Annotated in this window: 223 protein-coding genes, 2 tRNA genes, 1 other RNA gene, 2 pseudogenes and 1 riboswitch (2 of these 229 running past the window's edge); of the genes and pseudogenes, 99 read left to right on the forward strand and 129 right to left on the reverse strand. The window is 35.6% G+C overall.

What is annotated here, in order from left to right:
• The 6 genes from DYR29_RS09795 to DYR29_RS09820 form a co-directional block, all read right to left on the reverse strand.
• Positions 1–38, reverse strand: partial view of a barstar family protein gene (locus DYR29_RS09795; protein WP_047420953.1) — the beginning only. The gene continues 274 nt to the left of window position 1, outside the view; only the first 38 of its 312 coding nucleotides appear in the window; its start codon is at positions 36–38; its stop codon lies off the left edge, out of view.
• A gap of 151 nt (positions 39–189) precedes the next feature.
• The gene (locus tag DYR29_RS09800; RefSeq protein ID WP_213280324.1) at positions 190–702 is read right to left on the reverse strand and encodes a ribonuclease domain-containing protein; all 513 of its coding nucleotides are present in this window, start codon (positions 700–702) and stop codon (positions 190–192) included.
• A 26-nt stretch (positions 703–728) separates the two neighbouring features.
• Positions 729–1,520: an NAD(+) synthase gene (nadE, locus tag DYR29_RS09805; RefSeq protein ID WP_213280325.1), complete on the reverse strand. Its 792-nt coding sequence runs from the start codon at positions 1,518–1,520 to the stop codon at positions 729–731.
• Between the two features lie 13 nt (positions 1,521–1,533).
• A complete protein-coding gene (locus DYR29_RS09810; protein ID WP_213280326.1) occupies positions 1,534–2,067 on the reverse strand; it encodes a GNAT family N-acetyltransferase in 534 nt (177 codons plus the stop codon).
• On the reverse strand, positions 2,064–2,597 hold the full coding sequence (locus DYR29_RS09815) for a GNAT family N-acetyltransferase (protein WP_213280327.1): 534 nt from the start codon (positions 2,595–2,597) through the stop codon (positions 2,064–2,066). The genes DYR29_RS09810 and DYR29_RS09815 overlap by 4 nt, the downstream gene beginning before the upstream one ends.
• Positions 2,598–2,608: 11 nt before the next feature.
• Positions 2,609–3,247 carry a leucine-rich repeat domain-containing protein gene (locus DYR29_RS09820; RefSeq protein ID WP_213280328.1) on the reverse strand — a complete coding sequence of 213 codons (639 nt, stop codon included), beginning with the start codon at positions 3,245–3,247 and terminating at the stop codon, positions 2,609–2,611.
• A 52-nt stretch (positions 3,248–3,299) separates the two neighbouring features.
• On the opposite strand from DYR29_RS09820, the gene DYR29_RS09825 reads away from it, so the two are divergent.
• The 9 genes from DYR29_RS09825 (at position 3,300) to DYR29_RS09865 (ending at position 10,690) form a co-directional block, all read left to right on the forward strand.
• Positions 3,300–4,286: a gliding motility protein GldB gene (locus DYR29_RS09825; protein WP_185114216.1), complete on the forward strand. Its 987-nt coding sequence runs from the start codon at positions 3,300–3,302 to the stop codon at positions 4,284–4,286.
• A 29-nt stretch (positions 4,287–4,315) separates the two neighbouring features.
• Positions 4,316–4,639 carry a gliding motility protein GldC gene (gene gldC / locus DYR29_RS09830; protein WP_034695059.1) on the forward strand — a complete coding sequence of 108 codons (324 nt, stop codon included), beginning with the start codon at positions 4,316–4,318 and terminating at the stop codon, positions 4,637–4,639.
• Positions 4,640–4,774: 135 nt separating this feature from the next.
• Positions 4,775–5,914, forward strand: a complete 1,140-nt coding sequence (locus tag DYR29_RS09835; protein ID WP_249413665.1) for a cystathionine gamma-synthase — start codon at positions 4,775–4,777, stop codon at positions 5,912–5,914.
• 68 nt (positions 5,915–5,982) lie between these two features.
• Entirely contained in the window at positions 5,983–6,429 is a 447-nt protein-coding gene (locus DYR29_RS09840) for a GNAT family N-acetyltransferase (RefSeq protein WP_213280329.1), read from the forward strand.
• A gap of 138 nt (positions 6,430–6,567) precedes the next feature.
• The gene (locus DYR29_RS09845; protein ID WP_213280330.1) at positions 6,568–7,080 is read left to right on the forward strand and encodes a DinB family protein; all 513 of its coding nucleotides are present in this window, start codon (positions 6,568–6,570) and stop codon (positions 7,078–7,080) included.
• A 443-nt stretch (positions 7,081–7,523) separates the two neighbouring features.
• The gene (locus tag DYR29_RS09850) at positions 7,524–8,120 is read left to right on the forward strand and encodes a hypothetical protein (RefSeq protein WP_213280331.1); all 597 of its coding nucleotides are present in this window, start codon (positions 7,524–7,526) and stop codon (positions 8,118–8,120) included.
• Positions 8,121–8,233: 113 nt separating this feature from the next.
• The gene (locus DYR29_RS09855) at positions 8,234–8,782 is read left to right on the forward strand and encodes an L-threonylcarbamoyladenylate synthase (protein WP_047387197.1); all 549 of its coding nucleotides are present in this window, start codon (positions 8,234–8,236) and stop codon (positions 8,780–8,782) included.
• Between the two features lie 107 nt (positions 8,783–8,889).
• A complete protein-coding gene (locus DYR29_RS09860; protein WP_213280332.1) occupies positions 8,890–9,234 on the forward strand; it encodes a nuclear transport factor 2 family protein in 345 nt (114 codons plus the stop codon).
• A gap of 37 nt (positions 9,235–9,271) precedes the next feature.
• Entirely contained in the window at positions 9,272–10,690 is a 1,419-nt protein-coding gene (locus tag DYR29_RS09865; RefSeq protein ID WP_213280333.1) for a CCA tRNA nucleotidyltransferase, read from the forward strand.
• A gap of 158 nt (positions 10,691–10,848) precedes the next feature.
• Here DYR29_RS09865 and DYR29_RS09870 read toward each other — a convergent pair whose 3' ends face one another.
• The 3 genes from DYR29_RS09870 to pafA form a co-directional block, all read right to left on the reverse strand.
• Positions 10,849–11,904, reverse strand: coding sequence for a YncE family protein (locus DYR29_RS09870; RefSeq protein WP_213280334.1), 1,056 nt, complete (start codon positions 11,902–11,904; stop codon positions 10,849–10,851).
• A 21-nt stretch (positions 11,905–11,925) separates the two neighbouring features.
• Positions 11,926–13,752 (reverse strand): TonB-dependent receptor plug domain-containing protein, encoded by a 1,827-nt coding sequence (locus tag DYR29_RS09875; RefSeq protein ID WP_213280335.1) that lies wholly within the window; start codon positions 13,750–13,752, stop codon positions 11,926–11,928.
• 32 nt (positions 13,753–13,784) lie between these two features.
• Positions 13,785–13,961: riboswitch (cobalamin riboswitch) on the reverse strand.
• Between the two features lie 138 nt (positions 13,962–14,099).
• Positions 14,100–15,746 carry an alkaline phosphatase PafA gene (gene pafA / locus DYR29_RS09880; RefSeq protein ID WP_213280336.1) on the reverse strand — a complete coding sequence of 549 codons (1,647 nt, stop codon included), beginning with the start codon at positions 15,744–15,746 and terminating at the stop codon, positions 14,100–14,102.
• 103 nt (positions 15,747–15,849) lie between these two features.
• Here pafA and DYR29_RS09885 point away from each other — a divergent pair, with 103 nt between their 5' ends.
• The 10 genes from DYR29_RS09885 (at position 15,850) to DYR29_RS09930 (ending at position 27,889) form a co-directional block, all read left to right on the forward strand.
• Positions 15,850–16,635: a hypothetical protein gene (locus DYR29_RS09885; protein ID WP_213280337.1), complete on the forward strand. Its 786-nt coding sequence runs from the start codon at positions 15,850–15,852 to the stop codon at positions 16,633–16,635.
• Between the two features lie 20 nt (positions 16,636–16,655).
• The gene (locus DYR29_RS09890; RefSeq protein ID WP_213280338.1) at positions 16,656–17,048 is read left to right on the forward strand and encodes a VOC family protein; all 393 of its coding nucleotides are present in this window, start codon (positions 16,656–16,658) and stop codon (positions 17,046–17,048) included.
• Between the two features lie 16 nt (positions 17,049–17,064).
• Positions 17,065–17,601: a GNAT family N-acetyltransferase gene (locus tag DYR29_RS09895; protein WP_213280339.1), complete on the forward strand. Its 537-nt coding sequence runs from the start codon at positions 17,065–17,067 to the stop codon at positions 17,599–17,601.
• 109 nt (positions 17,602–17,710) lie between these two features.
• Positions 17,711–17,944: a hypothetical protein gene (locus DYR29_RS09900; protein ID WP_213280340.1), complete on the forward strand. Its 234-nt coding sequence runs from the start codon at positions 17,711–17,713 to the stop codon at positions 17,942–17,944.
• A 136-nt stretch (positions 17,945–18,080) separates the two neighbouring features.
• Positions 18,081–18,653, forward strand: coding sequence for a Crp/Fnr family transcriptional regulator (locus tag DYR29_RS09905; RefSeq protein WP_213280341.1), 573 nt, complete (start codon positions 18,081–18,083; stop codon positions 18,651–18,653).
• Between the two features lie 42 nt (positions 18,654–18,695).
• Positions 18,696–19,247, forward strand: a complete 552-nt coding sequence (locus DYR29_RS09910) for a putative glycolipid-binding domain-containing protein (RefSeq protein ID WP_213280342.1) — start codon at positions 18,696–18,698, stop codon at positions 19,245–19,247.
• 286 nt (positions 19,248–19,533) lie between these two features.
• Complete coding sequence (locus tag DYR29_RS09915) at positions 19,534–21,129, forward strand: T9SS type A sorting domain-containing protein (protein ID WP_213280343.1); 1,596 nt, start codon at positions 19,534–19,536, stop codon at positions 21,127–21,129.
• 5 nt (positions 21,130–21,134) lie between these two features.
• Entirely contained in the window at positions 21,135–23,987 is a 2,853-nt protein-coding gene (locus tag DYR29_RS09920; RefSeq protein WP_213280344.1) for an RHS repeat protein, read from the forward strand.
• Between the two features lie 5 nt (positions 23,988–23,992).
• Positions 23,993–27,466: a DUF6443 domain-containing protein gene (locus DYR29_RS09925; RefSeq protein WP_213280345.1), complete on the forward strand. Its 3,474-nt coding sequence runs from the start codon at positions 23,993–23,995 to the stop codon at positions 27,464–27,466.
• An 18-nt stretch (positions 27,467–27,484) separates the two neighbouring features.
• The gene (locus DYR29_RS09930) at positions 27,485–27,889 is read left to right on the forward strand and encodes a hypothetical protein (RefSeq protein ID WP_213280346.1); all 405 of its coding nucleotides are present in this window, start codon (positions 27,485–27,487) and stop codon (positions 27,887–27,889) included.
• A gap of 44 nt (positions 27,890–27,933) precedes the next feature.
• On the opposite strand, the gene DYR29_RS09935 is transcribed toward DYR29_RS09930, so the two are convergent.
• Positions 27,934–28,362 carry a hypothetical protein gene (locus tag DYR29_RS09935; protein ID WP_213280347.1) on the reverse strand — a complete coding sequence of 143 codons (429 nt, stop codon included), beginning with the start codon at positions 28,360–28,362 and terminating at the stop codon, positions 27,934–27,936.
• A gap of 232 nt (positions 28,363–28,594) precedes the next feature.
• Entirely contained in the window at positions 28,595–28,726 is a 132-nt protein-coding gene (locus DYR29_RS22840; RefSeq protein WP_249413666.1) for a helix-turn-helix domain-containing protein, read from the reverse strand.
• A 108-nt stretch (positions 28,727–28,834) separates the two neighbouring features.
• Between DYR29_RS22840 and DYR29_RS23025 the strand changes: the two genes are divergently transcribed.
• Together DYR29_RS23025 and DYR29_RS09950 are read left to right on the forward strand one after the other, a co-directional pair.
• Complete coding sequence (locus tag DYR29_RS23025; RefSeq protein WP_425394635.1) at positions 28,835–28,903, forward strand: hypothetical protein; 69 nt, start codon at positions 28,835–28,837, stop codon at positions 28,901–28,903.
• 267 nt (positions 28,904–29,170) lie between these two features.
• Entirely contained in the window at positions 29,171–30,088 is a 918-nt protein-coding gene (locus DYR29_RS09950; protein ID WP_213280348.1) for an alpha/beta fold hydrolase, read from the forward strand.
• A 161-nt stretch (positions 30,089–30,249) separates the two neighbouring features.
• Here DYR29_RS09950 and DYR29_RS09955 read toward each other — a convergent pair whose 3' ends face one another.
• The 3 genes from DYR29_RS09955 to DYR29_RS09965 form a co-directional block, all read right to left on the reverse strand.
• Positions 30,250–31,176, reverse strand: a complete 927-nt coding sequence (locus tag DYR29_RS09955; RefSeq protein ID WP_047420928.1) for a malate dehydrogenase — start codon at positions 31,174–31,176, stop codon at positions 30,250–30,252.
• Between the two features lie 117 nt (positions 31,177–31,293).
• Positions 31,294–31,845: a biliverdin-producing heme oxygenase gene (locus tag DYR29_RS09960; RefSeq protein WP_213280349.1), complete on the reverse strand. Its 552-nt coding sequence runs from the start codon at positions 31,843–31,845 to the stop codon at positions 31,294–31,296.
• 21 nt (positions 31,846–31,866) lie between these two features.
• Positions 31,867–34,065, reverse strand: coding sequence for an ATP-binding protein (locus DYR29_RS09965; RefSeq protein ID WP_213280350.1), 2,199 nt, complete (start codon positions 34,063–34,065; stop codon positions 31,867–31,869).
• Between the two features lie 381 nt (positions 34,066–34,446).
• Here DYR29_RS09965 and DYR29_RS09970 point away from each other — a divergent pair, with 381 nt between their 5' ends.
• The 6 genes from DYR29_RS09970 (at position 34,447) to DYR29_RS09995 (ending at position 41,703) form a co-directional block, all read left to right on the forward strand.
• On the forward strand, positions 34,447–35,496 hold the full coding sequence (locus DYR29_RS09970; RefSeq protein WP_213280351.1) for a linear amide C-N hydrolase: 1,050 nt from the start codon (positions 34,447–34,449) through the stop codon (positions 35,494–35,496).
• Positions 35,497–35,718: 222 nt separating this feature from the next.
• The gene (locus tag DYR29_RS09975; RefSeq protein WP_213280352.1) at positions 35,719–36,885 is read left to right on the forward strand and encodes a porin; all 1,167 of its coding nucleotides are present in this window, start codon (positions 35,719–35,721) and stop codon (positions 36,883–36,885) included.
• Between the two features lie 20 nt (positions 36,886–36,905).
• Complete coding sequence (locus tag DYR29_RS09980; RefSeq protein ID WP_213280353.1) at positions 36,906–38,336, forward strand: anion permease; 1,431 nt, start codon at positions 36,906–36,908, stop codon at positions 38,334–38,336.
• A 16-nt stretch (positions 38,337–38,352) separates the two neighbouring features.
• On the forward strand, positions 38,353–39,009 hold the full coding sequence (locus DYR29_RS09985) for a succinate dehydrogenase cytochrome b subunit (RefSeq protein WP_213280354.1): 657 nt from the start codon (positions 38,353–38,355) through the stop codon (positions 39,007–39,009).
• Positions 39,010–39,020: 11 nt separating this feature from the next.
• Complete coding sequence (locus DYR29_RS09990; protein ID WP_213280355.1) at positions 39,021–40,937, forward strand: fumarate reductase/succinate dehydrogenase flavoprotein subunit; 1,917 nt, start codon at positions 39,021–39,023, stop codon at positions 40,935–40,937.
• 13 nt (positions 40,938–40,950) lie between these two features.
• Entirely contained in the window at positions 40,951–41,703 is a 753-nt protein-coding gene (locus tag DYR29_RS09995; protein ID WP_213280356.1) for a succinate dehydrogenase/fumarate reductase iron-sulfur subunit, read from the forward strand.
• An 86-nt stretch (positions 41,704–41,789) separates the two neighbouring features.
• Here DYR29_RS09995 and DYR29_RS10000 read toward each other — a convergent pair whose 3' ends face one another.
• The 5 genes from DYR29_RS10000 to DYR29_RS10020 all read right to left on the reverse strand — a co-directional run bounded on the left by DYR29_RS10000 (position 41,790) and on the right by DYR29_RS10020 (position 46,077).
• Positions 41,790–42,563, reverse strand: coding sequence for a cyclase family protein (locus DYR29_RS10000; protein WP_213280357.1), 774 nt, complete (start codon positions 42,561–42,563; stop codon positions 41,790–41,792).
• 83 nt (positions 42,564–42,646) lie between these two features.
• The gene (locus DYR29_RS10005) at positions 42,647–43,501 is read right to left on the reverse strand and encodes a GLPGLI family protein (protein WP_213280358.1); all 855 of its coding nucleotides are present in this window, start codon (positions 43,499–43,501) and stop codon (positions 42,647–42,649) included.
• A gap of 71 nt (positions 43,502–43,572) precedes the next feature.
• Positions 43,573–43,776, reverse strand: a complete 204-nt coding sequence (locus DYR29_RS10010) for a hypothetical protein (RefSeq protein ID WP_213280359.1) — start codon at positions 43,774–43,776, stop codon at positions 43,573–43,575.
• A gap of 262 nt (positions 43,777–44,038) precedes the next feature.
• On the reverse strand, positions 44,039–45,001 hold the full coding sequence (locus tag DYR29_RS10015) for a hypothetical protein (RefSeq protein WP_213280360.1): 963 nt from the start codon (positions 44,999–45,001) through the stop codon (positions 44,039–44,041).
• A 62-nt stretch (positions 45,002–45,063) separates the two neighbouring features.
• Positions 45,064–46,077, reverse strand: a complete 1,014-nt coding sequence (locus DYR29_RS10020; protein ID WP_047420915.1) for a nucleoid-associated protein — start codon at positions 46,075–46,077, stop codon at positions 45,064–45,066.
• 338 nt (positions 46,078–46,415) lie between these two features.
• Between DYR29_RS10020 and DYR29_RS10025 the strand changes: the two genes are divergently transcribed.
• The 5 genes from DYR29_RS10025 to DYR29_RS10040 all read left to right on the forward strand — a co-directional run bounded on the left by DYR29_RS10025 (position 46,416) and on the right by DYR29_RS10040 (position 48,339).
• Positions 46,416–46,580: a hypothetical protein gene (locus DYR29_RS10025; protein WP_249413667.1), complete on the forward strand. Its 165-nt coding sequence runs from the start codon at positions 46,416–46,418 to the stop codon at positions 46,578–46,580.
• An 11-nt stretch (positions 46,581–46,591) separates the two neighbouring features.
• Positions 46,592–46,948 (forward strand): DUF7674 family protein, encoded by a 357-nt coding sequence (locus tag DYR29_RS10030; protein WP_213280361.1) that lies wholly within the window; start codon positions 46,592–46,594, stop codon positions 46,946–46,948.
• 82 nt (positions 46,949–47,030) lie between these two features.
• Positions 47,031–47,162 carry a hypothetical protein gene (locus DYR29_RS22920; protein WP_274608430.1) on the forward strand — a complete coding sequence of 44 codons (132 nt, stop codon included), beginning with the start codon at positions 47,031–47,033 and terminating at the stop codon, positions 47,160–47,162.
• 50 nt (positions 47,163–47,212) lie between these two features.
• The gene (locus DYR29_RS10035; protein WP_047420913.1) at positions 47,213–47,608 is read left to right on the forward strand and encodes a DUF7674 family protein; all 396 of its coding nucleotides are present in this window, start codon (positions 47,213–47,215) and stop codon (positions 47,606–47,608) included.
• 134 nt (positions 47,609–47,742) lie between these two features.
• Positions 47,743–48,339: a hypothetical protein gene (locus tag DYR29_RS10040; protein ID WP_213280362.1), complete on the forward strand. Its 597-nt coding sequence runs from the start codon at positions 47,743–47,745 to the stop codon at positions 48,337–48,339.
• Positions 48,340–48,405: 66 nt separating this feature from the next.
• Here DYR29_RS10040 and DYR29_RS10045 read toward each other — a convergent pair whose 3' ends face one another.
• On the reverse strand, positions 48,406–48,918 hold the full coding sequence (locus tag DYR29_RS10045) for a thioredoxin family protein (RefSeq protein WP_213280363.1): 513 nt from the start codon (positions 48,916–48,918) through the stop codon (positions 48,406–48,408).
• A gap of 165 nt (positions 48,919–49,083) precedes the next feature.
• Between DYR29_RS10045 and DYR29_RS10050 the strand changes: the two genes are divergently transcribed.
• The 3 genes from DYR29_RS10050 (at position 49,084) to DYR29_RS10060 (ending at position 50,841) form a co-directional block, all read left to right on the forward strand.
• Entirely contained in the window at positions 49,084–49,875 is a 792-nt protein-coding gene (locus DYR29_RS10050) for a helix-turn-helix domain-containing protein (protein WP_213280364.1), read from the forward strand.
• A 173-nt stretch (positions 49,876–50,048) separates the two neighbouring features.
• Positions 50,049–50,468, forward strand: coding sequence for a DoxX family membrane protein (locus tag DYR29_RS10055; RefSeq protein ID WP_213280365.1), 420 nt, complete (start codon positions 50,049–50,051; stop codon positions 50,466–50,468).
• A gap of 19 nt (positions 50,469–50,487) precedes the next feature.
• Positions 50,488–50,841, forward strand: coding sequence for a cupin domain-containing protein (locus DYR29_RS10060; protein WP_142717602.1), 354 nt, complete (start codon positions 50,488–50,490; stop codon positions 50,839–50,841).
• A 59-nt stretch (positions 50,842–50,900) separates the two neighbouring features.
• On the opposite strand, the gene DYR29_RS10065 is transcribed toward DYR29_RS10060, so the two are convergent.
• The 3 genes from DYR29_RS10065 to DYR29_RS10075 form a co-directional block, all read right to left on the reverse strand.
• On the reverse strand, positions 50,901–52,010 hold the full coding sequence (locus DYR29_RS10065) for a heparan-alpha-glucosaminide N-acetyltransferase domain-containing protein (RefSeq protein ID WP_213280366.1): 1,110 nt from the start codon (positions 52,008–52,010) through the stop codon (positions 50,901–50,903).
• Between the two features lie 356 nt (positions 52,011–52,366).
• Positions 52,367–53,509 (reverse strand): cytochrome-c peroxidase, encoded by a 1,143-nt coding sequence (locus tag DYR29_RS10070; RefSeq protein WP_213280367.1) that lies wholly within the window; start codon positions 53,507–53,509, stop codon positions 52,367–52,369.
• 126 nt (positions 53,510–53,635) lie between these two features.
• Positions 53,636–54,079, reverse strand: coding sequence for a DUF3291 domain-containing protein (locus tag DYR29_RS10075; protein WP_047421793.1), 444 nt, complete (start codon positions 54,077–54,079; stop codon positions 53,636–53,638).
• A gap of 93 nt (positions 54,080–54,172) precedes the next feature.
• Between DYR29_RS10075 and DYR29_RS10080 the strand changes: the two genes are divergently transcribed.
• Positions 54,173–54,535, forward strand: coding sequence for a winged helix-turn-helix transcriptional regulator (locus DYR29_RS10080; protein WP_213280369.1), 363 nt, complete (start codon positions 54,173–54,175; stop codon positions 54,533–54,535).
• Between the two features lie 110 nt (positions 54,536–54,645).
• Here the strand turns inward: DYR29_RS10080 and dnaK are convergent, their stop codons facing one another.
• Together dnaK and DYR29_RS10090 are read right to left on the reverse strand one after the other, a co-directional pair.
• The gene (gene dnaK, locus DYR29_RS10085; RefSeq protein ID WP_047420886.1) at positions 54,646–56,544 is read right to left on the reverse strand and encodes a molecular chaperone DnaK; all 1,899 of its coding nucleotides are present in this window, start codon (positions 56,542–56,544) and stop codon (positions 54,646–54,648) included.
• Between the two features lie 153 nt (positions 56,545–56,697).
• Positions 56,698–57,936 (reverse strand): T9SS type A sorting domain-containing protein, encoded by a 1,239-nt coding sequence (locus DYR29_RS10090; RefSeq protein WP_213280370.1) that lies wholly within the window; start codon positions 57,934–57,936, stop codon positions 56,698–56,700.
• A 242-nt stretch (positions 57,937–58,178) separates the two neighbouring features.
• Between DYR29_RS10090 and ppk1 the strand changes: the two genes are divergently transcribed.
• From ppk1 to DYR29_RS10120, 6 genes are all read left to right on the forward strand, one after another.
• A complete protein-coding gene (ppk1, locus tag DYR29_RS10095) occupies positions 58,179–60,251 on the forward strand; it encodes a polyphosphate kinase 1 (protein ID WP_213280371.1) in 2,073 nt (690 codons plus the stop codon).
• Positions 60,248–61,132, forward strand: a complete 885-nt coding sequence (locus tag DYR29_RS10100) for an exopolyphosphatase (RefSeq protein WP_213280372.1) — start codon at positions 60,248–60,250, stop codon at positions 61,130–61,132. Before ppk1 ends, DYR29_RS10100 begins: the two co-directional genes overlap by 4 nt.
• 305 nt (positions 61,133–61,437) lie before the next feature.
• Positions 61,438–62,091, forward strand: coding sequence for an NAD-dependent epimerase/dehydratase family protein (locus DYR29_RS10105; RefSeq protein WP_213280373.1), 654 nt, complete (start codon positions 61,438–61,440; stop codon positions 62,089–62,091).
• On the forward strand, positions 62,088–62,237 hold the full coding sequence (locus DYR29_RS10110) for a hypothetical protein (RefSeq protein ID WP_156106575.1): 150 nt from the start codon (positions 62,088–62,090) through the stop codon (positions 62,235–62,237). The genes DYR29_RS10105 and DYR29_RS10110 overlap by 4 nt, the downstream gene beginning before the upstream one ends.
• Positions 62,238–62,379: 142 nt before the next feature.
• On the forward strand, positions 62,380–65,418 hold the full coding sequence (locus DYR29_RS10115) for a choice-of-anchor I family protein (protein ID WP_213280374.1): 3,039 nt from the start codon (positions 62,380–62,382) through the stop codon (positions 65,416–65,418).
• Between the two features lie 176 nt (positions 65,419–65,594).
• Positions 65,595–65,987, forward strand: a complete 393-nt coding sequence (locus tag DYR29_RS10120; protein ID WP_213280375.1) for a DUF3060 domain-containing protein — start codon at positions 65,595–65,597, stop codon at positions 65,985–65,987.
• 100 nt (positions 65,988–66,087) lie between these two features.
• On the opposite strand, the gene DYR29_RS10125 is transcribed toward DYR29_RS10120, so the two are convergent.
• Both DYR29_RS10125 and DYR29_RS10130 read right to left on the reverse strand, forming a co-directional pair.
• Entirely contained in the window at positions 66,088–66,336 is a 249-nt protein-coding gene (locus DYR29_RS10125) for a NifU family protein (RefSeq protein ID WP_002977212.1), read from the reverse strand.
• A 46-nt stretch (positions 66,337–66,382) separates the two neighbouring features.
• A complete protein-coding gene (locus tag DYR29_RS10130; RefSeq protein ID WP_213280376.1) occupies positions 66,383–67,489 on the reverse strand; it encodes an Mrp/NBP35 family ATP-binding protein in 1,107 nt (368 codons plus the stop codon).
• 148 nt (positions 67,490–67,637) lie between these two features.
• Between DYR29_RS10130 and DYR29_RS10135 the strand changes: the two genes are divergently transcribed.
• On the forward strand, positions 67,638–68,093 hold the full coding sequence (locus DYR29_RS10135) for a hypothetical protein (protein WP_213280377.1): 456 nt from the start codon (positions 67,638–67,640) through the stop codon (positions 68,091–68,093).
• A gap of 116 nt (positions 68,094–68,209) precedes the next feature.
• On the opposite strand, the gene DYR29_RS10140 is transcribed toward DYR29_RS10135, so the two are convergent.
• Together DYR29_RS10140 and DYR29_RS10145 are read right to left on the reverse strand one after the other, a co-directional pair.
• A complete protein-coding gene (locus tag DYR29_RS10140) occupies positions 68,210–69,784 on the reverse strand; it encodes an outer membrane beta-barrel family protein (RefSeq protein WP_213280378.1) in 1,575 nt (524 codons plus the stop codon).
• A 66-nt stretch (positions 69,785–69,850) separates the two neighbouring features.
• Entirely contained in the window at positions 69,851–70,552 is a 702-nt protein-coding gene (locus tag DYR29_RS10145; protein ID WP_213280379.1) for a TonB-dependent receptor, read from the reverse strand.
• 95 nt (positions 70,553–70,647) lie between these two features.
• On the opposite strand from DYR29_RS10145, the gene DYR29_RS10150 reads away from it, so the two are divergent.
• Both DYR29_RS10150 and DYR29_RS10155 read left to right on the forward strand, forming a co-directional pair.
• Positions 70,648–73,449 carry a GH92 family glycosyl hydrolase gene (locus tag DYR29_RS10150; protein ID WP_213280380.1) on the forward strand — a complete coding sequence of 934 codons (2,802 nt, stop codon included), beginning with the start codon at positions 70,648–70,650 and terminating at the stop codon, positions 73,447–73,449.
• A gap of 15 nt (positions 73,450–73,464) precedes the next feature.
• A complete protein-coding gene (locus tag DYR29_RS10155; RefSeq protein ID WP_213280381.1) occupies positions 73,465–74,229 on the forward strand; it encodes a hypothetical protein in 765 nt (254 codons plus the stop codon).
• A gap of 45 nt (positions 74,230–74,274) precedes the next feature.
• Here the strand turns inward: DYR29_RS10155 and DYR29_RS10160 are convergent, their stop codons facing one another.
• Positions 74,275–74,997, reverse strand: coding sequence for a phytanoyl-CoA dioxygenase family protein (locus tag DYR29_RS10160; protein ID WP_213280382.1), 723 nt, complete (start codon positions 74,995–74,997; stop codon positions 74,275–74,277).
• 2 nt (positions 74,998–74,999) lie between these two features.
• Positions 75,000–76,250 (reverse strand): dicarboxylate/amino acid:cation symporter, encoded by a 1,251-nt coding sequence (locus DYR29_RS10165; RefSeq protein ID WP_047420875.1) that lies wholly within the window; start codon positions 76,248–76,250, stop codon positions 75,000–75,002.
• A 220-nt stretch (positions 76,251–76,470) separates the two neighbouring features.
• Between DYR29_RS10165 and DYR29_RS10170 the strand changes: the two genes are divergently transcribed.
• The 4 genes from DYR29_RS10170 (at position 76,471) to DYR29_RS10185 (ending at position 82,235) form a co-directional block, all read left to right on the forward strand.
• On the forward strand, positions 76,471–76,959 hold the full coding sequence (locus DYR29_RS10170) for a BON domain-containing protein (protein WP_149833280.1): 489 nt from the start codon (positions 76,471–76,473) through the stop codon (positions 76,957–76,959).
• Positions 76,960–76,965: 6 nt separating this feature from the next.
• The gene (locus DYR29_RS10175) at positions 76,966–77,385 is read left to right on the forward strand and encodes an SH3 domain-containing protein (protein ID WP_047420872.1); all 420 of its coding nucleotides are present in this window, start codon (positions 76,966–76,968) and stop codon (positions 77,383–77,385) included.
• 96 nt (positions 77,386–77,481) lie between these two features.
• Positions 77,482–80,250 (forward strand): TonB-dependent receptor, encoded by a 2,769-nt coding sequence (locus tag DYR29_RS10180; RefSeq protein WP_213280383.1) that lies wholly within the window; start codon positions 77,482–77,484, stop codon positions 80,248–80,250.
• 125 nt (positions 80,251–80,375) lie between these two features.
• Positions 80,376–82,235: a CocE/NonD family hydrolase gene (locus DYR29_RS10185; protein WP_213280384.1), complete on the forward strand. Its 1,860-nt coding sequence runs from the start codon at positions 80,376–80,378 to the stop codon at positions 82,233–82,235.
• Between the two features lie 264 nt (positions 82,236–82,499).
• On the opposite strand, the gene DYR29_RS10190 is transcribed toward DYR29_RS10185, so the two are convergent.
• From DYR29_RS10190 to speB, 3 genes are all read right to left on the reverse strand, one after another.
• A complete protein-coding gene (locus DYR29_RS10190) occupies positions 82,500–83,108 on the reverse strand; it encodes an alpha-ketoglutarate-dependent dioxygenase AlkB family protein (protein WP_213280609.1) in 609 nt (202 codons plus the stop codon).
• A gap of 199 nt (positions 83,109–83,307) precedes the next feature.
• Positions 83,308–84,150, reverse strand: coding sequence for a bifunctional helix-turn-helix domain-containing protein/methylated-DNA--[protein]-cysteine S-methyltransferase (locus tag DYR29_RS10195; protein WP_213280385.1), 843 nt, complete (start codon positions 84,148–84,150; stop codon positions 83,308–83,310).
• Between the two features lie 69 nt (positions 84,151–84,219).
• A complete protein-coding gene (gene speB, locus DYR29_RS10200) occupies positions 84,220–85,077 on the reverse strand; it encodes an agmatinase (protein ID WP_047095921.1) in 858 nt (285 codons plus the stop codon).
• Positions 85,078–85,315: 238 nt separating this feature from the next.
• Between speB and DYR29_RS10205 the strand changes: the two genes are divergently transcribed.
• Complete coding sequence (locus DYR29_RS10205) at positions 85,316–85,975, forward strand: HAD family hydrolase (protein WP_213280386.1); 660 nt, start codon at positions 85,316–85,318, stop codon at positions 85,973–85,975.
• 201 nt (positions 85,976–86,176) lie between these two features.
• Here the strand turns inward: DYR29_RS10205 and DYR29_RS10210 are convergent, their stop codons facing one another.
• From DYR29_RS10210 to DYR29_RS10235, 6 genes are all read right to left on the reverse strand, one after another.
• Positions 86,177–87,571, reverse strand: coding sequence for a decarboxylase (locus DYR29_RS10210; protein WP_047378719.1), 1,395 nt, complete (start codon positions 87,569–87,571; stop codon positions 86,177–86,179).
• 122 nt (positions 87,572–87,693) lie between these two features.
• A complete protein-coding gene (locus DYR29_RS10215; RefSeq protein WP_213280387.1) occupies positions 87,694–88,569 on the reverse strand; it encodes a tyrosine-protein phosphatase in 876 nt (291 codons plus the stop codon).
• Positions 88,570–88,661: 92 nt separating this feature from the next.
• Positions 88,662–89,309: a thiamine diphosphokinase gene (locus DYR29_RS10220; protein ID WP_213280388.1), complete on the reverse strand. Its 648-nt coding sequence runs from the start codon at positions 89,307–89,309 to the stop codon at positions 88,662–88,664.
• On the reverse strand, positions 89,299–89,868 hold the full coding sequence (locus DYR29_RS10225; RefSeq protein ID WP_213280389.1) for a cob(I)yrinic acid a,c-diamide adenosyltransferase: 570 nt from the start codon (positions 89,866–89,868) through the stop codon (positions 89,299–89,301). The genes DYR29_RS10220 and DYR29_RS10225 overlap by 11 nt, the downstream gene beginning before the upstream one ends.
• Before the next feature lie 194 nt (positions 89,869–90,062).
• Positions 90,063–92,483, reverse strand: coding sequence for a TonB-dependent receptor plug domain-containing protein (locus DYR29_RS10230; protein ID WP_213280390.1), 2,421 nt, complete (start codon positions 92,481–92,483; stop codon positions 90,063–90,065).
• Positions 92,484–92,824: 341 nt separating this feature from the next.
• Entirely contained in the window at positions 92,825–93,409 is a 585-nt protein-coding gene (locus tag DYR29_RS10235; protein ID WP_213280391.1) for a hypothetical protein, read from the reverse strand.
• Positions 93,410–93,581: 172 nt separating this feature from the next.
• On the opposite strand from DYR29_RS10235, the gene DYR29_RS10240 reads away from it, so the two are divergent.
• The gene (locus DYR29_RS10240; protein ID WP_213280392.1) at positions 93,582–94,073 is read left to right on the forward strand and encodes a DinB family protein; all 492 of its coding nucleotides are present in this window, start codon (positions 93,582–93,584) and stop codon (positions 94,071–94,073) included.
• A gap of 228 nt (positions 94,074–94,301) precedes the next feature.
• On the opposite strand, the gene DYR29_RS10245 is transcribed toward DYR29_RS10240, so the two are convergent.
• On the reverse strand, positions 94,302–95,255 hold the full coding sequence (locus tag DYR29_RS10245; protein ID WP_213280393.1) for a helix-turn-helix transcriptional regulator: 954 nt from the start codon (positions 95,253–95,255) through the stop codon (positions 94,302–94,304).
• A gap of 95 nt (positions 95,256–95,350) precedes the next feature.
• On the opposite strand from DYR29_RS10245, the gene DYR29_RS10250 reads away from it, so the two are divergent.
• Both DYR29_RS10250 and DYR29_RS10255 read left to right on the forward strand, forming a co-directional pair.
• Positions 95,351–95,923 (forward strand): Crp/Fnr family transcriptional regulator, encoded by a 573-nt coding sequence (locus DYR29_RS10250; RefSeq protein WP_213280394.1) that lies wholly within the window; start codon positions 95,351–95,353, stop codon positions 95,921–95,923.
• A gap of 183 nt (positions 95,924–96,106) precedes the next feature.
• Complete coding sequence (locus tag DYR29_RS10255) at positions 96,107–96,571, forward strand: carboxymuconolactone decarboxylase family protein (protein WP_213280395.1); 465 nt, start codon at positions 96,107–96,109, stop codon at positions 96,569–96,571.
• 48 nt (positions 96,572–96,619) lie between these two features.
• On the opposite strand, the gene DYR29_RS10260 is transcribed toward DYR29_RS10255, so the two are convergent.
• Positions 96,620–98,347 (reverse strand): ABC transporter ATP-binding protein, encoded by a 1,728-nt coding sequence (locus DYR29_RS10260; RefSeq protein ID WP_213280610.1) that lies wholly within the window; start codon positions 98,345–98,347, stop codon positions 96,620–96,622.
• A gap of 504 nt (positions 98,348–98,851) precedes the next feature.
• Positions 98,852–99,577 (reverse strand): annotated as a pseudogene (gene lptB, locus DYR29_RS10265) (LPS export ABC transporter ATP-binding protein); the annotation flags it as partial.
• 153 nt (positions 99,578–99,730) lie between these two features.
• On the opposite strand from lptB, the gene DYR29_RS10270 reads away from it, so the two are divergent.
• Positions 99,731–100,024, forward strand: coding sequence for a TM2 domain-containing protein (locus DYR29_RS10270; protein ID WP_213280396.1), 294 nt, complete (start codon positions 99,731–99,733; stop codon positions 100,022–100,024).
• A gap of 77 nt (positions 100,025–100,101) precedes the next feature.
• Here the strand turns inward: DYR29_RS10270 and DYR29_RS10275 are convergent, their stop codons facing one another.
• Together DYR29_RS10275 and hemB are read right to left on the reverse strand one after the other, a co-directional pair.
• Positions 100,102–100,248, reverse strand: a complete 147-nt coding sequence (locus DYR29_RS10275) for a bacteriocin-like protein (RefSeq protein WP_156118482.1) — start codon at positions 100,246–100,248, stop codon at positions 100,102–100,104.
• 145 nt (positions 100,249–100,393) lie between these two features.
• Complete coding sequence (hemB, locus tag DYR29_RS10280) at positions 100,394–101,383, reverse strand: porphobilinogen synthase (RefSeq protein WP_047420856.1); 990 nt, start codon at positions 101,381–101,383, stop codon at positions 100,394–100,396.
• 118 nt (positions 101,384–101,501) lie between these two features.
• Here hemB and DYR29_RS10285 point away from each other — a divergent pair, with 118 nt between their 5' ends.
• The 3 genes from DYR29_RS10285 to DYR29_RS10295 all read left to right on the forward strand — a co-directional run bounded on the left by DYR29_RS10285 (position 101,502) and on the right by DYR29_RS10295 (position 104,186).
• Positions 101,502–101,852 carry a T9SS type A sorting domain-containing protein gene (locus DYR29_RS10285; RefSeq protein ID WP_047378731.1) on the forward strand — a complete coding sequence of 117 codons (351 nt, stop codon included), beginning with the start codon at positions 101,502–101,504 and terminating at the stop codon, positions 101,850–101,852.
• A gap of 108 nt (positions 101,853–101,960) precedes the next feature.
• Positions 101,961–102,872, forward strand: a complete 912-nt coding sequence (locus DYR29_RS10290) for an ABC transporter ATP-binding protein (RefSeq protein ID WP_213280397.1) — start codon at positions 101,961–101,963, stop codon at positions 102,870–102,872.
• Between the two features lie 3 nt (positions 102,873–102,875).
• Positions 102,876–104,186, forward strand: coding sequence for an ABC transporter permease (locus tag DYR29_RS10295; protein WP_213280398.1), 1,311 nt, complete (start codon positions 102,876–102,878; stop codon positions 104,184–104,186).
• A 106-nt stretch (positions 104,187–104,292) separates the two neighbouring features.
• On the opposite strand, the gene DYR29_RS10300 is transcribed toward DYR29_RS10295, so the two are convergent.
• The 9 genes from DYR29_RS10300 to DYR29_RS10340 all read right to left on the reverse strand — a co-directional run bounded on the left by DYR29_RS10300 (position 104,293) and on the right by DYR29_RS10340 (position 112,345).
• Positions 104,293–104,964 (reverse strand): porin family protein, encoded by a 672-nt coding sequence (locus DYR29_RS10300; RefSeq protein ID WP_213280399.1) that lies wholly within the window; start codon positions 104,962–104,964, stop codon positions 104,293–104,295.
• A 16-nt stretch (positions 104,965–104,980) separates the two neighbouring features.
• On the reverse strand, positions 104,981–105,853 hold the full coding sequence (sucD, locus tag DYR29_RS10305; RefSeq protein ID WP_002977143.1) for a succinate--CoA ligase subunit alpha: 873 nt from the start codon (positions 105,851–105,853) through the stop codon (positions 104,981–104,983).
• 90 nt (positions 105,854–105,943) lie between these two features.
• The gene (locus tag DYR29_RS10310; RefSeq protein ID WP_213280400.1) at positions 105,944–106,846 is read right to left on the reverse strand and encodes a UDP-3-O-(3-hydroxymyristoyl)glucosamine N-acyltransferase; all 903 of its coding nucleotides are present in this window, start codon (positions 106,844–106,846) and stop codon (positions 105,944–105,946) included.
• Between the two features lie 70 nt (positions 106,847–106,916).
• Entirely contained in the window at positions 106,917–107,480 is a 564-nt protein-coding gene (efp, locus tag DYR29_RS10315) for an elongation factor P (protein ID WP_047420850.1), read from the reverse strand.
• A 15-nt stretch (positions 107,481–107,495) separates the two neighbouring features.
• Entirely contained in the window at positions 107,496–107,807 is a 312-nt protein-coding gene (locus tag DYR29_RS10320) for a hypothetical protein (RefSeq protein ID WP_213280401.1), read from the reverse strand.
• A 23-nt stretch (positions 107,808–107,830) separates the two neighbouring features.
• Positions 107,831–108,625 carry an acyl-ACP--UDP-N-acetylglucosamine O-acyltransferase gene (lpxA, locus tag DYR29_RS10325; RefSeq protein WP_047420849.1) on the reverse strand — a complete coding sequence of 265 codons (795 nt, stop codon included), beginning with the start codon at positions 108,623–108,625 and terminating at the stop codon, positions 107,831–107,833.
• A complete protein-coding gene (locus DYR29_RS10330; RefSeq protein WP_213280402.1) occupies positions 108,626–110,023 on the reverse strand; it encodes a bifunctional UDP-3-O-[3-hydroxymyristoyl] N-acetylglucosamine deacetylase/3-hydroxyacyl-ACP dehydratase in 1,398 nt (465 codons plus the stop codon). It abuts the gene before it with no gap.
• Complete coding sequence (gene lpxD / locus DYR29_RS10335; protein WP_047420847.1) at positions 110,016–111,047, reverse strand: UDP-3-O-(3-hydroxymyristoyl)glucosamine N-acyltransferase; 1,032 nt, start codon at positions 111,045–111,047, stop codon at positions 110,016–110,018. The genes DYR29_RS10330 and lpxD overlap by 8 nt, the downstream gene beginning before the upstream one ends.
• Before the next feature lie 71 nt (positions 111,048–111,118).
• Positions 111,119–112,345, reverse strand: a complete 1,227-nt coding sequence (locus DYR29_RS10340; RefSeq protein ID WP_213280611.1) for an HD domain-containing protein — start codon at positions 112,343–112,345, stop codon at positions 111,119–111,121.
• Positions 112,346–112,584: 239 nt separating this feature from the next.
• On the opposite strand from DYR29_RS10340, the gene DYR29_RS10345 reads away from it, so the two are divergent.
• From DYR29_RS10345 to DYR29_RS10360, 4 genes are all read left to right on the forward strand, one after another.
• Entirely contained in the window at positions 112,585–114,225 is a 1,641-nt protein-coding gene (locus DYR29_RS10345; protein ID WP_213280403.1) for a S41 family peptidase, read from the forward strand.
• Between the two features lie 132 nt (positions 114,226–114,357).
• Positions 114,358–115,902, forward strand: coding sequence for a bifunctional response regulator/alkaline phosphatase family protein (locus DYR29_RS10350; RefSeq protein ID WP_047420843.1), 1,545 nt, complete (start codon positions 114,358–114,360; stop codon positions 115,900–115,902).
• Between the two features lie 100 nt (positions 115,903–116,002).
• Positions 116,003–116,293, forward strand: a complete 291-nt coding sequence (locus DYR29_RS10355; RefSeq protein ID WP_213280404.1) for a YciI family protein — start codon at positions 116,003–116,005, stop codon at positions 116,291–116,293.
• Positions 116,293–117,057, forward strand: a complete 765-nt coding sequence (locus tag DYR29_RS10360) for an exodeoxyribonuclease III (protein WP_213280405.1) — start codon at positions 116,293–116,295, stop codon at positions 117,055–117,057. The genes DYR29_RS10355 and DYR29_RS10360 overlap by 1 nt, the downstream gene beginning before the upstream one ends.
• Positions 117,058–117,128: 71 nt before the next feature.
• On the opposite strand, the gene DYR29_RS10365 is transcribed toward DYR29_RS10360, so the two are convergent.
• From DYR29_RS10365 to DYR29_RS10540, 36 genes are all read right to left on the reverse strand, one after another.
• On the reverse strand, positions 117,129–117,500 hold the full coding sequence (locus DYR29_RS10365; protein ID WP_047420840.1) for a septal ring lytic transglycosylase RlpA family protein: 372 nt from the start codon (positions 117,498–117,500) through the stop codon (positions 117,129–117,131).
• 564 nt (positions 117,501–118,064) lie between these two features.
• Positions 118,065–118,799 (reverse strand): hypothetical protein, encoded by a 735-nt coding sequence (locus DYR29_RS10370; RefSeq protein ID WP_213280406.1) that lies wholly within the window; start codon positions 118,797–118,799, stop codon positions 118,065–118,067.
• A 24-nt stretch (positions 118,800–118,823) separates the two neighbouring features.
• Positions 118,824–119,387 carry a hypothetical protein gene (locus DYR29_RS10375; protein WP_213280407.1) on the reverse strand — a complete coding sequence of 188 codons (564 nt, stop codon included), beginning with the start codon at positions 119,385–119,387 and terminating at the stop codon, positions 118,824–118,826.
• Between the two features lie 441 nt (positions 119,388–119,828).
• A complete protein-coding gene (gene rimO, locus DYR29_RS10380) occupies positions 119,829–121,130 on the reverse strand; it encodes a 30S ribosomal protein S12 methylthiotransferase RimO (protein WP_213280408.1) in 1,302 nt (433 codons plus the stop codon).
• Between the two features lie 96 nt (positions 121,131–121,226).
• Positions 121,227–121,772, reverse strand: coding sequence for a dTDP-4-dehydrorhamnose 3,5-epimerase (gene rfbC, locus DYR29_RS10385; RefSeq protein WP_047420836.1), 546 nt, complete (start codon positions 121,770–121,772; stop codon positions 121,227–121,229).
• A 15-nt stretch (positions 121,773–121,787) separates the two neighbouring features.
• Positions 121,788–122,357: a sugar transferase gene (locus DYR29_RS10390; protein WP_213280409.1), complete on the reverse strand. Its 570-nt coding sequence runs from the start codon at positions 122,355–122,357 to the stop codon at positions 121,788–121,790.
• A gap of 14 nt (positions 122,358–122,371) precedes the next feature.
• Positions 122,372–123,508, reverse strand: coding sequence for an aminotransferase class I/II-fold pyridoxal phosphate-dependent enzyme (locus DYR29_RS10395; protein WP_213280410.1), 1,137 nt, complete (start codon positions 123,506–123,508; stop codon positions 122,372–122,374).
• A 20-nt stretch (positions 123,509–123,528) separates the two neighbouring features.
• Positions 123,529–124,122: an acetyltransferase gene (locus DYR29_RS10400; protein ID WP_213280411.1), complete on the reverse strand. Its 594-nt coding sequence runs from the start codon at positions 124,120–124,122 to the stop codon at positions 123,529–123,531.
• A 9-nt stretch (positions 124,123–124,131) separates the two neighbouring features.
• Entirely contained in the window at positions 124,132–124,734 is a 603-nt protein-coding gene (locus DYR29_RS10405; protein WP_213280412.1) for a sugar transferase, read from the reverse strand.
• 50 nt (positions 124,735–124,784) lie between these two features.
• Entirely contained in the window at positions 124,785–125,963 is a 1,179-nt protein-coding gene (locus tag DYR29_RS10410; RefSeq protein ID WP_213280413.1) for an O-antigen ligase family protein, read from the reverse strand.
• Between the two features lie 33 nt (positions 125,964–125,996).
• Entirely contained in the window at positions 125,997–127,229 is a 1,233-nt protein-coding gene (locus DYR29_RS10415; protein ID WP_213280414.1) for a glycosyltransferase family 4 protein, read from the reverse strand.
• 14 nt (positions 127,230–127,243) lie between these two features.
• Entirely contained in the window at positions 127,244–128,488 is a 1,245-nt protein-coding gene (locus tag DYR29_RS10420; protein WP_213280415.1) for a hypothetical protein, read from the reverse strand.
• Positions 128,489–128,519: 31 nt separating this feature from the next.
• On the reverse strand, positions 128,520–130,349 hold the full coding sequence (locus tag DYR29_RS10425) for a hypothetical protein (protein ID WP_213280416.1): 1,830 nt from the start codon (positions 130,347–130,349) through the stop codon (positions 128,520–128,522).
• 13 nt (positions 130,350–130,362) lie between these two features.
• Positions 130,363–131,514 carry a glycosyltransferase gene (locus tag DYR29_RS10430; protein ID WP_213280417.1) on the reverse strand — a complete coding sequence of 384 codons (1,152 nt, stop codon included), beginning with the start codon at positions 131,512–131,514 and terminating at the stop codon, positions 130,363–130,365.
• Complete coding sequence (locus tag DYR29_RS10435) at positions 131,507–132,388, reverse strand: hypothetical protein (RefSeq protein WP_213280418.1); 882 nt, start codon at positions 132,386–132,388, stop codon at positions 131,507–131,509. The genes DYR29_RS10430 and DYR29_RS10435 overlap by 8 nt, the downstream gene beginning before the upstream one ends.
• Before the next feature lie 391 nt (positions 132,389–132,779).
• On the reverse strand, positions 132,780–133,961 hold the full coding sequence (locus tag DYR29_RS10440) for a lipopolysaccharide biosynthesis protein (RefSeq protein WP_213280419.1): 1,182 nt from the start codon (positions 133,959–133,961) through the stop codon (positions 132,780–132,782).
• Positions 133,958–134,701: a PHP domain-containing protein gene (locus DYR29_RS10445; RefSeq protein WP_213280420.1), complete on the reverse strand. Its 744-nt coding sequence runs from the start codon at positions 134,699–134,701 to the stop codon at positions 133,958–133,960. Before DYR29_RS10445 ends, DYR29_RS10440 begins: the two co-directional genes overlap by 4 nt.
• The gene (locus DYR29_RS10450; protein ID WP_213280421.1) at positions 134,671–135,738 is read right to left on the reverse strand and encodes an ATP-grasp domain-containing protein; all 1,068 of its coding nucleotides are present in this window, start codon (positions 135,736–135,738) and stop codon (positions 134,671–134,673) included. The genes DYR29_RS10445 and DYR29_RS10450 overlap by 31 nt, the downstream gene beginning before the upstream one ends.
• Positions 135,735–137,114, reverse strand: coding sequence for a polysaccharide deacetylase family protein (locus DYR29_RS10455; RefSeq protein ID WP_213280422.1), 1,380 nt, complete (start codon positions 137,112–137,114; stop codon positions 135,735–135,737). Before DYR29_RS10455 ends, DYR29_RS10450 begins: the two co-directional genes overlap by 4 nt.
• A gap of 24 nt (positions 137,115–137,138) precedes the next feature.
• Entirely contained in the window at positions 137,139–138,149 is a 1,011-nt protein-coding gene (locus tag DYR29_RS10460; RefSeq protein WP_213280423.1) for a Gfo/Idh/MocA family protein, read from the reverse strand.
• Between the two features lie 10 nt (positions 138,150–138,159).
• Positions 138,160–138,732, reverse strand: a complete 573-nt coding sequence (locus tag DYR29_RS10465) for an acyltransferase (protein ID WP_213280424.1) — start codon at positions 138,730–138,732, stop codon at positions 138,160–138,162.
• A gap of 12 nt (positions 138,733–138,744) precedes the next feature.
• Positions 138,745–139,869 carry a DegT/DnrJ/EryC1/StrS family aminotransferase gene (locus DYR29_RS10470; RefSeq protein WP_213280425.1) on the reverse strand — a complete coding sequence of 375 codons (1,125 nt, stop codon included), beginning with the start codon at positions 139,867–139,869 and terminating at the stop codon, positions 138,745–138,747.
• Positions 139,870–139,903: 34 nt separating this feature from the next.
• Positions 139,904–141,094, reverse strand: a complete 1,191-nt coding sequence (gene lhgO, locus DYR29_RS10475) for an L-2-hydroxyglutarate oxidase (RefSeq protein ID WP_213280426.1) — start codon at positions 141,092–141,094, stop codon at positions 139,904–139,906.
• A gap of 6 nt (positions 141,095–141,100) precedes the next feature.
• Positions 141,101–142,396 (reverse strand): nucleotide sugar dehydrogenase, encoded by a 1,296-nt coding sequence (locus DYR29_RS10480; protein WP_213280427.1) that lies wholly within the window; start codon positions 142,394–142,396, stop codon positions 141,101–141,103.
• Positions 142,396–144,792, reverse strand: coding sequence for a GumC family protein (locus DYR29_RS10485; protein ID WP_213280428.1), 2,397 nt, complete (start codon positions 144,790–144,792; stop codon positions 142,396–142,398). The genes DYR29_RS10480 and DYR29_RS10485 overlap by 1 nt, the downstream gene beginning before the upstream one ends.
• Positions 144,793–144,798: 6 nt before the next feature.
• Positions 144,799–145,623, reverse strand: coding sequence for a polysaccharide biosynthesis/export family protein (locus DYR29_RS10490; protein ID WP_213280429.1), 825 nt, complete (start codon positions 145,621–145,623; stop codon positions 144,799–144,801).
• 39 nt (positions 145,624–145,662) lie between these two features.
• Positions 145,663–147,591, reverse strand: a complete 1,929-nt coding sequence (locus DYR29_RS10495; RefSeq protein WP_213280430.1) for a polysaccharide biosynthesis protein — start codon at positions 147,589–147,591, stop codon at positions 145,663–145,665.
• A 358-nt stretch (positions 147,592–147,949) separates the two neighbouring features.
• Positions 147,950–148,408, reverse strand: a complete 459-nt coding sequence (locus tag DYR29_RS10500) for a regulatory protein RecX (RefSeq protein WP_142717669.1) — start codon at positions 148,406–148,408, stop codon at positions 147,950–147,952.
• Positions 148,409–148,464: 56 nt separating this feature from the next.
• Positions 148,465–149,730, reverse strand: coding sequence for a serine hydroxymethyltransferase (gene glyA / locus DYR29_RS10505; RefSeq protein ID WP_047378780.1), 1,266 nt, complete (start codon positions 149,728–149,730; stop codon positions 148,465–148,467).
• 149 nt (positions 149,731–149,879) lie between these two features.
• Positions 149,880–150,785 (reverse strand): NAD(P)/FAD-dependent oxidoreductase, encoded by a 906-nt coding sequence (locus DYR29_RS10510; protein ID WP_213280431.1) that lies wholly within the window; start codon positions 150,783–150,785, stop codon positions 149,880–149,882.
• A gap of 137 nt (positions 150,786–150,922) precedes the next feature.
• On the reverse strand, positions 150,923–152,449 hold the full coding sequence (locus DYR29_RS10515; RefSeq protein WP_213280432.1) for a glycosyltransferase family 39 protein: 1,527 nt from the start codon (positions 152,447–152,449) through the stop codon (positions 150,923–150,925).
• Between the two features lie 50 nt (positions 152,450–152,499).
• Positions 152,500–153,066 (reverse strand): hypothetical protein, encoded by a 567-nt coding sequence (locus tag DYR29_RS10520; protein WP_213280433.1) that lies wholly within the window; start codon positions 153,064–153,066, stop codon positions 152,500–152,502.
• Between the two features lie 121 nt (positions 153,067–153,187).
• The gene (locus tag DYR29_RS10525; protein ID WP_213280434.1) at positions 153,188–154,399 is read right to left on the reverse strand and encodes an efflux RND transporter periplasmic adaptor subunit; all 1,212 of its coding nucleotides are present in this window, start codon (positions 154,397–154,399) and stop codon (positions 153,188–153,190) included.
• Positions 154,400–154,507: 108 nt separating this feature from the next.
• The gene (locus tag DYR29_RS10530; RefSeq protein WP_047420807.1) at positions 154,508–155,779 is read right to left on the reverse strand and encodes an ABC transporter permease; all 1,272 of its coding nucleotides are present in this window, start codon (positions 155,777–155,779) and stop codon (positions 154,508–154,510) included.
• A gap of 67 nt (positions 155,780–155,846) precedes the next feature.
• Positions 155,847–157,076, reverse strand: a complete 1,230-nt coding sequence (locus DYR29_RS10535; RefSeq protein WP_142717675.1) for an ABC transporter permease — start codon at positions 157,074–157,076, stop codon at positions 155,847–155,849.
• Positions 157,077–157,167: 91 nt separating this feature from the next.
• Positions 157,168–157,857, reverse strand: coding sequence for an ABC transporter ATP-binding protein (locus DYR29_RS10540; protein ID WP_047420805.1), 690 nt, complete (start codon positions 157,855–157,857; stop codon positions 157,168–157,170).
• 424 nt (positions 157,858–158,281) lie between these two features.
• Here DYR29_RS10540 and DYR29_RS10545 point away from each other — a divergent pair, with 424 nt between their 5' ends.
• The 3 genes from DYR29_RS10545 to DYR29_RS10555 all read left to right on the forward strand — a co-directional run bounded on the left by DYR29_RS10545 (position 158,282) and on the right by DYR29_RS10555 (position 161,369).
• Complete coding sequence (locus tag DYR29_RS10545) at positions 158,282–159,256, forward strand: ribonucleotide-diphosphate reductase subunit beta (RefSeq protein WP_047378790.1); 975 nt, start codon at positions 158,282–158,284, stop codon at positions 159,254–159,256.
• A 108-nt stretch (positions 159,257–159,364) separates the two neighbouring features.
• The gene (locus tag DYR29_RS10550; protein ID WP_213280435.1) at positions 159,365–159,655 is read left to right on the forward strand and encodes a hypothetical protein; all 291 of its coding nucleotides are present in this window, start codon (positions 159,365–159,367) and stop codon (positions 159,653–159,655) included.
• A gap of 55 nt (positions 159,656–159,710) precedes the next feature.
• Positions 159,711–161,369, forward strand: a complete 1,659-nt coding sequence (locus tag DYR29_RS10555) for a ribonucleoside-diphosphate reductase subunit alpha (protein ID WP_047378798.1) — start codon at positions 159,711–159,713, stop codon at positions 161,367–161,369.
• A 300-nt stretch (positions 161,370–161,669) separates the two neighbouring features.
• On the opposite strand, the gene DYR29_RS10560 is transcribed toward DYR29_RS10555, so the two are convergent.
• Positions 161,670–164,855 (reverse strand): TonB-dependent receptor, encoded by a 3,186-nt coding sequence (locus tag DYR29_RS10560; protein WP_213280436.1) that lies wholly within the window; start codon positions 164,853–164,855, stop codon positions 161,670–161,672.
• A gap of 315 nt (positions 164,856–165,170) precedes the next feature.
• On the opposite strand from DYR29_RS10560, the gene DYR29_RS10565 reads away from it, so the two are divergent.
• Positions 165,171–166,061, forward strand: a complete 891-nt coding sequence (locus DYR29_RS10565; RefSeq protein ID WP_213280437.1) for a DUF72 domain-containing protein — start codon at positions 165,171–165,173, stop codon at positions 166,059–166,061.
• A gap of 117 nt (positions 166,062–166,178) precedes the next feature.
• A complete protein-coding gene (locus DYR29_RS10570) occupies positions 166,179–166,409 on the forward strand; it encodes a hypothetical protein (RefSeq protein WP_213280438.1) in 231 nt (76 codons plus the stop codon).
• A gap of 38 nt (positions 166,410–166,447) precedes the next feature.
• Here DYR29_RS10570 and DYR29_RS10575 read toward each other — a convergent pair whose 3' ends face one another.
• Positions 166,448–167,041: a hypothetical protein gene (locus DYR29_RS10575; protein WP_213280439.1), complete on the reverse strand. Its 594-nt coding sequence runs from the start codon at positions 167,039–167,041 to the stop codon at positions 166,448–166,450.
• Positions 167,042–167,109: 68 nt separating this feature from the next.
• Between DYR29_RS10575 and DYR29_RS10580 the strand changes: the two genes are divergently transcribed.
• Positions 167,110–168,357, forward strand: coding sequence for an outer membrane beta-barrel protein (locus DYR29_RS10580; RefSeq protein ID WP_213280440.1), 1,248 nt, complete (start codon positions 167,110–167,112; stop codon positions 168,355–168,357).
• Here the strand turns inward: DYR29_RS10580 and DYR29_RS10585 are convergent.
• The 6 genes from DYR29_RS10585 to DYR29_RS10610 form a co-directional block, all read right to left on the reverse strand.
• The gene (locus DYR29_RS10585; protein WP_213280441.1) at positions 168,354–168,998 is read right to left on the reverse strand and encodes an HD domain-containing protein; all 645 of its coding nucleotides are present in this window, start codon (positions 168,996–168,998) and stop codon (positions 168,354–168,356) included. The genes DYR29_RS10580 and DYR29_RS10585 overlap by 4 nt on opposite strands.
• On the reverse strand, positions 168,995–169,840 hold the full coding sequence (locus DYR29_RS10590) for an alpha/beta hydrolase family protein (protein WP_213280442.1): 846 nt from the start codon (positions 169,838–169,840) through the stop codon (positions 168,995–168,997). The genes DYR29_RS10585 and DYR29_RS10590 overlap by 4 nt, the downstream gene beginning before the upstream one ends.
• Positions 169,841–169,930: 90 nt before the next feature.
• On the reverse strand, positions 169,931–170,821 hold the full coding sequence (locus DYR29_RS10595; RefSeq protein ID WP_213280443.1) for a ribokinase: 891 nt from the start codon (positions 170,819–170,821) through the stop codon (positions 169,931–169,933).
• A 67-nt stretch (positions 170,822–170,888) separates the two neighbouring features.
• A complete protein-coding gene (locus tag DYR29_RS10600; protein WP_213280444.1) occupies positions 170,889–171,524 on the reverse strand; it encodes a DUF4241 domain-containing protein in 636 nt (211 codons plus the stop codon).
• Between the two features lie 5 nt (positions 171,525–171,529).
• Complete coding sequence (locus tag DYR29_RS10605) at positions 171,530–171,895, reverse strand: GIY-YIG nuclease family protein (protein ID WP_213280445.1); 366 nt, start codon at positions 171,893–171,895, stop codon at positions 171,530–171,532.
• 68 nt (positions 171,896–171,963) lie between these two features.
• Positions 171,964–174,579 (reverse strand): valine--tRNA ligase, encoded by a 2,616-nt coding sequence (locus DYR29_RS10610; protein ID WP_213280446.1) that lies wholly within the window; start codon positions 174,577–174,579, stop codon positions 171,964–171,966.
• Between the two features lie 128 nt (positions 174,580–174,707).
• On the opposite strand from DYR29_RS10610, the gene DYR29_RS10615 reads away from it, so the two are divergent.
• Together DYR29_RS10615 and DYR29_RS10620 are read left to right on the forward strand one after the other, a co-directional pair.
• The gene (locus DYR29_RS10615) at positions 174,708–175,184 is read left to right on the forward strand and encodes a DUF1573 domain-containing protein (RefSeq protein ID WP_047386795.1); all 477 of its coding nucleotides are present in this window, start codon (positions 174,708–174,710) and stop codon (positions 175,182–175,184) included.
• Positions 175,185–175,456: 272 nt separating this feature from the next.
• Complete coding sequence (locus tag DYR29_RS10620) at positions 175,457–176,326, forward strand: polyphosphate kinase 2 family protein (protein WP_213280447.1); 870 nt, start codon at positions 175,457–175,459, stop codon at positions 176,324–176,326.
• 96 nt (positions 176,327–176,422) lie between these two features.
• Here DYR29_RS10620 and rnpB read toward each other — a convergent pair.
• Positions 176,423–176,747: RNase P RNA component class A (rnpB, locus tag DYR29_RS10625), an RNA gene on the reverse strand.
• Positions 176,748–176,903: 156 nt separating this feature from the next.
• Between rnpB and DYR29_RS10630 the strand changes: the two genes are divergently transcribed.
• From DYR29_RS10630 to DYR29_RS10640, 3 genes are read left to right on the forward strand one after another with little or no spacing between them, the layout of a single operon-like run.
• Complete coding sequence (locus DYR29_RS10630) at positions 176,904–177,395, forward strand: RNA polymerase sigma factor (protein ID WP_047420794.1); 492 nt, start codon at positions 176,904–176,906, stop codon at positions 177,393–177,395.
• A complete protein-coding gene (locus tag DYR29_RS10635; RefSeq protein WP_213280448.1) occupies positions 177,388–178,062 on the forward strand; it encodes a beta-carotene 15,15'-monooxygenase in 675 nt (224 codons plus the stop codon). The genes DYR29_RS10630 and DYR29_RS10635 overlap by 8 nt, the downstream gene beginning before the upstream one ends.
• 59 nt (positions 178,063–178,121) lie before the next feature.
• Positions 178,122–179,744: an AMP-binding protein gene (locus DYR29_RS10640; protein WP_213280449.1), complete on the forward strand. Its 1,623-nt coding sequence runs from the start codon at positions 178,122–178,124 to the stop codon at positions 179,742–179,744.
• Positions 179,745–179,836: 92 nt separating this feature from the next.
• Here the strand turns inward: DYR29_RS10640 and rpoN are convergent, their stop codons facing one another.
• From rpoN to DYR29_RS10665, 5 genes are all read right to left on the reverse strand, one after another.
• On the reverse strand, positions 179,837–181,300 hold the full coding sequence (rpoN, locus tag DYR29_RS10645) for an RNA polymerase factor sigma-54 (RefSeq protein ID WP_047420791.1): 1,464 nt from the start codon (positions 181,298–181,300) through the stop codon (positions 179,837–179,839).
• A gap of 160 nt (positions 181,301–181,460) precedes the next feature.
• A complete protein-coding gene (gene asnS / locus DYR29_RS10650; protein WP_047420790.1) occupies positions 181,461–182,909 on the reverse strand; it encodes an asparagine--tRNA ligase in 1,449 nt (482 codons plus the stop codon).
• 748 nt (positions 182,910–183,657) lie between these two features.
• The gene (locus DYR29_RS10655; protein WP_213280450.1) at positions 183,658–185,358 is read right to left on the reverse strand and encodes a helix-turn-helix domain-containing protein; all 1,701 of its coding nucleotides are present in this window, start codon (positions 185,356–185,358) and stop codon (positions 183,658–183,660) included.
• A gap of 188 nt (positions 185,359–185,546) precedes the next feature.
• Positions 185,547–186,188, reverse strand: coding sequence for a hypothetical protein (locus DYR29_RS10660; protein WP_213280451.1), 642 nt, complete (start codon positions 186,186–186,188; stop codon positions 185,547–185,549).
• 2 nt (positions 186,189–186,190) lie between these two features.
• On the reverse strand, positions 186,191–186,820 hold the full coding sequence (locus DYR29_RS10665) for an LA_2272 family surface repeat-containing protein (RefSeq protein WP_213280452.1): 630 nt from the start codon (positions 186,818–186,820) through the stop codon (positions 186,191–186,193).
• A gap of 313 nt (positions 186,821–187,133) precedes the next feature.
• Here DYR29_RS10665 and DYR29_RS10670 point away from each other — a divergent pair, with 313 nt between their 5' ends.
• From DYR29_RS10670 to DYR29_RS10690, 5 genes are all read left to right on the forward strand, one after another.
• Positions 187,134–188,063, forward strand: a complete 930-nt coding sequence (locus tag DYR29_RS10670; protein ID WP_213280453.1) for an XRE family transcriptional regulator — start codon at positions 187,134–187,136, stop codon at positions 188,061–188,063.
• Positions 188,060–188,866, forward strand: a complete 807-nt coding sequence (locus DYR29_RS10675) for a helix-turn-helix transcriptional regulator (protein ID WP_213280454.1) — start codon at positions 188,060–188,062, stop codon at positions 188,864–188,866. Before DYR29_RS10670 ends, DYR29_RS10675 begins: the two co-directional genes overlap by 4 nt.
• 130 nt (positions 188,867–188,996) lie before the next feature.
• Complete coding sequence (locus DYR29_RS10680; RefSeq protein ID WP_213280455.1) at positions 188,997–189,836, forward strand: SDR family NAD(P)-dependent oxidoreductase; 840 nt, start codon at positions 188,997–188,999, stop codon at positions 189,834–189,836.
• Between the two features lie 168 nt (positions 189,837–190,004).
• Entirely contained in the window at positions 190,005–190,919 is a 915-nt protein-coding gene (locus tag DYR29_RS10685) for a helix-turn-helix domain-containing protein (RefSeq protein WP_213280456.1), read from the forward strand.
• An 89-nt stretch (positions 190,920–191,008) separates the two neighbouring features.
• Complete coding sequence (locus DYR29_RS10690; protein ID WP_213280457.1) at positions 191,009–192,661, forward strand: serine hydrolase domain-containing protein; 1,653 nt, start codon at positions 191,009–191,011, stop codon at positions 192,659–192,661.
• Between the two features lie 63 nt (positions 192,662–192,724).
• On the opposite strand, the gene rimM is transcribed toward DYR29_RS10690, so the two are convergent.
• From rimM to DYR29_RS10720, 6 genes and pseudogenes are all read right to left on the reverse strand, one after another.
• A complete protein-coding gene (rimM, locus tag DYR29_RS10695) occupies positions 192,725–193,267 on the reverse strand; it encodes a ribosome maturation factor RimM (RefSeq protein ID WP_047420783.1) in 543 nt (180 codons plus the stop codon).
• A gap of 14 nt (positions 193,268–193,281) precedes the next feature.
• A complete protein-coding gene (locus DYR29_RS10700; protein ID WP_034698991.1) occupies positions 193,282–193,848 on the reverse strand; it encodes a 30S ribosomal protein S16 in 567 nt (188 codons plus the stop codon).
• A gap of 196 nt (positions 193,849–194,044) precedes the next feature.
• Positions 194,045–194,557, reverse strand: coding sequence for a nitroreductase family protein (locus DYR29_RS10705; RefSeq protein ID WP_213280458.1), 513 nt, complete (start codon positions 194,555–194,557; stop codon positions 194,045–194,047).
• Between the two features lie 103 nt (positions 194,558–194,660).
• On the reverse strand, positions 194,661–195,110 hold the full coding sequence (locus tag DYR29_RS10710; RefSeq protein WP_047420780.1) for a hypothetical protein: 450 nt from the start codon (positions 195,108–195,110) through the stop codon (positions 194,661–194,663).
• 126 nt (positions 195,111–195,236) lie between these two features.
• A pseudogene (locus DYR29_RS10715) lies at positions 195,237–196,472 on the reverse strand (IS3 family transposase).
• A gap of 84 nt (positions 196,473–196,556) precedes the next feature.
• On the reverse strand, positions 196,557–197,087 hold the full coding sequence (locus DYR29_RS10720) for an SRPBCC family protein (protein ID WP_213280459.1): 531 nt from the start codon (positions 197,085–197,087) through the stop codon (positions 196,557–196,559).
• 198 nt (positions 197,088–197,285) lie between these two features.
• Here DYR29_RS10720 and DYR29_RS10725 point away from each other — a divergent pair, with 198 nt between their 5' ends.
• The 10 genes from DYR29_RS10725 (at position 197,286) to DYR29_RS10770 (ending at position 205,320) form a co-directional block, all read left to right on the forward strand.
• Positions 197,286–199,304: a M3 family metallopeptidase gene (locus DYR29_RS10725; RefSeq protein WP_213280460.1), complete on the forward strand. Its 2,019-nt coding sequence runs from the start codon at positions 197,286–197,288 to the stop codon at positions 199,302–199,304.
• Between the two features lie 70 nt (positions 199,305–199,374).
• On the forward strand, positions 199,375–200,517 hold the full coding sequence (locus DYR29_RS10730) for a hypothetical protein (RefSeq protein WP_213280461.1): 1,143 nt from the start codon (positions 199,375–199,377) through the stop codon (positions 200,515–200,517).
• A 31-nt stretch (positions 200,518–200,548) separates the two neighbouring features.
• A complete protein-coding gene (locus tag DYR29_RS10735) occupies positions 200,549–200,965 on the forward strand; it encodes a DUF1801 domain-containing protein (protein ID WP_213280462.1) in 417 nt (138 codons plus the stop codon).
• Between the two features lie 38 nt (positions 200,966–201,003).
• Positions 201,004–202,314, forward strand: a complete 1,311-nt coding sequence (locus tag DYR29_RS10740; protein ID WP_213280463.1) for a hypothetical protein — start codon at positions 201,004–201,006, stop codon at positions 202,312–202,314.
• 12 nt (positions 202,315–202,326) lie between these two features.
• Positions 202,327–202,389, forward strand: a tRNA-OTHER gene (locus DYR29_RS10745).
• A gap of 4 nt (positions 202,390–202,393) precedes the next feature.
• Positions 202,394–202,466, forward strand: a tRNA-Lys gene (locus DYR29_RS10750).
• Between the two features lie 96 nt (positions 202,467–202,562).
• Positions 202,563–202,946, forward strand: a complete 384-nt coding sequence (locus DYR29_RS10755) for a tetratricopeptide repeat protein (RefSeq protein WP_213280464.1) — start codon at positions 202,563–202,565, stop codon at positions 202,944–202,946.
• A 28-nt stretch (positions 202,947–202,974) separates the two neighbouring features.
• Positions 202,975–203,175, forward strand: a complete 201-nt coding sequence (locus DYR29_RS10760) for a YqaE/Pmp3 family membrane protein (protein ID WP_213280465.1) — start codon at positions 202,975–202,977, stop codon at positions 203,173–203,175.
• A gap of 196 nt (positions 203,176–203,371) precedes the next feature.
• Positions 203,372–204,103 carry a class I SAM-dependent methyltransferase gene (locus DYR29_RS10765; protein ID WP_213280466.1) on the forward strand — a complete coding sequence of 244 codons (732 nt, stop codon included), beginning with the start codon at positions 203,372–203,374 and terminating at the stop codon, positions 204,101–204,103.
• Between the two features lie 107 nt (positions 204,104–204,210).
• Positions 204,211–205,320, forward strand: a complete 1,110-nt coding sequence (locus tag DYR29_RS10770) for a serine hydrolase domain-containing protein (protein ID WP_213280467.1) — start codon at positions 204,211–204,213, stop codon at positions 205,318–205,320.
• 6 nt (positions 205,321–205,326) lie between these two features.
• Here the strand turns inward: DYR29_RS10770 and DYR29_RS10775 are convergent, their stop codons facing one another.
• The gene (locus DYR29_RS10775; protein ID WP_213280468.1) at positions 205,327–206,733 is read right to left on the reverse strand and encodes an MFS transporter; all 1,407 of its coding nucleotides are present in this window, start codon (positions 206,731–206,733) and stop codon (positions 205,327–205,329) included.
• A 40-nt stretch (positions 206,734–206,773) separates the two neighbouring features.
• Entirely contained in the window at positions 206,774–207,337 is a 564-nt protein-coding gene (locus DYR29_RS10780; protein ID WP_213280469.1) for a TetR/AcrR family transcriptional regulator, read from the reverse strand.
• 186 nt (positions 207,338–207,523) lie between these two features.
• Between DYR29_RS10780 and DYR29_RS10785 the strand changes: the two genes are divergently transcribed.
• Both DYR29_RS10785 and DYR29_RS10790 read left to right on the forward strand, forming a co-directional pair.
• Positions 207,524–207,847 carry a VOC family protein gene (locus DYR29_RS10785; RefSeq protein WP_249413668.1) on the forward strand — a complete coding sequence of 108 codons (324 nt, stop codon included), beginning with the start codon at positions 207,524–207,526 and terminating at the stop codon, positions 207,845–207,847.
• Positions 207,848–207,999: 152 nt separating this feature from the next.
• Positions 208,000–208,623, forward strand: coding sequence for a hypothetical protein (locus DYR29_RS10790; RefSeq protein ID WP_213280470.1), 624 nt, complete (start codon positions 208,000–208,002; stop codon positions 208,621–208,623).
• Between the two features lie 262 nt (positions 208,624–208,885).
• Here DYR29_RS10790 and DYR29_RS10795 read toward each other — a convergent pair whose 3' ends face one another.
• Together DYR29_RS10795 and DYR29_RS22925 are read right to left on the reverse strand one after the other, a co-directional pair.
• Positions 208,886–209,245 (reverse strand): hypothetical protein, encoded by a 360-nt coding sequence (locus DYR29_RS10795; RefSeq protein WP_213280471.1) that lies wholly within the window; start codon positions 209,243–209,245, stop codon positions 208,886–208,888.
• Positions 209,245–209,379 (reverse strand): hypothetical protein, encoded by a 135-nt coding sequence (locus tag DYR29_RS22925; RefSeq protein WP_262712106.1) that lies wholly within the window; start codon positions 209,377–209,379, stop codon positions 209,245–209,247. The genes DYR29_RS10795 and DYR29_RS22925 overlap by 1 nt, the downstream gene beginning before the upstream one ends.
• A gap of 99 nt (positions 209,380–209,478) precedes the next feature.
• Here DYR29_RS22925 and DYR29_RS10800 point away from each other — a divergent pair, with 99 nt between their 5' ends.
• The 7 genes from DYR29_RS10800 to DYR29_RS10830 all read left to right on the forward strand — a co-directional run bounded on the left by DYR29_RS10800 (position 209,479) and on the right by DYR29_RS10830 (position 214,943).
• Positions 209,479–210,099 carry a TetR/AcrR family transcriptional regulator gene (locus DYR29_RS10800; protein WP_213280472.1) on the forward strand — a complete coding sequence of 207 codons (621 nt, stop codon included), beginning with the start codon at positions 209,479–209,481 and terminating at the stop codon, positions 210,097–210,099.
• Positions 210,077–210,571, forward strand: coding sequence for a GNAT family N-acetyltransferase (locus tag DYR29_RS10805; protein WP_213280473.1), 495 nt, complete (start codon positions 210,077–210,079; stop codon positions 210,569–210,571). The genes DYR29_RS10800 and DYR29_RS10805 overlap by 23 nt, the downstream gene beginning before the upstream one ends.
• Before the next feature lie 10 nt (positions 210,572–210,581).
• Complete coding sequence (locus DYR29_RS10810; RefSeq protein ID WP_213280474.1) at positions 210,582–211,400, forward strand: helix-turn-helix domain-containing protein; 819 nt, start codon at positions 210,582–210,584, stop codon at positions 211,398–211,400.
• 75 nt (positions 211,401–211,475) lie between these two features.
• A complete protein-coding gene (locus DYR29_RS10815; protein WP_213280475.1) occupies positions 211,476–212,066 on the forward strand; it encodes an NAD(P)H-dependent oxidoreductase in 591 nt (196 codons plus the stop codon).
• Between the two features lie 476 nt (positions 212,067–212,542).
• Entirely contained in the window at positions 212,543–213,742 is a 1,200-nt protein-coding gene (tyrS, locus tag DYR29_RS10820; RefSeq protein WP_213280476.1) for a tyrosine--tRNA ligase, read from the forward strand.
• Between the two features lie 216 nt (positions 213,743–213,958).
• Positions 213,959–214,480: a 3'-5' exoribonuclease domain-containing protein gene (locus DYR29_RS10825; protein ID WP_213280477.1), complete on the forward strand. Its 522-nt coding sequence runs from the start codon at positions 213,959–213,961 to the stop codon at positions 214,478–214,480.
• Between the two features lie 22 nt (positions 214,481–214,502).
• The gene (locus DYR29_RS10830) at positions 214,503–214,943 is read left to right on the forward strand and encodes a GNAT family N-acetyltransferase (RefSeq protein ID WP_213280478.1); all 441 of its coding nucleotides are present in this window, start codon (positions 214,503–214,505) and stop codon (positions 214,941–214,943) included.
• 120 nt (positions 214,944–215,063) lie between these two features.
• On the opposite strand, the gene DYR29_RS10835 is transcribed toward DYR29_RS10830, so the two are convergent.
• The 8 genes from DYR29_RS10835 to panD form a co-directional block, all read right to left on the reverse strand.
• Complete coding sequence (locus tag DYR29_RS10835) at positions 215,064–216,575, reverse strand: helix-hairpin-helix domain-containing protein (protein ID WP_213280479.1); 1,512 nt, start codon at positions 216,573–216,575, stop codon at positions 215,064–215,066.
• A gap of 4 nt (positions 216,576–216,579) precedes the next feature.
• Entirely contained in the window at positions 216,580–217,857 is a 1,278-nt protein-coding gene (locus tag DYR29_RS10840; RefSeq protein ID WP_213280480.1) for a protein phosphatase 2C domain-containing protein, read from the reverse strand.
• A complete protein-coding gene (locus tag DYR29_RS10845; protein WP_213280481.1) occupies positions 217,857–218,900 on the reverse strand; it encodes a TerY-C metal binding domain-containing protein in 1,044 nt (347 codons plus the stop codon). Before DYR29_RS10845 ends, DYR29_RS10840 begins: the two co-directional genes overlap by 1 nt.
• A gap of 17 nt (positions 218,901–218,917) precedes the next feature.
• The gene (locus DYR29_RS10850; RefSeq protein ID WP_213280482.1) at positions 218,918–219,556 is read right to left on the reverse strand and encodes a vWA domain-containing protein; all 639 of its coding nucleotides are present in this window, start codon (positions 219,554–219,556) and stop codon (positions 218,918–218,920) included.
• Positions 219,557–219,643: 87 nt separating this feature from the next.
• Positions 219,644–220,321: a TerD family protein gene (locus tag DYR29_RS10855; RefSeq protein ID WP_213280483.1), complete on the reverse strand. Its 678-nt coding sequence runs from the start codon at positions 220,319–220,321 to the stop codon at positions 219,644–219,646.
• A 27-nt stretch (positions 220,322–220,348) separates the two neighbouring features.
• Positions 220,349–220,924, reverse strand: coding sequence for a TerD family protein (locus tag DYR29_RS10860; RefSeq protein WP_103232447.1), 576 nt, complete (start codon positions 220,922–220,924; stop codon positions 220,349–220,351).
• A gap of 176 nt (positions 220,925–221,100) precedes the next feature.
• Positions 221,101–222,129, reverse strand: coding sequence for a lysylphosphatidylglycerol synthase transmembrane domain-containing protein (locus DYR29_RS10865; RefSeq protein WP_213280484.1), 1,029 nt, complete (start codon positions 222,127–222,129; stop codon positions 221,101–221,103).
• Positions 222,130–222,132: 3 nt separating this feature from the next.
• Positions 222,133–222,483 carry an aspartate 1-decarboxylase gene (panD, locus tag DYR29_RS10870; RefSeq protein ID WP_047386679.1) on the reverse strand — a complete coding sequence of 117 codons (351 nt, stop codon included), beginning with the start codon at positions 222,481–222,483 and terminating at the stop codon, positions 222,133–222,135.
• Between the two features lie 399 nt (positions 222,484–222,882).
• Between panD and DYR29_RS10875 the strand changes: the two genes are divergently transcribed.
• The gene (locus tag DYR29_RS10875) at positions 222,883–223,173 is read left to right on the forward strand and encodes an HU family DNA-binding protein (protein WP_002976900.1); all 291 of its coding nucleotides are present in this window, start codon (positions 222,883–222,885) and stop codon (positions 223,171–223,173) included.
• A 261-nt stretch (positions 223,174–223,434) separates the two neighbouring features.
• On the opposite strand, the gene pdxH is transcribed toward DYR29_RS10875, so the two are convergent.
• Positions 223,435–224,076, reverse strand: a complete 642-nt coding sequence (pdxH, locus tag DYR29_RS10880; protein ID WP_213280485.1) for a pyridoxamine 5'-phosphate oxidase — start codon at positions 224,074–224,076, stop codon at positions 223,435–223,437.
• Between the two features lie 24 nt (positions 224,077–224,100).
• Here pdxH and DYR29_RS10885 point away from each other — a divergent pair, with 24 nt between their 5' ends.
• Both DYR29_RS10885 and DYR29_RS10890 read left to right on the forward strand, forming a co-directional pair.
• Positions 224,101–224,649: a YqgE/AlgH family protein gene (locus DYR29_RS10885; protein WP_047420684.1), complete on the forward strand. Its 549-nt coding sequence runs from the start codon at positions 224,101–224,103 to the stop codon at positions 224,647–224,649.
• Between the two features lie 102 nt (positions 224,650–224,751).
• Positions 224,752–225,333, forward strand: coding sequence for an N-acetylmuramoyl-L-alanine amidase family protein (locus tag DYR29_RS10890; protein WP_213280486.1), 582 nt, complete (start codon positions 224,752–224,754; stop codon positions 225,331–225,333).
• Between the two features lie 85 nt (positions 225,334–225,418).
• Here the strand turns inward: DYR29_RS10890 and DYR29_RS10895 are convergent, their stop codons facing one another.
• The 6 genes from DYR29_RS10895 to DYR29_RS10920 all read right to left on the reverse strand — a co-directional run.
• Positions 225,419–226,234: an aminotransferase class IV gene (locus DYR29_RS10895; protein WP_213280487.1), complete on the reverse strand. Its 816-nt coding sequence runs from the start codon at positions 226,232–226,234 to the stop codon at positions 225,419–225,421.
• 78 nt (positions 226,235–226,312) lie between these two features.
• Positions 226,313–226,699: an START-like domain-containing protein gene (locus DYR29_RS10900; RefSeq protein ID WP_034696870.1), complete on the reverse strand. Its 387-nt coding sequence runs from the start codon at positions 226,697–226,699 to the stop codon at positions 226,313–226,315.
• A gap of 188 nt (positions 226,700–226,887) precedes the next feature.
• The gene (locus DYR29_RS10905) at positions 226,888–228,063 is read right to left on the reverse strand and encodes an aspartate aminotransferase family protein (RefSeq protein ID WP_213280612.1); all 1,176 of its coding nucleotides are present in this window, start codon (positions 228,061–228,063) and stop codon (positions 226,888–226,890) included.
• A 97-nt stretch (positions 228,064–228,160) separates the two neighbouring features.
• Positions 228,161–229,900 carry an OstA-like protein gene (locus tag DYR29_RS10910; RefSeq protein ID WP_213280488.1) on the reverse strand — a complete coding sequence of 580 codons (1,740 nt, stop codon included), beginning with the start codon at positions 229,898–229,900 and terminating at the stop codon, positions 228,161–228,163.
• A 3-nt stretch (positions 229,901–229,903) separates the two neighbouring features.
• Positions 229,904–230,377 carry a Fur family transcriptional regulator gene (locus DYR29_RS10915; protein ID WP_027374694.1) on the reverse strand — a complete coding sequence of 158 codons (474 nt, stop codon included), beginning with the start codon at positions 230,375–230,377 and terminating at the stop codon, positions 229,904–229,906.
• A 66-nt stretch (positions 230,378–230,443) separates the two neighbouring features.
• Positions 230,444–230,686 carry the 3' portion of a KUP/HAK/KT family potassium transporter gene (locus DYR29_RS10920; protein WP_213280489.1) on the reverse strand. 1,752 nt of this gene lie beyond the right edge of the window, so only the last 243 of its 1,995 coding nucleotides appear in the window; its start codon lies beyond the right edge, outside the window; it ends in the stop codon at positions 230,444–230,446.

Genomic DNA, 230,686 nt, shown 5'->3' on the forward strand with positions numbered 1-230,686 from the left:
TCACCTATGTCTGTAAAATCTATATATACTGTCTTCATATTGAACTAAATTTCCAATTTTTATTGATTAAAAAAGTTTTGCAGACTTTTCAGAGCTTTTCTACAATACTTTTTATTCATCAAAATTAATACTTCTCACCTATTAAATACAAATTGCTCATTGCGAGGAATGCAATGATTATTTCTACAATTATTGCTTTTCAAAGCTCTTATAATGATTTTTGGTAAGGTATACTTCTCCGTTTTGGGTATAAATGATACGGTCAGCATTTCTTCCGCCACAATGATAATTCACATCTGCTTCAAAATACTTTTCTCCATCAGGCAAACGTCCTTCCCTGTTTCCGAATTTATCTCCACCAATCGCTTTTCCGGGAAGTACATCACACAGGTTTCCTTTAGAAGGATTCCATCCCTTCTTTCTGGCTTCATTTTTAGTGATATAATAATCCGGGAGCTTATGATTCTGTTTCACATAGCTGATCACCGTCTTTTCTTCCGTCAACTGATCAATGGAAACCTGGGCAGATGAAGTATTATATTGGTTTTCTGAAGAGGTACTTCCATAATTCACCGTTTCCTTTTTTACCGGATCCGGCTGATTTTTTTTATCTGCAATAAAATTATTATAAACATACATGACAGACATTCCGAAAAGAAGTCCCAGACAGATAAAAAATACAGATCTTATTTTTCCGTTCATAGCTGTTATTTAATGTAATATCATTACTATGCTCTCCATTCTTCAGGAATATCACAAACCGGAATAGGATCCATTTTGTGCTTCGCAGCCTTATGCATTCTGTTGAAGATCTGGAAAACTTCCTTATCTCTTCCTTCATAGTCATCAGCCGTTTTTGTTCCGTATTCTTTTTGGATTTTTTCCAGTTCCGGATACGTAGCACCAATCTGCTGTTCATCTGTTCTGTCAACATCCCAAAGTCCATCAGTAGGAATTGCTTCCTGGATACTTTTGATAAGATTTAATCCTCTGGCCAATTCATACACTTCAGTTTTATAAAGGTCAGCAATTGGAGAAACGTCTACCCCTCCATCACCGTATTTTGTATAGAAACCAATTCCGAAATCTTCTACTTTATTACCGGTTCCGCACACTAAAAGTCCGTTCAGTTGTCCGTAATAATACAGGGTAAGCATTCTCAGGCGGGCTCTTGTATTGGCAAAAGCCAGTTTTTCGTTAGGGTACAGATCATCTTTTACATCAAAAGTTTTGTAAAGCTCCTCAAAGGCAGGCGTCAGATCCACAGACATTGTTTCCACATTAGGAAATCTGGACGTAAGGTCATTCATATGATCCTGTGCACGACCTACCTGATCCGCTTTCTGGCGAATTGGCATTTCGATCAGTAATGTTTTCAGGCCTGTCATTGCCGCTAATGTAGAAACAACTCCTGAATCTACACCTCCTGAAACTCCAATTACGTATCCGTTCACTTTTGCTTTTGTAGCATAATCTTTTAACCAGTTTACAATATGATCTATCACTTTTTGTGTCTGCATCGTTTATATTTTTTTAGTCTATTCCAAATTCCTGAGGGTATTTTACCACTCCTTTTTTATTTTTTAACCCGTCTTTTACCAATTCTACATCCATTCCATTTTCTTCCGGAATATCGAATGGAAAAGAAATCCCAAAAATACTTGTTTTTTTGTAACCAAAGCGCGGATAATAATTTTCATGTCCGATCAGTATTACAGATTTATATCCCAGTTCTTTGGCAATACAGTGTCCTGCGGTAATCAGCTTTCCTCCAAGTCCCTGATTTTGAAACTCAGGTTTTACAGAAACAGGAGCCAATGCAAGGGATTGGAAAGCCTCTCCATCACCTTCAATGGTAATTTTTGTAAACAGGATATGACCTGCAATTCTTCCATCTTCATTTTCAGCAACCAGGGATAACTCCGGAATAAAAGCTTCAGATCGTCTCAGTTTTTCAACCAGGAACTGTTCCTGATGATCACTATGTTCCATTTCTCTGAACGCTTCTTCTGTAAGTTCAAAAACCTGTTGATAATCTTTTTCTTCTTCCTTTCGTATTGTTATCATTTCTGTTCAATATATTGTTCACGTGTCAGTTCGTACCAAAAGCAAATGCCGTCAGGTTCTTCAAATTCACTTGTTTTTTCAAACCCTAATTTTCTTAAAATATGGTTGGAAGCATCGTGTCCGGAATGAGCATAGGCGTAAATAACCTCCGCATTCAGGTCATTAAAACCATAATCCAGAGAAGCTATTCCGGCTTCCACAGCATATCCTTTACCCCATGATTCCGGAAGGAAACGATATCCAAGCTCCAAAACATTTTGGTAACCATTGGTTTCATGGGTCAGTAATTTCAATCCGCTCCATCCTATCAGCTGTCCGCTTTCTTTTTCAACCACCCCCAGTCTTCCTACTCCATTTTCCTCATACTGTTTCTGAATCATACTGATGACCTTTTTGGATTCATTGATGTCCGTCGAAACCGGTACACCAATATATTTCATGACTTCAGGATTGGAATCCAGCAGAAATATGCGTTCAAAATCTTCATCTACGAGTTTTCTTAAAATCAGTCGGTCTGTTTCTATTTTCATAATTATTAGTTTTATTCTTCAGCTCCAAAAATAGTTACATCTGTTTTTACTCCCTTTTTAATATTCGTTTCTTTTATTTTATTTCCCATTACATTCAGGGTTTGCAAGGCCGGATTTCCGGAAATATCAATTTTCTGAAGTTTATTATGTTCTACATTCAGTTTTCTTAACGCTATAAACTGTGTCAGGTCAATTGCTTTTAATTGATTTAAAGATAATGTTAATTGGTCAATTTTTGGAATACCATTCAGCGAAATACCTTCCAATAGATTATTATCCAGATATAAGGCACTTAAATTTTTCAGATTTTCTACTTTGAATGAAGATATTTTACATCCTGTACAGGAAAACAATTCCAATTGATCCAGATTGTTTAGTACAATATTGGTGATAATATTATCGTCCAGGATAATCATTTTCACATTTTTAAAAAAGTGCAGATCTTCTGTTGAAGTAATTCCTTTCTGAACAAGGAATAAATTTGTGATCGTCCCTGCTTCCGAAGATTCAAGTATTCCGTTTTTATTCAGATCAAAATTTTCAAGTACTGCTTTTTCAAAGTTTTTATCTTTAAATTCAAGCTTTTGCCCATAGAAAAAAGAAAGTCCCAAAATAAGGTAAAGGGTTGTAATTATTTTAATTTTCATCATGAATTGTGTATTTAATCCTTATTTTTGTAAACTTAAATTCCATGTAAAAATAATGAAGATTTTTAGATATATTGCGCTTTCTTCTATTTTAGCTGCCGGACTTGTTTCCTGCAAAAAAGAAACTGAAAATCAATGGAAGGTAGAAGTCAAAGAAACTGCCGAAAAAGTTGATGTAACAGATATTTCCAAAGAATTTTACAATCCAAATGTTCCACTGGAGCAGTTTAAAACTCAGTTCCCATGGTTTCAGGGAAGTGTTTCAGACGCAGATTTTGAAAAGAGAAGAATGGATGCTGAGGAGATCAAAATCTACAAGGAAGCCATTGGAAAAATAAATCAGGCTACTTTACAAACGGAACTGAAGAGTTTATTCTCGCATATCAAATATTATTTCCCGCAGTTCAAAAGCCCCAAAGTATATTTATTTTCATCTGCATTACAGATGATCCAGGATCCTATATTTTATGATCAGAAGGGAAATCTTCTGTTTATAGATATTACCGGTTTTATGGGAGATGGAAATCCTAATTATAAAGGACTGGAGCTGTATTTTCAAAAATCAATGAATCCGCAGAATATCGTTCCTAAGGTATCACAGCTTTTTGCTGAAAATATTGTAACGGAATCTCCTGACCATCAGAAGTTCATTGATCAGATCATTCTGAACGGAAAAGTAATGATTCTTCAGGACGCTTTTCTTCCTGATGTTCCTGATTATCTGAAAATGAATTATACAAAAAAACAGTATGAATGGGCCACAGCCAATGAAGCTAACATCTGGAATTATTTTGTAGAAAGCAACCTGATTTTCGGTGATGATCCAAGATTGGGAGAACGTTTCATCTCGCCCGGACCATTCTCGAAATTTTATACGGAGATTGATAATGAATCTTCACCACAAATCGGAATTTTTACAGGATGGCAGATCTGTAAGGCATACCTTAAGGAAAAACCTGAGACAAAACTTACAGCTTTCCTGAAAATGGATGCAACAACCATTTTTAATGAATCCGGTTATAAACCGAAACTTAAACAATAGAAAATTTAGAATTTAGAAAAATAGAAAAAATGAGAAAGACTCAGATTACGATAGATGTAGAGCTTGATGAAAATCATGTGCCTGAAAATATTACATGGAATGCTCAGGATGGAGGTATTGATAAACAAGATACTAAAGCAACTATGATTTCTGTATGGGATGATAAGACAAGAGAGGCATTAAGGATTGATCTTTGGACTAAAGAAATGCCTGTAGACCAGATGAAAATGTTTATCCACCAGATTTTAATATCTTTAGGAAGTACTTATCAGAGAGCGACAGGAGAAGAGGATGTAGCACAGTGGATGGAGGAAATTGCAGAAGAGTTTGCTGTAAAATCTGCCATTAAATAAAAAACTACAATTGCAATAAGCTGGAAGTAGTAAGCGGTAAGCTTTTTGTATTCAGCATAGCAAATTTTAATAAAAAACAATGAGCATAAACAATATACTTTATTGTTCAGTGCTCAAAGCCTAAAGCAAAAAATTATGAATTTTAATACAAAAGTAATTCACGGAGGGCAGCACCACGAGTCTGCAACAGGTTCTGTAAATGTTCCTGTTTTTTTGACCTCTACGTTTGCACAGAAAAGCCCCGGAGTACATTCCGGATATGAATATTCAAGAGCAGCCAACCCTACAAGACAGGCATTGGAAGATTCTTTGGCAAGTATTGAAAATGGAGCGAGAGGTTTAGCTTTCGGTTCTGGTCTTGCTGCCATCGACTGTGTTTTAAAATTATTAAACCCAGGTGATGAAGTAATTGCTGTAGATGATCTGTATGGAGGTACTTACAGAATGTTCACAAGACTTTTTGAAAAATATCAACTGAAGTTTACGTTCGTTAATTTCGATGATGTTTCTAAAATAGCTGATGTTATCACTGATAAAACGAAACTGATCTGGGTAGAAACGCCTACCAATCCGTTGATGAAATTAGTAGATATCAAAGCGGTTGTAGATATTGCGAAAGGAAAAGATATTTTAGTAGCAGTAGATAATACTTTTGCAACGCCATACATTCAGAGACCTATTGATTTGGGTGCTGACATTGTAATGCACTCTGCAACAAAATATTTAGGAGGACACTCTGACGTGATTGCAGGAGCACTTATTGCTAAAGATGCTGAACTGGGAGAAAAGCTTCACTTTATTCAGTTTGCAAGTGGTGGGATTTTAGGACCTCATGATTCTTACCTTGTATTGAGAGGGATCAAAACACTGGCATTAAGAATGCAGAGACATTCTGACAATGGACTTGCAGTAGCACAATATCTAGAAAATCATCCTGCTGTAGATAAAGTAATTTATCCGGGATTAGAATCTCACCCTCAGTATGAATTGGCAAAATCTCAGATGAAGGAAGCTGGAGGAATGGTTTCATTCACTTTTAAATCCGGAAAGAAAGAAGATGCTATTAAATTCTTGGAGAAGGTAAGAGTATTCACCTTAGCAGAATCTTTAGGAGGTGTAGAGTCTTTGGCTAACTACCCTGCTCTGATGACTCACGCATCAATCCCGGCAGAAAAACGTGCTGAATTGGGAATCACTGATGACCTTGTTCGTTTAAGTGTAGGAATTGAAGATGCAGAAGATCTTATTGCAGATCTTGAGAAAGCTTTTTCTTAACATACATAAACTAAAATGAGAAGGGTTAATCAATCCTTCTCATTTTATTATAACCACCACTCAATACTATGAAGAACACGAGAAAAGCAGTCATTTCCGACTTGCCTCAACTGGCTGAATTATTTGACCAGTACAGAATATTTTATCATAAGACTTCAGATATTCCTGCCGCGACAAGTTTTCTTCAGGAAAGACTTGAAAACAAAGATTCTGAAATTTTTGTTGCGGAAGAAAATGGTAAACTAACAGGTTTCGTACAATTATACCCGATATTTTCGTCTACAAGAATGCAACGTTACTGGCTCCTTAACGATCTGTACGTAAATGAAACCCATAGAGGGAAAGGCTATTCTAAAGAATTAATTGAAGAATCCAAAGAACACTGCCGTTCATCGAAAGCGTGCGGTATCCTTTTAGAAACAGGAAAAAGCAATGATATCGGGAATCAGCTCTATCCAGCCTGCGGATTTGAATTGTATGACTCTGTGAACTTCTACGAATGGAGCAATTCATGAGTAATGAGTAATAGGTAATGAGTAATTTTGTGAAAAAATATTCAAAACTCCCCTACTCTTTATGTCAACCACTCGAATTACGAATCTCGCAACTCCTACCCCGCATCTCAAAATCAATTTATAAAACAAAAAAACAATATGACCGATTTTCAAAAATACATTCAAAGATACTTAGATCAGATTCCATCAGAAAACTGGATCAGCGAACTACAGATATCAGCCGATAAAACAATAGGAATCTATTCTAACCTTACCGAAGAACAGTCTAATTTTGCCTATACAGAGGGAAAATGGACATTGAAAGGACTTCTACTTCATCTATCAGATACGGAAAGAGTTTTTCAATACAGAATATTAGCTTTCGCCAGAGGAGAAAAAAACAATCTTCCGGGATTTGATGAAAATGAATATGCCGATCAGTCTTTCGCCAGTGAAAGAACCCTTGAATCTCTTTTGGATGAATACAAACTGGTAAGAAAATCTTCTCAGATTTTATTAGAAACTCTTCAACCTTCTGCTTTACAAAATACAGGTACAGCCAATGGTCATGAAATTACTGTAGAAACCATCGGAAAACTGATTGTAGGACACAATTATCATCACTTGAATATTATTGAGGAGAGGTATTTATCGAAGTTGGGATGGATGTAGGAAAACGTACAGCACTAATCAGTATGCTAATCTTTACACTCTCCCTTTGTTTTACAGCTTTTACAATTGAAGACATGGGAGAGATTAAAAATTACAAATCATTTGAAGGATTCCTTATAGGTCCCATTAGTTTTCTGGGTGGTGGAATATTTGAGTTTTTGGTATGAACTGCCAATATCTGGTTTTTCATTTCAGTAATATGTTGTTATAAAAGTATTCTCTACTATCACTTATATTCGGTCTAATAGCCATAGTACCTGCTGTCTCATTTTTTTACTGGAAGGAAATCTTAGCCGCTGAAAATGGAAGAATGGGAAAAATATACAGCTTAGAAACAGGTTATTTTTTATGGGTAGTTTCTATTATTTTTTTAATAGTTGGTTCATTTTATTTATCCGTAAAATCTAAATTTAATACCAGGCAAATATTATCTTAAATATCCAATGAGATCTCTAAAAAATTTAAGAATCACTGAAAGTATTCAATCAAAAAAATTAGTTTTTGAAGAAAGTTCATATGATAAGTTTGATACTATTTCGATCTACTTTGGTTTTTTAGTATTGGCAAGTGCCTCGATACTTTGCTTTAGAGAAATAAAGCATTCCCTCAATAGTAGTTTAGAATATTTTATCCTTACATGTTCCTTCATATTTAGTGTATATGTTCTATACTGCAAATTCACAGAAAAGCATTTAAAAGAAATTACATTTGATATTCATAAACAAGAAGCAAAAAAAAGAATTATTGAATACGGAAAAAAAAACAATTGCAGAATCACCAAAGTTACTGATAATCTGATTTTTCTTAATGAGACTGCCGATTTCTATAGCTTGGGAAAACATTATGAGCAAACCACAGTTGTTTTCTTTAAAGACAATGCCATACTTTATACACTTATTAAAGAAGGTTCAAGATCAAATTTTCCTGTTTTAATTTCACAACATCTTACCACAAGGGATTTCAAAAAAATACTACATCCGGAATATATCGAACCAATTAAGCGAACTACTTATTTCAATTCATTTTTTCACGGATTATAATCTTTATGTCTTATGGTAATAATCAAACCAATAAACCACATTTCCATCCTAATTTTTTGCCCAAAATCCTTATATTTTCTACCTTTATCCCCTCTTTGAACTCACTTACAATTATGGAACATATTATCGAAATATTAAAATCCGGCGGAACAATTCTTTACCCTACAGATACCATCTGGGGGATTGGTTGTGATGCCACCAATATAGAAGCTGTCAACAAAATTTTTGACATTAAGAAGCGCGAAAAAAATAAATCCATGATCATTCTTGTAGAGTCTGAAAAAAGACTTCAGGATCTGGTGGATGTTCCTGAGATGGCTTGGGAAATTATTGACCTTAGTGAAAAGCCCGTAACTATTGTTTATGAAAATCCAAGAGGCTTACCCAAAGAACTCCTTGCGGAGGATGGAAGTATTGGAATCCGACTTGTAAAAAATGATTTCTGCAAAAAGCTGATCACCAAACTAAACAAACCTTTGGTATCTACCTCTGCCAATTTCAGTGGTGAGAAAAGTCCATTGAAATTCTCTGATATTTCTGAGGAGATGATCAGTCTTGTAGATTATGCAGTGGAAGAAGACAGAGAAAAAGTTTCAAAATACTCAGGTTCTTCGGTGATCAAAATTTGGAATGACAACAGAATAAAGGTTCTTAGAGAATAGAAATTCTTAACTTTTCTGTTTATTTTTTAGAGTCTTGTCAGTTCATATCGGCAGGATTTCTTTTTTTTAATTCTATCTTTGCAAACTCAACTCATAAATTATTTGCTATGAATCATCAGAAATTTGCTCAAATGTGGATTAATGCATGGAATTCTCATGATTTAGAGGCTATTCTCACCCACTATTCGGATGATATTGAGATTACAACTCCCATGATTGCTATGGCTACAGGTGGTAAAGAAAGTTCTTTAAAAGGAAAAGAAGCCGTCCGTGAATATTGGAGAAAAGCCCTGGATAAGTTTCCTGATCTTCATTTTGATCTTATTCATTCCACGGCAGGAGTAGATTCCGCAGCATTATTTTATAAGTCGATCATGGATAAACATGCTGTTGAAGTCATGTTTTTTAATGAAGACGGAAAAATTAGTAGAATGTACGCTCATTACGATTAATGAGTAACATTGGTAGAAATTGACACTATTATTAACGATGATAATTAATCTTAATCAAAATAAAAATTTAAAACTTTTTAAAATAATTTCTGAAGCAGCAGAAAGGAATAACCAGTCCGTATATATTGTGGGCGGTTATGTTCGTGACCTTCTGATGAAAAGAAAAGTTTCCACAGATATAGACTTTGTGACTGAACAAAGCGGTATTGAGCTTGCCCAGAGTGTAGCTCAGGATATAGATCCTAAATTAAAAGTTTCCGTTTTTAAAACATATGGAACGGCAATGATCAAGTATAAAGACCTTGATCTGGAATTTGTGGGAGCGAGAAAAGAAAGCTATACTGAAAACAGCAGAAAACCTGAAGTAGAAGGTGGAAGCCTGGAAGATGACCAGAAAAGAAGAGATTTCACCATCAATGCGATGGCTATTTCTTTAAATAAAGATAATTTCGGAGAACTGATTGACCCCTTCAATGGGGTTGATGATCTTGAAAAAGGTATTTTAAGGACTCCTTTAGAGCCTGCTCAGACCTATTCTGATGATCCGTTGAGGATGATGAGAGCCGTTCGTTTTGCTTCAACTTTAAATTTTAAAATTGAGGAAAACTCTCTTCAGGCTATCCAGCAGGAAGCAGAAAGAATCAAGATTGTTTCAATGGAAAGAATCATGGTTGAGTTCAATAAAATCATGCTGTCTGAAAAACCGTCTATCGGACTGAGACTGATGGAACAAACCGGTCTTATGAAGCTGATAATTCCGGAACTGATAGAATTGAAGGGAGTGGAAGAAGTTGAAGGACAAACACACAAAGATAACTTTTACCATACTTTGGAAGTAGTGGATAACATTTCTGTGAATACCGATAATCTTTGGCTCCGTTGGTCTGCTTTGCTTCATGATATTGGTAAAGCTCCTACGAAAAAGTTTGTAGAAGGAACAGGATGGACTTTTCACGGACATGAATTTTTAGGCTCAAAAATGACCAAGACTCTTTTCCAGCGTTTGAAGTTACCTTTGGGAAGTGACATGAAATATGTTCAGAAGATGGTAAAGCTTTCATCCCGACCTATTGCTCTGATTACTGATGATGCTTCAGATTCCGCATTGAGAAGACTTTTATTTGATGCCGGAGAAGATCTGGAAGATCTTTTCACCCTTTGCAAAGCTGATATTACGACTAAAAACTCTAAGAAACAGGAAAAATTCAAAAGAAACTTTGAATATGTAGCCGTGAAGATCAAAGAAGTGGAGGAAAAAGATCAGGTAAGAAACTTTCAGCCCCCTATTACCGGTGAAGAGATCATGGAAATGTTTAATCTTAAGCCTGGCCGCGAAATCGGTATCTTAAAAGAGAAAGTTAAAGAAGCTATTCTTGAAGGCGAAATTTCCAATGAAAAAGAAGAAGCCACAAAATTTGTGATTGTTGAGGCGGAAAAACTGGGATTGACACTATAATTCAATTGATAAATAATAAAAACTCGCGGCGGGATGTCCATCCCGCCGCAAGTTTTTTGCTCACTATGAAAACAAAGCCGGCCGGTTTCTTTCGAAACCGGCCGGAAAAAAACACAAATGATGAAAAAATAAAAAATTATTTTTTATACTGTAAGGTATTATGGATTCAGGAAAGTACCGTTAGCACCAAGACCTCCTGTTTTAAGAGAACTTATTTTGTTACCCGTAGTTGCTGAATATATTACCATTTCGCTTTCTGCTGTAAATTGTTTAACATCTGATGCAAAGATTCTTCCATCAATAACGTTAAATCCATAAAGTGTAAAGTAAGGACCACCATCTGCAGCTGTTAGCAATGGAGCTGTAGGAACGGTTGGTGTAGCTAAGCTTGTTGTATACACTTTGTTAGCAGAACTGAAGTAGACTTTATCATTATCAATCTGAAGATTTGTAGCGTTTGGAATTCCTGTCAGTGTAACTACCGGTGTCATCGCTCCTGTGCTTGAAATCTTATAGATATAAGAATCTGTAGCTGTAGAAGAAATCGTGTAAACATTGGATTTGTAAGACACAGTATTCCCAATCTGACCATTCGGAACGGTAATTTCAGTTTTAGCATCATTAGAAGTATTGATATAAGTAATCTTATTTCCAAATCCTGATGAAGCGTTCTGTACAAAAACATTTCCTCCTGCTTCTACTGTTTTATCAGAAACTTCAGTCATATTGATTTTGCTTACAAATGAGTAGTCAGAAGCTTTATACTTTGTTACACTTTGAGTATGTGCACTGAAATTGGTGTTGGCAACATAGATAAAGCCATTAGCAAAAGTAATCCCTCTTGGATTATCAATCTGATCCGTGATTACGGCTAATTTTTTAAATGTATAACGGTCTACTACAACAATCTTGTTTGAGTTATTTATCACAAGATAAGCCTTATTTCCGTTAAGACCAATGGTCTGAAGAACGTCACCCAGAATTTCTTTATTGTTATTATAACCATATACATCATCCTGCTTCAGGCTCAGATCTCTTGTCAGGAATGTTACTTTAGCACCCTGACTGTTGAAGTTCCCTTCATTAGATATAAAATATCCGTTCTGGTAAGTAATCGGAGAAACTTCAAATTCAGCGGAATCGCTTGTACATGAAGACATGTTAAATAATAACACTACTGCAAATAGTACAGTTAAAAGTTTAGTTATTTTCATAATTTATTCAATTTTAATTTATTAAAAATTTATTGCTGCGTATACACTATAATTTCTTTTCGGTAAAGGATAAAAAGAAACCGTTTTATAGTAGGTATTTGTTACATTATTCACTTTAAATCCTAAGGTATATTTTTTCGCTAAAGTTGCTGAAACACCCATATTCAAAAGAAAATAAGGATCTATGGCATCTGATCTCTTTTCATCACTTGTGGTATAGGTAACACCATTTAGCAGTCCCTGTGCAAAAAACTTAAAGAAACCATATTCATAATCTATATTGGCACTTCCTCTATGCATAGGCACATAAGGTCTCTGCAGCTGTGTTTCTTTATCGATAGATCTTGCGTAATAATATCCTGCATTCGCCCTGAATTTATGATTACCCAATTGTTTACTAAATGACAGCTGAGATTCTAATCCGTAAGATTCAGCTTTATTGACATTGAATGCCTGCCAGTATCCTTTGGCCGTTGGAAGCCATGCAATAAGATCTGTGATGTTCATATAGTACGGAGACAAAGTAAGTCTGAAATCTCCCACTTTGAGCTCATTCGTCATATCTACCTGGGTAGAGGTTTCCGGTCTCAACTCTTTATTTCCTCCCGGTTCATAATAAATATCATTAAATGACGGGTATCTGAAGTTTTTTGATACGTTAACGCTTACATCATACCATTTTGCAGCACTCCATTTTCCGGAGAATGAATACATCAGCGGTGACTTCACATCTTCCACAAAATCTTTCTTGAACCCACCTTCAAAACGCAGGTTTTTCGTTGCAAAATACCTCAACAGTCCGGAAATGGAACCAACATTTCTGCTGACACTGGATATTCCGCTCGCATACCCTTCTCCTTTGTTGATCTGAAATTCTCCGATAATATTAAAATTCCACTTAGAATTCAGGAAATAATTGAAATCATTTTTAAAGATGTAATTTTTCCCTGTTCCGCCACTTGATTTAGGCAGATTTAAAGAACCGAAATACTGAAAATTCTCTTCTGTATAGGCTGCTCTAAGGGAGTTACTAAACTTTGCTTTGTTCCAGTCCCAGGAAAGAAGGCTTCTTACACTTTGAGTTTTATATTTTGTTTTTGTTCCCGTTTCTTCATACACAGAATAATGTTGTGAAGAATCAAAGAACTGGCTCTGCCAAGAAATTTTATGATCATCCGTCATTTTATAGGATGCTCCTACATTAAATGTTGTATTGTAATAATTCCCGTTTCTGTTGATGTAATTCAGATCACTTACCTCATAATTATTTTCGCTAACAGAATAATTTCCTGAAGCTTTAAAACTGAACTTATCATTGCTGTAAGAACCTTTTACAAAATTATTATAGGTATTAAAAGAAGCAACTTCAGAAAATAAAGAACCATGGAAGCCTTTATTAAAATCAAGGGTATTATTAAGGTGAATACTTCCCCCGATAGCACCACTTCCGTACACCACACTTCCTCCTCCGGCTTTTATCCCGATCTGGTCATATCCGAACAAAGCAATATTATTGATATCTCCCTGCCCTAAGAAACTTGAGTTGATATTAATTCCATTCCATACAAATGCGGTCTGCTGGGCAGTAGTTCCTCTGAAAGAAGGTGAAGAAACAGCTCCACGGCCATTTTCTTTGATAAATACCTGGGATTGAAATCTCAGAAGTTCAGAAAGATTACTGGAGTTTTTCTCGGCCTCTTCTGCCGAAATTATTTTTACGGGATGAAAAAGTTTCACCCTATTCATCTGGTTGTCGAAGACATAAATAGTGTCAATGGTTTTCTCTTGTCCAAAAAGAAAACAGCCATAAGATGAAAAAAGCAGTACTAAAGATCTTTTTATATCCATACTTTTTTACTTTTCCTCCGAAAGCAATATGTTTTTTTATTATAATTCCGGCAGGTCTCCTGACTTTCGCATTCTGCTCCTTCCCGTTTTAGACAGTGGCTGTTTGCAGAAACTTTTATTGCGATTTACAGTTGCGGGGACAGTCCGGGAGTTACACCCGATTCCCTTTTCATTCCAAAATACTGGAAACCAAAATTTTTGCAAAGATAGTTTTTTATATGTATTTGCCAAAAAGTGAAATGAGAGTGTATCAGATTGAGAATTTGAAGTAATAACTCACAAAAAAAGCTGCTTTCGGTTGAAAGCAGCCATGTATCATAGAATAATCGTATACAATTATTTACCAATTATTTACCAATAACTTCCGTAATTGGGTTTCCTACATTTCCACTTGGAAACTGAATTTTCAATAGAGAAGATACCGTAGGTGCAATATCTGTCATGTGGTAAGCCTTGTTGCTTTCTCCCTGCTTAACTCCCCAACCCATAAAGATCAATGGAATATGTGAATCATAAGAATTCCAAACACTGTGGGTAGTACCTGTTTTTGAATATGGAGGAAGCATAGAATCATGAGAAATCAACTGGATATCTCCACTTCTCTGTCTGTTGATTCCATTGATAATTCTTTGTTTGATGGGTTCCGGAATACTTGCCTCCTGAACTTTATCTACAGAAACTGCATATAAAACCGTAGGATCTTTCTCAATTTCCTTTACAGCAAAGTTTCTTACATCATCCAGTTCAAGCTTACTGTCAGCTAATACTTTTCTGTCAAAATAAATCTGATAGTTATCAATCGCGTTAATCAGTTTATCAGCTCCGAATTTATCTTTCAGCTTCTGGTTCAGATTTTTTTCTGCATCTTCACCAAAGAAACCTGTTGGTATTTTATGTTCTTTAAGGAATCCTACAGAATGCGCTCCACCATGATCCGCAGAAAGGAAAACAGTGTACTCCCCTTTTCCTACTTTTGAATCCAAATAATTGAAGAACTCAGCTAAATCCTGATCTAATCTGATGTAAACGTCTTCTACTTCAATAGAATTCGGTCCGAATTTATGACCTGCATAATCAGTAGATGCAAGGTTGATCGCTAAGAAATCTGTGATATTATCTCCACCCAGTTTTTCACCTTCTACAGAAGCCTCTGCCAACTTCAATGTCAGCGTATTTCCAAAAGGTGTATAACGGATATTATCTTTTTTAGCCTGATAATCCTTTGCTAAATTACTGTAAGGGAAAGTAGGTGTTTTTGCACTTCCCAGCAGTCCTTCCCAAGAAGAATTGTCCGGTGCACTTTCCGTATATTGATTGATTGGAAGTAAAGTATTCCAGCCGTTGGCTACTAATTTTTCAGGAAGATTCTGAGAATTGAATGATTTCACCCATTGAGGAAGATCATTCATATACCATGTACTGGTAATGAAATTCCCTGTGCTGTCATCAAACCAGAATGCTCCGTTTGGAGTGTGTCCTGCAGGAAGAATAGAAGCACGGTCTTTCAAAGAAACTCCGACTACTTTTCCCTGGAAGTTGGTTGCTAATCTCAATTCGTCAGTCACCGTAGTAGACCAAAGATTTTTTGGAGAATGGCTTCCGGTTTTCACATTGGTTGTTCCTACGGGCTGAACGCTTTCATCCGCAGTACAGTATACTCCTTTTCCTGTTTCTTTATCCGTCCAGTCATTTCCTGCAATTCCGTGAATAGCCGGTACGGAACCTGTATAGATACACGTGTGTCCCAAAGCTGTAATGGTAGGAACATAAGGAATGTGTACATTATTCAAAGAATATCCTGTATTCAAAAGTCTTTTGAAACCGTCATTTCCATATTTACCATAAAAACGGTATAAATAGTCCCAACGCATCTGGTCTACTACCAGACCTACGACTAATTTGGGTCTTTCCAGTTGGGTATTTTTGTTCTTCTGTGCATTGATTGTAACTACGGACAAAAAAGTAGCTGCCGCAATTGAAATGTTCCTAAGCATCCAAGTAAATTTTTATTGACAACAAATTTAAGGGTTTTGAAAGTTTTGGAGTGTGAAATTTTATTTAATTTTGATTATTGTACAATTCATCAATCAATCTTTCATGATTTTAGGCGTATACTGGTATTTCAAATTTCCAAATGATTTATATGACTTTAAATTCTTCAAATTTCATCCGGGATATGGCGGACATGCTGATAATCCAGCAGAACTGGCAGCAAGAGTTGAGGTAGAAAATACGGATGATTTTATCGGAAAGCTGGCAGCATTGAAAGAGCGTTTCAAAAAAACTTATTTGCACTTGAATATCAATGAAAACCAGCTGATCATCAATATCGGAGATTATCAGCTCTTTGATTTTCATTTTCAAATGGCGGAAGAAATAGAAGAGCTGTTGATTCGCGAACGTGCTGAATTGTTAGATTCCAGTATTCCTTTTACCATCCAATCCAGCAAAAGCTATGCTCCGGAAAGAGAAGAATTCAAAAATATAGAACACCGTTTCATTCAGATGGTAGGTTCAGACTTCAGGAAAAGCAATGCAGAAAATTACGCTGCTAGAATTGATTGTAATCTGCCTCTGCAATACAAACAAATCCTTATTGATGATTTAGTGCGGATAGGTAAAGAAGAAAATCTCAATGTATTTTACTATAATGATTTCGATTTTAAAGATCATTGTAATCTGATGCTCTTTTTCACCAATGGCAGACAGAAAAAGGAATCTGTTCAAAAGGTTGATATCAATTCTTTTGGAAGTAAAGTGCGGCAGCTTACTCAGAAATATCCTCTTCATTTCGGACACTTCGGAAGCTTTAAAGAATATCCTTTACAAGGACCTCATATCAAACTCATGATAGATGAAGAATATATTTTAAATAAAAAATAAAACCATTTTAATTCAATACTATGATCAAATTCAAATATGTCATTCTGTATGTGGAAGATGTAGAACAGTCTATGAACTTTTATAAAAATACCTTCGGTTCTGAAATAAAATTCATCACTCCTGAAAAAGATTATGGAGAACTGCTGACCGGAGAAACCACTCTGTCATTTGCAGCTGTAAGTCTCGCAGGGTCCAATATTAAAAAAGGGTTCTTAACTTCAAAAACGGAAGACAAACCTTTTGGAATGGAACTGGGATTTGTTACTGATGATGTAGAAGCTTTGGTGGAAAAAGCAATAAAAAATGGTGCTGAACTGTATGAAGATATTGCTGTAAAACCTTGGGGACAAAAAACAGCTTATATCAAAGATCCCAATAATTACCTGGTAGAGATCTGTACTAAAATTCAATAAGCTTAAAATATCTGATGTGGAAATAAGAAAATTACAAAAACAAGCTACCGATCCAAGTATAAACTGGGGACATAACGGCTATACAACGGACAGAATTTATTCGGTTTCCTCTATTGAGTTTGGAGGTTCTTTCGAGTTTAGCCTAAAAGAAAAAACTTTACCTTATACCAAAAACTGGGAGACTACTTCTGAAGAATTTGAAGAACTGAATAGTCTTATAGAACAGGAAAATTCGTTCGGTGCTTTTGTTGGTGAAGAGCTTGCGGGCTGGATCATCTGTGAGCACAGAACATGGAACAACAGTCTGTACATAGAAAACATACTGATTGACGAAAAATACAGACGGCAGGGAATCGGGATTATGCTGATTAAAAGTGCCATTAAGGAAGCCCGCAGATTAAACTGCAGAGTTATCGAACTGGAAACACAGAATACCAACTATCCGGCTATTCAGTTTTACAGAAGAATGGGATTCAATATTACCGGGCTGAACACAAGATTATACAATAATCCGGACGAGATTGCTCTTTTCATGACCTTAGATGTGGAGTAAACCTGATAAAAAGATATTATTATAAAATATTTAATCCCCGTTATTAAAACACTTGTTGGTGTTCTAATTTTTCTATATATTAGTAATCAACAAATTAAAGATTATTACTATGAAAAATTTCAAAAAACTAAAGAGAAGCCAGCTTGTGCTCATAAGTGGTGGTGATACTCCTTATGCATTATGTGACATGGATGGTAATTGTCCTCCAACAGTAGGTTCATACTATTGCAGCGATGGTACTTGTTACAGAGTTTCCGGCGGTGGCGGTGGCAACCCTGGCTGTAATGAACCGATGCGTCTTTGCCAGGAATGGGAAACCGGATGCGGTTGTGTTTATATGTAATAAATTTGTTAGATAAAATCTTGTGGAGGGCGGTTTTTACCGCTCTTTTTTATGGCTCATATCCGAGAAAAACATACTCATAGAAGTAATCTCCTCCAATTTCATTACTTTCGCAAAAACAGGATCACACAATTTCATGCAAAATCTTTTAAAATATATCAGATCCCTTACTCCTTTTTCTGACGAGAGCTGGATGATGCTCAAACCTGCCCTTTCGGAAAGACATTACAAGAAAAAGGAACTGATGTTACAGGAAGGTCAAATCTGCCGTTCTCTATTTTACATTGATAAAGGATTTTGTAAAAGCTATTACGAAATAGAAGGAGTTATAAAAAATACCGGATTTTTCTTTGAAAACGAAATAGCAACCAATATCAACAGTTTTGGAAGCGGGCAGCAATCTGAATTCAATATCATTGCTTGTGAAGAAATTCATGCTGTTATTTTTGATAAGGTTAAATTATTTGAAGCTGCCGCCAAGACTCCTGAAATTGAAACATTGGGACGCCATTGTATTCGTCAGTTTGCCTCCAGGCAGGAAGAATTTTCAAATCTATTCAAGCTCTATACAGCACAGGAAAGACTGGAGTATATTGAAGCCAAATATCCTGAAATGCTGCAACGCATATCCCTTACCCAGCTATCTTCATTTCTGGGAGTAGCAAGAGAAACATTAAGCAGAATCCGGAAACGAAGGATTACCCGTTGAAATTACCATTCAAAAATCTAATCACACAAAAAATAATAGTATATGAAAACGTTGATCTGGAAAGGAATACTTTATCAATCCCTTGAATATTTTAATGTACAGTCTGATGATAAAGGTTATAACGTAGAATCAAGAATCATAGGTTGTTATAAAGATAAAATCTATACGGTGGACTACAGAATGTTCATTGATAAAAACTGGATCGTTCAGAATTTCCTGATCGAATCTGAAGTCAATAAGGTTAAAACAATGTTAGCAGGAAAAAGGCTTCAGGATCAATGGACAATCAATAATGTTATAAATCCTAAATTCAATCATTTCAAGTTTATTGATATTTCTTTGACTCCATTTACCAATACGCTGCCCATAAATAATTTAAACCTTGCAGAGAACAGTTCTCAAAAAATAGATGTTATTTACATTGATGTACTCAACCAGCATATCAGACCTGTACAACAGCAATATACAAGGACAACATCTCATCAATATCTGTATGAAAATATTGAAAATGATTTTAAAGCCGAAGTTTCAGTGGATGAAAGTGGATTGGTCATTAGCTATCCAGAATTATTTGAGAAAATTATAGAACTTTGAAAAATCATTCAATAATAATTTAACCAAAAGACACTTGATCAAGTGTCTTTTTAATTTAAAATACGAAAAAGATTATTTTACAATCATAAAATAACACGACACGTTCTGTCGTTGTGTGTAGATAATTTTGCATTTAAATAAAACAAATGTCAATATAATAAAGTGGATTTAATAATAAATAGTAAGATTTATGTTAAATCGCAACTTTGTGATTTTCATGTCTTAAAAAGTGTTAAATTCGCACAGTTTTAATAAACTAATTACTAACTCAGAAAACAACATTGGAATGAAAAAATTCTATATCGGTGCATTCATTTTATGCACGGTCTTGGGTATCTCTGCTCAGGAAGTGGTATGGCAGAAAGACATCAAATCCTCTACTCAGGATTTTCTTAGCCAGGTTACTACAACAATCGATCAGCAGTATCTGATAACGGGAAGCTCTATCCAAAGCGATAAGCAGCAAGCCTCAGGCAGCAAGCAAAATAATGGTTACGATTTTCATCTGGTAAAATTGAACCAGCAGGGAGAAGAAGCCTGGGAAAAATACTTCTCGGGATCCAATCATGATTATTTATCAGCTACAGTCACAACACAGGATGGCGGATTTCTTTTAGCCGGAACCTCTTATTCCGGAAAAGGATTAGATAAAAAAGAAGAATCAAAAGGAGGATCAGATATCTGGCTGATCAGAATCAATGAATTTGGTGATGAATTATGGCAGAAAACTTTAGGAAGCTCTTCAGACGAAGAAGCCAGAGCTGTTATCCAAACTACAGATTTAGGATTCTTTGTTGCAGGGAATGTTCAAAACTCTTCAAAAGGTTATGGCTCTAAAGACGTTCTGATCACAAAACTAGATAAAAACGGAAAAGAGCTCTCCCAATTAATCTTAGGCGGAAAAGGCTTAGACGAAGTAGAAAAGATGATTCCAACGAAAGATGGAGGAGCATTATTAGGTATTTATTCCAGGAGTTCCGGGATGCGAGATGCGGGTTCGGTATCAAACGTTCAAAATTCGAATCCCTTATCCCGAAACTCGAAACAAACTGAAAACTTTGGTGAAGGTGACTACTGGATTGTCAAGTTAGACAAAAACGGAAAAGTAGAATGGGAAAAGAATTTTGGAGGGAAAGATGATGATCATATCAGAACTCTGGCTTTAACTTCAAATGGCTTCATCATTGGTGGAGAATCCAGATCAGAAAGATCAGGGAACAAAACGGTTGGATTGGAAGAAGGAACTGACCTTTGGTTGATTTCATTAAACGAAAGAGGCGATGAACAGTGGCAGAAGTCCTACAATTTCAAAAACCGTGATGTTTTGATGGGAATGAGCGTCCTTCATTCTGCAGATGATAAATCTTCCAAAGGAATCTTATTAGGAGGTTACACCCAGGCTGAAGGAAGAATGCAAACTGATGATGAAACCTTCTGGATGCTGTATTTGGACCAGAATGGAAATGAGCAGTGGAGAAAACATGTAAAAGGAGAATCCAGAAAGAAAGAGGAGAGACTTTCCGACTTAAAGCTTAATAGAGACGGTTCTATTGTTATGGCCGGAACCAGTGCAGAAGAATTGGGTAAAGAGAATTGGAAAATTGTAAAGCTGGGAGACAAACAAATTAATCAGCTGATTGAAAAATATGATATTAAAATCTATCCGAATCCAGTATCAGATTATGCTTATGTAGAAATTGGTTTTGATTTTAAAGATGCAGATATTCTTTTGTATGATATGAGTGGAAGACAGCTTCAAAATATAAAAACCAAGAACAAGGTGACTAAGATCAATACTCAGGCGTTAGTGCAGGGAGCTTATCTGGTGACCATAAAAACGGATAACAATAAAACGGCGAATGCCAAATTAATCAAGAAATAATACACATGAGAAAATACGTTATTTTGCTTTTGTTGGAATTTTGTATATGCCTGAAAGCACAAAGTCCTACAGAATTCGACAAACCTATACCCACTCTTTCTTATTTATCAACTTATGTAGATACCCCTGTTGATATTTCAACAGGTATTCCCAAAATAGATGTACCTGTTTTTGGTCTTCCCACAAGAAATAAGAATGTAAATATTAATCTGGGAATGTCTTATCATGTAAAAAATTCAGCCCGATTTCAAAAATCTTCAGATGTCGGTTTGGGATGGAGTCTGATGAATGTTAATAATGCCATTTCCAAAGTAAGCATTGGAGCTTGGGATGAAAGAGCAGCTAATAATCCTCAGATGAATATGGATTTATTTCAATTTGATGATATCTTTTACTTTAATGCATTTGGAATGTCCGGAAAATTTGTTTTCAGAAAAATCGGTAATACTATTATTGTTCAGAACTTAGGAACCTCAAAAGAAAAAATAGAATTTACCAATTCACCAAATAAATTTTATGATATTTTAGATTTTAAAATCACCGATGAATATGGAAATAAATATATTTTTAACAAAATAGTTAAAGTCATTGATAATTATTACAATGAAGTTTTTACTGGGGCATATTATTTAACAAAAGTACTAGATGTAGATAATCAGGAAATTATTAATATTGATTACGCAGAATATCCTTATTCAGAATATCAACTCTCTATGGTTGATTACAAGCCTAAAAAAATCACTTCTAAAGATTATGGAGTGATCAATCTTGAATATGATTATTTTCCTGAGAATAGATACAAGTCTAATACTACTAATCTGGCTGATAGTTATCTTATCAAAAAAGTAGAATTAAAAGATACACAAAACAGGCTTGTACAGCAACTCGATTTGGAATATGGTGGTTTTGCCTATTATAAATATGAGCTAGGTAATACGGTTACTTATAATACGAGAACACTTGATAAGATTATTAAAAAAAGTAGTCAGGGGAATGAAATTGAAACCCGCTCATTTGTTTATAATACAACAGGAACAGACAGGAATTATGGACCGTCATCTAATTTTGGGTTTGATGTATGTCCTACTGATCCTGAGCCAATAAGAGAGTGGATAGATAATCCCAAATATTCTGCCATTGGAAGTCTGTCAAAAATGATATTGCCTACCAAAGGCTATGTTAAATATAATTTCGAGTCTAATCAATTTGAAATGCCATCCTGGATGTGGGGATCAGGGCATTTAAGTGGGAAAGAATCTTATTACTTTAAACCTATTACCTCTTTCGACTTTGATACAAAAATAAATGGCACTTTTACTTTTAATGTAACAACTACCGGGAAACCTCAGGATGACTTTAGAGAACTTATCTTTTGTTTTCAGGTGTATGGTTATGATCCGAATCCTTTGCTTGATCCTGAAGCAATTCCTAATATTACTTTTCTTGTAGATAGCTTCCCATTAATGCAGACTGCTGATGGTTATGGAAGAATATATATGCCTGTAGGCTTGGCGGGATCTCATACTATTACTATTGGAGGAAATACCACAGGAGTCGGACACTTATCAGTTGCAGAAAGAACAGAGGCTGAGCATCCCCAGAGCTATGTAAGTAAATATGGGGTAAGAATCAAAAGTATAGAAACTTTTAATTCTGAATCTTCAGTAAAACCTTCTAATTCTAAAACCTATTATTATGAAAAATTTTCGGATATCAACGGTTCCAGTGGTGTACCTTCTCCATTTAATAGCTTTAAGAAAAGTTCTGATTTTATAACGATATATGGAGGATATGAACTCAACAGGAATATTATCTATAAAAATGTAAAAGAAGTTGACAGTGATGGAGGATACACTAAATATACTTTCCTTGGTATAGATGACATAAACCCTTCAATGACTACTAGTCAGCCGGATAATCTCGATTACATGGAGGATATTAACAATAGTGGGCTGTTAAAAAAGAAAGAGATGTTTGACTCAGCCAACCAAATGATAGTTTCGGAGAGTCATGAATATACTACCCAAACCTTATCTGCTGCCCCGATCATGGTAGAACAGGCTGGGGGATATCTGAAACTTAATCCTATATATATCAGAAATCACAAAATCACAAATACACTTTATTATCCTCAAAACAGATTTATTACTTCTTTAAAAGAGACACAAATAAATAAGTTTGACTTCAATGTAGATTATACTAAAGAAACTACAGAAACTGGGGTAAAGGAAACCTATTATTACTATCCTCAGACTAAACTGTTGAACAAGTTGCTTGATAAAAATATTTATAAATATCTATTGGAGAAAAAAGAAACTTTCAATGGTAAAATACTCTCTCAAGTAGAAACCAAATATGATGATCCTTCTAATTTATTTCCAAGTTCAGGATTGTCCTATGATCTTCAGAATACTCCGTCAACAGATATTACCTATGATAAATATGACACCAAAGGAAACTTACAGCAGTATACCACAAAAGATGGTATTTCTACCGTAATTATCTGGGGGTATAATCAGACTCAGCCAATTGCTAAGATAGAAGGAGCTAAATTAACAGATATCCAGCAGTCCTTAATTGATTCCATTGTTAATGCTTCCAATACAGATGCATCAGCAGCTACTGGTAATGACGAGACTGCATTTTTATCAGCATTGAATACCTTCAGGAGTAATACAGCATTATCCGGTTATCAGATCACTACTTACACTTACGATCCTTTAGTAGGAGTAAGAAGTATCACTTCACCATCCGGAATTAGAGAAAGCTATGTTTATGATTCGGCTAACAGGCTTGAAAAAGTGATTGATGTGAATGGCAAAGTGTTGAAGGAGATGAAATACAATTATAAAAACTAAAACTGATGAAAAAACTTATAATACCAATAGGAGCCTTGCTCTTATCTAATATAGCCTATGCCCAGCTTTCCACGATTTCAAGCAATGAAAATTATATTCAGACCAAAACATATTTAGATTATAATGGAACAGCTGCTACCAAATCCTTAGAAACGGTACAGTATTTTGACGGATTGGGAAGACCCAAGCAGATTATCAACTTACAAGCTTCACCTTTGGGAAAAGATGTTGTGACCCATATTGAATATGATCCTTTCGGAAGACAGGTTAAAGACTATCTTCCTGTTCCCCAGCTTTCCACAAGTAACGGGAACTATTATTCAGGGCCTTTGGGTGTTTATCCTAATACCTATGGTAATGAAAAGATCTATTCAGAAAAGGTTTTGGAAAACTCACCTTTGGACAGAATTCTGGAGCAGAAACAAGTGGGAAATGCCTGGGATAACAAGCCTATAAAATTTGGGTATGATGCCAATGCCGATGGTGAAGTAAAAAAATACACTGCCACTTTTAACTATACCACTTTTACTTCCCAACTCACTTTATCCGGATCCTACGGAGTAGGACAGCTGTATAAAAATACGGTTACCGATGAAGATGGCAACTCAACCATTGAGTTCAAAAACGGACAGGGGCAGGTAGTATTGGTCAGAAAGGTAATCAGTGCTACAGACAATGCAGATACCTATTATGTTTACAATGATTATAACCAACTGGCTTATGTGATTCCTCCTAAAGCTTCAGTAGAAGCAGATCCCAATACCGTACTTAATGACTTATGTTACCAATATAAATATGACGGAAGGAACCGCCTGGTAGAAAAGAAACTACCCGGAAAAGGCTGGGAATATATGGTTTATAATAAAGCTGATCAACTTATCTTGACTCAGGATACTGAGCTTAAAGGAAAAGGACAATGGCTTTTTACCAAATATGATCAGTTTGGAAGAATCATTTATACGGGGATCACAAATAATGCTGCCAGCAGGGCATCAATGCAAAACAGCATCAATGCCAATGCTAATTTATATGAAACCAGGACTGCTACAGCAGGATGGACCTTAAATGGGATGCCTGTATATTATACTAAGCTTTCGACTCCTACCGGTGTTAGTCAGGTATTAAGCGTTAATTATTATGATACTTATCCGGCAGGATCTCCAGCGGTAACCAATGTATTTTCCCAGCCTCTTCTTACGGATGACCCAGCTCAGGAAAGAACAACTAAAGGACTTCTTACAGCTTCCTATGTGAAAAATATTGAAGATGACAATTGGACAAGGAATTTCCTTTGGTATGATACCAAGGGAAGAAATATCGGATCAAGAAGTCGTAATTATCTGGGAGGCTATACTGTAATTAATAATAAGCTTGATTTTGCCGGGGTTGTTCTTCAGACCAACACCTATCATAAAAGACTTGGTACAGATCCTGAAAAGATCATTGTAGAGAAATTTACCTATGATTCCCAAAACAGGCTTCTGACCCAGACTCATCAGATAGGAAGTAATCCTGTTGAATACATTGCTCAAAACAAATACAATGAACTTTCCCAGCTGGAATCTAAGAAAGTAGGAGGAATAGCTGCAGCCTCCCCATTACAGACCATTGCTTACCAATATAATATTCGTGGCTGGATGACCAAGATTAATGATCCTGCCAATCTGAATGGGAAATTATTCGGGTATGAAATAAAGTACAACAATCCTGTGTATACCAATACTTCATCCGGAAGGTTTAATGGAAACATCGCTGAGATTGATTGGAATATTTCCAGTGCAGAGGGGCTGAAAAGATACAATTACCAGTATGATGCTTTAAACAGGATGTTGAAAGGAGCTTATTCCCAGCCCAATTCTTCACTCGCCCAGAATGATTATTTTAATGAAGAGCTGAGCTATGATCTCAATGGCAATATAAAAACCTTAAAAAGATTTTCATGGCCTGCTGCCGGAGGAACAACAGCAGAGAAAATTGATGATCTGGTCTATAACTATCAGAATGGAGATAAAAGTAATGTACTGGACAAAATTACCCTTCCTCCAGGAGTTATTAACAACAGTTCAGGATATAATGCATTACAGGGAACTATGGCGTATAATCTTAATGGGAATATGACAGATCACCCTGACAGAAAAATGAAGATCATTTACAATTACCTGAATCTTCCCAATTATATTTCAGTTAACGAAGGGTTAATAGGTATTTCCAACACCAGCTATACGTATAGGGCAGATGGAACCAAAGTCTCTAAAACATACAGTATGAACGGATCTATAGAAACCAATTATCTGGACGGGTTCCAATATGATAACAGGCATGCATATGATACCTCAGCCTCTCTTTATACCATTCCTGCATTAAAATTTGTACCTACTTCCGAAGGGTATTATGATTTTACTGAAAATAAGTATATTTACAATTACACGGATCATTTAGGAAATGTAAGAGTGAGCTACAAAAGTAATGGCAGTGGTGGGGTAGAAATTATTGATGTCAACAATTATTATCCTTTTGGATTAAAACATCAGGAGGGGCTTATAGTTCCTGCTCCTTTTGGAGGAGTTCCGTATAATTATAAGTATAATGGAAAGGAATTGCAGGAAAGTGGAATGTATGATTACGGGGCAAGGATGTATATGCCGGATATTGGGAGATGGGGTGTCACAGATCCGCTGGCGGAGAAAAACAGAGCATGGTCTCCGTATCGTTATGCTTTTGATAACCCTATGAGGTTTATTGACCCTGATGGAAGGTTAGAAGATTGGTACGAAAATAATGAAACGGGAGACATAGCATGGCATGATGGAAGTGCAGAACGTAAAGGGGAAACCAACCTCACTCAAAAAGCAGATGGTAAACAGCTTGCAGTAATTGAAAAAAATGGATCAGGCAATATTACAAATACTAACATGTTAAATAATGATGGGAGTATTACAAGAAATGGAGAAACTATTACTAATGGTTATTCTACTACTACAGTTGCAGGAAGAACAATAACATCTAGAGAGCCTTGGGAGGCAATGGTAAACGCTTCAAGCGGTTCAGGAGGAATGGGTGGAGAAATTAGATATAGTTGCATAGTTGGTCAAGGATGGTCTGCTGCATTAGGATACGTTGCTGCTGATGGTGATAATGGAAATTCATTTTATGTAAATATAAACTATGGAACAGGCTTTGATGTAGGTCCGTCCCTAAGCATGTATTCAGTAAATTCGACTGGAGATCATGATTTTAAAATTGGAGATTTTGAAGGGCGTGGAATGGGATATTCCGCAACTGCATTCTTTTTAAATGGCTCTTATGGTGGGACTGATGAAAATCAAAAATTTAATTTTAAAGATTTAAATCCGGGTAATTTTGGTTCAGGACCGACAGGATATACTACAGCAGGTATAGGTATCAATCCAACAGGATTTGGAGGATCATATCAGTATGGTACCACTAAATTATTCTGGACTACTCCTGCAAAAAAATAATTTCAAATTAATGCAAATATGAAAAATAGTAATAAAATAGTGTTTTTGATTTCACTTATTGGTTTTATTTTTTTGTTTATCTACTTTAATTTAGAAAAAAAAGGAATGCCTGATTTTTTTAAATCGGATGAAGAGCTTTTCTTGAATGATTTTTCACCAATTGAAATGGAAAAATATAAATACTTAGGAGAAATAGCAGATACTACAAATCATATGTATCCTTATATGAACTTTGGTAAAATATGTTTGCCGGTTCTTTCTCAATGGAAGGATAAAATTAAAATAGGAGATTATGTTTCTAAAAAGAAAGATAGTTTGACATTATTTATTGAAAACAAGACAAGTAGTTATTATTTGCATTTAGATAGAACAAGTATAGGAAGTCCTCCATCTCCATGTAGATGTGAAAAATTAAGCAAATAAATAAAAAAGCCAACTTTAACAGTTGGCTTTTATTATATAATTTTTTAAAGGATAGCTTTTACATCATATCCTACAATTTTAATAGAATCATTATTTTTTTGTAAAGTAATTTTTTCTTGAGTATTTTTTATGTTTCTATTTACTTTATATAATAATACATAGTCCGATTTTGGATTAGTTCCGACAGATACAAATGTCTCCCATGTGGTTAATTCAATAGTGTCTATACTGTTACCACAATCTTTATTTATCATGTCAAGCATTTGTTTTAACTGCTCTTTATTAGTTATTTTGAAAAATTTATTTCCAAATAATTTAAAAGCTTCTTCTCTATTGTCTTTTTTAAGAAGACTATAAAATTTTTCAGTTATTTTTCCAGCATATTGTTTATCTTCCTCTCTATTGCGATAGGTTTTATTAAAGTTGCAACTTATTAAAAATAAAGAAATTAATATTAGAATATACTTTTTCATTATAATGCAGCAATATTTTTATTAAAGAAATCTTTAAATTTTTTGGTAGTAAGCATTTTATCCACCATTTTAAAAATCATGGATCTATCTTCTTCATCAAGCTGATTAATTAAATGCAGCTTCTCAAAATCAGGTTTATCTTCGATGGTTACTTCTTCGGGAATGATATTTTCATAATTCAGAATCTGATCTGCAGTAAGATTAAAAAGCTTTGAAAGCTTTAAAAGCTCATCTACTGATAACTCTCTGTGCCGTTCTCCAGCTTATTATAATTGCTGTTGCCGATAGCGAGATGTGCAGAAACTTCTTTCTGCATAAGCCCTTTATCTTCTCTTATTTTTTTGATGATTCTTCCGATGCTCATAACGATGATATAATACAATTGTAGTATATACAAATGTAGTTAAAAGTGTGAAAAACGAAAATACTTGCGAAATAATAAAAATATATCCATTATTATAATAATGACAGGATTAGACTTAATTTAAAAGGAAAGAGTCCGATAGAATATCGAACTCTTTATTATCAAAAGATTATTTAATTTTGTCTAAACTTTTGGGTGCAGTCTAAAACAGTGGTTTTTTGTTAATATAAAAGTAGTTCTTTTCAAAATAAACTAATACTTTATCACAATTTTTCCCGTTGTTCCCTTTTCAAGATGAAAAAAAGCAGATTTTGCATCTTCAAATAGATATATATGATCAAATGACTAGATGTATCTGATGTGCTGTCAAAGCCTCATTCATATGCTAAACATTGACAATTTGTTATTTTAGTAATAAACACCCCATACAATTGTTATAATACTATGAAAACAATTACTCTCCTACTCTTTTTTTTCACTTCACTGACTGTCATTTCAGCTCAGAATAATTCCTCTGAAGGCTTTTATGAAACCCCAGATCATGTAAAGATCAAATATAAAATCTCCGGAAAAGGAGAAGCCTGTTTCTATATTCCCGGAGGTCCTGGGCAGGGATATCCCTCTTTTGAATTGATGGGCGGAAACAATCTGGAAAAAAATATGCAGATGATTTATATGGATCAGCGGGGCTCAGGCGAATCCGGCACTTCTGAAAATTATCACCTTAACAAAATGATTCAGGATATTGAAGAACTGAGACAGCATCTTAAATTGAAAAAGATCTTCCTACTGGCTCATTCTTTTGGCGGAATTATAGCAGTCAGTTATGCAAAAAAATACCCCCAACATACCAAAGGGCTTATCCTTGCCAATGTAACACTCCACTTCCTGAATGATGAATCTGTCAAAGAACAGATTGAATATGGAAACAGTCTTTTACAGACACAAAACAGAGCAATTCCTAAAGACAGCCTTTCTTCAGAACTTTCAAAAATAAGCAGTGCGTTAAGAAAAAAAAGAATCGGGTATAAATTCCTTACCGAAGATATAGAAACCATAAAACAAATGGATAAGATAGATTCTCTCCATCCCCGTATCATCGACTTCGGAATGGCCGTCATTTCAAAACCTAAAGATTTTCCGGAATATTACGCTGATTATGCTCCAATGACAAAAGAGATTGCTGTTCCTGTTCTTATCATTACGGGAAAAAAGGATAAAGCAGTCGGAACTCAGCATTATAAAACCTTTCAGTTTCCCAATCAGAAAGTAGTTTCCATTGATGGTGGACACCTTTTGTATTACGAAAAAAATAAAGAATTTGTAAATGCTATTAATAATTTTGTGAAAGCAACGAAGTGATATTCTATTAGCAATTTTATATAATTAAAAGTTTCGGCGCGGCCGGTGGCCGCGCCGAAACTTTCCCAACATTCAAATATTCATTAAAACAAAACAGGCTGTTTCAAATTGAAACAGCCTGTTTTTATCTATTTTAATTCCTGCTTAAAAGCTGGTAATCATTAAAATTTAAGATCTCCATTCACCTCTCTTACCGCGTTAGCAGCTTCAGCGAATTTCAATTGCTCTTCAGCAGTCAATGTTACGTTTACAATTGACTCTACTCCGTTTGCTCCGATGATAGCAGGAACTCCTAAACAGATATCGTTTTGTCCGTACTCCCCTTCAAGCATTAAAGAACAAGGGATCATTTTCTTTTGGTCACATGCAATTGCCTGAACCATTACAGAAACTGCTGCACCTGGAGCATACCAGGCTGAAGTTCCTAATAATTTTGTAAGAGTAGCTCCTCCTACTTTAGTTTCTTCGATTACATATTTTTGTTGATCTTCACTTAAGAATTCAGTTACAGGAACACCATTTCTTGTCGCTTTGCTCAATAATGGAAGCATACCTGTATCACTGTGAGCAGCGATTACCATTCCGTCAACATCAGAAATTGGAGCTTCTAACGCTTCAGCCAATCTGTATTTGAATCTTGCAGAGTCTAATGCACCACCCATTCCGATGATTTTGTGCTTAGGAAGACCTGAAGTCTTGTGTACAAGGTAAGCCATAGTATCCATTGGGTTAGAAACCACAATAATGATCACTTCCGGAGAATGTTTTACTAAGTTTTCAGTAACGTCTTTCACGATACCAGCGTTGATACCGATCAATTCTTCTCTTGTCATTCCAGGTTTTCTTGGGATCCCTGAAGTGATTACTGCTACATGAGAACCTGCAGTTTTGCTGTAATCTCCTGTTGTACCCGTAATTTTTGTATCAAATCCGTTAAGAGATGCTGTCTGCATCAAATCCATTGCTTTCCCTTCAGCAAACCCTTCTTTAATGTCTACCAAAACTACTTCTGAACAGAAGTTCTTCATTGCGATGTATTCCGCACAGCTTGCTCCTACAGCGCCTGCACCTACTACAGTTACTTTCATATTGTTACTTTTTAAAATTATTTTTTGTTAGTTAAGTTTAAATTTGAAACTCCCCAAATTTAACAATTCCTGAAAAAATGCGCAATTTTTCAGGAATTTAATTAGAATTAAAATAAATTAGTTGACGTTCAGTAAAAAGGTGTACAGCTTTTTCGCACCAGAAAGCACTTCATGGTAGTTTTCTTCAGCGACTTCCGTATCCAGAACCTCTTTGAAATTTTTCCACATAGGCCCTGTATTTTCCTGATAACATCCGAAAAAGTTGAAGGTAACCTCATCAAAACCTTCCGTTTTAGAAAGCTGTTTCGCAATAACGTTTCCTCCAAGTGTAGAACCTTCAATCACATACATCGCTCCAAGTGCTTCATGCTCATTGTTCAATTCAAGATTGTGGGAAGCGGATTGATTTTCCAGAGAAAGGCTTTTCAGGTCCTTTTCAATAAGGGAAAGTTTTTTTCTTTCTTCAAGCTGAAGTTTTTCTGCATATTTATCAGAAAGGCTGCGGAAGATTTTGTCTTCACTGTGAAGCAGTATCAGATAATTGGTATGAATGATTTTTTTATAATCCTCCAAAGTGAAAGTTTTATTAAAAATCTTTTCAGAATTAAAAAGTTTCTCTGCTGCATCGTGATACTCTGCCGTATTCTGTTTAAGATATTCTGATACCATAAATAACGTTTTAAAAGTTTCTCAAATATAAGGCTTTTTAAACGTTAAGATAAAGGAGGTTCCCTCACTGCTGCTTTCATAATCCACATTTCCTCCTATCCTTTTCATAATGCGGTATACAATAGACAGCCCTACTCCGTTTCCTTTGAATTTCTTGGCATTATCCATTCTGTTGAAGATTTTAAACATCTTATGTTTTTCCTCTTCAGGAATACCGATACCATTGTCTGAAATCCTGTAAATAATAGTCTGGTCATCTTCTGTTCCTTCAATTTCCACTTTCGGAAGATCTTTGTGAGAAGAATATTTCACAGCATTATTGATGATATTCAGGAAAACCTGATGAAGCATAGTTTTATCAGCCAGTACATCCGGGCATTCCTTAATGATAATTTCACTGTTCGGACTGCCATAGGTCATCTTGGCATTTTGAGATATTTTCTCAATAGTGTGAGCCGTTTTCAGGTTTTCAAGCTGTATTTCACTATGTTTCGCACGGCTGAGCTGCAGTACATCATGCATCATTTCAGCCATATTATCTATTTCCTCAATAATCGTATTGATCTTGGTTTTGCTTTTTACAGAATCATCGGTAAGATTTCCCAAAAGCATTTGAGCATTCAGTTTCATTACCGTAAGAGGTGTTCCAAGGTCGTGCGAAATCGTATAAGAAAAACTGTCAAGTTCGTCATTTACTTTTTTCAGCTCATCATTAAGCCTTTTGATGGCGTTATAATTTTTGTGAGAGGTTTCTAAAATCAAATCTCTTACAGCCTGTACGGCACTTACATTTCTGGAATTCCATCTTTTAGAATTCCCTTTGATATTTTCTGTAAAAATACGGAAGGAAGTTCTCGGCGATATCATCTGCTTTTCCTCTCCGTTTTGAGAAAAGACTTCTATCTTTTTCTCAGGATTTCCGGCCCAGTTGATGTGTTCGTCAAACTCTTTCCTGAACCAGATCAACATTTCGTTTTTATCCCTTTCGATAAAATAAATAACGATTCCTGCTACATCTTCAGACAAATCCAGTTTATCACCATGTTCTTTGAGAAAGTTGCGGCTCACGTAGATTTTTTCATTCGTATTCTCCTGCGCCCATTGTACAATTCTTCTGATACTTTCCGGATTGGGAGTTTTACCATCTGTTATAATGTTCTCATCTGACACAATAGCAAGGCCATCAGCCTCCGGTAAGTTTCTGATTTCCGTCTTACACTCAATAAGAGAGTCGAACAGATTGTTATGTTTTAAAAACTCCGTTTTAAGCTGAGATACTTTCTCATTCAGTTCCAAACGGTAGTTCAGCTCGCTCTTGGATTTAAAAGATGAATAGGCATTAGCAGCCAGAGCTGTGAAAATTCCTGCCTGTACCCTGTCCTCAAGGTCAATATGCTTTGGTTCTACATTCTGGCAGGTTACCAATCCCCAAAGATGATCATCAATAATAATCGAAACACTGAAGCTGGAAGCCACTCCTGAATTTTTAAGATACTGCCCATGAACAGGCGACATTCCTCTGGAAGCAGAGAAAGTAAGATCGATATTTTCAGGACTTTTGCTTAAAATAGGAACCGTATCCGCATATACATTGCTGAAGATTCTTTTTCTTTTTTTCAGATAAAGATCACGTGCCTGTTTGGGAATATCAGATTCCGGATAATGAAGTCCCAGAAAACTTTCCATATTCTCATTTTTCTTCTCGGCAATTACTTTTCCTGAACCATCCATCATAAATTTGTAGACCATCATACGATCGTAGTTCACTACCTTCGACAGGGTTTCCAGAAGATGATTCCAGAGCTCCTTTTCATTATCGATGATATAAAAGTTATCGTACTTATTCGAAATCCGTTTATTTGGATTAATCAGAACCTTTTCAAACTCCATAAAGATGTAAAGCTCACTTCTGAAAACAGAAAAATGATACTCTGTATCACCAATAAAAATTTTATCAAAATAAGTTTCATTCTTTCTTCTGGTAAACTTATCCAGTGAGGTATAGATTTCTGAATCAATAATGCTTTGAAAACTGCCCGGAAAGTCAATAAGCTTTCTTCCGAATAGTTCATGAGAACTCCCGATATCAAATATATCCGAAATATTCCTGCTAAAAAAAGTAATGGTATGGGACTCTGCATCAATGCCAATCAAATAACCAAAACTTTGTATAGAACCCGGAATATGGATAGGTTCTTCATGGCATTCTATAAAATTCATATATCTTTTCAGTCTAACTATCAAATATAGCGTTTTTTGGAACAGACTTTCTATTTTGTGGTACCTAATTTTAAACTTCAGTCTATCAGGCAATCATGGGAAAAATCAGCTAAAGAAAAGGTCGAAAAAAGTATTAAAACATTCTTCATTTTTACCCACTTTTACTATCATATCTCTAAAATATACAAAAAAGTATACAATAATCCAATTATTATGCTTTAACTATGATTCATAACATGAATTACTCATTATTAACCTAAATAATTATTTTATTTAAACAAATTTATCTAAATTTATATCACCAAATAATGAATATGATAAAAATTCATTGAATTATTCACAATAAATTCAATATAAAATTTAAATTCAAATAATACTATTATGAAAAAGTTCCCATTAATTTTATTTTCTCTGGTCCTATCTATAGGATTATGGAATCCATCAGAAGCATGTACAAGAGTGGTTTACAAAGGACCACAGAATACCGTTATTACAGCCCGTTCTATGGACTGGCGTGATGAAATTCCGGCCAACCTGTGGGTTTTCCCAAAAGGGATAGATCGCAACGGACTGGTAGGCTCTAAATCTGTAAAATGGAATTCCAAATACGGAAGCTTAATCAGTTCTTCCTGGGATATTGCATCAGCAGACGGAATGAATGAGAAAGGACTGGTTGCCAACCTTCTTTGGTTAGGAGAATCCCAGTACCCGAAGTTCGATGGAAAAGGAAGTAAAAAGGGAATTGCCATTTCATTATGGGCACAATATTATCTCGATAATTTCGCCACCGTAAAAGAAGCAGTAGAATTTTCACGAAAAGAGCCCTTCGTTATTGTAAGTGATTATATTCCGGGAACAGAAAGATTTACTACAGTTCATCTTTCCATTTCCGATGCTTCAGGAGACAATGCGGTATTTGAATATATTGACGGCAAACTGATTATTCATCATGATCCGTCTTATACGGTAATGACCAATTCTCCAGTTTTTGAAGAACAGCTGGCTCTTAACAATTACTGGAAAGGAATTCCGGGAACAGTAATGCTTCCGGGAACCAACCGTGCTGCAGACCGCTTCGTAAGAGCTTCTTACTACATAAATGCAATACCGCAGACTGCTGATACCCGTACAGCTATAGCAAGTGTTTTCAGTGTCATCAGAAACTGTTCAGTGCCTTACGGAATCACTTCAGCAACGGAACCTAATATTTCATCCACAAGATGGCGTTCTGTTTCTGATCAGAAAAACCTGGTGTATTATTTTGAAACGGTTTTCACACCGAATACTTTTTGGGTAGATCTTAAAGATTTCGACCTAAGCTCTAAGGGAAAAGTAATGAAACTGGATCTTAGTAATAACAACACTTACAACGGTAAATCCAATGCAAATTTTAAAGAATCTGCACCGTTCGCATTCTTAGGATTAAAATAGATATTTCACCACAAACCACTTATGCTTAAGTAAAAATCTGCCCCTACAGATAAAAAAACTAAGTATCAACGAACTATGATTGAATATTTGACCATTCCCCTCCCCTGAAGGGGTGTCAAATTAAAGATTTGACGGGGTGGTTAAAAACACTTTTCTTTCATTCAAGCGCATAAAAGATACTTGTGGTAAAGTAAAGTTTACAACAAAAAAACAAAAATAGATATGGCCTTTTTTTCAATTAAAAAGAAAAGCCTGATCCTGTGCATGCTGGTCTGCGGGTTATCAGCGTATGCACAAAATCAGGATTCTCTGAAGACCACCTCTCCTCCACAGGAAGAAGACAATGTAAAATATCCGCAGCTGCAGATCAAAGGCCTTTTTCAGGCACGTTATCTCGTAGGGATGAGCAAAGATGTAGATGTCAACGGACTTCATCACACGGATGGTTCAGGGACGGATAATAATTTCATGCTCAAATATATGAGGGTTCAGGTCCGTGCACAGATCAGCAAACGTACAGAAGTTGTTGTTCTGGCCAATCTTGCCGATTTTAAAAATGATCCTAAAAGCAGAGTTCTTGAAAATGCTTATCTGAAGTACACTTTCAATCCGAAATTAGCAATTACCGTAGGACAGTTCAGACCTTGGTTTGGTATTGAAGAAACCTACCCTATTGATATTATTAAATCTTTAGACTGGTCTAATCAGTATACGGAATTCGGAAAACTGGGCTGGACGAGCTTCCAGATTGGGATGTCTGCCACAGGACAGCTTCAGTTGGGAGAAATCCCCTTCCAATATGCTGTTTCGGTAGTCAACGGAAATGGGAAAAACCAGATCAACGATAATGATAATGGAAAGCAGTATTCTACCCGTCTTGTTTTCGGATTATCAAAAAAATATCACTTCAATGTAGGTCTGAATGGAGGTACCGGAGAAGTATTCAGTAAAAAAGTATATGCTTTGGGAATCGATCTGAGTTCACTGATCCAGTTTGACCCAAAATGGAGCCTTGATATGCAGCTGGAAGCCAAACAGGCAACCAACCATGTTCTATACAATTCCATCGCACCTGAATTACGTCCTGATAATCCTGACCAATATCTGATCCGGGGAGCTTATTTCCTTCCGAATTTAAGATATGAAATCAATCACAAAAACCTGAGCGCCTTTGAGCTATCATGCCGGTACGAATACCTTGACACGAATTTTAGAATGGCATCCAACCCAAGACAAACGATTACTCCAATGTTCGGACTTGAATTTCTGAAAAATTATGGGGCAAGGATTCAGCTTGGGGTTCAGTTCGACCGCTACAAATATCAGGTGGAAAACACTTCACAATACAATAACAATCTATTCATTGTCCAGGTACAGAGTAGATTTTAACCGATTAAATAGTTAGTATCATGAAAGAAATAAATATCAGAAACGTAGCGATTACATTTGTTGTTGCGTTGATCATATGGTTCATTCCTGCTCCGGAGGGAGTTGCTGAAAATGCCTGGCATTTGTTTGCCATCTTTGCGGCAACCATTTTAGGAATCATTCTTAAAGCGGCTCCAATGGGTACAATGTGTATGATGGCCATTGGTTTTACAGCACTTACACAGGTGGTTGCTCCCGGAGATGCAGGAAAATCTATTACAAAAGCGCTTTCCGGGTTTGGAGACAAAGTAATCTGGCTGATCGGGATCTCATTCTTTATCGCCAGAGGATTTATCAAAACAGGACTTGGAAACCGTATTGCCTTTCTATTCATCAGAGTTTTTGGTAAAAGTTCATTGGGTTTGGCTTACGGATTAGGACTTGCCGATGTTTGCCTTGCTCCTGCTATTCCAAGTAATACCGCAAGAGGTGGTGGGATTATCTATCCTATCATGAAATCTATGGCGATAAGCTTTGATTCCGTTCCTGAAAAACCGGAAACCCATAGAAAATTAGGTTCATTCTTAACGTTGAACAGCTATTATATGAACCTCATCGCGTCTTCTATGTTCCTTACCGGGACAGCAAGTAACCCGATGTGTCAGAAATTTGCAGCTAACCTTGGTATTGATATTACCTGGATGTCATGGGCTGCAGCAGGTTTCATTCCGGGAGCAGTAGCATTCTTTGTCGTTCCTTTGGTACTGTACAAATTATATCCGCCTGAATTGAAAAAAACAGGAGATGCTCCGAAAATGGCCGCTCAGAAATTAAAAGAAATGGGACCTATTTCCAGAAACGAATGGCTGATGCTGTTAGCATTCTTTATTCTGTTAGCCCTTTGGATATTCGGCGGAGCGCTTTCTATTGACGCTACAACTACAGCTTTCATTGGATTAACTTTATTGTTATTGACCTCAGTATTAACCTGGGAAGATGTGAAGGGGGAAAAAGGAGCTTGGGACACCATCGTCTGGTTCGCTGTACTGGTAATGATGGCTAGTTCTCTGAATGAACTCGGCTTCATTGGCTGGTTCAGTAACCTTATCAAAGTTCAGATCGGAGGTCTGAGCTGGCAGGTAGCCTTCCCGGTAATTATTGTTGTCTATTTCTTCAGCCACTATATTTTTGCGAGTGCAACCGCTCACGTAGCGGCTATGTATGCAGCATTACTGGGTGTAGGTGTTTCTTTAGGAATTCCTCCTATGCTGCTGGCGATGATGCTAGGTTTCATGGGTTCTATTTATGGTGTACTTACCCATTACGGACACGGTCCTGCTCCGGTATTCTTCGGAAGCGGATATGTAGACCTGAAAGCATGGTGGCTCAGAGGTCTTGAGATAGGAATCGTTCTATTGATCATCTATATGGTTGTAGGAGGATTGTGGATGAAAGTCTTAGGATATTATTAATTTTTAAATCAAAAATATGTTATCAACATTGTCAAGAAAAATGCTGATGTGCCTTACAGGACTCTTTCTGGGATTCTTCCTGTTGATTCATTTCCTTGGAAATCTTCAGCTTTTTCTGCCACAAGAACAGGCGCACCTGCAGTTTAATGCATACTCACATTTTTTATCAGGAAATATTATTATCAAAATAGTTTCTTACGTTTTGTATGCCAGTATTATTCTGCATGCTGTAGATGGGCTGATTATTACATTAAAAAACAGAAAGTCCGGTGGCGGTTATCAGTCGGACAGACGTGGAAGAGCCAGTACATGGGCTTCCCGAAATATGGGAATCCTCGGAACATTAATCCTGATCTTTTTGGTAATCCATTTCCAGAACTTCTGGTATATCTACAAATTTGGAAATCCGCCTTTGGATGAGAACGGAAATAAAGATCTCTATATTTTAGTAGTAACGGTATTCAAAGAATGGTGGTATGTCATTATTTATGTACTGTCCATGATTGCCTTATGTTATCACCTGATCCATGGGATATACAGTGCTGTAAGAACTCTGGGCCTCTATCATCCTAAGTTTGTACAATGGTTCAAAACGATCGGAATTGCCTATTCAATCATCATCTGTGTAGGTTTTGCATTGATGCCGGTGTATGTATTCTTTACTTATCATTAAACAGAACGGTCATGATTTTAGATTCAAAAATACCACAAGGCCCATTGGAACATAAATGGGAAAATTATAAAAAGAAAGCAAGGCTCGTCAACCCTGCCAACCGTAAAAAACTGGATGTGATTGTTGTAGGAACAGGACTTGCGGGAAGTTCTATTGCCGCCTCTTTGGGAGAAATGGGATACAATGTCAAATCATTCTGTTTTCAGGACAGCCCGAGAAGAGCACACTCTGTAGCAGCTCAAGGAGGTGTAAATGCTGCAAAAAATTATAAAAATGATGGTGACAGTGTGTACAGAATGTTTGTAGATACACTGAAAGGAGGAGATTTCAGAGCCCGAGAGGCTAATGTATACCGGATGGCAGAATGTTCTCTGAACCTCATTGATCAGGCTGTAGCTCAAGGAGTTCCTTTTGGACGTGAATATGGAGGATATCTGAATAACCGATCTTTCGGAGGGGTTCAGGTAAGCCGTACTTTCTATGCCAGAGGACAAACGGGACAACAGCTTCTTCTGGGAGCTTATCAGGCATTGATGAGACAGGTTGGAAAAGGCTCTGTACAATTGTTTTCCAGACATGAAATGCTTGATCTGGTCACCGTTGACGGTAAAGCCAGAGGGATCATCGTAAGGAATTTAGACACAGGAGACATTGAAAGACATGCAGCCCATGCTGTAGTATTGGCAACGGGAGGTTACGGAAAAATCTATTATCTGTCTACCCTTGCTATGGGATGCAATGGCTCTGCAATCTGGAGAGCGCATAAAAAAGGCGCTTTAATGGCTTCTCCAAGCTGGATTCAGGTACACCCCACTTCTCTTCCCCAATCCGGAGATTATCAGTCTAAACTGACCTTAATGTCTGAATCATTACGTAATGACGGACGAATCTGGGTTCCGTTGAAAGAAGGTGAAAACAGACCTCCGAATGACATTCCTGAAAATGAAAGAGATTATTACCTTGAAAGAAGATATCCTGCCTTCGGGAATCTTGCTCCGAGAGATATTTCTTCCCGTGCTGCGAAGGAAAGAATTGATGCAGGTTTCGGAATCGGACCTTTGAAAAATGCGGTGTATCTTGATTTTTCAAAAGCGATACAGGAACAGGGAAAAGATAAGATCAAAGAGAAATATGGAAATTTATTTGATATGTATCTTAAAATAACGGGATACGATGCCTATAAAGAACCCATGATGATCTCTCCATCTGCCCATTTTTCAATGGGTGGCCTTTGGGTAGATTATGAGTTAATGACTACCGTTCCGGGATTGTTTGCTTTAGGTGAAGCTAATTTTGCAGACCATGGAGCGAACAGATTGGGAGCCAACTCTCTTCTTCAAGCCTCTGTAGACGGTTATTTCATTGCTCCTTACACCATTGCCAATTATCTGGCAGATGAAATTCACACCGGAAAAATTTCATCGGATACAGTGGAATTTGAACAGGCTGAGAAAGCTGTTAAAGAACAGATCACAGATTTCATCAATATCAAAGGAACTAAAACCGTTGATTATTTCCACAAAACATTAGGAAAACTCCTGTATGATTATTGCGGACTGGCCAGAAATGAAGAAGGTCTGAAATATGCCATTCAGGAAATTAAAAAACTAAAAGAGGAATTTTATAAGGATGTAAGGGTTTCCGGACAGGGAGATCAAATGAATACCGAACTGGAAAAAGCAGGACGTGTTGCCGATTATTTTGAAATCGGGGAACTGATGTGCTATGATGCCTTAACCCGTAATGAATCCTGTGGGGCTCATTTCAGAGAAGAATTCCAGACTCCGGATGGAGAAGCGATGAGAAATGATGCTGAATACCAGTTTATTTCTGCATGGGCATGGGCTGGTGAAAATGAAGAACCTGAGCTGATAAAGGAGCCATTAACCTTCGAAGAAATTCAGCCAACGGTAAGAAGTTACAAATAAAAAACAGAAAATTATGGATTTACATCTTAAGATATGGAGACAGAAAGACAGAAAAAGTGAAGGAAAGCTGGTAGGCTACGACCTGAAAGGATTGAATTCCCATATGTCTTTCTTAGAAATGCTGGATACTCTGAACGAGAAACTGATCATAGAAGGTGACGAGCCTGTAGAATTTGATCACGACTGCCGTGAAGGAATCTGCGGACAATGTGGAATGATGATTAATGGTATTGCCCATGGTCCATTGAAAAATACAACCACCTGCCAGCTTCATTTACGGTCTTTTAAAGATGGGGAAACCATTCTGATAGAACCTTTCCGTGCTGAGGCTTTTCCTGTGAAGAAAGATTTAAAAGTAGACCGATCTGCCTTTGACAGAATTATATCTTCAGGAGGTTTTGTATCGGTAAACACAGGCCAGGCTCCTGATGCTACAGCCATTCCGGTGACTCATCAAACGGCTGAGGAAGCTTTTGATTCTGCAGCGTGTATCGGATGCGGAGCTTGTGTTGCTACGTGTAAAAACGGAAGTGCAGCATTATTTACCTCAGCAAAAATCACCCATATGGCCCTTCTTCCTCAAGGGAAAGAAGAACGAAGCAAAAGGGTTCTGGACATGGTAGCTCAGATGGACACCGAATTATTCGGGCACTGCTCCAATACAGAAGCCTGCAAAGTGGAATGCCCACAAGGAATTTCCGTACTCAATATCGCCAGAATGAATTTTGAGTATAGCAGAGCTTTATTTTTCAGGAAAAAAACTTAAATCAATAAAGAAGAACGCTAAAAATGATCATGTTTGAAAGGGTAAATCTGCCATGCAGGTTTGCTCTTTCTTTTTTTGATTTACTTTTATTCGTTCATCATGGCCACTACCCTTACCGGAGCTGCAGACCCGCCTACAATTTTTAGCGGAAATACGCAGATTTTAAATCCGGATGGAGGTAATGCACTGAGGTTTGTAAGCTGTTCGATGTGTAGATATTCTTTTTCAATACCTACGCGGTGACCTTCCCAGAAGAATTCCGGATCATTGAGTTCTTTGGCCTTCTGAGCCATATATTTCAGAGGAAGATCCCAACCCCACTGATCAATTCCCATTACTTTCACACCCTGATCAATCAGCCATTCTGTAGCTTCTTTGCTCATTCCCGTGCCTTTTTCTACAAAATCTGAGGTTCCCATCATTTTGTCACGATCGGTTCTGATCAAAACAATATTTCCTTCCTGTATGGTAATTCCGTTTTTATCCAGATCTTTTTTAAGATCATCTACAGTGATGGCCACAAAGTCTTCTTTATGGGTGCAATCAATCACAATTCCATCCCCATAACACCATTCTAACGGAATCTGATCAATGGTTTTTGCAGGTTTTCCTTCCACGACAGGTCCATAATGCCATGGAGCATCAATATGAGTGGTAGCATGAAGTCCCATATTTTTGATCGTGTCATCTGCCCAGCCCGTCCAGTTTTTAGGAAAAAGCCTCGCTGGAAGTCTTAGTGCCAACCGAATCAGCCAATGTGATTTCCTGTGTGCTTTATGTTTGATTTTCACCCTCATGAACCAAGGGTCACCTGCATTGTATTGGATGGGTTTTGTCAGATCGACAATTGTTGTTTTCATAGGATTCAGCTAAGGAGACAAAGATAGTGAATAAGGGAAAAAAGATGAATAGATATTAGCAAATGAAAAAAGATTAGTAATGACTAATCTTTTTCTAATTCTAGTGGGTTTTCGTATTTTTTATTTTCTTCTCTTTCTTTTTGTCTTTGTCTTATTATTTCCTGCCCTTGTATAATAGTTGTTTCATAACTTGCAAGTACACCAGTGACATTAGCTTGAATATTTCTTTGCGTCTGTTTCAACTTCGCTTGTGTAGTTTCTGTAGCTCCAATATATCTACTTTTCTTAATACTAACTAATTTACCTTTCAATTTAGAAGTAGGTACAGATTTTACGAGTTCAAAATCATAATCACCTCTATCATCTGCTATTTTAATAATTAATCCTGGTAATCCACTAAATTTCATCGGACCGTAAGGCAACTGAATTTCAGGAGAATACCATGCAATCCAGTGACGCCCTTTAAAAGTAACTTCTGCCTTCTTACAAATAATTGTATTAATTACCTTAGTTTCATTCATAAGCTTCCAATTCTTTATTACAGGTTCTTTATACATAAGTAATGACATGAAAGCAGAATCAAAATACTGTATATCTTCAGCTGATTGTATAATTGTAAAGTTAAAACTCGTTTTTGGAATCGCAACCCCCGTTTTCCAGCCAAGAGTTATACTTCCATCAGCATTCTTTGTTGTTGTTCCTGAAGTCGCCATTACTGAATCTCCTTTCAGCGATGTAACACTCGCAAAAAATGCACGATTATCACCTATTTGTAATGAAAATAATTCTTCATGTTTATTATCAGTTCGTGTATCGAATTTAGCTTTTAACAGATAAGTAAATTCACCACGCAAAGTATCCTGTTTATATGATTGTGCATATAATAAAACACCATAAAATAAAATGAATAATTGTAGTAATTTTTTATGGTAATGCATAAGGGATGTTTTTCATTATAAAATTACACTTATAGTTTTAATTTCACTATAAGTGCATCAATTTACATTAATCAGGCTAGGTTTTTACTCGGTCCATAGTGAGTAGCTGGCTTACAATAATTTGTTTCAAGAGCTGCAGCCCAAGCATTTGCTTGCTCTGCTGTCCAATCTTGAGTAGTTGTAGCTTGTACCCCACAAGAAGTTTCAGTATACCAAACTTGACCACCACTTACCATTTTAAGGTCTTCACGAGTCATTTTTTTCATTTTTTTCATAAAATATGTTTTTTAATCAGGTCTCAAATATATACAGCTAACTCATATCTATAAGATATTTTTTATTATGTTAATCCGTTGGTTTTCTGAAAAAAACATATTTTTCACTTAAAAATTTTTCGTATAAAATTGAATTGGTTTTATCATATTACTTAAATAAAAAAGCATTTATTAAAAAATGCTTTTTGTTATTTTTATTTATGTTAAATAATTAATTCGATACATCATTATCCTTCTCCACTTTTACATCCTTCATTTTGCCCTAAAATCCTTTAGGAATCATAATTTTCTTCGGATCATTCTCATCATACATAATTTCAATAGTTCCGTATTTAGGGACAGAAGAGAGATTCAAAAGGCTGACAATTTTCTTGTAGACTGCAGTATGTTCAGTGCCTCTGAAGTCTTTAAAACTCACCTGAAACATAATTTGTGGCTGATCATTTACAAGAAGTCCTGTCTGACTTACACTGATAATATTGGCTTCAGCATTTCTTCCTGAAAAAAGGATTTGTTCTTCTTTTTTATTTTTAAAAAGCTTGCTGATCAGCAACTGAAAAACCAATATATAAATAAGCGTTATGACACCACTGAAAATAATCGGGTGCATGAAGGTCAGGAATCTCCAGCCAAAATCAAAAGATTCCCGCATATAGAAGTAATAGTAAAGTCCAACGATGTAAGCAATCATCAATACAACAAACACAATTCTTAAAACGATTCCAGAGGTATTGAAACCCACTTTCTGATCACTTAAAATAAAGTAAGGTTCCTGTGAAACTTTGGGATTAAGCAGTACTTTCACCTTATTTCCGGCCTCAAATCTTTTTTCATGTGGTTTAGAATCGTGAAACATCATTTCATGCTCAATCAATGTATCTCTGAGATTAGGAAATGAAAGAACAATCTGAATGATATTCATATTGGTTTTCGGAATATACTTCAGGAGTTTATAGCTGATGATTTTTGCTTCTCTGGGAATTCCGTTCCGCAGTATGGATTGAATCGTATTCTTCTCCTTAAAGGTTTTTATAAAAAGGATATTGATAAAGAAGGCAATAACATATAGCCATATAAGCAAAGAAAAACCGAGATACCCATAGCTCACAGCTAATGAATTTCTCGGTTCTGTCGCCAGTTCCTCACTTATCATATAAATGAAAATCGGAAAAGGAACGCAGAAAAAAAAGAGAAAAATCCCCCAGAAAATGATCATAAATTTCATAGCTGCTATTTTGTAATCAGCAATAAAGTTATGATATTATTATGGAACGGGAGACATCTTTTTTACACCTCTTTTTCAAAATAAAGTCTGTAATATTTTCCTTTATCATCTTCACCCGTTTCGATTTTTTGTCGGTCTCCATGGATGTAAATGTGGAAATTTTTATCTAGCTTAATAATACTTTTAAAGTGTCTCTGAGTTTTTTTTACCGCAGCTTCACTGATTGGGAATTCTTCAGCAATATTCACCTGCATATCCTGCTCGTAATCTGTTTTAAAGTTTACGAAGCTTTCAATCACGTGTTCGTCTCCCAATACCTCATTTGCAAATTCATCCAGCTTAAATTCTTCTTTTTCTTTAAAGAAATTAATTGATTTATTCAGGAAATCTGCCTGATCTGCTTTGGAAACTTCAAATTCCTGAGGAAGCTGTTTTGTAATATAATCTTTATAGACCATCAAAGCTTCCTGCGTGTGGAAATATTCATCATCACGCTGTTTCACTTTAAGGAAATCTTCAAACCAGTAGTACATATCCCCGTTTTTGTTGTTATCAACTACAGAAAGTACATATCCGGTTTCTTTATTGTTGTTGTAGATCAAAGCAGCTTTATCAATTTTAGACAGCCCGATTCCCTGATCTTTTTCAATATCAAATGTTTCTTCTGAAGGTGTAATTTTCAGGAAAGATTCTCTCTTCTCAGTTTTGAAGATCCCGATTTTATCCACTTTATCAGGGCGGTCACTTTCATCTTCAAAAAGTACAATGAAAAGTTCTCCACTCTGAACTCTTGGGTTTTCAGCTGCTTCAAAAAGGTGTTTTGCAATGTTTTCAGACTCCCAGATGAACTTGGCTTTGTCATCAAAAATTTCTGATACCGCGCTGTAAACCGGATTATTCACCAGATAAGTGTCACTGTAAAAGTGAAAAGTTTCTTCTGATTTAAAAGATCCTAAAAAGTAATCTTCAAGCATTTCTGCCATTCCTTCTTCCAGTTTCAATTCCTCCTGGGAAAGTGTCAGGGAATCTCCATTGATCTTATTTCCTACTCTGTGTACTATTATTTTTGAAAACATTTTTCTGAATATTTGGACTGCAAAGATATTCATTCTTATTCTTTCTGCGAAACTTAAAAAATGTCAGAGTGCTGAGTTTTGACCACCCCGTCAAAAATTCTTTGAATTTTCGCCACCCCTCCAAAGGAGGGGAATTCTCAGTCGTTTGTTGAAATAGACTTGTTAGGAGAAATTTTTGTCTTTTATTTTTCCAAATTGATAAAACGCTTATCATTTTGACATGCTTTTTTATCTTAAAAACCAAGCTTAAAAATCATAAAACACTATTTATCAATATTTTAAATCAAATTTATTTTCAACGGAATACCATTGGCATCATGATTTGAAAACATAGAAAAATGGACTTAAAGACTTTAAACAGACTCGACAAGCTGAGAAGATTAAAAAGCAGAGGACCTGAAACGCCAAAGTGGCTGAAGCCCTATCACCTGCTCTTTCTTGCTTTTTTAACCATTTTCATCTTTGGCGCCATCATCAGAATGCTGGAACAGAATCACCATTAAAATATAATATTATGAATTATCTACAAGCCGTAAAGGAAATCACAGACGTGGTTCCTGATTTTGAACAAGAAGTGAAAGAAATTAAAATTCAAAATTCATACAGCATCATCCGCACTTTTACAGAACGTATTAAAAATATGATCCGTCAGAATGACAGAAATCTGTTGTTCAGAAGTTTACAAAAAATGGACAAAATCTACACTGACGGAGATACGGTATTAAAAAATGCTATTGAGACTACTTTCATCTATTCTCTGGACAATTGTACCGCTTTCTGCACCGAGGAATACAAAAAAGTGATTTTTAGTCACATTTCTACCAACCTTCAGAAGGAATATTCAAGACAAATTTACAGTCACGGCATATAAAGGTTTTATTACATTTTTTATCCGTTTCATTACAAAGTGTTTAAATTAAACAAAATTAAAAATAACTCACAATCAATAGATTATGAAAAATAAAATAAGAAAGATTTCAGACTGGAAAACCTGGAAAACCACGACTAACAGACACAATACAGAGATATTGCTCACTCACATCGCTGTGATAGTATCTGTATTTATTTTTGCAGCCTGCCTTTAAATTTTGGTATACATTTCGCTGCAATACAAAGTGTTTGAAAAATCTTAATTATGATGAAAGTACAAATGCAAACTATTAATCAAAAAATAGCTGTTGAATACTTAAAATTTTTCTATCCGCCACTTCGCAATGAAATCACACAGTTGTCTGTTCAGGACAATTTCGCTGGAATCATGCAGGCTACCGTGAATTATCTGAAGAAGCTTTTACAGGAATCTAAAATCAGTATTATTGCCCATCATCTTAAACTGATGGACTCAATCTATAAAAACGGGGATTCTTATGTAAGAACCATGATTGAAAACCTGTTTGTAAGATCTTTTGAAAGTTTCAAGAAACACGCAAAAATTCAACACTGGAAACTCCTTTATCAATATATGCCTGTAAGCTTCCAGATCATTTATAATGAACAGCAGAAGCAGGATATGATATATTTTGGAAAATAACATGTAAAACAAAAAGCAAAAAGACAAATAAATGAATTCGTCTTTTTGCTTTTTCTTTCTGTTACTGACAAATCACACCTTCTTCTATTTCACCTCATACGTGTAAAACTCCTATTTTTGCAAAAATAATAACAATGAAGTACCCTTTTTATGCAGCAATGATATGCCTATCGTTGATCTCATGTGGAAATAATGACAACACCATTGATGATCCGAAGCCAATTGATAAAGAAATGTATCAATTTGAATTCAAAAGCTATGCAGTAAAAGGAACCACTCTTTATACAGGATCATTTGGAAGTAAATCTAATCCTGATGAATCTTATCTGAGCAAATACTGGAGCATGTATAAGGAACCGGCCTGGAAGAAAATAGTTCTCGATCTGAAAAAAAAATCTATACAATTAATTGCCGGAAACTCAGCTGATATCACGTACACTATTAAAATCGTCAATGATTCGGTACTTGTTAATGATAACAGCGGTAAGCCGGATTATATAGGTGACTTTAATAAAGAGAATGCTACGTTTACTTTGAAAAGAACATTACAATATATGAAACGTGAATCCAGAAATAAGGGTGACGGATTGACTATTGTTCAGAATACCTCTTTCGGTACTTCTCAATATGAAAATATGTTTGGAAATCTTTTTACCACTCCATCCGATATGACAAAATCTGATGATCAGGTTTTATGGAGTAATATTGAATATTATTATAAGAAGTTTTAATCAGCCGATGATATAATAAAAATCCCTCCAATGAACTTATTGGAGGGATTTTTATATTTTAAAGGATTATTTCTTTACAAATACCTTTTCTATGATCTGTGATTCTTCTTTACTCAGTTTTGAGGATTTCTCCAGCTTAGCAATAAAAGCAGTTACTTCTTCCGGTGTGGCCGGTGATCCCAGGTTTTCTCCTTTTGCATCAAAAGAATCTGCCAGTACTTCTCCTTTTGGATTTAGAATCAGCCAGAAAGGAAGTCCGGCATTTTCCCCTTTATATTTATTCATCAGTTCCTGTCCGCCAGGGTTTTCAAGACTTTTTTTATCTCCTCTTTCCTGAACATCCACATAAGCAGTGACAAATCTTTTATCAAAAATAGGTTTAGCTTCAGGAAGATCCATGTTTTTTTCCATCATCTTGCACCATTTACACCATGAAGCATGGAATACCAGTAAAACATTTTTCTTCCCTGTTTTAGCCTCCGTGAAAGCTTTATTTAATACAACATCTGCTTTTTCCTGTGCTGCTCCTAACTGAAATAAAAACAGCGCAACAACGATAATAATTTTAGAGTATTTCATTTTTGAATTTTTGTTTAAACCTATACGAATTTAGGTATTTTTCTTTGACATATAACTTTGGGACCAATGAATTTAGTTAAACATTTTGTAATTTAGTCAATGATAAATTGGATTTCTGATATAGTATAAAAAAATGGAATCTTCAATTCTTAAATAAGTTTAAAGATGATTGAAATAAAAAAATATTCTCATCAGTCAGGGCATCCTGAGCCAAGACGCGTCATCAGATACACGCTATTTTGGTGTCATCATGGGAGCGCTGAAATTTTGATTGACGAAAATATTTTTATCCTGAAACCCAATCAGGCCGTAACAATTACTTCAGGACAGTTTCATCAGTTAAAAACAGTTGAAGGAGAACTTACTGCATTGGAATTTACTCTGGACTTCTTCTCTAAAAGTGATAGTGATATTGAACTTATTTTTCACAACGGGCTTTTTTGTCATTTTGGAATGAATGAGATAATCACCGTTCATAATCCTTCATTTTTCTCTGAAACACTGAATACCATTGAAAAAGAAATTCTGGAGCAGCCTTACCAATATCTGATTTCTACACATTCTCTGGTAGAATTGCTGTTGGTAGAAATCAACCGCAGTAAAATTGCCAACGGTGATGAAATCTGGAAACCGGATGCTTTATTCTTAAAATTCCTTGAAAGTGTCAGAAAGAATTTCAAAAACAATTATCAGGTCTCTCATTTTGCTGATCTCCTTGGAACTACTGAAGCCAAACTGAATGAAGTTTCAAAACTCCACACAAGCAAAACTGCTCAGAATGTTATCTACAGCCTTATTATTTCTGAAGCGAAAAGACTTTTACTGTATGAAAAACTATCGGTAAAGGAAATTGCTTATCAGCTGGGCTTCAATGATCCTTTCTACTTTTCAAATTTCTTTAAAAAGCATACTTCACGTTCTCCTAAAGATTATCAAAAGGCAGTAAAGGAAATCTAAAAGAAGCCAGGCAACAAAAAATATACAGCCTTATCATCACTTCCCGCTTCCAACTCCTCTCTTCCCTCCTCTTCCTGCATTAAATATTATATGCTTTTCCCGGAATTGTCTATTCTTTAGACAATGGTTTTCCCTGAACTTTGTACTGTAATTAAGACCTAAAAATTATAAGTATGAAAACGCAACAGGACACCGCCGTTTTTTTATTGAGGATAGCTCTGGCATTCGGATTTTTATCAGCCGTAGCAAGCAGGCTGAATCTTTGGGGAGCGCAATCTTCAGGCTGGAAAAAGTTTGTGGACTATACCGCTGAAACAAATTCATTTTTACCGCAGTCATGGGCTTCCATAATAGCCGTATTGTCTACAGCTGCTGAATTATCAATCGGTATTCTGCTTCTTGTAGGTTATCTGGTAAAAGGAACTGCACGGTGCGCCTCTATTCTTACTTTATTTTTTGCGGTTGCGATGAGTATTTCTTTTGGCATTAAAGAGCCTTTAGATTATTCTGTTTTTGTATTCTGCGCCGGAGCATTTCTCCTGAGTACTTTCTCCCGTTATCAATGGAGTTTAGACCAATTTTTACAACAATAACAATTAAAATTTATATATCATGAACACCAACATCCACGATTACATCGTAAAAACAGAACAAAAAGAATGGCAACCTTTAATTGAAAAAGGAATTCATTATGAAGGTATTTTTGTAAAATCTTTAAAATTCGATCCGGAGAAAAACCGTTCTACCAGCATTCTTTTAAAATTTGAACCGGGAGCCAGCTATCCTTATCACAATCATCCTGCCGGAGAGGAACTTTTTATTATGGAAGGTGATGCTACTATTGCAGGAGCCCAACTTGAAAAAGGAGATTATCTGTATACTCCACCCAATTTTAAACATTCAGTAAAGTCTGAACAAGGTTGTACGATTCTTTTTGTAATTCCTGAAGAAGTGGAGATTCTTTAATTCCAAAACAAAACCACAGTAAACTTACTGTGGTTTTTATGATTAAAAAAGGATTGGAATTATTTCAAAACTGTTTTGTCCGCTGACATTGGTCTGAAAACAATTAATGTTTTTTTCTTTCTCACAATATCTACCAAAGTCTGGACTGAAAAGGTGAGAATAATATACAGTACAATAAGCACCATTACATAGCCAATACTATGCTGTCTGTACCCAAAAATACCTTTTCCCCATGAGATCAGTATCCATTGGATCATATACATTGAAGTCAGGTTTCTGCTGCAATATTTTAAAACTTTAATTGCCTTATTTTCCTTGCTGTTTACCGTGAGAGTATAGATAATCCACAGGAAGATCAGCGTCCAGCCTGCAAAATAAACAACTCCTCCGGGTCCCATATGATAGAAACCGTTGTAATTGTATTCGCCATACAGAAAAACCAATGGCGCACCAACTGCAACGAAAACCAATCCCACATACAGCATATTTCTAAATAATTGTTTGCTGTTGTAGTTCAACTCCTGGAACCATTTTCCGAAAAACATTCCGATGATGATAAAAGCCATCCATGGAAAAACAGGAAAATACACGTAAGCCGGATAGTCAGTATTAAAAAGAAGATCCAGAATATAATTGATCACAGGATAGTCCAGGTTAATTCCACTAACTTCTCTGGATATCAATGCAACGAACAGACCTATCGCCAGAATGATGTATTTATTTTTCACATACTCTCTGATAAACCCGACAAACAGCAAAGACATTCCTGCCAGCTGTAAAATATCACCCAACTGTACCAGATAAACATATTGTTGCTCTATAGGAGCATGCCATCCGTATTTTTGGATAAAATTATCAGGAGCAAAATTAAAAATCACAGGGATCATAAACTTCATAAAATTCATAAACAAGCCTGCAAATACCAGTAAAACACCACGTTTCAAAGCACTCTTAAGACTTTGATGGCTGGAAGTCATAAAGGTAATTCCCATGCAAATCAGGAAAATGGAAGTTCCCCTTCCGAGAAAAACAATAAAACTGCCAATGGCTGTTTCGTATTGTGATTTTACATTGGCATACACCAGCAAGGTATGTATGATAATCATTCCGATGACACTTATACCTTTTATTAAATCCAACGTGAGAATTCTTTTGTTTTGTTGTTCCATAGTTTTAGTGAAGATTGTGGATTAGATGGATAAAATTGTATTCATTATTATTTTAAAATAATATTTTTATTTATTCTAAATAAAATCAAATATACAAATTAAAATCACATCTCATAATTCATAAATAAATTTTCATAAATTATTAATAACTAAATATTTATTATGGAATTAAAGAGCTTTTTAAGCAAACTTTCTACCCAAATCCAACACACAAAACCAGATATTAAATTGACAAAACAAGTATTACTATCAACGAAATATCCTGTTACGAAAATTGTTTTATGATTGAATACAGCGATTACTATTTTTTTGAAATAAAAAACTCTTCCAGGGCTGGAAGAGTTTTATTATAATGATTATGACTTAGGTAATTCTGGTGGACGCATTTTGTATTTGTAACTGTTTAGGGTTTTTAAAAATGCTACAATATCAAAAACTTCGTCATCTGTTAAATTCAGTTTTTCTATCATTCCTGATTTGTGGGGAAACTTTGGATCATTGATCTGATCTGCTTTTGGAATTTCCTTTACCATTCCGGCATTATACATCATGACAACGTTCGCCAGCTCAGGGAAAAGTCCGTTATGCATGTAAGGCTTATTCTCAGAAACTTCTCTCAGTGTGGGTGTTTTGAACTTTCCAACATCTTCATTCTTTTTGGTAGCCATATATCTTCCCAGATCTTCATACTTATTTCCGTAATAGGTCAGCCCCAGATTATGGAACTTCTGGTCAGAAAAATAAGGGGTGTTATGACAATTAATACAATTTGCTTTGGTACGGAATAAATGAAGTCCGTTGATCTCAGAATCCGTTAAAGCATCTTTTTCCCCGGTAACGAATTTGTCAAACTTTGATGGCGGACTTACCAGAGAGCGTTCAAATGTTGCAATGGCTTTTGTAATTTTCTCTTCTGTCACTTCCCCATTCCCGAAAGCTTTTACAAAGAAAGCTTTATAACCTTTAATCTCTTTGATATTCTTTGTCGCCATTGACATATGCAGATTCATTTCTACCGGATTTTCGATAGGGGCTTTCACCTGCTCTTCCAAAGTTGCTGAGCGGCCGTCCCAGAAAAACGTTTTTGCATATCCAATATTTATTAAAGTAGGTGCATTTCTAGTTCCTGTCTGCCTGTTGTGACCAAAAGAAACTCTGCTTCCATCTGACCATCCAATTTCGGGATTATGGCAGTTGGCACAGGAAATCTGCCCGCTTTTGGATAACCTCGGATCAAAAAATAACATTTTTCCCAACTCCATTTTGTCTTCGGAATAAGGATTGTCTTCAGGAAAATTCATTTCAGACAAAGGTCCGATATCCTGAAAACCTTTCTTAGCTTCATCAAATAAATGCGGAGCAGGCCATTTGCTCTGGTCTCCACTGCTGTATAACGTACGAAGCTCTTCCACGGTATATCCCGTAGGGTGATTTGAAGTATAACTTAGTAAAGATATTATTCCGGCCATTGCCAGAAAAGCAATATATCTGTCTTTCATTTAATGATAAATACTAAACCTTGCAAATATAGCTTTATTAAACAGCTCATTGCAAAATGTTTATCAGATAAACAATATCTAAAATTTCACTTCTTTTTCAAAACTGAAGATCTCCAGACAGTATCATTATGGCTTTTGAAAAACAGATTGAAAATTAAATGCATAGGAAGATGAACCTTTTTCCTGTAAATATTCTAACCGCTTCATTGCCTCATCAGTAGTTGGATATTCTTTATCTTTAATCCACCATAAAGCATAATAGGCCTTTCCATATTTTTGAAACCATTCTTTTCTTCTTCTTACAAAGTCAACATGGAATGTCTTATAAGTATAGTATTCCAATGATTCTATATCTTTCCATACGGATATATTGATAATAATTTGTTCATCATTAAACGGATTGAAGCTCGTAGCATTGTTTTCATCATCTTTTAATCTCCAGATAAATCCATCGCTTTCTTCTGCCAACCGGTTTACTGAATCCAAATGGCTGACAAACTCATTCATTACCGGATCTTCTATGTTGGTTCCTATCATTCGGGCAACATTAATTTGTGCTAGCTGGTACATTTTTTTATTTCTTTTATTCTGATTAATATTGTGTAAAAATAGCTTCTGTACCATTAGCTTGAAATAACTATCCATTTAGATACTATAAAAAAAATGAAAAAAGAATGTGTGACTTCCTATATCAATGTTGATCAAAAATCTTATCCCTGTGCAGTAAGTTTTGTCATGGACCTCATTGGTGGGAGGTGGAAAGGCGTTATCCTCTGCCACTTAAAAAATGGAGATAAAAGATTTGGTGAATTAAAAAAAGAGCTTTCTTTTATTACAGAAACAACTTTAAGTATTCAGCTGAGACAATTGGAAAGAGATCAGTTAATAACGCGGACAGTATTTGGAACAAAACCTCCTGTCAAAGTGGTCTACAGCCTATCAAATTTAGGTCTGTCATTTATTCCTTTATTGGATCATATCAATGATTGGGGCAAAATTATTCTGGAAAATAAAAAAGTTATTTAAATTCCTCCATACTTCTAAATGATTCGCAAATATTCTGCATAATAAAACCCCGCGGTAAACAAAGTTTACCGCGGGGTTGATTTATAATTAAATGTTAGTATTTACATCTATTATTTTACTTCTTCGAAGTCTGCATCCTGTACATCTTCAGCTCCGGCGTTTCCACCAGCATTCTGAGCTCCGGCACCTGCATCAGCACCTGGCTGTTGACCCGCTGCATATAATTCTTCAGAAGCTGCCATCCATGCTGCATCTAATGCTTCAGTTTTAGCTTTTACATCATCAACATTTTTAGCTTCAAAAGCAGTTTTTAATTCTGCGTGAGCTGCTTCGATAGCTGCTTTTTTGTCAGCAGAAAGTTTCTCACCGAATTCTTTCAATTGCTTTTCAGTCTGGAAGATCAATCCGTCAGCTTTGTTGAAGATCTCAACTTCTTCTTTTCTCTTAGCATCTGCTGCAGAGTTTTCCTGAGCTTCTTTCTTCATTCTTTCGATTTCTTCGTCAGAAAGACCTGAAGAAGCCTGGATTTTAATAGACTGCTCTTTACCAGTTCCTTTATCTTTAGCAGATACGCTTAGGATACCATTCGCATCAATATCGAAAGTTACTTCAATCTGAGGAACTCCTCTTGGTGCTGGTGGAATATCCTGAAGATCAAATCTACCAATTTCTTTGTTATCGTTGAACATTGATCTTTCTCCCTGTCCTACTCTGATGCTTACAGCTGGCTGGTTGTCAGAAGCTGTAGAGAATACTTCAGATTTTTTAGTTGGGATCGTAGTGTTCGCTTCAATTAATTTAGTGAATACAGAACCCATTGTTTCGATACCTAAAGAAAGTGGAGTAACGTCAAGTAATAATACATCTTTTACATCACCTGTCAATACACCTCCCTGAATAGCTGCACCAATTGCTACAACCTCATCCGGGTTAACTCCTTTAGATGGTTTTTTACCGAAGAATTTTTCTACTTCTTCCTGAATGATCGGGATTCTTGTAGAACCACCTACCAAGATTACTTCGTCAATATCAGAAGTTGATAAACCAGCATCTTTTAAAGCTTTAGCAACAGGCTCCATAGATCTTCTTACAAGATCAGCAGATAATTGCTCGAATTTAGCTTTCGTTAAACTCTTCACTAAGTGCTTAGGACCTGTAGCAGTAGCCGTGATATATGGTAAGTTGATTTCAGTCTGTGGAGAAGAAGATAATTCAATTTTAGCTTTTTCAGCAGCTTCTTTCAATCTTTGTAATGCAATTGCATCAGATTTTAAGTCTACTCCTTCTTCAGCTTTGAACTCATCAGCCATCCAGTTGATGATCACATCATCAAAGTCATCACCTCCTAAGTGAGTATCACCGTTTGTAGATAATACTTCGAATACACCGTCTCCTAAATCTAGGATAGAGATATCGAAAGTACCACCACCAAGGTCATATACTGCGATTTTCTGATCTTTATGGTTTTTATCAAGACCGTAAGCTAACGCTGCAGCTGTAGGTTCGTTGATAATTCTTTCTACTTTAAGACCAGCGATTTCACCAGCTTCTTTAGTAGCTTGTCTTTGTGCATCGTTAAAATATGCAGGAACAGTGATTACCGCTCTTGTTACTTCCTGTCCAAGATAATCTTCAGCAGTTTTCTTCATTTTCTGAAGAGTCATAGCAGAAATTTCCTGTGGAGTATATTCTCTATCGTCGATTTTTACTTTTACAGTATCGTTTGGTCCAGCAACTACTTTATAAGGTACTCTTGTGATTTCAGAAGCATCATCTTTAAAGTGTGTTCCGATAAATCTTTTGATAGAGTAAACAGTTTTTGTTGGATTCGTTACAGCCTGTCTTTTTGCAGGATCACCTACTTTTCTTTCTCCGTCTTCTGTAAAAGCTACAATAGAAGGAGTAGTTCTCTTACCTTCTGCGTTAGGAATAACAACAGGGTCTTTACCCTCCATTACAGCAACACAAGAGTTGGTTGTTCCTAAGTCAATTCCAATTATTTTACTCATAATATTTTATATTTTTTCTATTTTTAAATTTAATTTACACTCTCAATTTCTCAATATCTGTACCATTCAAAGAATTGTGACAAAATGACACAATAAAAATAAAAACCCCGATAAAATCGAGGCTTTGTATGATTTAATATGGAAATATTTTCATTATTTTTTGATAAACTTCATAGATTTCACGAAGTCTTTGCCATTGTAAGTTCTTACATAATAAACACCACTGGCAAAATCTTTCACATCAATTTTATCTGTTTCATTTTTAATAAATGCTTTTTTCACAAGTCTTCCTTCAGCGTTGAAAATCTCTACTTCATTAATTGGTGCTAAAGGAGAAGCAATAGAAATATACTGTGTAGTAGGATTAGGGAAAAGATTGATAGAGTTTACTTTTTCCACATCATTTACGGATAAGAATGCACATGCATTGGAATTCAGAAGACTCGCTCTTGGCCCCGCCATTGTATTGGTCTTGATTGTTTTTTGATCATTCGTAAAGAATGCCATTTCTGTATCTGTCACATAATCCATAAAATTCATGAACATGGCACCATTTGCAGTAGGATTACACATAAAGCCATTGTCAGGAAAAACATTACCACCGTAATGAGCATCATTAATGGCAGGAGTATCTGCACAGCCATCATCATTATCCGGCGTTCCACATGCGCTTCCATCTTCTCCCCATGGGTGAAGCAATCCAAAATAATGTCCTATCTCATGTGTAGCAGTTCGTCCCCCATTATAAGGTGCCACAGCAGCTCCTGTAGTTCCGAAATATTTATAGCCAATAGCAAGTCCGTCCTCCGGGAAACCGGCAGCGTCAGGCAGATAAGCCCAGCCAAGATAAGGACTAGGCATATTTCCTACCCATATATTCAAATATTTAGTGGGATCCCAGGCTGTAAGTCCGGCTGCAAGATAATACTTATTGGCAAAATCAAAATTTGAAGCAACAGACTTTCTTTCTATACCAGTAGTAGAAGCTCCTGTAGGTGTTTTTGTTGCCATACAGAATGTCAACTCCATATCTGCAGCATAAGGCTTGAAGGCATCAGGAACAACAGAACTGAAGTTAGGATTTAATTTTCTGAAGTCATTATTCAAAATAGCAATCTGTGATGCAATCTGAGCATCAGAAATATTCTGGGCAGCACTTCCATAAAGAACATGCACTACAACCGGAATCGTAATTACAGTCTGTCCATTTTTAGCCATTGTATTGGCAGCTGCATTTTTACTGGTTAAATAATTTCGTAAATCTTCTTTTTTTGCCAAAGCCTGAGGATTTCTTGTATAAAACTCCTTCATTTTCAAATCAGTAGCACATTCTCTCTGACCAAATACATTAGCCATCAGAAAGCCGGCTGTCAATAGTAAAACTTTTTTCATATAAATATTATAAGTAGTCGGCAAATATAACTATTCCTGCAACAAGATTATGGAATAAATGAGTAATTTATAGTAAAACTGTTGTAACTCTAAATTTAATTAAATCAATTGATTACCAATTTGCTTGTTATTAGCAAAGCAATTTAATTCACCATCCTTTAAAAATTAATCAAAGTTTAACCTAAGAAATAGAGGAAGAATCTTTGCGAATTATTATTTTTGATAAAATATACACATTTAGAATGTCAATACACTTTAATCCACGAGATATCACATGGCTTGCCTTTAATGAAAGAGTTTTACAGGAGGCCATGGACGAAAAAGTTCCCTTACATTTAAGAATACGTTTTCTCGGAATTTTCTCCAACAATTTAGATGAGTTTTTCAGAGTACGTGTTGCCGGATTAAAGCGTGCCATGGATTTTAAGGAAAAAGTGATTGCTGAATCTTTCTACCAGCCGCCTTCCAAAATCCTTCAGAGAATCAATGAAGTTGTCATGAAACAGCAATTGAATTTCGATAAAACCTGGAAAAAGATCCAAACCGAAATGGTTGATCAGAAAGTTTTCATTAAAAATTCCAAAAACCTGACAGCAGGACAAAAAGAATTTGTCAGACAATATTTTGATGAAGTGGTAGAATCCAATGTAATTCCTATTCTTCTTCATGAAAATACGCCAATGCCCTATTTGCGAGACAAAAGTCTTTATCTGGGGGTAGCAATGAGAAAAAAAGACTGGCAGTATTCCAGCAATTATGCTATTATTGAGATTCCTTCTCGTTTTGTAGGGAGATTTGTATTGCTTCCAACAGAAGATCCGGAAGAGAAAAACGTAATGCTTCTGGAGGATGTGATCACTTTCAATCTTCCGCACATATTCTCTTATTTCGGATATGATGAATTTTCAGCCAATGCTTTTAAAGTAACAAAAGATGCAGAGCTGGATCTGGACAATGACATCAAAACCAACTTTGCAGAAAAAATAGAAAAAGGACTCAAAAACAGAAGAAAGGGAAAACCTACCCGTTTCGTTTTTGATAAAGACATGGATAAAGCACTGCTGGAACTCCTTATCAGAAAACTGAATTTAACGAAAAAAGACAGCATTATTCCAGGAGGAAAAATTCATAACTTCAAGCATTTCATGGATTTCCCAGACGTTTTTGAAGCCTATGAAAGACCTGTGGAAAGAAGCTCTTTTACTCACCAGGCATTTGAACATGGTGAAAGGGTGACAGATGTTATCTTAAAAGAAGATGTGCTTCTTAGTTTTCCTTATCACAAATATAATCCAGTGATTGATCTTCTCCGTGAAGCAGCAATGGATCCGGATGTAAAATCTATACAGATCACCGCTTACCGTATGGCTAGCAGTTCAAAAATCATCAACGCGCTCATCTATGCTGCCAGAAATGGTAAAGAAGTGACTGTAATGCTGGAACTTCAGGCAAGGTTTGATGAAGAATCCAATTTGAAATGGAAAGATATGCTTGAACCGGAGGGAATTACAGTTCTTGTGGGAATTCCCAACAAAAAAGTACATGCTAAACTATGTGTTATCAAAAAGAGAGCGCATAATAAAACCATCCAATATGGATTTGTAAGTACTGGAAATTTCAACGAAAAAACGGCAAGAATATATGGTGATCATCTGCTCCTTACAGCCGATCGCGGCATCATGGCAGATATCAATAAAGTATTCAATGTGCTGAAAAAACCGAAGGATGATTTTATTCCGATTTTGAAAACTTGTAAAAATTTATTAGTTTGCCCTCAGTTTATGCGTGAAAAGATTGTTCACCATATTGATAAAGAAATCGAAGAAGCCAAAGCAGGCCGAAAAGCAGAGATCATCATCAAGGTAAATTCTATGAGCGACAGGCTACTGATAGAAAAGCTATATGATGCAGCCAAAGCTGGAGTAGTAATCAGGCTTATCGTAAGAGGAATCTATTGTGCCGTAAACCAGAAAGAGTTTAAAGAAAAAATAAAAGCCATAAGTATTGTAGACGAATATCTGGAGCATGCCAGAGTAATGTACTTCTACAATAAAGGGACAGAAGACATGTACATTTCTTCCGCTGACTGGATGACCAGAAACCTGGATTACAGGATTGAAGCTGCGGCTAAAATCACTGACAAGAACCTTAAGAAAGAATTAAAAGATATTCTTGATATTCAGCTTAGGGATAATGTAAAAGCCAGAATTCTCGATAAAAAGCTCAGCAACGAATATATAAGAAATGATAAAAAAGAATGCCGTTCACAAATAGAAACCTATAAATATTTAAAAGCTAAAACAAGCAAAAAATGAAGATAGCAGCGATAGACATAGGGAGTAATGCAGCCCGCCTTCTTATCAATGAAGTTAAGATAAACAACAGAAAACCTGAATTTATCAAACTCAACCTTCTCAGAATTCCCCTGAGACTGGGAATGGATGTTTTTACCATCGGAAAAATAGGTCCTGAAAGAGAAAAAATGGTCATTGATTCCATGAAAATCTTCAGTGACCTGATGAAAATATACAAAGTAGATCATTACAGGGCCTGTGCTACCAGTGCCATGCGTGATGCTGCCAATGGCAATGAAATTATTGGCCTTGTAAAGGAAACATCAGGAATCAACATCGAAATTATTTCCGGTGATGAAGAAGCCACGCTGGTTTATGAAAATCATGTTGCAGAAGGCCTTGACAAAGAATTCGCTTACTTATACATCGACGTTGGCGGAGGTTCTACAGAACTTACTTTCTACGAAAACGGTAAAATGGTTTACGAAAAATCGTTTAATATCGGAACTATCCGTCTTCTCAACAATCTGGTTACAATGGATAACTGGAAAGAAATGAAGGACGAAATCAAGAAAAACATTGTCAGTAAAAAGCCAATTGTAGCCATTGGATCAGGGGGAAACATCAATAAGGTGTTTTCCATGAGCAAAACCAAAGACGGGAAACCAATGTCATTATCTCACCTGAAAAAGGTCTATAAAGAATTCAATGAGTTGTCTGTGGAAGAAAGGATGACCAATTACAACCTTAGAGAAGACCGTGCCGATGTATTGGTACATGCCCTGAGCATTTTCAACAATGTAATGTCCTGGTCTGATATCAACAGGATCTTTGTTCCTAAAATATCTGTTGCAGATGGATTAATCCATAATATTTACAGTCAGTTACAGCACAAAAAATAACAGCAAATAACAATATTGTAAAGCCAGCCATTAAGCTGGCTTTTTATTTTGGCATCCATTTCCCGCAATGTCATTGCGAGGAGCGAAGCGACGAAGCAATCTCTATATTCTCTCCTTTTATTAAGTTTTGGCTAAAGCCAATTGATAAATCATTTTTTGTCAGGTGAGTTAAAACCCACCCCTATTGAATTTTAATGACAACATCTTTTATCTTTTATCTTTTATCTTTTATCTTTTAAAAATTTTCCGAATTTTTAAAGTAAAACCTCATCCCCATCCGTCACACTATTATCAATAGCAAAACAATGAATCCAATCAAAATAATTCTTACAGGAGCTACTGGGATGGTAGGTGAAGGCGTTTTAATGGAATGTCTTGAGAATCCCAATGTTTCTGAAATCCTCAGCATAAGCAGAAAGCCTTTTGGAAAATCACATCCCAAGCTGAAAGAATACCTTGTCCCGGACTTTTTATCCCTGGATATTCATGATGAAAAACTGAAAGGCTATGATGCCTGTTTTTTCTGTGCAGGAATCAGCAGTGTAGGCATGAATGAAGAAGATTACACCAAGATCACTTACGAAACAACCCTGCATTTTGCAAAAGCTGTTTTGAACCAAAATCCGGATATGGTTTTCAGTTATGTTTCAGGGGCAAGCACAGACAGCACAGAGAGCGGAAAAATGATGTGGGCAAGAGTAAAAGGCAGAACTGAAAATGATCTGAAAAAAATGAATTTCAAAGGAGCTTATAATTTCCGTCCCGGATTTATGAAACCAGTTGAGGGTCAACTGAATGTAAAATGGTTTTTTAAACCTTTTATTTGGATTTTTCCTGTTTTTTTCCAATCAAAATCATTAACTTTACAGGAGGTGGGTAGAGCAATGATCAATGTGACACAAAAAGGGTACCCTACATCTACTTTAGAAATTAGAGATATTAAAAATTTAGCGATATGAGAGACATGTTAAAAAGAATTGTTCTGGTTATTTTTGTACTCTTGCTTGTGACTGCTGTTTCTGGATATTTTTATATGCAGAAACATCCATTGGAGGGGAATAAGTCAGGAACAATTTTAAATTTTTCCGGGAAATCAGGAAAATAATTTTATCCCATAAATCCCTCATTCGAACATTATTTTATCTTTTATCGGAAACAAACCTATTTTTTAAACATTTATTAAAATTCCATTAAAATAGTTGCGAAACATAAAGTTCATTTTTGCATTTATCTAAATTGAAGTAAAAATGATCAACAACTACCTATTAAAAGGGTCTGTGATTGCCGCATTCTTTTTTCAGAGCGGTCTTTTCGCACAGACACTGATTCATTACTGGAATTTTAACAACAATACATCTGCTGCCACCATCACTACACCATCTTCTACTATGGTGAATGGCTCTCTTACGGCAATAGCAGGAGGTACAAGTGTAATAGATTTTGCTGGGGGTACCGGGCAGAATTTTAGCGATGAAAACTTAAATGCCAGAAATGGGGATGCATCCGGAACTCATTTAAGGTTCAATAATCCAATTGGAGGAGGATTACAGTTTAATCTGCCAACCACAGGATACAACAATGTCATTGTTAAGTTTACCACCAGAAAATCCGGACAGGGAGCCGGTACTCAGACATGGTCTTATTCAACTGATGGAACTAATTTTGTGCAGTTTCAGACTGTAACTCCACAGGATGGCAATCCTCAACTTGTTACTCTTGATTTTTCTGCCATTCAGGGAGTCAATAATAACCCCAATTTTAAATTAAAGGTTGAATTCTCCGCAACAGGAGGTGGAACCGGAGGCAATAACCGCTTCGACAATTTCACAGTAGATGCAACTCCTGCCGGAGGGGCAGACACCACTCCACCAACCGTTGCTTATCTTCCTGCTCATAATACCAATAACGCTTCAACAAGTGTAAATCCTACATTGACTTTTAATGAAAATGTGAGATTAACAGATAATTCTGCAATCAATAATTCTAACGCTCAAAATCTTATAGAGCTTCGTCTTGGAAATGCTGCAGGAACACCAATTCCTTTTACGACGACTTTCAGCAACAATACCATCACGGTGATCCCAACATCAGGATTGGTACCGGGACAAACTTATTATGTTGCACTTAAACCCAATATGGTAGAAGATTTCAGTGATAATGGGATTACTGCCGTTACATCCAGTACTTTCACTACAGCCGGAACAACAATTTCTCTGGAAAAAAATTTCATTAAAGTCAATGAAAATGCAGGAAACCTTGCATTTAAAATCAATATCAACAATCCTTCAACAGCTGCGGTAAATCTTGTAGTAAAACCGGCACCGTTCAGTACGGCTGATGCTAACGATTTTACTTTAGCCAATCAGACTATTAATATTACTCCATCTACAACGAGTTATACGGTTAACATTCCGATTATTGATGACACAGTGGCAGAACAACAGGCGGAATATTTTGTGGTAAGCCTTGAAAATCCTGCCGGAGCAACTATTTCAGGAGACAATTCCGCAACGGTTTATATTGTAGATAATGATAAACCGGCACCTGTTCCCTCCCATCAGATCCAATTAAATTATCTTGGAAGTTTTGATCCTTCAGGAAATAATAGCAGTTCTACGGAAATTGTAGTTCATGATGCATCAACACAACGTTTATTCACAATAAGCTCCATTACGGATGTTTTTGATATTATCGATTTCAGTAATCCGGCAATACCTTCGGTTGTAAAAACAGTCAATATGACTCCTTATGGCGGTATCACAAGTATTGCCGTAAAAAACGGAATCATCGCAACTGCTTCTCCGAATACTGATCCTCAGCAAAACGGTTCTGTAGTATTTTTCGATATTAACGGAAACTTCCTGAAGCAGGTTACTGTAGGAGCTTTACCGGATATGATCACCTTCTCGCCTGACGGAACAAAAGTGGTTACAGCCAACGAAGGAGAACCTAATGATGCTTACACTGTAGATCCTGAAGGAACAATCAGTATCATTGACATTTCCGGCGGTATCGGAAATCTTACACAAAGTAATGTAACGACTCTCAATTTCAACAGTTTTGAGTCTCAGCTTGCTGCATTAACCGCTACAGGTTTAAGAAAAGTAAGAACCAACAATACGCTTTCTCAGGATCTGGAACCTGAATATGTTACCATCAGTTCTGACAGTCAGAAAGCATGGGTAACGCTTCAGGAGAATAATGCTGTTGCTGAAATTAATCTGGCAACGAAAACCATCACAGGAATCTGGGGATTAGGTAAAAAAGATATGAGCCTTCCGGGTAATGGTTTTGATGCTTCGGACAATAATGGAGAGGTTTTAATTGCCAATTGGCCTGTAAAAGCCTACTATGTTCCGGATGCCGTACAGAATTATAAGGTAGGAAATACCCATTATATTGTAACCGCCAACGAAGGAGATGAAAAAGATCTTACAGGATACAGTGAAAGAACGACTGTGGGGGCAAACAGCTATACTTTAGATCCTGTACTTTTCCCGAATTCAAGTATTTTAAAGGCTTCTTATAATCTGGGAAGATTCAGGGTTTCATCTGCTACTGGAAATACAGACGGCGATGCAGAATTTGAAGAAATGGCTGCTTTAGGAGCCCGTTCATTCTCTATTTTCAATGCTGATACCAAACAGATCGTGTACGACAGCGGAGATCAGTTTGAAAGATATATTTCAACATACCATCCTTTGATTTTCAATGCGGATAATGAATCCAACGGAGCTAAAAACAGAAGCCGTGCAAAAGGCCCTGAACCGGAAGGTGTGGCATTAGGAAATATCAACGGGCAGACGTATGCTTTCATCACATTAGAAAGAACCGGAGGGGTTATGGTATATAATATCACAGATCCTAACAACCCTACTTTCACAGACTATAAACACTCCCGTTCCACTTCTGCATATGGAGGAGATAACGGTCCTGAAGGAATTATCTACATTGCTCCTGAAAATACAACCACCAATAAAGGGTATGTGATTATCGCCAACGAGATCAGCGGAACTTTATCCATGTATGAAGTGGCAGCGCCGGCTACACTTGGAACAGGTGAGATAAAAACTGAACAGGCAACCTTCAACGTATTCCCAAATCCTGTCAACAAAGGAAATACCCTTTATTTTAACAGAAAACAGGATTACGAATTATATGATATGTCCGGAAAATTAATTGGAAAGGAAAAGAATGCCTTAACCATAAGCACATCCAATCTTTCTACTGGTGTTTATCTTGTAAAAACTTCAGAAGGACAGATCAAAAGAATCATTGTAAAGTAAACATAAATTACAGTATACCATTCTATTTAAAGCTTCGGGTTTTCCGGAGCTTTTTTTATTGAGAAGTTTTGAAATCAACTCAATATAAAACTCATCATTTAAGATGATTTAACTTTTGAAATACCTGAAAAAATCATTTTATTTCTATATTTACCCTCAACAAAACCAAATTCACAATGAAAAATATTAAGACAGCAGGAATTCTGGCTCTCCTGTTACTGGGAACAGGTACTGCCTTTTCACAATCCAGAAAAACAGAATCTACAAAAGGGGTAGAGAAAACAGACAATGATAAAACCATACAGGTAGAAGGTGTAGGCCATAAACTCAATTATACCCTCAATGGAGGAGTTGCTGAGGTGGAAGGTGGTGATAACACAGTAATGATCAAAGGAAGCGCCAAAAAGATCGCTGTTTCCGGAACCGGCAATAAAGTATACATTGATAAAGTAGATAAAGTAACGATAGAAGGTGGCGGCAATGTAGTCTACTATCGGACTGCCGGAACAAAATCTGGAAAACCCGATGTTTCTCTTACGGGAGTGGGAAATAAAGTTGTAAAGCAATAAATATAATTCTCACAGATCTCAAAGTTTGTAAAGAACATATTCAAACAAAAAAGACAGACCTCAATGAGGTCTGTCTTTTAAAAATATCTCAGATATAATTTTACTCTACGTTGATTACCTTTTCGATTTCCGGCGCATGTTGTTTGATGGTATTTTCAACACCTAGTTTCAGGGTTGAAAAATTCAACGAACATCCGGAACAGTTACCCAAAAGTTTCACAAACACCTGATTATCTTTCACATCAATAAGCTCAATATCACCACCGTCTTTATTCAAAAACGGTCTGATGCTTTCCAGAGCTTCCATTACTCTTGTTACTGTATCTTCGTGCGTTATGTTTGTTTCCATATTTTTCAGTTCAATTTGGTTCTTTCAAATGTATTGAAAGATATTATTATTTTGCTTTTGGTGAGCATCCTGCCATTGTTGAAATCTTTACTGCTTCAGTAGGAGGAAGACTTTTATTTCTTTCCACTAAGCTTTCCACCATTTTTCTGGCAGTTTCTGTGTAAATATCTGCAATTTTAGATCCTTCCTGAAGCGCAGCCGGTCTTCCTACATCTCCTGCCTCTCTGATGCTTTGGATCAATGGAATCTCTCCCAATACAGGAATTCCAAGATCTTCAGCTAAATATTGTGCTCCCTGGTTTCCAAAGATATAATATTTATTTTCAGGAAGCTCTTCCGGTGTAAAATACGCCATATTTTCTATCAATCCAAGAACAGGAATATTGATACTTTCCATCTGGAACATAGCAATCCCTTTTCTTACGTCTGCCAGTGCAACATGCTGAGGGGTACTTACGATCACCGCACCCGTTACCGGTACTTCCTGGATAATTGACAAGTGAATGTCACCTGTTCCCGGAGGAAGGTCTATCAGTAAGAAATCCAATTCTCCCCATGCAGCATCTCTAATCATCTGGTTTAGTGCTTTTGAAGCCATTGGCCCTCTCCATACTACTGCCTGATTAGCTCCTGAGAAATATCCGATTGAAAGCATTTTTACCCCATAATTTTCAATAGGTTTCATCATGCTCTTTCCATTTACTTCTACAGAGATTGGTTTTTCACCTTCTGTATCAAACATGGTAGGAACTGAAGGACCGTAGATATCAGCATCTAATAATCCTACTTTAAAGCCCATTTTAGCTAACGTTACTGCCATATTTGCAGAAACTGTAGATTTTCCTACTCCTCCTTTACCGGAAGCAATAGCGATAATATTTTGAATTCCCGGAATTTGTTTTCCTTTGATCTGACTTTGCTGAATTTCACTAGGCTCCGGAGAAACGATTTTAAGTTTTAAATGAACGTTTTCTCCAAACTCACTGGCAAAAGCCTGTTTCATGGCAGCCTCCAGTTTTTTCTTTTCGTGCATTGCAGGCGAATGAGCAGTCATGTCAATATAAACATCATCACCCATAATCTGAAGATTATTCACCAAATCGTCTACTTCTATTTCTTTAAGGAAATCCTGAACCTTTTCTTTCGTCAACATATAAATATAAATTGTTTACAAATTTACGGATTTTTTCGGTAATTTAGAATCAATAAAATCTATAATATCAGGTGATAAATCAGATCATTAAAAATTTCTTATTGTGTTTTTTATCTGATACCATAGCCAACCCGAGAAAGCAATTGATATGAACACGACTTCCTATCCTTCCAAATACGCACAGCCAAAAGGAATTTTCACCGTTGGAAAAACAAAATTCAAATGGTATGACCTGGCTGATGATCCGGCAGAAATCTCTCCACAGGACATCCATAATGCGCGGTTATGTATTGAATATGCTGAAGAGGACTTTCAAAATATTGATGATCTGGGATTTATCATTATGCATCGCTGCGGAAAAAATTATCTCCTTCTGGTATGTACATGGCGAAGTGAAAATGAATTATGGGAAAGCGTGTATTATGATGGTTCCGGCAACTTTGAAATATGGGACAGAAACAAAACCCACCTCCCTACTTATTGTGTTTGGGAAATGGGTATTGTCTATCATGAATCCCAATCCTGGAAAAAATATCTGGGTTCCGGGCGGGAAGAAAATGATAAGGAGAAATATCTTAATGATTTCTTTGAAGGGGAAGTGTAAGTATTGTGTATTGTCATTCTGACGAAGGAAGAATCCCGTAGAAAAAAGAGATTCTTTATTCCACTTCGTTTCATTCAGAATGACATGAGGCATAAAAATGACTTAAGCTCAAATTATCAGTTCGCTCTGTTTTTCTCATCAAACCTTACATTACGGTCTGTTCCTTTTACTTTTTTATTTCCAAAAGTATACGTTGCAGATACCGTAAGCCTTCTGGCGTCATAATAGTTATTGTACGAATGAGTTCCGGTGGTATAATAAATTTCACCCAGGCTTTTCCCTTGCTTCAAAATATCAGAAACAAACACATTCAGCTGAAAACTTCTTTCCATAAGGCTTAATTTCAGGCCTGATGTAAAATTACCGGCAAATTTCATGTATGAATTTCCTGAATTGGAAGGCAGACGGAACCAATAATTCAGGATCAGCTGTATTGTTTTGCCTGAATTGAGTGATATATTATTCTGAAAATCGAAATCATAGCTGTTTCCTTTTCTGGCAAGGGCATCCGTTGCAAAAACATCCGTATTCATATAAGAATAATTGGCAGAGTAATTCGCTTCCCATTTTTTGAAAAAAGTATCTGAATAATTAAGCGAAACACCCATACTATTCTGATTGTAGTAATTTTCAAAAGTACTCACTCTGTTTTCACCTTTCAGATTAGCGAGCTGGCCAAATGCATCCACTGATCTCTGAAAATAAGCTGATGCTGATAGTTTTCCTTTATAAACATAAGAAAGTTCAAAATTATGATTAATAGAAGGTTTCAGGAAAGGATTTCCGGTAAAATAGGAATTGATATTGATATACCAGCGGTATGGATTGATCGCACGGAATCCTGGTCTGTTGATCCTTTTGGAGTAATTCAGGTTGAATGTATGATTCTCATTACTTTTATAACTGATATAGGCTGTAGGAAAAAATTTTCCGTAAGAATTTTCGTTCTGCTGACCTGAAGTTAATGAATTCCCATTGACTACAGAATATTCATAACGCAGCCCTGCTTTTGCCGACCATTTTTCATTGAAAGACTTTTCAAAACTGATATAAGCCGCATAATTTTTCTCATTATACTCAAACTCATTGCTTTTCAGCGGATCTGTGATATAATCTCCATTTGTTAAATTCTGATAGAAAATATTAGAATTATTATCAAAATTGGTGAATTTCATCCCAGCTTCTGTCTTTGCAAACTGATAAGGCAATGTAAGATCTGCCTGCCCGGAATAAATTTTATAATCTACCATAGATGGCGACTTTACAACAAACCGGTCTCCCGAGCTTTCTGTAGTAGTAAAATCAATGGTGGTTTCCGGTGTATTGGAAAAATAATTTCCTGTTATACTCAGTTTATTGTCCTGTTTTCCGAATTTAAGATCATAGTAAGCACTAGCAGTATGTTGCCTGCCGGTCGCTCTGTGTTCTGCATAGGTAAGCAATGTATTGGTATAATTACCATTCTGGAAATAGTTGGAGGTATTCGTTATATCCATATTAGAATGTCCAAATCCTAAATCATAAATAAATCCGATATTGGACTTTTTACCCAGCTGATAATCCAGACTGAAATTTGCTCCAAGTCCATCTCCAAAATCTCTTCTGTTATCATTACTTTTAAGACCATCTGTACCTTCTATCCAATAGTTTTCGTAAGAGTGTTTTTCATTCTTATTTTGTCTTAACTTCAATGAGGTACGCAGTTTTTCATTCTGATAATTTACCGTTACACTGTTTGAATTTCCGGTGTAAGTCTGCTACTGAAGACTGGAAGTCAAACTTCCGCTCCACCCCAGGTTCTGATTTTTCTTTAAAACAATATTGATCAGACCGCTGTTTCCCTGTGCTTCGTACTTGGCAGGAGGTGAGGTGATGACTTCAATTTTTTCTATATTCTCAGATCGCAGACTTTTAAGGTAAGTAACCAGTTCAGCATCTGACAAATTCAGAATCCTGTCATTAATCATTACTGCTACCCCACTTTTCCCGACAATTGAGACTCCGGTATTGTCATCTACTTTTACCAATGGTGTTGTTGCCAGAGCATCCGCTCCATCCATTCCTTGTGAAGCCACGGAATTGGAAACATTGAAAACCAATCTGTCCGCTTTTCTCTCAATCAGTTTTTTTCTGGCAGTAAGTGTAACTCCTTCGATCTGTTTCTCTTTCTTTTTTTCAATAAAAAAATCGTGCTTTACCTCACCATTTACCATCAGTTCTTTATTGGATACTTCTATACCATCCTGGATAAGCTTAATATTGTAGGTGCCATTTTCTGAAAGCTTCAGTGAATAGTTTCCTTTTTCGTCTGAAATGGCAGTCTGTTTTTTCTGATCTTTTGTGGCAATCACCTCAACGTAAGGAACCCCATTTCCGGTTTGGGAGATCTTCCCTGTTACCGTCTGGGCAAATGTAGCTGCCGGCAGCAGCACAATTACAGCAAGTAATGTCTTCTTCATGAATTATAATCGTTTTCTATAAGACAAGCTACCCCTCTGTTTTATTACCTCTGTTTTGCTGTTTTTCAATATCTTCGCCTTTATAAAATCAGAACATGAAAAAAGGGCTTATAGCATTTTCTTTATTTATTACTCAGATCATTTCTGCACAGAATTACTCCCAATATGTGAATCCTTTTATAGGAACCGGAGGCCATGGCCACACTTTTCCCGGAGCAATTGTTCCGTTCGGGATGGTGCAGCTTTCTCCGGACACCAGAATTGACGGAAGCTGGGACGGATGCAGCGGATACCATTATTCGGATTCCGTGATCTATGGATTTTCTCATACGCATCTGAACGGAACAGGAGTTTCAGACTATGGAGACATTATGCTGATGCCTACGATGGGAAACCCAAGCCTGAACAGTAAAGATTATTCCTCAAAGTTTTCGCATAAAAATGAAAAGGCGGCTGCCGGATATTATGCGGTAAAATTAGATAAACATAATATTGGAGTACGTCTGACAACGACAAAAAGAGTCGGTTATCATGAATACACCTTCAATAATGCAGGTAATGCCAATATTATTCTGGACCTCAACCACAGGGATAAACTTCTGGAAGGAGAAGTAAAGATCATTGATGATAAAACCATTGAAGTTTTCAGAAGAAGTGAAGCCTGGGCCGCCAACCAGTACATCTATGCAAGAATTGAGTTTTCAAAGCCTATGAAAATTTCAAAAAAAGAGGTGAACGGAAAACAGGAAAACAATCTTTTTACCGGAACAAAGCTTGCTCTGGCATTTTCAGCCAATGTTAAAAAAGGAGAAAAGATCAATGTAAAAGTGTCTGTTTCTCCTACCGGTTATGAAGGAGCAGGAAAAAATATGCTGGCGGAAGGACAATCAAAGGATTTTGATGCTGTAAGAAAGCAGGCAGAATCTGATTGGGATAAAGAACTTTCAAAAATTGAAGTAAAATCTGATGATAAAAATAAATTAACCGTTTTTTATACTGCTCTTTACCATGTTTTCACACAGCCTAACATCAATATGGATGTTGACGGAAGATACAGAGGCAGGGATAACAAACTCTACACGGCAAATGGCTTTGATTATTACACCGTCTTTTCACTTTGGGATACCTTCAGAGGTGCTCATCCGTTAATGACTTTAATTGACAGAAAAAGAACTGCAGATTTTATCAACACCTTCATCAAGCAATACGAACAGGGCGGAAAACTTCCGGTATGGGAACTGGCTTCCAATGAAACAGAATGTATGATTGGTTACCACTCCGTTTCTGTGATTGCAGATGCTATGGCTAAAGGAATTAAGGGGTTTGATTATGAAAAGGCTTTTCAGGCTGCGAAAGGTTCGGCAATGCAGGATATTTTCGGATTGAATGCTTACAAACAGAATAATTATATCAGTATTGATGATGAACATGAAAGTGTTTCCAAAACGGTAGAATATGCTTATGATGATTGGTGCATTGCCCAAATGGCAAAAATTTTAGGCAAGAAAGAAGATTATCAGTATTTCATGAAACGTTCTCAGAACTGGAAAAATCTTTACAATCCTAAAACCGGGTTTATGCAGCCAAGAAAGAATGGAAACTGGTATGAACCATTTGATCCGAGAGAAGTGAACAACAATTATACGGAAGGAAATTCGTGGCATTATTCTTATTCTGTACAACAGGATATTCCCGGACTTATTGCTGCGCATGGTGGAAAAGAAAAATTTGAACAGTTTATTGATGCCATCTTCACCGCTCCTGATAAAACAACGGGAAGAGAACAGGTAGATATCACAGGATTGATGGGACAATATGCTCAGGGAAATGAGCCAAGCCACCACATTGCTTATCTGTACAATTTTGTAGACAAACCTGAAAAAACAGATGCCAAAATAAAATATATCCTTGATAATTTCTATAAAAATACACCTGACGGCCTGATCGGAAATGAAGACTGCGGCCAGATGAGTGCATGGTATATTCTAAGTTCTATGGGAATTTATTCTGTAACTCCAGGATTACCGGAATGGGAAACCACAACACCTTATTTTGATGAAATCAAGCTTCATCTGGAAGATGGTACGACAAAAACAATTACTAAAAACACCGGCAGAGCAGAGCTTAAAAAACTTGGTTTTGAAAATGTGAAACCCGTTAAGGATTTTAAATATGAGGAACAAACGGCTTCACCCGTAATCGCAGCTGACAGAATCTTTGATTTTTCTACCAAAGTTGAGATCACTCCGCTGAATCCCAATGACAAGGTATATTATATGACCATGGATGAAAGCGACAGTAATAAAAGAAAGACTTTCTCTGCTTACAAAGGACCATTCTCTATCACAAAAACTACCCAGGTAATGGCTTATGCTGAAAGAAACGGAGAAAAAAGTTCTGTAACTACAGCCAATTTCAACAGAAGACCTAATTACTGGGATATTAATATCCTGTCTAAAGTTACTCCACAATACAGCGCTACCGGGAAACTGGCTCTTATCGACGGAATCAGAGGTGATGTCAACTGGAGAAAAGGTGAATGGCATGGCTATCAGGGACAGAATTTTGAAGCAGTCATTGATTTCAAATCTCCTCAGCAAATCAAATCATTATCTTCCACCTATCTTCAGGACAGCACAGCATGGATTCTGATGCCTAAAAAAGTAGAATATTACGCTTCCATGAACGGGAAAGATTTTATCCTTCTGAAAACCGTTGATAATGACATTGATCCTAAGGATGAAAAGGTACAGATCAAAGATTTTTCTACTGAAATTCTTCCTACCGAAGCCCGATACATCAAAGTAAAAGCATACTATTTTGGAAAACTGCCGGAATGGCACCAGGGAGCAGGAGGAGATGCTTATATTTTCCTTGATGAGATTTCTGCGAGATAAAAACCACAATTATATATGAAAAAATTATCATTACTGCTCTTTTTACTCTTAAGTATCATAAAAGTTTCAGCCTGTAAATGTGTATTTGAAACATTACCACAAAATTATTTAAATGCAAGTATTGTAGGCATAATTAAAATTGTAAGAGTGTATGATGAAGATTCTCAGCATCGAAACTATAAAGCTGATGTTGAATTTGAAAAAGTTTATAAAGGGACAACATTCAAAACGATGAATGTAAGAGGTCTGATTGGAAATTCGTATTCCGGAGCATGCGAAATTGATGTACAACCTAATGAAAGATATCTGATCTTTCTAAGTTCCGATAGCACCTATACTATTTCATCCTGTACTCCAAAAGCAAAACTGGGAATTAAACCAACAAAAGCTGAAAATTTATGGCTTAAAAATCTGGACAAAGCCTTTACTTACTTAGATAATAATAAATTCAGGTTTATGGGCTTACAGTTTACTAGTTGCTATGATGAAACCCAAACTGAACATGTATCTGATTTATCAAAAATCAGTAGATTCAAACCAAAGCAGCCTTTTGCTATCTATAAAGTAAAAATAGATGATAGATCAAAAATTCAGGAAATTACTCCTGTTACAACTTTTGGAAGTAAGGATGATACCATCGAAAATATACTGAAAACAAATATGATCGTCTCCCCACCAAGATCTTTCTGGATACCCAATCAAAAAGAAGCTTTACTTTTTCTTTTTTATAATAAAGAAAATATAGGAAAGCCATACGACGAAGTCATATCCTGTGATTAAGCTAAACTAAAACCCCTTTTCAGAATTTTGAAAAGGGGTTATTTTTTAATTCATTCTTTCTGACCATTGCAGGACTTCCGGAAGTTCCCTATCAGAAAATTCTATGTGGATCACTCTCCTTTTCTTTCCGTTGGTTGTCCGGTTTGAGCCGTGAAGCGTTAAAGGTTTCATCAACATAATTCCACCTTTTTCAACGTTACAGATTTCTTCTGTCTCAATTGTCCAGTCGATGGTTTCCGGCCTGTAAGTGCCTTTTGCATGAGATTTTGGGATTACTTTCAAAGCTCCGTTATTTTCATCGGTATCATCCAGATGGATTCTGATCGTATATATATTTTCCAGAATATCCAGCGGTGGCTGTACTGCAAACTGATTCTTTTTAGTTGTCCATGGACCGAAATCAGGCAGATCCAGCTTTTTATCAACAGAAATAGTCAGATCCTGATGATAGGCTACATACCAATTGGAAGTTTCAGGCTTGTCAAAATAAATACTTTTTACCACAAAATATTTTTCTCCGAAGATTTCCTTAACCACTTTCTGAATGTTTTCATTGAAAATAAGTTCTTTGATTTCCGGGACCTCTTTTAAAAACTGCCTAATCGCAAACAGGTCTTCAGATTTTCTGAAATTCTCTTTTGAAGTGTCTATATTTTGAAGAACGTGATTTATTTCTTCAAGTTCCTTCTGTGAAAAAACATTATTGATAACAGCAAAGCCATATTCTTGAATATGGCTTTTATGATTTTCTAAGTTATGTAAACTCATATTTAAATTTTGTCTAATGGCTCTGTCAATTGTCCTTCCCATTTAGAAACTGCTGAAGTCGCCAATGTATTTCCCAGCACGTTGGTCATACTTCTTCCCATGTCACAGAAATGGTCAATTGGTAAGATCAAAGCAATTCCTTCCGGCGGAATACCGAACATGGAACACGTCGCTACAATAATTACCAGAGAAGCTCTCGGAACACCGGCAATTCCTTTTGAAGTAAGCATTAATACCAAAAGCATGGTGATCTGTTGTCCCAGAGTCATTTCGATTCCGTAAATCTGAGCAATAAAGATTGACGCAAAGGTCATATACATCATACTTCCATCAAGGTTGAATGAATATCCTAAAGGTAAAATGAAGGATACCACTCTGCTGTTACAACCGAATTTCTCCAATTCTTCAACCAATTTCGGGAATACAGCTTCTGAACTCGTGGTAGAGAAAGCGATCAGTAAAGGCTCTTTTATTCTTTTTAAAAGGTCAAAAAGACGGTTTCCTAAGATAAAATAACCTACCAGTAAAAGTACCAGCCAAAGAACTCCTATAGCAAAGAAGAAGTCTCTTAAATAAATAGCATATACTTTAAAGATTTCAAAACCATTGGTCGCCACTACTGCGGCAATAGCTCCCAATACTCCAAGCGGAGCAAACCACATTATATATCCAACCATTTTAAGGATTGCATGAGCGATGATATCAAAAAGCTTCACCACAGGCTTAGAATACTCTTCTCCTAAATTCGCAAGGGCAACTCCAAACATCACTGCAAATATCACGATCTGTAATACTTCATTGGTTGCAAAGGCTTCAAATAAACTTTTAGGAATCATATGCTTTACAAAGTCTTCCATGGAGAAACTTTTACTGCTTTTAAGAAGCTCATCAGCAGAAGATACGTCCTGAATCGGTAGTTTTGTGACATGTCCTGGCTCCAGCCAGTTAACGAGGATCAACCCGATAAAAAGGGAAACCAGAGAAGCGGAAATAAACCAAAGCATCGCTTTTGTTCCTACTCTTCCGATCATTTTAATATCACTCATTTTGGCAATACCTACCACCAAAGTCGTAAAAACCAAAGGAGCAATAATCATCTGTACCAATCTGATGAAAACCGTTCCCAGCAGTTTTATGTTTTTAGCAAAAGGTTCTGCATTCTCAGGATATTTCACGTGTACAATACCTCCAATTCCTACTCCAACAAGAAGGGCAATGATAATTGCTATAAAAAGTTTATTCTGTCCTTTCATATATATAGTTCAATTTGCGCAAATATAATGGTTTTTCAATTGGCAGAAGATTTTCTTCAACAGGGCTTAATTTTACATTAAGTTTTTAATACCTAAAAATTAAAAGTCTGGTTTAGAAAATATTGTAAAAAAATTAAGAAACATTTATTGAATTTTTATTCTTTTGGTACAAATTTTATTATTACATTTGATTGTATAACAACATTAATAAATATACAATATGAAAAAAACTATTGCAATGGCTGCATTAGCTGTAGCTGTATCTTTCGGTGCTATTTCTTGTAAAAAGAAAGTTTCTGATGCCGACCTTCAGACTCAGGCTACAACGGTAGTAACTTCTAATCCCAATGCTTCTGTTGAAGTAAAAGAAGGTGTAGCTCACTTAAGCGGTACTTTCGCAGATCAGCAGTCTAAAGACGCGATGATCGCAAAATTAAAAGCGATCAACGGAGTAAAAGACGTAATGGATATGTCTACTGTAGCAGCTGCTCCTGCTCCGGCACCTGTTGAAACTGCTTCTGCTGTAGATCCTGCTGTTCAGAAAAAAGTTCAGGATGCGGTGAAGGATTTCCCTTCTGTAAAAGTAGAAGTTGTAAACGGGCAGCTTACTCTTACAGGAAATGTTTCCGGCCTGCAGGCTAGAAAAATCAAAGAATCTGTAGATGCTTTGAAAATTGGAAAGTATAACAACAACCTAATCGTAAAATAATTTAAGATGAGCGAATTACAAGATAAATATTCAAGCGTAGTTTCAGCGGCACAGTCTGCAGGAATCTCTAATCTTCAGGTTCAGGAGCAGGATGGAATTCTTTATGTTTCCGGAAATGCTTCCAACACTGCGGCTAAAGATGCTGTATGGAATGCTTTAGGAGCTATTGATTCTACTTATTCTGCTTCAGATATCAATATTGATGTACAGGTTGCAGGTCTTACTTCAGGAGCTTCTTTAACAGTGGCAACAGAAGATTCTAACCTTAATATCAGACAGGAGCCTTCTACTGAGGCTGCCGTAGTAGGTAAAGCAGCTAAAGGTTCTTCAGTAACTTTAATTGAACAAACTTCTGATGACTGGTGGAAAGTGAAAACTGATGACGGTCAGGAAGGATATGCTTATTCAAGATATTTAAGAGCATAAATTTTATTAAAAAATAATAAAATTTCACAAATAAAGCATAAAAACATCCCAATTTTGGGATGTTTTTATATTTTTACCGCTCTGAAAAAAAAACTAATGAAGAAAACTCTGTTGCTATTGACTTTGATGTTCACAGTCATTATTCTGCACGCCCAAAAACTACACATTGACGGAAAAATATCAGATTCTGAAAAGAAGGCTATAGAAAATGCCACCGTCTACCTCTTGAAAGAAAAAGATTCGTCCATTATCAATTACACAGCCACAAATAAAGAAGGGAAATTCTCTCTGAAGATGGACGATGTCAAAGAACCTTCAATTCTTAAAATTGATGCCGACAAATTATCTTCCTATTCAAAAAAATTTGAGAAAATAGATCAATCCTTATCCTTAGGAGATATTCAGCTTGAAAAACAAAGTATTGTCAACAATATTGATGAGGTAAAAATCACAGCATCACCGGTAAAAATTAAAAAAGATACTATTGAGTTCAGTGCAGCAGCAATCAAAGTAAGACCTGACAGTAAAATAGAGGAGCTTCTGAAACAAATTCCAGGCGTAGAGATCAATAATGATGGAAAAATTACAGTGAACGGGAAGGAAGTGGATCAGATCATGATCAACGGGAAACCTTTCTTCGATAAAGATGGCAAAATTGCCCTTCAGAACTTACCCGCAGATATTATCAAGAATATTCAGTTTACCACCACCAAGACAAAGGAAGAAGAACTGAGCGGGACAACAGCCAAATCTCAGAATACCACCATCAATTTTAATATTGACGAAAAGAAAAATAAAGGTTTGCTGACAAGACTTACGGTAGGTTATGGTTCGGACAAGCGGTATGAGGCAAGCGGGCTGGCCAGTTATTTTAAAGGCGATACCAAAGTAAGTATCCTTGCTTCTTCAAATAATATCAATTCACAGGGATTTTCCAGGGATGAGGTTTTTGACAGTATGGGGAACGGCCGGAATGCCTGGATGATGCAGGGCGGATCTGTCTCAACGGTAGGAAATGTGACGTATTACAACCAGGGAGGTGGTACAAGAGGAATACAGCGTTCTACAACCATTGGACTGAATTACAGTGATAAAATGGGGAAAAATGCTGATCTGGATTCTTTCAGTCTGATGCATTCGGATTCTAATACGGAGACAAGATCTAAGGTTTCAAGATCTACTCTTTTACCCAATTATACGCTTCAGACCAATTCTGAAAGTAACGGAGAAAATGAATCCAAGCAGTACAGTTTTGACACTTCAGTCAAAATCAAACTGGATTCTATGACAAGTGTTTATCTTTCCCCGAGATTTACTAAAAGTAGCAGTTTCAGTTTCAATAATTCACAATCATCTACTTTGAAGAATGGAAGTCTTCTGAATGAAAGTAACTCCTATTCAAGTAATGATTCGGAAAGTAATTCATTTAATCCTTACATTTATTTTTCCAGAAAATTCAAGAAAAAAGGACGTGTGCTTTCAGCTAATATGAACAGTTCAATTTCTGAGTCTAAAAGAGATAATCTAAACCAATCCCAAAATACATTCTATGATGAAAATGCTATAACAAAAGATAACCGTGATCAATTAGCCAAGAATAAAAATCAGAACAGCTCATTCAATTTCAGTGCAGGATATTCAGAACCCATTTCCGATTCGTCCAGTGTGAATTTTAAAATAAAATATGAAGCGAGATCAGCGAGGGATTTAAGGAATGTAAACGATTTTGATAATGCTACCGGAGACTATACTAAATTCAACCAGCTTTTATCAAATAATATGAAACAGAGAATCAATCAGATCTCTCCTGAACTGAGCTATCAGATCAATAAAAATAAACTCAACTTCTGGGCTTCAGTGAACCTTGACATTTCAGATATGAAAGTAAACTCTATCTACAATGGACAACAATATGACCTGCAGAAAAATTTCGTATTGCCTGAATATAATCTCAACCTTTACTATCAGCTTGGAGAAAGTAAAACCTTAAGTATCTACAATTACTCTAACTTCAACATTCCGACTGCAGAACAGCTGACTCCTTATAAAGATGAATCCAATCCTTTGATTACCTATCAAGGAAATCCCAATTTGAAAAATACATGGATCAACAATCTTTATCTGTATTTCAATAACTATAATAAAGTAAAAAACCTCAGTTACTATTTCAATATTGGTTTTACGTACAGAAATAACGACATCATTAATTTTTCCACCTATGATAATGCAGGAAAACAAGTGGTGACTTATAACAACGTAAGCGGAAATAAAAGCATTAACGCCGGCGGGGGCTTCAGTAAAAACCTGAAATGGAAAAATAACAAACTAACCATTAACCCAACATTCAACATGAATTATAATTATAATAATGGTTTTGTTGACGGACAATCTTTTACCAGCAACTCATACAATCTTAATCCTGGTCTTAATCTTGTGTATGAGATCAAAGATAAAATGACCATAAAACCTTCTTACCGGCTTGGATACAGCTTCTCAAATTATACCAATTATAATTTAAAAAATGTAAATACAGCCAACCAGTCATTGAAACTGGAACTGACGAATTATATGCTGAAGGGAAGGTTCGTTTTTGGAAATGATTTTGAATATAACACCAATTCCAATATTGCTCCCGGCTTTAAAAAAGATTTCTACTTCTGGAATACCAGCCTGGGTTATTCATTCTACAAAAAACAGTTTACAGCAAAAGTGAAGATTTATGATGTCTTAAATCAAAATCAAAGCGTAAGAAGAACGATCACAGATTCTTATTTTGAAGACCGTGAAGACCTGATCCTGAAACGATACATCATGTTCTCTATCAGTATGAAACTGAATAAGTTTGCAGGTAAAAAAGCACAATAATACTACACCATACTTTTATATATAATTTTTGATAATGGCCGGATATTTCCGGCTATTTTTATGAATACAGAGAAGATTGACTAATAACAGTGTTTTTATTTTTAAATTAGCATCAAATTTTTTTTATGAAGATCCATATTTCAGTATTATGTATTCTTTTTTTCATTCTTGGAAAAGCTCAGAAGACGGAACAGAAAGATACTTTCGTTAAAGACAATTTCACCAAGAAAGAATTTTATATTCCGATGCGTGATGGAGTGAAACTTTTCACTGCTGTATATATCCCGAAAGATATATCAAACAAGAACAAATATCCGTTTCTGATGCAGAGAACCTGCTACAGCATCGCCCCATACGGAGAGAATGAATATAAAACAAAGGTAGGCCCCAACACCTATCTGATGAAAGACAAGTATATTTTTGTGTACCAGGATGTACGTGGAAGATATATGAGTGAAGGTACTTTTACCAATATGACTCCACAGGTAGAGCGTAAAACCAAAAAAGATGTTGATGAAAGTACAGATACTTATGATACCATCGAATGGCTTTTGAAAAACATCAAGGACAATAATGGTAAAGCAGGTCAGTTTGGAACATCTTATCCCGGATTCTATACAGCCGTAGGAACATTATCACAACACCCTGCGCTGGTAGCTTCTTCACCACAAGCCCCTATCTCAGATTTCTGGAATGATGATTTTCTTCACAACGGAAGGTTTATACTCGGCTATTTCAGAACATTTCCAGTTTTTGGGGTTCAGAAAACACAGCCGGAAAAACAAGCATGGTATATGGATTCTTTTGTTAAACAGACTTCTGAAGACGGATTAAAGTTCTACAGAGATATGGGTACGCTGAAAGACGGATATGAAAAGTATTATAAGAATAATTTCTTCATGACAGAAATTATGAATCATACCAACTATGATGAGTTCTGGCAGAAAAGAGGTCTTCTTCCTCATTTGAAAAATATTAACCATGCTGTAATGACTGTTGGCGGATGGTTTGATGCAGAAGATCTTTCCGGGCCTCTGAATATCTATAAAACGATCGAAAAAACAAGTCCTAAAGCTAAAAATACAATTGTAATGGGACCTTTCTCTCACGGTGGCTGGTCTCAGGAGCAGGGAAAACATTTCCACAGCGAAACCTATTTTGGAGACAGTATTGCAACGTACTACCAGAAAAATATTGAAACAAAATTCTTCAACCACTACCTGAAAGGCAACACAAAAGAAGATGCCGGACTTCCTGAAGCACTGATGTATGATACAGGATCTAAAGAATGGAAAGAATTTGCTTCTTATCCGCCTAAAAATGCTCAGAAAGTTAATTTTTATTTAGCTGACAACACCTTGAAGAAAACTTCCGGACAAGGATATTCTGAATATTACAGTGATCCTAATAACCCTGTTTTAAGCTCAGATCACTTAAAAGATTTCAATGGTTTCACCCCTAAAAATTATATGTCAGAAGACCAGAGATTTGCTGTTGGAAGACCTGATGTATTGACTTTCACAACAGATGTTCTGACAGAAGATATTGCATTTGCCGGAGAGATCATGGCCAAGCTGAATATTGCATCCTCTTCTACAGATGCCGATTTTGCAGTAAAATTAATTGACGTTTACCCAGAAGATTTCAAACCTGCAGAAAAGAAAGAAGGCGTTATCTATGGAAACTACCATCAGATGGTAAGAAGTGAAATAATGCCTGCAAGGTTCAGAAATACGAAAGAAAAAGGAGAAGCTTTGGTTCCTAATCAGAAAACAGCTGTTAATTTCAGACTTCAGGATGTGGTTCATACCTTTAAGAAAGGTCACAAGATCCAGATTCAGATCAGCAGTACATGGTTCCCGCTTTTCGCTATCAATCCACAGAAGTTTATGGATAATCCAAATTTCGCAACCAAAGAGGATTACACAAAAGCATTTATTAAGGTATATAATGACAGCTCTATTGAAGCTGAAGTTTTAAAATAAATTTGAGAAAGCTGTTCAGACGAACAGCTTTTTTATTTTTTTAGGTTTTGGCTAAAGCCGGATGAATTTGATTTTTTGTTCAAGTGGGCTAAAGCCAACTCCTATTGATAAAAGCCATGCATAATTTTCATTTATTCACAAATTAAAGTCTGTGTGATCTGTTTAATCTGTGAAAGAAAATACAACAATTAGATTTAATTATTTAAGCATTATTGAGATTCCTACGGAATGACAAACGTTGTGGGGAAAATCTCTCTAAAAAAATTATTCTTCAATGGTTCTGAAGGTAAGATTTACTCTGGGAGTTTTCACTTTCGTAGTGGGTGGAAGTCTATGAAGCCAGTTATCCTGCGTGGTTCCTTTCATAATTAACAAACTTCCGTTTTCCAGGAATATTTCTACTTTTTCTTTGGTCTTTTTATGTTTAAATAAAAATTTCCTTTCTGCTCCAAAGGTCAGAGAAGCAATGGCACCATGTTTTTTCAGATCTGATTCTCCATCGCTGTGGTAGGCCATTCCCTCACTTCCGTCATGATATAAATTGAGCAGACAGGAGTTATAGGTTTCTCCTGAAACTTCTTCACATTTTTTCTTTAATTCAAGTAATTCCGGAGTCCAGAATTTTGCATATTTTGTCCGTTTAGAATACGTATATTCAAAAGGCTTTTCTCCAAACCAGGCCACTTTTCTTTTGGTTAAAATCAATTTCCCAAAGATAATTGCTTCATCATTTTCCCAGGGAATCTCGTTCAGCAAATAGGTATAAAAAGAATCAGAAAGTTCTTTAGAGAAAACCTTTCCGTAATAATGAACGGTTCCGCCATGCGGAAGTATATTGATCGGATAGTCTGATATTTCTTCGAAGAGACTCATCATAGCTTTTTTAATTTAAATGCTTTATTTTGTAAAAGGTATAATGTAAAATGTATTTATGATCTTAATAGTTAAACACAAATTACACCAATATTTTCACAAATGACACAGTAACTTTTGTATCAATAGGAACGGACTTTAGTCCGTTTAATAAAAAAAGGGTTAATCCTTTGGCTTTAGCCAAAACTCATGTTTTATTTCAGGAATAAATATGTGAACCTTCCCAGCCCACAATCATCTGTTTTCTTTCACTTCCCCATCGATATCCACCGAGATGTCCTGTAGACTGAATTACACGGTGACAAGGTATCAGAAATGCAACCGGGTTACTTCCAATAGCTGATCCTACTGCTCTGGATGCCTTAGGATTTCCTATTTTTTCTGCCAGGCTGCCATAAGTAGACAGTTTACCCATTGGAATTGTCAACAGACTTTCCCAGACTTTAAGCTGAAAATCGGTTCCTTTTAAATGTAATTTTATAGTATTGAGTTTTGTCCAGTCTTTATCGAATATAGACAATGCATTCCTTTGAAGGGCATCCTGTTGTTCAGTAAAAGAAGCATTGGGGAACTTTTTTTTCAGCTCTCCGAATGCTGTTTCTTTATTGTCTTCAAAAGCCATATAGCAGATTCCTTTTTCTGTAGAAGCTACTATTATATTTCCGAAAGGACTTTCAGAAAAACTGTAATGAATACTAAGGCTTTTTCCGCCATTTTTATATTCTGCCGGAGACATTCCTTCTACCTTCACAAACAGATCATGAAGCCTGCTGGTACTGGAAAATCCTGTCTCGTAAGCGGTATCAAACAAACTTGCTTTTTCTTCCTTCAATAAACTTTTGGCATGTTCAAGACTGATGAACTGTAAAAACTTTTTCGGACTTGTTCCTGCCCAATCTGTAAAGATTTTCTGAAAATGGGCTGGACTTAAGTGAATATTCTCTGCCACTTCCTCCAAACTTGGCTGAAGCCTGAAATTGCTCTGGATATATTCTATCGCCTTCGCAATTCTGTTATAATCTATCTGACTTTGTGTGGACATTGTATTATTATTTTACCTCACAAATTTCCAAAGAATATACGGCAGAAAAAATCCGATTCTTGCGGAATATTAGTTGTTGTTATAAATATCGTTATAAGCAAGCATTTTATAATATAGCTTAGCAGCAAGGAAAGCGGTTGGCTTAGCCATTGGAGAATCCATTAATTCTACAATATCAAATGCCACTACATTACATTTTTCAAATACTTTTCTTAATAATTCCAGTGTTGGATACCATTGTAATCCACCTGGTTCAGGAGTTCCTGTAGAAGGAGCAATAGAAGGATCAAAAGCATCAAGGTCTATTGTAATATATACGTTTCCTGAAACTTTTTCCAATACATCATTCACCCAGTTCTCGTTGTTCGCAATCTCGTGAGCAAAGAATACTCTTCCTTCCGGTAAATACTGAGCTTCTTCCGCATCCATAGAACGGATTCCCACCTGAACTAAATTATGTTTCTGGTTAGCTTCAAACACCGCACAAGCATGGTTAGAAGTAGAACCGTGGAATTCAGGACGTAAGTCTGTATGAGCATCCAGCTGAAGAACGGTAAGGTTTTCAAATTTCTCTCCTACTGCACGGATAGAACCGATAGACACAGAGTGTTCACCTCCAAATAAAGTAAATACTTTCCCTTCATTGTTCAAAAGTTCTTTGGTTTTCTGGTAAACAGCTTCTGTCATTGCTTCCGGGCTGGAATTTTCAGAAACTTCTCCTGCCAGATACACTCCCTGAAGATAAGGTTCTGTTTGGGTTTCAATATCATAAAGCTCCATGTTTTCAGAAGCATCTAAGAATAATTCAGGACCTTTATCAGCTCCTTTTCCCCATGTTGAAGTCCCGTCATAAGGAACAGTTACCAACATTACTTTTGAATTCTCTAACGTTGCGTTTTCTTCGGGAATTCCTGCGTATGTTTTCATATATAATTATTAATTAAAAAATTAAATGATTGAAAAATTAAAAGATTCCACAAAGATACAAAGAGTTTGCGAGTTGGAGAGTAAGAGTGTTACTGAGTTTATGAGTTAAAATCCGGGGGACATCAGATTTAAAAACGGGAATTCAAACCTCCTGCCTGCAGTCTATCATCTATAACCTGCCAACTTATTCATTTTCCACTCTCGCTTCAAATAACTATTTTTGCACAAAACTTTTAATATGCCTTTAAAAGCTGTTCTTTTCGATATGGATGGAGTAATTGTAGATACAGAACCATTGCATAGAAAAGCTTATTTCAAAACTTTTGATGAATTGGAAATTGCGGTTTCCGAAGAATTGTACACCTCTTTTACGGGAGCATCAACCAAAAGAGTTTCTGAAACTTTGATTAATGAATTCAATCTCAATCAGACTTATGAATCCATTGCAGGAATCAAAAGAGCACATTTCAAAGATTATTTTTATAATGATGATGAATTTGATTTAATCCCGGGAGTAAGAAAACTGATTGAACATTATCATGAAAACGGGATAAAACTTATCCTCGCTTCTTCGGCTACCATGGTAACGATCAATATGGTTTTTGAAAAATTCGGGTTGGAAAAGTATTTTAGCGGAAAAATCAGCGGTGCCGATTTAAAAGAGTCAAAACCTCATCCTGAAGTTTTTTTACTGGCTGCAGAAATGGCAGGTGAACCTGTTGAAAACTGTATGGTAATTGAAGATTCCACGAACGGAATTCTTGCTGCACATAGGGCTAAAATTTTCTGTGCGGCATACAGAAGCCCTCATTCAAAAAATCAGGATTATACCTTGGCAGATACTGTAGTTACTGATTATGAGGAACTCGAACTTGATAAAATTTCAACGTATTTTTAAATAAAAAGCTCTCAGAATCTGAGAGCTTTTGTTTTGTATGCACTTTGTCATCTGAACGAAGTGAAGATTCTTAACTATACTTAATCCTTAATGAAAAACTTAATGGTTAAATTTTAAAACATTAAGACCCATTGAGTGATTAAGATTATTAAGATGAGATTGCTTCGTCACATTCGTTCCTCGCAATGACAGATTAAGGTCTTATTTATACCCAAGAATTTTCAGGATATCTTCCGGTTCCTGTTTCTCACGGAAAATTTCATATTGCAACTCACCATTTTCATCCTTTTGAATCAGGACGTGTCTCGGCTGAGGCATCAGACAGTGGTGTACTCCACCATATCCTCCGATTGTTTCCTGATACGCTCCTGTATGGAAAAATCCGATATACAATGGCTTGGTATCACTGAAAACCGGTAAATAAATGGCATTGGTATGCTGTTCAGAGTTGTAATAATCATCTGAATCACATGTCAGCCCTCCTAAGAATACCCTTTCATAAGAGTCTTCCCAACGGTTTAGAGGAAGCATGATAAAGTGTCTTGAAATTGCCCATGTGTCAGGAAGAGTGGTCATGAAAGAAGAGTCAATCATATTCCATTTTTCTCTGTCATTCTGACGCTTCTGGGAAATAATTTTATAAAGGTTTGCTCCGCTTTCCCCTACAGTAAAGCTTCCGAATTCCGTATAAATATTAGGTTCCTCTACTCCTTCTTCTTCACAGAATTTTTTGATCTGAGAAACAATTTCTTCTACCATATACTGATAGTCATAATCAAAGTTCAAAGAAGTTTTGATTGGGAAACCACCTCCGATATTCAATGAATTTACTTCCGGAGCAATTTTTTTCAAACGTGCATATACACGAAGACATTTGTACAATTCATTCCAGTAGTAAGAAGTATCTTTGATTCCGGTATTGATGAAGAAGTGAAGCATTTTCAATCTTGCATTCGGGTGTTCGGCAATCTTCTGGCTGTAATAAGGAATAATATCTTTATATCCGATTCCTAATCTCGAGGTATAGAACTCGAACTTCGGTTCTTCCTCTGATGCAATTCTGATTCCGATATTAAAAGTAGAATCAATGCTTTCTGTAAGTTTATCCAATTCTCTGTAATTATCAAGAATCGGGGTAATATTCTCAAAACCGTTGTTGATCATATCTGAAATATTTGTCAGATAATCATCTGTTTTGAAACCATTACAGATTACTTCAATGTTTTTATCTACTTTCCCTTTTTCGTAAAGAGATTTTACAATATCCATGTCATAAGCAGAAGATGTTTCTATCGAAATATCATTCTTCAGAGCTTCTTCCAATACAAAATTGAAATGGCTGGATTTTGTGCAATAGCAGTAGGTATAATTCTTTTTATATCCGGTTTTTTCAAAAGCTTCTTTAAACCAGCTTTTGGCCTTCTGAATATTTTGAGAAATTCTCGGCAGATAGCTAATCTTTAGCGGAGTGCCAAATTGTTCAACTACATCCATCAATGGAACGTCGTGAAACAACAAATTGTTCTCAGATACATTAAACTCCTCTGTAGGAAAATATAATGTCTGATCAATAAGTTCCGAGTACTTTATTTTCATTTCTAAACAAGTGAATTAAGAAATGCAAAATTGCTAAAAAAGTTTGGTTTTTGGATGTTAAAATTATTATAATTTTAAATAAAGAACCAATATCAGGTCATTCAAAAATTTACCTCTGATAATCAATAGGTAAACTTTTGAATATACGCTGTTCTTTTGGCATCTGAAATCCCTAATACCTGCTGAATATAGGCATCTGTAGAGCCATACTTTTTATCAATCTCCCCAAAAGCTGCATCAAGGTATCTTTTTTCTACCCAGCTCAGTTTTTCCAGCACCTGTAAATCCATCTTTGGATAGATAAAATGTAAGCGATTGGCAAGACGGAGTCTTTTCTCAACCATATCCTTTCTGTAGTTGTTGGATAGCAGATATTCATTATAAATGGTTTCTTTATCGAACTTCAGAATTGTCAAGATGAGAGCGGTAGTAATCCCGGTTCTATCTTTTCCCGCCGTACAATGGTATAAAACAGGATTTTCAGATTCCAGAATTTCCGTGATGATTTTCTTTATAGTTTCCGGATTTTCTGTAACGTATTCCCGATAGAAATCTATCATTCTTTTGTCTGCATCAGAAGCATTTACCTTACCTTTCAGCACCAGCTTTCTAGCTTGAGCCAACTGATCTCCTTCATCTTCAAACGCTGAATATTTTTTGTAAGTTACTGATTCAGGAAGCTGATCAGGTTTCTGAGAGATTTCTTTAGAATTTCTAAGATCAATTATTTCTTTTATTCCCAGCCTATCAATATCATCAAAAGATTTCCTTTTAAGCTTATGAAGATGGGCGCTTCTGTAGAACCTTCCCTCTTTTAAAGTTCTTCCTTCTGTATTTTTAATATTTGCTACCGTCCGGAAATTCGTTACTTTCTTAATATGAATTACTTTTTCAGTTTCATTTTTACCATATTCGGGTGTTTCAAAATGCTGTGTTTTGCATGAAACAATACTGCATAATGAAATGGTGAAAACTGATATTTTGATTAATTTATTCAATAGCCTTTTTTATAATATGTTTTGGCTAAAGCCAATAGACTTTGTTTATTTATCTAACGGGCTAAAGCCCATTTCTATTGATAATTGATTCTTTAATAAATTGTTGGATATTCTATTTCGCTGATTCCTACAAATAACAAGACATCACCTGATTCATATTCTACAGAAATTTCATCTTCAACAGCAAAATTCCGGGTTCCGATTCTTGAAGTAATGCTAAGACTTTCGTTGGTCAAAGGCCAGTTGAGTCCTTTTGTTGTAATATTATTTACTAATGGAAATGGATAGAGAGAAATCATTCTATTTTTTGCACCTTCCAATTTAAAATGATTGGGAATAAAATAATATTCCGAAAATTCATCATAAAATTTAATTTCCATCTGATCTTTGAAGGTATAAGCAACGGTAAGGTTTCCAAGAAAATGATCCTGCTCGCCTCCACTTCCTCCGAAAACATCAATCTCCGAAAATCCTTTCTCCAAAATAATTTCCAACGCTTTGTGAAAATCTGTTTTATCCTGATCCAATGTAAGGATAAATTTTTCCTGATACATCTCTTCATCTGATCCGGAATGCGAATCAAAGTCACCGGAAATAAAATCCAGCTTATCCATAGGAAAACCCAGTCTTTTTAGATAATGAAAAGCACCGTCTGTACAGGCAATCAAGCCATAATGATCAGGATCAGGGAAAGATTGGGGAGCATCTCCGTTGATGAAAAGTAATGCTTTATCTCTCATTCGGGTTCCAGTATTCTTCCGGTTCGGTGTTCAGTTTTGAAATATATCTTGCCAACACGAAAAGATAATCTGAAAGCCTGTTTAAATATTTAATCAATTCAGGACGTACTTCTTCTGATTCATTCAAAAATACCAATGAACGTTCTGCTCTTCTGCAGATGGTTCTTGCAGCGTGTAAAAAAGTTGCAGATTTTCCACCTCCGGGAAGGATAAAATACTGAAGCGGTTCCAGCTTTTCATCAAAAGCATCCATCCATTGTTCCAGTTCTTCAATTTCTGTTTCTGAAATAATGATCGGAAGACGTGATTTCCCATTGGCCAGCATCAGTTTATCTACTGGTGTAGCAGCTTCAGAACCTACGGTAAACAAATCAAACTGTATTTTCTTAAGCTGTCTCAATACTTCTTCATCTTCGATATGACTTTTTGCAATCCCGATGAATGAATTCAGCTCGTCTATATTTCCATAACTGTCTACTCTGGCACTGGCTTTAGAAACTCTCGTTCCGCCATATAATGCCGTCTGACCTTTATCTCCTGTTTTCGTATAAATTTTCATAGTACTAAAATACCTCTTTTTGTAGAATGTAAAAAGTAAAATGTAGTAATAACTTCCTATTCTACCTGAAAAAATAAAACTGACATTAGAAATTAATGTCAGTTAATATTTGTGTAGAAGGATCTTTATATCTTTTTAGGATTACTTTCCCTTTGTTAAGCATGACAAGCAAATTTTAATTCCTTATTTATGAGTTAAAAAGTGTAATTTACATTGAGCTGAAAAGTTGTTCCGTTAAATCCAAACTGGTTTACCTCCCAAGGGTATTTGAATCTTCCTCCAAGATCTGTTACTACATCTCCTTTGCTATCTATTGCATCCGGATAAATATTAAGCAAATTATTTACAACTCCTGAAACTTTAAGATCTTTCGTGATTTTATAGGTTAAAACGATGTCAGTAATTACTTTACCAGAAAATGTCTGATCTTTGGCTGGATCAGTTGCATGCTGCCAGGTAACAGAACCAAAGTAAGTATTATTAAGGTTAAAATTAAACCTTGTAATATCATACGAAAGACTAAGAATAGTTTTTGTTTTAGGTCTTGCAGAGGTAATTCTGGATTGTTCCTTTCTGTCAAAAAAGTTTTCCGAGTACCCATTTTCAGCTAAAATATTCGGAACGGCAATATTATCTACTATTTTAGTTTCGTTATAATTGAAAGCAGCAATAACTCCCAATCTTCCTTTGCCAATAGCGGAAGTATAATAATTTGCGACGAAATCTACCCCTTGAGTAACTGTATTTACAGCATTGGTGAAAAACTTCAGGGAAGTTATTTTATTATTATCTAATATTACTTCCACAGGGTTTGTTAGATCCGGACTCCCCGGAGCACCTGTTTTATAACCGATATCTCCTGAGAAAAGTACTCTGTCTTTAATTTTTATTCTGTAATAATCTGCTGTAATCGTAAGGTTTTTAAAAGGTTTTACGGCAAATCCTCCAGTAATATTAAAGGCTTTTTCAGCATTTAATTTTGGTACACCAAGATCCGATCTTACAATTTGAGAATCATTGTTAAAAGTTCCCTGATTAGCTACAGTATTCCCTGTAATTTTGGTTTGAACATTGGAATAATAAATCTGGTGTAATGAAGGTGCTCTAAATCCTGTAGAAACAGACCCACGGAAAACCAATTTATCATCCAGGAACTTATATCTTGCATTTCCTTTCCAGGAAACATTATTTCCAAAATCACTGAAATTTTCATATCTCACAGTTCCTCCCAATAACAGGTTTTTCGTAACATCCCATTCAGCATTCATATAAGCTCCAATATTCTGACGATTTTTATTGACTTCATTTTGAGGCTGCAGTCCCGGAAATGATTCTGCACCACTTCCTATATAAGATGCTTCTTCTCCTGCTCTTGCCTGATAATTTTCATTGCGCACTTCAGCTCCGGCTCCTAAAACAAGTGCACCAAAGTCCCGGCTGACATCTATGTTTCCTATAATATTACTGAACTGATGGCCGCCTGCTTTAAAACGGGTTGGAGAATTGGCACCCAAAGATGTATTAATCGTGTTTGCGACAGCATAGTCTACTGCATTAGAGCCAAAGGTTGCACTCCCATCAAAACTCCATTTTCCAAACATGCCTTTCCATCCGGAGGTTAAATTATAATCATAAACATCTGTTTTAAATTCCGGTTGAAATCCGTTATAGGGTTGTCCTTTTGGAGTTAATAAACCAAAATCTGAAGTTACCCAATAGGGTGTTCTGTACAAAGCAAAACTGGTCCCACTTCTGTAAGTTGTACCCCCAAAAGCATAAAATTTACCTGTTTCACTTGTTGGCAATTCAAAATTTACAAACATATTAGCAACTTTTGTCTCCGGCTGCCCAATGATCATTCCTAAACCAGGATTAGCCTGCGTCCAGGCATTATCCACACCAAAAAGTTCATCTTTTGTAACAGAACCTGCACGGTTAGTTTTATTTTGGGATGAAAATCCTAGTGTAAGATTCAGGCTTCCGTTTTTTGCAACTTTGATTCCTGTATTAAAATCTGCTCCTATATTAAAGCCATCTCCTTTTGAAGTAATACCTGAAAAAAGATTGGCCGTGCTTTTTCCAACGCTGTTCTTAAGAATAATATTGATTACTCCCGCAATAGCATCAGAGCCATATTGTGCAGATGCACCATCTCTCAATACCTCTACATTCTGTAAGGCGGCAGATGGAATACTTTTCAGATCCGTACCTACCTCACCTTTTCCCGGTGTATCATTGACATAAATAAGAGCACTTTGATTTTTTCTTTTATTATTGACTAACACTAATGTTCTGGATGGCCCTAATCCTCTTAAATCTGCCGGATCAAAATGAGCCGTTGCATCAGAGACTGTTTGCTGTGATGAATTAAAAGATGGAACAGCATAGGTTAAAGCTTTATCAAAAGTAGTTTGCCCTGTAGATTTTAATTGTACAGCAGAAATATTATCAATAGGAATTGCTGAAGTAATGATGGTTCTGGGCTTAGTTCTACCCGTTGTAACCACAACTTCATCTATTTTATTTTGTTTTATGCTGTCCTGGGCATATCCCATTGCACCAGCTCCGCTTAATACTAATGCACAGATTTTTTTATTAAACAGTTCCTTTTTCATATAATTGATAATTATTCAATAAATCTAATAAAAATATTAATATTAAACATAAAAATAAATCATATGATATGAATAACACTTCATAAACACACAAATAGTATTTATTTATAAAACAACATTAAACTTATAAACATCAAGTAATTTATTAACAATCTGAAGAGAAACGTAGTAATAATTTCCTAATTACGTCTGAAAAAGTGATTAAATTACACCTGAAAATAAATATGATTTCAATCTTTTTGATATGTAGTTTTCAAGCGAGTTGAGATTGCTTCGCCTATGGCTCGCAATGACGAAATGACTAAGAATAAAAAATGGCCGTTGAAACGGCCATATCCAAATTATTTATTTACCTCTACGTATTGTATGATGGTCTGATTTTTTGGGTTGTAGATAATTGTACTACTGTTGGGAAACCTTTTCAATTTATAGTATTGAATGTTTTTATCTGATTTTATATCTTCCAGAATACTTGTATCAAAGGTATTATCAGGAAGAAATTTTGATAAAAAACTGATTTTATCAATGATGTTTTGCCCATCAATCTTGCGGGCTTTCTTTTCTGATTTACTTTCATCAGAAGTAGGCTGGCCTTCTAAAAATGGGAGCAATACGGCAATGTCTGCTTTGTATTTAAAAATGTAACCTTCAGATCTTCCCGGGATTTTAATCTTTTTTCCTTTTTCTTCAGAAACGATAGTGGCACTCGTACCAGGAAAAACTTCATTGAATTTTACATCCTCGGAATTGGTTATTGTATTGATAGATTCATTGACTGTTTTCTTCACTGTTTCTTCTACAGCCTGCTGTGCCTTCTGCTGCACAGTTTCTGTTGTTTTTTGAACAGTCTGGTCAATTTTTTCCTCAATCTTATTGCATGATACTAATAAAAAAGTGGTAACAACAGGCAAAATATACTTCTTCATAATTCTAATAATAGCGATTTTTGTTTATTAATATCCTTCCTTCTAACGGAAAACAGGTCAGGATATTTTAGCAAAGAAAAAAATATTTTTTTACTATCAAAAATCCTGCTGACAAACTGTTGTCATAACCCTGTCTTACCTTTGTATCAACAACAAACAAAAACAAAACATTATGACAACTACAGCAACAGCCACTAAACAATTCATGACTTCTGAACAGCTATTAAATGACTGGCAGGGACACAGAAATCTGACGAGAAGAGTTATTGAAGCTTTCCCTGAAAAAGATTTATTTGAATTTTCAATTGGCGGAATGAGACCGTTTGCAAAACTGGCAGTAGAGCTGATTGGCATTGGCGGACCTGCTTTAAAGGGAATTGTTGAAGGAACTATGGAAGCTTACAATGAAGAAGCTTTTAATCCAAAAACAAAAGAAGAACTTTTAAAAAAGTGGGATGAACAAACAGAAGTAATCAACCATTATTTCAATATGATTTCTGAGGAGCGCTTCCAGGAAACTTTCAATTTATTCGGAGAATATGAATTCCCGGTATATCAGAACATCCTTTATTTTGTAGATAACGAGGTTCACCACCGTGGGCAGGGATATGTTTATCTGAGAGCTTTAGGAATAGAACCACCTTTCTTCTGGGAAAGATTTTAATTTTAATAAAAAAGTGAAGAGGTAAAATTGCAAAAAGGCGGAAATCATGAAAAATACATCTGCAATGTCATTTATTATAGTGATTTTCCTCCATCTCAACAACTTATATCATTTTTTGCGACTAAACAAATTTAGCTTTTTTGCGATTTTACCATTTGCTTGTTAACCATTTCATTTATTTGCCTCAATTAAGTCTTTAAACCTCAACAGCTGTCTTGTTGGGGTTTATTATTGATGTCTTTCAACCATTTTTACGAGCAGTTCATTCAAACGGACACGCAGACTTTCAGGTTCCAGAACGGTGGCATAGTCTGCAAAGGTGATAAGCCAGCGGGGAAATCCATCGCTGATCCATTCTGTTTCAAAAGTGAGTTCTACTCCTTGTTCAGTTTCCACTTCTTCTGTGAGGCCATAATATTTTTTGGAATTCACCAGATGAGACATTATTTTTTTGTCTACCAAAAGTTTAGCTCTGACTTTATTTCCGTTTGATTTTTTACGGTAGTCATTCACCTGTCCGTATTCCTGTAAAAAGGGATTCAGGGTTTTTGAAATCTCTAAAATCCGGTCTATCCGAAATTGCCTGAAATCTTTTCTCAGGGTACAGAATGCCATGATATACCAAAAATTAAACTCAAAAAACATCCCGACAGTTTCAATAGTTCTGTTGTCTACCCTTCCATCTACTGTCTGATATCTGATATTTAGTTGGGTTTTGTCTGCAATGCTTTCTAAAATAATAGGAATCACATTTTTAAGAGAATCTCCGGAATCGGTATGGAAACTAAAAACATCAATCTGCTTTTCAATATTCTGAATAAGATTTTTATCAGAATTTCTCAATACTGAGCGTACTTTTTCCATGGCTGCCTGATAATGGCTTCCCAAACTTTGGTGGGAAAATTTCTGCATCAGCTTTTCGGCGGTAATGAAACTTAATACCTCTTCCTTAGTAAACATAATGGGAGGAAGTTTGTAGCCGTCCATTAAAGAATAGCCGTTACCTGCTTCACCCACAATGGGAATCCCTGCGTTTTCCAAAGTTTTTACATCACGGTAAATGGTTCTGATACTTACATCGAACTTTTCAGCCAGATCCTGCGCCCGAACAACAGGTTTAGACTGTAACTGGGTAAGGATAGCCGTTACCCGATCAAGTTTTTTAAGATAGTGATCGTTCATGATACAGCAAAGCTAAAATTCTTTTTCGAGGTATGTCTTATCAATGGGACTGCTTTTTTTATTAATTTTATTTTTCACAAAACAGTTTCTTCTTTATGCTTCACACTCATTTTGTTCAGTCTATTGAAAAAGTTTTAAAACCGGAACAGGCAGTCATGGACGAACTTGTTTCTCATCTGGAATCCAAATCCTACAGAAAAGGAGATTTTCTGTTAAAAGGTGACGAAACCTGCCGGTATTTCTATTTTATTGAAAAAGGACTTGTCAAACTATTTTTTGACAATGGTGATAAGGATTTTATCATGACTTTTTTTGCAGAAAATGCTTTTTTTGCTGAGCTGAGCGGTTTTCTTACCGGACAGCCGTCAAAATACATGATCGTTGCCCTGGAACCTACTGAAGTTCTCCGTGTACACAGAGATGTTATTGAAGGATTATGTAAAAAGTATCACACGGCAGAAACACTTTTCAGCAAGCTTTATTCCAAAGCTCCGGTGAATATGATGGGAAGGATCAGTGAAATGCTGGAAGACGACGGAAAAAAACGTTATCATAATTTCATGAAGCAAAGACCCGATCTTATCCAACGCATCAGTCTTGGAGATCTGGCAGACTATATCGGAATTACTCAGGTTTCTTTAAGCAGAATCAGAGCACAAAAACTTTAATGGAAGGGATGTTGGAAGCTGGAAGAGGGAAGTTATTGAAGACCGAATATATATCATCTACCTAATAGTAGCTTCTAGCATCCAGCTTTTAAAATCTTTCCTTATAAAATTTATCATTTGTAAAAAAATTCAGGAAAATACAGTTCTACATTTGTCACATAATTAATCAAAAAAACAAATATTATGTCACAAAGAATCAACGCATTTGCGATCGGAAACAAGGCTGTAAATGCTCTTCACACCATGGGATTTCAGGTACAGAATTCATCACTGGACAATTCATTTCTTGAACTGATGTATTTCAGGGTTTCACAAATGAACGGATGCGCTTTCTGTCTGGATATGCATTCCAAAGAATTAAGAGCGAAAGGTGAAACTGAACAGAGAATATTTCTGGTAAGCGCCTGGAGAGAATGTTCGTTTTATACGGATAAAGAAAAGGCAGGACTGCTATGGGCTGAAACTTTAACAGCTTTAAATGGTAAGGAAGTGAATGATGAAATTTATACAAAAGTAAGCCGTTACTTCTCTGAAACTGAAATAGCAGATTTAACAATGGCTGTTATTGCCATCAACAGCTACAACAGAATTAATATTGCTTTCGGAGCAGATGTAGGTACCTATCAGGTTCCTGAAAAAACGCATTAAACGATTGTTATTAAAATAAAAACTCAGCCTGTCCGCTGAGTTTTTTATTTAATTTTCTTTGAAAGTATTCACCAGTTTATCGAGATTCAGACTCCGGGCTGACGCATCAAAGATCTCCCGGTAAGTGCCTTCTTTACTGTAAAGTTCATCATGAGTTCCATTTTCTACTACTCTTCCTTTCTTCATTACATAAATAATATCGGAATCCAGAATCTGTGACAGGGAATGCGAAATGATGACAACAGTTCTTCCTGCTTTTATGGCATCCAGAGAATTCTTGATCTGTTCGGTAGCGATGGCATCAAGGCTGGCTGTAGGTTCATCCAGAAAGATGATCGGAGGATTTTTCAGAAATAGTCTGGCAATGGCAATTCTCTGCTGCTGTCCCCCTGAAAGCTGAGTAGCGTCATGCTGATATTGATCCGGAAGATCCATAATCTGTTCATGCAGATAAGCTTTTTTTGCAGCTTCCTGAATTTTTTCAAAACCGGCATTCATATCTCCATAGCGGATATTATCTTCTATACTTCCCTGAAAGATGTGATTTCTCTGAAGTACGAGTCCAAGATCACTCCTCAAAAAAGTATTGTCAAATTCATTAAGATTTACCCCATCCAAAAGAATCTCTCCGGAATCCGGAAAATAAAATTTACACAAAAGATTAATGACCGTTGACTTTCCTGCACCGCTCAACCCTACCAAAGCCGTAGTTTTTCCGTTTTCAATTTTCATGGAAACATTATGTAAAGCCTTTGTTCCATTAGGATAAGTAAAATCAACATTCTTCAGTTCAAAAGTACCTTTGATTTCTTTTTCTACAAAATTTCCATTCGATTCTGTCTCATTATCTGCATTCAGAATATCAAAATAGCCTTCAGCATAGATCATGGCATCGTTCATATCATCATAAATCCTGTGAAGCTGGCGGATAGGTGCTGAAACGTTGTTGAAAAGCATAATATGAAGCATTATCGCACCAATCGTCATTTGCTGATCGAGAACGAGATAAACCGTTAAAAGGATAATCAGAACGACCCCGAACTGTTCAATAAACGTTTTTAACCCATCATAAATAAAGTTAGTTCTTCTTGTGATCATCTGGCTTTCCATCAGTTCCATCTGAAGATCGTATTGTTTTTTCCCTTCAAATTTTTCACGGACAAAACTTTTAATAACCATAATGGAATTGATCAGATTCAGAAGTCCCGAGGTCTTTTTTTCTCTCTGATTTCTAAGCTGACGGCGTACCCCATTCAGTTTTTTTGCCTGCAGGGAACTGATATAAAAATAAATGGGAACAATAATGGTTGAAACAAGTCCTACATACACATTCTGCATGTACATAATGATCAGCGCAATGATGGCATTGGAAAAAAGAGGCAGAATGTCAATAAAAAAGTTCTGAACCAGTTTTGTCAGACTTTCTATTCCACGGTCTATTCTGATCTGTAACTTTCCGGACTCATGGTTTTCATCGTTAAAATAAGCAACCCTGTAGGTAAGAATCTTATCAATTGCTGACTGAGCCAGCACAGAACTCACATTGATCCTGATTTTTTCACCATAAAATTTCTGCCCGAAGTTGATAAAGATATTCAACAGTTCTTTTCCCAGTAAAATAATGGAAATAATAATGAGAATATGAATTCCTTCTGACATGGGATGAGGAAGATGGGTAAGTTTGGTGACCTCATCTACCGTATATTTCAGAACAATCGGGTTTACCTGTGCTGCGAGAGCTCCCAGAAAAGTAAGAAACAATGTTCCGTAAATCATGGGTCGGTAAGGTCTGATGAATGGGACAAGCTGCTTATAAATTCCGAATAAGGTTACGGTTCTGTTAAAAGGTTTAGCCATAGAAATCATTTTAAATGAAAAACGTACCGCTTTCAAAAGAAAAAGGTACGTTTTATTATCATGTTCAGCAAATAAATGCTTTATATTTTATCCTTCAAACAGATAAGTTGTAAGGTAATGCAGTTCTTTTCTGCCGGCTTCTTTAGATTCTGCTTCTGCCTGTTCTAAAGAATATTGAGAATTGATTTCTTTTTTCTGGAAAACAAATGAATTGTTGGCATTTTTATCTACCACATCATTAAAGATATGTTCAATTTCAGAGTTCGCTAATGAAGCAAAGCTGATATCTTCGAAACCATACATGAGTCTCAGATCATCAAACTGTTTGAAATTTTCATCTACAAATCCCTGCAACTGCGCTTTTGAATCAAAATTACCTGCCCAGATGTTGTAAGCGTATTTTTTCTTTTTAGGTTTATCCAGAATACTCTGATACACGAAGTTTTCACCAAGATATGCTTCTCTTACCTGCGGATCATTGGCAAGATCTTCAGGAAGTCCTTCTTTCAGGATCTTTCCTTCAAACATAATATAGGTTTTGTTGGTAATTGCCAACGTCTGCTGTACATTGTGGTCGGTAATCAGAATTCCGATATTTTTATCGACAAGACTTCTTACGATTTTCTGGATATCTTCAACGGCAATCGGGTCTACCCCTGCGAAAGGTTCATCCAGAAGAATAAAATTCGGGCTTGTGGCAAGACAACGTGCAATTTCAGTTCTACGTCTTTCTCCTCCGGAAAGAAGATCCCCTCTGTTTTTACGGACATGCTGTAAAGAAAATTCTTCAATCAGTTCATCACATTTGATCTGCTGTTCACGCTTTGAAAGCTTGGTCAGCTGCAATACCCCCATAATGTTTTCTTCCACGGAAAGTTTTCTGAAAACGGAAGCTTCCTGAGCCAGATATCCGATTCCCTTTTGGGCTCTTCGGTACATTGCATCAGTCGTAATCTCCTGTTTATCCAGGAAAATTTTTCCTGAAGTGGGCTTAACCAACCCTACGATCATATAAAACGATGTGGTTTTTCCTGCTCCGTTCGGACCCAGCAAACCAACAATTTCTCCCTGTTGAACCTGTACAGAAACGCCTTTTACAACTTTTTTAGGACCGTATTCCTTGATTAAGTTTTCTCCTCGTAAAATCATAGGGCAAATATATCAAAAATATAAACTTCACTTATATGTTAATATCAACTTGTTGATTTAAATGTAAACTTATTCACTTTCAAATCATTGTAACTTTTTATCATTTTAAACTACTTATCGTAAAACATCTCAATCAATTACAATCATTAAGAAATGGAAAATTACGGTTACACAAAAACAGAAAATGCAGAAAACCAGCAAAGCAACGTTCCTTACCGTTCGGAAAAGAAAATTCCTGCAGCTTTATTGGGAATTCTTGTAGGCTGGCTCGCATTAAATAAATTTTATCTGGGATATACAAAAGAGGGAATCATCCAGCTTGTTCTGAATGTTGTTACTCTAGGAGCAGCTTCTGTTATCCCTTTTATTGAAGGTATTTTATATCTTTTCATGAGTGATAAGCAGTTTGATGACACTTACGTTTACGGGAAAAAAGGTTGGTTATAAAATAATAAACCACCTGTCCGTTTGAAAATAAACAGGCTGTTCGGTGAGAACAGCCTGTTTATTTTATACTGAAATGATTAGTCCGGCGGACAAGCTAAATGATTAATTGTACATGGATGCCAGATTCCCTTGCACCATGTTCCGCAATTCGGGTCATCAATAATCACTTCTCCTCCTTTGATTTCTTTCAATTGATTTCTTTCGATCTTTTTAAGATTTCTCATAAATAAATTCTTTTGATGTTTTAATAATTTTCGTTTCTCGAAATTAGCTTTACTCAAAAATATATTTTTTATTTACACGAAAGTCTTCAATTCGGACCATTAACTTAACATTAACGTTAGTTTCCGGATCACGATTTTCTAATCGTTATTTGTTCAAAAGTATCGCAGCTTCTTTTGCAAAATAAGTAAAGATCATGTCTGCTCCGGCTCTTTTGAAACAAGTTAAGCTTTCAATGATCGTTTTGTCATTATCCAGCCAGCCGTTCTGAGCAGCCGCTTTTACCATAGCATATTCTCCACTTACATTGTATACCGCAATCGGTAGATCAATGGCTTCACGTACTTTGGAAACGATATCCAGATAAGGAAGTCCCGGTTTGATCATGATCACATCTGCTCCTTCGTCAATATCTTTAAATACTTCATTCAATGCTTCACGGGTATTGTGGAAATCCATCTGGTATGTTTTTTTATCTTTCGGAATTTCCATGTCATCCTTTGGAGCGCTGTCTAAAGCACTTCTGAAAGGTCCGTAAAAAGAACTCGCATATTTGGCAGCATAGCTTACAATTCCTACATCTGTAAAACCGCTTTCTTCCAACGCTTCACGAATAACCTGTACTCTTCCGTCCATCATATCACTTGGTGCCACAAGATCTGCTCCTGCTTCAGCATGAGATACTGACATTCTTGCCAGTGCATCGTTGGTAGCATCATTGATAACTTTTCCATTTTCAATGATTCCGTCGTGTCCATAGATTGAATAAGGATCTAAGGCTACATCAGGCATAACAATCATTCCCGGAACGGCATCTTTGATTGCCTTGATCGTGCGCTGCATCAGTCCATCTTTGTTCCAGGCTTCTTTTCCTGTATTGTCTTTCAGATGTTCTGACACTTTCATGTACAAATTGACAGCTTTTACTCCTAAAGAAAATAATTCCTTACATTCCTTTACCGTTAAATCTATACTCCGCCTAAAAATTCCCGGCATAGACGGGATTGCCTCCTGCTTGTTTTCGCCCTCCATTACGAAGATCGGCATTACAAAATCATCAGTTGTAAGCACATTTTCTCTTACCAAACTTCTGATAGATTCATTAACTCTAAGTCTTCTATTTCTTGAATGTATCATTTTGGAATACTTTTTGAATAAGTTTCTACAAATTTAATATAAGTTCTACAAAAAACTATTGTATGAATTTGTAGAATTTATTACATTTGTTACATATATCCGAGAAATTATAAATTTGATGAAAAAACTTTTACTTTTATTTCTATTTGTAGGCACTTTTGTTGGATTTTCCAACAATTTAAAAGCTCAGCTTAGAGAGCCGAGTTCCATCACTCAGAAAGCAGATGATGGGGTGTTGCTTGCTTATCCAAATCCTGCAAAGGATTTCCTTATCATTAAGGCAAAAGATTCTTCTTTAAGAATCAAAAGTGTGACTTTTTATTCTATTTTGGGTATGCAGGTCGCTAATTATACAGTGAATATGAATTCCGGTGAGATTAATATTGAAAAATTGAAACCCGGAAAGTATATGATCCGTTATATTTTAAGTGACAACACGCAGAAAGTTACTCAAATCGTGAAACAATAAATTACAATCCTGATAATCATCAGGATTTTTTCTTTTACATTAATTCTGTTTTAATATTTCCGTAACTTTCGGGACCTTTTTATACTAATTGTAAAAAGAATAATTTTAATGCTAAAAGCTGAACATATTAAAAAGACCTACAATGCCGGAAAAAAGGTCGCCCTGGATGATTTCAGCATCCATGTTCCAAAAGGTAGTATTTATGGCCTTTTAGGACCCAACGGAGCCGGAAAAACTTCTTTTATCCGTATCATTAATCAAATTACTCAGGCAGACTCCGGAGAGATCTTCATCAACGGGCAAAAACTGAACCCTGATCATATTAAAGACATCGGCTATATGCCCGAAGAAAGAGGACTGTACAAAAACATGAGTGTTGGCGATCAGATCTTATATTTCGGGGAACTGAAAGGGATGAGTAAAAGCGATGCCCTGAATGAGGCCAAAAAATGGTTTGAAAAACTGAATATCGACCAATGGTGGAAGAAAAAGCTGTCTGAACTTTCTAAAGGGATGGCGCAAAAAATCCAGTTTGTAGTAACCGTTCTTCACAGACCGCATCTTTTAATTCTTGATGAACCTTTTTCAGGTTTCGACCCTGTAAACGCCAACTTAATCAAAGATCAGATCATCGATCTTAAAAATAACGGAACAACCATTATTCTTTCTACCCACAGAATGGAAAGTGTGGAAGAAATGTGCGATTATGTTGCTTTAATTAACAATTCTAAAAAAATCATTGACGGAAGGGTTTTTGACGTAAGGGAAAAATTCAAGAAAAATATTTTTGGAGTTACACTTTCTGAAGTCAACACAGATCATTTTGACCATTTCAAGAATAAATATGACATCTTTAATCTATCAAATGAAAATAATCTTGTTTCTTTTGACCTGAAAAATGAAGAGAGTCAGAATAATGTTCTTCTTGATCTGGTACAAGTGGGCAAAGTGAGATCATTCGATGAAAGAATTCCCAGTATGAATGAAGTGTTTATTAATGCTGTAAGTAACCATCCTTAATTTATGAATAATATTTTTTTAATTACCAAAAGAGAATTTCTTACACAGGTTAAGAAAAAATCCTTCATTATATTAACGCTGCTTGCTCCTATTATGATCATTGCTTTTGGAGCTGTGATAGGGTTAATGTTTAAGGCAAACGAATCGCACAGTATTATAGAGGTGGTTGATAAGAGCGGATTATTCATGAATCAGCTGAAATCTAATGATAAACTAAATTATGTTTTTGTTTCTGCCGCGGATGAAAAATCAAAGATCAACAATTTAAAAGGAAATGAATCACTGGATGGTATTTTGATCCTTCCGGAATTGAAAAATCAGAATTTTGATGCGCTTGAAAAAGAGGCAAGGCTTGTGATCAACAGTAAAATAGGATTTGACACAAAGCAGCAAATTATTTCTGATATCAGCAATGTTGTTAAAAAAGAAAAAATCAAGCAACTGGGTATTCAGGAGACTCAGTTAATTGATCTTGATAAAAGCTTTACATTAAAGACTATTAACGTTAGTGATAATAATAAAGAGGATTCTGATCTTGCTTTCGGGGTTAAATCCGGGCTGAGCATGATCCTGATGTATGTCACCTTTATGTTTATCATTATTTATGGGGTAAGGGTAATGCGAAGTGTACTTGAGGAAAAGAACAACCGCGTTGTGGAGATCATTATTTCTTCCGTAAAACCTTTTGAGCTGATGATGGGGAAAATTTTAGGTGTAACCATGGTTGCGCTGACACAGTTTCTGATCTGGATCACGATGTCTGTAATAGGAGCACTGGTTTTAAATACTGGTTTCTCACCTCTTCAGAAAGGTATTCCGGGTGGAAATGATGAGATTGCCAGTAAACTGGATGTGGGGCAGCTTGCTACCCAGATCTCTCACAGTCTTCTGGAACTGAATTTCCCGCTGATCATTTTTGTATTCATCGTTTTCTTCCTTTTAGGGTATATTTTTTACAGTTCTATTTATGCAGCAATTGGTTCTGCAGTAGATAACGAAACAGAGACCCAGCAATTTACTTTGTTTGCAATTTTACCTTTAACATTGGGGATGTATGGAAGTTTCACCCTGATGAATAATCCTGACGGGCCATTAGGTTTCTGGCTGTCAATCATTCCGTTTACTTCACCGGTGGCGATGATTGCGAGAATCCCATTTGGAGTTCCTGCATGGCAGATTGCGCTGTCCATTGGATTATTGCTGGCAACAACTGTTTTTATGATCTTCCTGGCCGGAAAAATCTATCGTGTAGGGATATTGATGTACGGTAATAAAGCTACTTTAAAAGAGCTTTGGAAGTGGATTAAAGGATAATCACGAAAAGGCCGAAAAGTAAAGATTACCGATTAGTCTGTTTACAATTAATAATAAAAAAATCCCGGAAACTAAGTTTCCGGGATTTTTTATATTCTGAGATATTCTATTTGAATATATAGCTTAAGGTAAGTGCAATAACCTGTTCTGATTTTTTCTTATCAGTACCTCCTTTCTCTTTTACAAGACCGGGGTAAGTATCAGAAAGTCCTAAATCATATTTTAAAGCTACTTCGAGTTGTCTCTTATAGCTATATCCTACGCCTAATCCAAGTCCCCAGTTAAAGCTTTTTGCTTTTCCGTTTACTCCTGCCGGCTGTGTAGGATCAGTAACGTCCGGATCATAGTAAGGTCTTCCTGCTGGAGGATTCTTTACGTCCTGACTTACTAAAAAGTTAAATCTAGGCCCAATCATTCCAAAGAACTCTGATTCAGCTTCTGAAAAGTATCCTTTGAAATAAAGTGGTACACTCAGATAGTTATTTGCATATACTGCATCGTAACCGTCTTTTCCTTTAGCATCTTTATCTTTCCCGGTTTCTCCTGCACCGTAGTACAGAACTTCAGGTTGTATAAAGAATTGGTTTGCCTTCCCTACGGGGATCAAAGCCAAAGCTCCACCTTGGAAGGCGAATCTAGGGCCAGAGGGATTGTGGGCATTTGCTACTCTTGAGTAGTTTAAACCTGCTGTAAGACCGAATCTTGTATTATTCCATTGCACCTGTGCAAAAGATAATGCGGAAAGCGTCAAAGCTGAGGCTAATAAAAGTTTTTTCATATGATGTGGTTTTATATTATCCTAGAATTTTTGCTACAGTAGCACCAATGTCAGCAGGAGAATCTACAACGTTGATACCGTTTTCTCTCATGATTTCCATTTTTGCCTGAGCTGTATCTTCAGCACCACCTACGATAGCACCTGCGTGACCCATTGTTCTTCCTTTTGGAGCAGTTTGTCCAGCGATGAATCCTACAACCGGTTTAGTAGAACCGCTTGCTTTGTACCATCTTGCAGCTTCAGCTTCAAGACCTCCACCGATTTCACCGATCATTACAACAGCTTCAGTTTCAGGATCATTAATAAATAATTCTAATGCTTCTCTTGTAGTTGTTCCAATGATTGGGTCACCACCAATACCGATTGCAGTAGAAATACCGTAACCTGCTCTTACAACCTGGTCAGCAGCTTCGTAAGTAAGGGTACCTGATTTTGAAACGATACCTACTTTACCTTTTTTGAAAACGAAACCTGGCATAATACCAATTTTAGCTTCTTCAGAAGTAATGATTCCAGGGCAGTTTGGTCCGATTAATCTGCAGTCTCTGTCAGCAATATAAGATTTTACTTTTACCATATCAGCTACAGGAATACCTTCAGTAATACATACGATTACTTTGATACCTGCTTCAGCAGCTTCCATGATAGCATCTGCTGCAAATGCCGGTGGTACGAAAATGATACTTACGTTTGCTCCTGCTTTTTCAACAGCGTCAGCCACTGTATTAAATACCGGTTTTCCTAAGTGCTCGCTACCTCCTTTTCCTGGAGTAACACCACCTACTACATTTGTTCCGTATTCAATCATCTGACCAGCGTGGAAAGTTCCTTCGTTCCCTGTAAATCCTTGTACAATTACTTTAGAATCTTTGTTTACTAAAATTGACATTTTATTGTTGTTTTAATTTATTTATTATTTTATTAATGCTCACAAATTTACTTAAATTTCTTTGATTTTGGATAAAACCTTTGGAATAGTTTATTTGAGATTTCTCAGCTTTACTTCTTTTTTCAGATAAGTCTTGAAATCTTCTGCAAACATCCCAATATAGGTACCTTTTTCAAGATCCCTGTTTACTCCTGTTTTCCCCAAAAGTACAGATCCTGACTCAATTTTGTTTCCGGAAGCAATTCCTACCTGTCCCCATAATGTTACCTCATCTCCGATGATGCAGCATCCTGCAATTCCTACCTGAGACGCAATAAGGCATTTTTTCCCGATAACAGTATCATGTCCTATCTGAATCTGATTATCCAAAACAGAACCTTCTCCAATGATGGTAGAATCCGTAACACCTCTGTCAATGGTACACCCGTTTCCGATCTCTACATTGTTTTCAATGATCACATTTCCTACCGAAATCAGACGGTCAAAGTTTCCGTTTAATTTTCTGTAATAAAAAGCGTCACCTCCTAAAACAGTGTTAGACTGAATAACCACATTATCTCCGATTTCCGTGCGGTCACCGATCACTACATTTGGAAAAATAAGGGTATTTTTTCCGATTTTCACATTGTTTCCGATTACTGCGGAAGAGTGAATTTTTGTACCCTCTCCTATTTCCACATCATGGAGTTCTTCTGTGAAATTATATATTCTGGTAAAATGAGTATTGATTTTATTAAAATCTCTGAAAGGATCATCAGAAACCAAAAGTGCTTTGCCTTCCGGGCACTCCACTTCTTTATCAATTAAAATAATAGTCGCTGCAGAGTTTAATGCTTTATCATAATATTTGGGGTGATTCACAAAAACGATATCACCAGGTTTTACCATGTGAATTTCATTGGTTCCCAATACTTCAAAGTCTTCCGGGCCAACAAATGCTGAGCCTATTAAATCTGCAATCGTTTTAAGCTTTTGCGGAGAATGGAATCTCATAACAATAGATTTTCTTATAAAACAAAATTCGGAGTGCTAGTGCAAACCGAATTTATGTAAATTTTATTTATTATTTCACTCTTTCTAAGTAGCTACCGTCTTCAGTGCTTACTTTAATTTTGTCTCCCGGCTCAATGAACAAAGGAACCATTACTCTTGCTCCTGTTTCAACGATTGCGTTTTTAAGAGCGTTAGTTGCAGTGTTTCCTTTTACACCCGGATCAGCTTCAATCACATCCAGGTATACTGACTGTGGAAGTTCAGCAGAAAGCGGAGTCTCATCAGCTTCTTTCAAAATGATTGTTACTTCTTCACCAGCTTTCATAAACTGAGCGTTTTCAATCATTTCTTTATTGATATATAATTGAGAGAAGTCATCATTGTTCATGAAGTGGAATCCGTTCTCATCATCATACAGATACTGGAACTTTCTTGTGATTACTTTTACTTCATCAATTTTGTGTCCTGCAGAGAAAGTATTATCAATTACTTTACCGTTAGTCACTGACTTTAATTTTGTTCTTACGAAAGCAGGACCTTTTCCTGGTTTTACGTGAAGAAACTCAATTACTTTAAAAATATCATTGCTATATTCGATGCACAGCCCTTTTCTGATATCGTTACTTGTTGCCATTAATTATATAAATATTTATTTTCTTTTTTTAATTTCAATACCTTGTCCTTGAGGCATCATTCTGTTAAATATATTATTATTGAATGTATTTACATTGTTATTCAATCTGTGTACATTCATTTGAATATCAGATTTATACTGATCAGCTGTTCCTAAAATTGAGCTTCCGGTATTTTTCTGTTTCAGAATACCATTTAAGTTATTCTTGGCAATACTATCATTAGATACTTCAGAAATTTTTCTTTCAATCGTAAAAGGCTTTTCCTTTTGCTGTCCAAACAAAAAAGATGTCGCTGAAAGTGCTGTAAGTATGATTAAATGTTTCATAATCCGATAGTATTTATGATTAATTATTCTCTATCTTTTCCGGTTCCGTATCCTTTTACGATACCTCTAGGAGAATTTTGAATAAACTGTAAAATTTCATCTCTTTCGGCCGTTGGCAGCATTTCTTTTTCAATATGTGAAATGGCCTGAGAAACGTTCATTTTCATTTGGAATATTGCTCTGTAGATTTTCTGGATTTCAAAGATTTTCTCATTGGTAAATCCTCTTCTTCTTAAACCGACAGAATTGATACCAGCATAAGACATTGGCTCTCTTGCAACTTTTACGTAAGGCGGGATATCTTTTCTTACCAAAGTACCCCCGGAAATCATCACATGCTTTCCGATTTTACCAAATTGGTGCACAGCAGATAAACCTCCCATTACAGTGTAATCTCCTATTTCCACATGTCCTGCAATACCACAGCCGTTTACAATGATAACGTGATCTCCGATAACACAGTCATGAGCAATGTGTGAAGTGGCCATAATAAGACAGTTAGCACCTATCTTGGTAAATCCCAGAGCTTTTGTACCTCTGTTTACTGTAACACATTCTCTGATTGTTGTATCATCACCAATTATTACCTGGGTATCTTCACCATCAAATTTAAGATCCTGAGGGATTGCAGAGATTACCGTTCCAGGAAAGATCCTGCAGTTTTTCCCTATCCTTGCTCCATCCATGATGGTTACATTAGGACCAATCCAGGTTCCTTCTCCAATTTCTACATCCCCTGCAATGGTAGTAAAAGGTTCTACGATTACATTTTTGCTGATTTTCGCGCGTTTATCTACGGCTGCTAATTGATGAATCATTTAATCAACTTTATTTTTTGCAACTTGAGCCATAAGCTCTGCTTCTACTGCTACTGTATCTCCTACGTATCCATACCCCTGCATATGAACAATTCCTCTTCTGATAGGCTCTATCAATTCAATCTTGAAGATAAGTGTATCTCCAGGAATTACTTTTCTTTTAAATTTCACCTTATCTATTTTGATGAAATAAGTAGAATAGTTCTCAGGATCCGGAACGCTTGCCAGTACCAGAATACCTCCTGTCTGTGCTAATGCTTCTACCTGAAGTACTCCAGGCATTACAGGTTCTTTAGGGAAGTGCCCAACGAAGAATGGTTCGTTCATTGTCACATTTTTCAACCCTACCACGTGAGAGTCTGAAAGTTCAAGAACTTTGTCGATCAATAAGAACGGAGGTCTGTGAGGCATAAGCTTCATAATTCCGTTAATATCGAATACGGGTTCTTTTGTCAGGTCAAAATCCGGAACGTTTTTCTTTTTCTGCAATTTCCACTGGCGGTTCAGTTTTTTCGCAAACTGGGTATTCACATAGTGTCCCGGTTTGTTGGCAATAACTTTACCTTTTATTTTCACCCCTGCCAAAGCAAGATCACCAATTACATCTAATAATTTGTGTCTCGCCGCCTCGTTAGGATAGTTTAAATTAAGATTGTCAAGAATACCGTTTGGTCTGATAGATACATTATCTTTTCCAAAGGCTTTCTTTAGTTTTTCTGTAGTTTCAGGAGTAAGATCTTTATCTACATATACAATAGCATTGGAAATATCTCCACCTTTGATCAAACCGTGATCTAAAAGCATTTCCAATTCATGCAGGAAGCTGAATGTTCTTGCTGATGAGATTTCGTCTTTAAATTCTGAAATATTTTTAAGAGTGGCGTTCTGAGTCCCTAATACTTTAGTTCCAAAATCTACCATTGTTGTTACTTCGTAAGTATCTGAAGGAATGATTGTGATTTCCGAACCGGTAGCCGGATCACTGTAGGTAAGAACTTCTTTTACAACCAGATATTCTCTTGCTACACCCTGTTCTGCAACACCAACGCTTTCAATAGCTTCAACAAAGAATTTTGAAGATCCGTCAAGAATAGGTGGTTCAGAGGCATCCATTTCTAAGATTGCGTTATCAATATCACAACCTACAAGAGCTGCCAAAAGGTGTTCGCACGTGGTAATTTTTACCCCTAATTTTTCTAATGTAGTTCCTCTTTCTGTTGCTACAACATAATTTACATCTGCTTCTACCTGAGGATGTCCCTCTAAGTCGGTTCTTACAAATACAAAACCTGTATTTTCTTTAGCAGGTTTAATGGTAAGTTTTACTTCTCTACCCGTATGAAGACCAATTCCAGAAAGAGTTATCTCTTGCTGAAGTGTTTTTTGCATATCACTCATTAGTATTATCTTTTGAGTTATTCTCAAGATTATTTATTCTATTTACTATTCCAGGAAGATTCCTGAAATGAACATAACTCCTCAAATAGTCATTATAACTGATGGCTGGTGAGCCATACAATGTTTCTCTGTCATTAACGCTGGAATTCACACCACTCTGGGCCTGAATCTTCACCTGATTTCCTATTTTGATATGTCCTACGACACCTACCTGTCCCCCAATCTGGTTCCAGTCACCAATAGTAGTAGAACCTGCAATTCCTGCTTGTGCTGCAATCACATTATTCTGACCTATTTTCACATTGTGGGCAATCTGAATCAGGTTATCAATTTTGGTTCCTTTTCCTATAATGGTAGAGCCTATTGTTGCTCTGTCTATACTACAGTTTGAGCCGATCTCAACATCGTCTTCAATAATTACATTTCCAAGCTGTGGTATTTTTTTGAAACCTTCGGCAGTTGGCTGGAAACCAAAACCGTCACCTCCAATTACCGTATTGGAATGAATCACACAGTTATCCCCAATAATACAATAGTCGTAAATTCTGGCACCACTGTCTATCTTACAGTTTTTACCAATTTTCACTCCTTTTCCTATATATACATGCGGATAGATCTGTGCCCCCTCCCCGATTTTAGCTTTCTCGGAAACATAAGTAAATGCTCCGATATAGGCTTTATCTCCTATGACAGCCGTATCGTGAATGGAAGAACCATTTTCAATACCTTCTTTTCTTCCCTGCATTTCCTGGTATAAATTCATCAGGATCTGAAAAGAAAGATAAGCATCTTTTACAACGATTAAGGTAGGGTTATAACTATTTTTCTCCAGAAGTTTTTCCGAAATGATGATAACAGAGCATCGTGAGGTATCCAAGAAATGAGAAAATCTATCTTGTGCTATAAAAGAAAGATGTCCTGATTCCCCATTTTCAATTGGTGAAACACCCGTAATAAGTGCATTCTCGTCACCTATTATTTTTCCGTCAATAAAACTTGCAATTTGCGAAGCTGTAAATTCCATATTCTGCAAAGATAAGAAATTCTAGAATTTGCAAACATTTTTTGGTTTCAGATCGTAAATTTTAATATTATTTAAGAGTCCAGCCCTGAGATATCTCTTGGAAACATAAGGATATAGCGGGTTGTCTTATTTACAATTAACTCTGATAAAAGCTGATCTTCCGACTCATGAAGCCTTGTTCTTTTACCATTTTTATGCAGTAAATAGATGGGCTGCTTCTCCGCATGATAGGGCAAAAGTTTTCTTTTTATTTCATGAACCAATTCTTTTCCATTATCAATTTTGAAAAATTCATTGGTATTTTTTATTTTTTCATCAATTATTTCCTGGCTAAATGGATGTGATGAAATAATTGTTTTAGGTAAATTTCTCTGAATTACACATTTACACCAATAGGACAACACAAAATCATCCGCATTCTGCCATTCTTTCATTGCCTGGATCACATCATTATCATCAAGGCTGGTAAATCGTTCTATATCTTCATCCGTTGCAGCACTCTTTTCACGGTATAAAAAATATTTCAGATTATCCGTCGCCGGAAGCTCTGTTCCCTGAGAAATAAGATATTTTGCTCTTTCAAGGATCTTAACTAAAAGAAATTCTGCTAAAGCTGACGTTTTATGATAATAGACCTGCCAGTACATGAACATTCTTGCCGTCAAAAAGTTTTCAATGGAATAAATTCCTTTTGCATCAATCACCAGTTCACCTTCTTCACAAACATTCATCATGGAAATAATTCTCTGGGTATTAATATTTCCTTCCGATACCCCGGTAAAAAAACTGTCTCTTTTCAGATAATCCAAACGGTCTACATCCAGCTGGGAAGAGATCAGTTGGTTAAAGAATTTCCTATGATATTTTCCCTGAAACATTTCGATAGCCATTGATAACTGACCATCAAACTTCTCATTCAGCTTATTCATCAGGAGTAAAGAAAGATTTTCATGATGCCAGTCGTCCATCAGCATACTTTCCAGCGCATGAGAAAACGGACCATGACCAATATCATGCATAAGAATAGCCAGCATCGCACCTTTTTCCTCTTCTTCAGAAATTTTCACCCCTTTTTGCTTCAATGTTTCCAAAGCAGTAAACATCAGGTGCATTGCTCCCAAAGCATGGTGAAATCTCGTATGAGTAGCGCCCGGAAATATCAGGTTCAAAAGTCCGGTCTGCCCGATTCTTCTTAACCTCTGAAAGTAAGGATGCTCGATGATATCAAATAAAATTTCGTGAGGAATTTTGATAAATCCATGAACAGGATCGTTGATGATTTTTAGCTTATTCTGCATTGAAACGTCAATATTAGTAAACAAAGTTAGGCATTTTAAAATTTAGGCTTTTATTAAATTACTATTAAAACATAAGGCTTAAAAACTGATATCATTCATATTTTTCACAAATAACACTTTCTTAATATCATTGGAAAATCTCTCCGACTCATTTTTATTTTAAATTCATATTTTTTTGAAAACCTTTTGCCGTTGTTGTTACAAAGGACTACCTTTGAGAGAAAACACGATAACCCTTAATGAGAAAGTATTCTCTTTTCCTTTTATTACTTTTAAGTTTAAATTTTTCCGCACAGATCATCACTGAGACACAAAAGCTGGAATCCCTCTGCAGAATATGGGGATTTTTAAAATATTACCATCCTCATGTAGCAAAAGGAAATCTGAACTGGAATCAACAGCTTTTTCAGAAGATTGATGAGCTTGAATCTATCAATGACAAAGAGGCGTTGAATAATTTTTACACTGAATGGATCAAAAGTCTCGGAGAAGTTTCCCCTTGTAAAGAATGCTCGGCAAAGGATAATAAAGTGTATTTTCTTAAAAATTTTGATCTGAGCTGGATCGACAACCGTCAAATTTTCTCCAGAGATCTTTCTCAAAAGCTTCGTTACATTGAAAACAACCGGAATCTGGGAGATAATCATTATTTCGGGAAAGGCGGAAGGAAAATATATTTCAGAAATGAAAAGTCCTACGGTTCAAGATTCACTTCAAGAAACATCAGTCTTCTGGAGTTATTCAGATATTGGAATTATGTAGAATATTTTTTTCCTTATAAGTATGAAACTGATCAGAACTGGAATGATGTCCTTACAGAAATGATTCCCAAATTTCTTATGATTGATACTGATGAAAATTATCATTTAACATTGGCAGAGCTGGTTACCAAAACAGATGATTCCCATGCCTATCTTTCATCAAAGGAAATTCAGCTGCATCAATATGGAAACCGAAGAGTGCCAATAGAGTATTCTTATGCAGAAGGAAAACTTGTGATTACTAAGATCAATGCTACAAAATTCAGGGATAAAAGTCAGCTTCATACAGGAGATGTTATTTATGATGTTGAAGGTAAAACGATTCCGCAAATCGTCAACAGCTTTGGAAAATATATTCCAGCCTCTAATTCCTGGGGTAAATTCAACAAAGCAAAAAACAAACTTCTGTTCAGCAATAAGGATTCTATTTCTGTAAAAATTGAGAGAGAAGGACAAAACCTGGAAATCAAAACCAGAACGTATTTTGCCAAAGATATTATTCATGAAAAAAATAAAGCTCCCCGGAAGTGGAAATTCATGGATAAGGAAAAGAAAATCGGGTATGTTGATATGGGGATGATAGAAAAAGATGATCTGAATGAAATGTATAACAGTTTAAAATCTTCAAAATCTATTATCTTTGATCTTAGAAATTATCCAAAGCAAACGATCATCCCTTTAAGCTATCTTTTGCTTCCTGTGCCGTCCGTTTATTATCAGTTTACTTTTCCTGATCCTTCTTATCCCGGTAAATTTTACAGCAGAAAAATTGTTACCGGCAGAAAAAATCCTGAATACTATAAAGGAAATGTAATCGTTTTAGTAGATGAGAATACGCAAAGCCAGGCAGAGACCACCACAATGATGTTCAAGCAGCATCCGAAGGCTAAAATTATCGGAAGTAATACTTCAGGAGCCAACGGTGATGTGATTATGTTTAAAATTGCCGATCTTGATACCCGGTTTACAGGACTTGGTGCTTATTATCCCGATGGAAGGGAAACTCAGAGAATAGGCATTACTCCCGACATCCTTGTAAAACCGACTGTTGAGGGCCTCAAAAACGGAAAAGATGAAATTCTGGAAAGGGCTTTGGTATATATAAAAAATACGGATTGAATGAAACAAAAAAGTGAAATATCAAACGGTATTTTCATTTAACTAATATTTAACTTTTAATCTTTCTATTTTGTGAGAATTTAGAAGGATTTGGTCAACATTTTGATAGAATAACCACGTAAAAAATAAATTATGTCAGAAAAGATATTATGGATCGATGATGAAATAGATTTACTTAAACCTCATATTGTATTTTTAGAAAAGAAGGGCTACCAGGTAACCCCCGTTAATAATGTGAATGAGGCTTTGGAACTTATGGATTCAGAGAAATTTGCTTTAACATTAATTGATGAAAATATGCCGGGTATCTCCGGGCTGGAAGCCATTCCTATGATCAAGGAAAAAGACAACTCCTTAAAGATTGTGATGGTTACCAAAAGCGAAGAAGAACACATTATGGAAGAGGCTATCGGATCTCAGATTGCCGATTATATACTGAAGCCTGTAAATCCTAACCAGATATTACTTTCCCTAAAGAAGAACCTTCAGGAAGATAATCTTGTTGAGCAAAAAACTATTTTGCAGTATCAGCAGGAATTCAGAAATCTTTCTATGGAATTGTCATACCTGAGAACGTATCAGGAATGGGCAGAATATTATAAAAAGATCCTTAGCTGGGAAATCAAATTTGACAAGGTAGCAGATAATGAATTTGCTGACCTTCTGCAGTCTCAGAAAGAAGAAGCCAATATTCAGTTTGCCAAGTTTATTGAAAAAAACTACACAGACTGGCTTGTTGATTCAGACAAACCTCTTATGAGCCACACCCTTTTCAAGGAGAAAGTAAAACCTGAGGTTGAAAAAGAAAAAGTTCTTTTGCTGATGGTAGACAACCTTCGTTATGACCAGTGGAAAGTGATTGAACCTTTATTTACAAAATATTACAATAAGATTTCGGAAGATTATTACTACAGTATCCTTCCTACGGCGACACAATATGCAAGAAACTCTTTTTTTGCAGGATTGATGCCGTCTGAAATTGAAAAACGTTTCCCTGACAAATGGTTTAATGATAATGAAGAGGGAAACAAAAATGAATTTGAGCGTGACTTCCTGGAAGATCAAATGAAGAGAATAGGTTTGGGGTCAAAGTCTATGAAGTATCTGAAGGTACTGAATGCCGATTTTGAAAGAAAAATCTATGATGATTTCAATCAGCATAAAAACAACGATCTGTTGGTCATTGTTTACAACTTTATTGATATTCTTTCCCACGCGAAAACAGACAACCATATCGTAGATCAGCTGATTCGTGATGATAAAACCTTCCGTTCTCTTACCTTCAACTGGTTTGAAAACTCTTCTTTGCTGAAGATTATAAAAGCAGCGGCAGAAAACGGCTATAAACTGGTCATTACTACAGACCACGGAACGGTATATGTCAAAAAGCCAAGTAAAGTGGTAGGAGACAGAGAAACTTCTACTAATATCAGATATAAAACAGGTAAAAGTTTAACATATGACGACAGTGATGTATGGGCGATTACCAATCCTGAAAAACTTTTCCTTCCAAAAGGAAACTTAAGCTCGAAATATATTTTTGCTAAAAACAATACATTCCTGGCTTATCCTAAAAATTACAATCATTTCGTTAATTACTATAAAGAAACCTACCAGCATGGAGGAATTTCACTGGAAGAGTGTATCATTCCTATCAGCATTTTAGAACCCAAGTAGTTTTTTTCATAGTTTATTTAATTTTGGGTTTAAAGCGGAAAAAATCGAATGATTTTTTCCGCTTCTTTTTTATAGTTCATATCTTCGTAAAAAATAAATCATGTTTATTATTTCGCTTACCTACAAGAGTTCTATTGAAAATGTAGAACGCCTTATTCCACAGCACAATATTTTCCTTAATAAGCATTATGAATCCGGACGGTTTATTGTTTCGGGTAGAAAAGAACCCAGAACGGGAGGGATCATCATAGCCAATGCAGAATCTAAAAATGAAGTTGAGCAGATTATTTCTGAAGATCCTTTTTATATTCATCAGGTAGCTGATTATGATATCACGGAATTTATCCCTTCAAAATACAATGAAAATTTTAAACTTTTTATAGAAGACTAATGAGATTAATTACATACAACGTCAATGGAATCAGAGCCGCTTTTACGAAAGATTTCCTGGGCTGGCTAAAGACTGCTGATCCGGATATCATCTGCATTCAGGAGAGCAAGGCCGGAAACGATCAGATAGACATCGAAAGTCTTGAAAAATTAGGTTATAACAGTTATTGGCACTCAGCAGTAAGAAAAGGCTATAGCGGGGTCGGAATTGCCTCAAAAATCAAACCCAGTCATGTAGAGTATGGCTGCGGTATCGAAAGCTATGATAATGAAGGGAGAATCATCCGTGCAGATTTTGACGGATATTCAGCTATTTCGGTGTATGTTCCTTCTGCGTCTAATATTGAGAGACTGGATTTTAAAATGCAGTTCTGCCATGACTTCCTGGAATATATCAAAAATTTAAAGAAAGAAATTCCCAACCTGATTATATCCGGTGATTTTAATATTTGTCATGAGGCGATCGATATTCACAATCCAATCGGGTTAAAAAATGTTTCAGGTTTCCTTCCAATGGAAAGAGAGTGGATGACGAATTTCATTAATGAATGTGAACTGATAGACAGTTTCAGGTTTTTTAACAGTGATCCGGACAATTATACATGGTGGAGCTACAGACAAAATTCAAGAGCCAGAAACAAAGGCTGGAGACTGGATTACAACTTCACCTCTTACAGTTTAAAGGATAAGCTCTCAAGAGCTGTTATTTTAAAAGAAGCCGTACATTCTGACCATTGTCCTGCTTTATTGGAATTGGATGTATAATTAATGGGAATATTACCGCATACAAAAAGCCAGCTGAATTAGCTGGCTTTTTTTTAATTTAAATCATAAAATTAATCGACAATTTCATATTCGACCGGAATTGTACCATGACTGATATCTCCAATCTCATCGAACGCAGCTTTAGACATATCTAAAGATCTTGATGAATGGTAAGGTCCTCTATCATTAATTCTCACTATTACCTCTTTACCATTTTTAAGGTTAGTCACCTTAACGTTTGTTCCAAATGGAAGCGTTCTGTTTGCTGCAGTAAACTTTGAATTATCAAAGACTTCTCCGCTAGCAGTTTTTCTACCGTTAAATTTATCGTGGTAGTACGATGCATAACTTGTTTTTTTCGCATCTGAGGCATTATTCGTAAAAGAATAAACACCTAAGGTTGAAATCATCATTATGATTACGAGAATGAATCTTTTCATCATCTTGAACTTTTATTGGTTTTGACGGAGCAAAAGTATCAGGAATCTTTAGAAAACCCTATTCAACATGTTAAAAACTGTTAATAAAAGATTAATCAAATGTTAAATACCGCTGTAACCTCCTATGAACAGGGGTTTTAGGGTACAGCGTTAAAAAGTGTTAAAAAAACACGCAAAAAGTTAACATAATTAACTAATTTGTGCATAATTTAAATCTTACACTTTTAAAACAAATTGAAAATCAGTAAATTACAAAATTTATAAAGTTAAAATAAAATCAGAAAATCAATCTCAAAAAATTTAAAGTCTTAAGAACCGAACTCCGGAAAAACTTTCTGACAGACGACATCTGCTTATATAAAGCGAGACAGCAGAATTATTTTTTAACACCTTTTTATTTTGTTAAAATCTACAGAGTGGTCCGTTGTTCAACAAATATCCGCTTTAACCATTCAAAAAAATGAATACGTGATGATTTATAACCCGAAAAAATAAATGAACGTAAATCTCTCAAAAGCAAAAAAACCAATGATTTCTCATTGGTTTTATATGTAATTAAATAATGTCTTATTTTAAATATTCTAATACATAATCGTATGTACCGTTAGGATACACTACAGACATACTAGGAGATCCTGTAATAGCATTTCCTGGAGTCGTAACCGGATTATAAGAATATAAACTTCTATCATAAACAGTGTTTGTACCTGCTTTATAGATTGTAATACCATACATTGTAGTCATTCCTGCAGGAGCTGGGATATTAACTGCTGTAGAAGTACCACTTGCAGTGAAAGATCCTTTGATGGCATAGAGCTGCTTATCTACTCCCGGACTTACATTGATAATAGTATTTGTAGTTGTTTCTGCTGTTCCAACAGTTACTTTAGGTGAAGTTGAAAGTGAAACCCATCTACCAGTAGAAGTTGCAAAACCATTTGCTGATCCACCAGTTGGATTAGAGAAATAATAATATCCCGGAGTTACACTTGTAGCAATACCAGAAACAGTAGTTCCTGAAGCGCTATTAAACACAATCATACCATCATATGCAGTTGGAAAGTTATCTTCGTCAGTAACAGGGGTTGCAAATGTAAAGGTAGTTAAGTCTGTTCTTGGGAAAACAAGTCCTTTTCCATTGTTTACACTATCGGTGAAACCACCTGTACTACCAGAAGCATCTAAGAAAACTCCTTGTCCTTGTATATTTCCGCTGGCGAAACCATTTGTTCTAACCTGCGCGTTTGTATATTGAAGCATTGCCACTACAGAGGCAAAAGCTAATAAAACTTTTTTATTCATAACTAAATGTGTGTAAATTTAAGATTAGTTTACAGAGTAAGACTGCCATGCAGTACCATCATAAACAAAAGCAATACCTCTACCTTGAACAGTAATAGAGTTAACAGAACTTGCATTCATTCCCGTTATACTAACATTGGTAGTTCCTATTCTTACAATAGTAACCGTTTTACCTTTAGTAGCAGCACTTACAGGAATAGTTGCCAAATTTACTGAACCTGCTGTATCAATAAATACATAACCATTTAGGTCTGCTGCAGATAAATCTGATCCAGTTGTAGAGATTCTTACAGAAGGAGCTGCTACAGCACCACCGCCACCACCTACAGCAATCCAAGTATTTGTAGTCTGGCCATCATAGTAGTAAAAACCTACTGCTGTAACGTTTGTAGTTTTAGGAGTTGCTGTACCGTCAATTGTTGTAACGAAAGCAAGCGCTCCATTTTGAGCTGCAGTATAAGCCGCATCTTTAGCTAATAATTGAGCTCTTGTCATACGAGGGACTAATAAGGCATCAGGTCTAGCGTTGTCAGCAGTATTTGCTACTACATCTAGCGTTGCGGCAGGTGTGGTTGTGTTAATCCCCACTCGCCCCTGCTGAGCCTTAGAAAGGGCCGAAAGGCCAACAAGCATAATTGCTGTTAATAAAAATTTTTTCATAAGTTTTTAAAGATTTTTAATTACATTTTTTTTCATCAATATTTCCAAAATGGAAGATGCATCCCAACTTGTGAATATCATATTGAAACTGCCATATTAAAATACTATTTTAATTAATTTCAGCTTCATTTTAATGATTAACTTATTGAAAGCATATTATTTAAAAATATTGCTTATTGCGCAAATTTAAGACATAATTTTTGAATTTATATACTTTATAAAAGAAATTTGAAAAATCTTAATTACGCAAAACATTAACAAATTGATTATCAATAAAATAAAAACAAGCTACCGAGAAAATTCTATGTTAATTTTCGTTAATAACTCAGTTTCACAAATCTTATTTTAAACTGATTAATAAGCATTTAGCTAGACTAATTCTCCGTATAAGTCAAACTCTTCGGCTGAAGTAATTTTAACCTCTGCAAATTCACCTATAGAGATATAAGTATCTTCAGCAGAAACTAAAACTGTATTGTCCACATCTGGTGAATCATACTCCGTTCTTCCGATAAAATAGTTCCCTTCTTTACGATCAAAAATACATCTGAATATTTTACCTACTTTTTCCTGGTTCTTTTCCCACGAAATCTGAGACTGCAGTTCCATGATTTCCTCTACTCTTGCCTCTTTTACTTCCTGTGGAATATCATCTTCTAGTACGTAAGCCGTAGTATTCTCTTCATGAGAATAAGTAAAGCATCCCAGTCTGTCAAATTTCTGCTCCCTTACCCAGTCTTTAAGTTCCTGGAATCTTTCTTCTGTTTCCCCAGGATATCCAACGATAAGCGTTGTTCTGATCGCCATATCCGGAACTTTTTCTCTGAACTTTCCTAAAAGAGCATCTGTTTTCTCATGAGTTGTTCCTCTCTTCATTGATTTCAACAAATCGGAATTGATATGCTGAAGAGGAATATCTATATAATTACAAACTTTAGGTTCTTCACGGATAATATCAAGAACATCTTCAGGGAAACCGCTTGGGAAAGCATAATGAAGACGGATCCATTCTACTCCTTCTACTTTCACCAATTCTTTTAAAAGATCTCCTAATGCTCTTTTCTTATAAAGATCAAGACCATAGTAAGTAAGATCCTGTGCGATAAGGATCAATTCTTTTGTTCCTTTTTTTGCCAGTTTCTGAGCTTCTAAAACCAGTTTTTCGATAGGGGTTGACATATGCCCTCCTCTCATCAATGGGATCGCACAGAAAGAACATGGTCTGTCACAACCTTCTGAAATTTTAAGGTAAGCATAATGCTTTGGAGTTGTTGTAAGCCTTTCTCCTACCAGTTCGTGTTTATAATCTGCTCCAAGATGTTTAAGAAGCATCGGAAGGTCTCTTGTTCCGAAATACTGGTCTACATCCGGAATCTCTTTTACCAGATCCGGCTTGTATCTTTCTGATAAACATCCTGTAACGAATACTTTTTCAACTTCTCCTCTATTTTTAGCCTCAACATAATCAAGGATGGTGTTAATAGATTCTTCTTTAGCGTTATCAATAAATCCGCAGGTATTGATGACAACAATGTCACCACGGTCTTCATGAACCACTTCTTTGCCATTAGCTTTCAGCTGGCTCATTAATACTTCAGAATCATATACATTCTTGGAACACCCAAGAGTGACTACATTGATTTTCTTCTTCCCTACAGATTTTGTACGCATCGTTTTGATTTTGAGTCTGCAAAGATACAAAATATTGAAGAGTTAAGAATTAAAAAATAAAAACCACTTTATAAAAGTGGTTTTCAGGGATATATTTTAAAAGTTTTTGTCTTTAAATCCAGGAGCGTTCTGATCTTTTTCAGAAAGTATAGCATCTTTTTCATCCACTTTCCAATCGATATCAAGATCCGGATCATTAAACTTTACACTGCCTTCTGATTCTTTGTTATAAAAGTTATCGCATTTATAGGAAAATACAGCGTGAGTACTTAATACGGCAAATCCATGTCCAAAACCTCTCGGTACATAAAGCTGTAGTTTGTTTTCTGCGGTAAGCTCTATTCCGAACCATTTCCCAAAGGTAGGAGAATCTTCTCTAAGATCTACGGCAACATCCCACACACTGCCTTCCAGGCATGATACCAGTTTTGCCTGTGCATGCTCTCCTTTCTGAAGATGCAGTCCTCGCAATACTCCATAAGATGATCTGGAAATATTATCCTGTACAAAGTGGCCGTTCATTCCTGTGAGTTCTTCGAATTTTTTTTCGTTGAACTTTTCAAAGAAGTAGCCTCTTTCATCTTCAAATATGGTAGGCTCTATGATATAGCAATCTTTAAGCGGGGTTTCTTTAATTTTCATAATAGTAAAAAAACTCTATTTCAATATGGTTATTATTGTTTTAAATAAAATCTTTGTATCATTTTTGAAAGACATATTTTCATAATAATCAAGATTCATTTTTACTTTGTTCGGAAATAATATTTCATCATTATACTCCAACGGATTCTCCTGGCTGTTCAGAAGATTTTCTTCGTCTCTGTATTTAATGCTTGCTTCACAGGTTAATCCTGGTTTTAATTCCAGAACTTTTCTATCTGCTCCGGCAAGTTTATCGTAATACCCTTCGATATCTGGTCTGGGTCCCACAAAACTCATATCACCTTTTAAAATATTAAACAACTGGGGAAATTCATCAAATTTAAATTTCCTGAGGGTCTGTCCTATTTTGGAGCATACTCTTTTGTTATCATGAATTGTTTTAAATTTATATATGGTAAATGGCTTTCCATACTGTCCTATCCGGGTCTGAAAAAAAATACCACTTGATGATGTATCGAGACTTGCAACCACAAATAAAATAATCAGTACCGGCATAAGAAAGAGGGTCAATATTACCGCTAAGATAAAATCAAAAACCACTTTCCAATATTTGTACTGATTCATTAAATGCAATGATATTAAACTCCGAAGTAGTTACGGATGACGGTTGCTATTCTTTCTCTGTCATCATCTGACAAGTTAGACCCTGACGGAAGACATAATCCGTTATCAAAAAGATTTTCGGAAATTTTGCCTCCGTAATAAGGAGAAGATTCAAAAACCGGCTGTAAATGCATAGGCTTCCAAAGCGGTCTTGATTCTATATTATCTTCTAAAAACGCAAGTCTTAAGCCTTCTCTGTCTTTTCCTGTAACCTGCGGATCAACAATAATGGCAGATAACCAGTGATTTGAATAAAAATCATTTCCAGGCTCTGAGAATACGGTCACTCCTTCAATATTTTTGAAGATATCAAAATAGAAATCGTGCATTGCTCTACGCGCTTCCACTCTATCTTTAAGCACTTCCATCTGTCCTCTTCCTATTCCTGCAACAATATTGCTCATTCTGTAGTTGAAACCAATATGTGAATGCTGATAGTGAGGTGCATTATCTCTTGCCTGGGTAGAAAGGAAAACCGTTTTATCTTTATCTTCCTGAGTATGGCAAACCAAAGCTCCTCCTCCTGAGGTGGTAATAATTTTGTTCCCGTTAAAACTTAATATTCCAAAACGTCCGAATGTTCCACAAGCCTGCCCTTTGTAAGTAGAACCAAGAGCTTCTGCAGCATCTTCTATAACAGGAATCTGGAATTCCTGAGCAATGGCTATAATTTCGTCCATTTTTGCAGGCATACCATACAGATGAACTACAATGATAGCTTTGGGTTTTGTTCCTTTTTGAATTCTGTCTTCAACGGCTTCTCTTAAAGCTTTTGGACACATATTCCAGGTATCAGGTTCACTGTCTACAAAAACAGGAGTTCCCCCACAGTAAGCAATAGGATTGGCTGATGCTGAGAAAGTCATTGACTGGCAGATGACCTCATCACCATGCTCTACTCCACATTCAATAAGCGCAAGGTGCAATGCTGCGGTACCTGCAGAAAGAACGGCAACTTTTGCACTTCCACCCAAGAACTGCTCCAGATCCTTTTCAAGTCCGTCAACATTAGGTCCCAATGGTGCTACCCAGTTTTCTTCAAATGCTTCGTTGATATATTTTTGTTCGTTACCTCCCATATGGGGTGAGGACAACCAGATTTTAGTATTCATATTTTTGATTAGTAATTTGTTTATATAATATTTTTCTTAATAATTCTACCGGGATTCCCCACTACAACTGAATAATCAGGGATGTCATTAATAATTACCGATCCGGCACCTATTACACACCATTTTCCTACTTTAATTCCTTGTATTACCGAAGCACCGATTCCGATCTGAGAGCCTTCTCCAATTTCCACTCCCCCTGCCAGTGCCGAATTAGGTGAAATATGAACAAAGTCTTCAATCACACAGTCATGATCTACAGAGGCATTGGTATTGATGATACAGTGTTTGCCAATGACAGTATCTGCATTAATTACCACACCTCCCATAACTACTGTTCCCTCTTCTATTTTCACAGAACCTGAAATGATTGACTTTGGGTGTATTAACGTGCCAATCTCTTGATTAATTTGTTCTGCAATTTTCTTACGAGTCAGATTATTTCCAATTGAAATAATAAGTTTTTCTTTATCTTCAGGTAAATTATTTAATACAGGAAAGCCATAGCATTCATTTTTAGTGATATCCTGATCTATGAATGCCTTAATCTTTATCTCATTAGCCATTGCAATATCTGCAATTACTTTTCCGTGTCCACTTGCTCCAAATAAATACATAACGATCAATTAATTTCCCTGAAAGGGTTCTATGGTTACATGTCCATCAGCAGAAACTCCTTCTCTTATAAAAACTTTTTTAGCCGTTAAAAAGAAGATTTTCACATCTAACATCAATGATATATTTTCTACATACCATACGTCGTAATCAAACTTTTGATTCCACGATATTGCATTTCTACCATTTACCTGCGCCCAACCTGTAATTCCTGGTCTCACGTCATGTCTTCTGGCCTGATGTTGATTATATAAAGGTAAATACTGAACCAAAAGAGGTCTTGGTCCAATAAGTGACATATCTCCCTTCAAAACATTGATTAATTGTGGAATTTCATCCAAAGATGTTTTACGGACGAAAGATCCAATTGCTGTTAGTCTTTCTGCATCTGATAAAAGGGTTCCGTTAGAATCCTTTTTATCATTCATTGTTTTAAACTTTATAATTTTAAAGATCTTACCGTTTCTACCAGGTCTCTGTTGAAAGAAAAAGGGTTTACCATTGTTAGAAATAAACAATCCAATCATTACGATAAGAAAAATTGGAAGCAGAAATGTAATTCCTATGAGAGAAACTACAAAGTCGAAAATCCTCTTTAAATAATTTTTGTACATTTTTAGAAATTAAGTGTATCAATCATCATATACTTTTTATAAATATCTTTTTAAATTTCCTGTGTTTTTACTGTATAACCAATACCTATAATTATTGAGCTAAAGTACAAAAATTCCGGTATATTGAAAAGATTACAGGAAGTCTGTACCAAGGTAAAGTATTGCAAAAATAACGCAAAAATCAGTTTATAGTATATATTTCCCTTTTGAATTTTCCAAAATAAAGCAGCATTTTTTAAAACAGGTAAAAACTTTAGGAAATAAATAATTAACCCTAAAATACCCGTAGCCATTAAAAGTTCTAAAAAGATGTTATGCGGATGAACACCGTCCTCATATAAAATTCTTCCACCTAAAAAACGATTTGAATTAAAGATTTCAATAGCTCTGTTGTATAAAGGTCCTCTTCCCGATGTATCACCATTTGCAACCCATTTATACATTCTGTTAAAGCTTGTTATTTGCTCATTTCCATAATGTTCATGTAAAATGACCAAACCTATAAATAACAAAACCAATGTAATTATAGATAACAGATATTTTTTATTTCCTTTTAAAAGAACCATGTAAAAAGAACATACAAAAACAGCTAATAACGGACTTCTCGCCATAGACTGAATCACATTAAAAAGACCTAAAAAAAGACAGAAGAATAGAAAAAATGAGTTATAATCTTTTTTACAAAACAGAAGCAAAAATAATGATATGATAAACAATGAGGCTCCTATATGCCCATACATAATATAGTATGTACTAAAAATATGATCTAATGTTATAAAACCATATATATAGTTTACAACGAGAAGACCACATAAAATAGTGATACAATAATTTGTTATGCTCTTGAAATCTACTTTATTGTAATTAATACATAATAATGCAAAACTTGGTAAAAGTGCCATAAATAAAATTCTGAAAATATCTTCATTCTCTGATAATAATACATCCTGATTAAAAGGATAATTATTAAACGAATAGATAAGCTTGATGATATAAAAAATCCAGAATCCAACAAGGCTTATTATTGAAACATTTTTAAGATTAATATTTCTTCTTTCTCTATAGATGATCAATAAAGAAAATAGAATGATTAATATTCTATAAGGGACAGAAAAATTCCTGGGGTCCATTCCCAAAGGTTTTGCAAAAGAAATGGCGATAGTATTTCCCACCATAACAGACAACAGGAATAGTTTATCAATGAAATTATTATTAATAGTAATTTTCAAAATTGCCTATTTTTTATTTCAGCCAGTGCAAAGCTACTTCTTTTGCTTTAGGGAATGAAATAAAATAGCATCCATATATTTTTTTCCCAATACCGGATACGTTCTGTTTTCAAAAATCCATTTTCTGCCTTTATCACCTATTGCAAATCTTTCTTCTGAGCTCATATTGGCATAATATAAAATTGCATTTTTGATATCTTCTGCAGAGGTACTGTTGATAAATTTACCACAATCCGCTTCATTAATCATCGAAGGATATCCGGTGTAAGAAGCAATAATCGGTTTTGCAGCCAACATGTATTCAACTACTTTATTCATGGATTGTCCGTAATCCCACACTTTTGAATCTTTAGTTGATAGGTACAGAATATCGCAGGCTTCAAGAAAATATTTAACTTCGCTTTGCTGGATTCTTTGTAAAAACGTAACATTAGAACAATCTTTTAACTGTTCTTCGTAAGATTCTCTGAGATCACCACTTCCAACAAGTACAAAATGGATATTACGATTTTCCTTCATCATCTGTATGGTTTCAATAAAAGGTTCCAACGCATTGGTAACTCCCATACTTCCGGCATAGCCAATGATTACTTTGTCTGATGGCACTATCTCCGAAAACGGATTTTTTTCTTTCAGGAATTCTTCAGAATAATTTTCAGGATCAAATCCTAATGGTGAACAATGGAAAGGTTTTTTATATCCGAGTAATTCTTCTACATGTAAATCCAGCCTTGGCATTGTACCCGCAACCAGATCAGCCTTTTTGTATCCAAACTTTTCTATAAATCCTATCAGTAAAACAAGGGGATGTGATTTAGAAAAACCGGCCTCTTCTGTCATCGTTAAAGGCCAGATATCACGGATTTCAAAAACCAAAAAACTACCAAATTTCTTTTTCAGATAATAACCATAAATAATAGTAAAAATAGAAAGTGATGAAACAATAACCACATCAGGTTTCAGCATCCCGGAAAGTTTCATAGAAAACAGCTTTCTTTCAAAATCAAACCACGATAAAATCCTGTCTATAGATGCTGTTTTAGTATATTTTTTTGTTTTAATCCATCTTATTGACACCCCATCCTGTTCTTCATCATTATAGATCTTGTCAGTTTCAGGACAATGGGTAAAATGATTAGAATCTGAAGTTATCATAAGGGTATTATTTCCCTGTCTTTTAAATTCTCTTGCCAAATAAAACAAACGTGATGGAACTTTTGCGTATTGTGGTGGTGAGGCATATTTGGAAATCAGCCAGATATTCATCAGTAAGTATGTGTTTATTTTAAATTTACAATTTCTTGAAAATATCCTTTATTATCATTGATGTAAGGATTTTGATTGGAATAATATGAATATTTAAGTGAAATTTTATCATACATCATATTTACTTCATTCGTATTCAACATCTTCCACCATCCATAAAAAATATGGGTATAATCTTCAGAAGGTGATAATCCCTTATCTCCTTTTTTAAGATTACTTCTAAAATTGCTATTATTCCCATCGACAAAATTATTAAAGGTGTAAATCCCATTTTTGGGGTCATACATTGCAATATTGTTCAGTAATTGTTTTGAAAGCAGCGTATTAAGTTTCTCTAAATATTGAAATTTTGTAGTATCAGACAGAAATGCTAATTTCAGAATATGGAGATAAGCCGGCATTCTCGAAAAATGAGATGCATCCCAATTAACATTCTGATTCTTTTTTAAGACCACATCCTGAAAATTAGGGTGATCTTTCCAGACATTGGGCTGCAGATACCATACATTATCCTGAAATACTACTTTTTTCTGCATTACCTTATAAAAAGAGTTTCTAATGTTTATCAGATCCCTCGTAGCAGTAAGTGAGGCATCTTTTTCTATAAGTGACAGGCTTACTCCTGTTCCCATAATATAAAGCTCAAGATCGGTAAATGCACTATAATAGCTCATATCTCCATTATACTCACCTGTCAGCAAAAACTCGACTCTCTGTTTTACTCCATAGAATTTCCTGGATTCTGCTTCCCAAATATTTGCATAGACATTGTTCCAATAGTTTAATATCTCTTTTTTGATGAAATTAAACATTTTGGTCTTTTCGGCATCGCCACGTATTCCACTTTTTCTAAGATATTCGGAAACTGTAAAATAGAAAGTTCTTTTACTTAAATCATCTATATCTGCTCTATTCTTTATGGTAAGCAGTCTTTCATAAGTAAAAAGCACCTGCAGTCTTTTTATAATTTCCTGATTTTTCGTATCATAACCATATTGTATAGGAATATATAAAAAAGCGGCACAATCATAAGCTGCATTGGGCCAATTTGCCATTTTTGTTTCGGAAGTAAAAATATCATTGTAATGGTTGATCAGATTAACTATTTCTGTCGTTTTCAGATTTTGCTGTCTGAATACGGGCTCAACCGATATTAATGAAGTTTTATTTACAGATGCTTGTACCACCGGACAAATGCTGATGGTACAAAACAAATAAATAAAAATAAACCTCAGTTTATAAATTAATAAATTTTTCATCTATAAATAGGCATTTAATAATTAGTATCAATTATTGCTTATACAATTTTGGAATATTGTTAACGATTTTTATCACACGTTCAAAATCCAGTCCTAAAGTATCAAGATACCATCTGATGTTCTGATAACGTGGAGCGTTCTCTATTTCGACAAGTTCTAAAGCTCTTTCTCTTGTCATTTGTCCTTCTCTGATCTGATTACTTCTGAATGTATCATGTTCTGTAAAGCCAGCTACAGTATAATATACATAATTATAAAAAGCTGCTGTACCATCTCCAATTCTCCAGGTAGTAGTGGTGTCTATTGCTTTTTCCCAATCATAATGATTTAAAAGAGTATCATCTACCTGCTCTTCATCCCATCTCCAATAATCAAAAATATGGTAATAATCCTGCTTATCAGTAAAGCTACGGTAATATTCTCCTGAAAGAGTATCCCAAAGTGAGCTGTTGAAATATCCCGGACTCTGCATCATCGCTCTGAATCTTTTAGAGTGGTATCTCAACTGTTTCATAGCACCATGGCTGTATACTCTTTTTTCTTCAAAATCAGGTTCAATATCTAAAAATCCTGTTTTAAAGTGGGTTACTTCCAATGGATTCACCCCCCAAAGATTTAGGTTGATTCCTGTTTGTTTCTTGATATCTTCTACATATCTGAAGAAATGTTTATCTCCTGCTGTAAGCATTGCCATCATCCCTAAATGCGGAGCTTTAAGCCATGCTTCAAGGTTCATTCTGATATTCTTTCTTTTGAGTGAGATATCGGCAGCTACAATAATGTTTTCTACCCCAAGATCTGCACACATACGACTGATATTTCTTCGGCCAAGATCTGTTACCATTCCCCAATCATAGGTATATGTAACAGGTTTCATTTCCAGCTCTTTTACAATAAGATGTAATCCATAGCAGCTATCTCTACCTCCAGAGAAAGGAACGATACAGTCTAATTCTTTACCTTTTCTTCTGTATGGCTCAACCAGTTTAAATAATTCTTCCTTCGGCTTTGGATTATTTCTTGGTTTATAATTTTTACAGTAATTGCATACTCCTGCTTCATCAAATTTTATAAAAGGCATTGTTTCCGGAAGTATACATTTTGTACATCTCTTGATGTTTATCTTTTTGTATTCCAGTAAGCCTTCTTCAATTGTATTAAATTTAAATTCAGGAATCAAATTTTCTACTCTGCTTTTCTCATCTACAATATTCAGTTTTTCTCCTGAAACAGGGATGTCAAGAATCATAGCTTCGTCTTTTATCTGACTGATATTCTCACAGCCAATAATTTTAAGCCCATAATTTTCTGAAGCAAAATAAGTTTTATCTTCATTATACCCCACGTATAAACTTCCGTTATTGGAGAAAAGAAGCAACTTTCCTATTTCCGGCAATACAAGAGCACATGCAATAACCCCTCTACATAAGGAAAGTATTTCTTTGGGGAGATCTTCAATTTTGTTCTCCTTATTATTAAGAAATTCTTCTGCAATGGCTACAATAGCCTCGGAATCAATCTTCAGTTGTCTGCTTACCGATAATTTACTCCAAACTTCATCCTCATTTACAATGATACCGTTGTGTATAGCACATATATTTCCTCTCACCACAGGCTGGTTATCCCCCAGACCATTGGTAATTAACCTACTATGTCCCAGTACAATATTATTATTATACGGCTGTACTTTGTTCAGTAATTTTTCAATACTATAATCTGCTCTGTTTACCTTATAGTGATTATTTTGATAATAGATCAAACCACTGGAGTCCACTCCTCTTTGTTCAGAATGTTTTACCAGAGTTTGAAACTTCTGTTTGTTGATATGAGTCTTTGATACGACTCCAAAAATTCCACACATTTGTCTTTATTTTTTATTCTTTATTTTTTAAAATATTATTATACATTTTTAGCAGCTCACTTTCCTGAAAGTTCCAGCTAAGAGGATAAAGGTCTTTTTTCACTCTATTATTCAAATCTAGATGCTCAACATCTTTTACAATTTCAAATAAATTTTCAGCGTCCAAGCTACTACATTTTCCTAAATTATATTCAGCAACAATTTTTTTGATATCAGGAAAATCTGATGCTAAAATATATAATTCTGAAAAGGCATATTCAAATAATTTATTCGGTAAGCAATAATAGTCACTTAAAGAGACTGCTTCCACCAGACAAAGCCCTACATCTGCGGATGTAGACATCTCTACTACCTGATGATGCGGAACCGCCGGATGGTAATGAATATTATCATTATTGAGTGCTATTTTTTTAATTTCATCAACATATTCACCATAACCAATAAAAACAATATGGGAATCTACTTCTTTTCTTTGGAAAACATCAAGATACAAATTTACACCTCTTCCTACTTCACTTATTATTCCCAGATATAAAAATATTTTTTTCCCTTCAGGAATATTAAATTTTTCTCTGAGATAATTATTTTTAATATTTTCTTTCTGAGAAGGATCAAGCAAAGGAGAATTTAATATTAATACACTTTCCTTTTTCCCAAGATGCTCATCATACCAATCAATAATTGAAGGGCTCACACTAATCAGGATATCAATATCTTTCCATAACATTTTTTCAATGAAAAGAGTATATTTTGAAAGTATTTTTGATTGGCCTGCCTTATCTGATTCAAGTTCATGGGCATCATAGATCAGTTTTGATCCACAAAATAATTTAATCATTTTAGCAATGGGCAAATACAGGGTATCATGACAATGAATGATATCCGGTTTATATTTGATCCCAGGAAAAACCATTCTAATAAATGCCTCTATAAGATTAAGAAAATATCTGACAGGTCTTGGTAAAAATTTCAGATTTTTTGTAGCGATATTGAACACCTTAATAAAAGGCATATGTTCTGTTTCGTATTTATGTCCTTCGGAATCATTAATACCATAAGCAACCAAGGTGGTATTTTCAATTTTCCGGACAGCCTTCAGCTCTTTTAATATCCTACTGTCATATCGGATATCTGTAGGTGAAATATGAAGTATTTTTTTATTCATTTTTTTTATATCTAGGCATTAAATAAAGTAAAAAGCAAACGGCTAAAAACCCACCTGAAATAAGTGCTGTAAAAAAAGCTCCATTGATAAACAGGGCTCCGAAAGAAAAACTAGAAATCAAATATATTCTTGCATCTAATTTAAAACTTGACATATCAAAAACTCTAAAGAAAAAAGCTCTCAAAAGTGGAAATACCAGTAGAGAAACCCATCCAAATTGTGCGTAATCACTTCCAATCAAACCTGTATTGGAAGACATATCCGGGTCATTAAAATAGGTTGCTGCTATTATATAAGGAGAATTATTCTTATGATTTACAGTGGTTTCAAACCAATGCCCGAAATGCTCTCTGAGATAAAGTAATTCATGAGTAGAAAAGTAATCATAATGAAAATAGGCTAATAGCGTAGGCGTAAAATAGGTTCTTGAATAAAGACCGGCAATACTGATCTGAACACTCTCACTTCCAAATTCTACAAAAAATATCAAAATAAGATTGAAGCCGATAAATGCATGCAGGAGATACTTATTATATTCTTTCTTATAAAAAAAGTAAATAAGTATGGTCAATATTAACAATACAAAATCTGTCTTATGTGCACCAAAGGAATACATCATTAAGCCAAAAAAGAAAAATACACAGCTCAGAAAAACATTTTTTTGTATCAGATAATACATAAAAGAAATGGTAATAAACATACTTGCTATCGGGCGGAGATAATTGATAAACGACGGCATATTTAATTCACTGACTTTTGCCCGTATTTCATATACTTCTTCGAAATCAAACTTAATATTAAAACCATTATATATAACGGAGAAAACGATCATCATCAGCACCACCGTGTATAGCAAAATTTTAAACAAAATCATCGATTGAGAATTGTCGAAAATTTTATAATATTTCACTTTTCCATATCTTATATAAAACAGAAAGAGCATGGCACAGTATATAACACTATACAAAAAGAACTCAAAATTATTGGTATAAACGCAAAAAGTTAAATTCGGTAAAAAGTATAAGAGATATATCACCATAAGAATTAAACTTGCAGGAGTATCTTTCTCTAAAATCTTTTTAAAAAAATAAGTATAAAATAATATAGCAACGTAAGAAAGATTATTAATTGTATGACTAAATTCTCTTACATAACCAAGATATCCGTAATGTACAGATATTGAATTAACATAGAGATAATCTAAAGATAATTTATATATAATAAAAAATATTAGTAATGTAAAATACTTCATAGCAACAAACAAATCAAGACTTATTAAACAGTAAAGAAAGTAATAAATATCTAAATAGAATTACTCCCACATAAATCCATATAAATAAATCTATTGTAGAACTCTTTCCTAAAAAAAATGAAATAAGCAAAACCAAAGTAGTAATTACCTCCCAAACGAGAAAAATTTTATTTTTCCGCTTAACCAATACTCCGCTTGAGTAATGAGAAAATGATGCAGAAATAATAGTGGTGAAAATTATTATTTTACTCATATCGAAGGCTTTTCTCCATTTATTAATATCAAAAAATAAAGAGAAAAAATATTCACCAAAAATTAAATATACTATAGCAAATAACAAGGAAACTAAAAATAATAATCCAACATATGTATTCATTTTCTTATTAAGTTTAGCTTTATTGGTTTCTGACAAATCCTTGTAAATTAACCCATTTAAGCTTTCAGATATTAAACTTAATGGTTTATTCACAATTTTAGAAGCCATAAAATAATTTCCCAGAATAGCTTCTCCAAAATAATGTTTTATAAAGAAACTAGGCAACTCTGCATTAAAAGTATTAATAAAATAAGCAGGCATCTGATGCAATGGAAAGGATTTATATTTTATTATAATGTTATAAAACTCTCTGTAAACAAAATTTCTTCTTTGTATTTTGATATAAAATAATATAAATATAGTCGCTAAAAAATTAGGTATGACATAAGATAATATCAAAACCCAGTATGATAGTTTTATATAATAACCAGAAAGTATAATGATAACTGCAAACACAGAGTTTAGTATCATTGATTTACTGACAATATTCAACAAACCTTTTTTTATAAGAATATCTTTTGATGCACTATATAAAGATTGACTAAATGCAACCAATGGTACAATTAAAAAATAGGAATCTATATCAAAAAACAACATTGAAATAAGTATAACAAAAAAGGAAATTAATGAGATGGTTATACTTAGAAAAATGGAAACAGCATACAGCATACTATATTCTTCGCTCTTTGCTGGTAACATAATTGCTTTGTTGTAGGACAAAGTATAAAAGTACGCTAATGGGGCTGAAATTGATAAGATAAAGGAAAGTACTCCAATTTCGTAATCAGAATAAATTCTTCCTGTTAAGGGAACTGCAATCAGTAATATTAATTGAGATAATATATTGCTACCTAAAAAAGATATTATTTTTCTTTTCATAAATTTAAATAATCTTCTTTAGTTCTCTTAAAAAGAGTTTTATATACAATATATATAAACAATTTAAAATTTTTGTTCACATACGCTTTTTTAAGTTGTGATAAAAAAATATCTGATACTGAACTTTTTTTAAGAAATAATGGTGCAATTTCGCCATTCGTTAATGCTTCATGAAATTTCAAATCTTTTTTTTCATATCCTACCACTACATTTAAGAGAGTTTGAGGAATATGAGAGTCAGAGCTCCAGATTACAGGTTTCTTATATTTTAGAGCCAACAGATAAGACTTGTAGTTATTAATAACTGATGATCTGGCGTTAAATACTTCTATAACATCAACAGCTTGTGCCAGTTCTTCTATTTGGGTGTGCCCGTCATATGGATGAGGTAAAATCAGTATTGCATTTTGTTCTTTTGCATTTTTATAAAACTCTTCCCATTTCATATCTGTAATTTCATTCTTTACATTTAATGCAATTACATCTCCCCGATCCGTTTTATATTCCGCAGCAGTAGGTATCTCTACAGTCAGATTTTGTTCTTTTATTTTTCTTTGAAGTTCCAAACTCCCTTTTATGGTCTCATGATCAGTTAAAACAACAAAATCAAGTTTTTTATCTCTTATTATTTTAACTATTTTTTCAATCGTATTTATTCCATCATAGGAATAGGTACTGTGAAAATGAAAAATTCCCTTTTTCATTTTATTTACTTTGAGAAAATTTTCTTTATGGTCCATATTAATTTGATTGAATCAACGAAAAAGTTTTCAAACAAGTTCGTATAAGAGTCTTTATAAAAATATTCTTTTATTTTATGTAGTTTTCCTGTTTTAAGCAAAACCAAAAGATCTCCATCTAAAACCCAGAAGAACTTTTTTCCCACTTCATATTTTTTCTCAATTTGTTCTTCCACCTTATTTGAATAAGCTTCAATCAAGGTTTTGCCAAAATTGAGTCCTACTGCATAAGATAAATCTAATGAACCCCAAAATTTGGGATTTAACTCTATTAAATAATATTGCTGTTTTGTTTCATCATATTTATATTCAATCATTAATGGGCCAGACCAATTTAAATATTCTATAATTTGTTTAGATATATTAAACATTTTTTCACAAAAAATAGACTTGGCAGCTGTACTAGATCCCCCGGTAATTGGTATTTCTCTAATACGTTGGTGCATATAATAGCTAATGATTTTACCTTCTTTAGCAATACAAAAAAAACCTCTACCTACCCCTGATACCTGCTCCTGCATTAATAGTTTTACTCCCCCTGACAAGTATTTATCTATTTTTTCAAATTCGGATTCAGAACCTAATTTTACATATAGCGGATCAAATTTGGCTAAGCTTTCATTGCTTGATTTAACAACACAATTCTTATCTCTACTGTATAGCCTTAATTCCTCCAGATTTGAAAATAATTTACATTCAGGATAATTTACATCGCTAAGAGAATTCAAAATTAGCATTTTATCTTTATTTAATGCTATTTCAAGACTCTCTTTTGTAGGTATTAAACATAATTCCCTATATTTTTCAGAGCATATCTTTACAGCTTCGCTCCCTACAGGAATTATAAATTCGGGGTTAATCTGTTTGACTGATTCCTCCAAATCCCCCACAATATAATCTTTGCAATATCCCAATCTTTTAGTAAAAAAAACGGCTTCTTTATCTGTAGCAAAAACCTCGTGCATATTATCTTTATACAATTCCCGCTGTATTGCTATAGAGTTTTTGTAATTTGCATCCGTTATCAAAATTCTCATACTTGCTTTGTATTATTCAGGGTTGAACAAAATTCGAGGATCTGACAGTATAGTTCTTTCTTTTTTTCATTCTCAAATTCATCATTGTGCCAAAGTAATGAAAATCTCCCTCCCACTTTATAACACTGAAGAACTATTTTTTTGACGTAATTAAGAGCTTTATCATCATCTATTCTTATTTTAGAATAATCCAAGACACTTCCTTCCATTATAATCAGAGGTCTTATTTCTACATTTAGAATTGATTTGTTATAGATATCAAATGGTTTATAGGGGAAACATGTTCCGCATCTGAAACCACCTGTTTCATAAAAGGTTAGGGTATTATCATACTTCTGCCCAACTGTAGAAATTTGTCTTAGTGTTTTGAGAAAATTAATTCTTAAATAATGCATTCTACCTCCCATTTCTGTAGAAATGTTCAATTCAGACAAAATTTTTCGGAGCTTCATCCACTCTGTCTTAATATTAAATTTTGATGATGCATTGTAACTATAATGAATACCTACTTCATGGCCTCTATCGTTAATTTTCTTTATAAGACGTTTTACAAAACTGGTATAGTTGTATCTAAAATCAAATTTGAAAGAGGTATTGGCTGGAATAAAATAAAATTTACTGATTATACCGTGTTTCTCTGAAACATCCATAAGCCAATCAAATGTATTTGAAGCCTCTTTATCAAAAAAAGATGCTCTATTCATCAGATAAGAAATAGCCAATTTTGGTCTTTTTACAGAATCTATAAGAAAAAGGGCAATAAATTTAATTTTCGGAACACTAATATATCTTGATATTTTATCTACATCGTGGCTTACTTCATAAGAAAACGTATTTTGCTTACAATCAATTTCAGAGGCTAAAAGTATACTTCCAATAAAATAGACCCACTCATCAACTACTGGCCTCAGGTATAATTCATCCTTAAATAAATGCGAGTTTTTCAGCTCAAATCTGGAATGTTTATCTTCAGAATTCACTCCATATTCCTCTAATCTATTGAGAGACCATATCATGTATGATATGAAGTCATAATTTATTGTAAAAACATTATTTTCTTTCCTGATAAACCAATCTATTTCCGAAACTCCAAATAAAACTAAATTTTCATTTGGAATTTCCAGCCCTGCTGTTTTTGAAATAGATTCTCCGGACACATAACTGAAGACTTTTTCTTTATTGAAAAATGCTTGTCTACCATTATTTGTAAAGTTAATCGTTACAAAATGGCTGTTTTTAGAAAAAGTCAGACAAAAGCAGTCCTCAGAGAACTTAACCTGGACATTTACATCAAATCTCTCTCTAAAAATATTACCCACCCAATCTTGCAGCCGATTATCGGAAAGTATTTCTGAGAAATAATTACTTGTTACCAAAATTTAAGCTATTATGAAAATTGTCTACTTTTTATCATATATTCTCTCAATAATATCCACCACTTTCAATCCTTCCAGAGCATTGGTTGTAATGGTATTTCTTCCTTTCAGTACATCTACAACATTTTCAATGATATAGTGGTGATTGGCAGCAGATCCTTTGTAAGCACCATAATCATTTCCAGGATTCGTTGGAGCTAATTCCGGCATTACATAGTCTTTTATATTACAAACTTCTACTTTATCCATGTATTGTCCTCCGATTTTCACTGCTCCATGCTCTGCAATGATTGTCATAGAACTTTCAAGATTCTGATTCCATACCGAAGTAGAATAGTTTAATGATCCCATTCCTCCGTCTACAAAATCAAAGCTAACAAAACCTGAGTCTTCAAAATCAGTAAGAGTCTCATGATTAAAGTCTGCAAATTTTGCCTGAATATTGGTAATATCACCGAATAACCAGTACATAATATCTATAAAATGAGAAAACTGTGTAAATAAAGTTCCTCCATCCAGATCTTTCTTTCCATGCCATGATTCCGGTTTATAATATCGGTCATCGCGGTTCCAGTAGCAATTAAGCTGAACCATATATATTTTCCCAAGTTTTCCGCTCTCTACCATTTCTTTTACCCATGCAGAAGGTGGAGAGTATCTGTTTTGCATCACTGCAAACACCTGCTTATGCTTATGTAAAGCCTGAAAAATAAGTTTTTCAGCATGTTGTTTTTTCAGAGCCATTGGCTTTTCTACCACAACGTGCTTTCCAGCATCAATCACTTTATAAGACTGTTCAAAATGGAATCCGTTTGGGGATGCAATATTAATAACATCCACTTCAATTCCGGAAGCTAAGAATTCATCCAGTGATGCAAAAAAGGGAACTTCATAATTTTCAATGCCCAGTAAAGATTTATCTTTAACATCGATCAATCCAACCAATTCACATTCCTCATTTCTTAAGATCATTTCGGCATGTCTTTTTCCGATATGCCCGCAGCCAACGACTGCAAACTTTATTTTCTCACTCATTTGTATGTTTTTAAATTTTTGAAACTTTATTGTTTTCTAATTTGTATTTTTCTCCACTTTCTTCACAAACGGCAATATTTTCTGCATCAAATTGAAGTCTTTGCCCAAATTCGCTCATCCACCCCATTTGTCTGGCAGGATTTCCTACTACCAATGCATAATCCGGCACTTCTTTTGTAACTACTGCTCCTGCTCCAATGAAGGCATACTGACCTATATTGTGTCCACAGACAATAGTTGCATTAGCTCCTATAGATGCACCTTTTCCCACATGTGTTTTCAGATATTCATTCTTTCTGTTTACGGCACTTCTTGGATTTATCACGTTGGTAAAAACCATTGAAGGACCTAAAAAGACATCATCGTCACATGTTACTCCTTCATAAATAGAAACATTATTCTGAACTTTTACATTCTTTCCTAAAATTACTTTTGGAGAAATAACAACGTTTTGTCCTATATTACATTTTTCTCCCAAAACGCAGCCGGTCATAAGGTGTGAAAAATGCCAAATTTTGGTTCCGGTCCCTATCTGGCAACCTTCATCAATAACAGCTGTTTCGTGTGCAAAAAAATCTGACATATCTGCTTTATATTAATTAAAATAATTCTTAATTTCTGTAACAATAACATCCAATACTTCCTGATCAAATTCTGTATGTATAGGAAGGGAAATCACTTCGGTGCAAAGCTGCTCCGTAACAGGAAGACTAAAACCTTCTTCCACGTATTGAAGAAAAGCTTCTTGTTTGTAAAGGGGTAAAGGATAATAAATCATACTTGGAATATTCTTTTCTGCCAAATATTTTTGTAGGTCATCTCTTTTCCCATTTTTCACTCTAAGGGTATACTGATGGAATACGTGGGTAGAGTTTTCAGCTCTTTTGGGTATTTGAATTTCGGCAATACCAGCAAGATTTTTATCATAATAATCAGCCATCCTGTTTCTGGCAGCAGAATATTCATCTAAATGTTTTAGCTTAACTTTTAAAACGGCTGCCTGAATTGTATCTAATCTGGAATTGCAACCTAAAACTTTATGATAGTATTTCTTTTCCTGACCATGGTTGGCAATCATTCTGATTTTTAAAGCCAGATCATCATCATTCGTCATTAACGCACCTCCATCACCATAGCAACCCAGGTTTTTTGACGGAAAAAATGAGGTACACCCGATATGGCCAATAGCTCCCGTTTTTTTGACGGTTCCGTCAGAAAAAGTATAATCGGAACCCATTGCCTGAGCATTATCTTCTATAACAAAAAGATTGTGCCTTTCTGCAAATTCAAGAATCTTTTCCATATTGGCACTTTGCCCATATAAATGAACAGGAACAATTGCTTTGGTATTAGGTGTCAGATATTTTTGTAAATCCTCAAGTTCAATATCAAAAGTATCTCCGTTTACATCTACCATTACGGGTTTTAATCCTAAAAGACCAATAACTTCAGCAGTAGCTACGTAAGTGAAAGCCGGGCAGATAATTTCGTCACCAGGCTGCAGATCAAGTGCCATCATGGCAATTTGAAGGGCATCAGTTCCGTTAGCACAAGGGATAACATGTTTTACACCTAAATATTTTTCGAAATCCTGTTGAAATTCTTTTACAGCAGGACCATTAATAAATGCTGTATTGTCTATACATTCCTGGATACCGGCATCTATGTCTTCTTTTATTTTCAGGTATTGACCTTTAAGGTCAACCATTTGAATTTTCATATCTTTAGTTTTTGAGTGCACGTAGAGGTGCATTTTAATTCACAATAAGCTCACTGATCTTATTTCCTATAGAAAGACAGGAAGTGGCTGCCGGAGAGGGTGCATTTCTTACGTGAATAATGTTTCCGTTTTTCACGATATCAAAATCATCAATTAATCCTCCATTTCTGTCACAAGCCTGAGCTCTTACACCTGAGCCTCCTGCTACGAGGTCATTTTCCTGTATTTCCGGTAAAAGTTTCTGTAAAGCTTTTGTAAACGCGGATTTGGAAAGTGAACGGTGCATTTCTCCCATTCCTGTTTTTCCGTATTTCGCTACAATTTTCCTAAATCCAGGCCATAGCATAGTCTGCATCGTTTCGTTGAAATTGAAATCGAAAAAATGGTATCCTTCCTTCTTGAAAGCCAAAACAGCATTAGGACCAGCTTCGATATTACCATCAATCATTCTGGTAAAGTGTACTCCAAGGAACGGAAAGCTAGGGTCAGGAACCGGATAAATAAGATGTTTTACCAAATATTTTTTTTCATCCTTAATCTTATAATATTCTCCTCTGAACGGAATAATGACCACATCGTTTTTTTCGTTGGTCATTTTGGTGATCTTATCAGAATAAAGTCCTGCGCAGGAAATCAGCTTTTTGGTTTTAAATTCGGAAACGTTGGTGTTTACAATAATTTCAGATCCTTTATCAATGATGTTTTTTACTTCATTGTTGAATCTCACTTCTCCTCCTAATTCTTCAAAAAGTTCTTTTATTTTTTTTGCTATTCCCGGATAATCAATAATTCCGGTTTGTGGCACTTTTATTGCTCTTATACCTTCGCAGTGAGGTTCAATTTCACGGAATTCTTCTCTTGAAAGATATTTTAAGTTTTGCAGACCGTTTTCAATACCTCTTTTATAAATATTATCTAAAAGGGGTAATTCTTCCTGTGAGGTAGCTACGATTATTTTGCCGCAAAGGTCGTATCTTATTCCGTATTTCTCGGCAAAATTAATGACTGAATTATATCCTTCGATACAGTTTTTTGCTTTAAGGCTGCCTGGTTTATAATAAATCCCACTATGGATTACGCCGCTGTTGTGTCCCGATTGGTGCAATGCAACATCGTTTTCTTTTTCTAAAATTAAAATCTTAGAATCAGGATTTTTCAGCTTAGTTTGATAGGCCGTAGCCAATCCTACCAAACCTGCACCAATGATTATAATATCATAGCTCATTATCTGTTACAGTCTTGCATCCACCAGATTTCTGTCTAAACATGCCTTGGTATCAAAAACCACAGCATTTTCTTTTTTAAGCTGATCCATATCCATTTCCAGAAACTCATTATGAGATACTGCAATAACTAAAGAATCATACTTTTTCCCTTCCTGCAGAGTATCCAGAATATCAATTCCATATTCATGTTTTACTTCCTCTTTGCTCGCCCACGGATCATAAATATCTACATTCACTCCGTAATCAGCAAGTTCTCTGTAAATATCAACAACTTTAGTATTTCTGACATCCGGGCAGTTTTCCTTGAACGTAACTCCTAAAATCAAGGCATTTGAATTCTTGATCACTCCACCTTTTGCAATAAGAAGCTTTACTACTTTAGCTGCAACAAACTTAGCAATAGAATCGTTTACACGTCTTCCTGATAAAATAACATCCGGGTGGTATCCTAACTGCTCTGCCTTGTGTGCAAGGTAATAAGGATCTACGGAGATACAATGTCCTCCTACTAATCCCGGTTTATATTTAAGGAAATTATATTTTGTTCCAGCAGCTTCCAATACATCATTGGTATCAATTCCTACTCTATCAAAAATTAAAGCTAATTCGTTCACAAAGGAAATATTAACATCTCTTTGTGCGTTTTCAATAGCTTTAGAAGCTTCTGCAACTTTAATGCTGGGTGCCTTGTGCGTTCCAGCTGTAATGATTTTCTTATATAGATTATCCACTTCTTCGGCAATCTTTTCCGTAGAACCTGAAGTTACTTTCTTAACACTGGTAAGCGTATTCACTTTATCTCCCGGATTAATTCTCTCTGGAGAATATCCTACAAAAAAGTCTTCGTTAAACTGAAGTCCTGAATATTTTTCAAGAACCGGTACACATTCTTCTTCGGTACATCCTGGAAAAACTGTAGATTCATAGATAACAATATCTCCTTTTTTGATAATTTCGCCCAACATTTTTGAGGCAGAAATCAGTGGATTCAGATCCGGAGCATTGTATTTATCAATAGGGGTAGGAACTGTTACAATGAATACATTAGCTTCAGAAATATCAGACAACAGGCTTGTTGCCTTGTAGCCTAAAGAACCATTAGATTCATTATATTTTTTCAGCCCGTTATTTAATTTATCAACATCTGCTTCAAGCGTTATATCCTTTCCCTCATTAAGCTGATCAACACGCTGTGTATTGATATCAAATCCAAAGACAGGATAATGATCTGCAAATTCAAGAGATAAAGGAAGACCTACATAACCCTGGCCTATAACCGCTATTTTATATGTTGTTATCATTAACTAAGTTTATTTTTTATTTTTTGAAACCAAGATTGTTCTGCATGCTGGTTATATCCATAACCGTATTTGTTACTATATCCTAAATCTTCTCTATTTACATCGTTCAGTACAAATCCAACATTTTTAATTTTTTTCTGATCAATATTGCTATTTGCAAATTCTAATAATGCCTTTTCTGTATACTTAGATCTGGATACATAAATAGTAATATCCGAAAGTTCAGCAATAAGGAATGTATCTGTAACAAGAAGCAATGGTGCTGTATCTAAGATAATATACTCATATTTATCTTTCAATTCACTTAAAAGGATTTCATAACGACCGTTGGATAATAATTCTGTTGGGTTCGGAGGAATCATTCCTGAATAAATTACATCCAGATAAGGATTAAAAGATGATACATGAACAATATCTTCAAGTTTAGTATTGTCATCATAAAGATACTCTGTAAGTCCGGTAAGTCCTTTTCTTGCAGGATTATATCTTTGAAGCTGAGGATTTCTGATATCAGATCCTATGATAATTGCTTTTTTCTTAGGATTAGCCAATGTCAAAGCTAAATTGACAGAAGTAAACGTTTTTCCTTCTCCTTTTACTGTAGAAGTAACAAATACAACTTTTCCTTTTCCATCTTTTGAAAGCATGAAATTCATATTGGTAATAAGAATTCTAAATGCTTCCGCCATCGGAGTAATATCATTCGTTTTTACGATCTCAGAATCTCCTTTTTCAAGACTTGGTAATTCAGCAATAATAGGTGCATGTACAAGCTTTTCAAGGTCATGTTTTGTAACAATTTTATTATTGAAAAGTAATGTTAAATAAATAATAATAAAAGGAATTAATAAACCTGCTACTAAATAAACCGTCAAAATAACATTGGTCTTTGGAGAAATCGCTGCTGGTGAAGCATAGGCAGCATCCAGGACTTTTGCTTTTGGAGCTAAAATAGATTGTGCAATAGCAGTCTCTTCTCTTTTTTGAAGTAAAAGCAAGTAAAGATTCTCTTTAATCTGCTGCTGTCTTTCTATACTTCTGAACATTTTTTCGATAGAAGGAAGTTTGGATATTTTCCCGGAAACTTTATTTTGTTCTCCTAAATATTCATTTTTTGCCAGTTCCAGCCCCACTCTATTTCTTTGGAGAGTCTGCATAATAGAACTACGCATTGCGTTAATTTGTTTTGTAACATCTACTACAGTAGGGTTTTCCGGTGTAGCAGATTCAAGTAATCTGTTTCTCTGTAAAACAAGTTGGTTATATGCAGATATCCCTGATATTGCTTCGGGATTATTCAGTCCTACATTTGCGGGCAGAACCTGATACTGTCCTTGTTTAGAAACATAACCTATAAGAGCTGTTGTAAGTTCCAGTTGAGCATCTACATCCAGTTGCTTAGCTCTGGCTGCTGCAGAACTTTCTAAATTAATTTTAGCTTCCGTTTCTAAATCAGTAAGGTTATTTTTCGATTTAAAACTTTCTTTCTGATTTTCAACTTCCCCCAGCTCTCCTGATAATTTTTTAATTCTATCTTCAATAAAATCTAAAGTCTTTTTTGATTCTGAATTTTTATCTACAATAGCATCATTGTTATAAGCTATTACCAGGCTATTGATAATATCTTTTGCTTTTGCTATCTGAGGATATTGATATGCAAGTTTTAGAACAGTAGTTTCTCTATTGACAAGATCAACATTAAGCGGCCCTTGAAGGCTATTTACAGCAGCTTCCAGAGAAGATATCTGAAGCACCAGATTGTTTATGTTTATGCCCTTAACTTCTGCAGAGTTAAATTTGGGATTTTTTGTTATTATAATGTTTGCAAACGGTAAACTTATTGTCTTACCATAAGTTGTTACAATATCTTTTTTAAGGCTTTCACCAGTCAAAGTTAACTTCTCTCCATTGATTGCAAGTAGAATTGTATTTATAGCACCTTTATCTTTCTTTTCGCCAATTACTCTCACTTCTACAGGGGAAGTTTCTTTATATAACTCTAGGGTTCTGATCTTTCCTTTTGCTGTAATATTAGTTTGAAGATTTAAACTGCTGATAACTTCACTCATCATTTTTTTTGACTTCAAAACTTCTATTTCATTGGCTATACTATTGGTTTTAAGACCTCCAATTCCTGATAAATCAGGTAAGACTCCCAAATCGTTTGCCATTACTGATGAAGAAGAATTTTTAGCATCTTTGATAAGAATTGTAGACTGTACACCATATACAGGAACCATAAATTTCAATGAAATATAGCCTATTACGAGAGCAATAAATGCGCTTATAATAAACCAAGGCCATCTTCGGATATATGGTTTTAAAATTTCACTAACATTAATTCTCTTTGTGTCGTTTTCGTCTTCTGAAAATTGTGAAGTTCGCTGGTTATCCATCAATTTTTATTTCTTATTAAATAAACTTACCACTACTGCTATGGCTGTAATACCGATAGAAATTGCTGTCAGGTAAAGACCTGTATTTGGGTTTTGTTTTGCCATAACATCTTTTGTATTGTTTGAGGAAACAATAATGGCATCCCCTTGTTTCAGGTTATAATATGGAGAATTAATTAAATTAGCATCATGAAGATTAATGCGGCCGTGAGAAACAACCCCGTTTTCTGTTCTTACCACCAATATATCATTTCTTTTTCCATATTGAGTCAAATCGCCAGCCATCCCTAATGCATTCCAGATCGTTGCCTGCCCGTTTGCAATAGTATAGTCACCCTGTCTATTTACTTCTCCTAATACAGTCACTTTAAAATTCGACAGTCTCATATTAACTGTTGGGTTAATGACATATTTCGTCATTTTTTCCCTTAGTTCATCTTTAAATGTTGTCAAAGTTTTATCTAAAGTATTCAGTTTTCCCAATATTGGAAAGTCAATATCGCCATTGGCATCTACAATATATGTTGGACCTGATAGTATTGTCGCACCCTGATTAGGAGTATTTCCTCCTGCTGCAGCATTGGTTTGAACAAGTTCTGATGAAGAATAGTTTTGATTAAAAGGTTTTACAACATCCATATCCTTTGCTGTGATCAGAATAACCAGCTGATCCCCTGCTTGAATTGTATTTGCAGAATTTTTAGCAGAAGCATTGATTGCAACCTGTTCTATATTCTGCATATAATTTAAATCATTCTTTGCATTGGGATTAACTTTACAGGAAATCACTAAAGAGGACACCAAGATTACTGCTAATATTTTTCCTTTCATTATATTGTTAAATTGTACAAATATACATTTATATTTTATCTATTTATCCAGGGCCTCATAGATTGAATTATTGCTTCGGAATTCCGGCACTATTGTCTTAAGAATCCTTACTACCTCTACTTTATCTCTTCTAAGGGAAGCTTTTGTAATTTGTGTGGTAAGCAACTCTATTTCTTCAAATCCTATAGAAGGGTCTTTAGAAATCATAATTTTTTCATTGTGCGTAGGAAGAGTTTTCGCATCATCACTTAAAAGTTCTTCATAAAGCTTTTCTCCAGGTCTTAATCCTGTATAAATGATCTTAATGTCAATATTAGGTTCGAATCCTGATAATTTGATCATCCTTTTCGCAAGATCAAGAATTTTAACAGGTTCCCCCATATCAAAGACAAAAATTTCACCTCCTTCTCCCATTGTTCCGGCCTGAAGTACAAGTTCACAAGCCTCCGGAATAGTCATGAAATATCTTACAATTTCCGGGTGAGTGATGGTTACCGGACCTCCGGCTTCAATCTGTTTTTTAAAGTGAGGAATTACGGAACCGTTAGAACCTAATACGTTTCCAAATCTTGTTGTAATAAATTTGGTAACATTACCTTCTACATTTTGAAGCGACTGTACAAAAAGTTCTGCAGCTCGTTTTGAAGCACCCATAACGTTGGTAGGATTTACAGCTTTATCTGTAGATACCATTACAAACCTGTTTACTTTATACTTGCTGGATAGTTTTGCAACAATCTTTGAACCTAATATATTAACAAAAATTGCTTCGTGTGGATTTTCTTCTACCAAAGGCACATGCTTATAAGCAGCAGCATGGTATACCATCGAGAATTTATAGGTCTGGAATAAAGATTCCATTCTGTGATGATTAGAAACATCTCCTAAAACAAATTTGAAAGCAATATGAGGAAACTTTTCTCTCATTTCGAGTTCAATTTCATAAAGAGGAGTTTCTGCCTGATCCAGAACGACAATTAGAGAAGGATTAAAGTTAGCAACCTGTCTTACAATTTCACTTCCAATGGATCCTGCTCCACCAGTTACTAATACGGTTTTATCATAATGTCTGCTCTTGACTTTTTCGTTTTGAATTTTGATAGGCTTTCTATTCAGCAAGTCTTCAATTTGAAGGTTTCTGATAGACCCACCCAGATCGCTGTCTCTCAGCTTTTGTACTGATGGTGCCTTAAAGACGTTAAGATCTTTCTCTAAAAATAAATTCACCCACGTATTCATCTCATCTCTGGCCATCATCTCTTTAACAATGAGAATTCCATCAATAATAAGATCTTCTTTGGTGTTTTCTTCTATTTTTTGTTTTCCGTAGATCGGTTTTCCTAGCAGAGATGCTCTTTTAGAATCTGTTCTTTGTGTTAAAAAACCTACTACCTGATAAGGCAGGCTCGGATTATCAAGAATAGCACGTGCAATTGCAATTGATTGTTCATCAATCCCTAATACCAGAATTCTTTTTTTCAGTGCACTTCTTCTGTATTCCCTTACAATATGGAAAAATTCTTTCACATATAATCTGAAAAGGAATAATCCCATAAATGAAATTACAAAATAAAGAATCAGATAAGGAGTAAGTATAAACTTGGCTCCTGTGGTCCAGAAATAAAGAATATTGATCGTTCCGATAGTCAGCATTGTGCAAAAGCATGATATCAGAAGCTTAAATAAGTCTATAAATGTTGAATGGCGGATAATTCCGGCATACGTCTTGAAGAGATACATAAAAACAGTATTCGCCAAAATAATAAAAGCAAAAATTAAGCTTTTATCTTCATGGTAAATAAATTCCTGTTTAGTAATTTTTTCGATAATGTAAGTAGAAAGAAATAGAGATATAACCAGAATAATAATGTCTATTACAAGAATTATCCATCTAGGAAGATATCTTACGTCTGAGAGATTGACAACATTATCCCCTCCAAATATTGTTTTTCTAAGAGAATCGTACATTGTCTATATTGGTGTTCATATTTAATTAATGTGTAATATCTGATCTTGTGATCAAAGATAATTCCGATACAATCATGCAAAAATAAAATAAATTTATTTCAATATGTTGAAATCAAAAATAAATTTGATGTTATATTTATGAAATCTCGCAATTTCATTATGATACAGCTAAATCTCACAGACAAAAATCATACCATATAAAGTCTTATAAAGGCGATATTTATCTATAAAAATTCTTTATTTCAGCTGTTTTATCTTTAAAATAATTATTAAATATTTATGTATCAACCTCTTTCAATGAACTGATTGTTTTTTTGTTAAAAGTCATATGTCAAGTTTTTTGGAATTCATTAATATATTATTCAAAAATATCAATTATTTTTTCATATTCAAAACCTTTACTCATCAAATATTTTATAGTCTTGGTTTTTTTTTGATATTCTTTCAAACCAGTTTGTTTAGAATAATACCCTTCAAAAATTTTCCTGATAGTCTTCTCATAATCAGAATCATCTATTTCATCAAAGCACGAACTGATCAACCTTTCTGAAATCTGTTTTTGCTTCAGATTCATTTTAATTTTGGTCTTCCCCCAGTGTTTGATGTAAAATTTGCCTCTGATATAGCTTCGTGTAAACCTCTCTTCGTTCAGATAGTTTTCTTTCAGGAGATATAAAATGATTTCTTCTTTAGCTTCATCAATAAGCAGAAATTCTCTCATCTTCTGTTCCACTTCTGCATGGCAGCGGTCCTGGTAAACACAGTAGTTCACCAGTTTCTGCTTGATTTCCTCGAAGGTATAAGATTTCTTTTCCATTGAATAAAAAAAGAATGAGCAGTTTGCCCATTCTTTATATGATATCGGAATGTCTGTTAGTAATTGAACAGAGCTTTTCCTTCCATTAATTCGTTAACTTTCTTTCTTACGGATGTAAGAACTTCTTCATTTTTGATATTGTCTACCACTTCAGAAATCAATCCTGCAATCGTATCCATATCATTTTCTTTCAATCCTCTTGTTGTAATTGCTGCCGTTCCTAATCTGATACCAGATGTTGTGAATGGTGACTTATCATCAAAAGGAACCATGTTTTTGTTACAAGTAATATCAGCAAGCACTAATGCTTTTTCTGTTTCTTTACCGTTTACTCCTTTATTTCTAAGGTCTACCAGCATCAAGTGATTGTCTGTGCCTCCGCTTACGATATCAAATCCTCTGTCGATCATCGCTTTTGATAACGCTTGAGCATTGGATTTAACTTGTTTTGCATATGTTTCAAACTGTCCGTCCAAAGCTTCACCGAAAGCTACTGCTTTACCAGCGATTACATGCTCAAGCGGTCCTCCCTGAATACCTGGGAATACAGCTCCGTCCAATACCTGGCTCATCATTTTGATTTCTCCTTTTGGAGTTTTGTGGCCATATGTATTTTCAAAATCTTTCCCCATCATAATCATACCTCCTCTTGGACCTCTTAGGGTTTTGTGAGTAGTGGTAGTTACTACATGACAATGTTCGAATGGTGAGTTTAATAATCCTTTTGCTACTAAACCAGCCGGGTGAGCGATGTCTGCCCAAAGCGTAGCTCCCACTTCGTCTGCTACTTCTCTGAATTTAGCATAATCCAAATCTCTTGAATACGCTGAGAAACCAGCAATAAGCATTTTTGGTTTTTCTCTTAGAGCAACCTCTCTCATTTGGTCATAGTCAATAAGACCTGTTTCCTGCTGTACTCCGTAAGAAACCACATTATATTGAATACCAGAAAAATTCACTGCAGAACCGTGAGTAAGGTGTCCTCCCATTGAAAGGTCCATCCCCATGATTTTATCGCCAGGTTTCAAAACTGCAAGATAAATGGCTGCATTTGCCTGAGAACCGGAATGTGGCTGAACATTCACATAATCTACTCCGAAAAGTTCTTTTGCTCTGTTGATAGCCAATGTTTCAACCTCATCTACAACTTCACATCCTCCGTAATATCTTTTACCGGGATATCCTTCAGCATATTTATTTGTAAGTACACTTCCCATTGCTTTCATCACGTTTTCAGAAACAAAGTTTTCTGATGCGATAAGCTCTAATCCGTGAGTTTGTCTTTGTCTTTCCTTTTCAATCAGGTCGAAAATAATATCCATTTTACTTTTAGTTTTTGAAATTTCCACCCCAAATGTACGGATTTTTCATCGAGATTTCTCTATTGAAAAAATGATTTTAAACACTAAAAAATGAAAAACCTTATCAATAAATCAAATATTATGATCGTTTTAATTTGATGGAAAAACCTTTAAAATTCTTCGTCTGCCAATTCCTTATTGACCACTGCACCTGCAAAATTCCCTTGTGCAACAGCATTAGCCACGGAGCGCATCATAGTCACACTGTCTCCACAGGCAAAAACTCCGGGAACATTTGTTTTCTGCATCATATCCACTTTAATAAATCCCTGTTCTGTAAGTTCGCATCCCAAGTCATCGGATACATTAAGGTTTTGTTCAAAAGGAATTTTAGCATATAAAGCCTGTAAAGCAACTTCTTTTCCGTTTTTGAAAACTATTTTCTGAATGGAACCATTTGTATGCTCAATGCTTTTAATTTCATCTTCGTTAAGAATGATTTTATTCTGCTTCAGTTTTTCGAGTTGTTCATCAGTAAGAACAGCTTTCCCGTTTGTAAACAGGGTAAGATTTTTAGTCAGATTAAAAATCAGTTTTGAAAATTCGTAAGCCATATCCCCATTGGAAAGAATTCCGGTAACCTCGTTTTTCACTTCATAGCCATGACAGTAGGGACAATGTATAACAGAAATCCCCCAGCATTCTGCAAATCCGGGAATATGAGGCATTTTATCTTTCACTCCGGAAGCCAAAATAAGTTTTTTAGCCTGGAATTTTTCGCCGGATGAAGTTTCAATCCCGAAACCATCAGTTATTTTTACTGTTTTTACAACTGTTTCATTATAAAAATGAACTGTATTGTATTTTTGGACATCTTTTTTGGCAAGTTGAGCAATTTCTGACGGTGTTTTTCCATCATGAGTAACAAAATTGTGAGAATGAGGAGTCTGTCTGTTACAAGGTTTTCCGTTGTCAATAATCAGGACATTTCTTAAAGATCTTCCTAATGACATACCTGCAGATAATCCTGAATAGCTTCCTCCTATTATGATGACATCAAAGTTTTTGTTTTCCATAGTTCAGTTGATAGTTGATAATTGATAATTGATAATGCAAAGTTAACCTAAAATCAATTAACGCAATAAAGTTGCAATAATATTTATCTATTAATTTTATCCTGTCTGCAAATCATTATTTTATTCTTATTGAAAAACTATTTCCATTCATTTTTGACTTCAGTAATTTCGTCCTGAATTCTTTTACTGATATCTATTTTTGCTCCCTGTAAACTGAAAATTGCCGTTCCTCTTTCTCTTGCATACGGATTGGTAATGGAATCATATAATTTTGCAACTTCAAAAAAAGAGCCTGATTCTTTAAGTTCCTTTCCTGCTTCAGGGGCATCTTTAACCCTGATAACATTTTTATATTTTTTGCTTAAATCTATCCAGTTGATATAATCTGCATGAAATGACATAGCTACAACGCCTGTCTTTGAATAATAATTAATAGCACCAGTCTGCCCGTAGTTATCACACAACACCATCGTATTTCCGGATTTTGACAGTCGGGAATATTCTTTATCTACTTTTTGAGCCAATTCTTTCCAGCCTTGCATATCGGCAAAGTCCTGAGGCAACGGATGATCTTTTCCGTCTTCCCAGCGAAGCAATCCGAATTTTTTGTACTGATCCTGATGAGACTCTATATATTCAGGACTTTTATTGGGAAAGGCTACATTATATAAAGGAAGAAATAAAAGTACGGGAATAAGAATACTGATTGGTTTCAAAAATCTCTTCCAGCCTTTTTCAAATAAATGACCAATAAAAACGGAGCCAAAAGCAATATACACCGGATAAAGTCCTATCGCATAGTAATCTTTTGCTTTAAAAAACAAAAACAGAGTGATTGTGATGATATAACTCCAAAAGAAAAATCTGAATTTCTCAAAAGGCTTGTACAACAGCAATGCTCCCCAGCCTGCTATAATAACAAAAATAACTCCTATGAAAAAGAGAATCTGAGATTTCATAAACCCCATTCTATCCACATGCACAAGCTGTTTTTCAGAAAGTTCCTTCATATGATGGATCACTGGAAAATGATTCTGATACTGCCAGAGAAGATTGGGAAAAATAATAATCAAAGCCAAAAGAGCAGCCCAATATACATGAGACTGCATAAAAATTTTTCTTTGCTCTGTGAGCAATAATGCAGGAATAAGCCCCAATAATGAAAAAGCAATATTGTATTTATTTAATATTCCTATTCCAAAAATGACAGCTCCAATGTATATCCATTTTACTTTTTCTGAATTAAAATATTTAATCAAAGCATAATAAAGGAACAACCACAGAAAAATTTCTAAAGAGTTAGGCTGAAACAGCATATTTATCCGGAGGAGTACTGAGAACAGAATCCCTAAAGAAGCAAGTATTTTGGCAAAGAGGCTTCCATTAAGTTCTTCAACACTTTTCCACACCAGCACTATCGTCAGTGCTCCGAACAACGCAGGGAAAAATTTAACCCAAAATATAGAATTTCCTAACATTTTAATCATCAAGGCAATCCATGAATTGACGGGAGGAACAGAAAGATATCCCCAAGCCAGATGATTGGCCTGGTCGAGATGCAGATATTCATCCCGATGAAGTTCATACTCAGGGCTTATCAGTGAATATTGAAGAGCAAATTTCGCAATGATAAAAAAAAGCAGAATCCAATAGTCTTTTTTCATGGAGGTATAGTTTGGAATTTAAAGGTAAGACAGTATAACTCTTTCTTTTGTTACATGATTTCAAACTTATTATCTATGATTTCAGCTTTTATCTTCTGAATATTGCCGGACCAATACTTAATTTCTTCAGTCTTCTCAGGACATTCTTGTAAGGGAGCATTCTGACAGGCAGCCAGATATTCCTGATACGTTTTCAATATAGTATTCAGGTATACTTCATAATCTTTGGGATTTTTGGGAATATATCCTATTCCATCACAACCGCAGGAATGAAAACATTTTCCTGTTTTAAAAAGACTTTCTACAATCCTCCATTCTTTGACTGCCGTTTTTTTTGGCGCTTTGAAATCTTTTCCCAGATCAGCCATCACACTGGCGCATTCCGGGCATTTTATAGTCCTGTTTTCAAGGTTTGAAACAATTTTCTCCAGTTCTTTTATCTCATCTTTTGTGAAAATATATCCTACTTTGCGAAATATTTTCCCACCAGGTTCATAGTATACTTTTTCTTTTTCGATCCTTCTTATAATGTCATAAGTATCCGGTTGCTTAAATGATTTCCGGCATTTAAAGCAGACATAATGTGATTTATAAGTTTTCCGAGCGTATCGACACATTTTTCATGGATTTATCTAATTCAAATATAGGAATTTACTCTTGTAAAGATTTTATATAAAAAAATCCCGGAGAAAAAAAATTCCTCCAGGATTACAGTTTAAAAGTGTATAGTGTAGTTTATTATTTTTTGCTGGATTTTTCTTTCAGCTCTTCTTTGTCTTTATCAGAAGGATTCCAAACTTTAATCTCAGTATCTTTTGTAATCTCTGATCCCGGAAGAACCTGAACGTTGATACCGTCACTAGCTCCCAGTTTCAAATATACTTTTTTGAATTTCCCGTCTTTTTGTTTCGCTTCTACAAAAGGAACATCCTTTCCTTGTTTCTTTTCATACTGAACTAAAGACTCATCCAATAATAATGCATTTTTCTGAGAACTCAAAACAATTTCACCATTTGCAGAAAAACCTGCTCTAATATACTCATTATTAGGATTACTTACATTACCTTCTACCGGAAATTTAATAGTTCCTGCATTATCTTTTCCTTTAGGTGCGATCATCGTTAGTTTTCCAGGGAAAGTTTTGTTTTGTAATGCACCGATTACGATATTCATATCCATACCTTCACTCAGTTTTCCAGCTTGAGCTTCGTCAATTTCACCTTTAAAAATCAGGACATTCAAATCTGCCACTGAACAGATTGTAGTTCCGGCGTTAAAGTTATTGGCTTCAATCACCTGGCTTCCTGCTTTTACAGGCACCTCAAGTACGGTTCCTGAAGCTTTTGAACGAATCTCGGTAGTAGCTAAACCTTGTCCTTTCAACTCAGGCGTTGCTCCTGTCTTAGCAATCTGTAATCTTTTTTGAGCGGTATTTAATTGCTGTTGAGCATTTTTCAACGTCTGCTGCTGAGAGAATAATTGCTGTTGAGAATTCAGATATTCCTGTTTAGAAGCTACTCCCTGCTTGTACAGTTTATCCTGCATTTCAAATTGCTTCTGCATATTTCCTACATTCATCTGCGCATTACTGATCTGAATCTGTGCATTCTGAACTTCCTGCTGGGCAGCATTTACCTCAGAAATACTGGGAACAATCTTCACGGTAGCAATCAGCTGTCCTACTTCTACCTTATCTCCTTCTTTTACTAAGATTTTATCTATGATCCCTGCAATATTGGGTTTAATTTCAATTTCTTCCTTGGGAACAATTTTTCCTGTTGCCATTACCTTATCATCCATATTCTGAACGGTAGGCTTACGGGTAAGGAAAGCTTCTCCTTCTTTAGAATTAGATTTGATAAGATAGCCAATCCCTGAGAACAATGCCACTGCAAATAAAAGCCCCAACACTATATAAATGGCTTTTTTCCAAGTGAATTTCTTTTTCATATGTATAGTTTATTTTTTATTAAATAGATTGAAAGATTTAAAATTAAAGATTGATTCTCTATATTTCTTTTACTTTTAAATCTTAAAATGGTTTCATTTTCAAATTAATTACTCTGTTCTTAAGGCTTCAATAGGCCTGATCTTTACTGCTCTTTGCGCGGGAATCATTCCGATGATCAATCCTAAAATTACCATGACAGCCATGGCTGCAAAGACGTTTCCATAATTAACCGTTGGATTATAGAACGGAAATGAATCCTGCCCCTGGGTAACGGCATTCAGAATCATCAACACAAAAATCCCAAACATAAAGCCTAATAACCCTGAGGAGAGTGTTATCACCACACTTTCCAGCAAAATCTGATTTCTTACTTCTGCCGGTTTCGCTCCCAATGCTCTTCTGATCCCGATTTCTTTGGTTCTTTCTTTTACTGTAATCAAAAGGATATTCGAGATTGCAATAACTCCGGCAAGGATTGTCAGTGTACCTACAATGATAGTTAACAGCTGCATTCCCGTAAGAAAACCAGTCAGCTTTTTAAATTCTTTTCCAAGGTTGAAACTTCCGAAAGCATTGGTATCTTCAGGGGATACTTTATTTTTTGACTTTAAAACCTGCTTTACATCTTCTTCTACCGAGTTCACATTGGCATTAGGTTTACTTACAATCGCAAACATGTCAATCTGATCTCCGGCATTATACATTTTTGTATAGGTAGAAAGCGGGATGAAAGCTGTTTGGTCATTTTCAAATCCTCCTCCTTTTTTCACACGGAAAACTCCGATTACATTAAAGAATAGTCCTTTAATATTGATTGATTTCCCAATTGGGTTTTCTTTTTTCTTGGCATCAAAGAAGTTTTTATAAATCTCTTCTCCAATAACTACTACATTTTTATTTCCTGAAACATCGGCATCATTGATGTAACGTCCGAAGATCAGCTTCTTTTCTGAAATTTTATTTCCTACAGAGTAATCTCCCGTAAGCGAATAAGTACCATTTTTTCCGTTTCTTGACATGGCCTCTCCGGGTGTTCCGGTAAAGCTTCCTCTTGCATTTTGCGGCGAAATATAATCTATGGCAGTTACTTTTCTTTTGAGCATTTCCATATCATTTAAGTTCAGATGAACTTCTCTTCCTTTAGGAAATCCTTCATAGGGAATAGAGGTTTTCTGTGCCCACAGGAAGATTGAATTGGTAGCAAAACCGGAAAACAATTTATCAAAACCATTCTCCATTCCTTTTGCTGCTCCAAGAAGGCTCACATACAAAAACATCCCCCATCCTACGCCGATCATGGTAAGAAATGTTCGGAGTTTATTATTCCTCAATGAGTAATAAATCTCCTGCCAAGTATCTTTTTTAAATATGATATTCACCTTGTTGAATTATAAGTTATAAATTATGAGTTATGAATTTCATTAATCCGTTTATCTTTTTCACAAATTACTCTGTTCTCAAAGCTTCGATCGGTTTAATTCTTGAAGCTCTGTATGCCGGTACAAATCCTGCGATCAATCCTGAGAAAATCAAAGCGATAAATGCCATGATGATAGCGCCCCATCCTACACTCGGGCTTTTAATAAAGAACTCTTCAAGGCTGTTTCCGATAAGACTTAAAGTCAAAACGCCTACTCCTACTCCAACAAGTCCGGAAACCACAGTAATCACAACACTTTCCTGAACGATCAGTCCTACAATTCCGCTTGGCTTTGCACCAATAGCTTTCCGTACTCCAATTTCCTTGGTTCTTTCTTTTACGATATACACCATAATATTACTGATCCCGATAATTCCCGCCAGCAATGTACCCATACCAATAAATCCTACAATCGCTGTAAGAACTGCCATAAACGCAAATGTATCATTCATGTTTTTCGCATTGTTCCAGACACGTATTCCCTTTTCATCATCAGGAGAAACACTTTTTCTTGCTTTTAATTTATCTTTAAGCTCATCACCATACTTAATGGCCTGATCCGGAGTCAGTTTATCATTGTACGTAATATAAGCTATATTTACGGTATCAGATCCTTTCTTCATCTGCTGTAAAGTCGTAATCGGAACGGTAATATGTCTTTCATCTCTATCTCCTCCGTCATCTGAAAAAACTCCAATGACCTTATACATTGTTCCATTAATATCGAGTTCTTTTCCTATTGGACTCCCGTTTTTGATTAAATCCCGCTGAACCATTCTCCCAATGACCGCAACATTTAATTTCCTTTCCAAATCCATCGCTGTCACATACCTCCCATCAATAATTTTTCTATTTTCAATGACCTGTTCCCCGGGTTGAGCTCCATTGATCTGATAAAGGCCACTTTCCTTTCCATATTTCACCATTAAATTGGCAGTATATCTTGGACTGGAAGGCCCAGCTTTTTCCTTATCTGCATTAATTAAAAAGTCATAGTCTGAGTTATTCAGGGTTATATTCCGATCAGACTGAAGGCCTTTATAAGCTAAAGAGGCTTTTCCTGTAGAAAAAATAATAAGATTTTTAGCATCTCCCGCAAATCCTTCCGAGAATGCATTCTGAAGCCCTTTTCCAATTCCAAAAAGCACAATGAAAATAAACAGTCCCAAAGCTACCGTAAACCCTGAAAGCACCGTCCGAAGTACATTACTCCGGATAGAACTGAATATTTCCTGCCAACGATCTAGGTCAAACATTTTTTATTGGTATTAAAAGATTGAAAATTTAAAGATTAAAAAATTGAATCGTTAAATTTTCAAATTATCTCATTTTCAAATTATCAAATTCCTAAAGCACAATCTGCTTAATAAACTCATCACTTTCAATAACCCCATCCTTCAGCACTACGTTTCTTTTGGTCTGTGCAGCTACGTCCGGTTCGTGGGTTACAACGATGATTGTTTTTCCTTCATTATTGATATCCTGAAGAAGTTTCATAATATCATGAGTAGTTTTGGAGTCCAATGCTCCGGTAGGCTCATCTGCCAATACCACTTTTGGATTTGTGATCAATGCTCTTGCAATAGCCACTCTCTGTTTCTGTCCTCCGGAAAGTTCACTGGGAAGGTGATTTGCCCATTGTGCAAGACCTACTTTTTCAAGATATTCCATAGCTTTCTGATTACGTTCTCTTCTCGGTACATTCTGATAGTACAGAGGAAGTGCTACGTTTTCCAAAGCTGTTTTATAATTGATAAGATTGAAAGACTGAAAAATAAATCCCAAAAACTTACTTCTGTATTCTGCAGCTTTTACTTCTGATAAATGCTCGATAGGAACTCCATCCAGTTCATAGGTCCCTGAATCTTTTTCATCCAGAATCCCAATAATATTAAGAAGTGTAGATTTTCCGGAACCGGAACTTCCCATAATAGAAACAAACTCGCCCTCAGAAATATTCAGATTAATTCCTTTGAGAACATGAAGTTTGCTTTTTCCTGTATCGTATGACTTATTTAAATCCTGAATTACTAACATTAAGTGATGTATGTTTTATACCCAATAAGTAGATGATATTTTCAAATTGTTACAAGAATAAAAATTTATTCAAATATTTTTTTGTTTAATGCTTTAAACCTTTATTAATAATACTTTATAAATTTATGTTTAACTGTAACTCCAGATTTCTATGTATTTATCCTCAATATAGTGGTCTAGCCTATTATCCTAGCCTGTTTCATGTAAATGTGGAAAACTTTTCAGGCTAAAAGTCAGCCGATTAGTATTTACCCCTTTCAAAATCAGTTCTTTTTTTCGAACTTTGCTATTAGTTCTTTACAAGAAATATGGTTTTGCAAAAGTGAATAACTTTATTTTACAACATGCAGACAAACAAAAAGTTAAGTATTTCCGGAACGTTATCCACAAGGATCTAAATTATTTAATTATAAAGATATTTAATATGGGAATTTTTGATAAAAGAGTAAGCTATAAGCCATTTGAATACCCGGAGGTTCTTCAATTTGTAGAAGCAATCAACAAATCGTTCTGGGTGCATTCGGAAGTGGACTTTACTGCAGATGTTCAGGATTTTCATTCGCAGTTGGAACCACATGAAAAGCACGCTGTGAAAAATGCGCTGTTAGCCATTGCACAGATCGAGGTGTCTGTAAAGACATTCTGGGGAAATTTATACAACCACCTACCAAAGCCGGAATTCAATGGATTAGGATCTACTTTTGCAGAATGCGAGTTTCGTCATTCTGAAGCATATTCCCGTTTATTAGAGGTATTAGGATATAATGATGAATTCCTTAACGTAATTGAAATTCCTGCTGTAAAAGGAAGAATCGAGTTTTTAGGAAACGCTTTAAAGCATGCTAATTCTGCAACTCCGAAAGAATATGTTTCCGCTTTACTATTATTCAGTATTTTAGTGGAAAACGTTTCTCTTTTCTCACAGTTTGCCATCATCCTTTCTTTCACAAGATTTAAAGGATTCATGAAAAATGTTTCCAATATCATCGCATGGACTTCAGTAGATGAGCAGATTCACGCTAATGCAGGAATCTACCTGATCAACAAAATCCGTGAGGAACAACCTGACTTATTAACAGACAGCGATATCGAAGACATCTATACTTTAGTAGACGAATCTATTGCAAGAGAAGGTGATATCCTTAGCTGGATCTTTGAATTGGGAGAAATCGACAATGTTTCTAAAGAAGATCTATTAAACTTCATGAAATACCGTGTGGATGACAGCTTGAAGAAAATCAATATGAAAACAAGATACAACATCACTCCGGAACAATACAAACCAATGGTATGGTTCGAAGAGGAAGTTTTTGCCAATTCATTAGATGATTTCTTTGCAAAAAGACCTGTAGACTATACCAAGCACGATAAGAGTATTACTGCAAACGATTTGTTTTAATATTGGGGCGCGAGCGAAGCGAGCGTCAAAGCAGTCAGTATCAGGATGTATTCCTTTCTGATCAATTAACGGAAATCAGTTCATTTATAAAGCACAAATACAGAAGAGATGATCAATGTAATAGTAAGCTATACGGTAAACCCGGAATTTGTTCCAAACAACAAAACCAATATCCAAAAGTTTCTGGAAGATTTCAAGAATTTAGATTCTTCCACCTTTGAATATAAAGTCTATGTAAAGGAAGACGGTGTTACTTTTGTACATTATTCAAACTACATCAATGAAGAAGTTCAGCATGAAGTTTTGAATGTTCCGTCTTTTAAAGAATTTCAGAGATTAAGAGACGAAAGCGGGCTGAACGATTCCCACAAAGTAGAAATTTTACAATCAATACTATAAAAAAACAAAATTCCGGAGTGATTCTCTCATTCCGGAATTCGAAAATATAACATCTATGGAAGAGCAAAATTCAAATATATGGTGGCTCAATGAAGAGTCTGAGCAAATGCTGAACAGAGGATATCTGTTGAAAGGTGAAACGGTAGACGGAGCTATCGACAGAATTACCACTGCTGCTGCAAAAAGGTTATACAAACCTGAACTTCAACCGGCATTCAAAGAAATGATCACAAAAGGATGGATCAGTTTTTCTTCTCCTGTATGGGCAAATATGGGAACAGAAAGAGGTCTTCCTATCTCATGTTTCAACGCTCATATTCCGGACAGTATTGAAGGGATTACTCACAAAATGGGTGAAGTAATCATGCAGACTAAAATCGGAGGAGGAACTTCAGGATATTTCGGAGAATTAAGAAACAGAGGAACAGCTGTAACGGACAACGGAAAGTCTTCAGGAGCAGTTTCATTCATGAAGCTTTTTGATACGGCTATGGATGTGGTTTCTCAGGGAGGGGTAAGAAGAGGTGCTTTTGCTGCTTACTTAGATATTGACCACGGAGATATTGAAGAATTTTTATCCATTAAAGATATTGGTAGCCCGATTCAGAACCTGTTTACCGGAGTATGTGTACCAGATTACTGGATGCAGGACATGATAGACGGTGATATGGAAAAACGTAAAGTTTGGGCAAGAGTACTGGAAAGCCGTCAGCAAAAAGGTCTTCCGTATATTTTCTTCACGGACAACGTGAACAGAAATAAACCTCAGGTTTATAAAGATTTGGGAATGACGGTGAACGCAAGTAACCTTTGTTCTGAAATCATGCTTCCATCTACTATGGAAGAGTCTTTCATCTGCTGTTTATCTTCCATGAACCTTGAACTGTATGATGAGTGGAAAGATACCGATGCTGTAAAATTAGCAGTATACTTCCTTGATGCTGTATTATCTGAGTTTATTGACAAAACTGAAGGTAACTATTACTTACAGGGTGCAAGAAACTTTGCGATGCGTCACAGAGCTCTTGGATTAGGAGTTTTAGGATACCATTCTTACTTACAGAAAAATATGATTCCGTTTGAAAGTTTTGAGGCGACTCAGTTCAACGCAAGAGCATTCAGACATATCAAAGAGCAGGCTGAGCAGGCTTCAAGAGAACTTGCCAACATCTATGGAGAACCAGAAGTGTTGAAAGGATATGGATTAAGAAATACCACCACAATGGCTATTGCTCCTACGACTTCAAGTTCTGCAATTTTAGGACAGACTTCTCCGGGAATCGAGCCTTTCTCCTCCAACTACTATAAGGCAGGTCTTGCTAAAGGAAACTTTATGCGTAAGAACAAATACCTTGCAAAACTATTGAAAGAAAAAGGATTGGATAACGAAGAAACATGGAGAACAATCATGCTTAACCATGGATCTGTACAGCACCTGAATGAGCTTACTCCTGAAGAAAAGGCAGTATTCAAAACATTCAAAGAAATCTCTCCAATGGAGATTATTTCTCAGGCGGCACAGAGACAGCAATACATTGACCAGGCACAGTCACTGAATCTTCAGATTCCTTCTACAATGCCTGTAAAAGATGTTAACTACCTTTATATTGAAGCTTGGAAAAAAGGAGTGAAAACACTTTATTACCAAAGAAGTTCATCTGTTTCAAAAGAAATGATGGTTAACTTCGTGTCATGTTCAAGCTGCGAGGCATAGGATCAAGTAATAAACACGCTATATTTACAAAAGCATACCGAAAGGTGTGCTTTTGTCGTTTTTCAATATAATAATAGGTTTTGACTTCAATTGATTGATCATTTATTTTCCCGCGGATTACACCGATTTTCACAGATGATTCTTATAGTATTAATAAGTTTTGGCTAAAGCCAATGGATGGATAAACATATCCTAATTTATATCAAGAATCATCATTTATCTCCTATCATTAATAAAAAAGGTCCGGAAAGAAAATCCGAACCTTTGAAAAGAATTATGAAGTAAAATGTAAAAGCGTACTTAAAAATTGTATCGAACTCCCAGCTGAGCTTGGAATCTTGATGCAAACTGATCAATAGTATAAGGTAGCCCCGGAGTTTTGAAGTTATATGCAGGGTCTCCGGCAGAAGGTTGTCCTGTTGCTACATTTCCAACCTTTGTCAAACCGACACTTGCTGTAGAATTGAAAGTATTAGGAACAAAATATACTTTCCCCCAATCTTTGTTCAGCAAATTGGTAAAATTGATGATGCTCAATGAGATTTGTATATTATTCTTAGATTTCTTACTCAGTTTGATCTCATCCATGATTCTGATATCCGCCTGAATATTCCACGGAGTAACATCACCATTTCTTTCAGTGAATTTTCCTCTTCTGGACTTCAGATAGTCATTATTGTTGACAAAATTTTCATAATCTGCAATCTGTTGCTGAGCAGTTACCACTACATTTCCTGCAGCATCTTTTATAGGAACTATATATTTGGAAGCTTCTGCAGCATCTTTAAAGATATAAGCAAGTCCTGCTGCCTGCCCCGTATTGGCAATCGTGCTGTTCACAAATCCCCATGAAAAAGGATTTCCGGATTGTGCATTGAAATATACATTGGTGTATAATCTGTTGGTCTCAGAAATATTAAAGGCATATCCAAGATTCGCAACGACTCTGTTTTTGATAGCAAAGTTAGATGTTGTCAGTTTCGGGTCATTTGGTGTCAGAGACTGATTCATCTGCCAGTTACTTTCCATAGAGTTTCTGATACCGTTGGTAATATCCTTAGCGTCTCCATAAGTATAAGCCACAAATAAATTAAAACCGAAGTCGTATGATTTTGAAAGCTGTGCAGTCAGGTTGTAACGGTATCCTTCTTTAGTATTGGATAAAAGGTAGGCATTAGAGAAATTACTGTTGATATTTGTTGTATAGATTGGCATCTCATGATTTGTATCATAACTGTAATACGTTACGTTATCCGTTTTATTCACCTGCTGGAATTTCAGATCATAAAGCACTTTTGTATAGATCCCTTCTAAAGTCAATTTATATCCTGCAAGGGTATAATCGAATGCTAAGGAGCTTCTCCAAACTCTTGGCATTTTAAAGTTGTTGTCAATAAGGTCTACCTGTACTTTTGAAGAGTTCTGCCATTTCGGGAAATTGGCACTGTTCAGTGGATCTCCATTGGCAGCAAGCTGTGCCGCTGTTGGTCCATTATAATCATAGCTTCCAAAACCTACTCCATCATTATAATAAGCATATCCTAACCATGCAAAAGGAATTCTTCCTACAAAGATTCCTGATCCACCTCTTAGTACCATAGATCTATTCTCTGTAAGATCAATCGTAAACCCAAGTCTTGGAGATAATGTAGGTTTATTCAGGTAATTGTTGGTAAGCTGGCTCAATGGAGTGTAACTGTAGGTATTTCCCGAGTTCGGATCCTGAGGTGAGTTGCTAACCAATGGACTTAATTGTGGTTTATTCGGTAGGTCTGTATAGTCTACTCTTACCCCCGGTGAAAGTCTCACTCTTCCCCAGTTAATTTCATCCTGAAGGTACAGGGAAAGCAAATTCACTTTGTATTGAGCATAAGGATTATCAAAAATTGTTTGTCTGCTGTCTCCGTTGAAAGGGTAAGTTCCTCTTATCCTTGCAGGAGTACCGTTAAAAAAATCATTCAGGCTTTTATAGGAAATTCTTCCGTTCAATGCATTTACAAAACCATAGTCAATATTGTATAACTCATTGTGCGTTCCTAATAAGAAGGTATGATTTCCTTTTTTATAAGTAAGATTATCGGTAATTTCAAAAGTCTTCTGCTTCATATTGAAAACAGTAGCCTCTCTGTCATTTCCCAAAAGTATCGTTCCTCCGTTGTAAGCAATTTCTACCTGTGGAAACATCGCATTACCGGAAGTAGGATCCCTGTAATCATGAATGGAAGAATATCCTACTACTAAATTATTGCTCCATTTATCATTAAAACGGCTTTTTAATTCAAGTGTAGTGGTAGATGCTGTATTTTTCTGAACAAAATCCATACTGGAAAATCTGAAATTCGCGCCATCTCTCTCCAGGTTGGATGCCTGTGAAAATACTGTATTATTTTTAATGGATAAGGAGTGCTTATCATTAATTTTCCAATCTAACTTGTTGAAAAGTTTAGAACTTTCAGAAAAGTTATTGTATTGGTTAAAGCTACCAACATTGAAACCATATTTATTTCGTACAAAATCAGAAATCTGCTGGGCAACCTGCTCATTTACGAGTGCTCCCGGATCATTGGCATTATAGAATACAGGATCTGTTCTTTTGGTGTATTCTAAATTGGTAAATAAGAATACTTTATCCCGCACAATTGGCAAACCTACTCTTCCTCCATAGATAAAGTCTTCAAAATCACTCGGCATTTTGGAGTTGTCCCCTACTCTGTTTCTACCGGTAATTGCCGCATTTCTTCCGTATGCATAGATTGATCCTGTAACATCGTTACTTCCACTTCGTGTTACCGCATTAATACTTCCTCCAAGGAAATTTCCGAGCTTCACATCATAAGGAGCAATATACACCTGCACATCCTGAATAGCATCCAGACTTATAGAATTGGAACGGGTACTGCTTCCGGGCATTCCCGAAGTACCTGTCTGCCCTCCTAACGAAGGACTGAATCCAATTGCATCATTATTGATAGATCCATCAATCGTCACGTTATTATAACGGAAATTGGTCCCATTGAAAGAGTTGTTAGCACTTTGGGGAACCAGTTTGGTAACATCCTGAATTCCTCTGTTAATATTCGGCAGACCTGAAATCTGTGCCTGGCTGATTCCTACCCCATATTTTGCGGTGGTCTTTTTAGAAGTAATTTTCACCTCATCAATTGTCTTTTCTTTACTTCCCACTTCTACTACAGGTAAGTCGTTATTCCCTAAAGAAAGCTGCAGATTCGGGTTTTCATAAATAACCTGTGATCCATCAGATATTTCAATTTTATAAGGTCCTCCCGGCTGAAGATTATCTAAACTGAACTGTCCTTTGCTGTTACTTTTCGTTTCAAAGGTACTATTGGTAGGAAGATGAACTACCTTTACGGTAACTTCGGAAGAAATTCCCTTTAATCTTCCAAAAATTTTAGAACTGGTTTCCTGTGAAAATGCAAACCCAAACGATAACAGAGCAAAAGCACAGATGATTTTTTTCTTCATATTTTATTCGCTATAAACTTGGTGTAAAATTATATCTAGTAAAAATGAAGTATGGTAACATAGAATTAACATTACGTAACAGAATGTTTAATATTTCCTTAAAAAAAACTTAATAGAAACATCATGAAAGTCTTAAAAAAAATTCTAGAGAAAAGGTGAAAATCATCTATATTTCAAGCTTTCAAAAGTTTTTAATTTCTTAAAATTTTACTATTAACAATTATTTTCTGTTGAGCTACTTTCCATGCGAATCATAGAAGCTCTGAATTTTTTGATTTATATTTGTGTTTATTGTTTAATACCAAAACTACAGATATGAAATTCGGACAAGTAGAAGACCCGTCAAAAATAGATTTCACATTACCAAAAGATCATCCTAAAACCAAAGAAATGCTGGCTCTTAACAAAAAAGGACTGGAAAATATTTCTATCGGATGTGCGAAATGGAATAAAACGGATCTTAAGGGATTTTATCCTAAAGGAACTAAAGATGAACTGACCTATTATGCGACTCAGTTTAATTCCATTGAACTGAATGCTACTTTCTACGGAATGCCAACTCCTGACCAGGTAAAAACATGGAAAGAAAAAACTCCTGAAAATTTTAAATTCTTCCCTAAGATCACCAATACGGTTTCTCATTTCAGAAGACTGATTGATGTGACTGATCCGGTGACTCATTTTGCTTCGGCAGTGATGAATTTTGATGAAAAACTGGGAATGGCTTTTCTTCAGCTTCATGATAATTTTAAGCCTAAAGATTATGACAGGCTGGAAAAATTTGTAAAAGAATGGCCTAAAGAAGTTCCTTTAGCCATAGAACTCAGAAATACGGAATGGTTTACTGATGAGGAAATCCTTAATACAACCTGCGAGCTCTTTGAAGCTCATAAAATCACCAACATCATCGTAGATACTGCCGGAAGAAGAGATATGCTTCATATGCGCCTTACTACGCCTAATGCATTTATCCGTTACGTAGGAGCCAATGCCGAAAGTGACTATGAAAGATTGGATGACTGGTTGAAACATCTTACTAAATGGAAGAAAGAAGGTCTGCAGAATCTCTACTTTTTCGTCCACCAGAATATTGAAAAAGCATCACCTCTATTATCCGCATATTTTATCAAGAAGCTGAATGAAGAATGGAAAACTGATATTCATATTCCACAAATGGCCACGGAAAGCACAGGTACATTATTTTAGATAATATAAATCGGGTACAGGATAAAGATAGATACAAACTTCTTTTTCATAACGAATAAATTCTTAAATTAGAGTGTAATGTATTTCACGATACATTATACTTTAAAAACATAAATCATGGAAAAAGAAATTTGCAAAATCAGTATTGCCAATAACTGGCTTGGTGATGAGTATATTTTTTATGAAAACAATACCATAAAAAGAGTATATGATCATCACAGCTTGAGTTCCAATAAAACGGAATGGGTTACTCCCAAAGAAATCAGTAAACAAAGCAAAGACAAACTTGTCAAATCCTGTCCTGAAGAATTCAAGGAACAAATTATGCAAATCCTGGATTATCCCTAACAAAAAAGGTAATGAGTCTTTTATACTCATTACCTTTTTTATTTATTTTTTCTAAGAAGCAATACGAGATTAAGAAACAGCAGCAGGAAATCCAGTGTAATCCAGATGCCGAGTTTTGTGTTCTCATAATTGTAAGCATCTACCTGTTTTTTTGCTGATTCAGAAAGTTTCATACTTTGATTGATGTAATTCTGTACCTCTACAATCTGATCTATATTTTTATTCGGCACGGAATGTTGTGAAAAGTATACGAGGTTTTTCTTTCCGAGATATCCTACAATCCAGTATTCATCAGACTTGTCCATTTTTAGGTATTCTATTCTGTAATATTCCGGGCGTATTTTTCCGATATGCTTAGGCGCAAGAGTTGTGTTTTGATCGGTTTTATTTACATTGATCAGATAAAAATCCAATGCCTGAGGAAGTTTATTAATAACCTGCAGTCCCACAGAATTATCCACAAACGCTACCGCACTTTTCTTAATAAACCAATACGTAAAAACAGAAATTGAAAAAACTACTGTTACTATACGGAACAGCTTTGTCCACTTCACCATACCTCCCGATTTCACTTTAAATAAAACCAGAGAAAGAACAGATGCCAGAAATATTATAAAAATAATGAGTGTCATATTCTACAAAGATACTTCTTCTCTCTATTTTATCTATATTTGCGCGCATATTTTAATCTTAACTAACCATGAAAAAAATACTTTCAGCGCTCGCTTTCTTTAGTATAGCTTCATTTTACGCTCAAGTCAAATTCGAAAAAGGATATATTATAAACCAAAATAACGTAAAAAAAGAGGTTCTTATTAAAAATAAAGGCTGGGTAAGCAATCCTGATAACTTTGTTTTTAAAACAGATGAAAACTCAGTTGAAGATAAGGGAATACCATCTACCATTAAAGAATTCGGAATATACAATGATGCCAAATACGTTAGTTATACTGGTGATATCGACTACTCATCAGATGATATTTCCAGTTTTTCCCATACCAATGAGCCTAAGTTTGTAAAAAGTTCATTATTCCTGAAGGAGCTTGTTGGCGGAAATAAAAAACTATATACTTATAAAGGCCATATTACAAGGTACTTTTATTCTGAATCAGATTCTGTCATTCATCCATTAATTTATAAAAAATATTTTTTTAATGGGAATAGTTCACAGGTTGCTACCAATGATCAATATCTTGATCAGTTAAAAGCTATTTTTTCTGATAACAGTGATATCCAGACATTAGTAAACAGAACACAATATACAGCCACCAGCTTAACAAAAATATTCAAGGCTTATAATAGTAAAAATTCTGATGGTTCAACTACTAATCAAACCAATGATCAGAATTTTACAGAAAATAAAAAACAGGTAAAATTCAACCTTAATATCAGGCCAGGAATTAATTTTTATGCACCGCTAAAATTAGAAGAATCTTACCCTAACCCTGGCTTTTCTTCAAAATCAAATTTCAGAATAGGCCTAGAAGCTGAATTGATATTACCATTTAATAAAAATAAATGGTCTATCATTCTTGAGCCTACATACTCACAGTATACCAATAAAAGAACAACTATTTCAACAGATGACAATCTGTATAATATTACAATGGATAGCTATTCTTCTATTAATATTCCAGTAGGGATAAGATATTCTATGTTTTTGAATGATAAGTCAAAAATCTTTGTTAATGCCACGATCAATGTTTTCAACATAAGAGCAAGCTCACCATCTTCAATAGATGTTGATTATGATGGAGCTGTATTTGATAAGATAGCTCTTGCTTCTAGTCAAAGTTTCAGGGGTTCCTCTCTTGGTGCAGGATTTAATTACAATAATAAATTTAGTATAGAAGCAAGATTTAATAATCGTACCAACATTATGTATAAGGATCTTCCTCATGCGGATCTTAAATCTTTTTCTTTAATCCTAGGATATAATATTTTCTAATCTACATTCCATTCTTTATAAAACTGGTCGAGGAAATTCAGCATGTAATCGTGTCTTTCTTCGGCCATTTTTTTTCCTTTTTCGGTGTTCATCATATCTTTCAGAAGCAATAATTTTTCGTAGAAATGATTGATGGTTGTGCCATCAGACTTTTTATATTCTTCTTTTGACATTCCCAATTTAGGCTTCATATCTGGATGATACATCAGGTTATTCTTAAAGCCTCCGAAGTTAAACGTTCTGGCAATTCCAATTGCTCCAATTGCATCAATACGATCGGCATCCTGCACAATTTTAAGTTCAACAGGTGGATTTACCGGAGCCTGATCTCTGTTTTTAAATGAAATATTTTCAATCACAAATAAAACCTTCAGGATTGTTTCTTCGGGAACATTCTGCTCTTCAAGAAATGCTCTGGATATTTTGGGAGCAATAGTTTCATCTCCGTTATGAAATTTAGGATCTGCAATATCATGAAGAAGCGCAGATAATGCTACTACCTCTTGATCACAATCTTCTGTTTCAGCTATCTGAGCGGCCAGTTTCCAGACTCTTTCAATATGGAACCAGTCATGTCCAGCTTCTGCTCCTTCTAATTTTTCTTTTACAAATGCTATTGTGTTGTCAATCGTACTTTTCATTTATCTATCAGTTCATTTAAAATAATATCCCAGAGTTTACTGTTGTAACTTCTAAAAAAATTGACATGTCCGATTTCCTTTTTATCAGATTCTGAAACAGCGACCAATCTGTAAGTTGGTTTAAGATTAGGATAAGTATTATTCAATAAGCTTAAAACTCCTTTTTCTGTCAGCCAGACATCATCTTCCGCACGGATTACAAATACTTTCTGTGTCAATTTTTTAGAAAAGTCATCAATTTTTTCCAACAGTCTGTTGGTTGATTTCTTGTTTAAAATTAAGGTTCTCCAGTCATATGCGCAATTTTTTGGAAGACTTTCTCCCAGTCCAAACCAATGTGCCGGAAAATATCCTAATAATGAAGTGGTTAATGGCTGAACAATTCCAAAGCCAAAGTATGCTTCAATTTTTGTTCTCCATTTCAGATTACCAACAAAAGCATTTTGTGTTCCCACAAAAACAAATTCTTCAAAAATTACAGAGTCTTCATTCATCCCCAGAATTAAAGCGCCTACAGAATGCCCTAAGCAATACTTTTTGTGGTCTTTAAAATTCGTTTTGATATATTGGGTTAAAGCTTTATAATCCTTTGAGCCCCACAATCTCATAGAACCATGAAATCCTCTCATATCTTTCGGCTTGGAAAGTCCTATTCCCCTGTAATCATAAGTAATCACTGTAAATCCCTGTTCAGAAAAATAGCTGGCAAAAGAAAAATACACCTGCTGCTTTACTCCTGTTGCTGAATTGATCAGCAATAGTTTCCCATTACTTCTTTCCGGTTTAAAGAGATGGACAGCCAGAGAAATATGGTCTTCCGTGGTCAATATTAGTTTTTCCATAATATAAAAAGAAAAAATCCACTATAAAAGTGGACATTTTACTTATATTTTTATGTTAAGTTTCAGACTTTTGATATGTCGTAAATAGCTTTAAGAAAAGAAGTCTGACATTCTTGGCAGCCCTGTCTGAGAACCTTTACCTCCTGAAACTCTTGATGAAACTTCATTTCCAAATTTCACACATTCTTCGATAGAGTTTCCATGGCAAAGCGCGATAGCAAATCCTGAGGTAAATGCATCACCCATTCCCATTTTATAAACTTTCTCGTCTTTGTCGTTTCTATAATATTTCATCTCTGTCCCATCAAAATAAATGGTTGAGTTGGTATCATCTCTTACAAAAACTTTATTGAAATATTTCTTAAGGACCTCTTCCCTCTTTTCTTCTCCGAAAATGGTGTATAACTCGTTGCTTTTAGCTACAATAAAATCAACCTTTTCTAAAATTTCTTCATTGACTCTCATTGCAGGAGAAGCATATAGGCCAACTTTCTTACCATATTTCTTGGCTTTTTTGACGGTATGCTCTACCACCTCCATAGAAACTTCAAGCTGTACCAATACAAGATCTGCAGTATTAAAATACTTATCTGCTTCGTCTATATGTGATTTGCTGAGATATTTATTGGCTGCCGGCACAACAACAATAGCTGCATTGCCATGAGAAGTAGTCACATAAGCTGTTCCTGTAGCCTCTTTATCTGTTTCATGTACAAAACCTACATTTACATTTTCACTTACCAGATTTCTCATAATCTGCTGACCAAGTGGATCCATTCCCACACATCCTATAAAGTACACACTTGCACCCAGCCTGGCAGTACCTACCGACTGATTGGCTCCTTTACCCCCAAAATAGCTATCTGACTTAACAGCCAAAACCGTTTCATTGGGTGAAGGAAGTTTTTCGGTTTCAAGAACCAAATCTATGGATGAGCTGCCCACAACAATAATTCGGGGTTGTTCTGATGAGAAATTCATTGTGTTTTGTATTAGCTTTAAAATTTATAACTGACAAAATCGTGTTCCAAAAATAACTAATTTTAAATTAACTTATTTCTATAAATTCAGTAATTATTTTCACAGGCAGTTGATCTTGATCATAGGCTATATAACTGGCATAAAATCCTTCTCCATATCCAGTTTCAAAAGCAAATATAGTTCCGGGATGTTCTTTTGCAGGTTTCAGGAAGGCATATTGGTCAATAGCACCATTTTCATCAAAGAAATATTCATGGAAAAATTCTTCATAGATTCCCATAAAATCTCCGCCTTTATTCTGGAATAATCTCTGTTCAAGCTCGTTGAGACTGTTTTGAGTATCAACATCCATGAAACATCCCATCCCGCTTTCTACAGGATAACCAAAGATTTCTTCTTTGGCCAGATCTTTTATATTCTGCCCTGCTGTGGTTGCCAGTTTCCATTCTTTAATTTCAGAATTATTGAATATGATTTCAGCATAAGCCACACAGTTACTGTTTCTTTCTTTGTGCACGATCACAGAAAAATCCCCCTTCGGAAATTCTGTAGTGAAAGGAAGCATATCATTGGTGATCAATGGATCGCAGGCAACCAGCTTTCCACTGGAAAGATAAATCTTCCCTGCTTCAAAACTTTCTAACAATGGATTTTCTACAAAATCCTTCGAGAATAGTTTTTCTATGTTTTCTATATGTGTCATTTTATTTATTCTTTATTTTCAGTGTCAGGCTGAGCGGAGTCGAAGCCTTTGGGATTTTTATCTTTAAAATTATCTGCGTGGCTGTCATTTCGGCAAATAGATAATTCTTTCAGCTTATCCCAATTATCATTTATAATAGCTTCTTTTTTCTTACGACTCCAGCCCTTCACTTGTTTTTCAAATGCTATCGCCTGAAGAATATCATTAAACGTATAAAAGAAGACCAGCTCAACCGGTCTTCTTTTATACGTATAGCTTTCAGGAAATTTCCCCGACTGATGCTGAGAAAATCTCAATTCAATATCATTGGTAACTCCTGTATAATAGGAATCATCGGAACATTTTAAAATATATACAAAATATTGTTTCATCTTTCAAAAAGGCTTCGACTCCGCTCAGCCTGACATTCCGACAAATTAACCTATTTATTAGGTAATTTTTACAAACTTTTCAGTTTCTCTTCAAGGATCGCAATTTTATCCTGAGCATCTTTCTGCTTCTTACGCTCTACTTCTACAATTTCAGGTTTAGCATTGGCAACAAACTTCTCATTAGAAAGTTTTTTATCTACTGAAATTAAAAATCCTTTTAAATATTTCAATTCTTCTTCAGTTTTTGCTTTTTCTTCTCCTAAATCTAAGTTTTCACTTAAAGGAATAGAAACTTCAGTCGCTCCTACCAGAAAAGTAAAGCTAGGCTTATCTGTTTTCTGTCCAAAATGGATTTCAGAAACATTAGCCAGTTTTCTTACTACAGCTTCATTGGCAAATTCAGATGCATTGGTATAAACCTCCACAGCCTCTCTTGGTGAAATTCCTTTTGTCTGACGGTAGTTTCTAACTCCAGAAATCAATTCAGCTGTAATTTCAAAGTTTTTAATAACTTCTTCACTAAAGCTATCTGCATTCTTCTGCTGAGCAATAACAAGCGCTTCATCAATACTTCTTTCAGAAATCAACTGCCAGATTTCTTCAGACTGGAATGGCATGAACGGATGAAGCAGCTTCATCAATTCTTCAAAGAAATAAATGGTTTTATCATAAACTTCTTTAGAAATTCCCTCTCCATAGTTAGGCTTGATGGCTTCAAGATACCAACCACAAAAATCATCCCAAATTAATTTATAGATCAAATGCAGCGCATCAGAAATTCTGAACTTCTCAAACTGATCATTAATTTCAACGATTGTTTTGTTCAGTTTATTTTCAAACCATTCAATAGCCTGATTATCTGTAGCAACGGTTGGTTTATCTTCATGATTCCACATATTGATCAAACGGAATGCACTCCAGATTTTGGTCATAAAGTTTCTTCCCTGAAGCATTAAGTCTTCATCAAAAAGAAGGTCATTTCCTGCTGCAGAACTCAATAGAATTCCTACGCGTACACCATCAGCACCATATTTTTCCATTAATTCAATAGGATCTGGAGAGTTTCCTAAAGATTTTGACATCTTTCTTCTCTGTTTATCTCTTACAATTCCTGTAAAATAAACATTTTTAAACGGAACTTCTTTTCTGTATTCCAATCCGGCCATAATCATTCTAGCTACCCAGAAGAAAATAATATCCGGACCTGTTACCAGATCAGACGTTGGATAATAGTAGTTGATATCTTTATTTTCAGGATCAAGCAATCCGTCAAAGACAGACATTGGCCATAACCATGATGAGAACCATGTGTCTAATGCATCGTCATCTTGTCTAAGGTTTTCTGCTGTCAGATCTGAATTTCCTGTTTTTTGTTTCGCCAGTTCTAAAGCTTCAACTTTAGTTTCTGCTACTACGAAATCATTTTCTCCTTCTCCATAGTAATAAGCAGGAATTTGCTGTCCCCACCAAAGCTGTCGGGAAATATTCCAGTCACGGATGTTTTCCATCCAGTGCTTGTAGGTATTTTTAAACTTCTCAGGATAGAACTTAACCTCATCATCCATTACTACATCCAAAGCAGGCTTAGCAATTTCAGACATTTTAAGGAACCATTGTACTGAAACCTTAGGTTCAATAACAGCACCTGTTCTTTCTGAAGTTCCTACTTTATTAACATAGTCTTCAGCTTTCAGCAAAAGATCTTTTTCTTCAAGTTCTTTAGCGATCTGCTTTCTTACATCAAATCTGTTTTTTCCTGCATAATGTAATCCATGCTCATTAAGGTTTCCGTCATCATCCAGTGCATCAATCATTTTCAACTGATGTTTCTGTCCGATTTCGTAGTCATTAATATCATGTGCCGGTGTAATTTTCAAAGCTCCTGTTCCGAATTCAATGTCAACATATTCATCTTCAATAATTGGGATTACTCTGTCAACAATTGGTACAATTACATTTTTACCTTTCAGGTGAGCATATCTTTCATCATTCGGGTTGATACATACTGCTGTATCCCCAAAAATAGTTTCAGGACGTGTAGTAGCTACTGAAAGGAACTCTTCTGAACCCTCAATCTTATATTTAAGGAAATAAAGCTTTCCGTTCTGCTCTTTAAATATTACTTCTTCGTCAGAAATATTGGTCTTTGCTTCAGGATCCCAGTTGACCATTCTGTATCCTCTGTAGATCAATCCTTTACTATAAAGGTCTACGAAACTTTTGATAACCTGCTGAGAAAGTTTATCTTCCATAGTAAAACGGGTTCTGTCCCAGTCGCAAGAACATCCCAGCTTTTTCAGCTGTTCAAGAATAGTTCCGCCATATTTATTGGTCCAGTCCCATGCGTGGTTTAAAAACTCTTCACGGGTAATATCTGACTTATTGATTCCTTCAGACTTCAATTTAGCAACAACTTTAGCTTCAGTAGCAATTGAAGCGTGATCTGTTCCCGGAATCCAACAAGCATTAAACCCGCGCATTCTTGCACGACGGACCAGAACATCTTGAATGGTATTGTTCAACATATGTCCCATGTGTAATATCCCCGTCACGTTTGGAGGAGGAATGACCACGGTATATGGTGGTTTGTCATTAGGTTCTGAGTGGAAATATTTATTTTCCAACCAGTAATTGTACCATTTCTGTTCTGTTTCCTGTGGATTGTACTTTTCTGAAATCTGCATAAATTCTATTTCTTTGGCTTGCAATTTGCAAAAATAGTCTAAAGAAAAAAATTTTTAAGCATGAATTAAAATAATTTTTAACTTTGTTTCACAAAATTTATCTAACAAACGTATTAACATTCAAGAATATGAAAAAACTAATTGCAGGAATTGCACTATTCGGGACATTTGCAATTGCATCTGCACAAACGATTACATTTGATAAAACAACTTTCGATTACGGTACTATTAAGCCTAATGCTGATGGTACGAGATTCTTTACTGTAACGAATTCAGGTGATAAGCCTTTGATTCTTTCAAACGTAAAGCCTTCTTGTGGATGTACAACTCCTGAGTTCAGCCAAGATCCTATCATGCCGGGTAAATCCGCTAAGATCAAAGTTGGATACAACACTGCTATTCCTGGAGGTTTCAACAAAATGATTGAGGTTTTCTCTAACGACCCCGTAAACAGTAGAAGTGTAATCTACATTAAAGGTAATGTAGACGCTAATGCTCCTGCTCCTGTTGCTGAAGCAAAAGTATTGACTCCTGCAGAGCAGAAAGAAGCTGCTAAAGCTGAGAAAAAAGCTGCTAAACTAGCTAAAAAAGCTGCTGCAAAGTAATCTCTACTCAAAAAAATAAAAAAACCGTCTCTATAGAGGCGGTTTTTTTATTACATTTATGTTTGTTTAGGTGGCAGGTAATGGATAACAGGTGGCAGGAAATAGAATTGATATTTATCTAAAAATTAGGTTTTGGCTGAAGCCTTTGAATTTTTCTTTAGATGACCGGAATAAAGCCTGCCTCTATTGAGTTTTAATAACAACATCATTTAATCATTTAATCATTTAATCATTTAATCATTTAATCATTTAATCATTTAATCTTAAAATATATGGACACCAATTTCTCAGATGACTTTAAGGTAAACGGAAAATTTTCAATAAAAAAAACTTCAACATCTTATAAAGGAAAGCTCACCAAAGAAGACGGAGAGCAAATGCTGATTCAGGAGAAAGAAAAGCTTCGTGAACTGCAGGAAAAATTATATGCTGACGGAAGCCAGTCTCTACTGGTTGTATTACAGGCTATGGATGCAGCGGGAAAAGACAGCATGATAGAACATGTTTTCGGAGGAGTGAATCCGCAGGGATGCAATGTGACCAGTTTTAAAACACCGAGTTCTAAAGAATATTCCCACGATTTTTTATGGAGACATTATCTCGCGTTGCCACAGAAAGGAATGATCGGGATTTTCAATCGCTCTCATTATGAAAGTGTCCTGGTCTGCAAAGTACATCCAGAATATAATTTAAGTGAAAAAACATGGTCTTCAGTAAAAGATTTCGACAATAAATTCTGGGAAAACAGATATGAAAGTATCAGGAATTTTGAAAAACACCTTTCGCAGAACGGAACAACGGTTGTAAAGATCTTTTTACATGTTTCTAAGGATGAACAGAAAAAAAGGCTTCTGGACAGAATTGATGAGCAGGAAAAAAACTGGAAATTCTCTGCAGGAGATCTTCCGGAAAGAGCATTATTCGATCAGTATATGGAAGCTTATGAAAATGCCATCAATGAAACATCAAAAGATCATGCTCCCTGGTATGTACTGCCTGCTGACAACAAATGGTTTGCAAGAGTAGCTGCCATCCAGATCATTATTGACACCCTTGAAAAAATGAATCTTAAATATCCTACACTTTCTGATAAAGACAGACAGGATTTGCAGGAGTCTAAAAAACAATTGGAAAGCGAATAAATTGATTGGAAGTTATAGGCTGGAAGATGGAGGTTTAAAATCATTACTTAAAAAAAACTTCACTCTTCCAGCCTCTAGCTTCCAAATTTTTAAAAAATCACGAGAAAATCTATAAGCCGGATTTTGTACTTCCGAAAAAGTGCCTGTTATTTATCTACGTGTTACATTGCTGCAACACTTGAGCTGATTACCCCTCGGTTTTCAGGACGAGCCGCCCCTATTTCCATTACTGAAAAGAACCGATATACTTACCATTGCACCGCAAAGAGTTTACCTGGTTTCACTACAGCCGAACTGTACTTGCTTTCTGTTGCACTTGTCCTACCCTCACGGGTGACGGATGTTATCCGCTTTGCTGCTCTATGGTGTCCGGACTTTCCTACCTCCCGTAAAACGGGAAATCAACAGGCCGATTTTCTCGCGGATGCAAAGATACATAATTTTCGCAAAAAAAGCGGAGAAAGCCGGGACTGCAGAGAAAACCAAATTGTAAATTCTCTTTTCGCATTTTTACGATTTTACATTATAATTTTCACTAATTACCACATTATTATTATCTTCGTGCCATTATACATCTATGGATTCCAGAGAAAAAGAATTTGCGAAGCTTATCAAGGATAATCAGGGTCTGATTATCAAAGTATCGCGCCTGTATACCAATTCTCTGGAAGATGAAGAAGATCTTTTCCAGGAAATTGTTTTACAGCTTTGGAGAAGTTATGATTCCTTTAAAGGAAATTCCAAGATTTCCACATGGATGTATCGCGTAGCGCTCAATACAGCCATTACCCTCTTTAGAAAAAAAAGCAAAAGTCTTCCTACGAATGAGCTGGACATCAACCACAAGGATTTTGTGGAAGATGACGATGACAAACAGCAGCAGGTATCACTTTTGTATACTGTAATCAAGACTCTTCCTAATGTAGAAAGAGCCATTGTCATGATGTATCTTGACGATCTGCCTTACAAGGATATTGCAGAAAACCTCGGTATCACTGAAGTCAATGCACGTGTGAAAATGAACAGATTAAAGAAAACCCTTAAAGAACAGATGGAAAAATATGCCTGAATTTGATCTAGATAGTTTAAAAAAAACATGGCAGGAACAGCCTGTACAGCCTAAATATGACGACAAGGAGATTCTCCAGATGTTGAATAGAAAGTCACGTAATTACATCAAATATATTTTCTGGATCAGCGTTGTGGAATTTTTATTCTTTTCCGTATTAGGTCTGTTTTATCTTTTCCCGGAAGAAGAATCAGACAGTTTCCGTAAAATGCTGGAAAGACTAGGTGCCCAGGAAGCTCCGGAAGTAGAAAACAACTTCGGTCATGCTTATTTAGCTATAAAGATCTTAAGTCTATTGATTACAGCCTATTTTGTATTGAAATTCTATCAGAATTACAGAAGAATCAAGATTGAGGAAAATCTGAAGGGGCTTATCACCAGAATTATTAAATTCAAAACAACAGTGAATGCTTTTATCCTGATCAGCATTGTATTATTGCTGATATTCACGTTTGTATTAACCGCGTTCATATTTTACACTTTAAATTCTCAGAATATACAGCCTAGCGGCTCGAATCTTACCATCATTATCGTAGGAATTATTGTCAGTACTTTATTAGGCATATCTATGATCTGGCTTTATTACAGACTGGTATATGGTACAATTATTAAAAAGCTTGATAAAAATTTAAAACAGCTTAAAGAAATTGATTCTCAGGAAAGTTAATATACATTAGGCATATTTCGGGATATAATTATTAATTTTAGCCCACCAAATCTTAAACTATGCCCTTATCTTATGTATATGGAACTTCTGAGATTCCATTATTAGGACAGACCATCGGAGCCAATCTCAAAAGTACTGTCGAAAAATATCCCCATCAGGAAGCATTAGTCTGTGTTCATCAGAATTACAGAGCTACATACCAGGAATTTTACAATCAGACAACCGCCGTTGCAAAAGCTTTACTGCTTTTGGGTGCAAAATCCGGTGACAGAATCGGGATCTGGTCTTCCAACCGTTATGAATGGGTTCTTTTACAGTATGCCACTGCGAGAATAGGAACTATTTTAGTCAATATCAATCCGGCCTACAGGACTCATGAACTCACGTATGTTCTTAATCAATCTGAAGTTCGTTTTATTTTTTCGTCTTTAAGCTTTAAAAGCAGCAACTATAAAGAAATGGTTCAGTATGCCAAAGAAGTATGCCCCACCCTTGAGCATGAGATATTCTTTGACGAAAACTGGGAAACATTTGTTAATAACGGCCAGGATATTTCAGATGAAGTTCTCCACAGCTTTGAAGAACATGTACAGTTTGATGATCCTGTTAATATTCAATATACTTCCGGAACTACAGGTTTCCCGAAAGGCGTTACGCTTTCTCATCATAATATCCTGAACAACGGCTATTTTATCGGAATCAGATTAAAATATACTGAGAAAGACCGTGTCTGTATTCCGGTACCTTTTTACCACTGCTTTGGTATGGTAATCGGAAATATATGCTGCACAGCCCACGGAGCCTGCATGGTAATTCCTAACGACAGCTTTGATCCGGAAATCACTTTAAAAGCCGTTTCTGACGAAAAATGTACTTCTTTGTATGGTGTTCCTACCATGTTTATTGCGGAACTGGCAGTAAAAGATTTTGATAAGTATGATTTTTCAAGTTTAAGAACAGGTGTCATGGCAGGATCAGTATGTCCTCCGGAAATTATGAAAAAGGTAGAGAGCCTGATGAATATTAAAGAAATGAGCATCTGCTACGGAATGACGGAAACTTCACCCGTATCTACCCAGACTTTAATAGGAACACCGCTGGAGAAACAGGTTAGTACTGTAGGAACTGTTCAGGATCATCTTGAGATCAAAATTGTGGATGAAAATGGCAGAACCCTGAAACGCGGCGAGCATGGCGAACTTTGTACAAGAGGCTATTCTGTCATGCTGAAATACTGGAATGATCCTGAAAACACAAAAAAAGTACTGGATGATGCCCGCTGGATGCATACCGGAGATATGGCAGTAATGGATAAAGACGGATATATTACTATTTCCGGAAGAATAAAAGACCTCATCATCCGTGGCGGAGAAAATATTTCACCTAAGGAAATTGAAGATTTTTTATATACTTACACCAACATTCTTGATGTTCAGATCATTGGCGTTCCAAGTGAAAAATTCGGGGAAGAGGTGATGGCCTGGGTCAAAGTAAGGAAAGGATTTACTATCACAGCAGAAGAATTACAGGAATACTGCAAAGGAAGAATTGCCCACTATAAAGTCCCGAAATACTGGAAATTTGTAGATGAGTTTCCTATGACCATTTCCGGAAAAATAAGAAAGGTAGAAATGCGGGAGATATCTATGAAAGAGCTTGAATTAGGAAGTTTTAAAGATTAATTCCTGAATAAAATTGGGAGCAACCATACTTATATTTCTTCCGGCGATAAAATGAAAAAAAAGCATTTCAATTTGAAATGCTTTTTTATGTTTTAAAGTTCTTTTCTTAATCTTGCTACAGGAATATTGAGCTGTTCACGATATTTTGCAATCGTTCTTCTGGCAATATTATAACCCTGCTCTTTTAGGATTACCACTAATGCATCATCTGTAAGTGGCTTTCTTTTATTTTCTTTGTTGATTACTTCCTGAAGATGGGTTTTGATCTCTTTGGTAGAGACTTCTTCTCCGTCATCATTCGTTAAGCTGTCTGAAAACAGGTCTTTAAGATATACAATACCATTAGGGGTATCTGCATATTTACTTTTTACCACCCTTGAAATGGTAGAAATATCAAATCCTGTAATATCTGCAACATCCTTTAAAATCATTGGTTTCAGAGACTTTTCGTCTCCGGTAATGAAATAATCCTTCTGGAACTTCACAATCGCTGTAATCGTCTGTAATAAGGTATTCTGACGCTGATTAATAGCATCAATATACCATTTTGCAGCATCCAGTTTCTGTTTGATAAATAATGCAGCCTGCTTATGCTCCGATGAATTTTTATCATGGGAATAAGTAGTCAGAATATCTTTATATTCTTCAGAAACTCTTAAAGTAGGTGCATTTTTGCTGTTAAGCATAGGAATTACTAATCCGTCTTTTACCTGAATCACAAAATCCGGAATAATTTCCTGGTTAATTGTAATAGTCTGTGTATCGAAGTTCCCACCTACTTTCGGGGATAATTTTGAGATTTCGTCCAGTGCGTCTTTCAGATCTTCCTCTTCAATATCATATTTCTGAATGATCTTGTTGTAGTGCTTATTCGTCAGGGCTTCAAACTGATGTCTCAAAATATTGGCAGCTAAAGAAACTGCTTTATCTGAGCTTACTTTCTTTTCAATTTGCAGCAATAAGCATTCCTGCAGCCCTCTTGCTCCTACTCCGGACGGATCCAGTTTCTGAACATAGTTCTCCAGGATATCCTCAACTTTTTCTTTAGTTGTATAAATTCCTTGTGAGAAAGCAAGATCATCAACAATAGACTTGATTTCTCTTCTAAGATATCCGTCTGTATCTAAGTTCCCGATAAGGTATTCTGCAATCTTAAGATCTTCCTCACTGATATTCACCAGGTGTATCTGCTCTGTAAGATAGTCGTATAAGGACTGTCCCTCCGTGAGAAGACTTTCATTATCAAATTCTTCATCATCCGGAGAATAGTTGCTGGATGCGGTTTTATAGCTTGGTTCATCGTCATAGATATATTCATTGACGTCGAAATCTGTTTCAATGCTTTCTGTACCCTCATCCTTATAAGCATCTTCCAGAGAAGAGTATTCATCTTCCTTAGAATCTTCTTTCGCAATTTCCAAAGCCGGGTTTTCTTCTAACTCTCTCTCCAACTCCTCTTCAAATTCCAGAGTATGAAGTTGAATAAGCTTCATCAACTGGATTTGCTGAGGGGCCAGCTTTTGTCCTAATTTGAGTTGTAAGTGTTGTTTAAGCATATTCTTATTTGCGTTTTAACATAACATATTCTACGAATTTAATAAATTTATTTGACAAAAAAACACATTTAGCATGATTTTTGCAGTATACATCCCATCTTAATAAACTATTGAAAAATAAAAAAAGCCTTAACTTGTGATTAAGGCTTTTTTTATTGCTCTAGAATTCAGCGCTTTTCGGCGTTCTTGGGAAAGGAATCACATCTCTGATATTTGTCATTCCTGTTACGAAAAGAACTAGTCTTTCCAGTCCTAAACCAAAGCCCGCATGCGGCACAGAACCGAATTTTCTGGTATCAAGATACCACCAAAGCTCGTGCTCATCTACATGCATATCTGCCATTTTCTGTTTTAAAACATCTAATCTTGCTTCTCTTTCAGATCCACCGATGATCTCACCGATACCAGGGAAAAGAACATCCATCGCTGCAACGGTTTTGTTGTCATCGTTCAGTTTCATATAGAAAGCTTTGATTTCTTTCGGATAGTCAAATAATACTACCGGGCTTTCAAAATGTTTTTCAACAAGGTATCTTTCATGCTCAGACTGAAGGTCTGTTCCCCATTTTTCAACCGGGTAAGCAAATTTTCCTTTTTTGTTTTCTTTCGAGTTCAACAGGATTTCGATTGCTTCTGTATAGCTTACACGCTTGAAACGCTTAGCCACTACATTCTGAAGTTTTTCGATAAGACCTTCTTTGGCTCTTTCTTTTTCCGGTTTTGTTTTCTGCTCTTCTGCAAAACGGTTGTCTAAGAACTCAAGATCATCTTTGCAGTTATCCAATACATACTGGATCACATATTTTAAGAAATCTTCCGCAAGGTCGATGTTATCTTCAAGGTTGTTGAAAGCTACTTCCGGCTCAATCATCCAGAACTCCGCAAGGTGTCTTGTGGTGTTAGAATTTTCAGCACGGAAAGTAGGTCCGAAAGTATAAATTCTTCCCAATCCCATAGCTGCAGTCTCTCCTTCAAGCTGTCCTGAAACGGTAAGGTTTGTTTTTTTACCGAAGAAATCCTGTGCAAAATCAATTTCGCCTTCTTCCGTTTTCGGCATGTTGTTCAGATCAAAGTTGGTTACTCCGAACATTTCACCAGCTCCTTCCGCATCTGCACCTGTAATTACCGGTGTGTTGATATAGAAAAACTGGTTCTGGTTGAAGAACGAGTGAACAGCAAAACTTACTGCGTGACGTACTCTGAACACCGCTCCGAAAAGATTCGTTCGGAATCTTAAGTGAGCCTGCTCACGAAGTTTTTCAAGACTGTGTTTCTTAGGCTGAAGAATTGTACTCTGAAGTTCTTCTGTAAAGTTATCTCCTAAAATAATAATCTTTTTAGCGATAATTTCCACAGATTGTCCTGCTCCCTGGCTTTCCACTACTTCTCCTACTACTTTCAGGGAAGAAGCTGTACTGATATTCTTGATAATAGCTTCATCAAAATTTTCGAAATCAACAACTATCTGCAAATTATTAATCGTAGAACCATCATTAAGCGCAATAAAGCGATTAGCACGGAAGGATCTTACCCATCCGTAAACAGTAATGTCATGATGTAATACTTTCTTGTAATCCTTTAGGATTTCTTTGATCGTTTGCTTTTTCATTTGTTGATGATAAATTTTTTATATAAAAATTAATGTCTGCAAAGTTACAAAAAAACAGCGCAACTTGATGATTGCGCTGTCTTTAAAAATCATTTAACAGGTATTTAAACTTTCAGTTCAGGAAATTTACCTTTTTTCTTCTGCAGACTCTTCTTCATTTTCAGGTACATTTCCACTCAATATTATCCTGAACTTCAATAAAATCCGGATACACCCGGAATGAACACACTTACACTATCACTTTTAAAAAGAATAAAATTTTATTTTACTCTGGGTTTTCATGGAATTAGTTTTATTGAAATGGTTATTAGTTTTTAAGTGATAAGTTCGTGGTAAATTACCGGGTCATACATCCATTTTTAGACTATACTATACTTTTAAACTTTGTGGTGGATTAACCGGATTTACGGTTTAATGATTTTAAATGATCACTACACTTTACATCTCTAAATTCTGAACAATTACTTCATTATTTACATTTTAATTTTCTGGTTATTTTTTCTGGTTTTTATCCTCTTCATTATTAGTTTTTATGATACAATTCCTAACTTGATTTTTGAGTGATCAACAGTTTGGAACTGATATCTTGTATTGTGCACATACAAAATAAATGGTTGTGTTTTTACCTGAAGCAAAGATGCAGGAAGTGAAATAATGACACAAGTGAATGGTCTATAGATTCATAAATTTATATACATAAAATCATGAATCTATAAACAATAATCAAATGAATACCAACAAATTAAACCTAATTCGAAGACATATTTTCAATTTCTTTCAGATAGATAGATAGAGGGGTTCCGGTTCTTTTTTTGAAGGCTAAAGTGAAAGCCTGTTCGTTATTATATCCTAATTCTTCTGCAATAAAAGGAATTTTATAGGACCTGAATTTTCTGTCAGTAGCCAATCTGCTGATGGCATAATCAATACGGAGATCGTTGAGATACGTTGCAAAGTTTTTTCCTTTGTAAGTATTGATAATTTCTGACAGATATTTAGAGTTTGTTTTTATTTTTTTAGCAAGACTTCCCAGCGTAATTCCTTTATTTAAAAACTGATCTTTGCTTTCAAATATTTCAAGTTCCTTTAAGATGGTCTGGGCAATATCTTCAGAAACAGTTCTGGATGTTTTGTCTTCAGAATTTTCCGTATTTTCTACCGGATAAATTTCTTGTCCGGCTTCCGGTTCTTTATTTTTCCCTACTCTATTTTCATTTACGGATTGAATCAGATCCTGGGCTATCTTTTTATAGTTCTTTTCAGATTTTTTATATTTAAAATAAACATTGATAAACAGGAGGTGCGATATCAACAAAAGACTCAGTACAATATAAAACAGACTCTTCCTTTTGGTAAGCTCGTTAGTAATATCTTCCTTCTCCTGCTGCAACTCCGGCGTATCATATCTTCTTGGAAGCTCTCTGGAAATATACCTGAACTGTGTATCCAGGACCTGATCAACTTTTAGAAAACGGTCTACATAATACAGCTGCTTTTCTTTATCATTATTTTCTTTATAATAATCAATCAGGTAAGTGTATACGTCCCTGAGCTCAGGATAAATATAATTTGTTTTAAGAACCATGGAATCGATCTTCCTGAAAAAATCTGCTGCTTTTTCTTTTTTCTGAAGACCGGCATAGGATTTCCCTAAATACAAAAGTGTATAATTATGGTTTCTTTTACTGCCATTATTCTTGGTAAAGAAGTATTTTTCACATTCCAATAAGCCATCAATCGCTTTCTGATAATTTTTTGAATGAAGATTATAGTATCCTAATAACCCAAGATTCTGATAATAACGGTAAACATCTTTATTTTTTTTGGAATCCAGCATGCCTTCCTGTATCAATGCATAAGCAGAATCCATTTTATTGATCTCTATATAAGCATCTGCAAGGTTCAATTTGAGGGAATTGACCTCCGTCTCATTCATATAATCGGCATCATAAGCATAATGCCTCAGTACTTTTGCAGTCTCCTCATGTTTCCCGATATAATTGTTGAGATAGGCAATACTGATATGGGCCATGGCAATCTGCCTTTTATTTCCTTTTTCTTTTGCATATTTTAATCCCAGGATATAGTTGTTTAATGCAGCCTGGAGGTTATCAGTCTTGAAATACAGGTTTCCTCTTAACAGGTAAATTCTTGCCGGATAGGTATTTTCTTTTGAATTCCTGGTGATGTATTGTAAGCTGTCAAGGTATTTTAGTGCATTGGGTAATTCTTCGTCAAAATGAAGCATAACGTACCCTTCAGCAATCTGAGTTGTATTGTTTTCAGACTTTGCCTTTTTAAGATAAGAACTGGCAATACTTTTTGAGTTGTTGGTATCTCCGGGAAGGACCTTATAAAATTCGTCTTCCAATTCTTTATAAGTCCGTTTTTCCGGAATATTTTTTTCAGTATTATTGGTCTGTGCATGAAAAAACACATTCCATATCATCAAAAAAAGGATTAAACATTTTATTTTCATCATTCATCCGAGCTATATTACAAAAATATTATTTTTCTTCTGTAGATGCACCACTGCTTTTGCTTTTTTCATGTATTAATCAATATTTTCATTAAATTTAATGCTGATAAGTCTCTAAAAAGAGAGCACAGACTAATGGCTGTACTCTCTTCAAAAAATTATTTCCATTCTACTCTACCCTCAAGATAATATACTCTTCCATCACTCTCGTAAAGAAGATCATATCCCTGGGATGTCAGATAAAAATGACAAACCTTTGTTTCTCCGCTTCTATCTTTAAAATTGATAACAGCAGGACACATTTTAGCGTGATCCATTTTTTTCACAATCAGGTCAAAATTTTTCTGAATATTTTTTTTGCTGTAAAGCGACAGCATCCTGTCATCAATAAACCGAATATATTTCAGAGATGAAAGCGGATAAGTAATCAATGTAAAAGGTTTTCCCGCAAGCTTTGCTGCATTTTCATTAAAAAAATTCGTGATTGAAAGACTATCCCGGGTAATATTTTTCACCACGCTTGATTCATATCTTTGTCCATCCGTAAATTCCATACTGTAGATGGCTTCCATTTTAATGGCAAAACCTTTCCCTGATTTTCTTAAATCTTTTAAATCTGTAAATTCTTTCCCTTTTTTGATCACAATCAAAACATTTCCTTCTCCAAAATCACAGTCATAATATTTTTTATAATCAAAAGGTTCTTCTGTAGAAGTATTCACTGTATCATGAGTGGTATTTTGTGAAAAAATACGTGCTGAAAACAGTAATAAAAATAATATGAGTTTATAATTTTTCATGTCTAATTTGTTTTCTGTTTTTTAAAATTCCAGTTGATGAGTGGAAGTTTTCTTTTTCCGTTTTCATTCCATCCGCCGATCTGGATTCCTCTGAAATCTTCACATTTGTTGTACAAACCAATCTGCAATCCACGACATTTATGTCCAATATTGGCCAACGGTGCTGCAGAAACACCTTTCATCTCGTGATGCAGATTAAAAAATGGGGAAACAGATACTCCGTTAGTCACCGCATATGTGTTGATATTACTCGAAACATTGATCTCCAGACCATTTGTAACAGTAGGCTCCATATTGATCAGAGACAATTGAAGTCCATTGATTGTATTCATCTTTTCACGGGGCACTATTACATAATCATCATTGCCTGGTAATTGTAGGTTGAAAAGCATCAACGGAGGAAGAAAAATACCCAGGAAATTGAATCCCATTCCCAATCCGTTTACTTTTTTAGGCTTAAAATGATCTTCCTCATCATAGTATTTAAATAAAATCCCGTTGACATTTCTGACATTCTTTGAAGGGGAAGCTGCAATAAATCTAGGTTTCAAAGAATCTGCTTTTAAACTGTCTGATGCATAAACCAGACTATTGAATAAAAGAACTGCTATTAATAAAATTCGTGTTTTCATAACTCGTTATTTTAAAATTACAGTTCAAAATTATCAGCAGAAACCACAGTTCCGAATGTGAAAAAAAATTAAAAAAAATATTCTGTTTGTGAAAATCACAAAATATATGGTTGGAAGCGGGAAGAAGGAGGCAGGAAGTTACTTTCAGTGATCAATAGTAATAGTGATTATAAATCCAATTACTTTCAAATTGTTATTGATTATTTCGACCTCCGATACTTCCCTTCTCCCAGTTTTAATCTTTCAGCCTTCTAAACAGAAAATCAACAGTTCTTTACACAAAAAATACTACATTTGTGAAAATCACAAAACTATGCACCAGGAAGCTCTATTGAAGGAAATCCGAAGAAAAATCGGGGAAAAATCTTTAAATGATGAGATTGCCAACATTCTTAACATCAGTTATGATGCGGCCCACAGAAGAACTTCTTTGAAAGCTAAGTTCAGCTTTGAGGAAGCGCTGGAGCTTGCCAGGTACTATCAGATCTCATTGGATCAGTTTCTGGGAACAGAAAACCAATTGGTTGTCAAAAGAACACAGCCGGTAAGAACAACTGAAGATCTTTTAAATTATTTCGAGAACTCATTGAAAATTTTAAACGTTTTTCAGAATATCAGCAATTCCAAAGTATTCTATTCTGCAAAAGACATCCCGTTTTTCTATACCATTTCAGATTCAATGTTATCCCGTTTCAAGTTTTATGTCTGGATGAATTTACTGAATCAGGACAAATTTTTAAGTCCGTTTCATGAGTTTAATATGGAATATCATTCAGTAAAAAATGACATGCTGAAAGATCTTTATGATAAACAAAACGTAACCGAAATCTGGAATGACACCACCATTATGAGTGCTCTGAGACAAATTTCTTTCTATTATGAAATGGGTCTGTTGAAGAAAAATGATGTGGATCTTATTCTTGATGACCTGAGGAAATTACTGGAAGGTCTGGAAATTAAAACACTGGAAAAAACTAATTATCAGATCTATGTCAATGATTTAGTAATTTTAAACAACAGTATTTTATTCAAAAATGAGCAGCAATGTTCCTTTTTCGTTCCTTTCAGCATGTTTGGATATATGATGACCAATGATAAAATCACCTGTGAAGATTCTCTGAGCTATTTTGAGCATCAGATCAAGAACTCCAGATCCCTGAACGAATCCGGAAACCGGGAAAGGAAAATGTTCTTTAATAAAATGTATGAACAGATTGACCGATTAAAACAAAATTTATCATGAATACCCTGCGTAAAGGCGAATATTTTGGAGAAACCAATCAAATGGTCACTGTAGAAGGATTGACCATCACTGATACGGAGTATACGCATCCTTACGTAGACTGGCATTATCATGAAAATGCTTACTTCACTTTTTTGCTTCAGGGCAATATGACGGAAGGGAACAGAAAAGAAACCTATGGCTGTTCTGCCGGAACATTACTATACCATCATTGGGAAGATCCGCATTACAATATTAAGCCGGATATTTTTACAAGAGGCTTCCACATTGAACCTTCACAAAGCTGGTTTGATCGGTTTGACATTCAGAAAAATAAAGTGGAGGGCAGCTTTAATATAAAAGATCCCGCTTTAAAACTACTGGTTTATCAGATGTTCAAAGAAACGAAAACCAATGATTTATCTTTTGAGCTGGCTCTTAATCAGTTATTATTAAATCTTTTCAGTCAGTTGACCCATCAGAAGGAAAGTAGTGATAGAAAACCAGTCTGGGTAGGGCAGATCAATGAAATTCTACATGAAAGCTTTACAGAAAGCCTGAATCTTACGGAACTTTCTAAAACATTGAATATTCATCCTATTCATCTCAGCAGGGATTTTCATAAATATTTCCACTGTAATCTGGGTGAATATCTCAGAAAATTAAAACTTAACAAATCACTTGAATTGCTGACTTTACCCCACTCTTTGACGGATATTGCCATAGAATGCGGCTTTTCAGATCAGAGTCATTTTACCCGATGTTTTAAAGAAAATATCGGAATTACACCTTTGAAATACAGGAACCTTCTGAAAAATTATTAAAAGTTCTCTGAATGCAAAGGAAATAAATCATCATTCACGATTTGGATACATCATTCCCCGATTTGGATACATTTTACCTTCTGTAACTTTCCATCTTTGTACCATCATTTAAACAAAAAAATATTTAAAAATGGAAACAAAAAAAGTATGGTTCGTGACAGGAGCTTCAAAAGGCTTAGGATTCGAGTTGGTAAAAAAATTATTATCCGAAGGATTTCAGGTTGCTGCAACAAGCCGTACCGTTGAATCCCTGATCTCAACCCTCGGAGAGACTTCTGAAAACTTCCTTCCGCTCAGCGTAAACATTACAGACAATAACGATATTAAATCTGCCATTGCCAAAACGGTTGAACATTTCGGAAAAATTGATGTAGTTGTGAATAATGCAGGTTATGGACAAATCGGAACATTGGAAGAACTTACAGATGAAGAGGCGAGAGAAAATTACGCTGTGAATGTTTTCGGAACCTTAAATGTGATCAGAAATGCCATGCCTTATCTTCGTGAACAAAGGTCTGGAAACATCTTCAATATTTCTTCCGTTGGTGGATATTCCGCTAATTTTCCGGGTTGGGGAATTTACTGCTCAACAAAATTTGCTGTTGCCGGATTTACTGAAGCTTTGGCTGAAGAAGTAAAAGATTTCGGAATTCATGCTACTGTAGTGTATCCCGGATATTTCCGTACTGATTTTTTAACTAAAGATTCTGTGAAAACCCCTTCCAATCCTATTCAGGCTTATGAAGCGGCAAGAAATTCTGAACAGGCTCATCTTAATGAGATCAACGGAAATCAGCCTAATGATCCTGAGAAGGCAGCTGATGTACTGATTCAGATCAGTAAAGAGAAAAATCCGCCGGTACATTTATTATTGGGAGTAGGAACGATGGAGTTTCTGAATAATAAGATTGATATCTTAAAGAAAGATGCTGAGAAATGGGAAAGCCTTACCGTTTCTACTGCGATTTAATTTGATACTATCCTTCGACTCCGCTCAGGATGACATTCCTAATACTTAATATTTTAATTTAATCGGATGAATTAAATATAAAACGTTAGAGAATCCAGCCTGACCGGAGTTGAAGGCTTTATGATATCATGCATTATAATTTTTACAAAAAAACTTAACTTCGCTATTATGAAACAGCTTGTTCGTTTTAATTCCATTTCAGATTTTCATGCTTTCTGCAGTCTTCCGAATCCTGAGCATCCACTGATCAGCTTGATAGATTACAGCAAGGTTCGTTATGTTGTAGAAAATGAAGAACTGAAGTGGATCCAGAATTTTTATTCTATTGGTTTGAAAAAAAATGTCACTCCAAAGTTTAATTACGGTCAGCAGCAATATGATTTTGACTCCGGAGTACTGTGTTTTGTTTCTCCACAGCAGTTTTTAAGCCTGGAAATAAGGCAGGATGTTGAAGTAGAGCCTACCGGATTTTTATTACTGATTCATCCCGATTTTCTATGGAATACTGCATTAACCAGGAAAATAAAATCTTATGATTTTTTCAGTTATCAGGTAAAAGAAGCTCTTTTTCTTTCCGATAAAGAAGAGATAATTATTGTTGATATTCTTAAAAATATTGAACGTGAATATCAGGCAAATACCGATAAATTCACACAGGAGCTGATTATTTCACAGATTGAATTGTTACTGATCTATTCTGAACGTTTTTATGAACGGCAGTTTTTCACCCGAAAAAAATCGAGTCATGAACTACTACATAAATTTGAAGACATTCTTTCTCACTATTTTGAAAGCGGAAATCTTCTTGAAAGTGGAATTCCTTCGGTAAAAACAATAGCCGAGCAAATGAATATTTCACCTAATTATCTTGGAACCTTACTCCGCCTACATACGCAGCAAAATACACAGCAGCATATTCAGAATAAATTGATTGATTCTGCCAAAGAACGCTTGAGTACCACAAGCTTATCTGTAAGTGAGATCGCTTATGAATTGGGATTTGAACATCCGCAGTCTTTCAGTAAACTCTTTAAACAAAAGACGAATCAGTCTCCCGGAGAATTCAGAAAGCTGTTCAATTAGAATATATGGCGAATAATAAAATAGCAATGTTAATTTCATTCTATTTTACCAGGAAGAAGTTTGTTACTTTTGTTTAAATACTTCTTCCAATGAAACCAGTTCTATTATTGATCTTTATTTTCACATTTTATCTGTATCAGGGACAAAACAAAAACATAGTCAATCCTGAAAAAATTGAAAATCCGATTCAAAAAAATCATCTCGGAAAAATTGTTTTCGTTAATAAAACTATTGCTCTTGAAAACCTTAAAGATTCGGACTTTCTCAGTTCTTCTTTATTCCAGGAAAACGGAGATCTTGGTATTCATGCTTTTTTTGATAACTCTCTAGTTAATTATCTGCATCAGCTTGAGCCCAATTGGACGGTTGATGAACTGCTCAAAAACGGAAATTATCAGTTCTCATTTTACGTAGACGGAAAACTGATCTATAAAGAAAATCTCAATACAGGTGCAGGCATTGCAGATCATAAAAAAGTTAAAACCACACTGCGAATTCCTCTTCTCAGCAACAAAAACGAAGATTCATGGGGAAGGTATTTATGGATGCGTTTTTATATGTCCCATAACGGGATTGATGCTCTGTCAGAAGGAAATCATACCTTAAAAATTGAAATACGCCCGTATCTCAACGCTTCTACACTCAAAACAGGCCCTGTTATCGCAGAAGGTCAGATCAATCTCAATGTTCCTTCCCAAAATATCCCGGAGCAGCAGATCGCCATTCAACCCATTCAATCCAACAGCGGATGGAAGGTTTCTCAGGAAAAGATCAATACAGAAGCTATCAGAAATCTGAATAAGAAAATTGCAGAAAACAGGTTTAAAAATATAACCGGAATTGTAATCATAAAAAGCGGAAAATTGCTTCTGGAAGAATATTTCAACGGATCAGGAAGAGATTCTTTGCAGGATACCCGTTCTGTAGGGAAGTCATTTTCTTCAGCGTTGACGGGAATTGCTGTCAAAGAAGGATATTTAAAAAGCGAAAATCAATATCTGAAAGAGTTTTACGATTTGAAACAATTTAAAAACTATTCTTCTCAAAAAGAGAATGTTACTATAAAAAGTTTGTTGACAATGAGTTCCGGATTTGATGGGAATGATGAAAATTACGAATCTCCAGGAAATGAAGAAAATATGTATCCTACCGAAAATTGGGTAAATTTTACATTGGATCTGCCAATGACGGAGAATACACCAGGAAAAAACTGGAGTTACTTTACAGCCGGAGTTGTGGTCACCGGAGATATTCTGGATAAAACAGTTCCGGAAGGCTTAAAAAACTATGCAGATAAAAAATTATTCCAACCCCTTGGAATCAAAAATTATAAATGGCAGTTTACTCCGCAGCAAAAGCCTTCTCTGGCTGGAGGACTTCGTATGAAAGCTCTTGATTTTGCAAAATTCGGGCAGCTGTACAGCAATAATGGAGTTTGGGAAGGGAAAACTATTTTGAGTAAAGATTGGGTTAAGAAATCTTTTACCAATTACTTTCCGGACCGTCAGGATTTTGAAGGGTATGGATATTTATTCTGGAGAAAAGTTTATACGGTGGGAAACAGCAGTTATGAAGCTTTTCAATCCAGCGGAAATGGTGGAAACAAAATCATCATCTTCACCAAAATACCCGTTGTAATGGTAATTACCGCACAAGCTTACAACAAACCTTATGCCCATTCACAAGTTGAAAAAATGGTACAGGAATATCTTTTACCCGCCTTAAAAATGAGTAATGAGTAGTGAGTAATAAAGTAATAGTAATGTAGAAAATTGAGGAAGAATAGCTTATTGCTTATTGCAAAACTATTCGTCTTTCTTGGATGGAACCAGAAATACGTCAATAAGACCTTCAGGAAGTTCCATTTTGATTATTCTTTCTTCTCGGTCAACTTCAAGAATCCAGTCTTTGATCATAGGAATAACCACCTCTTTTCCATCCAGATTGGTAATGAAATACACCTGCGCCGTCTGATCATTTACAGATCTGATCACTCCACAGTTATTATCATTTTGATCAAAGATTTCAAACCCGATGATCTCGTGATAGTAGAATTGTTTTCCCGAAAGTTTAGGCAGTGAGGCAAGCGGAAGGTAAACACTTTTACCCAACACCTGGTCTACCATAGCCTCAGAAGAGTTTTTGAATGCAAGATTCAGAGCATCAAGTTTGCTCCATGATGATCTTTCAATAAAAAATGGAACCAATAATCCGTTGATTTCAACGAATATTGATTCCAATTTATTGTAAAGCTCGGGTTGATCGGTATCCAATTTAAGGATTACGTTACCCGCAAGTCCGTGTCTGCGTGTGATTTTTCCTAAAAAATAGCAATCTTCTTTACGCATAACAGGGTTTGTTCTTAAGCTTCAGTGTTTTCTTCAGTTTCAGCAGCAGGAGCTTCTCCTTCTGTAGCTTCAGCAACAACTTCTTCAGCAGGTGCGTTAGCAGCTTCTTCAGCAGCTTTAGCATCAGCCTCAGCTTGTGCAGCAGCAGCAACTCTAGCTTCGTTTACTTTTACTTCAGCTTCTAAAGCAGCTTTCTTAGCATCAGCTTTAGCAGTTGCTAAACCTTCTACTTTACCTTGTACTTTAGAGTCTTTAGCTTCTACCCAAGCATTGAATCTTTTTTCAGCTTCAGCTTCGTCAAAAGCACCTTTAGCTACACCACCTTGTAAGTGTTTTTTGTAAAGAGCACCTTTGTAAGATAAAATAGCTCTAGCAGTATCAGTAGGCTGAGCACCGTTGTTTAACCACTGTACAGCGGAATCAACGTTCAATTCGATAGTTGCTGGATTAGTAATTGGGTTGTAAGTTCCTAGTTTTTCGATGAATCTACCATCTCTTCTAGCTCTAGAATCTGCAACCACGATGTGGAAAAAAGGTTTTCCTTTTTTACCGTGTCTTTGTAATCTGATTTTTACTGACATAATGTTTGAATTTTACGGGAACTCGTCCCAGTTAAATATTTAAGAGTGCAAAGATAGTAAAAAAGTTTGAAGTAAAAAGCTACAAGTAAAAAGTTTTATAAAATTCATTTTCCAGAAGCCGGGAACCTGCTCTCGCTACTCGCTTTTTTCTTTTAGAAAGAAAAAGAGTTTAAACAAACCGCTCGATCAGGGCTATTTATTCCAAATTACCCATATAAAACAATCCCAGACACTTCTGGTTTTCTTCAATAATAAGAGAATCTTTCAATTCATCTACAATTTTGGGAGAACTCCAATAGCATCCGATATTATTCGCTGTACAGGTAAGATACATGTTCTGAACCGCCATTGAAACCGCTGCTATTTCTTCCCATTCAGGAACCATTCCGCTGAAGTTGACTACGATAGAAACTACAACATTGGCTTTATTGATTTTAAAACCGATATCATTGTATTTTTTTTCCAGGAAAAGCTGCTCAGGTGTAATTGTTTTATAGATAGCCTGCATTTCCGAGGCCAGCTGTGTTTTCTCTTCACCTTTGAATATTTTAAAACGCCAGGGTTTTGTACGTTTGTGATTGGGAGCAAGTGTAGCAGCATTTAAAATTTCCTCCAAAACTTCCTGAGATATTTCTGTATCCTGATAATCTTTTGGGAAAATACTTCTTCTTTGCTCTATGATCTCTTTTAAAATGGATGCCTTATTCATGTAACAAAATTACAAAAAAGATGGAAGCAGAAAGCGGGATGAAGGAAGTTTAATATTTAGCCGGATGAAAGATGTCCGAAGCTTGTCAAAATTACTTTTACTTTTACAAAACCTCTATAACCTTCTGATGGATCTTGTTTAAAGTAAATTCATCGCCGGATTTCATACCCATCATTTTTTTGGCCATGGGACTTTCGGGAGAGATTGCATAGAACCGGTCTCCTTCAAAAAAGAATTCCCCTAGTGACACGGATATATAAAACCGGGCCTTATTGGTAATGACCAGCGAGCCAAGCTGTACTCTTTCCGTAGCGGTATTCAGAACTTTTGCCATATTTCTTTTAAGATCATTCAAAGCTCCCAACTGTCGTTGCATCTGGTAAATCTCCTCCTGCATCTCTTCTCTCATACTGTCATATTTCGGAGTTTTTTTGATGTCACGGCTAGCTTCCAGGGTAAATTCGATAAAGTTTTTAAGCTTTTCAATTTTCTCTGCGATGGTAGTTTTCACAAAGTCTCTGATATCACTTTTTTCAAATACGATCTTCTCCATACAATCTATTCTTTATATAAAGATAATATTTTTAGAATAATATTTCTGGGGCTAATATAAAATAACTTGGTAAACAAAATTGGTAAGAAAGAATTGTGAGTCGTCCTAAAATAGGTTGACATAAAATTAGACAATATTTAATCCGGAGAAGTATTTATTTTCTTCGGATTTTTTATGCACTTTATCTGGCGTTTGCATATTAAGACTTAAATGTGGTCTTTTAGTATTGTAGATATTAATACTTTCTTTTATCAAAGAGTTTAAGTCTTGTATATTCTTTGTTTTACAAAACAGAATTCCTGCTTTAATATTCCATTAATTCTCTCAGCCAATGCATTTTGATAACAATCATAACCATCAGTCATAGAAGGTTTTATTCTATTTTTATTAAGCATGTTTTGGTAATAGCCAGAACAGTACTGCAGTCCTCTATCTGAATGATGAATCAAAGGAGTATTTGAAACTCTATTTTTCACTGCCATTTTTAAAGCTTTGGCTACATTCTCAGTATTCATATTTGAGCTTAATGAATATCCCATGATTTTTCTGCTGTAAGCATCTGTTACTAAAGACAAATAGCAGGTAGATTCCCTTGTTTTAATATAGTTATATCGCTTACAAAAACCTGTTCTGCTTTTGCGATCTTTAATTCTTTCAATAAATTAGGATGTTTTCTAAGCCAATGTTTTGAAAAAGTTGTCTTAACATACTTTTTTTGAGCACGCACAAGCATATTCTCTCTTTTTAGATAAGCAAATAAAGCATCTCTGCCTATTTTGATTCCTTCATTTTTGAACCCTTCTTTAAGTAGGTAATAAAGCTTTCTGGTTCCAAGTCTGGGCATTTCCATTCGTACTTTTTGTACGAGTATCTTTATTTTTAGTAATTCTTTTTCACGGGTTAAGCTCCTCTGCTTATTTTGATAAACTGCCTGACGGCTTATCCCAAACAATCTGCACAGCCTGGATATGCTTATTCCTTCTCTGTGGAGTCTGAAGATTGTTGGGAGGAAAACTTTTTTCTGATTTGGGTGCCATACTGCTTATCTGACATATCAATCATGGTATTAAGAACCTTAGTTTTTAGCTTTTCATCAGCTAATTCTTTTTCCAAACGCTTAATTTTTTGAGCCGGAGTTTCTTTAGAGTTATGCATAATATGGAATTTAGGTTTACTCCAATCTAAGTTACCATATCTTCGCAACCAAACCAAAACTGTACTTCTGCCTTGGATACCATATTCTTTTTGGGCTTGTTTATAAGTGTAATAACCGTTTTCTACCTGAGAAACAACTCGTAATTTAAAGCCTATACTGTAATCTCTTTGAGTATGTTTTTCCTTTTTTAATTCTTGAGCTTTCATAATATAAGTTGATTAAGTGTCAACTTATTTCAGGACGGGACATTGTAATAAAAAAAGCCTTGTAAAATTTACAAGGCTTTCATTTTATTTTTCAGCAAGTTTCTTCAGATCACCCAGCCCCTGGCTAAACATTTTATCCATGTTTCCGTTCATCAGTGGTTTCATAATTTTCATCATAGGAGTAAGTTCATTATCTATCATCCAGGTCACTTTGGTACCGCTTCCTTCGGGAACCATAACAAAATTAGCCTTCATATCTCCTTCAAAAGGTTTTATAAAGTGAAGTTTTGTAGCCATTTTCTGATTAGGAACCAGCTCAGTAATTGCCTGCTCTCCTTCTCCTACATTTTTATCACCTTTCCAGTGATAGGAATCTCCTAATTTATCACCGTTCCCTGAATACGTAATCACAATATTTTTATCAGCCTTGGAAAAAGGATCCCATTGATTGTAGCCTTTTAAAGTACCTACATAAGGCCATACTTTTTCCTGGGGCGCATTAATGACAACAGATTTTTCATAATGATAATCTTTACTGAAAGCCAGTATTGCAATTACAGCATAGATGATAGCCAGCACAATGATGGCAGCAATGATTTTTAAGAGTATTTTCATAGTCTATATATTTTAAGGTTATTTATTTTAAATCTGTTTCAAAATTAAATATTCCCGCATCACTCCCACTTTCCATATGACAAGATTATTTAAAGATAAGTATTTTTGTCATAGCTTGTGAGTAAGGCATTATTTTTGAGCGTTTCAGCTGTGATTCCCAATGAATCATTACATTTACCTTTTATAAAAAATCAAAAAATGAATATTTTAACAGAAAAATTTACTACTCCATATCATTCAGCACCATTCAGTGACATTAAAAATGAAGATTATCTTCCGGCGTTTAAAGAGCTGATTCAAAAATCTGAAGCAGAAATTGATGCTATTGTCAACAATACGGATGCACCCACTTTTGAAAATGTTATTGAAGCATTGGCGTATTCAGGAGAACAGCTGGATGTGGTTTCAAATATTTTTTTCAACTTAAATTCTGCTGAGACCAGCGATGAGATCCAGCAGATTGCCCAAGAGGTTTCTCCGATATTAACGGAATATTCTTCAAAAATATCTCAAAACGAAGCCCTTTTCAACAAAATCAAGAAAGTATATGATGAAAAGGATCAATATAATCTCAACGAAGAGCAGGAAATGCTTCTGAATGAAACCTACAAAGGTTTTGTAAGAAGCGGAGCTTTATTGAATGAGGAAGACAAAGAAAAATTAAAGAAAATCAGCATGGATCTTTCTTTAAAGTCTTTACAGTTCGGACAAAATGTTTTGGCTTCTACAAATGCTTATTTTAAACATATTACGAATAAGGAAGATCTTGCAGGAATTCCCGAGGCTATTATCGATCAGTATGCAGAAGAGGCTAAGGAAAGAAACCTTGAAGGCTGGGTAGTGACTTTACAATACCCAAGCTATATTCCGTTCATGACGTATGCTGAAAACCGCGAACTGAGAAAGGAACTGGCGCTGGCAAACGGTAAAAAATCCTTTGATGGCGGAGAATTTGACAATCAGAATCTGATTAAAGAACTACTTAATCTAAAACAGCAGAAAGCTGAATTTATCGGGTATAAAAATTATGCAGATTTCGTTCTGGAAGAAAGAATGGCGAAGTCTCCGGTAAAAGTTTTTGATTTCTTAAACGAGCTTTTAACCAAAGCAAAACCATATGCTGATAAAGAAATTGAAGAACTGAAATCTTTAGCCAAAGCTGACGGAATTGAAGAAATGCAGGGCTATGATCATGCATTCTATGCTGAAAAACTTCGTAAGCAGAAATTTGATCTTAATGATGAGGAATTAAAACCTTACTTCCCTTTAAATCAGGTACAAGAAGCTGTATTTGGATTGGCAGGAAAACTTTTCGGACTGACTTTTGAGGAAAGAAATGATATTCCGAAATACCATGAAGATGTAAAAGTATATGAAGTAAAAGAAAATGGAATTTATAAATCTCTGTTATATGTTGATTATTTTCCAAGAAAAGGGAAAAGAGCCGGCGCATGGATGACCAGCTACAAAAATCAGTATAAGCAAAACGGTGAAAACTTCCGTCCGCATATTTCAATCGTTTGCAACTTCAGCAAACCGACAAAAGATACCCCTAGCTTACTGACGTTCCAGGAAGTGACTACCTTATTCCACGAGTTCGGGCACGCGCTTCACGGGATGATGGCAGATACTCAATATCCTACGCTCTCAGGAACTTCTGTAAAATGGGACTTTGTGGAACTTCCATCTCAGTTTCTGGAAAACTTCTGTTATGAACCTGAGTTCTTAAAAACATTTGCCAAACATTATAAAACCGGGGAAGTGCTTCCTGACGAAAAAATTGAAAAGATTGAACAGTCTAAAAATTTTATGGAAGGCTATCAAACTTTAAGACAGCTTGGATTCGGACTTCTGGATATGAATTATCATACAAAAGTTGGAGAGTTGGAGAATGAAAGTATAAAGGATTTTGAAGATAAATATACCAAAGCAACCACTCTTTATCCTTCCAATGCTGAAACGGCAATGAGCCCAAGTTTCTCCCATATTTTCCAGGGCGGATATTCTGCCGGATATTATTCTTACAAATGGGCTGAAGTTCTGGATGCGGATGCTTTCCAGTATTTCAAGGAAAACGGAATCTTCAACCCTGAGATTGCAGCCAAATATAAAGTATTGCTTTCTTCAGGAGGAACAAAAGATCCAATGGAACTTTATAAAAGTTTCAGAGGCAGCGAACCGAAAGTGGAGAGTTTGTTGAAAAGAGCTTTTGGATAGAATATTAATTTAAAGGTCCTGAATTCAAAGACCTTTATTTTTTAAACTAATAACTATAAAAACACCTATAATGATTGATTATGATATAAAAAATTGGAACCTGCCTCCTTTAAAATACATTGAACATCTTTCAAAAAGTAAAAAATATACTACTAAATCCATTTGGAATCTACGATATAGCTGCCTAAATTTATATGCACTTTTCAGAATCATTTTGAAAGCTCCTAATGGTATATATACTATAATGAAGGAAGGAATGCCTCTAGATAATCCTATATGGTGGGACTTTGCTATTGAACATCCAGCCGGATTTATACATTTAGTTAGAACTTGTAAACAACTTGAAATTACATATTATCATAATGATGAAAGCTTTAATATTCATCAATTCCTTCAAAAAAATTTAGAAAAATATAGAGAAGAAATCAATGGTGAAATTTTGAAATTTGAAAAACATATAGTTTATATTAATCATTATAAAAGTTATTTAAATTCAATAGAAAATTTAGAAAAAGAAATAAAAGAAATAGATTTACAAGAACCTGAAACTATAGCAGGACATCTCATTTCTCAAGAAAAATTAGAGCTGTATACTAATAATTTAGAAAACTATACAAATAATTTAACATTATTCCATCCTAAAGCAAAGTCTTTACTTTTAAACACTGCTTTTATGATAGAATCATTTATAAATATAGTAATTCGAATTGGTATCAAAAAAGAACTGATCATTTATACTGATGTACTTAAAAAATACTTAAATACTTCTTTTAAAGACAAATTACAAAATATAAAATTTTATACCCTTTTTTTCAAAAAAGATATAGATTTAGAATTACAAGTAGTAAAAGATGTTTTGGAACTAATGTCAATTAGAAATAAATACGTTCATTTTGATGAATATTCTAAAATAAATATTTTAGGCGAAGAATATTTTGATGACTCTTTTCCCTTGTTTGATGTTACAAAAAAAACATTCCAAATTGAGGTATTGCAGAAAACATATCTTAATCCAAGTAAAGAGACCATTGATAAACATTATAAAAATGCTTTTGAATTCAAAGATTACATATACAGTATTATTGATGATAAATACGTAGATGCTATAAAAAAATTAGTACAAGTAAATCCCTTAAGCTATAATACCAAACGTAATGTTTATTCTTCCATTTTCCCAAGCGCTATAATGGAATTTTATCTTCCTCAAAAATGAAACATTTCATCTTTATATTTAGAAATTTCACATGACCATCCAAGAACAGATCAAAGACTATATTGACAGACAACCTGAGAAGAAGCGCAATGATATGCAGGAACTCCATCACATCATTCTGGACCTTATGCCGGAATGCCAGTTATGGTTTCTGGATGGAAAAAACAGTGAAAATAAGACTGTTTCCAATCCCAATATCGGATATGGATTCTACACCATACAATATACTGATGGAAAAACCAGAGATTTTTATCAGATCGGAATGAGTGCCAATACTTCCGGAATCTCAATTTATGTTCTCAACATTGCCGATAAAACCTATCTGAGCACAACCTATGGATATAAAATAGGTAAAGCCAGCGTAACCGGATATTGCATTAAATTCAAAGCGTTGAAAGATATCAACATTGAAATCCTGAAAGCAGCAATAAAGGATGGTCTTAAGTAATATATTTGTGAATAAAAATATCTTTTAACTTTGTCTTTATGGCAACAATTAAACAGCTTTATACAACCTTAGATGAACGCAGACGTCCAGAAGATGTTGCAGAAATGATCGTTGATTTCATGAAAAGCGATCTGAAAATTCAGGAACATGCTATTTTAAGTAAAGCAGCCAGCCGTTCGCTGAATAAAAACTTCTATGGATATACCTCGATGCTGGAAACTTTTGGAACAGCCATCGGAGCAGGAAAGCAGATCAAAAAAGCGATTGAGATTTTTAAAATCAATGAAAAAGAAAATTCAGGGTATAACAATGTGGATGAAATTGAAGTCTTCCTAAAAGAAGTGTCTCCGATTATTCACAAAGATATCGGACAAAATGATTTCAGAAGTGACCGCCTTAACAGGGAGCTGAGGAAGTTGGCCGGACTGGATATTTCTAAGCGGAACTACAATAAAAAATGGAGACTGCTAAAACGAATTGAGATCAGGCTTCAGAAATTTATTCAGGAATCAAAAAAAATTGAGCTTCAGAAAATTGCCAAGCACGGTCTTTCTCATACCATCAGCTTTGAAGATTTCTCCGTTGATATGAATACCGCATGTTTTATTGCTTACTTCAATGCGCGCAGCAATCTGAGAAGCACATTTACCAATCAAAGTCAGGACAGACCTTTTGATGAAATATGTGAAATGCTTTTCAACCGATGTAAACAAAATCCGTCAGAAACAAACTGGTCAGCTATTTCCTATATCTACTCTTCCAAAGAAGTTTTACAGCATTTGACAGATGAACAGAAAGGAAATTTATTAGGTAGATGGACCGTTATTCTTGAAGAAATTTCAGAATTTCTGGAAATACTTTGGAATGAAAATGATATCTACCGAAAAACCATGGCTGTCAAAAAAGGGAATGATTCCACCACCTGGAATAATACGGCCGGAGCCTGGAATAAAGCCAGAGATAACTGGATGAATCTGATTTATGCGCTAGGGCTCGATTCTGTTCTTGACGATCTCTGCTTTGGAAAAGTAATGCGTCTGATGGCTGCCGATGTTATCGCATGGCACTTATCTTCCGGCGGTAAGATTGATCCCAATACAGAAGTGTGGAATAATGTACCTTTGCCGTGGGAAGTTTTTCAGGAAAAAGTTTTTTGTAATAAAGAAACCATTGTCAATGCTTGTAAAGAAGCTGGCATAGATCCTGAAAAATCAGGTTGGATTGCACCCCGTACTCATGGAGTAAGCCCGTTCAGACCCACTCCCGAACTGGTTCATGGTGTAACGGTTTCAAATCCTTTTTTAGCAAAGGTTTTAAAACAGAATAAATATTTTTCAGGAAAAATCTGAAAGAAAAATAAAGGATAGATTAGCTCAGTGGCAGAGCACCCGGGTTGACGCAGGTTCGAGCCCTGCATCTATCCTGATATCTGATATAGCTCAGTGGCAGAGCACCCGGCTCTTGGACCGGGAGGACACAGGTTCGAGCCCTGTTATCAGACCAAATAATACAATAATGAACAGGAAATACGAATCTTTCTGTTCTAAGAAGCTAAATTTGTATAGCATAAGAAACATCCATTCTGTAATTTTAAATAATGAGTACGATACCTCAAAGATTAGAAAACGTAAAAAAACTTCAGGCTAAAAGATGGGAAAATGAAGATCACTGGGACACTTTGAATGATCTACTAGTCAAAGAACTGGATGAAATTTTATTGATTGAGCCTGAAAACACTTCTGCTTTGGTTAATATTGGTGCTGTTTATTCTGATATGGGAGAAAACGAAAAGGCTCTGGAGTATTTAAAAATGGCTTTAAACTTAGGTTCTAAAGACAAAAATCTGTTTGTAAACCTGGCTATTGTTCTTGTTTACATGGAAAAGCATCAGGAAGAATATTTAGAATATCTTGAAGAAGCTGAAGATAAAACTGAAGATCCGCTTACTTTTAAAGCTTATTTTGATCCTCAATCCCATTAAAATTCTGTACAATTAAAATTTAAAAATCATGTTACTGGCCATATTACTTCCCTTCTTATCCTTCATTGTCCGTGGAAAAGTTCTCACCGGAATTATCTGCCTGATTTTACAGATCACTCTGATCGGATGGCTTCCTGCCGCTATATGGGCTATTCTTTCTTTAAACAATGAAAGAGCGGATAAACGTAATGACAAACTGATTAAAGCAATGCGAAAAAATCAAAAGTAACTTATCAATTCCCGACGCAAGCAATACTTTAATAATATATAACAGCATTTGGGTTCTGATATAATTGTCGTAAATTTACATAGGCCTTTCTCACCGGAGAAAATTACCGGAATGATAAAATTCCTTTGACTGAAAGATTTTCAAAGTCTGAAACGTATTAGTTTAACATCAAAAGAACCGTCAATTTCTTTATGCTATGAAAGAAAATAAATACGACAATCCGTCATTTTTTGACCAGTACGAAAAAATGCTCCGCTCACAGATAGGATTGGAAGGAGCCGGAGAATGGCATACTTTGAAAAATATGCTGCCTGATTTTCATGGAAAAGATATTCTTGACCTAGGTTGTGGTTTTGGATGGCACTGCCGTTATGCCATGGAAAATGGTGCAGAATCCGTGATCGGAATTGATCTTTCGGAAAGAATGCTGGCAAAAGCTCAGGAAATTAATAGTCTGGAAGGAATCCGATATGAAAGAAAAGCTCTGGAAGATGTTGATTATCCTGCTGAAAAATTTGATATCATATTGAGTTCGCTCACATTGCATTATGTAGAATCATTCGATACTATAGTTCAGCATATTTACAAATGGCTGAGTCCCGGAGGATCTTTTGTCTTTTCAGTGGAGCATCCTGTTTTCACGGCTGAAGGCGGTCAGGACTGGGTATATGATAAAAACGGCGAAAAAACCTGTTGGCCCGTAGACCGTTATTTTATGGAAGGAAAAAGAAACACTACTTTTTTAGGAGAAAATGTGATTAAATACCACCGTACCTTAACTTCTTATTTAAATACTTTATTGAAACACGGCTTCAAAATCAAAGAAATTATTGAACCGGAACCAGGTCAGGAAATGTTGAAAGAAATCCCGGAGATGAAAGAAGAACTCCGCAGACCTATGATGTTGTTAATCTCAGTGGAAAAATAGTTTCTTATAAAAACTCATTCTATTTTTTAGAAAAAAACACAAATCACTATATTGTATAACATAGTAATAATAATTAATTATATCTTTGTATAACAAATTACATAAATATGGTTATTAAAAAACTAACTTCCTTTTTGATATTGCTTCTGTTTTTCAGCAATATAATTGATGCTCAAATCCATACTAAAGGATATGAAAAGAAAATTGACAGTATTATCCAGACAGAATTCGGGAATGAAAATGAACCCGGCGGCGTTTTCCTGATTACTCAAAAGGGAAAGAATCTCTACCGGAAAGCATTTGGAAAAGCCAATCTTGAACTCAATGTCAATATGACCCCGGAGAATGTTTTCCAGATCGGATCTATGACCAAACAGTTTACCGCTGTAGCTATTCTGATGCTGGAACAACAGGGCAAACTTACTGTCAACGACCCCATTTCCAAATACATTAAAGATTATCCTAACGGAGATAAAATTACCATTCATCACCTTCTGACACACACCTCAGGAATTAAGGATTTTACCAAAATGAAATCCATTTCTTCGATTGCACAAAAAGAGATGAAGCCTGAAGAAATGGTTAATTTTTTCAAGAATGAACCTGTAGATTTTGCTCCCGGAGAAAAGTTTGATTACAACAATTCCGGATACGTAGTTTTAGGCTATATCATTGAACTGGTTTCCGGAACTTCTTATGAAGATTTTATTAAGAAAAATATTTTTGATAAAATAGGAATGATCCATTCTTATTACGCTTCTGATAGAAAAATGATCCCTCAAAGAGCCTATGGTTATCACAAAAAAGAACAGGGATTTGTCAATAAAACGGTCATCAGTTTCAGTGTTCCTTTTTCTTCAGGTTCACTGATGTCTACTGTAGATGATATGCTGAAATGGCAGCAGGTTTTACTTCAGAATATCTTGCTGAATTCAACAGAAACCCAAAAAGCATTTAAGAAATATAAATTAAGCAATGGTGAAGAATTTACCTACGGATACGGATGGCATTTGAAAGATATTAATGGAACTCCAGACCGGGAACATGGTGGAAGTGTATTTGGATTTAAAAGCATGGGTGTTTATATCCCCAGTGAGGATATCTATGTGATAGGATTCAGCAACTGTGACTGCCACTCTCCTACTGAAGTGACCAGAAATATTGCAAAAGCGACGTTAAGTGAAGTCAAAACCTCATCAAAAAAAACAAACAAATAATCCTGATTATTTTTTCCGCCTTATTTCAGGAAGAACATGATTAGGAACTCTGAAAACTGAAGCTATGACAAAAACCAGGCAGAGAATATTGATCAATACGGCTACTGAAAATGCATTGTGATAATGCTTTACCAAAGGTTTCATTCCCAGAAAATAGTAGAAAACACTTCCTACAGCAACAATTCCAATGATGGCAGCTACCTGCTGAAAAGTATTATAGACCCCGGATGCATTTCCAATAAGCTTTTCAGACATTCCCGACAGGGCAATATTGGCCAGCGAAGGAATGATTGAGCCTACTCCCAGCCCATGCAGAAACAACAGCAGGCAGAAAATGGGAAAGCCAATCTGTATTCTGAATAAAAACAGCTGAAGAATAAGAATAACAATAATAAAGCTCAGCCCTGCAATCAGGGCTTTTTTCCCATATCTCAAAATCAGTTTTACAGAAACTGCGGACGCCAGTATGAATCCCAGTCCCTGAAAGACTATAATTTCTCCAGCGGCTAACGGACTGATCTTTAATCCATTCTGAAAAAAAAGCGACAGAATATAAAAATAGGAATCCAGCATAATGAAGAAGAAGGAAACTGCCAAAATTCCCAGATTAAAATTTTTATAATGGAACAGTTCAAAATCAATCAGATAAGAACGTTTATTTTGTACTCTTCTCTTCTGATTTTTGATAAAACCGAAAATAATTCCGGCTGAGATAACCATCAGTGCAGCATTTTTGAAATGAAAACCTTCATGTTCAGACATCGTAAGAGCATAAGTAGCACAGAACAATCCTGCAGAAAGCATGGCAACACCACCCATATCAAAAGACTGCTTTACTGAAGTTTTGGATTCATTTAATAATTTCAGGCTAAGAAAAATTGCGGGCAGACATATAGGAATATTCATCAGAAAAATAAGTCTCCAGGGCTCTTCCATGATTGTAAGCGATGAAAAATATCCACCGAGAAACTGTCCCATAATGGTTCCTATTCCAATAGTGATCCCATACCAACCCATGGCTTTTGTACGCTCATGATGAGCAGTAAATAAAATCTGAATCATGGAAAGAACCTGTGGAGCCATCATTGCAGCACTTATCCCCTGTACAAATCTCGAAATAACAAGTTGCTCAGCTCCTGCGGAAATTCCGCAAGCCATAGAACTTACCATAAAAGCTATTAATCCGATGATATAGATCTTTTTTCTTCCGTAGAGATCGCCCAACCGGCCTCCGGTAATCAGAAAAGAAGCAAATCCGATAAGATAAGCCGCAATCATAAACTGCATTTCACCGTTGGAAGCATGAAGATCACGCTGTATGGAAGGTATAGACACATTAATGATAAAAATATCCATAATCGTCAGTAACTGACCAAAGAGTATAACCAATAATTTCAAATACTTATGTTTCATTTTTATATAGATATATCTATTTTTTAATATTCAAAAAAAATTAGGGTAATAAACCCTGAACAATTTTTTTAACCTGATCAAAAGAATCATTTTGTTTGCTGATGGTGGAGGTTACAACCGCTCCTTCTATTAACAGGAAAATATTTTCTGTTACTAAATCAATATCAGAAAGTTTTCCTTGTACACCATATTCTTTTACAAGTGTTTTAATCAGATCTTTCTGTTTTTGTTTATGATGCTTGGCAAAACTAGAAACAGAAGGATTTCCCTCTCCTATTTCAGAAACTATTTTTATGAAATGACATCCTGCAAACTTAGAGGTTTTTTGTAGTTTCTTCCTGTAATCAATGAGTGCCAGAAGTTTTTCTCTGGGTTCTGAAATGCTGGACATGCTGTTTTCGTACCCCTCAAACCAGCTCAGTTCTTCTTTGATCAGATAAGCCTGAAGAAGATCGTTTTTAGATGAAAAGTGGTTGTACAGTGAACCGATGGCAATATCAGCTTCTGCAATAATCTGGTTGATTCCTGTAGAATTGAATCCTTGCTTATAAAATAAATCTGAGGCAACCCTGATAATCCTCTCGCGAACTTTTTCTTTTTTCATCGTGAAAATTTTTACAAATCTAAACAAAAAATAGATAAGTCTATCTATTTTTAAAATACAGATAAAAACTTTATTTTAGATCAAAAAAATAATCCCTGCCATGAAATCTCCGTTTCCTTCTTCCTGTTTTTATTACTAATAACTGTATCTTGCAGTCAATCATAGAAAACTAACCTTGGAAAAAATATGAAATCGACTAATCCTGTAGTATATTTTGAAATCCCTGTGCATGATCTGGAGCGTGCAGAAAAGTTCTATTCTGCTGTTTTCAACTTTAGTTTTGAGAAAGAAATCATAGACCGTTATGAGATGGCACTGTTTCCTTTTGAAGAAAAAAACAGTGGGATTACAGGAGCTCTGGCTAAAGGTGATGTCTACAAACCTTCCAAAAGCGGTGTTATTATTTATTTTAAAACAGAGAGTATTGATTATACCCTGAAAAAGGCTGTACAACATGGAGGAACTGTTTTCTATCCTAAAAAACAGATGAAAAGTATGGTTTTGCCGTAGCAGAATTTGAAGATTCAGAAGGAAACAGAATTGCACTGCATGAGACGGTAAAATAGTTATACCATTCGCTACATATTATTTTTTTAAATAAGATTGAAGCATATTTTGTATCTTTCAATAACCATTTTCAAAAGATTATCTGGTAAATACCTATGGCGGAAGAACTTTATTTCATCAAAACCAACCCTACTATTGCCAAAATTAATTTGTACAATAAGCTTGACCGTGAAGAGGAAAATATTCTACAATTCCTGCCATCTGATGCAAAACACACACTTGAAAATATCAAAAACAAGGTAAAGGATTCTGTTGAAGAACTTACTCAGGAGGAGCTTCTCCTTATTTTTCAATGGTTTAGTAAAGTATATTCTTCAGATCATGAGGAAGCTAAAACACAGCTTTTTATCAATGGTATTGATCTTTTTTATGAAATACCGACAACCGTTCATGCCGAAAACTTTCTCCAGATTCTTTCAGATTATGAAAAGCTCCTGAAACAGGACATGAATTATATTGTAGATTCCAAAAACTTCAATCAATTCCTGATCTACGGAATATTTCTCACAGAAATTATCAATAGAGACCAGCATCAGGATAATATACTTTGTGAATACCTGAAACCGGACAACCAATCTTTATATCTTCTGGCAGAAAACCAATGTGATTCAAAAGAATTTGACGGAAAAATCATTCCTGAGCTTCAACATCATTTTGCTGATCTGTATGATCTGACCAAGTTTTACAAAGGTCCTATTATCAAACTGGAACAGGAATAAAACCCTTGCATTCGCTTTTAGCTGTCCTGATATCCTTCATTGTTATCGGGACTAAATTTCTTTATCCTTATTCAAAGGGGTAAGTTTAAAAAATATTCTTCTGCTCATGTAACATTCCTGATTCAATAATTGTCTTGTATATATAATCGAAAGAATGCTGCTGATAAAAAAGTACAACTGAGATTAACCAGAATGATTGAATCAGGATAAAAACTATACCACAGCCAGCAGTCTCTTTTACGATGTAGATTTGTTGGCTTTTTTATTTATTTACAGCCAAATTCTTTACTGCAACAAAATAATATACCATTCCTCCGGCAAAATAAGCAAGTACATCAAAAGCATCTCCGGTAAATTGAGCAGATAGTTTCGGGCAAAGCACTTCAAACAAAAAAGACAGATAGAGCACTGAAGTCAATATAAATTTTAGATCTGGTTTCCATAGATAGCCTAAGATTGAATTCATCGTATATTCTATCAGATAACAATACATAGGAACAGTAATACCGTCCGTAAAATAATCATTGATAACGGGAATATAAATTCCGTTTTGTCTCAGCAAAACAATCATTCCCCAGGCTGCCAGTCCCAGCAGAAACCAATATGAAATTCTTTTTTTCATCACATGTGGAGTACTGCCATTATTATCCCAAGAACAACCTGCAGTATTTTGGATATAACTTCCTGAGGATCTGTTTTGCTTTCATCCTCGTTTTTGCCTGCTGATTCGTAATCAAATTTTGGTTTGCCTTCCATTGTCTTATGATTTTATTCTGCAAATATATAAAATTAGAACAATTGTTCTAATTTTAAAAATATGATTTATATCCGTTCTTATATTCTTATCTTTGAGCTATGAAGACCAAGGATAAAATTCTGTCTAAAGCGCTGGAGTTATTTAATGAAAAGGGATATAATAATATCACCACAAGGCATATTGCGGCTGACCTCAACATCAGTGCAGGCAATCTGCATTACCATTTCAGGCACTCGGAAGACATTATTAAAATTCTTTTCTCAGAGCTTACCCAGAAAATGGATGAGCTTCTGAACCAAATGAAAAAACTGGAGAATAAAAGTCTGGAAGATCTTTATCAGTTTACCTATTCTACCTGTGAGATCTTTTATTTTTACCGTTTTATATTTATTAATTTTATAGATATACTCAACCGGATTCCTGAAATAGAATCCAGGTATGAAGGGATCAATTTCAGCAGAAAAGAGGAATTTCAGCTCATCTTTTCAGATCTTCAAAAGAGTAATATTTTCCAGAAAGATGTTCCTCATTTTATCGTAGATTGTCTTACTGAACAGATATTCATTATTGCAGACAACTGGCTTACTCACAACAGGCTTATTTTAAAACTCAGTCCCCAAGAAGCAATACAACATTATACGCTTCTGCAGATGAATCTTTTCTATCCACTTCTTAATAAAGAACAGCAAAAACTTTATGAGCAGCAATACATCCAATAGTCACAGTATCACCATCAGAAAAGGGCTCAGGAAAGATCTCCCGGAAATGCTGGAGCTTTTCACATCCACTATAGATGAGGTATGCAAAAAAGACTACAATCCCCAACAACTTGAAGCATGGAAATCCGGTGCAGAAAACGAGAAAAGATGGATGAATGTGATCAGCAGTCAGTATGTTTTAATTGCTGAAAATAGAAATCAGATCAGAGGATTCTGTACTCTTGATAAGGGAAACTATATTGACCTGCTTTTTGTACACAAAGATTATCAGCAAAAAGGGACAGCAGTGATGCTTTACCATGAAATTGAAAAGGAAGCTCTGAAGCATGATACGAAACAAATTACAGCAGATGTAAGCAAAACCGCCAGACCATTTTTTGAAAAGATGGGTTTTCATGTAATTGAAGAACAGACTGTTCATGTAAAGGGAATTGCCCTTACTAATTATAAAATGGCAAAAAACTTTTCTTAATTTCTTAATTATGGAATTAACACCGGAATATAATGAGTTTAGGATTTCAGTTCCTCAGGAATTTGAAAATGTATTTACTCATTTTTATTTTGCTGAAAATACTTCCGATCTATCTGTTACCAAAACTCTTTTACCCACGTACCAGACGATTCTGCTGTTCTGCTTTGGAGAAAGTACTACAATGTCTACCCGGGAGAAGACGATCATTGGTGTTGATAAATGTATGGTATTTGGTCCGGTAAGACAATCTTTTGAATATACGCTTCCTGCAGGCTGTTCTATTCTGGTAGCCAATTTTAAAGATGATGCTTTCTTCAGATTTTTTGGAAAAATATCCATTGAACAATTGGTAAGGCATCCTGATGAACTGCTGGAGGAAAATTGTTTTACAGATCTGTGGCAACAGTTGAAAAAATTAGCTTCAACTCAAGAACAAGTAAATCACATCCTTGAATTCTGCAAACCTTATCTTCAACATCAGGATATTACCAGTAAACTTTTGAGCAGTTTTGAAAATGATCTTTTGAATCCGGTCAAAGTAATTGCAGAACAGACTCAGCAGACGGAAAGAAATATTCAGCGCAAGCAGAAAGAGCAATTCGGATATTCTTTGAAAGAGCTTAACCGCTATAACCGTTTTTTAAAAGCTGTAAAAGTCATAGAAGAGGCAACCGGAAAGCACAATAAAGTGAAGTGGTTTACCATCATTGATGAATGTGGTTATTATGATCAAAGCCAGCTTATTCATGATTTCAAACATTTTATGAACATTTCGCCAGCTCAGTATTTAAAATTTCAGCAGGAGATCTGCAATCCAAAATCCAAATAGCCCGTTTCGTTTTCTTACAATTTTTGAAAAGTACATCCGGCTACTTTTGTCTCAATAATCTTAACAAGAAAAACAATGAGACATTTAATAATTTACGCCCATCCGAATGAGAACAGTTTAAATCATCAACTTTTAAACACCGTTATTAAAACGCTTGAATCCCGAAATCAGGAAATTGTAGTAAGAGATCTGTATGCAACAGGTTTTGATCCTGTACTTTCTTTGGCTGATATGCAGGGACAGCGCATGGGAAAAGTAGCTGATGATATACAAGTTGAACAGGATTATATTTCCTGGGCAGAACAGATTACTTTTATTTATCCTGTCTGGTGGACAGGTCTTCCTGCAATGATGAAAGGTTATATAGACCGGGTCTTTAGTTACGGATTTGCTTATCGTTATGATCAGGGTATACAGAAAGGACTTCTGACGGGTAAAAAAACTGTCATTATCAATACCCACGGAAAATCTCATGAAGAATATGAACAAACCGGAATGGATAAAGCCCTTACTCTAACCTCGGATAATGGAATTTTCATCTACTCCGGACTGGAAATTATCCGACATTTATTTTTTGATAAGGCAGATAAAGCGGCTCCCGAAGATATTGAAATCTGGGAAGATCAAATTAAAAACTTATATTCTGAACATGTCCTTAATTATTAAATAACAATTCATGAAAACAAACACTGATAAACAAACCGTTAATCCTTTATTAATCAACACTTATAAGCCGACAAAGAAAATAATAAAATACGGTTTTTACATCTTTATCCTGTATTTTGCTTTTAAAGGATTTATGGCATGAAATTAGCTTCAAAAATCGCAAGTAAAATTGTTTTGAACCATTATTTTAAGCCATTAAGATAGATGGATGGTTAAGTTTTTTTTAAAACAAATCTTGTTATAACCCTGCAATACGTCTTAATGGTTTAAATATTGGATCCTCAGAAATTCTGTACATTTACAACATCATGAAACATTTAAACAGTATACTACGTCTTCCATTCTTCAGTGAATATTACGTTCCGAGCTATCGTTCGGGAAGAGTTTCTATATCTGTAATTCAATAAAATAATCTAACGTATATATAGAGCCCGGACAGTACCTGTCCGGGCTTTTCATTTTTAAAACTATTCAACATGATTCATTTACTACAAGAAAATGTGGCTATCATCCTTCCTGAAAATGGTTTGGAAGAAAAACTTACACAAGCCGAAAAGGAAAACAGAAAACTATCTATCAAACTGGGATTTGACCCTACTGCGCCTGACCTGCATCTGGGACACGCGGTAGTACTGAAAAAACTGAAACAATTTCAGGATCTGGGACATCAGATCATTATCGTGGTAGGAAGCTTTACAGCGAGAATTGGTGATCCTACAGGAAAAAATAAAGCCCGAAAGCCTTTAAGTGCTGAAGATGTACAGCATAATGCCCAGACTTATATCAATCAGCTTTCCAAAGTAGTTGATGTTCAGAAGACAAAGATTGTTTTCAATTCTGACTGGCTGGATGCGCTTGACTTTTCAGAGGTTATCCAATTGCTGTCAAAAGTAACTGTTGCTCAACTGATGCACCGCAATGATTTTAATAAAAGATTTACAGAAAATACCCCTATTGCCATGCATGAACTTGTGTACCCCATTCTTCAGGGTTTTGATTCTGTAAAAATTGAGTGCGACATCGAAATGGGCGGCACAGATCAGCTTTTCAACTGTACGATGGGAAGGCAGCTTCAGGAGGTACATGGAATGCCTACACAGATTGTCATGTGTATGCCTCTGCTTAAGGGTCTTGACGGAAAGGAAAAAATGAGTAAGTCACTGAACAATATTATCGGGCTGACAGACGAGCCTAATGAAATGTTTGGAAAGACAATGTCTATTCCCGATGCATTAATTGAGGAATTTATTAACCTGACTACAGATTTCTCGGTGGAAGAAAAAAAGGATCTTGTTTCGAGAATAACGGAAGGTGAAAATCCTATGAATATTAAAAAGCTCATTGCGAAAAATATCATCAGCCAATACCATGATCATGCTTCAGCAGAAAATGCGGAACAATTCTTTATCAATCAGTTTCAGAATAAAAATTTTGAAGAGAAGGTATATGAACCTGTTTCTATACATAATTTGAAGAGTATCCAAAACAAAGTATCTCTTGTGGAACTTTGCCATCAGCTTAAAAATGACCTCAGCAAATCGGCAGTCCGGAGGTTAATTGAAAATGGAGGCATTCAGGTCAATAACATCAAAATAACAGATGCTAATGAAGAAATGGAACTGATCCCTCAAACAAAGATAAAAATCGGGAGAAGAGGTTTTTTTGAGTTAATATGAGGCTGGAAGAGGGAAGTTGGGAGAGGGAAGTTTTTATCAGACGTGAAACATCTGAAATTTTTTGATTGAAATATTTTTAAAACAAAAGTTAAAATTAAAAAACTCAGAAGTTCACTACAGCACAATAGTAACTTCCAGCTTCCCTCCCAGCTTCCACCTTAAACATTACATTATCCAGCTTATTTCAATATCTTCGTTTTCTTAAAACTATTTCCAATGAGCTACATCATGGTTGACATAGAATCGGATGGGCCGATTCCCGGTGATTTTTCAATGGTCTGTTTCGGGGCTGTACTCGTTACAGAGGAACTGGATACCACTTTTTATGGAAAACTGAAGCCGATTTCTGATAAATTCAATCCTGATGCTTTAGCAGTTTCCGGCTTCAGCAGGGAAGAAACAATGAATTTTGATGATCCTGAGACTGTAATGCTCGCCTTTGAAGACTGGATTAAAACGAACTCCAAAGGAAGACCTATTTTCATCAGTGATAATAATGGTTTCGACTGGATGTTTATCTGCTGGTATTTCCATCATTTTCTCGGACGGAATCCTTTTGGCTTTTCTTCCAGAAGACTGTCTGATCTTTACTGCGGTTTGGAAAAGGATACTTTTGCCCAATGGAAACATCTCCGCAAGACTGAGCATACCCATAATCCTGTAGATGATGCCCGGGGAAATGCAGAAGTTTTGCTGCATATGAAAGAGAAAATGGGACTGAAAATTGCATTAAAATAAAATCTAATTTTTATTTTTGAATATGAATCTTGACCTGCGCTACAAACAAGCTGATGCTACCGATATTGATTTTCTTCTCAATCTCAGAATGAAAACAATGAACCCTCATTATGAAAATTCCGGGCTGTCTACTGACAGAGAAACAACTTTGCAAAGAGTTCTGTACCAGTTTGAAAAAGCCAATATTATTCTTTTAAACAATCAACCCCTTGGACTGTTAAAAGTAGACCGAACATTTACCAACATTGAAGTTCTGCAACTTCAGATTGATCCCAGCCAACAAGGTAAGGGACTTGGAAAAAAGATTTTGTCTGATATTCTGGAGGAAGCTTCGTTAGCAGGAAAAACGGTATCATTAAGTGTCTTAAAAACCAATAAGGCACAGCATCTTTATACAAGTCTTGGTTTTAAAATTGTGGGTGAAGATCAGTATTCTTACTTCATGGAAACTGAAAAATCATGAATTGAAAATCATGTAAGTTTTGGCTAAAGCCGGAGTACTTTATTTTTTATTTTAAACGGGCTCTCTTCGACTAAGCTCAGAATTATAGCCCGTTCCTATTGATTTTTTCGCAATGATATTTTATTGATTGGCCATGGTCACATAGATTAATCTTCCTCCTTCTTCTGAGGAAAGCAATATTTTCTTACCATCAGTCAGTTCAACCATTGAACCTGGCGGAATTTCTTTCTGTTCTGTGATATCTTTCATTCCTGACAAACTTTGGTTTACCAATACCCATTTTCCCTGATGGAAGGTAAAATATCCTACAGGCATTTTATCCTGCATCGTCAGGTTTTCGTTGCGTATCACTTTCCTGGAAACATGCCATTTGAATAAATATTGATTGTGATAGACCATCAGTCTGTGGTTTTCCGGTTTCCATACCTCATCATCAAATTTGAAATACAAATCTAAAACAGGTAATGTTCCCTGATGTGGGGTTCCACAGAACGGGCATTTAGGACTGCTGGTATTATCAAAGACATACCATTTTTCGGTACAGCTGGAATTATGGCATGGTTGTATCAGATCTACGGTTTTAAGTAATGCAGCTTCCCATTCATTGGCTGTGGGGCGTCTGATCGGGTCATGCAAACCGTCTATAAAAGTTTTCCGGAATAATTCTGAAATATAAGGACCTGTAACCGTATAAGGAATTTTTTGAGGATCGCCCCAGAATGCATCCCATTTCCGGAGATGATCTGCTTTTATCTGATTGGAAGGGTTTTCCGGATGTTCTACAAACAGGGCTTTTTCTCCCATAGATATAATTTCATCTTTTTCGGAGTCCAGATCCCAGATTTTCCCTCCACGCAAAGGATGTCTTCTTAAAAGGTACATATAAATCAGAACAGCAAGGGCGTGCAGATCTGTTTTTTGATTAGGCAGGTGTCTTCCCGGATCCTGAAGGCTTAAATGTTTTGTTTTCAACACTTCAGGAGCAATAAAATCTGCCGTTCCTATTACTTCCGGTGGAAACAGTTTGGGAACAACAAGGCCATCTATATCAATGATACAGGCAGATTTCGTTACGGGGTCAACCAGAATATTATTGTAAGATAAATCGGAGTGTGCCAACCCCATCTGATGCAGCTTTTTCACACCTCTGCTGATATTGACTGCAATCTGAAAATAACTCAGCCAGTCTCCCAGTTCCGACGGATCCAGTCTCAAGGGATACTGCTGATTCCTGAACATGGGCGCCGTAAACCATTTTCCTACTTTATCCTGACCCTGAATATTTTCGGAACCGATATATCCTTTCGCAAAATAGAATTTATTATGGTAAACAGGAACCACAATTCCTGTAAGTTTATTTCTTTCAACAATATCGTAAGGCCACCTGAATATTTCATTCAGAAAATACTCTGAAGCATTCCCGTTTTGTATACTCTGCAGATAGGTTGAAACAATTCTCATGATTCTTTCTTTTTGCCCTTCATCCAGCGGATTCCGGTAAAAAGCCACCACATAATCTTTATCAGGAGAAAAATAAACATCTTTCACACCGCCCCGGATAGGGTTTTCATCTACATATTCATAGGATTTGGCTGTGTCCAGAACAGAAACAACCTTAATGGTCTTTTTCATGGTATTAATAGATTATTGCCAATGTTCGGTCATCGTGATTTCCTCTGCTCCAGAAATCGCTCCATATTAAAAGCTGTTCATCAATTTTTTCGTCGTTGATAAAATCTGCTTTCGTACGGTCATCATTATTTCCGGCCAGATCTTCAAAAAGTAACTTCCAGCTTCCTGTATCTTCCAGTTTATTTTCTGTGATGAATTTCGGATCATAAATACCATCCGTCATCAGGACGAGATAAGAAAAATCATCCACACAGGTGATCCGGAAACGGGAAGCCATCTGATCGTTGAAAATTTCTTTCATGGTAATAAAACGGGTACCTCCGCTAAACTCTCCTACATCCATCTGATTTAAAAGTTTCACTTCAGAAAAATCAGGATTGATAAGATTAATAGGGCAATCTCCTACTCCAAAGCTAAGAATGACATACCCGAAACTAAACTTTTTAAGTAATACAAAGATCAACGTAGCATGCAGGTCACTTACAGACAGAGCATTTTCTGCTGCCGTTTTTTCCAGTGTCTGATAGACATATAAAACGCTTTCCGATAAAATATTTTTGATATTTTGTTCAGCATCCGATTGCTCTTTATTTGAAGAACCTGAAGCATACATTTGATTGATATTATTTTCAATTTCGCTAACAATTTCCTGTGAATTGAAAAACTGACTGATCGTTGCCGTTGCCAATCTTGAGCCTTCTCTTGCAGCAGCTGCCGAGCCCGCTCCATCTGAAACAGAAACAACATTCCAGTCTTCAGGAAGGTTATTCACTGAAAAATCATCTTCACGGAATTTTCCTTCATGGGCATGGGAACGTCCTCTTTTGGAAGCCACAACAATTTTTTTGTCTGAAAAGGAACCTTTGAAAGAATCTTCTTCCGATTTATAAAAAGCTGCATTTGCATCGCTTGGAATATTTTTCCACAAATCTTTTGGGTCCGCGTTGACAAAGAGCTGTATTTTTTTTGTCTCGATCTGCTTCTGATCATGAATGTGATAAAACTGAACATCCAGATGATACATATTGTTGGTAACCGGAATTCCTGAAATTGTATCGTTTTCAAAAGTAAGGCCAGTTTCTTCAAGACCGCTGATATTCAGAATTTTTATGTTCGGAAAATCTTCCATGTCAAGATGGAATTCATAGAACTGCTTTGCACTGGCATTCATCAATACCCAATGCGCATCTTTGAACTCTTCTTTTTCTCTATAAACAGTAGCCTGTTCCAGCGTCTTTGGCTTAGATTCCGAGGCCGATTTCCTGAAGAATTTACCCATCATTATCCTAAGGTTCTGTTAATATCAAATCCTCCACCGGAAAACCCGTAATAATCCGAGGTTCCGCACCATGGACATTTGCTGTATCCTTCTCCTCTCAGACAGTGAATACCGCCACAGGAGCAGGTTGCCAGCGCAATCGGATTAGCACAGTGAGGACATGAAGTTCCTCCATCCAGCTCTTCTATATTGATTTTAAGATGCGTTTTTTGGTTTGAAGAAAGTCTGTAGTAGGCTTTTTCATCAATTTTATAAGCTCCATCCAGTCTGTAATATCTTGTTGCCATTCCGGGAATGCTTGATTCTGCAAATGCTTTTTTAAATTTCATCAGGTAAAGCTTTTCAGTTTCCTGACATTTCCCGTTTAATACTACAAAATTGTTATCCGGAAATCTCTGTTCCATTTCAGGATCTACTTTCTCCAAAATAAGGGAATCGATTTTAGACAAATTAATTCCTTCTTTTTTGGCTTCTGTAACACTCTGGCTGGTTGTTTTAATAGAATCGGTTACCCATTTGAAAAATTCTTTATAGGAATTCTCATCAGAGTTATTAAACAGCAGTACATTATCTGCTAATGAACCAAGAAGTTTGTAATTTGTATTTTCCCCTATAGATACAGCGATGGTATTGGATTTCCCGCTGTACTTGTTATTCCACCTCTCAATAGCTTTGGTAGCATCATCAGTGGGAACTCCGTCAGTAAAAAGGAAAACGATAGGTTTCCAATCACCTTTTCTTTCATAGGTAGTTTTCACAATATCTCTGTCGATACAATCCATTACTTTGATCAAACCCTGAGAAAGTGATGTGCCACTCCCGATTGGAATTTTAGGTGGATAAAAGCTGATAATATCCTGCATAGGAGTAATCACTTCCGCTTCTCCTGCAAAACCTATCACGGAAATATAAACGGTTTCGAGCGAGTACGGATCTTTTTTTAATTCCCTTATGATATTGGCGATACCTTCCTGTACCTGCTCAATAGGTTCTCCTACCATAGATTCGGAGATGTCTACTAAAAAATAAATAGGCAGTCTTCTCATGCTGTAAAGACAATTTTTTAAATAATAATATTTAGCTCCGATGGTGGTGGAGGCAATGTGATATTTTCTCCCGTATTCTGCGAATGTCCTCCCTGTGTAATGGAAGAACTTACCCATCTGAAAAAAGAAGAAAGGGTGATAGCGTCTGTGGTATCCAGTTTTACCACATGATCGGTCAGTTCTTTCAAAAACTGTTCATCAGCTTTCGGGCCGGCAGCACAACCTACGATGGCTCCAAACTCCAGTCCTCTGATCACTGGAATCATCTGTCTGTATTTCTGAATATCCGAAGGTTTTCCATCGGTAAATATAAAAAGTAACGGTTGCCAGTCTCCTTTTGCATCTGCCGATTCTTTTACCATCTCTTTCTTCACCAATTCTGAAACCATTTCCAATGCAGCTCCCGTATGGGTTGGCCCGCTATCCGGACAGGTAATTTCCATAGGATAAAAGCTCGCCAGATCTGTTAAAGGAATAATATTTTTCACTTCTCTATCGAAGGTAATAACGCTCAGATGCAGACTGTCCATCGCTTGCGGATCTGCGCGAAGCATACTGATCAATCCGTTGAATCCATTATTCAGTGCCTGAATAGGCTCACCGTTCATAGAACCTGAGGTATCTAATAAAAAATAAGCTAATAATCTCCTGCTCATTGTATGACAATATTAAGTCTGAAGCCGGCGGAGGGAGTCGGAGACTTCCAAGCCGGCTTTTATTTTGGTTTGATAAAAATTTAGAATCTAGTTGGAATAAGCGTACTGCTGTCTCAGAATATCTATAAAGTTATCTGTATGGTGCGGCTCACCCACGGCACGGAATTTCCAGTCTCCGTTATGACGGTATGCTTCTGCAAAAACCATTGCACACATTCCATTCATACTTGAATCTCCGGAAAGGCTGTATTTTGTAATTTCTTTTCCTGTAGCATCCACCGCACGGATAAATGCATTATCGATCATCCCGAAGTGTTGGTTATTCGTTCTTCCCTGATAAATGGTAACAATGAATACTATTTTCTGATAACTCTGGTCCAGCTGATCCAGCCTTACAATGATCTGCTCATCATCCCCATCTCCCGCTCCGGTTCTGTTGTCTCCTGTAAGCCATACATTCCCGCTTGGGTGCTGCATAGAATTGAAGAAAACCACATCTCCCTGGTAAAGCCCCATCTGCCTTCCGTCATTGGTCTGTACCGTTCTTCCAAGATTGGCTACTTTGCCATTACCATCTAAAAGAAAAGCCACAGCATCAAGGTCATACTCAGCTTCTTTACTGAACAGTTTTCCAAAGAACCCTCCGCCTTGCTTTCTTACATCCCATCCTAAGCCAATGGTTACTTTTGAAAGATCATAAACGCTTTCTCCGCGGTCATTCTTTCTTAAATCTATCGTTTGTCCTTTCTGTAAATTAATTGCCATAGTTATAGTTTTGTGTATTTGATGATTTTATTTGATAATTTGTCCTTTGTAGTATTTCTCTAGAAAGAAACCAAGATCTGCTCTGTATCCTATTCCTGAAGCTTCAAATTTCCAGCTTCCGTTTCTCTTGTACAGCCTTCCGAACTCTACACCGGTTTCAATAGAAAAATCTTCATCTAGCTCATATTTTGCAATTTCCTGGTTTGAATGATTATCAACAACCCGGATATAAGAGTTTCTTACCTGTCCGAAATTCTGTCTTCTTCTTTCAAAATCTTCTATAGTGACTACGAAAAGAATTTCTTCTACCCTTGAATCTACTTTATCAAGGTCTATTACGATGGCTTCATCATCGTCACCATCACTGTTTTTACCACTGGGATCATCTCCTGTATGGGTAAGAGCTCCGTCCGGAGAATTCAGGTTATTGTAAAAAACAAAATATTCTTCGCTTACCAATTTTCTGTCAGAATCAATCATGATTGCAGAAGCATCAAGGTCAAAATCATAGCCGGTTCCTTCGTTGGGATCCCAGCCTAATCCAATCGTCATTTTCGTCAATCCTATCTCGATCTTTTGCCCTTTCTGTAGATTAATTGCCATAGTGTTTTATATTATGATTATTTTTCGCATTAAGATAGAAGTGATTTATGAACTGACCAAATTTATTTATGAAAAAATGATCTCTAGAACGCAATTAAAGCTGCTTAAGTCACCCATCACCATAAAAAAGGTCCAATTAAAAAATTGAACCTTGTATTGTACAAAAGAGTATTAAATTAATTTTCAAAATCCTTGTTGGAAACGGCAGCATTTCTTGCTTTGGCCAGCATAGGAATGGAAATCAGTCCCATCACCAGCATGATCACAATCTGCAGCGGTAAAGAAATAAAGGAATACGTCAATCCCATTTCCCCACCGAAATCAGCACTTTTTCCTACGGATATAAAAAGCGCCATAAAGCCATACTTCATCGCAAGGTTATAAGCCCCAATACCTCCACTGGCAGGAATAATCATTCCCAATGTTCCTACTACGATAATAAAGAAACCGTCTGCAAAGGTAAATGCAGATGTTTCCGGAAGTGCAAAGCAAACCAGATAAGCCGCTAAATAATAACAAATCCAGATTCCTAATGTATAAAGAATGAATTTTCCCTTTTCTTTTAATTTAAAAATGGAAGTGATCCCCTGGAAAATCCCATCAATAAAATTGACAATTTTTCCTAAAAAGGGAATTCCTGAAAGTTTCTTCTTGAATACAAAAAATAAAACGGTTCCTGCAATCAGAATTGAAAGGACCAATACAATCTTATTAGGATTCATATTGATTCCGGAATTTTTATAGAACGACAGAATTGCATCGTATTTAAACAATAATGTCAATCCCAAGAAACCGAGCATACATATCAGATCTACCACCCTTTCCAGAATGATCGTTCCAAAAGACTTGTCCACAGGTACTTTTTCTACCCCATACAAAGCCGTAGCTCTTGCCACTTCACCACTCCTCGGAATGGTAAGGTTCATCAGATATCCGAATGATATAGACCAAAGAGAATTGGAGTTTGAAATTTTGTATCCCATGGGTTCCAGCATCAGATTCCAGCGAATGGCCCTGAACCAATACGCAAGAAGACCAAATACAGATGCAAACAGTACCCAAAGATAATTCGCTTTTGCCAGTGACTTCTGAATGACTTTAAAATCAAGACCTCTTAAGGCAAGCCATAAAAAAAAGCCTGCAAAAGCAAGCGATATTACTATTGTTAATATTGATTTTACCGGACTTTTTGATGTTTTCTCCATGTACTAGGTAAGAAGATTTGTTTTTTCATCCGGGAAAACGATCTTTGGCTGGAAGTCTTTAGCCTCTTCCGGGGTCATCTGCGCATAAGCAATAACAATGATAATATCATCTTTCTGTACTTTTCTTGCCGCAGGCCCGTTCAGACATACTTCTCCGGATTTTCTTTTTCCTTTGATAACGTACGTGTCAAAACGTTCTCCGTTGTTCACATTCACAATATAGACCCTTTCTCCCACTACCAGACCGGCAGCTTCAATAAGATCTTCATCTATTGTTATACTTCCTATATAATTAAGGTCAGAGGCAGTTACTCTCACCCTATGAATCTTAGACTTGAAAACTTCTATTAGCATGTTGCAAATTTATTAATAAAAATTAATAAATCAGGTCTTTAGTATCATTTAAAAACTCCCACAAACACAGGCGTTTAATTTCACAGAACACAAGGATTCCGAAAATTACTTATAGATTTAATAATCATATGGTCAAAAAAATTAATTGTTTATACAGAATTTAGGATTTAATAAATACGAAAAATAATATTAACTTTTTGCTAAAGTCAATAAGCATAAGCATTTGGCATGATTTTAGTAACCTGTAACGTAGATTTTCTGTAAAAAGTGGAATTATCATATTTTAACTGATTTCACCGAAAAGCAAAAAAATTTTACAAGTTTTAATAAAAAAATTGCACAATTAGAAAATAGTATTATATTTGCTATAATTACGAACTAACTTTAATATTAAAAATTATGAACAAGTCTGAATTAATCGACGCAATCGCTAAAGATGCAGGTATCACTAAAGTTGCAGCAAAAGCTGCTTTAGAATCTTTCATTGGTAACGTAACTACTACATTAAAGAAAAAAGACGGAAAAGTGTCTTTAGTAGGTTTCGGTACTTTCTCAGTAGCTGAGAGAGCTGCTAGACAAGGGATTAACCCTGCAACTAAAAAACCGATCAAGATCGCTGCTAAAAAAGTTGCTAAATTTAAAGCTGGAGCTGATTTATCAAATGCAGTTTCAGGTGCTAAGAAAAAATAATCATTCAGATTAAAAAAATTCAAGGGCTGTTTCTTAGAAATAGCCTTTTTTTATTTTTAAATAATAGAGAAATTAAACCATTAAGAAGTTTTTAAGTGGTTAAGAATTATTAAGTTTCGGCTAAAGCCGATATTATTGCAAATAAATAAGCGGGCTAAAGCCCGCTTCTATTGATAGTACAAAGTTTTATATTTTCAGTATTCCTTTTATAATAAAACGATTATCATTAACTTCTAATTTCTAGCTTCTCTAATTCCTCATCTAAGGAGCCAGTCTTGAAATCTTCCAGTCCAGATCTTCCAGCTGGTAAATAATTCTGTCATGAAGACGGTTGGGTCTGCCCTGCCAGAATTCAATCTCATAAGGTCTTGCCAGATATCCACCCCAATTGGCAGGTCTTGGAACTTCAATATTCTCATATTCCTTTTCCAGTTCTTTTAATTTATCTTCCAAAAACTCTCTGTTCGGAATCACCTCGCTCTGTGGAGAAACTACAGCTCCCAACTGACTTCCTTTAGGTCTTGAGTGGAAATAACCATCACTTAAGTTTTCTGCCAGCTTCTCAAGATCTGCTTTAATGATGATCTGCCTTTCAAGATTAGGCCAGAAGAAATGCAGACATGCTTTATGATTGTTTTCTATTGCTTTTCCCTTTCGGCTGTTATAGTTGGTATAAAAAATAAATCCTTCATGGGTATATGCTTTAAGAAGCACCATTCTTGTTCTCGGACACCCGTCTTCCTCTACTGTAGAAACAGCCATAGCATTGGATTCTGAGATCATTGGGCTCTCACTGGCCTCCAAAAACCAGTCTCTGAACTGCTCAATTGGATTTTGTTTTATCTCACTTTCAATAAGTTGGGATTTCTCGTACACTTTTCTTTTGTCGTGCAGGTTTTCCATAAATATTTTTTATTAAATTTGAGTATGAATCACTCATACAAAGGTAAAATATTAATCTCGACACCTGACATTTCCGGCGATATTTTTTCAAGATCGGTAGTGCTGGTTATTGAACATAACGAAAGTGGTGCATTTGGTTTGATCCTGAATAAAAAGAACAGCCAGATGAGCAGCAAGTTCAAAGATTTTTTTGACTTTAAAATTGAGGTGTATGACGGAGGTCCTGTAGAGAACGACAAAGTGTTTTTTATTGTAAAAGGTAAAAGGGTTACTGAGATCTATACAGACATCACAGATGAATATTATCTTACAGAAGATATTGAACGTATCATCAATGCTGTTTTGAGCAGCGAACTGGATATTGAGCACATCAAAATATTTTCAGGGTATTCCGGATGGTCTCCGGGTCAGCTTGACACTGAAGTTCAAAGAAAAATGTGGACGGTAGTAGATGTGTATAATCTGGACTATACGCTTCCAAACGATCAAACTCTCTGGAAATCTATTATGCAGAATCTTGGTGGTGAATTTCTTCTTTGGGCCAATTCTCCTGAAGACATTTCACTGAATTAATGTACTATTTTCATGTCAATCAGACAATTAACAAACTTTAAGATTCCTTTAACCAATTTTAAAGAAAGTTTTTCCGTTCTTTGAAAAACTAAAATCACTGATATGAAAGGTATTACATTACTTGCTTTATCAATATTTTCTACCGCATTTTTATCATTTACTCCCATTAACAAAAAATATATTGTCATAGATGCCGGTCATGGCGGAAATGATTTTGGGGCTACGCATGGTGAAATTCGTGAAAAAAATATATCGTTAAGTGTTGCGAAGGAAATCCAGAAGATCAATGAAAGCCAGGATAAATATGAAATTATTCTGACAAGGGATTCTGACACGTATCCTTCACTTTCTGAAAGAACAGCTCAAATCAATAAACTTAATCCTGAAATGGTCATTTCACTCCATGTCAACTCCTCTCCTGAACAAGAGAGATCTGATAACGGTTTTGAGGTGTATGTTCAAAATTCTGATGTTTCAAAGGAACTTGCGGGAAAAATTTATAAGAAATTCAATGCCCGTAAAATATCGGAGAGCAATCTTCATATTTTAAGAGAAACTAAAGCCCCTGCCGTATTGGTAGAACTTGGATTCATCAATAATTCTGAAAACAGAAATTATATAACAAGTGAAAAAGGGCAGAAAGAAATCGCACAGAAATTTGTTGAAATCATCAACGAATACTAAATAAAATAAACAATTTCTGATTTACTCAGAATAAAACCCGGTAAAGGACTTCTGGAACTTTGTTGTTTACCGGGTTTGTCAATTTTTATTGATTAAAACTTTTCTTCCAGTTTTCTACTAATTCTGAGAAGCGGGAGTTTTCAAAAGTCTTATTTCTAATCTTACCTACAGAAAATATACCTTTTTCTTCAGAAATCATTAAAATTTCTTCAGCTTTCTGAGATTCAAATGCGATAATTTCGTGTTCCTGAATATCAGCAAGGTTATTTTTATGTAAAAAAGTAACAAAGTTTTCCATCAAAGGAGAAATGTAAGCTCCTTCAGTCTGCTTGGGTACTTTAATAACATCCCCTTCTAAAAAAAGAAGATTTCCGGCAGTAGTACGTGCTATCCTTTTGTTGGGGTTAAGAAGAATAACGTCATCAAGGTCGTTTTCCTGGGCATAGATCGCTCCGTAGATATTTTCCGGGCAGTGAACTCTGATATTGCTCAGAAGGTTGTTATTAACGTTAATTTCTTTAATCAAATCCAATTCTAAAGGTCTTTGATGAACTGACAGCACATCCGCCATTTCTGAAACTTCGTAAAAATAGGAAACAGAAGATTTTGCCAATGTTACGCCGTCATTATTCCTGAACACCTGGAAATTGATAATTCCGTTCTTTACTCCTTTACCTTCAATAATTTCTTTTTGAAAAAGAGTCTGGAAAAACTCCAGAGTGTACGTTAAAGGAATATTCATTCTCATCTTTCTCATGGAAGCCATCAGGAAAAAATAGCATTCTTCGTCCATGATCAATCCACCATTTCTTACAAAGAAAGAAACTTTCACTGAGTCGCCCCAAAGGAAGGCTCTGTTCTTTACATTTAACTCGTCTGATGTAAAATATTGATTTTCCAATTTTTGATGTGATTTATTTACAAAAAAATAATGAACGATAAATCGTTCATCAGTTTTATCATTTAATATAGCCCGGTATTATGCCGCACCTAGTTTTATTCTCAGGTTTTCGATAAGATTTTCCCAATACATTGCATTTTCCTCTTCATCACCTTCTTCACAGAAGTCTGTAATATTTAAAGCAAGATCTTCTGTAATATCATCAATTGTGATTGTCATTTCAAAGAAATTTTTTGTTCCTTCATCTTCTTCCCATCTGAAACGCACGAAACCTTCAGGCTTATATCTGATCAAAGTGGCCTTCTCAGCAGGTCCTCCACCCCAGCTAAAAAAGAAATCATCGCCTTTCTCTGTTACCTCATCCGCAAACCATTCAGACAATCCCTCTGCAGTCGCCAGATATTCATATAAAATCTCTGATAAACAGTGCATTGGAAATTCGTAATGGACTTTATGTTTCGCCATATAATCTTTGTTTTATCGTCCCGCAATATATAAATTAATTTTTTTATTACGCAAAAAAACAATTACTTTTTTATAGAATCTGTATGATATTTATCACGGGATTTAAATCCCTATTCTATTAATTTTTAATGGCTAAAACTATCATGTAAAGCATAAAAAAATCTCTCCTTTCCGGAGAGATTTTATCTTTAATTTTCGTTCAGGATATCAAGAATAATCTGACATCCTTCTTTGATTTCATCTTTAGATAATGTAAGAGGCGGAGAAATTCTCAGGTATTCATTTCTGTACAGCTGCCAGAAAACAATAAGCCCTTTTTCCATACATTTTTTTGCCACTTCGAGTGTATATTCCGGTGTTCCGAGATTCACGGCAAGCATTAGACCTTTACCATTGATATTTTTAATTTTAGGGTGAACTAAAAGTTCTCTGAACAGTTTTTCTTTTTCTTCCACTTCATTCATCAGCCCACTGTCCAGCACTTCTTTTAAAGTAGCGTAACTTGCGGCTGCAATCAACGGGTTTCCTCCAAAAGTAGTAATATGACCAAGCTTTGGTGAATGTGATAAGCTTTCCATGATTTCTCTGGAACTCATAAAAGCTCCTACAGGAACTCCTCCTCCCATTCCTTTACCCATTACCAGGATATCCGGAACAATTCCAAAGTGTTCAAAAGAAAATAACTTTCCTGTTCTTCCAAATCCGGGTTGGATTTCATCTAAAATCAAAAGCGCTCCCACTTCTTCACATCTTCTCTTCAGTTTGATCAGATAGTCTTTATCAGGAACCAGAAATCCTGCTGCCCCTTGAATGGTCTCAAGGATAACACAAGCTGTTTTCTCTGTGATCTTATCGAGGTCTTTTTCATTGTTAAATTCAATGAAAGAAACCATCGGCAATAAGGGACGAAATTCTCTTTTATGGGTTTCATTTCCTGAAACACTCAAAGCACCATGGGTATTTCCGTGATAAGAGTCTTTAAAGGAAACAATTTCTTCTCTGCCCGTATATCGTTTTGCCAGCTTCAGACTTCCGTCAATGGCCTCGGCACCACTGTTTACAAGGTAGGTAACTTCTAAAGGCTCCGGAGTAGCTTCTGCAAGCAGCCTGCATAAAGCTACTGGCTTTTCCTGGGCATATTCGCCATACACCATTACGTGAAGATATTTATCTGCCTGTTCTTTGATCGCATTTACGATCTTAGGATGTGAATGTCCCAGCGTATTGGCAGAAACTCCTGCTACAAAGTCAAGGTATTTTTTTCCGTCTGTACCGTAAATATAGCTTCCTTCTGCTTTTTCAACTTCAAAACCTGCCGCAAATTTTGTGGTTTGAGCCTGATATATAAAAAAATCTTTATGCATTTCCATTGTCTCCAAAATTTCAGCAAAGCTATAAAAGATTCATTAAAGGCTAAAATTAATCCACAAAAAAAAGACCAGTGAGTACTGGTCTTTTATATTATTTTCTGGTTCTTTTCGGCTTTTTAGCTTCTTCTTTGGCTTTTTCATCATCAATTGCTTTCTGAGCTTTATCGAAGAGTTCGCTATCAGCGGTATATTGTATTTCCTCGTTGTTCGGGCTGTCTACAAGGATATCCTGCCATTTCCGGATCCGGTCTTTCGTATTCCAGTTAAAATCGGGGAACTTCCTTCGTGCAGGTTCTATTTTGCTCATCGGATAGGTGTCTGAATTTGCTCCAATACTGCATGAAATAATCTGCAGAGCTCTTTCTTCAAACAATGCTCCGATAATTCCGCAGGTAGAAAGGGTAATTCCTATTCTTTCCGGTTTTTTGGTTTCCTGATCGGTATCATCTACATAGACAATAGACTGAGCATTTCCAACGACTCTGGCTTCTTTAATATCATTTTTCTCATAGTAAACCGTCATGAATTTTCCTTTTACCTGGTTGAATTCATCTTTTAGATTGAGTGAATCAACTTTACTGATGGCAAAGGCATTTCCGATTACTTTTAATGAGTCTATATCTTCTGTCTTGGTATTAAAGTAAGCTTCTACTTTATCACCTGTAACCTGTTTTTCACCGCTCCACAGAATCGGACTTGTATACATATGCATGATTCCATCTGTTTCATTGAAAGCAATAGAATCTGCTCTTCCCTGTGCATTGGATTTATAAATACGGGCTTTTTTAAAGGCTCTGAGATAGCTTTTCTTTACTTTAATATCCAATGAATCCGGTTTTTGATAAGAGATAATTTTTTCTGCAGCAAAATAAATGGAATCTTTTTCCATCACTTTTACGGCATAAGGGTTTTTCGTCATCATTGCAGAATCTTTTTTCTCAAAAATCTCTCCATACCCTCCTTTTATATATCTTCTTTCTTTTGGATCATCAAGGGTTACATTTCCTGTTGCCTTACCAAATCCGGAAATCTGATTGTAGTACATATCATCACCGGTAAGGATTTTCTCATTATAAAAGATCCTGGAGTTTTTGGTTAGATAAGCCTCCTTGGAATCCATTTTATAGGTTCCTCTTTCAGTATAGATTCTGTTTCGGGGATTGGTTTTGCTGGTAATGGTTGTAGGACCATTAAAATCTGCAATTTTAGTATTCTGATTCTGCTTGATGTTGGGACCATCTATAATATACTGAGGTGTTTCGATCTTTACATTTCCGGTAAGATCAACAACTCTTGTATTGAGGAAGTAAGTTCCCACTTTGGCATAGGTTACATTCTGACCATCAGAAATAGTTCCTCCTGTATTAAAATAAGCCTGGTTAGCCAGTCTGTCGTAATACAGAATATCTGTCTTTATGGTTTGTTTAGGGTCGGTTAAGACCACGTTTTTTCTGGCAACACCTTTTTGGGTATTGGCATCGTATTCCATTTCTCCTGCTGTAATTACTGAGCCATCTGTATTTTGAAGCCTTGTATTACCTATTGCTTTTACAAAGTTTTCTTCATTATACAGGACAACTTCATCTGCGGTAAGAATGGAGCCCTGATGTTCAATCTGAACATGACCGGTAAAATACTGGTTTCCGTCGTACTTTTCAGGGTCTTTCTTGATCTCGTCCGCATGGATGATCTTTACTTTATCTTCAGGTCTCATCTGTTTGGGCTGAGCCGGTGAAGGAGCCTGCAAATAAGGATCTCTCTTCACAGGAGTTTTATCCTGCGCAAAGTTGAGCGTAGAAATAAAGATTAGCAGAAAAAGGATTATTCTCATTAATTAGTCATTCTTAGTGCCATAGAAATATAGCGAATGAGAATCAATTTTTACGCCAAATGCTTCTTCAATGGCTTCTTTGATTCCTTGGATTCTTGGGTCGCAGAATTCAATAATTTCTTCAATCTCTTTATCAGAGTCTTTTTTGTAGATCACCAGGTGGTCATGCTGTTTGTCAAAATAAGACTTCTCATAAGATGAAGAGGTCAATGTCTTTTCTCCGAACTGATGCTTACGGATCAAACCTGCATCAAGGAAAATCTCAATAGTGTTGTAAATCGTTGCTTTGGAAACATGATATTTCTTCTGCATCATCAGAAGATACAGATCATCAACGTTGAAGTGATGATCCATATTATAAATCTCTTCTAATATCGTATATCTTTCAGGTGTGTTTCTGAACCCTTTTTCTAATAAGTAGTTTCTCAAAACATCCTTGATCAAAGCTATATTTTTTTCTTTTTGTACTGTATCCATTAAAAAAATTATCTACAAATTTATTGAATTTTATTTAAATAGATAGTATGGTTCAACGCCAGAAGACTAAGAGTTGTGACGGAAGTACCCCGACTGCTCAATCTTATTATCATAAACCGTAAGTTCTGTAATAGGTGCAGATTCTACTTCAACGTTATGAGAAGATACTCCCCAGGCCTTAAAGTCATCACTTCCGATATACTTCACAAAGTTATAAATGTTAAGAATAATCTTTTGCTTAACAGTTAAAAGGATATCGTTGATATAAGTATTATCTATGATTACATATTTAAGATCCGGCGGTATTTC

It is taken from the genome of Chryseobacterium indologenes, from assembly GCF_018362995.1.
GTDB classification, from domain to species: Bacteria; Bacteroidota; Bacteroidia; order Flavobacteriales; family Weeksellaceae; genus Chryseobacterium; species Chryseobacterium indologenes_G.

Bases quoted from the DNA above. Each gene is read 5' to 3' on its own strand.
- DYR29_RS10160 (WP_213280382.1), bottom strand. From the start codon at position 74,997: ATGAGTTTACATAACTTAGAAAATCATAAAAGCCATATTCAAGAATAT.
- DYR29_RS10210 (WP_047378719.1), bottom strand. From the start codon at position 87,571: ATGAAAATAAAGTACTCGGAACTTATTGATCAGACATTATATTTTCCT.
- DYR29_RS10260 (WP_213280610.1), bottom strand. From the start codon at position 98,347: ATGATTTACGGAACATTGTTTCTTACTTTTCTGGGAGCTCTCGCAGCA.
- DYR29_RS10840 (WP_213280480.1), bottom strand. From the start codon at position 217,857: ATGATGGGTAAATTCTTCAGGAAATCGGCCTCGGAATCTAAGCCAAAG.
- DYR29_RS10900 (WP_034696870.1), bottom strand. From the start codon at position 226,699: ATGGCGAAACATAAAGTCCATTACGAATTTCCAATGCACTGTTTATCA.
- DYR29_RS10195 (WP_213280385.1), bottom strand. From the start codon at position 84,150: ATGTCCACACAAAGTCAGATAGATTATAACAGAATTGCGAAGGCGATA.
- DYR29_RS09810 (WP_213280326.1), bottom strand. From the start codon at position 2,067: ATGATAACAATACGAAAGGAAGAAGAAAAAGATTATCAACAGGTTTTT.
- DYR29_RS09875 (WP_213280335.1), bottom strand. From the start codon at position 13,752: ATGGATATAAAAAGATCTTTAGTACTGCTTTTTTCATCTTATGGCTGT.
- rpoN (WP_047420791.1), bottom strand. From the start codon at position 181,300: ATGCTTAAACAACACTTACAACTCAAATTAGGACAAAAGCTGGCCCCT.
- DYR29_RS10145 (WP_213280379.1), bottom strand. From the start codon at position 70,552: ATGAAGAAGACATTACTTGCTGTAATTGTGCTGCTGCCGGCAGCTACA.
- DYR29_RS10465 (WP_213280424.1), bottom strand. From the start codon at position 138,732: ATGTCAGATTTTTTTGCACACGAAACAGCTGTTATTGATGAAGGTTGC.
- DYR29_RS10005 (WP_213280358.1), bottom strand. From the start codon at position 43,501: ATGCATTACCATAAAAAATTACTACAATTATTCATTTTATTTTATGGT.
- DYR29_RS10010 (WP_213280359.1), bottom strand. From the start codon at position 43,776: ATGAAAAAAATGAAAAAAATGACTCGTGAAGACCTTAAAATGGTAAGT.
- DYR29_RS10730 (WP_213280461.1), top strand. From the start codon at position 199,375: ATGATTGATTATGATATAAAAAATTGGAACCTGCCTCCTTTAAAATAC.
- DYR29_RS10490 (WP_213280429.1), bottom strand. From the start codon at position 145,623: ATGAAAGGAAAAATATTAGCAGTAATCTTGGTGTCCTCTTTAGTGATT.
- DYR29_RS10480 (WP_213280427.1), bottom strand. From the start codon at position 142,396: ATGATAACAACATATAAAATAGCGGTTATAGGCCAGGGTTATGTAGGT.
- DYR29_RS10885 (WP_047420684.1), top strand. From the start codon at position 224,101: ATGAATCACTCATACAAAGGTAAAATATTAATCTCGACACCTGACATT.
- DYR29_RS10270 (WP_213280396.1), top strand. From the start codon at position 99,731: ATGGAAAATTACGGTTACACAAAAACAGAAAATGCAGAAAACCAGCAA.
- DYR29_RS10640 (WP_213280449.1), top strand. From the start codon at position 178,122: ATGCCCTTATCTTATGTATATGGAACTTCTGAGATTCCATTATTAGGA.
- DYR29_RS10875 (WP_002976900.1), top strand. From the start codon at position 222,883: ATGAACAAGTCTGAATTAATCGACGCAATCGCTAAAGATGCAGGTATC.
- rimM (WP_047420783.1), bottom strand. From the start codon at position 193,267: ATGCGTAAAGAAGATTGCTATTTTTTAGGAAAAATCACACGCAGACAC.
- DYR29_RS10585 (WP_213280441.1), bottom strand. From the start codon at position 168,998: ATGAAAAGTACGATTGACAACACAATAGCATTTGTAAAAGAAAAATTA.
- DYR29_RS09820 (WP_213280328.1), bottom strand. From the start codon at position 3,247: ATGATGAAAATTAAAATAATTACAACCCTTTACCTTATTTTGGGACTT.
- DYR29_RS10175 (WP_047420872.1), top strand. From the start codon at position 76,966: ATGAGCGAATTACAAGATAAATATTCAAGCGTAGTTTCAGCGGCACAG.
- DYR29_RS10790 (WP_213280470.1), top strand. From the start codon at position 208,000: ATGGCGGAAGAACTTTATTTCATCAAAACCAACCCTACTATTGCCAAA.
- DYR29_RS09850 (WP_213280331.1), top strand. From the start codon at position 7,524: ATGAGATCTCTAAAAAATTTAAGAATCACTGAAAGTATTCAATCAAAA.
- DYR29_RS09930 (WP_213280346.1), top strand. From the start codon at position 27,485: ATGAAAAATAGTAATAAAATAGTGTTTTTGATTTCACTTATTGGTTTT.
- DYR29_RS10415 (WP_213280414.1), bottom strand. From the start codon at position 127,229: ATGAATATCTGGCTGATTTCCAAATATGCCTCACCACCACAATACGCA.
- DYR29_RS09890 (WP_213280338.1), top strand. From the start codon at position 16,656: ATGATCAAATTCAAATATGTCATTCTGTATGTGGAAGATGTAGAACAG.
- DYR29_RS10690 (WP_213280457.1), top strand. From the start codon at position 191,009: ATGAAACCAGTTCTATTATTGATCTTTATTTTCACATTTTATCTGTAT.
- DYR29_RS10710 (WP_047420780.1), bottom strand. From the start codon at position 195,110: ATGGAGAAGATCGTATTTGAAAAAAGTGATATCAGAGACTTTGTGAAA.
- DYR29_RS10180 (WP_213280383.1), top strand. From the start codon at position 77,482: ATGAAGAAAACTCTGTTGCTATTGACTTTGATGTTCACAGTCATTATT.
- DYR29_RS09835 (WP_249413665.1), top strand. From the start codon at position 4,775: ATGAATTTTAATACAAAAGTAATTCACGGAGGGCAGCACCACGAGTCT.
- DYR29_RS10275 (WP_156118482.1), bottom strand. From the start codon at position 100,248: ATGAGAAATCTTAAAAAGATCGAAAGAAATCAATTGAAAGAAATCAAA.
- DYR29_RS09915 (WP_213280343.1), top strand. From the start codon at position 19,534: ATGAAAAAATTCTATATCGGTGCATTCATTTTATGCACGGTCTTGGGT.
- DYR29_RS09935 (WP_213280347.1), bottom strand. From the start codon at position 28,362: ATGAAAAAGTATATTCTAATATTAATTTCTTTATTTTTAATAAGTTGC.
- DYR29_RS22925 (WP_262712106.1), bottom strand. From the start codon at position 209,379: ATGGAAGGCAAACCAAAATTTGATTACGAATCAGCAGGCAAAAACGAG.
- nadE (WP_213280325.1), bottom strand. From the start codon at position 1,520: ATGCAGACACAAAAAGTGATAGATCATATTGTAAACTGGTTAAAAGAT.
- DYR29_RS10670 (WP_213280453.1), top strand. From the start codon at position 187,134: ATGCACCAGGAAGCTCTATTGAAGGAAATCCGAAGAAAAATCGGGGAA.
- DYR29_RS10400 (WP_213280411.1), bottom strand. From the start codon at position 124,122: ATGTATTTATTTGGAGCAAGTGGACACGGAAAAGTAATTGCAGATATT.
- DYR29_RS10015 (WP_213280360.1), bottom strand. From the start codon at position 45,001: ATGAAATTTATGATCATTTTCTGGGGGATTTTTCTCTTTTTTTTCTGC.
- DYR29_RS10825 (WP_213280477.1), top strand. From the start codon at position 213,959: ATGAGCTACATCATGGTTGACATAGAATCGGATGGGCCGATTCCCGGT.
- DYR29_RS10435 (WP_213280418.1), bottom strand. From the start codon at position 132,388: ATGATTTTGTTTAAAATTTTGCTATACACGGTGGTGCTGATGATGATC.
- DYR29_RS09960 (WP_213280349.1), bottom strand. From the start codon at position 31,845: ATGGTATCAGAATATCTTAAACAGAATACGGCAGAGTATCACGATGCA.
- DYR29_RS10100 (WP_213280372.1), top strand. From the start codon at position 60,248: ATGAAGATAGCAGCGATAGACATAGGGAGTAATGCAGCCCGCCTTCTT.
- DYR29_RS10775 (WP_213280468.1), bottom strand. From the start codon at position 206,733: ATGAAACATAAGTATTTGAAATTATTGGTTATACTCTTTGGTCAGTTA.
- DYR29_RS10055 (WP_213280365.1), top strand. From the start codon at position 50,049: ATGAAAACGCAACAGGACACCGCCGTTTTTTTATTGAGGATAGCTCTG.
- DYR29_RS10250 (WP_213280394.1), top strand. From the start codon at position 95,351: ATGCTTCACACTCATTTTGTTCAGTCTATTGAAAAAGTTTTAAAACCG.
- DYR29_RS10560 (WP_213280436.1), bottom strand. From the start codon at position 164,855: ATGAAGAAAAAAATCATCTGTGCTTTTGCTCTGTTATCGTTTGGGTTT.
- DYR29_RS09885 (WP_213280337.1), top strand. From the start codon at position 15,850: ATGATTTTAGGCGTATACTGGTATTTCAAATTTCCAAATGATTTATAT.
- DYR29_RS10225 (WP_213280389.1), bottom strand. From the start codon at position 89,868: ATGAAAATTTATACGAAAACAGGAGATAAAGGTCAGACGGCATTATAT.
- DYR29_RS10405 (WP_213280412.1), bottom strand. From the start codon at position 124,734: ATGTACAAAAATTATTTAAAGAGGATTTTCGACTTTGTAGTTTCTCTC.
- DYR29_RS10030 (WP_213280361.1), top strand. From the start codon at position 46,592: ATGAATTATCTACAAGCCGTAAAGGAAATCACAGACGTGGTTCCTGAT.
- DYR29_RS10830 (WP_213280478.1), top strand. From the start codon at position 214,503: ATGAATCTTGACCTGCGCTACAAACAAGCTGATGCTACCGATATTGAT.
- tyrS (WP_213280476.1), top strand. From the start codon at position 212,543: ATGATTCATTTACTACAAGAAAATGTGGCTATCATCCTTCCTGAAAAT.
- DYR29_RS10070 (WP_213280367.1), bottom strand. From the start codon at position 53,509: ATGAAAGACAGATATATTGCTTTTCTGGCAATGGCCGGAATAATATCT.
- DYR29_RS10660 (WP_213280451.1), bottom strand. From the start codon at position 186,188: ATGAAAAATTATAAACTCATATTATTTTTATTACTGTTTTCAGCACGT.
- panD (WP_047386679.1), bottom strand. From the start codon at position 222,483: ATGCTAATAGAAGTTTTCAAGTCTAAGATTCATAGGGTGAGAGTAACT.
- DYR29_RS10075 (WP_047421793.1), bottom strand. From the start codon at position 54,079: ATGTACCAGCTAGCACAAATTAATGTTGCCCGAATGATAGGAACCAAC.
- DYR29_RS10320 (WP_213280401.1), bottom strand. From the start codon at position 107,807: ATGAAACATTTAATCATACTTACAGCACTTTCAGCGACATCTTTTTTG.
- DYR29_RS10130 (WP_213280376.1), bottom strand. From the start codon at position 67,489: ATGTTGACGAAAGAAAAGGTTCAGGATTTCCTTAAAGAAATAGAAGTA.
- DYR29_RS09955 (WP_047420928.1), bottom strand. From the start codon at position 31,176: ATGAAAGTAACTGTAGTAGGTGCAGGCGCTGTAGGAGCAAGCTGTGCG.
- DYR29_RS10090 (WP_213280370.1), bottom strand. From the start codon at position 57,936: ATGAAAAAAGTTTTACTATTGACAGCCGGCTTTCTGATGGCTAATGTA.
- gldC (WP_034695059.1), top strand. From the start codon at position 4,316: ATGAGAAAGACTCAGATTACGATAGATGTAGAGCTTGATGAAAATCAT.
- DYR29_RS10770 (WP_213280467.1), top strand. From the start codon at position 204,211: ATGGTTATTAAAAAACTAACTTCCTTTTTGATATTGCTTCTGTTTTTC.
- DYR29_RS10290 (WP_213280397.1), top strand. From the start codon at position 101,961: ATGCTAAAAGCTGAACATATTAAAAAGACCTACAATGCCGGAAAAAAG.
- DYR29_RS10185 (WP_213280384.1), top strand. From the start codon at position 80,376: ATGAAGATCCATATTTCAGTATTATGTATTCTTTTTTTCATTCTTGGA.
- DYR29_RS09980 (WP_213280353.1), top strand. From the start codon at position 36,906: ATGAAAGAAATAAATATCAGAAACGTAGCGATTACATTTGTTGTTGCG.
- DYR29_RS10150 (WP_213280380.1), top strand. From the start codon at position 70,648: ATGAAAAAAGGGCTTATAGCATTTTCTTTATTTATTACTCAGATCATT.
- DYR29_RS10355 (WP_213280404.1), top strand. From the start codon at position 116,003: ATGTTTATTATTTCGCTTACCTACAAGAGTTCTATTGAAAATGTAGAA.
- DYR29_RS10485 (WP_213280428.1), bottom strand. From the start codon at position 144,792: ATGGATAACCAGCGAACTTCACAATTTTCAGAAGACGAAAACGACACA.
- DYR29_RS10835 (WP_213280479.1), bottom strand. From the start codon at position 216,575: ATGAAAAAGACCATTAAGGTTGTTTCTGTTCTGGACACAGCCAAATCC.
- DYR29_RS10105 (WP_213280373.1), top strand. From the start codon at position 61,438: ATGAATCCAATCAAAATAATTCTTACAGGAGCTACTGGGATGGTAGGT.
- DYR29_RS10675 (WP_213280454.1), top strand. From the start codon at position 188,060: ATGAATACCCTGCGTAAAGGCGAATATTTTGGAGAAACCAATCAAATG.
- DYR29_RS10520 (WP_213280433.1), bottom strand. From the start codon at position 153,066: ATGTGTCGATACGCTCGGAAAACTTATAAATCACATTATGTCTGCTTT.
- DYR29_RS10155 (WP_213280381.1), top strand. From the start codon at position 73,465: ATGAAAAAATTATCATTACTGCTCTTTTTACTCTTAAGTATCATAAAA.
- DYR29_RS09925 (WP_213280345.1), top strand. From the start codon at position 23,993: ATGAAAAAACTTATAATACCAATAGGAGCCTTGCTCTTATCTAATATA.
- DYR29_RS10370 (WP_213280406.1), bottom strand. From the start codon at position 118,799: ATGAATAAAAAAGTTTTATTAGCTTTTGCCTCTGTAGTGGCAATGCTT.
- DYR29_RS10420 (WP_213280415.1), bottom strand. From the start codon at position 128,488: ATGAAAAATTTATTAATTTATAAACTGAGGTTTATTTTTATTTATTTG.
- DYR29_RS10635 (WP_213280448.1), top strand. From the start codon at position 177,388: ATGCCTGAATTTGATCTAGATAGTTTAAAAAAAACATGGCAGGAACAG.
- DYR29_RS10360 (WP_213280405.1), top strand. From the start codon at position 116,293: ATGAGATTAATTACATACAACGTCAATGGAATCAGAGCCGCTTTTACG.
- DYR29_RS10615 (WP_047386795.1), top strand. From the start codon at position 174,708: ATGAAAAAACTAATTGCAGGAATTGCACTATTCGGGACATTTGCAATT.
- DYR29_RS10170 (WP_149833280.1), top strand. From the start codon at position 76,471: ATGAAAAAAACTATTGCAATGGCTGCATTAGCTGTAGCTGTATCTTTC.
- DYR29_RS10495 (WP_213280430.1), bottom strand. From the start codon at position 147,591: ATGTACGATTCTCTTAGAAAAACAATATTTGGAGGGGATAATGTTGTC.
- DYR29_RS10430 (WP_213280417.1), bottom strand. From the start codon at position 131,514: ATGAATAAAAAAATACTTCATATTTCACCTACAGATATCCGATATGAC.
- DYR29_RS09975 (WP_213280352.1), top strand. From the start codon at position 35,719: ATGGCCTTTTTTTCAATTAAAAAGAAAAGCCTGATCCTGTGCATGCTG.
- DYR29_RS10295 (WP_213280398.1), top strand. From the start codon at position 102,876: ATGAATAATATTTTTTTAATTACCAAAAGAGAATTTCTTACACAGGTT.
- DYR29_RS10310 (WP_213280400.1), bottom strand. From the start codon at position 106,846: ATGAGATTCCATTCTCCGCAAAAGCTTAAAACGATTGCAGATTTAATA.
- DYR29_RS10235 (WP_213280391.1), bottom strand. From the start codon at position 93,409: ATGAAGAAGTATATTTTGCCTGTTGTTACCACTTTTTTATTAGTATCA.
- DYR29_RS10425 (WP_213280416.1), bottom strand. From the start codon at position 130,349: ATGTGTGGAATTTTTGGAGTCGTATCAAAGACTCATATCAACAAACAG.
- DYR29_RS22840 (WP_249413666.1), bottom strand. From the start codon at position 28,726: ATGAGCATCGGAAGAATCATCAAAAAAATAAGAGAAGATAAAGGGCTT.
- DYR29_RS09815 (WP_213280327.1), bottom strand. From the start codon at position 2,597: ATGAAAATAGAAACAGACCGACTGATTTTAAGAAAACTCGTAGATGAA.
- DYR29_RS10705 (WP_213280458.1), bottom strand. From the start codon at position 194,557: ATGAATAAGGCATCCATTTTAAAAGAGATCATAGAGCAAAGAAGAAGT.
- DYR29_RS09910 (WP_213280342.1), top strand. From the start codon at position 18,696: ATGAAAACGTTGATCTGGAAAGGAATACTTTATCAATCCCTTGAATAT.
- DYR29_RS10445 (WP_213280420.1), bottom strand. From the start codon at position 134,701: ATGGACCATAAAGAAAATTTTCTCAAAGTAAATAAAATGAAAAAGGGA.
- DYR29_RS10540 (WP_047420805.1), bottom strand. From the start codon at position 157,857: ATGTTAGTAATTCAGGATTTAAATAAGTCATACGATACAGGAAAAAGC.
- DYR29_RS10300 (WP_213280399.1), bottom strand. From the start codon at position 104,964: ATGAAAAAACTTTTATTAGCCTCAGCTTTGACGCTTTCCGCATTATCT.
- DYR29_RS22920 (WP_274608430.1), top strand. From the start codon at position 47,031: ATGAAAAATAAAATAAGAAAGATTTCAGACTGGAAAACCTGGAAAACC.
- DYR29_RS10740 (WP_213280463.1), top strand. From the start codon at position 201,004: ATGGCAACAATTAAACAGCTTTATACAACCTTAGATGAACGCAGACGT.
- DYR29_RS10025 (WP_249413667.1), top strand. From the start codon at position 46,416: ATGGACTTAAAGACTTTAAACAGACTCGACAAGCTGAGAAGATTAAAA.
- DYR29_RS10115 (WP_213280374.1), top strand. From the start codon at position 62,380: ATGATCAACAACTACCTATTAAAAGGGTCTGTGATTGCCGCATTCTTT.
- DYR29_RS10815 (WP_213280475.1), top strand. From the start codon at position 211,476: ATGAGACATTTAATAATTTACGCCCATCCGAATGAGAACAGTTTAAAT.
- DYR29_RS10850 (WP_213280482.1), bottom strand. From the start codon at position 219,556: ATGAGCAGGAGATTATTAGCTTATTTTTTATTAGATACCTCAGGTTCT.
- DYR29_RS10630 (WP_047420794.1), top strand. From the start codon at position 176,904: ATGGATTCCAGAGAAAAAGAATTTGCGAAGCTTATCAAGGATAATCAG.
- DYR29_RS10525 (WP_213280434.1), bottom strand. From the start codon at position 154,399: ATGAAAAAGAAATTCACTTGGAAAAAAGCCATTTATATAGTGTTGGGG.
- lhgO (WP_213280426.1), bottom strand. From the start codon at position 141,094: ATGAGCTATGATATTATAATCATTGGTGCAGGTTTGGTAGGATTGGCT.
- DYR29_RS10905 (WP_213280612.1), bottom strand. From the start codon at position 228,063: ATGCATAAAGATTTTTTTATATATCAGGCTCAAACCACAAAATTTGCG.
- DYR29_RS10460 (WP_213280423.1), bottom strand. From the start codon at position 138,149: ATGAGTGAGAAAATAAAGTTTGCAGTCGTTGGCTGCGGGCATATCGGA.
- DYR29_RS10755 (WP_213280464.1), top strand. From the start codon at position 202,563: ATGAGTACGATACCTCAAAGATTAGAAAACGTAAAAAAACTTCAGGCT.
- DYR29_RS10510 (WP_213280431.1), bottom strand. From the start codon at position 150,785: ATGGAAAACAAAAACTTTGATGTCATCATAATAGGAGGAAGCTATTCA.
- DYR29_RS10245 (WP_213280393.1), bottom strand. From the start codon at position 95,255: ATGAACGATCACTATCTTAAAAAACTTGATCGGGTAACGGCTATCCTT.
- rfbC (WP_047420836.1), bottom strand. From the start codon at position 121,772: ATGAAAATTAAAGAAACCCCGCTTAAAGATTGCTATATCATAGAGCCT.
- hemB (WP_047420856.1), bottom strand. From the start codon at position 101,383: ATGATACATTCAAGAAATAGAAGACTTAGAGTTAATGAATCTATCAGA.
- DYR29_RS10760 (WP_213280465.1), top strand. From the start codon at position 202,975: ATGTTACTGGCCATATTACTTCCCTTCTTATCCTTCATTGTCCGTGGA.
- DYR29_RS10855 (WP_213280483.1), bottom strand. From the start codon at position 220,321: ATGGCAATTAATTTACAGAAAGGACAAACGATAGATTTAAGAAAGAAT.
- DYR29_RS09870 (WP_213280334.1), bottom strand. From the start codon at position 11,904: ATGAAAATAACTAAACTTTTAACTGTACTATTTGCAGTAGTGTTATTA.
- DYR29_RS10050 (WP_213280364.1), top strand. From the start codon at position 49,084: ATGATTGAAATAAAAAAATATTCTCATCAGTCAGGGCATCCTGAGCCA.
- DYR29_RS09985 (WP_213280354.1), top strand. From the start codon at position 38,353: ATGTTATCAACATTGTCAAGAAAAATGCTGATGTGCCTTACAGGACTC.
- DYR29_RS10580 (WP_213280440.1), top strand. From the start codon at position 167,110: ATGAAAAAAATACTTTCAGCGCTCGCTTTCTTTAGTATAGCTTCATTT.
- DYR29_RS10285 (WP_047378731.1), top strand. From the start codon at position 101,502: ATGAAAAAACTTTTACTTTTATTTCTATTTGTAGGCACTTTTGTTGGA.
- rimO (WP_213280408.1), bottom strand. From the start codon at position 121,130: ATGCGTACAAAATCTGTAGGGAAGAAGAAAATCAATGTAGTCACTCTT.
- DYR29_RS10655 (WP_213280450.1), bottom strand. From the start codon at position 185,358: ATGATATGGAATGTGTTTTTTCATGCACAGACCAATAATACTGAAAAA.
- DYR29_RS10575 (WP_213280439.1), bottom strand. From the start codon at position 167,041: ATGACACTCATTATTTTTATAATATTTCTGGCATCTGTTCTTTCTCTG.
- DYR29_RS10065 (WP_213280366.1), bottom strand. From the start codon at position 52,010: ATGGAACAACAAAACAAAAGAATTCTCACGTTGGATTTAATAAAAGGT.
- lpxA (WP_047420849.1), bottom strand. From the start codon at position 108,625: ATGATTCATCAATTAGCAGCCGTAGATAAACGCGCGAAAATCAGCAAA.
- DYR29_RS10045 (WP_213280363.1), bottom strand. From the start codon at position 48,918: ATGAAATACTCTAAAATTATTATCGTTGTTGCGCTGTTTTTATTTCAG.
- DYR29_RS10550 (WP_213280435.1), top strand. From the start codon at position 159,365: ATGATCAATGTAATAGTAAGCTATACGGTAAACCCGGAATTTGTTCCA.
- DYR29_RS10040 (WP_213280362.1), top strand. From the start codon at position 47,743: ATGAAGTACCCTTTTTATGCAGCAATGATATGCCTATCGTTGATCTCA.
- DYR29_RS10515 (WP_213280432.1), bottom strand. From the start codon at position 152,449: ATGAAAAAAGACTATTGGATTCTGCTTTTTTTTATCATTGCGAAATTT.
- DYR29_RS09900 (WP_213280340.1), top strand. From the start codon at position 17,711: ATGAAAAATTTCAAAAAACTAAAGAGAAGCCAGCTTGTGCTCATAAGT.
- DYR29_RS10845 (WP_213280481.1), bottom strand. From the start codon at position 218,900: ATGAGAAGACTGCCTATTTATTTTTTAGTAGACATCTCCGAATCTATG.
- DYR29_RS10795 (WP_213280471.1), bottom strand. From the start codon at position 209,245: ATGAAAAAAAGAATTTCATATTGGTTTCTGCTGGGACTGGCAGCCTGG.
- DYR29_RS09995 (WP_213280356.1), top strand. From the start codon at position 40,951: ATGGATTTACATCTTAAGATATGGAGACAGAAAGACAGAAAAAGTGAA.
- DYR29_RS10110 (WP_156106575.1), top strand. From the start codon at position 62,088: ATGAGAGACATGTTAAAAAGAATTGTTCTGGTTATTTTTGTACTCTTG.
- DYR29_RS10060 (WP_142717602.1), top strand. From the start codon at position 50,488: ATGAACACCAACATCCACGATTACATCGTAAAAACAGAACAAAAAGAA.
- DYR29_RS10230 (WP_213280390.1), bottom strand. From the start codon at position 92,483: ATGAAAAAGGAACTGTTTAATAAAAAAATCTGTGCATTAGTATTAAGC.
- DYR29_RS10805 (WP_213280473.1), top strand. From the start codon at position 210,077: ATGAGCAGCAATACATCCAATAGTCACAGTATCACCATCAGAAAAGGG.
- DYR29_RS10700 (WP_034698991.1), bottom strand. From the start codon at position 193,848: ATGTCAGTAAAAATCAGATTACAAAGACACGGTAAAAAAGGAAAACCT.
- DYR29_RS09860 (WP_213280332.1), top strand. From the start codon at position 8,890: ATGAATCATCAGAAATTTGCTCAAATGTGGATTAATGCATGGAATTCT.
- ppk1 (WP_213280371.1), top strand. From the start codon at position 58,179: ATGTCAATACACTTTAATCCACGAGATATCACATGGCTTGCCTTTAAT.
- DYR29_RS10600 (WP_213280444.1), bottom strand. From the start codon at position 171,524: ATGACACATATAGAAAACATAGAAAAACTATTCTCGAAGGATTTTGTA.
- DYR29_RS10390 (WP_213280409.1), bottom strand. From the start codon at position 122,357: ATGAATCAGTACAAATATTGGAAAGTGGTTTTTGATTTTATCTTAGCG.
- DYR29_RS10810 (WP_213280474.1), top strand. From the start codon at position 210,582: ATGGAATTAACACCGGAATATAATGAGTTTAGGATTTCAGTTCCTCAG.
- DYR29_RS10365 (WP_047420840.1), bottom strand. From the start codon at position 117,500: ATGATGAAAAGATTCATTCTCGTAATCATAATGATGATTTCAACCTTA.
- DYR29_RS10470 (WP_213280425.1), bottom strand. From the start codon at position 139,869: ATGAAAATTCAAATGGTTGACCTTAAAGGTCAATACCTGAAAATAAAA.
- DYR29_RS10565 (WP_213280437.1), top strand. From the start codon at position 165,171: ATGAAATTCGGACAAGTAGAAGACCCGTCAAAAATAGATTTCACATTA.
- DYR29_RS10800 (WP_213280472.1), top strand. From the start codon at position 209,479: ATGAAGACCAAGGATAAAATTCTGTCTAAAGCGCTGGAGTTATTTAAT.
- DYR29_RS10595 (WP_213280443.1), bottom strand. From the start codon at position 170,821: ATGAATTTCTCATCAGAACAACCCCGAATTATTGTTGTGGGCAGCTCA.
- DYR29_RS10620 (WP_213280447.1), top strand. From the start codon at position 175,457: ATGGACACCAATTTCTCAGATGACTTTAAGGTAAACGGAAAATTTTCA.
- DYR29_RS10535 (WP_142717675.1), bottom strand. From the start codon at position 157,076: ATGTTTGACCTAGATCGTTGGCAGGAAATATTCAGTTCTATCCGGAGT.
- glyA (WP_047378780.1), bottom strand. From the start codon at position 149,730: ATGGATATTATTTTCGACCTGATTGAAAAGGAAAGACAAAGACAAACT.
- DYR29_RS10220 (WP_213280388.1), bottom strand. From the start codon at position 89,309: ATGAGAGATAAAGCATTACTTTTCATCAACGGAGATGCTCCCCAATCT.
- DYR29_RS10190 (WP_213280609.1), bottom strand. From the start codon at position 83,108: ATGAGTCTCTTCGAAGAAATATCAGACTATCCGATCAATATACTTCCG.
- DYR29_RS09825 (WP_185114216.1), top strand. From the start codon at position 3,300: ATGAAGATTTTTAGATATATTGCGCTTTCTTCTATTTTAGCTGCCGGA.
- DYR29_RS09800 (WP_213280324.1), bottom strand. From the start codon at position 702: ATGAACGGAAAAATAAGATCTGTATTTTTTATCTGTCTGGGACTTCTT.
- DYR29_RS10570 (WP_213280438.1), top strand. From the start codon at position 166,179: ATGGAAAAAGAAATTTGCAAAATCAGTATTGCCAATAACTGGCTTGGT.
- DYR29_RS10765 (WP_213280466.1), top strand. From the start codon at position 203,372: ATGAAAGAAAATAAATACGACAATCCGTCATTTTTTGACCAGTACGAA.
- DYR29_RS10255 (WP_213280395.1), top strand. From the start codon at position 96,107: ATGTCACAAAGAATCAACGCATTTGCGATCGGAAACAAGGCTGTAAAT.
- DYR29_RS09990 (WP_213280355.1), top strand. From the start codon at position 39,021: ATGATTTTAGATTCAAAAATACCACAAGGCCCATTGGAACATAAATGG.
- speB (WP_047095921.1), bottom strand. From the start codon at position 85,077: ATGAAAACATACGCAGGAATTCCCGAAGAAAACGCAACGTTAGAGAAT.
- DYR29_RS10125 (WP_002977212.1), bottom strand. From the start codon at position 66,336: ATGGAAACAAACATAACGCACGAAGATACAGTAACAAGAGTAATGGAA.
- DYR29_RS10665 (WP_213280452.1), bottom strand. From the start codon at position 186,820: ATGAAAACACGAATTTTATTAATAGCAGTTCTTTTATTCAATAGTCTG.
- DYR29_RS10345 (WP_213280403.1), top strand. From the start codon at position 112,585: ATGAGAAAGTATTCTCTTTTCCTTTTATTACTTTTAAGTTTAAATTTT.
- DYR29_RS10910 (WP_213280488.1), bottom strand. From the start codon at position 229,900: ATGAGAATAATCCTTTTTCTGCTAATCTTTATTTCTACGCTCAACTTT.
- DYR29_RS10020 (WP_047420915.1), bottom strand. From the start codon at position 46,077: ATGTTTTCAAAAATAATAGTACACAGAGTAGGAAATAAGATCAATGGA.
- DYR29_RS10330 (WP_213280402.1), bottom strand. From the start codon at position 110,023: ATGAGTGATATGCAAAAAACACTTCAGCAAGAGATAACTCTTTCTGGA.
- DYR29_RS10205 (WP_213280386.1), top strand. From the start codon at position 85,316: ATGCCTTTAAAAGCTGTTCTTTTCGATATGGATGGAGTAATTGTAGAT.
- DYR29_RS10440 (WP_213280419.1), bottom strand. From the start codon at position 133,961: ATGAAAAGAAAAATAATATCTTTTTTAGGTAGCAATATATTATCTCAA.
- DYR29_RS10780 (WP_213280469.1), bottom strand. From the start codon at position 207,337: ATGAAAAAAGAAAAAGTTCGCGAGAGGATTATCAGGGTTGCCTCAGAT.
- DYR29_RS09840 (WP_213280329.1), top strand. From the start codon at position 5,983: ATGAAGAACACGAGAAAAGCAGTCATTTCCGACTTGCCTCAACTGGCT.
- DYR29_RS10590 (WP_213280442.1), bottom strand. From the start codon at position 169,840: ATGGAAAAACTAATATTGACCACGGAAGACCATATTTCTCTGGCTGTC.
- DYR29_RS10120 (WP_213280375.1), top strand. From the start codon at position 65,595: ATGAAAAATATTAAGACAGCAGGAATTCTGGCTCTCCTGTTACTGGGA.
- DYR29_RS10165 (WP_047420875.1), bottom strand. From the start codon at position 76,250: ATGAAAGGACAGAATAAACTTTTTATAGCAATTATCATTGCCCTTCTT.
- DYR29_RS10080 (WP_213280369.1), top strand. From the start codon at position 54,173: ATGAAAAAAGAATGTGTGACTTCCTATATCAATGTTGATCAAAAATCT.
- DYR29_RS10685 (WP_213280456.1), top strand. From the start codon at position 190,005: ATGAAACAGCTTGTTCGTTTTAATTCCATTTCAGATTTTCATGCTTTC.
- DYR29_RS10450 (WP_213280421.1), bottom strand. From the start codon at position 135,738: ATGAGAATTTTGATAACGGATGCAAATTACAAAAACTCTATAGCAATA.
- DYR29_RS10785 (WP_249413668.1), top strand. From the start codon at position 207,524: ATGAAATCGACTAATCCTGTAGTATATTTTGAAATCCCTGTGCATGAT.
- DYR29_RS10680 (WP_213280455.1), top strand. From the start codon at position 188,997: ATGGAAACAAAAAAAGTATGGTTCGTGACAGGAGCTTCAAAAGGCTTA.
- DYR29_RS10915 (WP_027374694.1), bottom strand. From the start codon at position 230,377: ATGGATACAGTACAAAAAGAAAAAAATATAGCTTTGATCAAGGATGTT.
- DYR29_RS10555 (WP_047378798.1), top strand. From the start codon at position 159,711: ATGGAAGAGCAAAATTCAAATATATGGTGGCTCAATGAAGAGTCTGAG.
- DYR29_RS09920 (WP_213280344.1), top strand. From the start codon at position 21,135: ATGAGAAAATACGTTATTTTGCTTTTGTTGGAATTTTGTATATGCCTG.
- pdxH (WP_213280485.1), bottom strand. From the start codon at position 224,076: ATGGAAAACCTGCACGACAAAAGAAAAGTGTACGAGAAATCCCAACTT.
- DYR29_RS10035 (WP_047420913.1), top strand. From the start codon at position 47,213: ATGATGAAAGTACAAATGCAAACTATTAATCAAAAAATAGCTGTTGAA.
- DYR29_RS10865 (WP_213280484.1), bottom strand. From the start codon at position 222,129: ATGGAGAAAACATCAAAAAGTCCGGTAAAATCAATATTAACAATAGTA.
- efp (WP_047420850.1), bottom strand. From the start codon at position 107,480: ATGGCAACAAGTAACGATATCAGAAAAGGGCTGTGCATCGAATATAGC.
- asnS (WP_047420790.1), bottom strand. From the start codon at position 182,909: ATGAAAAAGCAAACGATCAAAGAAATCCTAAAGGATTACAAGAAAGTA.
- DYR29_RS10610 (WP_213280446.1), bottom strand. From the start codon at position 174,579: ATGCAGATTTCAGAAAAGTACAATCCACAGGAAACAGAACAGAAATGG.
- pafA (WP_213280336.1), bottom strand. From the start codon at position 15,746: ATGCTTAGGAACATTTCAATTGCGGCAGCTACTTTTTTGTCCGTAGTT.
- DYR29_RS10890 (WP_213280486.1), top strand. From the start codon at position 224,752: ATGAAAGGTATTACATTACTTGCTTTATCAATATTTTCTACCGCATTT.
- DYR29_RS10350 (WP_047420843.1), top strand. From the start codon at position 114,358: ATGTCAGAAAAGATATTATGGATCGATGATGAAATAGATTTACTTAAA.
- DYR29_RS10605 (WP_213280445.1), bottom strand. From the start codon at position 171,895: ATGAAACAATATTTTGTATATATTTTAAAATGTTCCGATGATTCCTAT.
- DYR29_RS10545 (WP_047378790.1), top strand. From the start codon at position 158,282: ATGGGAATTTTTGATAAAAGAGTAAGCTATAAGCCATTTGAATACCCG.
- DYR29_RS10395 (WP_213280410.1), bottom strand. From the start codon at position 123,508: ATGAATACTAAAATCTGGTTGTCCTCACCCCATATGGGAGGTAACGAA.
- DYR29_RS10725 (WP_213280460.1), top strand. From the start codon at position 197,286: ATGAATATTTTAACAGAAAAATTTACTACTCCATATCATTCAGCACCA.
- dnaK (WP_047420886.1), bottom strand. From the start codon at position 56,544: ATGAGTAAAATAATTGGAATTGACTTAGGAACAACCAACTCTTGTGTT.
- DYR29_RS10735 (WP_213280462.1), top strand. From the start codon at position 200,549: ATGACCATCCAAGAACAGATCAAAGACTATATTGACAGACAACCTGAG.
- DYR29_RS09970 (WP_213280351.1), top strand. From the start codon at position 34,447: ATGAAAAAGTTCCCATTAATTTTATTTTCTCTGGTCCTATCTATAGGA.
- DYR29_RS10340 (WP_213280611.1), bottom strand. From the start codon at position 112,345: ATGCAGAATAAGCTAAAAATCATCAACGATCCTGTTCATGGATTTATC.
- DYR29_RS09865 (WP_213280333.1), top strand. From the start codon at position 9,272: ATGATAATTAATCTTAATCAAAATAAAAATTTAAAACTTTTTAAAATA.
- DYR29_RS09905 (WP_213280341.1), top strand. From the start codon at position 18,081: ATGCAAAATCTTTTAAAATATATCAGATCCCTTACTCCTTTTTCTGAC.
- DYR29_RS10240 (WP_213280392.1), top strand. From the start codon at position 93,582: ATGACAACTACAGCAACAGCCACTAAACAATTCATGACTTCTGAACAG.
- DYR29_RS09855 (WP_047387197.1), top strand. From the start codon at position 8,234: ATGGAACATATTATCGAAATATTAAAATCCGGCGGAACAATTCTTTAC.
- DYR29_RS09950 (WP_213280348.1), top strand. From the start codon at position 29,171: ATGAAAACAATTACTCTCCTACTCTTTTTTTTCACTTCACTGACTGTC.
- DYR29_RS10000 (WP_213280357.1), bottom strand. From the start codon at position 42,563: ATGAAAACAACAATTGTCGATCTGACAAAACCCATCCAATACAATGCA.
- DYR29_RS10500 (WP_142717669.1), bottom strand. From the start codon at position 148,408: ATGGAAAAGAAATCTTATACCTTCGAGGAAATCAAGCAGAAACTGGTG.
- DYR29_RS10720 (WP_213280459.1), bottom strand. From the start codon at position 197,087: ATGAAAATACTCTTAAAAATCATTGCTGCCATCATTGTGCTGGCTATC.
- DYR29_RS10135 (WP_213280377.1), top strand. From the start codon at position 67,638: ATGAACACGACTTCCTATCCTTCCAAATACGCACAGCCAAAAGGAATT.
- DYR29_RS09845 (WP_213280330.1), top strand. From the start codon at position 6,568: ATGACCGATTTTCAAAAATACATTCAAAGATACTTAGATCAGATTCCA.
- DYR29_RS10860 (WP_103232447.1), bottom strand. From the start codon at position 220,924: ATGGCAATTAATCTACAGAAAGGGCAAAAGATCGAGATAGGATTGACG.
- DYR29_RS09965 (WP_213280350.1), bottom strand. From the start codon at position 34,065: ATGAATTTTATAGAATGCCATGAAGAACCTATCCATATTCCGGGTTCT.
- sucD (WP_002977143.1), bottom strand. From the start codon at position 105,853: ATGTCAATTTTAGTAAACAAAGATTCTAAAGTAATTGTACAAGGATTT.
- lpxD (WP_047420847.1), bottom strand. From the start codon at position 111,047: ATGGAATTTACAGCTTCGCAAATTGCAAGTTTTATTGACGGAAAAATA.